A 230,686-nucleotide genomic window follows, 5' to 3' on the forward strand; every position below is an offset into this window, starting at 1 on the left:
GGCCTACTTGCCGGGCTTGAAACCGAACCGCCGCAGTCCCTTTCCGGCGAAGGCCCGCATCACCGCAAGGGCGATCCGGCCCTGCTGGCGCGAAGACGAGTACCAGACCAGCTCGGATTTCTGAGTGGGGATCCGCGGCGCGGTGATCGCCTGCTGACGACAGAACTTGATCAGCCCACTGGGCCCGCCGGCCCGGTAGCCGATGCCAGAGTCCTTCCAGCCGCCCATCGGAAGTGACGGGCAGAAGACGTTGGTCAGCGCGTCGTTGATATTGACCGCACCGCATTCCAACCGACGGGCAACCCGTTCCCCGCGTTCGACGTCGCCGGTCCAAACGGTCGCCGAGAGGCCGTATTTGGAGTCGTTGGCCAACCGGATGGCCTCTTCTTCGTCGGCGACCTTGACCACCGGCAGCGTCGGCCCGAAGGTCTCCTCGGCGATGCAGGTCATGGACGGAGTGACGTCGGCCAGTACGGTCGGCTGGAAGAAGGTGCCGACCCCGGTGGGCTTACCGCCGGCGAGCACCCGCGCGCCGGCCGCGACGGCGTCCTGGACGTGACGGTCGACGATATCGCGCTGGGCCGCGGTGGCCATCGCGCCGGTGTCGTACTTGAAGCCCGAATCTTCTTGGCCCTGAGCGATATTGCGGACACTCTCGGTGAGCTTGCCGATGAACTCGTCGTACACCGGAGCCTCGACGTAGACGCGCTCCACCGAGATGCAGACCTGCCCGGAGTTGAACATCCCGCCCCAGGCGATGCCGTTGGCCGCGCGGTCGATGTCGGCGTCGGCCAGCACGATCGCCGGATCCTTGCCGCCGAGTTCCAGACTGAACGGGATCAGCCGCTCGGCACACGCCACCGCCACCTTGCGGCCGGTGGCCGTCGAGCCGGTGAAGTGGACGTAGTCGGAGTTCTCGATCACCGCCGCGCCGGTCTCGCCGTACCCGGTCGCCAGCCCGAGGATCGGCGGCGCACCGACTTCGGCCCAGCCGCGGGCGAACTCGACGGCCGAAAGCGGGGTCACCTCAGACGGTTTCAGCAAAACGGCGGCGCCGGCGGCCAACGCCGGCACCACATCGAGTGCCAGCATCGCCAGCGGGAAATTCCACGGCTCGATGATCCCGATCAGTGGATACGGCCGGTACACGGTGGTGAGCTTCTTGATCTTGTACAGCGGGCTGTGCGCCTTTGGGTGCGCGTCCGCCAGGAATGCCTCGGCGTTGCCCGCCCAGTAGTTGATGGAGTCGGCCAGCGCCACCGGTTCCAGGCTGGCGTCGCCGTGCGACTTACCGCTCTCCGACATCAACACCTCGGTGAGGTGGTCGGCGTTGTCGAGGATCCAGTCCTGCCACTTGAACATCCAGGCCTTGCGGCCACGCGGGCCGATGGACTCCCACTCGGTCTGGAACAGCCGCAGTTCCGCCGCCTTGGCGGCGACTGCGTCGGCGCCCACGACCGGGACGGTGCCGGACACTCTGCCGTCGGCAGGGTTGCGCACGGTGATGGTGGCTTGATCGGCCTTTGGCTCGACCGCGGTCATGGCGGTTCCTCTCGCTGGTCGGATCTCGTCTGTGAGCGTAACCGCCGCGGTCTCGCTAGAACAGGCCAACCGGTTGGTTGTGCGGATCGACCGGCTCGATCAACTCGGGCCCGTTGTTGCGGACCGCATTGACCAGGGTGGAGACCTCCCGCAGGTCGATACCGGCGATATCCGGAGGCGCCGCCAGCAGGTCGGCGTCGGCAGGCTGGTCGGGGTCCAGCCAACGATCCCAATCCCGCTCCTCCACGATCAGCGGCATCCGGTCGTGGATTTCGGCGAGCTCCCCCACCGCGTCGGTGGTGATGATCGTGCAGGTCAGCAGCGGCGACGCCTCGTCGTCCTTCTTCCAGACCGACCACAGCCCGGCCATGAACAGCGGTTCGTTGTCGGCCCGGTGCATGTAGAACGGCGTCTTGCGGGACTTCTTGCCGGCCGGGGTGTCCGGATTGGGCTTCCATTCGTAGTAGCCGTCCATCGGCACCAGGCAGCGCTTGCTCTTCGCCGACGCCCGAAATGCCGGTGAGCTGGTGATCTTCTCGGCACGCGCGTTGATCAGCAGTGGGCCCTTGGTCTCCGGCGTGCCGTCGGCGGTCGCCTTGACCCACGGGGGCACCAGACCCCACCGCATCAGCCGCACCCGGCGGGTCGGGGTGTCGTCCGGTTCGGAATGGCGGCTGACCACGGTCGCGATGGTGGCCGTCGGGGCGACGTTGTAGTTGGGGCCCCGGGCCTCCTTGGCGGCCTCGGTGGCCTCGTCGATGGCGTGGATCTTTTCGGCCAGCAGCGCCGGGTCGGTGGTCACCGCGAATCGTCCGCACATGCCTCCATCGTGACGCAAAGTTCGATAGGCGGCCTCTGCCGAGGCCGACCGCGCCGACAGGGCAGGATGTAAGCCGTGAGCACCGAGCTGTGGGCAGCCCCGTCGACGACGAGCGCCGTGCAGGCCCGCGTGACGGTGCCCGGCTCGAAATCGCAGACCAACCGCACCCTGGTGCTCGCGGCCCTGGCCGCCGCGCAGGGTCAGGGTGACTCCACGATCAGCGGCGCGCTGCGCAGCCGCGACACCAACCTGATGATCGGCGCGCTGCAGGCACTCGGCATCGAGGTCACCGGGGCGGGCGCCGAGCTGACGATCGGCGGCACGCTGGCGCCCGGGCCGCAAGCCCGCATCGACTGCGGGCTGGCCGGCACCGTGCTGCGCTTCGTGCCGCCGCTGGCCGCACTGAGCACGTCCGTCGTCGAGTTCGACGGTGACGAGCAGGCCCGGACACGGCCGATCGCTCCGCTGCTCGACGCACTGCGCGGGCTCGGCGTCGACATCGACGGCACCGGGCTGCCGTTCTCAGTGCGCGGTCGCGGAGCTGTCAGCGGCGGCACCGTCCACATCGACGCCTCGGGTTCGTCGCAGTTCGTCTCGGGCCTGCTGTTGTCGGGCGCGGCATTCACCGAGGGCCTGACCGTCGTGCACACCGGGACGTCGGTGCCGTCGGCGCCCCATGTCGCGATGACAGTGACGATGCTGCGCGAGGCCGGCGTCGACGTCGACGACTCGGTGGCCAACCAGTGGCGGGTGACGCCGGGACCGATCGCGGCGCGGCACTGGGATGTCGAGCCCGACCTGTCCAACTCGGTGCCGTTTCTGGCCGCGGCTGTGGTGACCGGGGGCACGGTGGGTATCACCGGCTGGCCAATGGCCAGCGTGCAACCCGACGACGCCATTCTTGGCATCCTGAAACTTCTCGGAACCACTGTGCACCAATCGGATTCGGTGCTCGAGGTGCGGGGCCCGCAGTCCTACGCCGGTTTCGACGTCGACCTACATGACGTGGGCGAGCTCGCTCCTGCCGTCGCGGCGCTGGCCACCCTTGCCGAGACCGGCTCGGTATCACGGCTGTCCGGTATCACGCATCTGCGCGGCCATGAAACCGACCGGCTGGCCGCGCTGCGCGCCGAAATCACCGGCCTGGGTGGCGATTGCGCCGAAACCGATGACGGACTGGTGATCACAGCCACTCCCCTGCGGGCCGGCACCTGGCACTCCTACGCCGATCACCGGATGGCGATGGCGGGTGCGATCGTCGGGCTGCGGGTACCCGGCGTCACGGTCGAAGACATCGGCACGACCGCCAAGACCCTGCCGGACTTTCCGGCCATGTGGACCGAGATGGTGGGCCGCGGTTGAGCCCTCGCGAGTACGACGAGTCCGACGTCAAGATCAGGTCGGGCCGTGGCTCGCGGCCCCGCACCAAGACCCGTCCCGAGCACGCCGACGCGGTGTCGGCCATGGTGGTCACCGTCGATCGCGGTCGCTGGGGCTGCGTGCTGGAGGGCGATCCGGACCGACCCGTCACCGCGATGCGCGCCCGCGAGTTGGGCCGTACCCCGATCGTCGTCGGCGACCAGGTCGATGTCGTCGGTGACCTGACCGGCCGGCCCGACACCCTGGCCCGGATCGTGCGCCGCAGTGAACGACGAACGGTGTTGCGCCGCACCGCCGATGACACCGACCCCACCGAACGCGTCGTCGTCGCCAACGCCGATCAGTTGCTGATGGTGGTCGCGCTGGCCGACCCGCCGCCACGAACCGGGCTGGTGGACCGGGCGCTGATCGCGGCGTACGCCGGCGGGATCCGGCCGATTCTGTGCCTGACGAAGACCGACCTGGCACCGGCCGAACCGTTCGCCGAACAGTTCGCGGATCTGGAGCTGACGGTGCTCACCGCCGGCCGGGGTGATCCGCTCGACGAGGTAGATGAGCTGTTGGCGGGGCAGGTCACCGTGCTGCTCGGCCATTCCGGGGTCGGCAAGTCGACCCTGGTGAATCGCCTTGTGCCACAGGCAGACCGGGCCACCGGCGAGGTGTCGGGTGTGGGCAAGGGCAAGCACACGTCGACGCAGTCGGTGGCTCTGCCCTTGCCGGGCGGCGGCTGGGTGATCGACACGCCGGGCATCAGATCGTTCGGCCTGGCCCACATCGAACCCGACGATGTGCTGCGGGCGTTTTCGGATCTGGCTGATGTCATCGAGGACTGCCCGCGCGGCTGCGGTCACATGGGACCGCCCGCCGACCCGGAGTGCGCACTCGACGCACTGACCGGCGCACCCGCCCGGCGCGTCGACGCCGCCCGCCGCCTGCTGTCCGCGTTGTCAGAAGGCGCGGCGTATTGATAATTGTTTGCAACACCTATCGAGAGGGCACGCCGCACACATGAGCACTGTTCCGAACTTGACCCTGAACGACGGCACCCAGATCCCCCAGCTCGGGTTCGGCGTGTTCCAGATCGCGCCCGATGAGACCGCGGCCGCAGTGCGCACCGCCCTGGAGATCGGCTACCGCCACATCGACACCGCCGAGATGTACCAGAACGAAAAGGGTGTCGGAGAAGGCGTGCGGGATTCCGGGATCGACCGCGGCGAGGTGTACATCACCAGCAAGCTCAACAACGGTTTCCACAAGCCCGACGACGCCCGGCGCGCGTTCGACAAGACAATCGAGCTTCTGGGCTTCGACTACGTCGATCTGTTCCTGATCCACTGGCCGTTGCCGGGACTCTATGACGGCGATTTCGTCTCCACGTGGAAGACGTTGGAGGAGTTCAAGAACGACGGTCGAGCCCGCAGCATCGGGGTGTCCAACTTCCAGATCCACCATCTCGAGCAGCTCGCCCGCGATACCGAGACCGTGCCCGCCGTCAACCAGATCGAGGTGCATCCCTACTTCGCCAACGACGCGCTGCGCGCCTACGGCACCGACCACACCATCCTCACCGAAGCGTGGTCCCCGATTGCCCAGGGCGCGGTGCTCGGCGACCCGGTGATCGGTGCGATCGCCGAGCGCCTCGGCAAGAGCCCGGCCCAGGTGACGTTGCGCTGGCACATCGAGCGCGGCGATATCGTATTCCCCAAATCCGTTACCCCGGCACGGATCAAGGAGAACCTCGAGATCTTCGACTTCGAGCTCAGCGACGACGACATCGACGCCATCACCGGCCTGGACAAGGGCGAGGCGGGACGTCAGGGCCCCAACCCGGACGACTTCAACTGGGTTCCGGAGTAGGAGCTCAGTCCCGACCGGCGAACTTCGACAGGTACAGCCAGGTCGGCCGGTAACCGAGACGTTCGTAGAGACGAAGGGCGTCCCGGTTGCCGGGCAGCACACCGAGCACGAGATCGTCGACACCGGATGTCCGCAAGTGCTCCTCCAACCGCGTCAGCAGCTCGGTACCCAGCCCCGATCCGCGGAATTCCGGTAGCACCGAAAGGGATTCGATCTCGCCGATCCGTGACCCGGTGGCCCAGGTGTCGGCCACCCAGGTGTCCTCGACGGCCATGACGTGCGCGAGTCCGTAGCCGATCACCCGGTCGTCGACACTCGCGATCAACAGCAGGGTGTCCGGTTTGGCGAGCAGGTCCTCATAGAGGATGCGGCGCATCTGCCACGTCTGCCCGTCACTGACATAGGGGCTCAACTCCGGCATCGTCTCGGCATGCCGGTGATGCACTGCCACCCACAAGGGTTCGACGATGTCGAGATCGCCCGCACTGCCGGTCCGCACCTGCCACGGCTGACTCACGGGATCATCATGCCCCGCAAGCACAACCGGTGGCTAGGCCGCTTTGGCCGCGCGCGTCACCCGGCGCTTGGCCCGCACGGCCGCGATGGCGGACTTGAGCCCGCGCTGCGGATCGTCGCCCAGTTCGGCGAACATCCGCTCGCTGCGGGTCTCCGGTGCGTCGTCGGCGGTGTCGCGCAGGTACTTGTCCGGCAGCGACAGTTTCGCGATCGTGCGCCAGGTCTTGGCGTACTGCACCAGGAACGGCCCGGTGGTGTAGGGCAGGTCGTACTTGTCGCAGATCTGGCGCACCCGAACCGAGATCTCGGCCAGCCGGTTGCTCGGCAGGTCGGGGTACAGGTGGTGCTCGATCTGGTACGACAGGTTGCCGCTCATGAAGTCCATGGCCCGGCTGCCCTCGATGTTGGCGCTGCCCAGCATCTGACGCAGGTACCACTGGCCCTTGCTCTCGCCCACCATATCGGTCTTGGTGAACTTCTCTGCGCCATCAGGGAAGTGGCCGCAGAAGATGATCGCGTTGGCCCACACATTGCGGATCACGTTGGCCACGGCGTTGGCGGTGGCCGTCGAACGGTAGGTGGCGCCCGGCGACAACGACGTGATCGCCGGGTAGGCGACATAGTCTTTGAGCAGCTGGCGACCGGCCTTGGCACCGAACTCGCCCACCCGGATCATGGTGGCCTTGCGGTCGTCGCGGCCCTTGAAGATCTTGCCGAGCTCCAAGTGCTGCAGTCCGACGCCCCACTCGAAGCCGATGGCCAGCAGGGTGTTGAACAGCAGGTTGCCGTACAAGTTGAACGGCTTCCACTTGGTATCGCGGGTGACCCGGATGACGCCGTAGCCGACGTCGTCGTCCATGCCCAGGATGTTGGTGTACTTGTGGTGCATGAAGTTGTGGGTGAACCGCCAGTGCTTGGACGCCCCGCTCATGTCCCACTCCCACGACGAGGAGTGAATCTCGGGATCGTTCATCCAGTCCCACTGGCCGTGCATGACGTTGTGGCCGATCTCCATGTTCTCGATGATCTTGGCCACGCCCAGGGTCACGGTGCCGGCCCACCAGGCCGATCGTTTGGAGCTGGCGGTCAGAATCAGCCGTCCGGCGATCTCCAGCGCGCGCTGGGCGGCGATGGTCCGGTGGATGTAGCGAGCGTCGCGCTCACCCCGGGAATCCTCGATGTCCTGGCGGATGGAGTCGAGTTCGACCGCCAGGCTTTCGATGTCCGCGTCGGTCAAGTGCGCAAACGCGTCAACATCACTAATAGCCATAAGTCACGCCTCCCTTCTCATGCCTACGGTACCGTAACCTACGTACCCGTAGGTTACTAGCCAGTAAACCTCAGGCATCGACGACGCAGTCGCCCGATGCCGCCGATACACACGTCTGGATCCGGGTGCCCGGCTCATGCTCGGCGCCCGTCCTCAGATCGCGGACGTGCCCGTCGACCAAAGACACCACACAGGACTGGCAGATGCCCATGCGACAGCCGAAGGGCATCCGGATCCCGGCCTGCTCGCCGGCCTCCATCAACGACGTCGCGGCGTCGGCAGCCACCGTCTTTCCGCTGCGACCGAACGTCACCGCACCGCCCTGGCCGTGTGCGGCCGCCCGCGACGCGGCGAACCGTTCGAGATGCAACTGCTCGCCGATGCCGGCCGCACGCCACACTTTCTCCGCCTCGGCGAGCATCCCCTCCGGTCCGCAGGCCCAAGTCTGACGCTGCCGCCAGTCCGGGACCACGTCATCGAGCTGGTGCAGATTCAGCCGGCCCTGGGCGCGGGTGGCCCGCACGGTCAGCCGATAGGTGTCGTGCTCGCGAGCCAGCACGGCAAGCTCGCTTGCGAACATGACGTCGGATTCGGTTGGTGCGGAATGGATATGGACGATGTCGCCGATCTGGTCGCGCCGTTCCAGCGTGCGCAGCATCGACATCACCGGGGTGATACCCGAGCCACCGGTCAGGAACAGCACCGATGCGGGCGCGGGGTCGGGCAGGACAAAGTTGCCCTGCGGCGCGGCCAGCCGCACGATCGTGCCGGGCTTGACCCCACCGACCAGATGCGTCGACAGGAACCCCTCGGGCATCGCCTTGACCGTGATCGTGATGGTGCGCGAGCGACCATGGCCGTCCGAGTGCGGGCTCGACGTCAGCGAGTACGACCGCCACCGCCAACGCCCGTCGACCAGCAGGCCGATGCCGACGTACTGCCCGGGCTGGTAGTCGAAGGTGAATCCCCAGCCCGGCTTGATCACCAGCGTCGCCGAGTCCTCGGTCTCCCGGCGGACCTCGATCACCCGCCCGCGGAGCTCGCGCGCAGACCACAAGGGGTTCGCCAGCTTCAGATAGTCGTCGGGCAGCAACGGTGTGGTGATCCGCCCCACTAAGCCACGGACCGCGTCAATCGCGGGGTTCCGACCCTCGCCGGCCACTGTCGGCCGAACCGTGTCGACCACATTCGCACTGATCTTGACCTGGTTCTTCGCCATCACGCACCTCCTACTGGCCGTTAACCTACGGTACCGTAACTTACGGTCCAGTATCGAGGCGTTCAGAGCAAATCGAGCAAGAACGGCAGTTCCTGGGTGGCATACCAGGCCAGCGCATGGTCCTGGGCGTCGCCCACGACGAACTCGGCGTCCTCGTCACCCAGATCGGCCTCGTCGATGACGGCGATCGCGGCCTTCACAGCTGGCTCTGCCTCGGCGTTGTCCACGTAGGCGGCGGCCACCCGATTGAGGTTCACCCGACCGCTGACCCGCACCACCGCGTCGTCCAGATCGGGCCGGACGGTTGCCTCCGCGTCGGCGATGACGACGGCGCGGCGCAGCGGAAGCCCTTGGGAAGATGGGTCGGACGGCACCGCCTCGGCCGCCAGCAGCCGCAGCGAGGCCAGCGCCGCCTCACCGATGGCCACCTCGGCCAGCTCCTCGTCGTCGCCCTCGGCATAGGACTCGCGCAGGGTCGGGGTGACAGCGAATGCCGTCCCGCTCAACGGCTGAAAAGATCCGTCGGCGACCAGCTGTTGCAGCATGGCCAACGTGGCCGGAATGTAGACCCGCACTACGGCAGATTAGCCGCCGTTCTCGGCATCCCCGAGCAGGGTGGACACGTGATCGTCGACATAGGTCGCCAGTTCACGCGAGGGTCGTTGGTAGTCGCCGATCGGCGGCCGTTTGGGCAGCTCGACCTTCGGGTGTCCGACGTGGTCGTAGTCGATGCTCTTGAGCAGGTGGGCCATCATGTTCAGCCGCGCATGCTTTTTGTCGTCGGACTCCACCACGAACCAGGGGCTCGCCTTCGTGTCGGTGCGCGTCATCATCTGGTCCTTGGCCCGCGAGTAGTCCTCCCAGCGGTACACCGACTCCAGGTCCATCGGGCTGAGCTTCCAGCGCCGAAGCGGGTCCTTGCGCCGAGACTTGAACCGGCGCAGCTGCTCGTCATCGGATACCGAGAACCAGTACTTGAGCAAAATGATCCCGTCGTCGAGGAGCATCTGCTCGAAGATCGGGCACTGCCGCAAGAACAGCTCGTGCTCCTCCGGCGTGCAGAAGCCCATCACCACTTCGACGCCGGCGCGGTTGTACCAGGATCGGTCGAACAGCACGATCTCACCGCGGGCCGGGAGGTGCTCGACGTAGCGCTGGAAATACCACTGGCCGCGCTCACGTTCGGTCGGCGCGGGCAACGCGGCGATGCGCGCGATCCGGGGGCTGAGGTATTCGGTGATGCGCTTGATCGTGCCGCCCTTGCCTGCCGCGTCGCGACCCTCGAACACGACGACGACCCGAGCGCCGGAGGCCTTGACCCATTCCTGCAACGACACCAATTCGGTTTGTAGCCGGAACAATTCGGCTTCGTAGATGTCCTTGGGAATCTTGCGATTGACTCTGGCGACCTTGTCACCCTTTGATTTGGCCTTGCCCACCGACGAATCTTACGTCTACTGAGCAGCTTCGAGCAGTTCCTCGAGTGATTCGGCCAGCAGTGTGGGCAACACGTCGACGTCGCTCATGGCATCGCGGTCGGCGTTGATGCCGAAATACAGCATGCCGCAATACGAGGTGACGCCGATGGCCAGCACCTGGTTGTGCAGCAGCGGCGGCACCGCGAAGATCTCCAGCAGCTTGGCGCCGGCCAGATACATCTGCGATTGCGGCCCTGGCACGTTCGTGATCAAGAGGTTGAACTGGCGCGCGTTGAACTGGGTGGCCACCCGGGTGCCCATCGCGTGCAAGGTCGGCGGCGCGAAACCGGACAGCGTAACGATCGTGCGGGCATCCACCAGACTTGCCGCCGCCGAATGTGATTCGGTGGTGTGGGCGATCTGGGACAGCCGCACCACGGCGTTGCCTTCGCCTACCGGCAGGTCGACGAGGAAGGGCGCCACCTCGCTGATGGCCTGCCCGGGGCCCGACGATTCCAGCACGGCCTCCGGGTACACCGACGTCGGCGCCATCGCCCGCACCGTCGAGCTGTTGGTCACAGGTTCACCGCGCGACAGCAGCCAGTTGCGTAGCGCACCGGCGATCACGGCCAGCACCACGTCGTTGACGTCGCACTCGTAGCGCGAGCGCACCAGCCGGTAGTCGGCCAGCGAGCCGGCGGCGACAGTGAATCGGCGGTTGCGCGAAACCTTGGTGTTCAGCGGACTGTTGGGTGCGGTGCCGCGGGCGACCGTGCGCGCGACATCGGTCAGCCGGCGCGCCAGATCGACCACTTCACCGCTGTTGCGAGCCAGCTCGCCGATCGCCGAGGTTACCGCTTGCATCTGCACCCGCGGGCGGGCCAGAAACTCCCCGACCGCGCCGAGAAGTAATTCGTTGTTCGTCGGTTCCCGGCCCGGAATCCAGATGTCCTCACCGAACGCCGGCGGCTTCTGGGTGCGGTCGGCGACGACGTGACCGACTTCGAGTGCCGTCATCCCGTTCACCAGAGCCTGGTGGGACTTGGTGTAGACGGCCAGCCGGTTCTTGGCCAGGCCTTCGATGAGATACATCTCCCACAGCGGGCGCGAGCGGTCCAGCGGGCGCGAGCCGAGCCGGGCGATGAGTTCGTGCAGCTGCGCGTCGCTTCCCGGCGACGGCAGCGCCGAGCGCCGCACGTGGTAGGTGATATCGAAGTCGGGATCGTCGACCCAGACCGGACGCGCCAGATTGAGAGTGACCTCCCGGATCTTCTGGCGGTAGCGCGGGATCTGGGGCAGGCGACGCTCGACGGTCTCCAGCAGGGTTTCGTAGCTCAGGCCGGAACGTGGCTTGCGCAGGATCGACAGCGAGCCGACGTACATCGGGGTCGAGGTGTTCTCCAAGTGATAGAACGACGCATCTGATGCTGACAACCGGGTCACCATCGTCGCGTCTATCCCCTCACCGAAGTAATCCCCGACTCCGTCTCGACACGGTAGCCGTCAACCCCCCACCCCCGCATCGCGGGTGCATACACCGATGCGACGAGTGTGCCATCATGGCGCCATCGGCTCGCCCCTCTCCGGCCGCCGGTCCCCATCGACCGATCACCGGAGAGTGCCCATGTCCTGCGTCGTCCCCGTCGTCGACTACGAGCCACCCGTCCTTCGGGCCGCACCCGAGCGGGTTCATCTGGCGCGTCCGCGCGGCGCCCCAGCACCGCGCCGGCCGGCGCCACCGACAGCCCAGCCCGCACCGCTGCGCGCGGCCGCCGGCTTCGCCGATGCGGCACTGCGACGAGTGCTCGAGGTGATCGACCGGCGGCGCTCACTGGCGCAGCTGCGACCCCTGCTGGCCGCCGGGTTGGTCGACTCGCTGTTGCCCGCGATCGCGCGCCAGGAGGGTCGCGGCGCCGCGCAGCTGCGCCGCTTGCGGATTCAGCCGGTCGGGACGGACGGATCAGTCGCCGAGGTGGCAGCCACCTACAGCCGAGACGACCGGACCCATGCCATCGCCTGTCGCGTCGAACAGGTGGCGACGCCGACTGGAGTGCGCTGGCAGGTGGTCGCCCTGCACATCGGCTAGGGGTACTTAGCCCCGCCGAATCCTGCTGCTGCTCTTGGCCTGCTTGCGAGCCGCCTCGCGACGCTCCTTGCGGGTGCTGCCCTCGGCGGCCACCGGGCGCTTAGCGCCGCCGTTGCGCTGCACCTCGGCAGAGCCGTCTTCGGCGGGGCCGGAGTAGGTCAGCTGGCGCGAGTCTTCGTCGTCAATTCCCTTGGCGTGCAACGCTGCCGGTGCCGGCTCCTGCTTGGCGGCCAGGTCGGCCAGCCCCTGCGGGGTGTCGACGGGAGCCACCGCGGGTGCCGGAGCGGCCTCCACCTGGACGTTGAACAGGAAGCCGACCGACTCCTCCTTGAGGCCGTCGAGCATGCCGACGAACATGTCGTAGCCCTCACGCTGGTACTCGACCAGCGGGTCGCGCTGCGCCATGGCCCGCAGGCCGATGCCCTCCTTGAGGTAGTCCATCTCGTAGAGGTGCTCGCGCCACTTGCGGTCGATGACGTTGAGCAGAACGTTGCGCTCCAGCTGGCGCATCGCGCCCTCGCCGGCCATCGCGGTGATCTCCGCTTCCCGTGTGGCGTAAGCCTTTTCGGCATCTTCGACCAGCGCGTCGAGCAGTTCCTCGCGGGTCAACTCACCGGCTTCGCCGACGGCGTCGGAGTCCACCAGGTCATGGTGATCGATGGCGACCGGGTAGAGCTGTTTGAGTGCGGTCCACAGCTGCTCGAGATCCCAGTCCTCGGCGTAGCCCTCGGCGGTGGCGCCGTCGACGTAGGCGGTGATGACGTCGACGAGCATGTCGTGAGCCTGCTCCTGCAGGTTCTCGCCCTCCAGGATCCGGCGGCGCTCCTCGTAGATGACCTTGCGCTGCTGGTTCATCACTTCGTCGTACTTGAGGACGTTCTTGCGGATCTCGAAGTTCTGCTGCTCGACCTGGGTCTGCGCGCTCTTGATGGCGCGGGTGACCATCTTGGCCTCGATGGGCACATCGTCGGGCAGGTTGAGTCGGGTCAACAGGCTTTCCAGCGTGGCACCGTTGAATCGCCGCATGAGCTCGTCGCCCAGCGACAGGTAGAAGCGGGACTCGCCGGGATCGCCCTGGCGACCCGAACGACCGCGCAGCTGGTTGTCGATACGACGCGACTCGTGCCGCTCGGTGCCCAGCACATACAGACCACCGACCTCGGTGACATGCTTGGCTTCTTCGGCGGCTTGCGCCTTGACCTTGGGCAGTTCCTCCGCCCAGGCCGCCTCGTACTCGTCAGGGGTCTCGACCGGGTCCAGGCCCCGCTCGCGCAGGCGGGTGTCCACCAAGAAGTCGACGTTGCCGCCGAGCACGACGTCGGTACCACGACCGGCCATGTTGGTGGCCACGGTGACCGCCCCACGCCGGCCGGCCTCGGCGATGATGCCGGCCTCCTGTTCGTGGAACTTGGCGTTGAGCACGTTGTGCGGCACGCGGCGCTTGGTGAACTGACGCGACAGGTACTCCGAGCGCTCGACGCTGGTGGTACCGATCAGGACCGGCTGGCCCTTCTCGTAGCGTTCCTGAACATCGTCGACGACGGCGATGTACTTGGCTTCCTCGGTCTTGTAGATCAAGTCGGTCTGGTCTTTACGGACCATCGGCCGGTTCGTCGGGATCGGGACCACACCGAGCTTGTAGATCTCGTGCAGCTCGGCCGCCTCGGTCTCGGCGGTGCCCGTCATGCCGGAGAGCTTGTCGTAGAGCCGGAAGTAGTTCTGCAGCGTGATCGTGGCCAGCGTCTGGTTCTCGGCCTTGATCTCGACGTTCTCCTTGGCCTCGATGGCCTGGTGCATGCCCTCGTTGTAGCGGCGGCCGATCAGCACGCGGCCGGTGAACTCGTCGACGATCAGCACTTCGCCGTTGCGGACGATGTACTCCTTGTCGCGCTCGAAGAGCTCCTTGGCCTTCAGGCAGTTGTTGAGGTAGCTGACCAGCGGGGAGTTGGCGGCCTCGTAGAGGTTGTCGATACCGAGCTGGTCCTCGACGAACTCCACACCAAGCTCGTGCACACCGATGGTGCGCTTCTTGATGTCGACCTCGTAGTGAGTGTCCTTCTTCATCAGCGGGGCCAGCCGGGCGAACTCGGCATACCAGTGCGAGGCGCCGTCGGCCGGGCCGGAGATGATCAGCGGGGTACGGGCCTCGTCGATCAGGATCGAGTCGACCTCGTCGACGACGGCGAAGTTGTGGCCGCGCTGCACCATCTCCTCGACCGAGTGCGCCATGTTGTCGCGCAGGTAGTCGAAGCCGAACTCGTTGTTGGTGCCGTAGGTGATGTCGGCGGCGTACGCAGCACGGCGCTCGTCGGGGGTGAGCCCGGACAGGATGACGCCGACCTCCAGGCCGAGGAAGCGGTGCACACGGCCCATCCACTCGCTGTCGCGCTTGGCGAGGTAGTCGTTGACCGTGACGACGTGCACGCCGTCGCCGGACAGTGCGTTGAGGTAGGCGGGAAGCACACAGGTCAGGGTCTTGCCCTCACCGGTCTTCATCTCCGCGACGTTGCCGAAGTGCAGGGCGGCGCCGCCCATCACCTGGACGTCGAAGTGCCGCTGGCTCAGCACTCGCCAGGCGGCCTCACGGGCGACGGCGAAAGCCTCGGGCAACAGGTCATCGAGGCTTTCGCCGTCAGCAACGCGCTTCTTGAACTCGTCGGTCTTGGCCCGCAGCTCGCCGTCAGACAGCTTCTCTACGTCGTCGGACAAGGTGTTGACATAGTCAGCCACCCCCTTGAGGCGCTTGACCATGCGACCTTCACCAAGGCGCAGTAACTTCTGCAGCACGTGTTTCCCCTGTGGATTGGAGGTTGAGCGCCCTCCATCCTAGGTGACGCGCTGGTCGAGCTCGGGCAGCGGCAATCAGCCCAGGCGGATCAACCCATAGTCATAGGCGTGCCGGCGATAGACGACGCACGGCCGATCGGTCTCCTTGTCCTGAAACAAGAAGAAGTCATGGCCGACGAGCTCCATCTCGTAGAGCGCGTCGTCCACTGTCATCGGCTTGGCCGGGTGCTCCTTGGTCCGCACGATGCGGCCCGGCTCATGGTCGTCGACCAACGCCTCCTGGACGGCGGGCTGCTCGGGCTTGAAGGCGGCGGCCGCGTCGATGAGCTGCGTCACCGACGTGGCCTCGTGCAGTGACACCGGTGTCTTGTCGCCGTAGTGGACCTTGCGCCTGTCCTTGGTGCGCCGCAGCCGATTCTCGAGTTTGTGGACGGCGGCCTCGAAGGCGCCGTAGAAGCTGTCAGCGCAGGCTTCACCACGGACGACCGGCCCGCGTCCACGCGCGGTGATCTCGACGTGCTGACAGTTCTTGCGTTGGCGGCGGTTGCGTTCGTGCTCGAGCTCGACGTCGAAGCGGTAGATCGAACGGTCGAACCGTTCGAGGCGAGCGAGTTTCTGCGCGACATAGACGCGGTAGTGATCGGGAATCTCGACATTGCGGCCGCACACCTGCACTTCGGCATTGGCGTCGGGTTCGGCAAGGTCGTCGTCGGCGAGTAGTTGACCGGAGTTCACGGATTCGATTGACATGCTTGACAACTCGTTTCTCTTACGGGTTGCACGCACTCTGGCGTGCCGGCCTGTCTTCGGTAGTTGCACCGGCAGGATCGGCACGAGATTTCACCCGCCGGCGCCAGGGGTCGAGGAACCTCACCTCCTACCGCAATCGGCGAAGTGGCGGGCCTGTGGGTGTAGGCCGCCCCGTGATGTGTTCACGGTGTGTTGGCTCCGAAGGTAGTCGTTGTTCACGGGGTGGTGCCACCTTTTTGCGCACCTGTTTTCAGTTCTTTCGACCCCCGTTACATGGACCGCAGGCCCCACCTGGTCAAGCGTGGGCAAGTGTTAGAAGAGCCCTAACTTTTGCGCCAGTTTCGTGCAGCACGCGGACCGCTTCCCGGGCGGTGGCGCCGGTGGTCACGATGTCGTCGACGAGCAGGACCTCGCCGGCGACCGGCCTTGCGATCTTGATGCGGCCGGCGAGGTTGCGTTCGCGATCGGCGCTCGTGAGGCCGACGGAGTCGCGGACCCACGCGCGGGTCCTGACTGCCTGGGTGACGGTGATGTCCGGATGGTTCTGGGTGGCCTTCTGCGCGATGCGGGTGACGGGGTCCCCACCGCGGCGGCGGGCGGCGAGCACCCGGGTCGGGGCCGGGACGATCACGAACGGGGTGTCGAGGATGCCCCAGCCGAGGAGCTGGTGGATGCCGAGTGCCAGGGCGCGGGCCAGCGGGGCGACGAGGTCGCGGCGGCCGTGTTCCTTGAGCGCGACGATGGCTTGGCGGCGCGGCCCGGCGTAGTGGCCCAGGGCGAAGACGGGCACGCCCGGGTCTACGCGTGGGGTGACGAGGTGAGGCTCGTCGGTGTGGACGTTCAAAGTCGTGGCGCAGGCGTCGCACCATTTGGTCGAGGGTGTACCGCAGCCGCCGCATTCGAGCGGCAGGACGAGGTCGAGCATGGGCTCGAGTGTGACCGCTTTCGGTGACGTCCCGGGAGTACTGTCCACAGGAGATGACTGGGACGACTGGATTCGTCGAGGCGAACGGACTGACGTTCGCCTATATCGAGGAGGGCTCAGGCCCTCTCGTCCTTCTGCTTCATGGCTTCCCGGACACCGCCCACACGTGGGACGATCTGCGGCCGCGGATTGCCGCCAAGGGGTACCGCGCGGTCAGCCCATTCATGCGGGGCTACCACCCGAGCGAGGTGCCGCACGCCGATCCCTCGCAGGAGACGCTGGTCCGCGATGCCCTTGGGCTGATCTCTGCGCTGGGGGCTGCGGAGGCAGTGGTGATCGGGCACGACTGGGGTGCGGCGGCGGCGTACGGCGCGGCGGCGCTGGGGCCGGAGCGGGTTTCCAAGCTCATCACTCTTGCCATCCCGCATCCCGCCACCTTGGTGCCGACTCCTCGGAAACTCTGGGGTGCAAGGCATTTCGGTGCGTACAAGCTCCCGGGTGCTGCGGAACGCTTCGCGCGCAGCGACTTCGAAGCGTTGCCTTTAATTTACCGGAGGTGGTCGCCTACCTGGCGTCCTCCTGCCTCAGAGTTCGATGCGGTCCGGGAGTGCTTCGCGAGCCCGGGGAGCCTGGATGCGGCATTCGGCTACTACCGAAAGCTCTCTCCGCTGCCCTCAGCATCGTTGAAGGCGAAGATCACCGTGCCGACTGTCGTGTTCGCCGGCCTTGACGATCCGGTCGCCGAGCTATCCGACTACCGCCGGGCAGCGCGGAAGTTCCTCGGCGAGTACGTCATTGAGGAAGTTCCGGGTGGGCACTTCATGCACCGGGAGCATCCCGAGGTGTTCGCGGAACGCGTGCTGGCGCACTTGTGAGGGGTTAGCGCACCAAGTACGTGTAGTACCTCCCGAGCGCGTTGACCGCTTCCGCGGAAAGCTCGGGATGCCGTTCAGCCATGATGGCCATGACAGCCTGCCCGCCCTCGCTTAGAGTCAGCCCAGTCCAGTCAACATTGATCTTTATCGCCTCTGTGAGGATTGTGCCTACGCGTACGCGCATCTGTTCGGCTCGGTCGCCGAACACTTCGTTGAATTGGTCGTCATTTCGGAGTGGATATTTCCCGAGGCACACGCAGATCGCGGCGCTGAGTTCGAGATCTTCAGATTGCCGCGCCACGGTTCCAGCCAGGCTTTTGGATCAGCAAGTCGTCGTGCTCTTGTCGACGGCACGACTCGACGAAGTTCAGCGCGGCCTCATGGTCAGACATGAAGCGCTCATATTGGTCCAGCGTGAGTCGGTAGTACTCCTCGTAATCGACGACTCCGATAGACACCGGAAACGACGCGTAGTGGATGCCTTCGTTAATCTCGATCCCCAAGGAAAAGCGATCCTCGCGGGATATGAAAGTATCGTCAAATCTGTTGCTAGCCATGATCCTCCTCGTTGGGGCGAACCGAGAACAGCGGCTTACCTTCTGGGTCGCTAAGCGATTGGACGATCAGATCCATGTTAGTAGACGCAAAGATCGACAGGTTGACAACGTTCATGGTTCCGATCAGCTGACCACCGCTCACAACCGCAAGTGTGCGACCGTGTGGATCAATGAGTGTGAATCGCTCCTCCCCCCAAAACTTTTGCCTGCCTAGGATATAGCCGGCAGCGATATCTTCAGCAGAGTGTCGGAACGACAGGCGCGGGAGACCACGTCGGGCCCTGACCAATCGCGAAAAACGAACAATGAATCTGCGCTCCACCAGACCTGGAACCACAGAAGCAAGCTCGAATTGCTCTTCCCCCATACGTTCTGAACTCGTGACGACTACTGATCCGTCGGCATGGTGGTCGAAAAAGTATCTGATTTCTCCACCGCTATTCCACACCACGGCTCGGGCGTCCGTCGAGGAAGACTCGGTGATCTCGTAGCCAGCTTCGTGTGCCCAGCATTCGAATTCAGCCGTCAATCCGATGTCAGGTCTCATAGCTGCCCAAGTATCGACTCCGGCATCCCGTCCAACAGAATGCGGTCAAGTTCGTCGCAGGACAAAGTCAACAGCCTGTGCTCCGGTTGGACGCCGCCGACTTGGAGGACGAAGTATCGCGACGGTTCGTCTTTCAACTCAAATCTCGAAACGTATTGATCAAGTGAAATCTGCCGTACGCGCGGATCGAGTCCCGAGGTTTCCCAAGCCCATACGACTGGATCCATCCGTCGGCTGATACGGAGGGAGTCGCCGATCCTGAGCACCACATACTTGCCCGCATCCTCAACGTCAGAGAAGAACCCACTCAACGACTCCTGGGGTTCGTCTCGGCGCTCGCTTGCGACAGTGAATACCGCCCATCCAGCTTCTCCTGGCTCGAGTACATAGCCGGTCCAGCCTGGATGCGGATAGCCGACTCGCAGGTGCAAGCGACCGTCTTCCCAGGCCGGGTCATCCCTGATGCGTTTGCCCGCGATCGACGAGATGCGGGACCACCTAGCGTATCGGGAGATCAAGTCGCGCAATACCGCAGCAGTTTCGGTACCTCTTGAATCCACGTTGGCCCCTTCGTAGATAGAGCAGCGCATGAACCTGAAAACACTAAAGAGGTGTGCCCCGCTTCTCAGTCTGCTCGTAGATCAGCTGGTCGTCGTGGCGGCGAGCGCGGCACTCATCGACGAACTTCAGGGCAGCCGATCGATCACTGAGGAATTTCTCGTACTCCCCTGCGGCCAAGGCGTATTCCTCGTTGTACTCAACAATCCGATTGCTCACGGGTATGGCCAGGTAGTGGCCGCCCGTTTTTAGATCAACCCCTAGGAAGTAGCGGTGCTCCATAGACACATAGGTCGTTTCGAATCTCTTGCGTGCCACCACGTCCTCCAAACTTGGCTATTGACTTGATCTTTCGGATTCGGCAGCTTCGATGACAGCCAGTGTGGCCGCCGCAGCCCGAGCAACGAACTCCGCCCCCTGGGCCTCACCATGCACGCCCCACTGCCAACTGCCGACGTATGTGAACTCATCTTGTTCGTGACCTGGAAACCCGACGTCGATAATGTCCACTTCGACGAGAGGAGGGGCCGTCGACGCAAGGCCGCGTAACAGCTCGACGATGACTTCCGGCGAGTCGCCCACATAGTTGCCTGGCCCGTCGAGCACTTGGATGACGAACTCGCGGGGAGGCCGATCCCGGAGACTTAGATCGGCGGATACCCTTGCTCCGCTGCCTAGCATCTGGACGATCACCCCGTTCTCACTACCGAAGATCGGACGGCCAAGAGAGGCCAGGCCGTCCGCGAGTATCGCCACGCAATCCGAACGCCAACTCCGCAACGAATGTTTGGGGCTACAGCCGCCGTTCTCCCACTTCCTGTAGTAGGGACGCCTCATCCCCTCCCCTTTGGTCAGATGACCACTCAGCCACGCGGCGATCGCGTCGGGTGAATTAAGTCCGTTGGAAGGACTCATTTCGCTTGCCTCCTCGAGTGAGCTGGGAAGACTTGGCCTATTGCGGAAAAAAGGGGCGCCCGTCTGGTGACTCGTAGGTTTGTCTGACGGCGTGAATGTTCCGACCGACCAAGTGGGACAACAGAACCAGATCCGTCACGCCGACGTCACCGTCCCGCGCTTGAGCGATCTGCTCGCCGTCAGCTTCGGTCAGATGCGCAAACCCCTCACCGCTCCGGCCGATGGTGAACCGTTCGGCAAGTTGAGCGTTTGTCGTCGGTACCTCGAGCCACGGTAATCTGCGTTTCGAACGGACGTTGGTGCCGAAGAAGTCCCAAAGGTAACTCTCGACTACCTCACGCTGTGGCGATGACAGGACAAAGACCTCGGCTTCGCCGCGGTCTGCGGACGTCAGGGTGATTCCACTCTCCGACGTACGAAGGTAGAGGCGCGTCTCACCACCAGGATCGGTCCAGAACAGCGCGGCGCCCCAGCCGTCGTCCGGTGTCAGCGCGAACCCGCCTTCTCTGGCCCACTCGATGAGTTCTGGACCGATCCGTGGCGCACTGGTCATCCGATTAACTCCGTCTACACCCTGAAAATTGCGCTTGCGGGGCAACCCCAACCCGAATCAAGAGCCAAGTCCTTCGCCGACAAGCTCAGTAATTCGATCCGCCGACATCTCCAGAACGTGGCTGAACATTGCGGCGTTTGAGGTTGGGAGGACTGCTACTCCGTCCGCCAGGTGCAACTCCATGAAGTTCGGGCGAGGCGCGGGAGTGGCGTTAACGCTCGGATTCATTCCGAGGGAGTGGAATTGGGGGCCTAGCTGCTTGGCGCCAAGCGCAGTACGAGTTGTCGACGCCCACCGCCATAAGAGAAACTTGCGCGCCAGTGCGATCGTGGAGAATTGCGCGGTGTCGCTGTAGCGCTTTCCACGGTCATCAATCTCGTCTACTACCCACCAACCATCGTGATGGCGAAGGTCGTAAGCCTCGTCGTCCGATTTGAAGAGCATGCTTTGTCCATCGTTCCCGGGTGTCGAGGTCGCATCCGGAATCCCTGCCCGGCTGGTCCAAAATCGCCACGATGCCGCGAGATCTGAGAAGTCGACGGTCATTTGTGTACCTCTCTTAGGTAGCCCCAGTCCAGCAAGGTCTGCACCGAGGGACGTTCACCCTCAGGGGCAATGATGCGGTATTGCAGGCCGCCGCCGGGTTGATGGAACCAGGGCGCCACCTGCGATTGTTCGATGGACCAGCCCGGCGGCAGCTTCGTTGGATCATTCACGGCGTATTGAAAATAGGGCTTTAGTGCACTGTCGTCGGGCAACCCGCGAAATGGAAACGGCGTGCCGTCCGGGGAGAGCCATGCACCGCCGGGGAAGCCGAACCGATCCATAAGGGTTCCCCGCGCCAGTTGGACGTTCGGCACGACGGTACCGGGGACCGCGTAAGGCTTAGCCGGGTCTGTGTCGTCCGGGTAGATCAGATTTCCGTCGGGATCGGTGAACTCCGGCCCCGGATCATGGCGCTCGTAACCATCGAACAGAGGTGAATCCGGCGACAACGGTTGAGGCGTGTCGGGCTTGTGATGGTCCGCGGGGCCGCCTCCGCTATGAGGTGATCCACCGTCCGACCCGCCACCACCATGGCCCGAGCCTTCACCCGCCCCCGGATGCGGACCATGCCCCGCACCGTCGGCAGCGCCCTCTGCGCCGTGCGCGCCAACGGAAACCGGCACTCGGTCGCTTGCCTCACCCGCTGCCGACGGCGCCTCACCCACGTGGCCGCCGGCTGCGTCCATCGACCCCGCCGCGGGGATGCTCGGCGGCGAGGATGCTTCACCTGCACCAGCACCTGCCGACGGCGCGCTCGCTGGGCTCTCGGCGTGCGGGCTGGCCATTGGGTGTTGTTCGGCCGGTGAAGCAGGTACGTCGGCGACAGAGGGCTTCGATTCGCCCGGAATCTTTGACACATCAGCGCCGCCGGGATGCCCGGTGCCCGCATCTACGGGCACTCGTTCGGTCGGACCTCCAGCCCCATGACCCTGCGTCGGGGTCGGCGTGGGCTCGCCAGGCCTCGGTGGGCCACCAGGCTCACGGGGTGCCGGCGGCGGCCCCGGCTCCCCCGGCTTCGGCAACGGTCCAGGACTCCCCGACGGCGGCTTCCCGCCGTCGAAGCCCGTCTTGTTCAGGTCGTCCAGCTTGGCGGTAACACCCTCCAACTCACGCGAGACACCGCGCAATCCCGTTGTTGCCGAGGCAATCCCGCCAGCTTCGCCCGCCGCCCGTTCGGTCGCCGAAAGCTCCGCCCGCGCTGCTGCTCCCTCAGCCGCCCGCGCACCACCGGCAGCCTTGACGCCCGCACCGCCGGGAATGATCGCGGTGCCGATGTCGAAGCCCAACTCCCCGATCCCGAGGAACGGACGATCGCTGGTGATGTCCTCGTAATGCGTGACTTCCTTGAGTATGTCAAGAGAACCTTGAGGATCCGTAGCGAACGCAATCGGAGCAGTCATCGGATTCAGGACCTCGGCCATCTTGCCCAGGCCCTCGATCATGTCCCACGTGCCCTTGGGATCGCCGATCGGGTCGATCGTCGCGATGCCGCCAACCAAATTGATCCCGCTTAGCCCGATGCCCACGCTCGCATCGGTCAACGCGTTGCTGACACCAGCCACGATCCGGCCCGCATCCTCGCCGAGGTAGTTGACCAGCTCCACACGTGTGATCATTTCCATTGCGCGCGTGTAGTTTCTGATGCTCGTATTCAGCTGGGCAAGCAACTCTTTGCGTGCCGCCGACTGACGTTTGTGGTTGGCCATCACCGCTTTGATGTCGTTGGCAACCTCATGAATCTTTTCCTCGGCGTCACCCGTCAACAGCTCGAAAACAGTGCCCATGACACCCTTTTCGACGACGGACCCCACCACCGAAGTGAGCTTGTTGAGCAGATCGCGAATGGCGTTCTGGGTGTTTTCGACATCGGAAGCGAAGCTATTCAATTGGCCGGCAAGCTTTTGCGCCTCGCCCGCCAGCGACGACATCGCCGTACCGATATCCCGCACCGCAGTCTTCATCGGCTCTTTGTCCGGCATCTGTTGCGCGTCGATGGTGCCGTAGGCACCCGCGTTCTCGCCGGACACGCTATACAGCGGAGGCGCAAACGCGCTCCACGCGGCGCCGGCTGCTCTGAGCTCACTCGGCTCACCATTGGGCCACCAGTCGCCGACGAGGAACTCGACCAGATACCACAACACCGGCGGAGTTTGACCGGGGCCGTTGACATCTGGATCGCCGGCGGGCGTTGAGTACTCGGCGGGTGCGGTCGGCGCCGGCAGCGGGGTGGCTCCGCCGCGGATATCGGCGGCGGCCTCGGCCCGGGAATAGTTGGTCGCCGAACCCTGAATCACATAACCGAGATGCCGTAGCGCGTTGACGCCCATCGCCACCGCTTTGACCAACTCACCAGCCGAATCCTGGTAGGCGAATCCGAAGGCGGTGCCCGCGGCATCTTGACCGCTGTTCGCGTTGTAGGACGCCGTCAGCGTGCCCACCGCGGTGGTGATTCCACCACTCACAGCCGCCACCGCGGATCCCGCGCCCGAAAGCGCTCCAGGATCCACCCGCAACGGCTCTCCCATGGCTAGCCCCAGATTTTCAGGTTCGCCTCGACCGCGCCGCTGTAGGAGCTGTGGGCATGGGCACCCGCCGCGTGCAGCTGCCCCAACGCCACCCGCATCATGTCCGCCCCCTGCTTCCACTGTTCGTGGACCGCGGCATGCGACTGGCTGGGCACCCCGTCCCACTGCGCATGCAGATTGGCCACCACCGCGTCACACTCGTCGAGCATCGAATCAACCACCTGCTGATACGACGCCATCCGCTCGACGATGTTGGCCAGCCGGTCCAAGTCCACGGCGAATGCGTCAGCCATTGGTGAGACCCCGCAACTGCGCCGCCGAGCCCTGCTCATGAGACTCGAAGACCTGTCCCACCTGGCCGAGCCGCTCAGCGATGGTTGCCAGCGCTTGCTGGACCTTCAGTGAGCCGTCGTGCCACTGCTTCCACGCGGCGCCGTACGAGCTGCCCGCCGACCCGTCCCACGTTCCCAGCACCTGCTGGGCCTCCGCGTCCAGATCACGCAGCCCGGCCTGGAGGTGCTGGGCTCCCGCAGTCAATGCCTCGCACGCTGCGCGCATCACGTCGGGGTCGACCCGCAGCACACCGCCATCGCCAGTCACAGAGCAAACGCTAGCGGCTTGGCAGGCCGTCCACAATTCACCGGACTGACCAGCACAGACCGCAAGCAGCCCGCGGAGACGCGAGAACGTGGGGCTACCCGAACAGCGACCGGATGGGATCGCTTCCGTCCCAGTTCACCGCGGCCGAGCGCACGAGCTCGCCCATTCCGATCGTCGCGGGCGTGAGCTCCATCAGTTCGATGATCGTCGCCCCAATCCCCGCCGGCGGCTCGAAGTAGGCGTAGCGCGCCGTGCCGGGCTCACCGCCCGACCACACCACCGGCCAGCCCGCGGCCTCACCTGCCGCCAGCGCGGCGTCGTAGTCCTCGGCCCAGTAGGCCAGCTGGTGAAAGCCGTCGCCCCCGGCCGAGGTGAACTCCGAATAGATCGACGGTGCGTCGTTGTCCTGATGAATGACCTCGATCTGCATGTCGCCACTGTTGGCCAGCCCGAGCGTCAGCGTGACCGTGCACGGTTCGCCGCGATAGATCCCGGTCTGCTCGATACCGCGCAGCACATAGAACGGACCGATCCCCAGTGCCAGCAGGTTCTCCAGCGCCGCGTCGAAATCGTGCACGATGTAACCGATTTGACGGACGACACCGGGTAATACAGGTCCAGGCACCAGATTTCCTCTCAGCCAGGAAGCACCGGCACCGCGCCGGGCGTCAAGAAAGGTCGTACATCCGACCAGGATTGACCGTTGTCGGCACTGGTCCCCGACAGCTGCAGCACCCCGCGGCTGTCCGAGACATAGACCGCGGCCGGATTGGCCGCGACCGCCGAGACCGGCATCACGATGTTGCCGCTGGGCCCGTCGGAGTTCACGCCGTCGAGATTCACATACGACACCGGATGCGCGGCATCGGTTCGGGTGACCACGATGTCGTCGCCGGTGCGCCACGACAGCGACACCACCGACGAGCCCAGGCCGAATCCGATCCGCCGCGGATAGGTCAGCGAGAACTCCCCGGCCGGCGTCACCTCCACACCAGCCAGAACCACCTGGCCGTTGATCACCATCACCGCGCGGGTACCGTCACGGGAGAGCTGCAATTCGGTTATGGCACCGGGGAATCGGGACGTCACCGCCGCGGAATCCACCGGAATCCGCGCGGGCTGACCGGAGGCCTCTTCCTGGATCACCCGCACCACACTGTTGCCGTCGACCACGACCCACACCGCGTCGTCCAGCGCCCACGATGGCCGGGTCAACGATCGTGCATCGGTCGCCTTCGCCGCCGACCCACCGTTCGGGCCGATCCACAACGACGACAACATGTCCGGCGCGCCGGGCCGCAACACGGTCACCGATGCGATGTCCTGGCCGGTGCGCGACAGCGCCGCCGACACCTGAGCCGGCATCTGGCCGAACATTCCCCGCACCGGCGTGGCCTGTTGTCCGTCCAGCGACACCATCGATCCATTGATCAGCGCGTGCACACCCGCCGAGGCGCCGTCGACCGCACCCGGGTCGGTTGCCGCGACGTCGGTGGTGTTCCAGCCGTCGGCGAAGCGGTCGTCCAGCGCGGCGCCGTCGGCGTTGATCACATACGGGCCCTTGATGTCAGCCCGGGCCAGCGTCCAAATGATCTGGGCGGCAAGCAATTGCCGGCTGTGCGGATCGGTGGTGGTCAGGTTCTCCAGATCGACCTTCGCACCCCCGTAGCCGCGCCCGATACCGGTCTTGCCGCCGTCGGCGCGGGTCACCGGGCCGATCAGCTTCAGCGGACCCAGCAGATTGCGCACGGTCCTCGCCATCTCCGGCCGGGGTCCGGCGATCAGCTTGGTGATCAGTTCGGTGGCCAGCTGATCGCCGTCCGACACCGCGACGTAGCGCGGATCGGGGACGACGGTCTTGCCCGTCGGGTCGACGAAGTACAGGGTGTTGCGCTTGTAGGTGGCCTGGAACTGCTGCCAGTCCAGGAACACTCCGTTGGGCAGCTTGTTGATCCGCCACCCGTCCGGGGTCTGCACCATTTCGAGCAACCCGGGATCGGGGAGCTGTCCCTCGGCGGTCTCGAAGACGCCGACATCGGACAGCGAACCGAGCATGTCGGCCTTCATGGTGACCGAAACCCGGTCCGGAGTTCGGGTTTCGACGAATACGACATTGTCGATCAGCAGCGCACTGCCCTGATCGTCCCAGGCGCTGGACGCCGCCGGCGTGAGGAACTGACGGGCGGCCAGGTGCCGGTTGGCCGGGTCGGCGGTGGCCTTGAGGAATTCCCGCAGCAGCTGGTCGGGATCCATCCCGGGAGTCGGCTTGGGCAGGCTCTTGGGCTGGGGCCGCTCGACGGTCCCGATCGCTTGTGGCGCCGAGGAATTCGGCACTCCGGCGCATCCGCCCGTCAACATCGCGACCAGTCCGGCCATCAACAGGGCCAGCAGCCGGCGTGTCACACGCTCTCTCCCGCCGGCTCCCGCTGCCGAACCTGACGTTGGTCCTTGCGGCTGTCATTACGTTCTGCCGCAACCGGTTTCAACGGCAACGGGCTGGTGGTGACCTTGTGGCCGCGCACCAGCGGCAGCGTCAGCCGGAAGCATGCACCCTTGCCGGGTTCGCCCCACGCTTCCAGCCGGCCCTGGTGCAGGCGGGCGTCCTCGATGCTGATCGCCAGGCCGAGGCCGGTCCCGCCGGAGCGGCGCACCCGCGACGGGTCCGAGCGCCAGAACCGGCTGAACACCAATTTCTCCTCGCCCGGCCGCAAGCCGACACCGTAGTCGCGGACCGTCACCGCGACGGTGTCCTCGTCGGCGGCCATCCGGATCCGCACCGGCTTGTGTTCGGCGTGGTCGATGGCATTGGCGATCAGATTGCGCAAAATGCGCTCCACGCGGCGGGCGTCGACCTCGGCGATGACCTCGTGATCGGGCAGGTTGACCACCAGCTCGATACCGGCTTCATCGGCCAGGTGCCCGACATTGCCCAGCGCGCTGTTGACCGTCGAGCGCAGATCGACTGCCTCGACGGACAATTCGGCGACACCGGCGTCGTGGCGGGAAATCTCGAGCAGGTCGTTGAGCAGCGTCTCGAACCGGTCGAGCTCGTTGACCATCAGTTCGGTGGAGCGGCGCAGCGCGGGGTCCAGCTCCTCGGAATGGTCGTGGATCAGGTCGGCCGCCATCCGCACCGTGGTCAGCGGGGTGCGCAGCTCGTGGCTGACGTCGGAGGTGAACCGGCGCTGCAGATTGCCGAATTCCTCGAGGTTGGTGATCTGGCGCTGCAGGCTCTCGGCCATGTCGTTGAACGACACCGCGAGCCGCGCCATATCGTCCTCACCGCGCACCGGCATCCGTTCGGACAGATGCCCTTCGGCGAAGCGCTCGGCGATCCGCGAAGCAGAGCGCACCGGCAGAACGACCTGCCGCGAGACCAGCAGCGCGATCCCGGCCAGTAGCACCAGCAAGACCAGCCCGCCGGTGGCCATCGTGCCGCGCACCAGCGTGATCGTGTTCTCCTCGCTGTTCAGCGGGAAGATCAGGTAGAGCTCGAGATTCGGCACGTGCGACAGCGTGGGCGTACCGATCAGCAATGCCGGACCGGTGAAACTCTCGGTGTGCACCGTGGAGTATTGGTAGCTGACCTGGCCGGCTTTGACGAAGTCGCGCAACGACTTCGGGATCTGGTCCACCGGACCGGCGGCGGTAGCTGCCCGAGGACCGTCACCGGGGACCACCAGCACCGCGTCAAAAGTGCCGGCCAGCGCGGCACCCGATGACTGACCGGTCTTGGAGATCAAGGTATTGCGGGCCAACTGCAGGCTGCTGTCCAGCGAGCGCGCCTCTTCACCGCTGACCGTGCCGCTCACGGTGTTACGAGCCCGGTCCAGCTCCTCGGTCGCCGCATGAACCTTCACGTCGAGCACCCGATTGGTGATCTGGCTCGTGAGAACGAAACCGAGCACCACGATGACCGACGCCGACAATCCCAGCGTCAGCACAACGACTCGCAATTGCAGCGAACGGCGCCAGATCAATCCGACCGCTCGACTCAGCGCGCTGAGACCCCGCACGACGGGACCCGATCGTCCCCACGGGCCGCGCTGCTTGGAACCGACTCGGATCATCGCAAGATCACGGAGGTCCGGCCTTGTATCCCACTCCTCGAACGGTCAGCACCACTTGCGGGTTCTCCGGGTCCTTCTCGACCTTCGCCCGCAACCGCTGGACATGCACGTTCACCAAACGGGTGTCCGCGGGGTGACGGTATCCCCACACCTGTTCGAGCAGCACATCTCGAGTAAACACCTGGCGCGGTTTGCGTGCCAGCGCCACCAGGAGGTCGAACTCCAGCGGCGTCAGCGAAATCTGCTCACCCTCGCGGGTGACCTTGTGCGCGGGCACGTCGATGTCGATATCGGCGATCGACAGCATCTCGGCCGGCTCGTCCTCGTTGCGCCGCAGCCTCGCGCGGACGCGCGCCACCAGCTCCTTGGGCTTGAACGGTTTCATGACGTAGTCGTCGGCGCCGGACTCCAGGCCCAGCACGACGTCCACCGTGTCGGTCTTGGCGGTCAACATGACGATCGGTACGCCGGAGTCCGCCCGCAGCACCCGGCACACATCGATGCCGTTCATGCCGGGCAGCATGAGGTCCAGCAACACCAGATCGGGACGCAGCTCACGCACGGCCGTCAGCGCCTGAGAGCCGTCGCCGATGACCGCGGTGTCGAAACCCTCGCCACGCAAAACGATGGTGAGCATCTCGGCCAGCGATGGGTCGTCGTCGACTACGAGAATCCTTTGCCTCATGGTGTCCATGGTGTCACCGAATTGCGACAAACCCCGGCTACCACACGGGCGAGTTGCGACATTTCCGCTGCGTGGGGGTCCCTAGGACGTGAGCGACGCGGCCAAACCGGCCGGATCCACGTCCGGAGCGACGACGGACCACGGGCCGCCCCAGTTAGCAGCACCCAGTTCGGCATACACCGCACCGGTTCGCCGCTGCAGCCCGTCGTCGCGCTCGTAGGCGTCGCGGGCCCGATCGGCCTCCTGCTCGGCCCGCTGCTTGGCGCGCTGTGCGGCCAACTCCACCGACGCGTCGAGCAGGATCTGCCGATCGGGTTTGGGCAGGCCGAACCGGCCGTATTCGAGCTCGCCCACCCACGACACCACCTCGCCTGCGGCGTCCTGATGCAGGCGAGCGGCGCTGTAGGCGGCATTGGACGCGACGTAGCGGTCCAGGATCACGACGTCGTGCTCGCGGCTCAAATCCGCGATCTGGTCGATTGCCCCGGCCCGGTCGAGGGCGAACAACGTCGCCATCGCGTAGACCGAGTCAGCCAGGTCGCCGTGCTGTCCGTGCAGCGCCTCGCTGGCGAGGTCGGCATGGATCGACTGGCCGTAGCGGGGGAAGGCCAGTGTGGTGACCGACCTTCCGCCCGCTTCGAACGCGCGCTGCAGACCCTGGGTCAGAGTGCGCTTGCCTGCGCCGTCCAATCCCTCGATGACGATGAGCACGGCGGGAGCCTAACGCTCAGTAGCGGTAGTGCTCCGGCTTGTACGGGCCTTCGACGTCGACGCCGATGTACTCGGCCTGGTCCTTGGTGAGCTTGGTCAGCGTGCCACCGAGGGCCTCGACGTGGATGCGGGCCACCTTCTCATCGAGGTGCTTGGCCAGCCGGTAGACCTCGTTGTCGTACTCGTCGTTCTTGGTCCACAGCTCGATCTGGGCGATCACCTGGTTGGAGAAGCTGTTGCTCATCACGAACGACGGGTGACCCGTCGCGTTGCCCAGGTTCAGCAGCCGGCCTTCGGAGAGCACGATGATCGACTTGCCGTCGTCACCGAACACCCACTCGTCGACCTGCGGCTTGATGTTGATCCGCACCGCACCCGAACGCTCCAGGGCCGCCATGTCGATCTCGTTGTCGAAGTGGCCGATGTTGCCCAGGATGGCCTTGTCCTTCATCGCCTTCATGTGCTCGAGGGTGATGATGTCCTTGTTGCCGGTCGAGGTCACGACGATGTCGGCGGTGCCGATGCCCTCTTCGACGGTCACCACGTCGAACCCGTCCATCAGCGCCTGCAGCGCGTTGATCGGGTCGATCTCGGTCACGGCCACCCGGGCGCCCTGGCCGGCCAGCGACTCCGCGCAGCCCTTGCCCACGTCGCCGTAGCCGCAGATCAGCACCTTCTTGCCACCGATCAGCACGTCGGTGCCGCGGTTGATGCCGTCGATCAGCGAGTGCCGGGTGCCGTACTTGTTGTCGAACTTGCTCTTGGTGACCGAGTCGTTGACGTTGATCGCCGGGAACGCCAGCTCGCCGGCCGCGGCGAACTGGTACAGGCGCAGCACGCCGGTGGTGGTCTCCTCGGTGACGCCCTTGACCGACTCAGCGATCTTGGTCCACTTGGTCTTGTCCTTCTCAAACCCCTGCCGGACCAGCTCCAGGAAGACCTTCCACTCGGCCGAGTCATCGTCCTCGGCGGGCGGGACCACGCCGGCCTTCTCCCACTGCGCACCGCGCAGCACCAGCATGGTGGCGTCGCCACCGTCGTCGAGAATCATGTTGGCCGGCTCGCCTTCCCAGGTGAGCATCTGCTCGGCCGCCCACCAGTACTCCTCCAGCGTCTCGCCCTTCCAGGCGAAGACGGGGGTGCCGGTCGGCTCCTCGGGCGTGCCGTGCGGGCCGACGACGACAGCGGCCGCGGCGTGATCCTGGGTGGAGAAGATGTTGCACGACGCCCAACGAACCTCGGCACCGAGCGCGACCAGCGTCTCGATGAGCACCGCGGTCTGGACGGTCATGTGCAGCGAGCCGGAGATCCGCGCGCCCTTGAGCGGCTGGACATCGTGGTACTCGCGGCGCAGCGCCATCAACCCGGGCATCTCGTGCTCGGCCAGCCGGATTTCCTTGCGGCCGAATTCGGCCAGCGAAAGGTCGGCGACCTTGTAGTCGATGCCGTTTTTCACATCGACGGTCAGTTCAGACATGTTTAGAGCCCCTTTTCGTTCGTCATTGCCTTCTCTACGCGCAGACGCGCGTTGGCGACACCCTCAGCCTGCGGGCTCGCGGGACAGGCGCTCAGGCGCTCTGACAGCTAAGGAATATCGATAACACCGTAGCGTTCGGCGAACGGCGTCATCAATCGGGCCAGGTCTAGGGCCACATCGTGGTCGGCTTCCGGCGGCATCGAGACATAACTCAGGGCCAGTCGCACGATCGCTCGTGACAGCACACCTGCATCTTCCTCGCTGGCGCTGACCCAGCTGCTTATGAACGCGTCGGTGAGCCGAGCCGACGCCCGGGTGATGATCGGCGCACTGTCAGTGGTGATCATCTGCAGCAGGTCGGGTTTGGCGACCCCGGTCAGCAAGGAGATCACCAGCGGGTCGGCGGCCGACTCGGTGAAGAACACCCGAAAGCCCTCGGTGAAGGCGGCGTGGACGTCGCCGACGTTGGAGGCGATCGCAGTGCCGATGGCATCCACCAGGCGATCGGCCAGCCGCAGCGCATAGCCCTGCGCGAGTCCCTGCCTGGACCCGAACTCGTTGTAGATGGTCTGGCGGCTGATCCCGGCGGTGCGCGCGACGTCGGTCAGGGTGATCGCCGACCAGTCCTTGGTCAGCAGCTCTTCCCGCATCGCGTCGAGGACCGTCTCCCGGAGCAGCGCGCGAGAGGCCTCGGGATAGGGAACCCGGGGCCTCTTCACAAGCGGCAGAGTACTTGTCACGGCCTCGCGACTTCCACCATCTCGAAGTCCGACTTCGCCGCGCCGCAATCGGGGCAGCTCCAGTCTTCCGGGATGTCGTCCCACCGAGTCCCCGGCGCGATGCCGTCCTCCGGCCAGCCCTTGGCCTCGTCGTACTCGAACCCGCACTGCACGCAGACGAACAGCTTGTAGTCACTCACGTCACGGCTCCTATCAATTCGAAGTCGATCTTCTCTCGCACCCCGCAGTCGGGGCAGGTCCAGTCGTCGGGCACCGCGGCCCACTCGGTGCCAGCCGGAAATCCTTCCCGCGCAGCACCTTTCGACTCGTCATACACGTAGTCACAGATCGGGCATTTGTAGGCGCTCATGCGGCTGCTCCGTAACGGGCCAGGATCTTCTCCCGGCGGCGCGGATCGATGTTGACCTTCGTGATGTCACCGTCGTAGTGCTCGAGCACGCGGTGGTCCATCATTCGACGCCACAGCCACGGGACGTAGGTCACGCCGATCAATGTCGCGTAGCCACTGGGCAATTCGGGAGCTTCGTCCATGCTGCGCAGCGTCTGGTAGCGACGGGTCGGGTTGGCGTGGTGATCGCTGTGCCGCTGCAGGTGGTACAGGAACAGGTTGGTCACCAGGTGATCGGAGTTCCAGCTGTGATGCGGCGCGCAGCGCTCGTAGCGACCGCTGGCTGTCTTCTGGCGCAACAGCCCGTAGTGCTCGAGGTAGTTCACCGCCTCCAGCATCGAAAACCCAAAGACCGCTTGGATGATCAGGAACGGAATCACCGCCGGGCCGAACACACCGATCAGCACACCGAACAGCACCACCGACATCAGCCACGCGTTGAGAACGTCGTTGCCCAGCCAGGTCCGCGGGTCCCACGGGCTCCTGCCGAGCCGACGAATGCGTGCCGCCTCCAGTGTGAGCGCCGAACGCGCACTGCCGAACACACTGCGCGGCAAGAACTCCCAGAAGGTCTCACCGAAGCGGGCCGACGCCGGATCCTCGGGGGTGGCGACGCGGACGTGGTGGCCACGGTTGTGCTCGATGTAGAAGTGGCCGTAAAAGGTCTGGGCCAGTGTGATCTTCGACAGCCAGCGCTCGAGTGAGTCCTTCTTGTGGCCCAGCTCGTGGGCGGTGTTGATACCCGTGCCGCCGAGCACGCCCACCGACAGCGCCAGGCCGATCTTGGCGAACCAGCTCAGGCTGCCCTCGTAGCCCAACCAGCTGAGGTTCGACGCGGTGAACATGTAGGCGCCGAAGATGAGGCTGGCGAACTGGAACGGGATGAATGCATACGTGCAGTACCGGTAGTACTTGTCGTTCTCCAGGTACTCCATCAACTCCTCGGGCGGGTTCTGGCCGTCCCGGCCGAACTTGAGGTCCAGCGCCGGCAGCAAGACGTAGATCAGGGCCGGCCCGACCCAGAAGAACACCTGGGACACCGCGGTCCAGCCGAGTTGGTTGAGCGCCCACACGACCGGCAGCACCACGAACACCGCCGTCGGTGCGATCAGGCCCATCAGCCACAGGTAGCGCTTCTTGTCACGCCAGTGGGCCGACGACGCAGATGCGGCGGGGGCGTCCAGTTGAGACGTCACGACAGTTACCTCCCAAGTCCGTTGATGAGTTGACTATAGAGGCAATTTTGTCTGGCGTCTAGACAAATCGCATTGATTTGTAAATCAGCTGGTTCGGGCCGCCTCCCGCTGGGCCAGCACCGAGTGACGGCGGCCGTAGAGCAGGTAGAACCCCACCCCGATGGCCATCCAGACGATGAACCTGATCCAGGTCAGGCCGGTGAGGTTGAGCATCAGCCAGCCGCACGCGGCGATCGAAAGAAGCGGGAGCCATGGAACCAGCGGCGCGCGGAATCCGCGCTCCAGGTCCGGCCGGGTGCGGCGCAACATGATCACGCCCGCGGAGACCAGGATGAACGCGAACAGAGTCCCGACGTTGACCATCTCCTCGAGCTTTTCGATCGGAAAGACAGTCGCCGCGACGGCGATCAGCACCGCGACCAGCACAGTGATCCGCACGGGGGTGCCGCGGCTGCCGGTCTTGGCCAGCTCGCGCGGCAGCAGCCCGTCGCGTGCCATCGCGAACAGCACCCGCGACAGCCCGAGAATCAGCACCATGACCACCGTCGTCAAACCGGCCAGCGCGCCGATCGAAATCACCTTGGCCGCCCAATCCACGCCGTTGAGCGCAAATGCCGTGGCCAGATTGGCGTGGCCGTCCTCGGCTTTATCCCGCAGGTCGGCATAGTTGACCATGCCGGACAACACGATCGACACCGATACGTAGAGCACCGTGACGATGGCCAGCGACGCGAGGATTCCGCGCGCGACGTCGCGCTGCGGGTTCTTGGTCTCCTCGGCGGTGGTGGCCACGACGTCGAAGCCGATGAACGCGAAGAACACGATCGACGCGCCGGCCAACATCCCGTACCAGCCGTAGTGGCTGCTCTCGGCGCCGGTCAACAGGGAAAAGACGGACTGGTTTATGCCGGTCCCCGACCCGCCCTTGCCGGCTTCCGATTCCGGGATGAACGGGGAGAAATTGGCCGCCTTGATATAGAAAGCACCGACGATGACGACGAGCGCGACCACCGCCACCTTGATGGCCGTGATCACCGCGGAGAAGTTCGCCGAGAGCTTCGTGCCCAGCGCCAGCAGCGTGGCGACCACCACGACGATAAGCAGTGCGCCCCAGTCGAAGTCGAGCGGACCGATGGTCATCACTCCCCCGGAGAAGCCGAAGACGGTGCCCAGATAACTCGACCAGCCCTTGGCCACCACGGCGGCGCCGACCGCGAACTCCAGAATCAGATCCCAACCGATGATCCACGCGACGAACTCCCCGAACGTCGCATAGGAGAACGTGTAGGCACTGCCCGCCACCGGCAGCGTCGACGCGAATTCTGCATAACACAGCGCGGCCAGTCCGCAGGTCACCGCGGCGATGACGAACGACACCGAGATGGCCGGGCCGGTGATGTTGCCGAACGTCGACGCCGTCACGGTGAAGATGCCGGCGCCGACGACCACCGAGACGCCGAAAACCGTCAGATCCCACCACGTCAGATTCTTGCGGAGCCGGGTCCCCGGCTCGTCGGTGTCGAGGATCGATTGCTCCACCGACTTGGTCCGCCAATTACGGGTCATCTGCATTCCCCCCTAGTACCCCGGTTAGACCGCGTTGCAGCGGGTATCTGAGACGTCGTGGGCCAACCCCCGAAGCTTCAGCATGCAATCGTCATCGGGGCCAGCATCGCAGGGTTGTGCGCCGCCCGGGTGTTGTCCGATCACTTCGACCGGGTGACCGTCTACGACCGCGATATGTTGCCGCCCGGCCCGGGCCACCGCAGCGCAGTTCCACAGGACCGCCACGTGCACATCCTGATGGCCCGCGGTGCCGCGGAGTTCGAAGCGTTGTTCCCCGGCCTGCTCGACGACATGGTTGATGCGGGCGTGGCGAAACTGGAGAACCAGCCCGACAGCATCCACTTCGGTGCCGCGGGCCACGTGCTGGGCACCGCGCACACCTTGCGCCACGAGTTCACCGCCTACGTGCCCAGTCGCAAGCAGTTGGAGTGGCAGATCCGCCGCCGTACCGCCGACCTCCCGAATGTCGAGATCGAGCAGCGTCATGTCAGCGCCCCGTGCTTCGACGAGGACCGACGGGCCGTCACCGGCGTCATGCTGTCGGCACCCGGCCGGACCGAATTCGTGGCCGCCGATCTGGTCGTCGACGCCTCCGGGCGCGGCACCCGGCTGCCCGCGTGGCTGTACGAGTGGGGGTTCGCCCGGCCCGAAGAGCAGACCGTCGACGTCGGAATCGGTTACGCCACACAGCAGTTGCGGATTCCCGACGGGCTGATCGCCGAGAAGGTCGTCGTGGCCGGGGTGTCACGCGGCCAGCAGGCCGGGCTGGGCATGCTCTTCTACGAGGACGGCACCTGGGGGTTGACGACGTTCACCGTCGGCCACACCGCCACGCCGCAGACGTTCGCCGACATGTGCACGGTCGCCGACGCCGCGCTGCCCGTGCCACTGGCGGCCGCGATCCGGCGGGCTGAACCGTTGGGCGACATCGCTTTTCACCGCTACCCAGTCAGCCGCTGGCGCCGGTACGACAAGCTTCAGCGATTCCCCGCCGGCATTGTGCCGTTCGGCGACGCAGTCGCGAGTTTCAATCCGACGTACGGACAGGGCATGACGATGACCGCGCTCCAAGCCGGCCATCTGCGACGGTTGCTTGCCTCCGGTACCCGACATCTGGCCTACGACCTCAGTCGCGCCACCGCCAAGACCACCTATCCGGTGTGGACGATGAACGCGATCGGCGACCTGACGCTGCACGGTACCGACGGGCCCGCCCCATGGTGGTACCGCCCGGTCGGCGCACTGTTCGACCAATTTCTCGGCGCCGCGGAAAGCGATCCTGTTCTGGCGGAATGGTTTCTGCGCCGCTTCAGTCTGCTCGACAGCCTGTATATGGTCCCGCCTATGCGGATCATCGGCCGCACGATCCGGCACAACGTGTCCGCATGGCGGGCCCAGCGCCGCGCTAGCGTGCCAGTGCGCGATCGAGATCCGGCTCCAGATAGATGACCTGAGCGGCGGGTACCGCCGCTCGCACGGCGGCCTCGGCGCCGTCGATCGTGGCAGCGACGGTGGCCAGATCGGTGTCGGCGGCCAGCGCGATCTTGGCGCCGACGAGCATCTCCTCCGGACCGAGGTACTGCGTGCGCAGGTGAATCACCCGGTCGACATTGGCGGTCTGCTCCAACGCGGTCCGGATCGCCCGGCCCTCGTCGGGTGTGGCGCCCTCACCGATCAGCAGGCTGTGCATCTCGACCATCAGAATCACCGCGATCACACCCAACAGCACACCGATCATCACCGTGCCGATACCGTCCCAGACCGGGTCGTCGGTCACGATCGTCAAGCCGACGCCGGCGAGCGCGAGCACCAGACCCACCAGTGCGCCGGTGTCTTCGAGCAACACCACCGGCAATTCGGGGCTGCGCGAGCGGCGGATGAACTGCCACCACGTGCTCTTGCCCTTCAGCGGGCGCGATTCCACCATCGCGGTGCGAAAGCTGTACGACTCCAACCCGATTGCCACCATCAGGATCACCACCGCGACGATCGGAGAGGTCAGCGGCGCCGGATGGCTGATCTTGTGATAGCCCTCGTACAACGCGAAGATCGAGCCGAGGGTGAAGAGCACCAGGGCGACCACGAACGAATAGAAGTAGCGGCTACGGCCGTACCCGAACTGGTGCAAGCTGTCCGGCTCTTTGCGCGCCTCGCGCTGACCGAACAGCAGCAAGCCCTGGTTGGACGTGTCGGCCACCGAGTGCACGGCTTCGGCCAGCATCGACGAGCTACCGGTGATGAGGTAGCCGACGAACTTCGCCGCGGCAATGCCCGCGTTGGCGGCCAGGGCCGCCAGGATCGCCTTGGTACTGCCCTCGGTCGACATCCGTTGTCCTCCTTGGCCTGGGATTCAGAGGCCAACCGTAGCCCGAAACAGCCGAGAGGGCGCACTCGCCTCCAGCCGGATCGGGCCGTCGTCGGCGGCCACCCAGGCGGCCGACCCGCGCTCCAGCACCACGACGTCGGACTTGGCGCGGACCATTACCGAGCCCTCGGTGCAGACCAGGATCTGCGGACCGTCGTGACGGGAGGGGGCATCGATCTCATGGCCCAGGTTGTCCCCGTCCAGCATCAGCACACAGGTGGCGAATTCCACGGCCGGAGTGTCGTAGACCAGTTCGATGCCGTCCTGGTGGGTGGGCGTCCTCAGCGTCGGCTCATCGGCTGGAGTGAAGTCGAGCACCCGCAACAGCTCGGGGACATCCACGTGCTTGGGGGTCAAGCCACCGCGAAGCACGTTGTCGGAGTTGGCCATTACCTCCATGCCGACACCGTGGATATAGCTGTGCAGGTTGCCTGCGGGCATGAAGAGCGCTTCGCCGGGAGCGAGCGTGATCCGGTTGAGCAGCATGGCGGCCAGCACACCCGCGTCACCGGGATAGCGCTCCCCCAATTCCAAGAGCGTTCGGGCTTCGGCGGCGAATTCCGTTTCACCGGATCGCACATAGGCCACCGCGCCGTCGAGCACCGCGGGGATCAGCACGTCCAAGTCGGGTTGCGGCGCGGTGATCCACGTGGTGAACAAGGCGCGCAGGCCGTCGGCGTCGGGCTGACCGGACAGCAACCCAATGAACGGGTCAAGATCCGAGACGGCCAGCGCACGCATCAGCGCGACCGAGCGAGCCGCCGGCCGGAACCCGCCAAGAGCGTGAAATTCACTCAGCGCCACCAACAATTCGGGCTTGTGGTTGCGGTCGCGGTAGTTGCGGATCGGCGAGTTCAGCGGCACCCCCACGCGGTCTTCTCGCACGTAGCCCTCGACGGCCTGTTCGGCACTGGGATGGGCCTGCAGCGACAACGGCTCCTCGGCCGCGAGCACCTTGACCAGGAACGGCAGGACATCACCGAAGCGGCCCCGCACCGCGGAGCCCAGCTGACCGTCGGGATCAGATTGCACGGCGTCGAGCAAGGACCGCTCGCCGTCCGCGGTTTCCAGCCACGCCGGATCCCCCGGATGAGCGCCAAACCACAGCTCGGCCTCGGGATGCGCTGTCGGGGAGGGCCGTCCGGTGAACTCCGCTATGGCCGTCCGAGATCCCCACGCGTAGGTGCGTGTCGCCCCTCGTAGCAATTCCACTGGGAAGTTATCCCCCCACCAATCTCAAATAAACCGCCGCCATCTGCAGTCGCACGGCCAGCGTCGCGAGCTGTTGCTCGGCACGCCCAGTGACGGGAACCGCCCCCGCCTCCCCGATGTCTTCGGCCCCCACCAGATCGACATCGTCCAGTCCGCCGGTTCGTGCGGCGATCACCGCGCGTTCGGTGTCCAGGGCAAGGGCCAGCACCCGCGGCCCTCTGGTCAGCGGCCCGTCCAGTTCCTCGTCGTGGAAGAGCGCATCCACGGGATCGTCGAATTGGGTTGTGCCACTGGTGCGTAACGCGACAAGCGCATCGGAGAGCCCGGCCGCGGCGACGGCCTTTCCCGCCAGCCGCAACAGCACCGCGGCGGCGTGCCGGGCCAGCGCAAGCGTGGCCGCGCTGTCGCCGGCGAGCACGACCTGCCGGCCGGACATCCGCTCGGCCAAGGCTTTTGCCGGGTTGGTGAACACCTCGCGGCCGGCACTGTTACGCAACGCCTCGGCGTCGAGTTCGTCAGCCAGGGCGGAAAGATCGGTCTGCAGCGCCGGATCGACGGCTTGCAGCGCGGCCAGCCCGGCGGCCAGGTAGCGGCTGAGCCCGAATTCGTCGGGCGCCCACAACCTGGGCTCCAGCACCGCGGCGCGTCCGGCGGTGGCATCGCGCAGTGGCCCCTCATACGGAGCGGCGACCACGACCCGGGCACCACGTCGCACAGCCGTGGCCGCGGCGGTCACCAGCGCCGGGTCCGCGGCGTCATCGCCGGCGACGACCAGGACGTCCAGCGGTCCGATCCAGGGCGGAGATTCCGCCGCCACCACGATCGGCTCGCCCGCCACCCCGCTCAACGTCGCGGCCAGCATCGCTCCCGCACTTTCGGCCGCTCCCCGGCCGGCCACCCAGATCACGGTTCGCGGGCGCTGACCGCCGGCCACCGTCGCCAACTCGCCTTCGTCCACCGCGGCCGCCGTCGCGCGCACCTGAGCGCCTGCCATCGCCGCGGCCCGCAGCAGTCCGTCGCGGTCAGCCTCGAGCAGGCCCTCGGTGTCGTCGAGATCGAGTGTGGCGTGGGCGGCGCTCACGGCGACCCGTCCGGTTGTGCCGCGATGTCGTCGGAGACCCTGCGAACGATCTCGTCGATCTCCTCGGCGCTGCGGGCTTCGACATTGAGACGCAGCAGCGGTTCGGTATTCGAGGTACGCAGGTTGAACCACGCACCGTCACCCAGATCCACCGTCACTCCATCCAGGTGATCAAGCGAGATGACCTGACTGCCAAAGGTTTTCAAGACCGACTCAACACAGGCCGGTGCGTCGAGCACCCGGAAGTTGATCTCACCGGACGCCTCGTAGCGCTGGTAGTTCGCCATCAGTTCCGACAGCGGGCGGTCCTGCTCGCCGAGTGCGGCCAGTACGTGGAGTGCGGCCAGCATGCCGGAGTCCGCGCCCCAGAAATCGCGGAAGTAGTAGTGCGCGGAATGTTCGCCGCCGAAAATCGCGCCGGTGTCGGCCATCAGCGCCTTGATGTAGGAGTGGCCGACCCGCGAACGCACCGGAGTGCCACCGCGTTCGATGACCAGCTCGGGCACTGCCCGCGATGTGATCAGGTTGTGGATCACCGTCGCACCGATCTCGCGAGTCAGCTCGCGCCCGGCCACCAGCGCGGTGACCGCCGACGGCGAGACGGGCCCACCCCGCTCGTCGACCACGAAACAGCGGTCGGCGTCGCCGTCGAACGCCAGCCCGATGTCGGCACCGGTCTCGACCACGAACTTCTGCAGGTCGACCAGGTTGGAGGGCTCGAGCGGATTGGCTTCGTGGTTGGGGAAGGACCCGTCGAGCTCGAAGTACAGCGGCAGCAGTGTCAGCGCCGAGATGGGGCCCAGAACCGCGGGGGTGGTATGCCCGGCCATTCCGTTGCCGGCGTCGACCGCCACCCGAAGCGGGCGCAGCTCGGCCAATTCGACCAGCGAGCGCAAGAAGTCGCCGTAGTCGGCCAGCACATCCTGATCACGCACCTGCCCTCGCGCGCCGTCGTACGCGGGGACCCCGGCGATGACCTCGTCGCGGATCAGCGCCAGACCGGTGTCCTCGCCGACGGGCTTGGCCCCTGCGCGACACAGCTTGATGCCGTTGTAGGCGGCAGGATTGTGACTGGCGGTGAACATCGCGCCGGCGCAACCGAGAAATCCGGACGCGAAGTAGAGCTGGTCAGTGGATGCCAGCCCGATGCGCACGACGTCGAGGCCCTGCGCGGTGACACCCTCACCGAAGGCCTTGGCCAGTGCCGGCGAGCTTTCCCGCATGTCGTAGCCGATGGCGACGCGTTCCCCGCCTTCCGAGCGGATCAGGCGGGCGAACGCGGCGGCGACGTCGGTGACGAAGTCCTCGTCGATCTCCTGGCCGACGAGGCCGCGCACGTCATAAGCCTTGATCACACGGCGCACTGCGTCGGCGGGCCTCGACATGGCAGATCTCCTGACCGAGAGGGACTCTTGGCCGCCAGCCTATCTGTTTCGGTGCGCCCGTACGGGCGGCTATGGCGTCAGTCGGTCGGGTCCGGCAGTACCCGCAGGTGCCCACGCCGACGGCCGGCAGTAGTGGGCCGATGAGCCGCCGCGGGCATCATCGGAGTACCGGTGGCGGGCGCGTGAGCCGCGCCGCCCGGGTCGGAGAAACCGGCAATCGGCGGGCGGGCCGACATCCCGTCGCGGCCTTCGCGGACTGCGTCGGCGAGGGCGATCAGGTCGTCGTCGTCCGGGTACTCGGGCAGCGGACCGGCGTGGCGAACCAGGTCCCAGCCGATGGGTGCGGTGATCCGGTTGGCATGGCCGACGCACAGGTCCCACGAATGGGGTTCACGCGAGGTAGCCAGCGGGCCGACGACGGCCGTGGAGTCCGAGTAGACGAACGTCAGCGTCGCCACCGCATAATGGGGGCACCCAGGCCGGCAGCAGCGACGGGGAGCATTCACGTCCGTGAGGTTATCGCGGTTCATTCACCGGTGACTCGCGGACACGCGCAGCCGCGAGGCGGCCGATTCACAACCGTTACGATCACTCTCGTGGCCGATTCCCGCAGCTCCCGGCGAGGTGGCCGGTCCGGCGGCGGCCCGGGATCGCGGCGGGGACGCGAGATGCGCGGGCCGCTGCTGCCGCCGACGGTTCCCGGCTGGCGCAGCCGCGCCGAGCGGTTCGACATGGCGGTGCTGGAGGCCTACGAGCCGATCGAGCGGCGCTGGCAACAACGCCTCACCGGACTTGATGTCGCCGTCGACGAGATCCCGCGCATCGCACCGAAGGATCCGGACAGTGTGCAGTGGCCGGCTGAAGTGGTGGCCGACGGGCCGATCGCTTTGGCCCGGCTGATCCCGGCCGGGGTTGACGTTCGCGGTAACTCCACGCGGGCCCGAATAGTGCTGTTTCGCAAGCCGATCGAGCGGCGGGCCAAAGACTCGATCGACCTGACGGATCTTCTGCACGAGATTTTGGTGGCGCAGGTGGCCACCTACCTCGGGGTCGAACCGTCAGTCATCGACCCGAGTATGGAAGAGGATTAGGACGCGCGAACGCGTCAGATGATGCCGCGCTTGAGGCGACGGCGCTCCCGCTCGGAGAGCCCGCCCCAGATGCCGAAGCGCTCATCGTGAGCAAGGGCGTAGTCGAGGCACTTGTCTTTCACCTCGCAGCCCAGGCAGATGCGCTTGGCTTCGCGGGTAGAACCACCCTTTTCAGGGAAGAACGCTTCGGGGTCGGTCTGCGCGCACAGCGCGCGTTCCTGCCACTGGTCTTCGTCTTCGGCCGTATCCGGCGTCGCATCGATGATCGGGTCAGGCACCAAACTCAGGTGAGCGCGTGCCATTACCCCCATCGTCTGCGATCCGGGAATGGACTGCGGCAACCCCATCGCGCCGATTACGTGCTCATAGGACATTTCCGCCTCCTCACCTGGTTTTCGTAGATCTTTTGCATGTCGCCCACTATTGAAGTGTGCCCAACTCAATTCGAACACCTGGTCGAATCACGGTCTGGGACACCGAAACCGGCAGGTCCGACCGGGAAATGACACTGATGTGATTAGACACGTCGCGGCTGCTTCGCGCAAGCGATTGAACCGAAATTAATACCATTTTCCTCGGAGAATTCGGCGAGTCGATGCACCGGCGTGTCTTGGGAGTGACGTGATTGTGACCGCGTGCGTCGCCGAAAAGGCCGACCGCCTAGTGTCGGTCGGTGTGAAGATCACCGTTCTGGTCGGCGGCGTCGGAGGTGCCCGATTCCTGCTGGGCGTGCAGCGACTGCTCGGGCTCGGCCAGTTCGCCGGCCAGATATCCGCAGCCACAAGCGATCTTGATCACGCGCTCACGGCCGTGGTCAACATCGGCGACGACGCGTGGATGCACGGCGTGCGCATTTGCCCCGACCTCGACACCTGTATGTACACCTTAGGTGGAGGGATCGATCCCGAACGCGGCTGGGGACATCGCAACGAGACATGGAATGCCAAAGAGGAATTGGCGGCATACGGCGTGCAACCGGATTGGTTCGGTTTGGGCGACCGCGATTTGGCCACGCATTTGGTGAGAAGTCAAATGCTGCGGGCGGGATATCCGCTTTCCCAGGTGACCGAGGCGCTGTGCGACCGTTGGACACCCGGCGCCACACTGCTACCGGCCAGCGACGACCGGTGCGAAACCCATGTCGTGATCGACGATCCGGACACCGGTGACCGCAAGGCCATTCACTTCCAGGAGTGGTGGGTGCGCTACCGGGCGCAGGTGACCACTCACAGTTTCGCGTTCGTCGGGTCCGAAACCGCCACTGCGGGGCCCGGAGTCGTCGACGCGATCACCGATGCCGATGTCGTCATGCTGGCCCCGTCGAACCCTGTCGTCAGCGTCGGGGCGATCCTGGCCATCCCCGGCGTCCGCGCCGCGCTGCGCTCGACGCCCGCCCCGGTGATCGGGTACTCCCCCATCATCGGCGGAAAGCCGTTGCGGGGCATGGCCGACGAATGCCTCTCGGTGATCGGCGTCGAATCCTCGTCACAAGCCGTCGCCCGGCACTACGGCGCACGCTCGTCGACGGGCATCCTGGACTACTGGCTGATCTCCGACGGCGACGAAGCCGACGTGCCCGGCGTGACGGTGAAAGCGATTCCTCTGCTGATGTCCGACCCGTCGGCCACCGCCGAAATGGTGCGCGCCGGGCTCGATCTGGCGGGCGTGACACTGTGACGTTGGAGCATGGCAGCGCGGCTCCCGTCGAAATCCTTCCGGTCCCCGGCCTTCCGGAGTTCCGCCCGGGCGACGATCTGGCCGCCGCGTTGGCCGCCGCCGCACCCTGGCTGCGCGACGGCGACATCGTCGTGGTCACCAGCAAGGTGATGTCCAAATGCGAGGGCCGCATCGTGGCGGCCCCGTCCGATCCCGATGAACGGGATGCGCTGCGCCGCACCCTCATCGACGCCGAGGCCGTACGGGTGCTGGCCCGCAAGGGCAAGACGCTGATCACCGCGAACCGCAACGGCATCGTTCAGGCCGCCGCCGGTGTCGACGGGTCCAATGTCGGCGCAACCGAATTGGCCCTGCTGCCCGTCGATCCCGACGCCAGCGCCGCGGCGCTGCGCACCTCGCTGCGTGAGCGGCTGGGGGTCGACGTCGCCGTGCTGGTCACCGACACGATGGGCCGCGCCTGGCGAAACGGCCAGACCGACGCCGCGATCGGCTCGTCCGGACTGCCGGTGCTGTACGGCTACGCCGGTGCGGTCGACCGGCACGGCAACGAACTGGTCGTCACCGAGGTGGCTGTCGCCGACGAAATCGCTGCCGCCGCCGACCTTGTCAAGGGCAAGCTGACCGCGGTGCCCATTGCGGTGGTACGCGGACTCGAACTCGACGACGACGGATCCACCGCGGCGCGACTGCTCCGCGGTGGCGAGGACGACTTGTTCTGGCTGGGCACCGCCGAATCGATCGAACTCGGCCGCCGCCAGGCCCAGCTGTTGCGCCGCTCGGTGCGGCAATTCACGGCCGAACCCGTCGAGCCCGGGCTCATCGAGGAGGCGGTCGCCGAGGCACTCACCGCGCCGGCCCCGCACCACACCAGACCGGTGCGGTTCGTCTGGTTGGCCGACCGCGACCGTCGCACCGCGTTATTGGATGCGATGAAGGAGGCCTGGCGCGCCGATCTGACCGCCGACGGCAAGCCGGCCGACGCGGTCGAGCGGCGCGTCGGGCGTGGCCAGATTCTTTATGAAGCACCGGAGGTCGTGATCCCCTTCCTGGTGCCCGAAGGCGCCCACAGCTACCCGGACGCCGCCCGCACCGAGGCCGAGCACACCATGTTCACCGTCGCGGTCGGTGCCGCGGTGCAGGCGCTGTTGGTGGCGCTCGCGGTTCGCGGGGTGGGCAGCTGCTGGATCGGTTCGACGATCTTCGCGGCCGACCTGGTCCGCGAAACCCTTGACCTGCCGCCGGATTGGGAGCCGCTCGGCGCCATTGCGATCGGCTATCCGGTCGACGAGCCCGCGCCGCGCGATCCGGCGCCCGTCGGAGATCTGCTGGTGCGGCGGTGACGTACTCGAGTGTGCGGGATTCGGCGATCGAGCTGCTGACGCAGTGGGACGCACCCGATGCCGGCCAGGACGCGTTGCGCCAAGCGGTCCTGGGATTTCTGTACGCACGCGAGGATGCCTGCGAGCGTGCCTGCGTCCCAGGCCATATCACCGCGTCGGCGCTGGTGGTCTCCGACTCGGGTAGCGATGTCCTGCTGACCCTGCATCCGCGGCTGGGCCGCTGGGTGCAACTCGGCGGGCATTGCGAGCCGGCCGACGCCGACATCGTCGGGGCCGCGATGCGGGAGGCCACCGAGGAGTCCGGCATCGCGAGCTTGACCATCGACGCCGCGCTGGGCGCCATTCACGTCCACGCGCTCACCTGCTCGCTCGGATTTCCGACCCGCCATCTGGATCTGCAGTTCATCGCCCGCGCACCCGCTGACGCCGTGATCGCAATCAGCGACGAATCACTGGATCTGCGGTGGTGGCCGATCGATTCCCTGCCCGAGGGCATCGATGACTCAGTGGCGCACCTGGTGGCCGTCGCCCGCACTCGTCGCTGAGTGGCCAGTTATGACACGGCTTTGAGCGGAAAGCGTGCTGAAAGTGGCCGCTCGATCGGGCAACCGGCCGCCGTCAGTGCGGCAACGATCCGGTCGATCACAACGCCGGGGGCATTTCGCAGTAGTTGGCTGTTGATCCGGATGATGCGCCAGCCACACGCCTCCAGATCGGCAAGGCGGTTGATATCGCGCGTTCGTTGTGCCGGGTCAGTCCAATGCTGGGCACCGTCGAATTCCACGCCAACGCGCCACTGCTGCCATCCCATATCGATGCGTGCGATCGGATGGTCGAACTCGTCGACCACCAGGATTTGCGTTGTCGGACTGGGTAATCCCGCGCGGATCAAGAGCAGCCGTGTGCGGGTCTCCTGCGGTGACTCCGCACCGCCGTCCACGAGATCGAGGACTTGACGCAGTTGCACGATCCCGCGCACGCCCGTGTGACGCTCGATCAATGAAGCCACCTCACCCTTTCGCAACCGCGTGGCGTTGCTGAGAGCGTCGAGAGCGATCACCGCCTTGTCGAGGTCCCCCCGACGACCGAGGTCGAACGCGGTGCGCGCCGGCGTCGTAACTGGTATTCCGTCGACGAGGCAGGTTTCATCAACATCGAGTTCGCCTCGGTGAATGAGGATGCCGGTGGTCGGTTTGCCGTTGCGACGAAACAATTCCGCGGGATGGCGGTCATCGATCCAGCGGCATCCCAAGAGGGCAGCCGCTGACAGTCCGGCGACCGCTGCTGTCTCTCCAGACCACAGCCACGCGGCCCTGGCCCGCAGGGCGGGAGTCACGATCACCCGACGCCCAACGTGGACGTCGCGGTACACGGCGCGATAGTCGCGGACCAGGGCCCGTCGAGAAATCACGCCTGCGGCCAGTGCCTGGGAGCCGCGAAACGGGCCATCCACCATGGCAAGACGGTGACATAGCGGTCCGACACCTTCGCCGAGTGGCCACTTATGACACGCAATCGCGCGAATTACGTACGCTAACTGGCCATTCGACGAGAGGGGCGCGCTAGATATCGGACGAGTAGCGAATTCCGCAGTCCGGGATCTCGACTCCCGGCCAGACCCGCGCACCGCGCAACAATTCGCACCGCGCCCCGACGTTGGCGCCGTCACCGATGATGGCGTCGCGCAGTAGCGCCCGCGGCCCGATCCGCGCGCCGGAACCGATGATCGAGCGTTCTACCACCGAGCCCGCTTCGATGCGCGCGCCGTCGAAGATGATCGCGCCGTCCAGGCGGACGCCCGGCCCGATCTCGGCGCCGCGTCCCACCACGGTTCCACCGACCATCACCGCACCGGGCGACACCGACGCGCCGTCGTGCACCAGGCTCTCGCCGCGCCGCCCGCCCAGCGCCGGCGACGGGGCAAGGCCACGAACCAGGTCTGCCGAGCCGCGGACGAAATCCTCGGGGGTGCCCATGTCGCGCCAATAGCTGGAATCGACGTAGCCGCACACCTTCACGCCGTCGGCCAGCAGTGCCGGGAACACCTCGCGTTCCACCGACACCTCGCGCCCGCGCGGGATCTGCTCGATGATCTCGCGCTTGAAAATGTAAGTGCCGGCGTTGATCTGATCGGTGGGCGGATCCTCGGTCTTCTCCAGGAACGCCTGCACCCGGCCGTCGGCATCGGTGGGCACGCAGCCGAACGCCCTGGGATCACTGACCCGCACCAGATGCAGGGTCAGGTCGGCCTGCGTCTCGTGGTGGCTGGCCAGCATCTGACGCAGGTCCATCCCGGACAGCACGTCACCGTTGAACACCATGACGGTGTCATTGCGCAGTTTCGGCACCACGTTGGCGATGCCGCCGCCGGTGCCCAGCGGATGTTCCTCGACGACGTATTCGATCTGCAGGCCGAGCTTGGACCCGTCGCCGAATTCGGATTCGAACGTCGCCGCCTTGAAGGAGGTGCCGAGGATGACGTGCTCGATCCCGGCCTCGGCAATGCGAGACAACAGGTGGGTCAGGAACGGCAGCCCCGCAGTCGGCAGCATCGGCTTGGCCGCCGATACGGTCAGCGGCCGCAGCCGGGTGCCTTTGCCGCCGACGAGCACGACCGCATCGACCTTCGAAGGATCAAGTTCACTCACGGGGCCCCCTACTTCCTCGCCAACTCCCGCCGGGACTTACGTACCGCCGCACGCGACCGAACCTTGAGCGCGCTCTTCATAGTCCATCGAAGGGGCGCCTGCCACCAGCCAAAATGGCGATCGGATAGATAAATGTAGGTGCTTTCGTGATGTGCCCGCAGGTTGCTGGCCGGATCACGGCCGGTCGAATGCCCCTTGTCGTGCAGGACCTCCGCCGACGGCACATAGACGTTGAGCCAGCCTGCCGCACCGATCCGGTCACCCAGATCCACGTCCTCCATATACATGAAGTAGCGCTCGTCGAATCCCCTGACCTGGTCGAACGCCGCACGCCGGATCAGCAGGCACGATCCCGACAGCCAGCCCACCGGCCGCTCGGTGGGCTCGAGGTACTCCTGCCGGTAGGCCCGCGTCCACGGGTTCGTCTTCCAGACGAAGCCGACGACGGCATGCATACCGCCGCGCACCAGGCTGGGCAGGTGCCGCGCCGACGGGTAGACCGCACCGTCCGGGTCGCGGACCAGCGGCCCCAGCGTCCCGGCGCGCGGCCAGCGTTCGGCGGCGGCCAGTAGCTCGTCGATGCTGTTGGGTCCCCACACCACGTCGGGGTTGGCCACGATCACGAACTCGTCGTCGGGCGGGGCGGTGGCGACACCGCGATTGGCGGCGCTGCCATAGCCGAGGTTGCCGCCGGTGCGGAGCAGCCGGGTTCCCGGGTAGCGCTCGACCGCCTCCTCCGGCGCTCCGTCGGTGGAGCCGTTGTCGGCGAGCACCACCGTCACCGGGCGGTCGGTGGCCACCGTCAACGACGAGAGGAAGCGATCCAGATGTGAGCCCGGGGAGTACGTCACCGTCACCACGGTCAGGGGGCGGCTCGACGTCACGGCGTAGAGGGTAACTGTCCGGCGTCGAGGGGTTGGACAAGCGCCTCGGCCAACGCCGCGCGCCACGGCCGCAGCGGGTTCAACCCGGCCTCCACCGACATGGCCGTGGAGAGTGCCGAATACGCGGGGCGGGGCGCTTTCCGGGCAGGCGCCCTCACCGGCCGCACCCGCCCAGGGTCGGCACCCAATTCCTCGAACACCGCCCGCGCCTGGTCGTACCGCGTGCAGGCGCCCTCGTTGGCGACGTGCAGGAGGGGCTCCCGAATAGCGCCGTCACCGATGGCGAACAGCGCGTCGACAAGATCCTTGACGTAGGTGGGCGAGCCGGTCTGATCGTCGACGGCCTCGACGGTGCGGTCGGTGGCGGCCAGCCTGCGCAGGCCCGCGACGACGTCGTTGCCGTCGGCGCCGGTGTACACCCACGAGGTGCGCACGATGTGCGCGTCGGGCATCGCCGCCAGCACGGCCAGCTCGGCGGCGAGCTTTGTCCGTCCGTAGACACTCAACGGGGCGGCGGCGTCGCCGACCTCGTAGGGATGCCGCTGCCGCCCGTCGAAGACGTAGTCGGTGGAGAGGTGGATCAGCTGCGCACCGGCCCTGGCGCAGGCGTGCGCGATGTTCTCGGGCCCGACGGTGTTGACGGCGTGGGCGGTATCGGGATCAGCCTCGGCGGTGTCGACGTTCGCGATCGCCGCGCAGTTGACCACCAGGTCCCCTTCGGCGACGAACCGCTCGGCCGCGGCCGGGTCGGCAATGTCCCACTGCTGGTGTGTCAGCGCGCTGACCTCACGGCCCCGGCGGGCAGCCTCACCTGCAAGAAAGCGCCCAACCTGGCCTCCGGCACCCGTGATCACAACCCTCGCCGCCACGATTACGAGTCTGGCACGCCGGTTTGCGCTACCCGGCTTGCGCCCATCTCGCCAGTAGCCTGGGCTGATGCCTGCTGACACCGAAGCACTGACGGGCGCCCGGCGGGTGGCTCGCACCGTGCTCGCGTTGATCGCGGTGGCGATCATGGTCGGCACCGGTCTCGCGTGGGGCCAGATCCGCTCCTTCGAGAACGGCATCTTCCACATGAGCACCGCGGCGCTCGGCGGTGGCGGGCAGGACGGCGCGATCGACATCCTGCTGGTCGGCATGGACAGCCGCACCGACGCCCACGGCAACCCACTGTCCGAGGACGAGCTGGCGGCCCTGCACGCCGGCGACGACGTGTCGACGAACACCGACACGATCATCCTGGTCCGCATCCCCAACAACGGGAAGTCGGCGACGGCGATCTCGATCCCCCGCGACTCCTACGTCAAGGCCCCCGGGCTGGACAAGACGAAGATCAACGGCGTCTACGGCCAGGTGAAGCTGGACAAGATGAAGCAGCTGGTCGAGCAGCAGGGTATGGACCCCGCCGAGGCCGAACCCAAGGCCGTCGAGGCGGGCCGTGAGGCGCTCATCAAAACCGTCGCCGATCTGACCGGCGTCACGGTCGACCACTACGCCGAGATCGGCCTGCTCGGCTTCTCGCTGATCACCGACGCGCTGGGCGGCGTCGACGTCTGCCTCAAAGACGCTGTCTACGAACCGCTTTCCGGTGCCGACTTCCCGGCCGGCTGGCAGAAGCTGAACGGGCCGCAGGCCCTGAGCTTCGTTCGTCAGCGGCACGACCTGCCGCGCGGCGACCTGGACCGGGTGGTGCGTCAGCAGGTGGTGATGGCTTCCCTTGCCCACCAAGTGATTTCAGGCAAGACACTGACCAGCCCATCGACGCTGGGCAAACTGCAGGACGCGATCCAGCGCTCCGTGGTGCTCTCGTCGGGCTGGGACATCATGGATTTCATCAAGCAGCTCGAGCACCTCGCGGGCGGCAACGTGGCGTTCGCGACCATCCCGGTGCTCGACGAGGCCGGCTGGAGCGACGACGGTATGCAGTCCGTGGTCCGGGTCGATCCGTCTCAGGTTCAGGAGTGGGTGGCCAGCCTGCTGCACGACCAGGCCGAGGGCAAGACCGAGAAGATCGCCTACACGCCGGAGCAGACGAAGGCCGACGTCATCAACGACACCGATATCAACGGACTGGCCAGCGCGGTATCGGATGTCCTGAGCACCAAGGGCTTTGGCGCGGGTGACGTCGGTAACAACGAGAAGGACCACGTCATCCGCAGCCAGGTGCAGGCCGCCAAGGACGACGACCTGGGCGCCCAGGCCGTCGCCAAAGAACTCGGCGGGCTACCGGTGGTGGCCACCGAGGGCATTCCGGCCGGAACCGTGCGGGTGGTGCTGTCCAGCGATTACACCGGTCCGGGTTCAGGCCTGGAAGGTTCGCTGCCGTCCTCGGCGACGGTGAGCGAGGCCGCCGGCCAGGCCGGTGACGGCACGGCTCCCCCGCCCTCGCCGATCATCACCGCGGGGTCGGATGACCCCAAGTGCGTCAACTGATGGTCAATCTGACTGCGGCGCTTCTCGATCCGCTGCTGGCGGCAAACCCGATGGGTCCGCGGATCACCTACTACGACGACGCGACAGGTGAACGCATCGAGCTGTCGACGGTGACGCTGGCCAACTGGGCGGCCAAGACCGCCAACCTCTTACGCGACGAACTCGGCGCCGGACCGGGCAGCCGGGTCGCCGTCCTGCTGCCCGCGCACTGGCAGACGGCGGCGGTCCTGCTGGGTGTGTGGTGGATCGGGGCTGAGGTGGTGCTGTCCGGCCCCGCGGATCTCGCGTTGTGCACGTCCGAGCGACTGGATGAGGCCGACGATGCGGTGGCCGGCGGGGAAGTGGCCGTGTTGTCACTGGACCCGTTCGGCAAGCCCGCGCCCGACCTTCCGATCGGCGTCACCGATTACGCGACCGCGGTCCGGGTGCATGGCGACCAGTACGCCGCCGAGCCGCGACCGGGACCGGCGCTCCAGGGCCGCTCGACCGACGAAGTGCTCACCGCCGCTTCGGAATCCGCGGCAGCGGGCGGACTGACTTCCGCCGACCGGGTGATGTCGTCGTTGTCGTGGTCCACGCCGGACGACGTGGTGGCCAACCTGCTGGGTGTTTTCGCCGTGGGTGCCTCGCTGGTGCAGGTGGCCAATCCCGACCCGGCGGCATTGGAACGGCGCCGCACCACGGAGAAGGTCACCCGGGATCTGATCGGATGACTGACGCCGCAGAGTCGATGGTTCTTCGGGCCGAGCGGCGCAGTCTGCACGTCTACATGTTCACGATGCTGGGCTTGGCCGTCGTCGGCTTCGCCGTGTACGCCATCACCAGAGTGTCGGCCACCCAGCTCGACGGCGTCATCTCACTGATCAACGCCGCCGCGGCATTCATCGCCGCCCGGCTTGCGGTCACTTCGTCCCGGCCGCCGGACGCCGAAAGCCCCTACGGGCGACTGGCTTTGGAGAACCTCTACGCCCTGTTCCGGTCGTTGATGATCCTCGGCGTGGTGATCGTGGGCGTGGTGACCAACACGGTCAAGGTGATCGAATATCTGGTCACCCGCCAGGGCACCGAGCCCGAATTCGGTCTTGCGGCCGTCTATACCGCCGGTTGCGTGCTCATCTGTTTCGCCCTGAAGTGGAACCACGAACGCAACAACCGCTCGGTGAACGGAGCGTCGGCTCTACTTCGGGTCGAGGCGACGGCCGCAAAGATGGAGGCCTTCATCAGCGGCGGTATCTGCACCTCGCTGGTGCTCGTCGCGGTGCTCCCGGACGGCACGTTCCTCACGTCGTCGACGTTCAACATCAAAGACATCGCCGACAGCATCATCGTGCTGATCCTGTGTGTGCTGCTCGTGGGTCAGCCCGTCCGACAGATCCGCCTGGAGATCGGTCGGCTGTCCGGCCGCCGCGCGGATCCCGCTCTCGATGAAGCGGTGCGGGCCGCGATCGCCGCGGTGTCCGCCGAGCACTCCGACGAGCTCGACCACGAGCTGACCCTTGTCGACGCGCTGGCGATCAGCAGGGGCAAGACCACCGAAGTGGACCTGCGAGTGTCCTACACCGGCGTGATGTCGGTCGACGAGCAGGACGAACTGCGGGCCCGCACCTTCGAAGAACTCCGCAATCGCATCGGGCCGATCCGGCTGACCCTGGTATTCAGTGCTCTGCCGATTCACGCAGCTCTCTAGCTAGCGTCGCTCGCGCGTTAATTTCCCCTCCCCGCCTTGGCTATTCGCACCCAGGCGCGGCAAGTCCTATTTCTGAGATAATTCATCTATAAATAGTGCCACTCATTATGCTGACTACGCGACCCCTCAGACCAAGGAGCAACCGATGTCAGCAACAACGCCGCGCCACCCGGACTCGCCCACCGAGATGCGAGTCCAACGAGTGCTCATCTGGTCCGGCGTGGGCATGATCGTGGTGTGGCTCGCGGCGTTCGTCTTCGTCGCCGGCTTCATTCCGCCGTCGCCGCCGAGTAGCACGTCCGACGCGATTGTGAGGCTGTACGACAGCAACACCGTGGGCATCAAACTCGGAATGGTCATCGCAATGTTTGGCTCAGCACTCTTGGTGCCGTTCGGAGTTGCGGTGTCGGGTCAGCTCAAACGTATCGACGGAGCGCGTGCCTTGGCTGACGTCCAGATGGTGTCGTGCGCACTGCTGTCGCTGGAATTCATCACTCCGATCGGCGTGTGGATGGCGACTAGTTTCCGCGTCGGAGGCCGCTCCGCGGAGGTGACCGAGGCGATGCACGATCTGGGCTGGATCCTGTTCATGACTGTGATCTGGTCGCTGTTCGTCCAGCTAATCGCTATCGGCGCAGCCATTCTCATCGACCGAAGCGCGGCGCCGGTCTTGCCGCGCTGGCTGGGCTACCTCAACTTCTGGGTGGCGCTGTTGATCATCCCGGCGGGCACGGTGCTGTTCTTCAAGAGCGGCCCGCTGGCCTGGAACGGGGTGGTCGGCATCTATATCCCGATCGCTGTCTTCGCTATCTGGTTCGCCTCGATGACGACCGTGATCCACAAGAAACTCACCAGTCAAATCGCCGAAGCCGAGGCAGGCTAGGCTCCATGACGTGATCGGCAGCGAGCCCGTCGGCAAGCGCCGAAACGTTCGGCGTCCGCCAGACGAAGTTCGCGCTCTCGCCCTCAAGGCCGCGCACAGGTTGTTCTCGGCGCAGGGATATCACGCCACGACTACCCGTCAGATTGCCGACGAAGCCGGTGTCGGCGAGTCGGTGATATTCCGGCACTTCGGTTCCAAGGCCGAACTGTTCGAAACCACGATCCTCACCCCGTTCGGAGAGTTCGTCGACGGATGGGTGACAACCTGGGATGCCCGCACGACAGCGACCGCGGATCTCGTGCACATCACGGAAACGTTCGTGAAGGGCTTTTTCAACCTCGCCGATGAGCATCAAGAACTTCTGCGCACACTCGTAGCAGCTCGCATCGACCGCAGCGACCCAGGGCTGACCGAAGTCGCCGCGCGAGTCGGCGGAAAGCTGGCCGGCCACCTCGGACTGGTCCGGAGATCGCTTCTGGAACATGGCGAAGCGCGGCACTTCCGCAACCTCGACGCACCGGTGAGCGTCGCCATGGCAGTCGGGTCGGTGCTGTCCCTGGTGCTGATCGACGACTGGCTCTTCGCTCCTGACCAACGTAGACCGGGTAAGACAAGGCAGATCAGGGAAGCCACGCAAATGCTGCTCTACGGAGTCACCGGTTCAGCCGCACCCCGATCGCATTAGGCTGCCTGAGGTGAGCCGCACCCCATTGGATGTCGTGTCGCTGTCCGAACTTCCAGTGCGCCGCCTGGACGTCGTGGAGACGACCGGCTCGACGAACGCCGATCTGCTCGCCCGGCACACCGCAGGCGAGGACATCCGCGGTGCGGTGCTGCTCGCCGAGCATCAGAGCGCCGGGCGCGGGCGCAACGGGCGCAGCTGGTCGGCGCCGCCACGCTCCCAGATCGCGCTGTCGATCGGGGTGGACGCCAGCGGCGTCGCGCCGGAGGGCTGGGGCTGGCTGCCGCTGCTGACCGGCGTCGCCCTCGTCGACGCCGTGCGGGCCACCACGGGCATCGAAGCCGGCGTGAAGTGGCCCAACGACATCCTGGTGGGCACCGGCAAGCTCGCAGGCATCCTGGCCGAGGTCGCCGCCCCCGACCCGGTGATCGTGGTGGGCCTGGGCCTCAACGTGACCCTGACTCCCGAGGAGGCGCCCGACCCCAGGGCCACCTCGCTGCAGATGCTGGGTGCCGAGATGCTCGACCGCGACGTCCTGACCGCGGCGATCCTGAGCGAACTGGGCTCCCGCATCGAAAAGTGGCAGGCCGCACAGGGACCCGACGCAGCGCTCGTCGAGGACTATCGGCGCCGCAGCAGCACCCTGGGCAGCCAGGTGCGCGCCATCATGCCCGGCGACCGTGAAATCATCGGCGTCGCAGTCGATATCGACAGCATGGGCCGGCTCAGCATCGACACCGGCAGCGAGGTCGCGACGGTCTCGGCGGGCGACATCACCCACCTGAGACCGGCCGACTAGATCAGCGCAGCAGCGCGCGGGACATCACGACCCGCTGAATCTGGTTGGTGCCCTCGTAGATCTGAGTGATCTTGGCGTCACGCATCATTCGCTCGACCGGGAAGTCCACGGTGTAGCCCGCCCCGCCGAACAACTGCACGGCATCGGTGGTCACCTCCATGGCGACATCGGAGGCGAAGCACTTCGAGGCCGCCGAGATGAACCCGAGGTTGGGCTCACCGCGCTCGGCACGCGCGGCGGCCGAGTACACCATCAGCCGGGCTGCCTCGACCTTCATCGCCATGTCCGCGAGCATGAACTGCACACCCTGGAAATCGGAGATCGACGTGCCGAACTGCTTGCGGTCCTTGGTATATGCGATCGCCGCGTCCAGGGCGCCCTGCGCGATTCCGACGGCTTGCGCGCCGATGGTCGGGCGGGTGTGATCCAGAGTCGCCAGCGCTGTCTTGAACCCGGTGCCCGGGTCGCCGACCATCCGGTCACCCGGGACACGGCAGTTCTCGAAGTACAGCTCGGTGGTCGGCGAGCCCTTGATGCCGAGCTTGCGCTCCTTGGGCCCGATCGTGAAACCCTCGTCGTCGATGTGGACCATGAACGCCGAAATACCGTTGGCGCCCTTGTCCGGATCGGTCACCGCCATCACCGTGTACCAGGATGACTTGCCGCCGTTGGTGATCCATGCCTTGGCGCCGTTGAGGATCCAGTCGTCTCCGTCGGCCTTGGCACGGGTGCGCATCGACGCCGCATCGCTGCCGGCTTCCCGCTCGGACAGCGCGTAGGACGCCATCGCCTCACCCGAGGCGATCGAGGGCAGCACCTTCTTCTTCAGCTCGTCCGAACCGCGCAGGATCAGGCCCATCGTGCCCAGCTTGTTGACGGCGGGGATCAGCGAGGCCGACGCGTCGACCCGGGCGACCTCCTCGATGACGATGCACGCCGCCACCGAATCGGCGCCCTGGCCGCCGTACTCCTCGGGGACGTGAACCGCATTGAAGCCCGAGGCGTTCAGCGCATCCAGCGCCTCCTGCGGAAAGCGCGAGTTCTCGTCGCAGTCGGCCGCGTACGGCGCGATCTCTTTCTCGGCCAATGCCCGAATCGCCGCCCGCAGCTCGTCATGCTCCTCAGGCAGCTTGAACACGTCGAAATCCGGATTTCCCGCCATCACACTCTCCTTGCTACTCGCCGGTAACTTTAACTCGGGACCTCACTCACCGAGTAATCGCTCCCGCAGTGCCCGGTCCTTTTCCAGGACCAGGGCTTCCAGGTCGTCCTGAAATGCCTCCATGCGCTTACGCAGCGCCCCGTCCGATGCAGCGAGGATGCGGACGGCCAGCAGCCCGGCATTGCGCGCCCCGCCGATCGACACCGTGGCCACCGGCACACCGGCGGGCATCTGCACGATCGACAGCAGCGAGTCCATTCCGTCGAGCTTGGCCAGCGGCACCGGCACCCCGATCACCGGCAGCGGGGTGGCCGAAGCCACCATCCCCGGCAGATGGGCCGCCCCGCCTGCACCCGCGATGATCACCTTGAGATCGCGGGCGGCCGCACCGCGCGCGTAGTCGAGCATCCGGCCCGGCGTGCGATGCGCCGAGACGACGCCCACCTCGAAGGGCACCTCGAATTCGGCCAGCGCCTCGGCCGCGGCTTCCATCACCGGCCAGTCGCTGTCCGAACCCATGATCAAGCCGACTACCGGCGCGTTAGGCATGCCCGTCCCATCCATCCGTCCACTCTGCGTGAGACAACCAGTGTGCCGCTCGTTCGGCCCGTTCACGCACCTGATTCACGTCACAATCTGCCGTCCCGACGACGTTGACGTGGCCCACCTTGCGGCCCGGGCGTTCCGCCTTGCCGTACAGGTGCACCTTCGCCTCCGGAATCCGGCCGAACAGGTGGTGCAGCCGCTCGTCGACACCCATCTCGGGGGCCTGCGGCGCCCCCAGCACGTTGGCCATCACCGTCACCGGTGCCAGCGGGCGGGTGTCACCGAGCGGATAGTCCAGAACGGCCCGCACATGCTGCTCGAATTGGCTGGTCACGGCGCCGTCCATGGTCCAGTGCCCGGAGTTGTGCGGCCGCATCGCCAGCTCGTTGACCAGCAGAGTGCCCTCGGTGGTCTCGAACAGCTCGACCGCCAGCACCCCGACGACGCCCAGTTCGGCGGCCAGCCGCAGCCCCAGCTGCTCGGCCTCGGCGGCCAGGGCATCGGACAGCCCGGGAGCGGGCGCAAGGACCGTCACGCAGATGCCGTCGCGCTGCACGGTTTCCACGATCGGCCAGGCGGCGCCCTGGCCGAACGGTGAGCGGGCCACCAGCGCCGACAGCTCGCGACGCATCGACACCCGCTCCTCGAGCATCACCGGCACGTTGTCGGCCAGATAGCCGGCGACGGCTTCGCGGGCGTGCGCCAGGTCAGTGGTGAGCACCACACCGCGGCCGTCGTATCCGCCGCGGACGGTCTTGATCACCACCGGCCCGCCGATCTCGGCGGCGAACGCGTCGACGTCATCGACCTGGTTTACCGCGGTAAAGCGCGGGATCGGCGCGCCCAGCGCGGCCAGCTTGCGCCGCATTACCAGCTTGTCCTGGGCGTGCACCAGGGCTTCTGGCGGCGGCGCCACCGTGACCCCCTCGGCGACCAGGGTGTCGAGCATCTCGGTCGGCACATGCTCGTGGTCAAAGGTCAGCGCGGTGGCTCCCGCAGCGGCCCGGCGCAGCGCATCGAGGTCGGTGTGGGCACCGATCACCACGTCAGGGGACACCTGAGCGGCGGGATCGTCAGGGCTGACGGCCAGCACCCGAAGGCTCTGACCGAGGGCGATCGCGGCCTGGTGGGTCATCCGGGCCAGCTGCCCGCCGCCGACCATGGCGACGATGGGAGGTCTGGGGCTGTTCGACACGGCCATCATGGTGTCAGACCTGCGCGAGTACGCACACGTGCGGTGACTTCCGTAGACTTGCTCCTTGTGTCTTTCGCAGATGCCACGATCGCGCGGCTACCCCGCCCGATCCGGCCCTTCGCCGACCGGCATCACGAGCTCATCAAGTTCGCGATCGTCGGCGCGACGACGTTCATCATCGACTCGGCGATCTTCTACACGCTGAAGCTCACGATCCTCGAGCCCAAGCCGGTCACCGCCAAGGTGATCGCGGGCATCGTCGCGGTGATCGCGTCCTACGTGCTGAACCGCGAATGGAGCTTCCGCAACCGCGGCGGCCGCGAACGCCACCACGAGGCGCTGCTGTTCTTCGCGGTCAGCGGCGTCGGCGTGCTGCTGAGCATGGCCCCGCTGTGGTTCTCGAGCTACGTGCTGGACCTGCGGGTGCCGCACGTCTCGCTGACCGTCGAGAACATCGCCGACTTCCTGTCGGCCTATCTCCTCGGCAACCTGCTGCAGATGGCGTTCCGGTTCTGGGCATTCCGCCGCTGGGTGTTCCCCGACGAGTTCGGCCCGAGCCACGACAAGGGGCTGGAATCCGCCCTCACCGGTGGCGGGCTGGCCGAGGCGCTGGAAGACGAGTACGAGGCCGGCGGCACCGTCACACCGCTACGGCGCCGTCGGGCGCAGCGTCAACTGGGCGACTCTTCAGAGCCCAGAGTGTCGAAAACTTCGTGATAGAGCAGTGAGTGCACCCGCTCCACGCGGGGAATGTCGTGGAATTCCAGGGGATCCTGGCTCGCCGACTCGATGATCAGGGTGCCGGTGCGCAACATGCGGTCGAGCAGACCGTGCCGGAACTCCACACTGTTGATGCGCGCCAACGGGATATCGATGCCCGAGCGGGTCAGCAGCCCGTGGCGGAACATCACGCGGCGGTCGGTAATCACGAAATGCGTTGTGAGCCAATTCAAGAACTTCCACAACGTCAGCCAGCCGACCAGGATCACCCAGATCGCCGCGATGACGCCGAAGAGCACCTTCTTGGCGGTGGGGTCCCAGTTGGTGTTGTTGACGAGCGCGGAGACGAATGCCGCGACGACGGTGGCGATCAGCAGCACCAGGATCGGGCCGACCAAGCGCTTCCAGTGCGGGTGGCGGTGCAGCACGACCTGCTCATTGGCGGCCAGCACGTTCTCGGGATAGCCCACGGGCGAACCTTACCTAGTCGCCCGGTTCACTGGGCGGGTTGCAGATATTCGACGCACTCGGCTTCAGAACGCGCGGTCTCGACCATGCACACCCCGATCGCCGGGTCGCCGCCCTGCCCGACCTCGGGCGCGGGGATGTCCCCGGGATTCAACGACCACAGATAGCGATCGGTATCCGCAAGGCGCTCACAGTAAGTGACCGAACCGTCCGCGGCGACGCCGTTGCCGCCGCCTGGCTGACATGGGGCCGCGACGACGGCGGGCGATGGCTCGGTAGACGTCGTGGTGGTCGTCGACGCCGGTGCCGTTGGGTTGGTCGGTGACGTCGGCGTCGTGGTGCTCGTGACGGCGGTGGACGGCGCGGCCGCGTTGCGCGACAGCTGGACCCAGATGTCGGCGCCTGCGCCGACAAGCAAGGCGAGCGTGACGAGCCCGATGACCAACGCAACCCACGTCTCGGTGCGTGAGCCCGATGCCGCCGGCATCCGGTCGTGGCCGAGAGTGCCGCTGTCGGCGACATGCTCGGTCCACGCGTCGCCGTCCCAGTAGCGGCACTGGTGGCGGCCGGTGGGATCGACCGACCAGCGGGCGGTCGGTGAACCCGGCTCGACGCCGGGCGGCGCCACCAAAGGAGCCCCGCACTCGCCGCAGAAGCGCCGATCGTTCGGATTGGCGTGGCCGGCCAGGCAGAGAACGGCATCCGGCTCCAACAGATCCCCGCACTGACCGCAGAAGTACTGACCGTCGGGGCTGACGTGCCCGTTGACGCAGGTCACCCCCGGCCTGCCCGATCGCCCTTGAGTCATGAGACGAACGTCACCATGTCCACCGTCGCGACCACGATCGCGCCGACGGCCGCACACACCGCCTGCAGCATCAGCACCGCGGTGGTGCGGTCGGGACGGCGCGTGCCGTCCGGCGACACCGCTTGTTCGCGACGGTAACTCGTCAACACCAACAAGACACCGGACAACAAGAACAGGGCGATCTCGATCATCAACTACCTCCCAATCCGATGATCGGCGCGTTCGGCCGTTTCAATACGAGCACTCCCCCGGAGTCGTAGACCGTCTGGTAGCCCTTCTCGGTCCGGAGGATATCGAGCGCGCGCTGCGTCATCTCCCGGCTGGCACCCATGCTCAGCCGGATGAAGTTCTCGTCCTGCTGGGTGTCGGAGAAGTATTCGACATCAGGCTGTGCCGTGCAGGTGGCCAATTCCTCGGCGGATCCGAAACAGCTGTCCGCCAATTCGAAGTTTCGCGGCACGCCGTAGAGCGCCCCCTGGCCCCAATACCCCAGTCCGGCATCGTGAATCTTCGCGACGAGTTCACTGGCGATCGCCAGTTCGTGCGGCGTGGTCCGTTCGAACGAGATGTTCAGGCCGCGATTGGCGGTCACCAACAGGGCGGTGAACAGCAGCACGCAACAGGCCGCCACGGCCGTCACAGGGCGACGCAGCAGCGGCACGATGCACAGTGCGGCAAGCGGTGACAGCACCGGCGACGCATATAGGAACGCCCGGATCGCCACCTCACCGCCATAGCTCTGCAGCATCACCAACACGAAAGGCGCGAACGCCAGCGCCGCGATCAAATACGGCCTGCTCCTTGGCAATCGGCGTAGCCGCAGCCAGCCGATACCCGCCAGGGCCATCAGCGACAACGCCGAGACGATTCGGAGCAGCTGCAGGTTGCGGTAAGTGGGATCGCCGGTGATCTTCTGCGAGACACTGGAATTCAGGTTCTGGTCGACGCCGCCGATATCGGCGATGACCTGGCCGAGGTGGCCTTGCCAGTACGCGGCGGCGCCGTAGCGGAACCACGCGATGAAGATGACGAAGGTGGCCAGCCACAACAGCTTGTAGCGCGTCAGGCCTGCGGCCGAAATGATCGCCAGCACACCGATGGCGGCCAGCGGCGTCAGCTGGTGAGCGACCACCATCGCGGCGAGGATGACGACGAGCGCCAGTTCGACCGCCAACGTCCACGGCCCGTCCCGGCCACTCACCCGTCCCGGAATCCGTTGCCACGCGGTCGCAATGCGCTTCAGCCGGCCGCCTTTCAGCGCCGGGACGGGAGAATTCCGCAGCTGCCACAACAACACCGCCAGCAGCGTGGCGTAGAACTGCATGGCGACCGCTTGCGGCGCGAAGTAGTCCTGTTGGTACCAGTTGAACAGCGTGAGCATCGTGACACCGAGCCAGGCGACGCGCCGGCTGCCGGTGATCGCCAGGCCGATCGCGTAGACGGGGAACATCAGGCAGATACCCATCACCAGCGAGGCACTCACCAGAAGGATCGCACTGTCGTGCAATCCGGTGGTGGTGATCAGATTGGCGGCGGCGGAGAAGAATCCGGCCCAGCTGATCCGGGCGTCCACCGGCGGCGGCAGCGCGCCGGCATCGATGAGCCAGTTGGTGATCATCCGGTGCACATATGCGGTCACGAACGGCGCGGTGCCCATCGACCACGCGACCGGCATCGTGATGTAGGCGATCAGAACGACGTTGGACGTCGCGACCACCGCGCGGTCGAGGGCGGCGCGGCGGTACTCGAGGACGAGCAGGACGCACAGCACGACCAGCCCGACGTAATAGTCCACCCCGAGCACGCCGAACAGTCCCAGGCTGCCCGCCGCCTCGACGTCGAGGCGGTGCACCGCACTGAAGAACAGCCCGACGACCACCACCAGCAGCACCACGCTGACCCTGCGGTCACCGGCCGGCGCCAGTCCACGGCGCACCCAGTGCAGCGCACCGGCAACAGTCACGGGTTCGGGGCTGCGATGCATCCGGCGGCCCAGCACTGCGGTGGCCACCACACCGACGGCGGACACCGCGAACTGAGTGACATACGGCTGGTGCAGACCGCCCGCGTAATTCAGTTGAGCAGCAAGGATATTGACAGCGAGCGACAGCGACACCGCCATGGCGCCGTACACACCGTTGGTGGGCAGGCGCAACAGCGCCGCGATCGGCAGCCCGGGCATCGTGAGCACGGCCAGGATTCCGACCGCGGCTCGGAGCGCGGGCGGCAGTGCTCCTGCAACGCCGAAGGCGGACAGCGTGGTGACGATCAGCGACGCGGCGATCACGACGCCAGAGACGACAACGGTCAGCGGTGCCCAGATCGGCAGTGGCGTCCCACGACGTTGCAGCACCGAATCAGCCTACCGATTAGCTGGCATCGTTCGCGCGCCCATCAGTTTCCTGTGTAAGACCAGATAGAAATCCAGTCGACCAGCACGTGGCCACTGTTGGTGCCGTTCCCGTCGGTCTCGATCTGCAGTTGCCAGCGCATGGGCTTGCTGGGCACGTATTTGGTGCTGTCGAGCACCAGATTGTCGTCCAGGTAGAACCGGACATGACCGGGCAGCCATTCGACGGTGTAGACGTGCCAGTCGGTGAACGTCTTGCCGGTGTTGGCCCCGTCCTGACCGCCGGTCGCACGGGCATAGTGGGCGAACGCGTTCGATGTCGATGACAAGGCGCCTTCGGGGAAGTCCACTTCTCCGTCGTTGGGCCAGAGTTCGGACTGCGGCCACAGCAGGAACGCGATGTGGTACTCGCTCAACGTGGACGTGTCGGCCTTGAGCCGGACCGAATAGCGGCCATAGGTCTGGTACTGGGTGCCATTGGGCAGGATCGGTGACGGATTCGCGCCCGCGGGTTGGCCGTTGACGTTGTGCAGGTAGTAATCCAGGGTGCCGCCGCCCACGCTGAGCACTTGGTCGGGCCGGTACGGCCGATGCTGATAGGTGTCGGTGAAGGTCTGCGGGTAGGTGAGCCACTGCTGGCCGTCGGCGCCGACGTAGACGATCTTGCTCGGGTCCGACGGGTTGGCCCAGCTTCCCAGCGGGGCGTCCTTGGTGAAGTTGTCGGCGAGGATGTGCTTCCACCCGGGAAGGTCGGCCACCGGCGCATCGGTCAGGTCACCGTTCGGCGGTGTGCTGGTCGCCGCCACCACACTGACGGTGTCGATGTAGAGGGCCCGCACACAGAAGAACCACTGGGGGTTGGCGAATTTGACTCCGACCGTGTGGGTTCCTGCCGGGATGTTCACGGTCGCCGTGTAGTCGGTCCACTTGCTCGCGGTGATGGGACTGCGACCGACGATCACTCCGTCGACGAACACCGCGGCGACCGGCGCCCCGAAGCATTGCAATCCCCTGGCTCGCACGACGACGCTGACCGACTGCGGCACGGCGAGAGTCGTCGCCGCGGTGACCGAACCGGTCAGGCCGAGTGCGGTGCCGCCGGTCGCGGTGGCATCGCTGACGATCTTGGCGCCCTTGGTCGTCGAGAGGCTCATCGCCTCGGCCTCGATCGACGTCACGTCCGCGGCCGCGTGCGCCCGCGGTGCGGCGACGAGTGCCACGACGAGGACGATCACCGAGCACAGTCGGAACATCGTGGCTCCATCGCGCGTTGGGAGGTGCCCTAAGGGTGGGTGAGCGAAATCACAATAGGCTCGCGGCAATCACTATTCATATCCAGCACATTTATCACTTTGGTAACAGTTGCACATGAAAAGAACCGGCCATTCGCCAGCAATATCCACCCGGGCGAATACTTTTCAGCAACAAGGCAATACACAGGCCGGACGCGGTGTCTCCGTTACGCCCTGGTCAAAAAGTGGGCGCGAAACGGGATCACCGACGGATTCAATGCGGAATACGTCGCCGCTGGCGGCGTATGGTTCGGGACTGATGCAAAACCGCCTGTGTAAGTGTGGACACGACCGTCCCGCGCACGAGCACCACCGCCGCGGAACGGACTGCGCGTTGTGCGAATGCAACCGCTTCAGGGGACCAGGCCCCGTCAGCATGCTCGCCGATTGGATCACGTCACTTCAACGGCGTGGTGGGCCCGATAGCTAGGTAGACTGGCAGCTACCTCCGGGTCGGCCGAACCAAGGGAGCTCATGCCAGTCCCCCTCTCACGGGCCGTTCGCGTGGTGACATCACTAGCCAGCGTCGCGGCGGGCACCCTCGCGCTCACCGTCGGTTCAGCGGCTCTTCTGCGGCCGGTTGCCGGCGCCCAGTCCGGGAACGGCAATTGCCCGAACACGGCCGCGGCGGCACTGGGCTGGGGCGCACCCAACCGCACCGACAACTTCACCGACCCGGCCTCACTGGGCCAGTGGTCCATCTACAACGGTCCGGGCCACGACGGCAACGGCAGACGCACCCCGTCGGCGATCTCGGCGACCAACGGGACGTTGACCATTACCGGTGACTCCCAAGGCAACTCGGGTGGGATGGCCTGGTTGCCGGGGCAGCTGCACGGCCGCTGGGAAGCATGCGTCAAGTCGTCACCGGCAGCACCCGGGTACCACTCGCTGCTGCTGCTGTGGCCGGACGCCGAGAATTGGCCCGTCGGAGGCGAAATCGATTTCATGGAGATCGCCGATCCCACCCGCCAATCCGTCGAGGGCTGGCTGCACTACGGCCCGAACGACGACCGCGAGTCAGGCGCGATTCAGATCGATGCGACGCAGTGGCACAGCTGGGCAGTGGAGTGGACACCCCAGCGGGTCGCGGTGTTCGTCGACGGCGTGCAGTGGTGGGAGGCCAATGATCCCGCGCACCTTCCGCCGGGCCCGATGCACCTGTGCATCCAGCTCGACAACTTCGGCGGCGATCTGAACAGTGGCGCCAACATGTCCGTCGACTGGGTACGTCAGTATCCCGCCTAGGCGTTGACGGCCCGCACGCTGCGCAGCCAGCGAATCACCAGCGGCAACAGGATCACCGCCGGAATCGCTTCGGCGACAAGGTAAGCCCAGCCGACGCCGGTCACCCCGGTGCGAGTCGTGATCATCAGCGTGCCCACCACCACGACGGCCGTCGAGACGCAGCGCATGACCACCATCAGGGTGAGCTTGCGGCGCACCCGCGCGAACCCTTCGTAAATGGCACTCACCGCCGACAGCGGGACGAACACCGCCGCGAGAACCAGCAGTCCCTGCCCTTGCGTGCGATAGTCGGGGCCGATGAGGTCCAGCACGTACGGGCCGATCAGCACCAGTCCGAGTGAACCGGCGATCGACACCACCGCCATCATCTGGACCATCCGGGTCGACAGTGCCCCCACCTTGTCGGGATGCGCCGCAACCTCGGCGACGAACGGGCTCATCACCAGGTGCACCGCGAAGTACAGGGCGTTGATGATCGCCCAGGTGACCGCGAAGTGCGCATTGGCTGCCGCACCGAACCGGCTCACCACCACCAGCGGCACGATCAGGGGCCCGATGATCCACAGTGTGGTGATCCCGAAAGACGATCCGACATATGACAACAGCTGTGCGCGCGCCGGGAGTTCGGACGGCCGGCGGAACTGGGCGTGTGTGCGCCACCGCCGGCGCATGGCGGCCAGGACCAGCAGCGTGCCGGCGGCCGCCGTCGCACCCCAGGCGAGCACGATCGACGCGCCACTGCCGGTCCACACCAGGGCGAACAACACGGCCAGCTTCACGATCGCGTGGACGAGGTTCTTCACTGCCGACCACTTGGTCACCCCGAGCCCGACAGCGGTCTTGTCCAGAAGGGTGAACACCGCCAGCACCATCACCAGCAGCGGGTAGCAGACCATCGCCCATCGCGAGGTGAACAACTCCTCGCGCGGCCCGAAAGCCACCAGGGCCCAACCGGCCAGCAACGCGGTGGCGGCGACCGTCACGTATCCCCGCTTGATCAGCGAGCCGGCTCGGTTGCCGGCCAGGGGCAGGAACCGTTCGTAGATCGTGTCGATACTCAGCATCGACAGCATGGACAACATCAGCGCCGAGGTGATCAGGGCCGCCGCCACGCCCACTTCTTCAGCGGGATACAAGCGCCCGGCAGCACCCCAGAACACCAGCCCCAGGATTCCCGTCAGCAGACTCGACGCGATCAGCGATATCGAGTTCACGGTCATGTTGCGTCCGGCGGCCGGCGGCGCGACCTCCGTGGTCACCATGAGCGCGCCCGGGCCACGAGGTACACCCACGCTCCCGCGGCAATGAATCGCCATGTCCCACTGCCGATGTCAGCTGGAAGATCGGCTCTCACCGTGGTCGGCGGCGTGGCCTTCTGCGACGTGGAACGCAGATGACGGACCAACGCCGGCCTGCGGCGCGCGACGGTCTTCAGCGCGAGCAGCGCCATCGGAGGATCGGACGCGAGTTTTGCCAGCCAGGCGCCCAAGCCCAGCCCGTAGCCCCGGGTCTGGGCCCGTAGGTCGTCGGCGGTGGCGCGGTGCCGGTGCCACGCGATCGCCGCCGGTTCGCGCACCAACTGCCGGCCGGACCGCAGGATGCGGAAGAACATGTCGATGTCCTCCCCACCACTGACCCGGGTTCCGGCACCGAGGCGTTCGTCAAATCCCCCAAGACGCAGCACCACTCGGCGGTCGACGGCGAAGTTCGCGCCGGTTCCGTAGTGGCGGACCTCGAACGGGAACAGCGGAACGTCGCGCGGCGCCTCGGACCACTCGAACATCCTGGCGTCGGCCGACTCGGTCCAGCCCGCCCGGTTCTCGAAGTAGGCCTGCGCAGGCGTACGCAATTCTCCGGCCGGCACCATTCCCGACACGCATCCCACGGAGTCGCCGTACCCGAAGCCGCGCACAAGGATGCTCAGCCAGTCCCGGTCGACGACGACATCATCGTCGACGAAGGCCACGATATTGCCGGTGGCCGCGAGCAGGCCGGTGTTCCGGGCCCGGGACAGCCCGGGTGTCGGCTCGGTGATCAACCGCACCCGGGGATCGGCAAGGCTTTTCACGTATTCGCGGGTGGCATCGGTCCGCGGCGCGTTGTCGACGACGAGCACCCCGAAATTGGGGTAGGTCGCGGCAAGAACGGACTCCAGCGCCGACTTGAGCATGTCAGTGCGGTCGCGCGTGCACACCACAACGGTGACGTGTTCAGCCTTGTCCGCGCCGTTGCGGGCATGATCCCGGAGTAACCGGATCGGCGAATGCCGTTGGGCTCCAACCTGCTCTCGTAAGTCCGCGAAAGCGACCTCACCGTCGGTGACGTCGACGTCGACGAATCCCACCGCCCGTTGCCGGTCCCTGACCAGCAGGCGCGCCCGAGAGAATCCCTCGGCGTTCTGCAGCCGGCAGACCGCGGGACGCCCAGAGCTCACACTGGCCCGGCTGGCGGAATCGACCGCGTCCAGCCACACCTCACCGATCCAGATCGCTCCGCTCCAGCTCGGGCGAACCGGATTGGGCAGCACCGGTGCCAGTGTCAGGCAAGCCGAATCATGCGGACTCACGGCGCACTCCTCGACAGCAGGCGGACGATCTTCGCCCTGACGAACCCAACCGTGGTGGCGGCCAGGCCAAGAAGGATCGCCGACGCACGGGCCAACCCGTCGGGTGTCAGCGATATCAACTCCCGCGCAACGGCCATCGGCAGAACGCGACTCACGTAGGAGCGTTCACTGCTCAATCCGTCTGCAGCCCCGGCCAAATCGGTGACCACGGCCTTCGACAGTCCCTCGTGATAGCACCTGCGCACGAAATACCGCAGCGTCGTGCGATCCTCGGACACATGATGGTCGACCCGGATATCGGGGTCGAACAGCACCTGGTTGGAGTCTTCGCCGGCCCGGATGCGGATGAACAGCTCAGTCTCCTCACACCCGACCGGCGTGGCGCCCACCCGGCCCACTTCCGACCGGAATCCGCCGACCTGGAGAAAGACCGATCGGCGCAACGACATATTGCACCCGATCGGATTACGCACCGGGGCAAGCTGTTTGGGTTGGCCGTTGTAGCTGCAACCGACCACCCAGTCGAATTCCGCGGGCATCCAGGAGGGCCTGGTATCGGGCCACACCGGGCTGGCGTAGCCACCGACGCCCGCGACCGTCATGTCGGAAAAGTGGCTGCGCAGGTCGTCGGCCCAACCGGGCTGTGCCACCGCGTCGTCGTCGAGGAATGCCACCACGTCGCCACGTGCGGCACGCACTCCGGTATTACGGGCGCCCGACAGTCCCTGAGTTTCGATATTGGGTATGACCCGGACCCGTCGATCGGCGCCATAAAGCTGGGAGGCCGAGTCCAGCAGCTCGTCGCAATGATCGATCACCACGATCAGGTCCACCGGCTCGCCACTGCCGGTCAGCACCGAGTCCACCGCGTGACGCAGGCGCTCCCATCGCTCGGTGGTATAGGCGCAGATGACCACCGAGACCAGGCTCAGCTTCGTCGCCATATCAACCGGCCCGCTGTCGTCGCCGCGACTCGCGCAGGCTGCTCAGCTTGAACAGCAGTGCACGCTTGAGGAGAACGTCGTAGCGATTGAGCTTGCCGACCAACCGGTCGACGTACGGAATCTCCCACCGGGGATCCTCGATGAGCCGGCGGGTGAATCGATCCTGCTGTGCCAGCTGCGATCTCGCGGAGGTCAGCGCGGTCAGTGAGCCGCCGCGGATGCGATAGGCGGCCAGCGTCTCGGGCATCCCGTAGAAGTGTCCGAATCCCAGCAAGCGGGTCCACAGGTCCATGTCGAGGGTGAACAGGTTGGGACCGGTGAAGCCGCCACACCGGTCGAAATCACTGCGGCGGAACATGACTGACACCGGGGCGCCGACCGGGTTCTTCGCGCTCCGGACGATCTGCCGGATCACCCGCTGGCCGGTCTGGCGGCCCAGAATGCCGCGCAGGCCCCTGGCGGGGAACAGCAGAGCGCCCGCATCATCGATGAAGTCGGTCCGGCTGGCCACCACGGTGATATCCGGGTTGTTCTCGAGCACGGCCGCCTGCGCGGCCACGCAGTTGCTCTTGAGCGTGTCGTCGGCGCTGATCACCTTGACGAACTCGCCACGGCTGAGCCTCACCGCGAGGTTGTGGTTCTCTTCGGCCGACAAGGTGGTCTGATTGCGGATCACCCTGACCCGCAGGTCGGTGATCCTGTCGAGGATCACCGCCGTTTCGTCGGTGCTGTTGTTGTCGACGACGACGATTTCGAGGTCGGCGAAATCCTGCGCCAGCACGCTGTCGAGCGTGTCACGCAAGAACGGGCCGGCCTGGAACGCCGGAATACACAGCGACACCTTGGGGCGCTTGAAGCCCGCCCCTGGCTCGGTATGGACCTCTGACGACATCACTTGGCTCACAGTCATTTCCCCGTCTCAGGCGTGTCGTACGTCCGGCAGGGGCTGATCGAGTAGGTACCGCGAGGCGTCGGTGACACTGGCCTCCGGACTCGGGGCACCGCGCCTCCACCCGCGCCGGCGGGCCCGCTGGAACTCCTGAAGGATGGTCTTCAGGATCCGCAGACCGTCCTTGACGGCATTGAGATTGCTTGCGCCGTGGATCCGGTCGAGCTCATAACTGCTGACTTCGGCGATCTGCATTCCGCTGGCAGCCACCCGCACATTGATCAGCGACTCGATCTCGAAGCCGTCACCCCACTGCGGGCCGAGTGGCTCCGTCGCGGGCAAGTCCATGACGTCGAGGCAGTCGCGCCAGAACGCGTTGTACCCGTAGCACAGGTCGGTGTACTTGGTGGCGAACAACGTGTTGACCAGGGTGTTGAGCCCCCAGTTGCCCAGGCGCCGAATGCGGGTGATGTCACTGCTTCCGCCGCCTTGCACGAAGCGTGAGCCCTTGGCGAAGTCCTTACCCGAGATCAGCGCGCCGACAAAGCGCGGAATCTCGGCGGGGTCGGTGCTGCCGTCGGCATCGATCATGACGACGATGTCACCCGACGCGGCCGCGAAACCACACGCGAGTGCGTTGCCCTTGCCCTTCCGGGTCTGCGTGAGATGCACACCGTTGGGCCACAATTCGCGTGCCACCGCCGCTGTCTTGTCCACCGAATTGCCGTCGACGAACACGATCTCGTCGACATCATGAGGCAGCCGCGACGCCAGGTATGCCAGGTTGCGCTCCTCGTTCAACGCCGGTATCACAACGGATATGGTCGGGCGGCGCGTATGGTGCGACATCGCCTCCCAGATCCCGACGACCTTCGTCATAGATGGCTCTCCTCTCGATCAAGACTCTGCATGGCTGGTTCATCGGTCATGAAACGGTCGTCACTGATCCACCGTCCGGTGAGCTGGGGGTATGCCACGGCGACCTCCTCGAGGAGGTCGGGCAGCGTCAGTAGAACGCAATCGGGTTCGGCCGCAACGAGTTCACTCGGCGCGATGATCGGAACATCCGTTCCCGGCATGCGGCGGCCCTGCTTGGCGCTGGACGCGTCGGCGACCGCCGCGACGAGCTTGGTGGTCACTCCGGCCAGCGCGAACAGCGCCACCGCGCGGGATGCCGCGCCGTAGGCGAAGACTCGGCGCCCCTGCGCGGCCTGCTGTTCCAGCCAATCACGCAGCGCGCGGCGATGATTGTCGGCGGCGCGCTGCAACCTACCAACGGACGCGGGATCGGTGATGGCCAGCTCGCCGGCGAGGATACCCCGCACGGAGTCCGGCGGAGCCACGTAGCCGTGTTTGGCGGCCACCAGAACCGTGCCGCCGTACAGGTCGAACTCCCAGGCGTCGACCGCGCTCATCCCGGCCTGGTCGAGCAGACCGAGCAGTGCGGTCATCGAGTAGTAGGCATAGTGCCCGTGCCGCAGCGCGTTCCACTGGCTCTTGCCGACGATCGTCGCCAGCGAGTGGTACTGAATCAGCAGCAGACCGTCTTCCGCGGTTGCCGCGGCACGGCGCGCGAACGCGGCCCGTTGGTCGGGTTCGTGCATCAAGCCGAAGCTGTCGAGAACGACGTCGGCGACGTCGGTTTGGTCGAATCCGCGCTCGGCGAGCAGCGGCAACCAGCTGCCGCCGTGGGGGCTACCGAACTCACGCACCGTCGAGCCACGCAGGAGTTCGGCGGCCGCCACCCTGTTCACGGCGTCGACGGCCTGGAGTTGCAAGGCCTGCGGTTCGACGCCACGGGGCTCGTCGGTCACGGTGTCGTCTTCGGCCAGCTGTGCCAGCCCGCACGATACGCACAGGGTCATCGCCAACGGACGCGACGATTCTTCGGGCGCAACGGGATCGGTGGCCGCGGGGAAGAAATCCTGCGCAGGTACGCGCCCGAGATCCAGCACCGTCGAGAGTGCGAAACTGTGACATCCTCTGCAGCGAGTCATGGCACCATGGCCCCGTGCAGATCAGGCAAACCGACATCGCCGGGCTCGTCGTTCTCGTTCCCCAGCCGTTCTTCGACGAACGCGGTCTTTTCACCCGAACGTTCGATGCCGAGATCTTCGACGACTACCTCGGAACGCCGGGAGCCAGCGCGTCGTTCATCCAGGACTCCCAATCCCGTTCGGTACAGGGCACGATCCGCGGCATGCACGGCCGCTCGGGCGGTGGTGAGGCCAAACTGATCCGCTGCGCCAACGGCGCCGTACGCGATGTCGTCGTCGACATCCGCCCTGACTCGCCGACTTTCGGCCACCAGGTCGCGGTCCAGCTCGACGACACCGATTTTCTTCACCTCTACGTGCCACGTGGGTTCCTGCACGGATTCCAGGCCCTCACCCCGACCGCCGATGTCTGCTACCGGATCGATCGCCCGCACGACCCGAGCGAGGATCTCGCGGTCGCGTTCGACGATCCCGACATGGGGATCGCGTGGCCGCTTGCGCCCACGGCGATCTCGGCACGAGACCGCGCGGCGGGCAGCTGGGGTCAGTTGGTCAGCCAACTCGACCTCCGGTGAACATCGCCCCGTCGAGCACACCCGTTGCGCGCAGTGCCTTCAGGCGGGCCAACCGGGTGAACTGATCGGTGAACGCCGCTTCGGTCAGCCCGTGAGCGGTGTAGCGGCCGTACAGCTCCGCCGCACCCGCGGCCACCGACCACTGGGCCTCGTAGCCGAGGCGCTCGCGTGCCTTGGTGAAATCGACTCGGTAGGAACGCGGGTCGGCCCCGGTCTCACCGGTGATGCGCAGTTCGGCACCCGGAACGACATCGGTGACCGCCTGGGCGATCTCTGCGACGGTGAGGTTGTTGGCCTCGGTGCCGACGTTGAACGCCTGGCACCAGATCGCCTCTACGGGTTCGGTCAGGCAGACGGCGAACGCCCGGGCGATGTCCTCGGCGTGCACCAGGGGCCGCCACGGCGTGCCGTCGGAGAGCACCTTCACCACACCGGACAGGACGGCGTGCCCGACCAGGTTGTTCAGCACGATGTCGGCGCGGAGTCGCGGCGAGAATCCGAAAGCTGTTGCATTGCGCAGGAATACCGGCGCGAATCCGGAATCGGCGATCTTCACCAGATCGTCTTCGACCCAGACCTTGCTCTCCGCATACGGAGTGAGCGGCCGAAGCGGCGCCTCCTCGTCGACCAGGTCGTCGCCCGCCGACCCATACACCGAACACGTCGAGGCATAGAGGAAGCGCGACACCCCGGCGGCCTTGGCCGCGTTGGCAAGCTGCACAGACGCGCGGTGATTGATCTCGTAGGTGACATCGGGGACGAGATCGCCGAGCGGGTCGTTGGACAGCGCCGCCAGGTGCACGACGGCGTCGATACCCACCAGATCCGCCGCGGTGATGTCACGCAGGTCCACCGGCCCGCCACCACCGATCTGCGGCGGGTCGTCGGGAGCTGGTCCCAGGACACAGTCGGCGAAATAGCCTGAGTCCAGCCCGATCACGTCGTGGCCGGCGGCGCGCAGAACGCCGACCATGACCGAACCGAGATAGCCCTGGTGGCCGGTGACGAGTACCCGCATGTCAGCACCCCCCGAATCGCAGCGACATCTTCTCGGCGGTGAACGCCTCCGCGTGCCTGCTGCGGCACTGCACCCCGCGCAACCGCGACAAACCCAGGAACGCCTCTTCGTCGAACCAGTCGTGCGCCGACTGTGACGGGTAGTGCTTGTGCAGCAGCCGGGCCTTCTCCTCGGCCACACCGAGCGGCAGCGGGTGGAACAGGTTCGGCTGGGGGGTGTCGGTCTCCCACTTGAGGATCTCGTACCCGAGGATCAGGTGGTCGCGGAATTCGGTGGGCAGTAGTTCGGCGAGCAGCCGGTGGTCCTGGTGGGCATCGTGGCGCTGCGGACCGAAAACGACCGCCGGATCACATGATTGGCGGAAGTCATGCAACGCCGCCTTCACCTGCTCCCAGTGCGCCGGTGTGCGGCCGTCCGGGATGTCCAAGACCGTCACCTGCACGCGGGCGCCCGGGCAGAACGCCTCGAGCGCCGCGCGTTCCTCGGCCTCACGCTCGCTGCCGCCGCCGGAGAGGACCAGCGCGTGTACGCGTGAGGCGGCCAGCGACAGCAGCGTGCCGCCCATCCCGATGGCGATGTCGTCGCAGTGCGCGCCGACCACCGCGATCTCGTCCACGTCGCCGGTCATGAGTTCACGCATGAGCGGGCTCCCACAGGGCCCAGGGCCGCTCACCGTGGCGATAGCCTTCGTCGAGTTCGGCCCGTTCCTTGAACGTATCGGCCGGCTTCCAGAAGCCCTCGTGCCGGTACCCGTACAACCGGCCCTGCCCGGCGAGCGCCTCGCAGGCGTCGGCGACCAGATCCCCACCCGGGGGCAGATAGTCGAAAACCTCTTGGGAGAGCACGAAGAAGCCGCCGTTGATCCAGATCGGGAAGTTGGCGACGGGCACGATGTCCTTGACCTCACCGGAGTCCTTGACCTCGACGCAGTGGAACGACTGCTGGGGCGGCACCAGCATCATCGACACCGCGGCGCCGGAGGCATGGAACTTGTCGACGATGTCGTCGAGACGGGCATCGGTCAGCACGTCGGCGTAGTTGGCCAGGAAGTACTCGTCACCGTCGAGGTGCTCACGCACGCGCCGCAGCCGCTCCCCGATCGGGGATTCGAGGCCGGTGTCGACGAAGGTGATCGTCCAATCGCTGATGTCGTTGTCGAGCAGCTGAATCTCGCCGTCGCGCATGACGAAATCGTTGGACTCCGTCTCCCGATACTCCAGGAAGTACTCCTTGATACGGGAAGCGCCGTAGCCGAGGCACAGGATGAACTCCTTGTGTCCGAAGTGCGCGTAGTAGCGCATCACATGCCACAGCAGCGGGCGAGGCCCGACCATCTGCATCGGCTTGGGGATGTCGTCGTGAAGGGTGTTGCGCATCCGCATGCCGTACCCACCGCAGAACAAGACAACTTTCATCTCGCTTGACTCCCAACGACTTCCGGTTTCCTACTTACTGTGTGCAAGGTCGGCAGCGGGTAAACCAGCTCGCCGCCCCAGTCCGCGACATACGCCAACTGCCGGGTGAGCTCGGCTTCCAGGTTCCAGGGCAGCACCAGCACGACGTCGGGCCGATCATCGGCGATCGCGCTCGGATCCAGGATGGGAATGCGGGTGCCCGGGGTGAAGCGTCCGTGCTTGTAGGGATTGCGATCGACCGTGTATTCCAGTAGGTCGCTGCGGATTCCGCAGTAGTTCAGCAGTGTGTTGCCCTTGCCCGGCGCGCCGTAGCCGACCACCCGCCGGTTCGCCGCCTTGCACTCCAGCAGGAAGCGCAACAGCTCGTGACGCAGGGTCTCGGTGCGAGTGCGCAGGTCCAGATAGCCGGTGATGTCATGCAGCCCGGCGCGCTTCTCGATGCCCAGGATGTCGAAGAACCGCGAAGTCGGCTCGGCCCCAAGGGTATCGGGGCGCGCCCACAGCCGGATGGAGCCGCCATGAGTGGGAATGAGTTCGGCGTCGACGACACTGAGCCCGGCGGTGGCGAGCGCTCTGGTCGCCGAAAGCACGGTGTAGTACTGGAAATGCTCGTGGTAGATGGTGTCGAACTGCCCGAGCGTCACGAGGTTGAGCGCGTGGTGGACCTCGATGCTCAACCAGCCGTCGTCGGCGAGTAAGGCGCGCAAGCCTTTTGCGAAGCCGACGATGTCGGGCACGTGTGCGTAGACATTGTTGGCGACCACCAGGTCGGCGGTTCCGTGCTCGGCGACCACAGCGCCGGCGACGGCTTCGCCGAGGAAGTCGGTCCGGGTCGGCACCCCGCGCTCGCGGGCGGCGGCGCCCACGTTCTGCGATGGCTCGATACCCAGGCACGGGATGCCGGCCGCCACGGCGTGCTGCAGCAGATACCCGTCATTGCTGGCCACTTCGACAATGAAGGAGTCCGCTCCGAGGCCCAGCCGGGAGGCGGTGTCGTCGACAAACGTCTTGGCGTGCGCAACCCAGCTGTCGGAGAACGACGAGAAGTACGCGTACTCGGTGAAGGTGTCCTCGGGGGTGATCAGGGCCGGGATCTGCAGCAGCAGGCAGGTGTCGCAGAGCCGCAGGTGCAGCGGATACGTCGGCTCGGGTGCGTCGAGTTCATCGGCGCTCAAGAACCGTTCACACGGCGGGGTCGCGCCCAGGTCGAGAACGCTGACCAACCGGCCGGAACCACATAGACGACAAAGCACGCTGCCTCGATTCAGTCCCGCACTCCGCTCCCCGCGGCGGCGGTGCATCGATTCGCTCTGTCGGCTCCCGGCACCAGAATTCACGCTGTGAATTCGAGGTGACAGTTTCCGGCAGTTGTTCGCTCGGACAGACTGTAGCTACGTTTAGTTAGAAGCTGCAACAGATACCGGGCGGTTCGGGACTGGATGTGATCTAAAACATAAGTCCGCCCATATTTAGTAACTGTCGGCTCGTAAATAACTGTGTGTGTCCGGTATATGTCCTGTTAAAGCCACACCACTCTGGGAATTGAAGGTTTGCCATTATCCGTTCGCGGGTAACAAGAATATCCCTCGCCGAGTGACCCACTGGAGCGAAAAGTCTCCCAGAATTGGGACTCCAGCATCACCACAGAGAATTAGCGGGAGACTCGCGGAGAAGCGAATCTGGTTCGTTTTACAGTCGCGCTTCGGCTGTGCCGGACAGCCGACGGCCACAGCCCGCCGACACGAAGTGTGGTGCCCCTTAGCAGCTTCTTAAGGTTGCCGATACCATCGTCACCCATGACGAGCGTTAAGGAACCGGCCGCCGGCCACACCGTCGACATCCACACCACCGCGGGCAAGCTGGCCGATCTGCGTCAGCGTGCAGAGGAGTCGCTGCATCCGGTTGGCGAGACCGCCGTGGAGAAGGTCCACGCCAAGGGCAAGCTCACCGCTCGCGAACGCATCCTGGCGCTGCTGGACGAGGGTTCCTTCGTCGAGCTCGACGCGCTGGCCCGGCACCGCAGCACCAACTTCGGGCTGGCCGAGAACCGCCCCGTCGGTGACGGTGTGGTCACCGGCTACGGCACCATCGACGGCCGCGAGGTCTGCATCTTCAGCCAGGACGCCACGGTGTTCGGCGGCAGCCTCGGCGAGGTCTACGGCGAAAAGATCGTCAAGGTACAGGAATTGGCGATCAAGACCGGTCGCCCGCTGATCGGGATCAACGACGGTGCGGGCGCGCGCATCCAGGAGGGTGTGGTCTCCCTCGGCCTCTACAGCCGGATCTTCCACAACAACATCAAGGCCTCCGGCGTGATCCCGCAGATCTCGCTGATCATGGGTGCCGCCGCCGGTGGCCACGTCTACTCCCCCGCGTTGACCGACTTCGTCATCATGGTCGACCAGACCAGCCAGATGTTCATCACCGGCCCCGACGTCATCAAGACGGTCACCGGCGAGGACGTCACCATGGAGGATCTGGGCGGCGCCCACACCCACATGGCCAAGTCGGGAACCGTGCACTACGTCGCCTCCGGTGAGCAGGACGCGCTGGACTACGTCCGCGATCTGCTGAGCTACCTGCCGCCGAACAACTACGCCGAGCCACCGCGCTATCCGGCCCCGCCGCACCCGGGCGCCATCGAGGACAACCTCACCGACGAGGACCTCGAACTGGACACCCTCATCCCGGATTCGCCGAACCAGCCGTACGACATGCACGAGGTCATCACCCGCATCCTCGACGACGACGAGTTCCTCGAGGTGCAGGCGGGCTACGCGCAGAACATCGTCGTCGGCTTCGGCCGGATCGACGGCCGCCCGGTCGGGATCGTGGCCAACCAGCCCACCCAGTTCGCCGGCTGCCTGGATATCAACGCCTCCGAGAAGGCCGCCCGGTTCGTGCGGACCTGCGACTGCTTCAACATCCCGATCGTGATGCTGGTGGACGTGCCGGGCTTCCTGCCGGGAACCGAGCAGGAATACAACGGCATCATCCGGCGCGGCGCCAAGCTGCTCTACGCCTACGGCGAGGCCACCGTCGCCAAGGTCACCGTCATCACCCGCAAGGCCTACGGCGGCGCCTACTGCGTCATGGGGTCCAAGGACATGGGCTGCGACGTCAACATCGCCTGGCCGACGGCCCAGATCGCGGTCATGGGCGCCTCGGGCGCGGTCGGGTTCGTCTACCGCAAGGACCTCAAGGACGCGGCCAACGAAGGCAAAGACGTGGACGCCCTTCGCCTGGAGCTGCAGCAGACCTACGAGGACACGCTGGTGAACCCCTACATCGCCGCCGAGCGGGGTTACGTCGACGCGGTCATCCCGCCGTCGCACACCCGTGGCTACATCTCGACCGCACTGCGGCTGCTCGAGCGCAAGATCGCTCAGGTGCCGCCGAAGAAGCACGGGAACATTCCCCTCTGACGAAAGGGGCTGGTGCCCATGAGCAAGCACGAGGACATCACCGAACTCAGCGATCCCCGGGACATCACGCTGGACAACCCGGAGCCGCTGGCGCCCGAGATCCGCATCGAGAAGGGCAACCCGAGCGACGTTGATATCGCCGCTCTGGTGACCGTTCTGGCCGCCGCCAGTGGCGGCAACCCGGCGCCCGGTCCGCAGGAGCTCAACCTGTGGGGCCACCCTGTCGACAAGCTGCGCTACGGAATCTCCAGCTGGCAGCGAGTCACGCTCTTGGAGCGCATGCACCTGCGGCGATGACGCGGGTCGTTCTCGGCTCGGCGTCATCCGGCCGGCTGCGCATCCTGCGCAGCGCCGGTATCGATCCGGTTGTCGTCGTCTCGGGTGTCGACGAGGACGCGATCGTCGACAACCTGGGATCCGATGCCGACCCCGGTGACGTCGTCAGCGCCCTGGCTCAGGCCAAGGCCGACGCGGTGCACCAGGTCCTCGACCGCGAGGTCGCAGCGGATTGCGTTGTGATCGGCTGCGATTCGATGCTCTATGTCGACGGGCAACTGTCCGGCAAGCCGGGAACACCCGAACAGGCTGCGCGGCAATGGGACTCAATGGCGGGCCGGGACGGCCTGCTCTACACCGGACACAGCCTCATCAGGGTGCTGCACGGCGCCGCCGTGCAGACGGTGTCCCAGGCGGCCGTCACCCGGGTGCGATTTGCCAACCCCACCCCCGCCGACCTGGCGGCCTATGTGGCCAGCCGTGAGCCGCTGCACGTCGCGGGCGCCTTCACCCTCGACGGGCTCGGCGGCTGGTTCGTCGACGGCATCGACGGCGACCCGTCGAACGTGGTGGGTCTGGGGCTGTCGGTGACCCGTCGGCTCTTAAGCGAGGTCGGGCTGTCCATCGGCGATCTGTGGGTGACCAATCCGGTTAGCTGATCAGCGGTAGGCTCGTCGTCGTGCCGCTTCCCGCAGATCCCAGCCCCGCCCTCAAGGACTACGCCCATCCGGAGCGCCTGGTCACCGCCGACTGGCTGTCGGCACACCTGGGCACCCCCGGCCTGGCCATCGTGGAATCCGACGAAGACGTGTTGCTCTACGACATCGGCCACATCCCCGGCGCGGTCAAGGTCGACTGGCACACCGACCTCAACGATCCGCACGTGCGCGACTACATCAACGGCGCGCAGTTCGCCGAGCTGATGAACCGCAAGGGCATCTCCCGCGACGACACCGTCGTGATCTACGGCGACAAGAGCAACTGGTGGGCCGCCTACGCGCTGTGGGTGTTCACGCTCTTCGGCCACCAGGATGTCCGGCTGCTCAACGGCGGACGGGATCTGTGGATCTCCGACGGCCGCGACACCACGCTCGACGTACCCACCAAGACCGGCTCCGGCTATCCCGTCGTCGAGCGCAACGATGCCGCCATCCGGGCGTTCAAGGACGATGTGCTTGGCTCGCTTGGCCATTCGACGCTGATCGACGTCCGCTCGCCCCAGGAGTACACCGGCGAGCGCACTCACATGCCCGACTACCCGGAGGAAGGTGCGCTGCGCGGCGGCCACATCCCCAGCGCGGTATCGGTGCCGTGGGCCAAGGCCGCCGACGACAGCGGGCGGTTCCGCAACCGTGCGGAGCTCGAAGAGGTCTACTCGTTCGTCGAGCCCGGGGACGACATCATCGCCTACTGCCGGATCGGTGAGCGGTCCAGCCACACCTGGTTCGTGCTGACCTATCTGCTCGGCATCCCCGGGGTGCGCAATTACGACGGTTCGTGGACGGAATGGGGCAACACCGTGCGGGTGCCGGTCGTCGCCGGAGCCGAACCGGGATCGGTACCCGGTTCCTCATGAGCATGCCCGCGCCGCTGGCTGAGGTCGTCTCCGACTTCGGCGACGTGCAGGGCCAGGACAAGCTCAAGCTGCTGCTCGAGTTCGCCGACGAGTTGCCCGCGCTGCCCGCCGACCTCGAAGAGGCGGCCATGGAACCGGTGCCGGAATGCCAGTCGCCGTTGTTCCTTCATGTCGACGCCTCCGACGCCGACCATGTGCGGCTGTTCTTCAGCGCGCCCGTCGAAGCGCCGACCACCCGCGGCTTCGCCTCGATTCTGGCCACCGGGCTCGACGGGCAGTCGAAAGCCGACATCCTGGCGGTGCCCGACGACTTCTATTCGGAGCTCGGCCTGGCGGCGTTGATCAGCCCGCTGCGGCTGCGCGGCATGTCGGCGATGCTGGCCCGGATCAAGCGCCGTCTTGCCTCGCCGTAGTAACGCCAGTGGCCTCGATCGGCTGATGGCGGGCACACGGTATGTGGGGTGCCTGGAGAACGTCGCCGTCCCGCCACGCGAGCAGGTGGCGGCCGCGCTGGAGACCATCACCCGGTCCGGCCCGCACACCCGGCTCGGGCTGATTCCCGACGCGCGAGCGTGGCTGTGGAGCTGGAAAGCGGAGTCGGCGCCCACAATTCGCGAGCTGCCCGCCGAGGTCGCCGGTCGGGGAACCACCGCGGTGCTGGACTACATTCGCCGCCTTTCCGTCCCGCGCGGACCGGTCGACGTCTATCTCTCCGAACGCCACATCGCCTTCGACATCGATCACGGCCTCGGCGATGCCCGTCTCTACGTCGATTGTGTGACAACGCTTTTCGACCTCATCGCGGGGGCCAGCTCGAGCTGGTTGCGGGATCGGGACACCTCGATCCCGGTCGTGCATGCGCTCACCAACACCTTCGCCGACCGCCACCGGCTGGCAAGCGCATGGACCGAAGCCCGCCAGCGCTCCGCCCCCGGCAGGCGCCGGCCCACCGCGGGTGCACCCACGGCAGAACCGCCCTCGGCCGCCGCAGAGGTGATCCACATCGACGCCGCCACCGAACGCGAGGTGGACAGCTGGCGCGCGTCCGACGGCGCGGGCGTCAGCAGGGCGGTCACCTGGCTCGTCATCGTCCGCACCGCGCTGGCCCAGGCCGGCCTACCGCTGACCGACGCCCTGCGGCTCGTCGTCGACTGCCGCCGCTACCTGCGGCCCCGGGAGCGCGTCAATGCCAACTTCATCTCCGGGCTCAGCGTCCAGGCCGGCCTGGGGACGCCCGTCCGCGCCATCGACGCCGCCGTGAAGGCCCGGCTCGACGCGGCCCTGCCCCTGCTCGCGCTGACCTCGACGGCCGCCCGCAACCTCGCCGCCCCGCTCAGCGCGACCCGCGCGCAGCGGGCGCCTGCGGACACTCCCGTCGAGTTGGCCTACTCCGATGTCGGCAGGCTCTCGCCGTTCGAGAATCTGCCGTGGCTTCCCGACCGCCCCCGGTCGATCAACGCGGCCCTGCAGCCGTGGGCACCGGCAGACATCTCGGTGTTCAGCGGCACGATCGGCCGCGAACGCAGCATCACGCTGTCGTACCACGACGACGTGCACGACCGTCGTCTCCTGCAGGAAGCGGCCGAGGCCATCCGCACAGACCCGATCCGATTACTCCGATAGAGACTGAACTTACTCATTAGTAGGGGTACCAGCTGGTTCGTGTCTAACGAGCGGCGCTTACACTGCCGTGCGAACCTATTTTTAAAGAACGTTCTTAGAGTCACGCAAAGCAGGAGGCGCGGTGCCCAGTCAGACCATCTCCAAAGTCCTCGTCGCCAACCGTGGTGAAATCGCGGTCCGGGTGATCCGGGCGGCCCGAGATGCGGGACTGGCCAGCGTGGCGGTCTACGCCGAGCCCGACGCCGACGCACCGCACGTCCGGCTCGCGGATGAGGCGTTCGCCCTGGGCGGTCAGACCTCGGCGGAGTCCTACCTGGACTTCGGCAAGATCCTCGACGCCGCGGCCAAGTCCGGCGCCAACGCCATCCACCCCGGCTACGGCTTCCTGAGCGAGAACGGCGACTTCGCCCAGGCCGTCCTCGACGCCGGCCTGATCTGGATCGGCCCGAGCCCGCAGTCCATTCGCGACCTCGGTGACAAGGTCACCGCCCGCCACATCGCCGCGCGCGCCCAGGCGCCGCTGGTGCCCGGCACGCCCGACCCGGTCAAGGACGCCGACGAGATCCTCGCCTTCGCCAAGGAACACGGTCTGCCGATCGCGATCAAGGCCGCCTTCGGCGGTGGTGGTCGTGGCATGAAGGTGGCCCGCACCCTCGAGGAGATCCCCGAACTGTTCGACTCGGCCACCCGCGAGGCCGTCTCGGCCTTCGGCCGCGGCGAGTGCTTCGTCGAGCGCTACCTGGACAAGCCGCGCCACGTCGAGGCTCAGGTCATCGCCGACACGCACGGCAACGTGGTCGTCGCCGGTACCCGCGACTGCTCGCTGCAGCGCCGCTTCCAGAAGCTGGTCGAAGAGGCCCCGGCGCCGTTCCTGACCGACGCGCAGCGCAAGGAGATCCACGAGTCCGCCAAGCGCATCTGCAAGGAAGCCGGCTATTACGGTGCGGGCACCGTCGAGTACCTGGTCGGCCAGGACGGCCTGATCAGCTTCCTCGAGGTCAACACCCGCCTGCAGGTGGAACACCCGGTGACCGAGGAGACCTCGGGCATCGACCTGGTGCTGCAGCAGTTCAAGATCGCCAACGGCGAGGCACTGGACATCACCGAGGATCCGACCCCGCGCGGTCACTCGTTCGAATTCCGCATCAACGGCGAGGACGCCGGTCGCGGCTTCCTGCCCGCCCCCGGCCCGGTCACCACGTTCGAGCCGCCGACAGGCCCCGGCGTGCGCATGGATTCCGGCGTGGAGTCCGGCTCGGTCATCGGCGGACAGTTCGACTCGATGCTGGCCAAGCTGATCGTCACCGGCGCCACCCGTGAGGAGGCCCTGGCCCGCTCGCGCCGCGCCCTGGCCGAGTTCAACGTCGAAGGCTTGGCCACGGTCATCCCGTTCCACCGTGCCGTGACGGCCGACCCGGCCTTCATCGGTGACGGCGAGAGCTTCGACGTCCACACCCGCTGGATCGAGACCGAGTGGAACAACACCATCGAGCCGTTCACCGGCGGTGGACCGGTCGATGAGGAAGAAGCCCAGCCGCGGCAGAAGGTGGTCGTCGAGGTCGGCGGCCGTCGCGTCGAGGTGTCGCTGCCCGGTGACCTGGCGCTCGGCAACGGCTCCGGCCCGGCCGAGTCCGGTGCCATCCGCAAGAAGCCGAAGGCCCGTAAGCGCGGTGCACACGGCGGGGCGCAGGCTTCCGGCGACGCGGTGACGGCGCCGATGCAGGGCACCGTGGTGAAGGTCGCCGTCGAAGAGGGTCAGACCGTGGCCGCTGGTGATCTCGTCGTGGTGCTCGAGGCCATGAAGATGGAGAACCCGGTGACCGCCCACAAGGACGGTGTCATCACCGGGCTGGCCGTCGAGGCCGGCGCCGCGATCACGCAGGGCACCGTCCTGGCCGAGATCAAGTAAACGGAGTCGTCCCCAACGCAGCGCCGTCCCCGGTGACCAGGCTGTCGGCGTCCACCCGGGCGCCGAAGTAGGTCACCTCGGGGTCGACGACGATCGCGTGATGCCCGCCTTGACGAGCCTGCACGACGCGCGCCAGCTCGGCGAAGGTGAGCTTGTCCGGTCCACCGAGTTCGACGATGCCCACCGGCGATCCGACTGCGGCACGCGCCACATGTTCGGCGACTTCGGCCGCAGCGATCGGCTGGATGCGCGCGTCGGGCACTCGCACCACGTCACCGTCGGTCATGGCGGCCACGATCATGTCGGCGAACTCGTGGAACTGGGTGGCCCGCAGGATCGTGTACGGCAGCCCGGCCGCCTCGATGAGCGTCTCCTGTGCCACTTTGGCGCGCATGTACCCGCTGTCCGGCAGTCGGGTCACCCCGACGATCGACAGCGCGACGTAGTGTGCCACCCCGGCGGCCTTGGCGGCCCCGACGAGAGTGCGGGTGGCGGTGCTGAAGAACTCGAGCACCGGTTCGTCTTCGTACGACGGCGAATTGAGGACGTCGACGAGGACGTGTGCGCCGCGCAGCGCGTCGGCGACGCCCTGCCCGGTCAGCACATCGACGCCCGATGCGCGTGACGCCGCCACCACCTCGTGGCCCTCGGCGGTCAGAAGGTCCACGACCTGTCGTCCGATCTGACCACTAGCTCCAAATACGGCGATTTTCATGCGATCCAGCATGATGGATCCCAGCAGTGAACACCAGGAGGCCCCATGGATCCCATCGAAATCAATGCTGGCGCTTGGTATTTGCGCGCACTGCGCGCCGACGAGCGCATTGACGACCGTCCCTCGCTCGCCGATCTGGGCGAGACCGATCCGGACTACGTGAGCAGGCGCACGGCGCAGTGGGCGGACGAATCCGGCTACTCGTGGGCGGTGTGCGAACCGACGACCGGCGAACTACTGGCCGAGGTCATCGTCGACCCAGCCAGCGCGACGTTGTCGACGCGGGCCCGGCCCGGTCACGAACACGTCGTAGAGGTGGCCGCCACGGCGGTGCGCCGCTTCGCCGCGGCGGCCCTCAACCTGACGGTGTAGGCGTGTCGATGTCCATCCCGGTGGCCAGATCGGCGCAGTCGACCACCACCACATCGGGGCGGCCGGCCAGAAAGCGCCGCGCACCCTCGTCGCCGTGCAGTGTCCCGAGCAGTGCGGGCCAGTGCCGGTGGGCGACGACGACCGGGTGCCCGGGCCGTCCGTCGTAGGTGGCCCGGGCGATGCCGGACTGCGACGTTCGGGCCGCCTCGAGTACCCGCCCGACCACATCGGCGCCGATGTCGGGGGTGTCAACGGTGAGCACGACGGCGAATTCCGCGTCGGGCACCGACGTCAACCCGCTCCTTAAGGAGGCACCCATCCCCTGCCGCCACTCGTCAGCAAGCACCGCACGCGCGGGCGCCGGGACGTCAACGACGGCCGCACCGAGCACAACGACCACGTCATCGCAGCCGCCTCCGGTCAATGCCTCCACTGCTGATCGCAGCCATAAACCTTGGGCAGCAAGAACTTTCGGCATTCCATAGCGGACGCCCGCGCCAGCGGCCAGTAGCACCCCGGCGATCTGACCGGACTTCGACATATCACCAGTGTGACGCGCCTACGCGCTCGACTCTGAGGATTATTAGAACCCGCCGCGACAGCTGTCGCGGCACCCTAACGGCGCGTAGTGTTCAAAGCAGGTTGAGTTAACAGCCGCCCGGAACTACGTCAAAGACGTGTGAGGCGCGCGAGATCCCGCACTATACGGGCCTACCCACTCTGGCGTGATCCACAGTACGAATATTCGTTCACTGATGGAGTCACTATGTCTGTCATCCATTTCACCGACCACTGGCCCGCCGACAACGTCGGGATCATCACCGTCGAGGGCGAACTCGATGCGTCCAACTCCGCCGCCTTCGCCGATCATGTCGACGAGTGCGCCACCGCAGGCGCACACCTGGTTATCGATCTCAGCCCGCTGCGGTTCTTCGGGACCGCGGGGTTCTCGGCCCTGCACACCATCAACGTCCGATGCGCCAATAGCTCGGCACGATGGGCGATGGTGACCGGCGAGGCCGTCTCGCGGCTGATGCGGGTCTGCGACCCCGACCACACGCTACCGGTGGCCGGCTCGGTCGCCGAGGCCGTCGAATTCCTCGACGGGGAACCCCGCCAGCTACTCGAGCTGGTCGCGGAGCCGGGCTAGCGACTTCGCGAGCAGGCGCGAGACGTGCATCTGTGAGATGCCGACGCGCTCGGCGATCTGGGTCTGGGTGAGCGACTCGAAGAACCGCAGCAGAAGCACCGTGCGCTCCCGCTCCGGCAATTGTTCAAGCAGCGGACGCAGCGCTTCGCGGTTCTCGATCTGGTCAAGGCTCAGGTCGACATCACCAAGGGTGTCGACGATCGCCGGCGCGTCCTCGTCGCTGCCGCTGCCGCCGCTGTCGATCGACAGGGTGTTGTAAGAGCTGCCCGCGACGAGGCCCTCGACGACCTCTTCGCGCTCCATGCCGAGTTCCTCGGCGAGTTCGGAGGCGGTCGGCGCTCGGCCGAGCCGTTGGGACAGCTCTGAGGTCGCCGCGCCCAACCGCAGGTGCAGTTCCTTGAGCCGGCGCGGAACCTTGACCGACCAGCTGTTGTCGCGGAAGTGGCGCCGGACCTCGCCCATGATCGTCGGTACCGCGAAAGACACGAAATCCGATCCGGTTTCGACGTCGTAGCGGATCACAGCGTTGACCAGGCCGACGCGCGCAACCTGCACCAGATCGTCGCGTGGTTCACCGCGTCCGTCGAAACGGCGAGCGATATGGTCGGCCAGCGGAAGGCACCGTTCCACGATGCCGTCGCGGAAACGCTGGTGCTCTGCGGAGCCGGGGTCGAGTTTCGCCAACTCCCGGAACATGTCCGGGACGTCGGCGTACTCCGAGTTCGACCGTTTCCGCGAACTGTCGGTGGCTCGGGGAGTCACTGCCCGGAGCCCGCCCGCCTCGTGGTCAGAGTGATGCCGAAAACCTGCCCGTCGCTACCGGGCTCGTGACCGTTGTGGAACGTCTGCACATCGTCGGTCAGCGAGCTCAGCACGTGCCAGCTAAAGCTGCCGGGAGTGACAACGTCATAGGTGTCGCAGGTGGTGGAGGCCTCCACGACGACCACGTCGTCGTGCGCATCGACTACCACCACCAGGGTCGCCTCGGGCGACGCGGAGCGGATCAGCCTGGTGCAGGCCTCGTCGACGGCCAGCCGCAAATCCGCGACGGCGTCGAAATCCAGGTCTTCGAACGTGCCGACCGCGCCGACCACGGTGCGCAGCACAGCAAGGTTCTCCAACCTGGCAGCAACCCTCAACTCGACAGCACTGGCACCGCGTTGTGCCTCGCTGTCTCGGTTTTCGGCATCGTTCATGTGGCCTCCCGGCAATGTCGACCCGACACTACTCCAGGTGCTAGCCACGGTCGTCTGTGGACCGGGTCGGCGTGCGCAGCATCGCCCAGGAAGTTGTCGTCATGGTTGCCCCTTCATACCCACCGATCGGCACAGGTCAAACCTGCCCTTCGCACATTGTGGTTCGGCTCTCAGGACTGGATCGTCGGCTGCCCCAAATCGGTGAGCGGCGACGCGTGATCGACGTGAGCGGTGATCAACCGCTCGTAGATGTCACAAGTCTCGGCGGCGACTCGGTCCCAGGTGTAGCGGGCGCACACCCGGTCGCGTCCGGCCAACCCCAGGCTGCGCCGCAGGAACGAATCGCGCAGGATGCCCGTCACTACGTCGGCGCACTCCCGGGGGCGCCGCGGCATCACCAGCCGGCCGGTCACGTCGTCGACCACAGTGTCTCGCATGCTGCCGACCGCGGAGGCCACCACCGGCACCCCGCAGGCCATCGCCTCGAGCGCGACCAAGCCGAAGGCGTCATACCACGGCGTACACGCCACGACGTCGGCCGAGCGGAGTAGCGCAGGCATATCGGCGTGGGCCACCGCACCGGCGAATACCAGCCGGTCGGCCACTCCCAGCTCGGCGGCCAACTTGCTCAGTCGCGTCGCCTCCGGGTCCGCGTGGATGTTGTCGCCGTCGGCGTCACCGACGATCACGTACTCGGCGTCGGGGATGTTGGGCAATGCCTGGATCATGGTGTCGAAACCGTTGTGCGGCAAGAGCTTTCCCACTGAGACGATGCGGTATCGGTCGCCCCTGTCGGCGACGGACCCTTCTGTGGAGAACGCATCGGTGTCCACCCCGCACGGAACCACCGAGATCCGCGATCGGGATCGGCCCAGCCGGATCAGTTCGAGGAGTTCGTCGGTGCACGTCGCCGCCACCCACGTGGCGCCCCCTGCCACCAGCCGCTCGAGCTTCAACCGGGCACCCACGTTCGCCGCAGGAACCTCGTCGTGGCGTTCCTCGACGGACCCCAGTGAGCGGAACGTCTGAACGGTCGGCACTCCCCTGGCACGCGCGGCCAATTGAGTGACGAGCCCGGACATCCAGAACTGGGCGTGTGCCACTTCCGGTGGATCCTCATCCCAATGGACATCGAGGTATTCGGCGAACGCGCTCATGTGGTCGAGCAGGTCACCGCCGGAGACGTAGTCGGCGGGTCCGGCCGGAACTTCCACCACGGCATAGCCGTCGGGAGCGTCCACCCGCTCCGGACGGCCCTGGCCGTCACGGCGCGTGTAGACGGTGAGGTCGTGTCCGCGGCGCGCGATCGCCGCGGACAGGCCGGCGACGTGAACATGTTGGCCGCCGATATCGGCGCGCTCGTGGAGCGCGAGCGGACTCGCAAGAGCGGAAATCATAGCGATCTTCATCGTTTCCCAATCAGTTGGGCGATGAACAGAAGGCCCCCGCACGGGGGCAGCTGCATGCGATCTAGACAGCTAGGCGGTGATACCCGAACATCCACCGTCTAAACCTCAGGGGCAGGCCGAGTCGGGGGCGAGCGAAGAAGCCGCGCGCGGTCAACTAATCGGCGTGCCGGGCAACAGAACACGGTTGTCGATCCCGGCGATTTGCTGATGGCCGGTCACATCGCTCAGTTTCAGTCGCCCGCGGCAGCGCTCACGACCGGCGGTGACCCGAGTCACGACCGCGCACCCCCAACACCGCAGCCCTTCGTGTGGCGAACGTCATGTGTTGCGCTGCCGTAAATTTCGGCTTGTCGCGGGGCTTCTCGGTCGGGTATCGGCGGGAACAACACCAGGTCATCGAGGATTCGAATCCACAGGAGTCCCGATAGTTAGCCAATGTTTGGCCGGACGGGTGGGCTGGGTACTAGTGCCACCGGGGAAACTGCAACCTCAGCAAAGGGGGTAGGAGATGTCGAGTGCTGCCGCCGCGAGATCCGATGTCGACGACATTCGGTTCTTTCGACCTAGTCGGTCCTGCGCCTACGAAGGCTGGACCGTCGCTGAGCTCAAAAAACGGGCGAAGCAGCTTGGGATTTCGGGATATTCCGGGTTGAGCAAGGAAAAGTTGATCTCTCTGATCCGTAGTTACTGATGTCCGACAGCGGACCTGAAGAAGGCATCAAGGGCGTCGTCGAAGACGTCAAGGGCAAGGCCAAGGAAGTCGTGGGCACCGTGACGGGCCGCGACGATCTGGTCGACGAGGGCAAAGCACAGCAGGACAAGGCCGAGGCACAGCGCGACGCTGCCAAGAAGGAAGCCGAAGCAGACGCCGCTCGCGCGGCCGCCAAGGCCGCTGAGGCTCGCCAGAAGGCCCACCAGTAGCCACGACTCCACGACAAAAGCCCAGCGGCGCCGCTGGGCTTTTGTCGTTTCCGGCTCAGTTCACCGGAATCAGCGTCAGTGCGGTGAGGACGAGCAGGATCCCACCCGCGCCATGCCATGGCGCGCCCCAGGACGCGCCATGGCCCCGCCAGAATGCCAGTGCCGCGGCGATGAGCAGGATGATCGGAGCGCCGAGGTCGAGGACGGTGTGCTGCACGGGTCCGCAAGCGGCCGTGTCGAATGCGGTTGCGCCAGTACAGGTCGACATCCACAACGCGCCGACCGCCAGGAATCCGACGCCCGCGGCAGCGGCGACCACCGTGAAACGGATGACGGATACCCACGGGACGGATCGCGCTCGCACCTGGGCTTCGTGCACCTTCGCTGGTTGCCCGGTGAGAGGGGTCGTAAAACGTACAGGCAGCGCTCAGTGACCGGACAGTTCCCAGACGCTGGCCGACATCCGGTCGGTCATCGTCGTCACGGTGACCTGGCCGCCGTCGTCGCCCTGGCATGCCATCGCCTGAACGATCGCGTTGTTGCGGAGCCTGGCCTCCGCGTAGCAGGTCCAGTCGAACGGAATGCCGATCTGCTGTTTGTTCCAGCGCACGGTGTCGGCATTGATCTCGGGCACGGAGAACTTCCACGCGGCGTCCCCGCCCGTGCTCAGCGCGCGTTGGCCGTCGCAGGCCTTGGCGTTCTTCGTTCCGGTGGCGAATTGCGCTGCCGCCGACCCCGCATCGGGGTAGATCGCGACGGCCTCGGCCACGACGTGGTCGTGCCGGTCGCCGTCGGTGAACAGCATGATGTGCAGCCCCAGCGTCTTGTCGCCGAGGAACGCGGCCATCCCGGCGGCGTCGAGCGCCGAACACGCAGGCACCGCAGACGATCCGGGGATCGGGCGGGTCTGGTCGGCGTCGGTCTGCAGTTTGACGCCGACGATGTCGTGCAGCTGGGCCGGGCCGATCAGCACCTGATCGGTGTCGCCCGCCCGCAACGGCGTGATCCCCTGCGCCGGGTTGGACACCGCATTGCCCGCGACGGTCTGCGCGCAGCCGGCGAGCGCCACCGCCGCGCCGAGAGCGCCGAGGACCAGGGGCAGCCGCATGCCCCGAATGCTAGACCGCCGCGCGCAATACCTCTCTCAAGGCGGCCAGCGCCCGGTCGATCTCCGCACGCGACACCGTGAGCGCCGGGCGGAACCGCACGCTGTCCGGGCCGCAGCCGAGCATGATCACCCCGCGCTCCCACAGTGCGGCGAGCACCGCGTCGCGGCGCTGCGGAGTGGACAAACTGATGGCGCACATCAGTCCCCGCCCCCGCACGTCGCACACCTCGCCGGGCAGGTCGCGCGCGAGCTCACCGAGTCCGGCCATCAGGTGAGCGCCCATCTCGGCGGCATTGGCGAACAGATCGTCGGCCTCGATGACCTCGAGGATGCGCCGCGACCGAACCATGTCGACGAGGTTGCCGCCCCAGGTCGAATTGATCCGGGAACTGACGGCGAAGACGTTGTCGGGGACTTCGTCGACCCGCCGGCCGGCCATGACCCCGCACACCTGCGTCTTCTTACCGAATGCGACGACGTCCGGAGTGAAGCCGAGCTGCTGGTAGGCCCACGGTGTACCGGTGATACCGCAGCCCGTCTGCACCTCGTCGGCGATCATCAGCGCGTCGTATTCGTCGCACAGCGCGCGCATCGCCGCGAGGAATCGCGGGCGGAAGTGCCGGTCGCCGCCCTCACCCTGGATGGGCTCGACGATGAAGCAGGCGATGTCGTGCGGGTGGGCCTCGAATGCCGCGCGGGCCTGACGAATTGATTCGTCCTCCAGCGCATCCATATCCGCGCCCGGCCGGATGAAAGGCGCGTCGATGCGCGGCCAGTCGAACTTCGGGAACCGCGCGACCTTGACGGGGTCGGTGTTGGTCAGCGACAGGGTGTAGCCGCTGCGACCGTGGAAGGCGCCGCGCAGGTGCAGAACTCGGGTGCCCAGGGCGGGATCGATCCCGCGGGTCTCGTTGTGTCTGCTCTTCCAATCGAATGCCACTTTGAGGGCGTTCTCGACCGCGAGCGCGCCGCCGTCGACGAAGAACAGATGCGGTAGTTCGGGATCGCCGAGCACCCGGGCGAACGTGTCGACGAATCGTGCCATCGGCACCGTGTAGACGTCGGAGTTCGACGGCTTGTTGACCGCGGCCCGGGCCAGCTCGGCCAGGAACTCGGGGTCGTCTGCCAGCGCGGGATGGTTCATGCCAAGCGCCGAGGACGCGAAGAACGTGAACATGTCGAGATAGCGCGTGCCGTCCCTGGCATCGACCAGCCACGAACCCGACGACTGTTCCAGGTCGAGAACCAGGTCAAGCCCGTCGGCCAGGATGCTGCGGGCGAGTACGGCACGGACATTCGCAGGTGCCACCGACACGAGGTCGTCTCGCGACAAGAGTTCCGTCATGGGACGATCGTATCGTAATTTTTACGATATCCTAGCGCTGTGATTGAATTATTCCGGCAGGGATAGCCGATCACTGTAAAAAGTATTTAGGATGATCGTGCTTCGAGTGCGCACGTTCGCGGCGGTCCGGATCTGTTGCAGCAGGACCTCCAGCGCGCGCGGCGACACGACACGCACGAGCAGGACGTAGCTCTCCTCGCCGGCCACCGAATAACACGCCTCGATTTCGGCGATGTGTTCCAGCCGGGCGGGGGCATCATCGGGTTGGGAAGGATCGAGAGGGGTGATCGCCACGAACGCCGACAGCATGTGCCCGAACGCCTCGGGATCCACCCGGGCGCTGTATCCGGTCACCACCGACCGGGACTCCAGCCGGCGCACCCTCGACTGCACCGCCGAGACCGACAGACCGGTCGCTGCGGCCAGCTCGGCCAGTGTGGCGCGGCCGTCGGCGACCAGCTCGCGCACCAGCGTGCGATCGATCTCGTCGAGACCTTCTGCGCTGTCGGCCATCGCCGCAGACTATCGCAGGGCGGGTGCCGTGTGAGCGCACCTGCGATCGCGACATGGCAGCTGCGGGCGCGGTTCGCCGCGGCCCTCTCGGCGATGTATGGCAACGAAGTTCCCGCCTACACCACGCTGGTGGACGTTGCCGAAGCCGTCAACCGCGACTACGTGGCCACCCATCCACACGCCGAACGACTGGGATCGATCGCGCGTGTCACCGCCGAGCGGCACGGGGCGATCCGGGTCGGCACGCCGCGCGAATTGACCGATGTCGCCGATCTTTTCGCAGCATTCGGAATGTATCCGGTGGGCTACTACGACCTTCGTGAGGCCGCCTCCCCCGTGCCGGTGGTCTCGACAGCGTTCCGACCGGTGGACCCCACGGAATTGGCGCGCAACCCATTCCGGGTGTTCACCTCGATGCTGGCCAGCCGCGACGGCCGGTTCTTCGACGCCGACCTGCGCCGCAGAGTTGACGAATTCTTGTCCAGACGAACACTTTTCGCCCCCGACCTGATCGCCGACGCCCACCGGATCGCGGCCGACGGTGGCTGCGGCTCAGATACTGCGGACGTTTTCGTGTCGCGGGCCGTGGCCGCGTTCGCGCTGACCGGAGAACCGGTCGACCGAGCCTGGTACGCCGAGCTGACGGCGGTGTCCGCCGTTGCCGCCGACATCGCCGGGGTGCCCACCACCCACATCAACCACCTCACTCCCCGGGTGCTCGACATCGACGACCTGTACCGGCGGATGAGCGAGCGCGGGATCACGATGATCGACGCGATCCAGGGCCCACCGCACTGCGCCGGTCCCGATGTTCTCCTGCGGCAGACGTCATTTCGCGCACTCGCCGAGCCGCGCCGGTTCCGCGAAGCCGACGGCTCCGTGACCGAAGGGACGCTGCGGGTGCGCTTCGGCGAGGTGGAGGCCCGCGGCGTCGCGTTGACCCGCAAGGGCCGCGAGCGCTACGACGCCGCGATGGCGAGCGCCGATCCGGCCGCGGTCTGGGGCGACTACTTCCCCGCGTCCGACGACGAGATGGCATCCCAGGGGCTGGCGTACTACCACCGCGGCGATCCGGCGGCCCCGGTGGTCTACGAGGACTTCCTGCCGGCGTCGGCGGCCGGGATCTTCCGGTCCAATCTCGACGCCGACACCGAAGCCGCCGCCGGGGCAGACGAATCCGGCTACGACATCGACTGGATGGCCGGCACCATCGGCCGCCGAATTCACGACCCCTACGACCTCTACGACGCGATAGCCCAGGAGGCCCCCGCATGAGCACCACCACCGTCACCTCGCTGCCCACCCCCGCGGACCTGCGCGCCGCTGTGCGTGCCGCATTCGACGCGATCGGCGCCCGCGCCGAACTCGCAGAGCCGGGTGCACAAGGCATGCCCGCGAGCACACCAGTGACGGGCGACATCCTGTTCAGCATCGCCGAAACCACGCCCGATCAGGCGCAGCTGGCGATCGCCGAAGCAGCGCAAGCATTTTCGCAGTGGCGCACCACGCCCGCGCCGGTGCGCGGGCAGCTGGTCGCACGGCTGGGCGAGCTGCTGCGCGAGCACAAGGCGGACTTGGCCACCCTGGTCACGGTCGAAGCCGGCAAGATCACCTCCGAAGCCCTCGGCGAGGTCCAGGAGATGATCGACATCTGCGAGTTCGCGGTCGGGCTGTCGCGCCAGCTGTACGGGCGCACCATCGCCTCCGAACGCCCAGGACACCGGCTGATGGAGACCTGGCATCCGCTCGGCGTTGTCGGGGTGGTGACCGCGTTCAACTTCCCGGTCGCGGTGTGGGCATGGAACGCCGCGGTCGCACTGGTGTGCGGCGACACGGTGGTATGGAAGCCCTCCGAGCTCACCCCGCTGACGGCGATCGCGTGCCAGGCGCTGATCGAGCGCGCCGCCGCTGATATTGGAGTGTCGGGTCATCTCAGCCGGCTCGTGCTCGGCGGCCGCGAGGTCGGCGAGGCCCTGGTCGACGACCCGCGGGTGGCGTTGGTGTCGGCCACCGGATCGGTGCGAATGGGCCGCCAGGTCGGTCCGCGCGTCGCCGAACGATTCGGTCGGGTGCTGCTGGAACTCGGCGGCAACAACGCCGCCGTCGTAACCCCCTCTGCCGACTTGGATTTGGCCGTCCGGGCCATCGTGTTCTCCGCAGCGGGCACCGCCGGACAGCGCTGCACCACGCTGCGGCGACTGATCGTGCATTCCTCGGTGGCCGATACCCTCGTCGAGCGGATCGCGGCCGCCTACCGCACGCTGCCGATCGGCGACCCGGCCGCCGACGGGACGCTCGTCGGACCGCTGATCCACGAGACCGCCTACCGCGACATGGTCGGCGCCCTCGAGCAGGCCCGCGCCGACGGCGGCGAGGCCATCGGCGGCCAGCGCCACCACGTCGGCGGCGACGAGGCAACCGAGGCGTTCTATGTCGAGCCGGCCGTCGTGCGGATGCCTGCGCAGACCGACATCGTGCACCACGAGACTTTCGCGCCCATCCTCTATGTGTTGACCTACGACACGCTCGACGAGGCAATCGAGTTGAACAATGCTGTGCCGCAAGGTCTCTCGTCGGCCATCTTCACCACCGACGTCCGGGAGGCCGAGCGCTTCCTGGCCGCGGACGGCTCGGACTGCGGGATCGCCAACGTCAACATCGGCACCTCGGGCGCGGAGATCGGCGGTGCGTTCGGCGGCGAGAAGCAGACCGGTGGCGGCCGCGAGTCCGGCTCGGATTCGTGGAAGGCTTATATGCGCCGGGCCACCAACACCGTGAACTACTCCTCGGAGCTACCGTTGGCCCAGGGTGTGCACTTCGGCTAACCGAGCAGGCTGAGTAACTCGCTGCGGCCGATCTGGTTGACCAGAGTGGCGGCGTCGAAGTAGATGCGCTCGTTGGTGATCCGCTCCCCTTCGAACGAGAACACCGCGATGACGGGCACGCGGAACGCCTTACCCGTCGGCGGCAGCCCGTAGAACTCGCCGAGATTGGTTCCGAGCAGCTCGAACTCGACGATCACCGCGTCGTCGGTGACGTGAAAGCTGGCGTTCTCGTGACGCTGGTCGGGAAACGCGGTGCGCGTGGTGAGGTAGTACGTCATCACCTCGTCGTCGCCGTCGAAGACCTGTTTGGTCGGGATGATCTCGTAGCGCGGGTGCCCGTTGAAGGTGGCCAGAGTGCGGTCGAACTCCTTGGTCACCTCGGTGTCCATGTGCACCTTGATGAGGTCGAGTCGGCGCTGACGCAGGTCATCGGTGATCATCGCGAAAGCGTAGCGAATTCGACCTGACCGGCGACGCATCATGGCAAGCTTGGCGCCGATGAGCCTTGACGTGCCGAAGCGCCCGGCCGACATCGACGTCGCGATGTTTCGCGCGCTCACCTCGCGCAGCGATGTCACCGATGTCCGGGTCGTCGACGAAACCCATGGCACCGCTCTGCGAGCGCGACTGGAAATCGTTGGCCGGGAAGATCTTCCGCGTACCGCATTCATCAAACTCGCCCCGGTGAAGCCTGCCGAACGGTTCTTCAACCGGTTCATGAACCTGGCGTACAACGAAACCGAGGTCTACCGGCTGCTGGGCGACGAGCTCGCCGATATCGTGCCGCGGCGGTACGGGACAGCCGGGGATCGCCGCCGGGGCCGGGCGATCGTGATCATGGAAGACCTTTCCGATCGCGCGGCGCTGTTCCCGGCGCTGGCGGCTGGCGCGACCGCCGAACAGGCCATTGCCGTCGCTCGCACACTCGGCACCCTGCACCAACGATTCTGGAAGACAAGCCGATTCGACAACGGCGATCTGACGCCACTGAGCCCGTCCGCGTCACGCAGCACCCGGCTGGGACCACACTCGTGGCACCTGCTGCGCACCATTCCGAAGGCGTTCAACGACGTCGTCCCGCCGGATTTCCGTGCCAGAGCTGCGATGCTGATCGAGAACCGGTGGGCCATCGCGCGGCTGATGCAGGCCCATCCGCAATCCCTCATCCACGGCGATACCCACCTGGGCAACATGTGCTTCGTCGACGGCCGCCCGATTCTGTTCGACTGGCAGGTCGCATCGGCGGGGCCCGCGGTGAAGGACGTCGCCTACTTCGCGTGCACGTCGATCGATGTCGACGTCCGTCGTTCGATCGACGAGGACCTCGTGAGCGCCTACGTGGGCGCGCTGAACTCAGACGGGATCACTCGCCTTCGCCCCGATGACGCCCGCACCTCCTACCGGCTGTTCGCCTTCACCGCCTATATCGCGGCGGGTGTCACCGCGGCGTTCGGGCGCCGGCTGCAGGGCGAGGAGACCACGCGCGCGGGCCTGCACCGGGCGGTGCAAGGCGTCCGCGACCTCGGCAGCTTCGAGTTACTGCGCGACAATCTCGCGCCATAACGCTGTTGCACATATGTCAGTATGTCCGCATGCCCGAATCGCCCGCCCGCCGTCGCCTGTCTCCTGAGGACCGGCGCAGCGAGCTGCTCGCGCTGGGCGCCGAGGTGTTCGGCCAGCGGCCCTACGACGAGGTCCGGATCGACGAGATCGCCGAGCGCGCGGGCGTGTCGCGAGCGTTGATGTACCACTACTTCCCCGACAAGCGGGCCTTCTTCGCCGCCGTCGTGCGGGCCGAGAGCGAGCGTCTGTTCGACGCCACCAACACCCCGGCCGCCGAGGGGCAGACCCTGTTCGACCGGCTGCGCGCCGGCGTGCTGGCCTACATCCGCTACGACGAGGAACATCCGCACGGCGCGTGGGCGGCCTATATCGGGATGGGGCGTACCGATCCCGTGCTGCGCGGTATCGACGACGTGGACAACGAGCGCCAGATGCAGCGGATCATCGCCGCGATCACCGATGTGGTCCGCGGGGACCTGGACTCCAAGGTCGAGCGCGATCTGCGGGTGATCGTCTACGCGTGGCTCGCGTTCACCTTCGAACTGTGCCGCCAGCGGGTTCTCGACCCGTCGGTCGACGCCGACCACCTGGCCGACTCGGGAGCTCACGCCCTGCTGGACGCAATCGTGCGGGTGCCGGGCATCCCGGAGGTCCTGGCCGAAGCGGCCCGGCAGCGCTGAGCCTCAGCGCAACGTCGCGAAGAACGTCCGGACGTCCTGGACGAACAGCTCCGGTTGCTCGAACGCGCCGAAGTGACCGCCGCGCGGCATGTCGGTCCAGTGCGTGATGTTGTAGCCGTTCTCGCACCAGCTCCGCGGCGGCCGCATGATCTCCTTCGGGAACCGCGCGACCCCCGTCGGCACCTCGACCTTGCCCTGGGCTCCGAAGGACCGGAAGCTCTCCCAGTACAGCCGGGCCGAGGACGTCGCGGCATTGGTGACCCAATAGATCATCACGTTGTCGAGCAACTCGTCACGGGTGAGCGCGTTCTCGGGATGGCCGTCGCAATCGGTCCACGCCCAGAACTTCTCGATGATCCAGGCGAGCTGACCGGTCGGCGAGTCAGCCAATCCGTAGCCGAGGGTCTGCGGGCGGGTGGCCTGCTGCTTGCTGTAGCCGGAATCCCAGTCCGCGTAGTACTTCCCGGCCGCCAGCGCGTCCTTCTCCTCCTGGGTGGGGTTGTCCAGCCCGCCGCTGGGAAACGCCACCGGCATGTTGGTATGGATGCCGATGCAATTGCCGCCGTTGCGGCCGATCTGCGTGGTGACCGCCGCACCCCAGTCGCCGCCCTGCGCGCCGTAACGCTGATAGCCCAGCCGGGTCATCAGCGCGTCCCACGCGTGCGCGATCTTCTCGATCCCCCAACCCGTCGCGTCCGGCTTGCCGGAGAACCCGTAGCCCGGCAGCGACGGGCAGACCACGTGGAAGTCGTCGGTCAGCGGTTCGATCGCCTTGGTGAATTCGACCACCGAGCCGGGCCAGCCGTGGGTGATGATCAGCGGCAGCGCATCGGGATTCGACGAGCGCTGATGAATGAAATGGATGTCCAGTCCGTCGATCTCGGTGACGTACTGATCAAACCGGTTCAGCGCGGCTTCGCGCTGACGCCAGTCGTATTCCTGCGCCCAGTAGGTGGCCAGCTCGCGGGTGTAGTCCAGCGGAATGCCCTGGGACCAGTCATCGACACATTCCCGTTCGGGCCACCGGGTTCGGGCGAGCCGGTCACGCAGATCGGTCAGGACCTCGTCGGGGACCGCTATCCGGAACGGACGTACGTCGGTCACCAGAAGCCGAAGGCCGGAAATCCGTAGAAGGGCTCTTCGCCGGGGAACTGCTGCGGCGTCGAGTTCAATTCGACGTTGCCCGGCGTGGCACACATGGTCGTCTGTCCGCCGGCGATCGAGCTGCCGTCATAGGTTTGGCAATTCGGCATCGGCGCGGGATTCACCGCGGTGGTGTCGGCGGCGGCAACCGGAGCGGAAAGGACTGCGGCCGCGATTCCGATCCCGGCGGCGGGCAAAAGCAGAAGCTGACGAAGTGGCGACATGAGCTGTCCTTTGAGTCGGGTTGAGCAATCGTACCCACTAGACTTCGCCGCATGAAGCCTGCAAGCCGTTCTCTCGTTCGCGCCGCCGCGGTGGTCCTGGCTACCGGTGGAGCCTTTCTCAGCACCGCCGGAACCGCCGTCGCCGATCCGATTCCGGGTTGCACGGCCGGCGACGTGACCGCGGTGATGACCGGTGTCTCGGCGGGCATGACGACATATCTGTTCACCCATCCCGATGTCAACGACTTCCTGACAAGCCTGCAGGGGCTGTCGAAGTCCGACGCCAAGAAGCGGACCCAGGACTACCTGAACGCCAACCCGCAGGTGCGCGACGAGCTCACCGCGATCCGGCAACCCGGCGTCGACCTGCGCAACCGCTGCAACATTCCGTTGAAGGCGGAAATCGCAAGCGTTATCTGACGCCCGCGTCTAATCTCGGGGTTCATGCGGCTGGTCGTGGACCTCAACAAGTGCCAGGGCTACGCCCAGTGCGTGCCGTTGGCGCCGGACGTTTTCGAACTGCTGGGTGAAGAGGCACTGGCCTACAACCCCAACCCCGACGACACTCAACGCCAGCGAGTGTTGCGTGCGGCAGCGTCGTGCCCGGTGCAGGCGATCATTCTGGAGATCGATCCACCCTCGGATCGGGACACCACATGACCAGGGCCACCCACTCCCTGGTCAGCCAGCTCGTCGAAGCCTTCCGGGCGGAAGGCCGGATCGTGATCGTGGGCGCCTCGCTAGCGGGCCTGCGGGCTGCTGAAGCCTTACGGGAGAAGGGTTTTCGCGGCGAACTCACGATCATCGGCGACGAGCCACACGAACCCTACGACCGCCCGCCGCTGTCCAAGCAGGTGCTCAAGGGCTGGGTGCCAGCCGATCACACGAAGCTGCCGCGGCTGCGACCGGTCGACGCGACCTGGCGATTGGGTGTTGCCGCGGTCGGTCTGGACCGCTCGAACAATCAGGTCTTGCTGGCCAACGGCGAGAAAGTGGACTACGACCGGTTGCTGATCGCCACCGGGGTGCGGGCCAGGCCGTGGTTCAACCCCGAGGAAGCCGGCCTGCAGGGGCTGTTCACCGTGCGGACCTCCGACGACGCGGCCAAGCTGGCGGCGGCATTGAAGGACCGCCCCCGGCGCGTGCTGATCGTCGGGTCGGGCTTCATCGGCTCCGAAATCGCCTCTGTCTGCCGTGATCTCGACCTCGAGGTGACGGTTGCCGAACGCGGCAAAGCACCGCTTGTCGGCGCACTGGGCGGGGTGATCGGTGATATCGCCGCACAGATGCAGATCGAGGCGGGGGTGGATCTGCGCACCGGCGTCGCGGTCCAAGGTCTCGACGGCGACGCGTCGGGACATGTGCGGCAGGCGCGGCTTTCGGATGGAGCCGTGCTCGACGTCGACGTCGTGGTGGCGTCACTGGGTTCGATCCGCAACGTCGAATGGCTGGCGGATGCCCAACTGGCCACCGGATTCTGGGGTGTCGCGTGCGACGCGGGATGCCGAGCCTTCGACATCAACGGCGTGGTGACCGACAACATCTTCGTCGCCGGCGACGTCGCGCGGGCTCCGCACGTGCTCTACGAGTACGAGTTCATGTCCCAAGAACATTGGGACAATGCGGTATCCGGCGCCGAGGTGGCGGCGAACAACATGATCACCCTGGGACTCGACCGGCGTCCGCACCTGCCGCTGCCGTCGTTCTGGTCCGGTCAGTTCGGGGTCAACATCAAGGGCGCCGGTGTGTGTTCGTTCGGCGACGAGATCGTGTTCACCCAGGGTTCGGTGTCCGAGCGGCGGTTCGCGGCGGCCTACGGGTACCGGGGCCGCATTGTCGGCGCGGTGACGTTCAACCACGGCAAGTGGCTGCCCTATTACGCGTCGTTGATCGAGAAATCCGCGCCGTTCCCACCGCCGCCGCCGGGCTATGACCGTCCGCTCGACTCGGAGCCGATGCCCGCCCGGTTCCCGGATCCCCGTGAGCAGACCGGTATTCCCGACGTCGTGCTGACCGGGCACGATCCGACGTCACGCGCAGCCGAATTCCGCCCTCGCGCCTAAGGAGTGAGCATGGATGCCCAAACCGCCTGGGCCGAGGCGATGAAATTCGAGAACCGGCCCAACCCGTATCCGTACTTCGAGGAACTCCGAAAGACCCCGGTAGCCAAGGTTTCCGAGAAGACCTACGTCGTGACCGGCTACCCCGAACTGCTTGCCCTGGCCCACGATCCGCGGATCAGTTCGGATATCAGCCGAAGCCCGTCGGGCATGATGGGCGAGAAACCCGACCCCGAGCCCGGCTCGCAGGGCATGGCCGGCTACGCCAAAGATGTCAGCATCATCGTGTCGGACCCGCCCGATCACGACCGGATGCGCCGCCAGGTGATGCGCCAGTTCGGCCCTCCGCACTCCCCCGGGCTGATCCCCGGCATGGAACCGTTCATCGTCGAACTGGCCAACCGCCTGTTGGACACGATCGCGGCCGGTGGTAAGTCCCGCCTCGACGTGGTCGACGACTTCGCCTATCCCATCCCCGTCGCGGTGATCTGCAAGATCCTCGGCATTCCCGTCGAGGACGAGCCGAAGTTCCATGCCTGGATCTTCGACTTCATGAAGGGCACCAACCTCGGCCCGGAACGCGATACCGAGGAAGGCCGGGCGTTGGCCGCCAAGGCCGTCGCCAGCACCGCCCAACTGGATTCCTATCTGCGCGACCTCGTGGAGAGGTACGCGAAGGAGCCCGGCGAGGGCCTGTTGTCGGGGCTGCTGCACGACGACGGTCCCGACGGGCCGATGTCGGTGGAAGAGACGACCGCCAACGCATCGCTGCTCCTGGTCGCCGGGCACGATTCCACGGTCAACACGATCACCAACTGCATCATGACGCTGTTGCGCAACCCGGGCTCATGGGAGTTGGTTCGCGGTCGCCCCGAGCTGATTCCGCGCACCATCGAGGAGGTCCAAAGGCTGCAGTCGGCGGTGCAGTTCTTCCCCAGCCGCAGTGCCACCGCGGACATCGAGATCGGCGCGACGGTGATCCCGGCCGGGGCGGCGGTACATCTGGTCTATGCGGCGGCCAACCGCGATCCGCGGCGGTTCGACAACCCGGACCGGTTTGATCCGCTGCGTGAGGACAACGAGCACTTCGGCTGGGGCAGTGGCATTCACACATGCATGGGCGGGCCGCTGGCCCGCCTCGAGGTCAACCTCGCGCTGGAGGCTTTCCTGCGCCGGGTGTCCGCACCGAAGCTGGTCACCGATCCCCCGGTGTACCGGCACAACCAGGTGTTCCGCGGGCCCCAACACCTGTGGGTCGATTTCGCGGCGATCGAGCCCTAGCAGAGAGCTACCCTTTGCGAATGCGCTTGTCGTGGCCATTGATCGGCCGCTCCGGGCAGATGAGAACCATCGAGTCCGCGATCGCGGCCACCGACGTCGCGGGCGTCGTCGTGTCAGGCGCGGCCGGCGTCGGCAAGACCAGGATCGCGCGGGAGGCCCTGAGTTTCGCCAAGTCGCGGGGCGCTGAAGTCAGATGGGTGGTCGGCGCATCGTCGGCACGGTCGATCCCGTTGGGTGCCTTCACCGCGTGGGCCCGGTCCGGGGCCAGCGAGACCGTCCAATTGGTCAGAGGGGTCATCGACGCCCTGGTCGTCCCGGGCTCAGGCGCACGCGTGGTGCTCGCGGTGGACGACGCGCATCTGCTCGACGATCTGTCCATCTTCGTCGTCCATCAGCTCGTGCAGCGAGGCGCGGCAAAGGTGGTCTTGACCGTTCGTGACGGTGAGCCGATTCCCGCCGCACTGCAAGAGGTTTGGACCTCCGCCCCGTTCGACCGCCTCGACATCCAGCCGCTGTCGCTCGACGAGACGGCGGCAGCACTCGCGGCCACTCTGGGCAGCCCCGTGGAACCTCGTTCAGCGCAACGCTTTTGGAAGCTGACCGGCGGCAACGCCCTGTATTTGCGGAACATCGTCGAGCAGGAGGTCACCGACGGCCGACTGGCTCAGCAACGTGACACCTGGCACTGGAATGGTGACCCGGCTCTTTCCCCGGACCTGATCGGGTTGGTCGAATCGCGAATCGGCACATTCTCGGGACCCGTCGGCGACGTCATCGACATCCTGGCCGTCGCCGAACCGATGGATCTGGACACGCTGATGCGGATCACCGATCCGGCCGCGATCGAAGAGGCCGAGACCCGCAATCTCGTCACCCTCGAGCCTGCTGGTGGCAGAGTGCAGGCACGGGTGGCCCATCCGATCTACAGCGAGGTGCGGCGCAGGCGCGCCTCCCTGGCCCGAGTCCGCCGGCTGCGCGGGCTTGTCGCCGCCGAGATGGCCAAAGCTGTTGATGCCGAGGATATTCGAGCCGTGGTGAAGCGAGCTGCGTTGAGCATGGAGTCCGATCTTCCGCCGGACGCCGACCTTCTGGTGCGGGCGGCGCACGGTGCGGTGTGGCTGGCCGACTTGCAGCTCGCCGATCGCCTTGCCGAAGCCGCGGTTGCCGCGGGGGCCGGTCCTGAGCCGAATTTCGTTCGGGCGCATGCACTCTCCTGGCTGTCCTGCGGCGAGGAAGCCGATGCCGTTCTCGACAGGGTGTCTGCCGGTGAGCTCACCGAGGTCGATCGGGCTCGCCTGGCCTTCCTTCGCGCGAGCAATATGCTGTGGGCAATCGGCGACCCGGAACGCGCGATCGCGATCATCGACGAAGCAGCCGGCATCACGACACCGCAAGCCCGTAGCTATCTGGACGCCTTTCGCACGGTGCACTGGTTCGCCACCGACAACCCTGCGGCCGCCAGGCAGGCAGCGAGCGCGCTTGTGCTCGCCGACCTGCCCCCGGTCGTCGGCGCCGAGATCGGGTGGGCGCTCACCGTCGTCTCGGGCGAGGCAGGCCAGACCACCGAGGCGGAGGCTCACGCACGGGCCGGGTACCAAGCCGCCACACGGCGATTCGATGCGCCCCAGATGCGGTTCAACATCGCCGACGGCCATCTCACCGCACTGTTGCTGGCGGGTCGGGTGACCGCGGCGGCCGCGGTGGCCCACGATGTCCGCCGGCAAGCCGAGGACCTTCCGGGCGAGGCTCAGCTGCTGGGTGCCGCGGTGGCCGGTCGTGCGGCGCTGGGAGCGGGACACCTCGACTCCGCGTGCCGGTTGTTGAAGCAGGCCGCGCTGGGCCTGTCCGCCGCCGGTCATGGCATGGGGTGGGGCTTCCGCTACACCGTCGCACTGGTGACGGCGCTCGCGATGCATGGCGATTCCGAAGGGGCCGCTGCAACGCTCGCCGAACTCGAGGGCGCTCGGCGCCCGTTCCGCGCACTGGACTACGAGCGGAGTCTGGCCCAGGCCTGGGTGGCGGCGAGCCAGGGCGCGGTCAGCGAGGCGGTCGGCGGCTGTCTGTCGGCGGCGAAAAGGGCCGCGGCCAAAGGCCAATTCGGCGCCGAGGTGTTCTGCCTGCAAACGGCCACCCAGTTCGGGGACCGCACCGGCGCATCGCGGCTCGCAGAGCTGGAATCGATCGTCGAGGGGCCCAGGGTCGCACTGGCCGCCCGTTTCGCCGCCGCGCTGCGTGACGGCGACGGCCGCGAACTGACCGCGGTATCAGAGGGTTTCGAAGAGCTTGGCGACCTGGCCGCCGCCGCCGACGCTGCCGCGCATGCGGCACTCGCTCATCGCCGCCACGACCAGCGCGGCTCGGCTCTGTCCTGTTCGACGCGTGCGGCCGCGCTGGCGCAGCGATGCGGCGGGCTGGTCACTCCCACTCTGCGCGAAGCCGACGACCCGCTGCCGTTGACCGAGCGGGAGCGCGAAATCGCGATGCTGATCGGTCAAGGACTGTCCAACCGCGCGATCGCCGAGCGCCTGACTCTGTCGCCGCGCACCGTCGAAAGCCACGTCCTGCGGGCCATGGCCAAGACCGGAACCCGTAGCCGCGAGGAGCTGGCCGCGCTGGTGAACCGGCCCCCACGCTGATTGCAGTAGTGCACTACTGCACCCGCCGGGCCGCCCGGCGGCGAGGATGTGGCCAAGGCGCTAACTCCGGCCAGCTGGGGGGACAGGCCGGAGTTAGCGCTGATCCTCTTCCATCGCCCGGGCCCAGGCGATGTGCCCGTCATAGCCGTGCAATTCGGCCATGGCGCGATAGCGGTCGACAAGGTCGCGGTATGCCGGGTCGGCGCGTGCCCGCGCCAGCAGCGCACACAGCCGTAGCAGCATCACGTCGCGGATCGCCGAACGCTGATCGGCCCGCAGGCGCGCCAGCCGATAGATCGCCCTGTCCGCCTCGGACAGATCGCCGTCACCGCCGCGTTCGATGAGCGCCTCCACCAGAGTCCCGACCCCTGGCACAAAATACCCGATCCGAGCCGCCGCGTAGATCTCGTCGACGGCATCCCGCATCATCTCGATGGCCGCATCACGGTCGCCGTCCCTGACCCGCTCCCGACCAACCCACAACGTGGTCACCGGGACCAGGGACGGAATGCGCACCCGCAGGGTGGCGAGGGATTTTTCCACGAGCTCAAGCCCACGCTCCCGGGCGGCGCGCTCGTCACGGTGCACCAGAGCGACACCCAATCCGTACTCGGCCAGCAGCAGTACGTAATCGTTGCCGATCCTTTCGGCGGTCCGCACTGCCTCGTCACTCGCGCGGACCGCATCGTCGTCGGCAGGAAGCACCCCGTACGCGATCTCGATCCCGTAAGTCCAGGCGAGAACGAAGCCGTGGGTCGCCGGATCGGAGTCCTGCGCCATCTCGCGTGCATCGCGCAGATCGTCGTGCCAGCCGGGCTCACCCCGCCACCAGCGGGCGACCCCGCGGAACGCGAGCGCCGCGGCCAGCGGCGACCCGAAGCCGAATTCGGAGCCCATCGCGGCATCGCCCGCAGCGAGGCCGATCACCGTTTCGGTCCACCGCAGAATCTCGTCGAACTCTCCCTGGTCGAACCAGGTCGCGAAGGCGACGAATCCCAATCCGACAGTCAGAGTGGGGTTGCCGATGGACTCGAGCAGTGCCATCTGCTCGGAGGCCAGCCTCGCGGCCGCCCCGCCGTGTCCGGCGTAGAGATGCTCGGTGACCAGCCCGGTCATGCCGATCGCCAGCGACACCTTATCCCCTGCCGCACTGCACAATTCCCTCAGCTCGGCGAACCGGCCTCGGCTCTCGTGAGCGGCTTTGGCGTGAAAGTCTGTGGCGCACAACATGGTCAGCGGCGCGATCTGCATCATCAGCTCGGCCGCGCCCGCCTCAGGGAGGCGCGCGGCAAGCTGATACGCGCGGTCCCAGCAGAGCCGGGCGGCCACGATATCGCGCTGGACCGACCACTCGGCTGCCCGCATGCGCCAGCCGTAGGCTTCGTTGAGATCACCCGCGGAGTCAAGGTGCTCGGCGATCAGCGCCGCGTTCTCATCGACGGAGTCCGTCGCGCCATCCTCGATCGCGGCGGCCAGACGTCGATGCCATTCGCTACGACCGGATTTCAGTTGCGCCTCGTACGCGACGCCGCGAATCAGCGGATGGTGGAAAGCGTATTCGGCGGCCGGATGGAGTTGCACCTGATCGATCAGCTCCGCACCCAACAGCTCCACGAATTCGCCGTCGATGCCGAGTGCGGCGACGAGTTCGGCAGTGAACCGCTCGCCGATCACCGACGCCGCGTTCAGCGTCTGCCGCGCCGACGGGCCCAGTCGGTCGATTCGTGCGGCGATGGCCGCCTGCACAGTGGCCGGAATCGTGATCTCGGAAACGTCTCCGCGACAACGGTAGTCGCCGCGCCCCCCGGTCAGGACTCCGCGCTGTGCCAGCTCGCGCACCATTTCCTCGGCGAAGAACGGGTTACCGCCGGCCCGGTCGGCGATAACGGCGGCCAGATCGCCCACAGAGGGATCGGCCCCCAGCAACTCGTCCAGCAGTGCCGAGGTAGCCGGATCATCAAGGGGGGCAAGCTGTATCGCACAAGCATCCGGCACATGCACCAGCGCTCCGCCGTATTCGGGACGTGAGGTGAGTAGCACCATGGTGGGCGACTGGTCCACGACACTGAGGAAGTCGGTGAGCATCGATTCGCTCACCGAGTCGATCCAGTGCACGTCCTCGACGATGACGAGAACCGGTCGATCCCGCGCCAGCGATGCCGTGTTGACCAGCGCGGTCAACCGCCGCCGCCGCGCATCCGGGTCGATCGCGGGTAAGGCAGCCGCGGGGTCGGCAATGCCGAGCAGATCGTCGAGCAGCTGGAGATCCTGCGGGTCGGCGCCCGGCAGCACGGCGCGCGCTCGTGCGCGCGCGCTCGCCCCGTCGAGGTCCGCCACCCCCGTGGCGGCCCGCAACAGGCGCCCGACCACACCGAACGAGACATCCCGCGCGTGGGATTCACAGAACACCCAGATCGGTTCGACGCCCCGGGCCGCCGCCAACGCGGCGGCTTCTCGAGCAACCCGGGACTTTCCGATTCCCGGCGGTGCGATCACATTGACGACCCCGCCGCGGCCGTCGACCGTGGCATCGAGAACCGCACCGATCGCCGTCATCTCCGCACTGCGGCCGACCAGGCTCGACTCGGTGCGGCCCAGCCGGCCGCTCCGCGGTGGGATGCCGAGCAACTGCCGCACCGCGGCGGGCTGGTCGGAGCCTTTGACCCGCACCCAGGCCTGGCCGCTCAGCATCACCCGATCCTCGACCAGGCGGACGGTCGACTCCGACAACATCACCGCACCCGCGGGCGCAACCGACTCCATCCGCTGTGCGAATCCGACCGTCTCGCCGATCGCGCGGTAGCCCAGTGCCCCAGAGCCGATTTCGCCCGCGATCACCCGGCCGGAATTCAGGCCCACCCGAACCCGGAAGTCGATGCCGTCACGCTGCTTCACCTCGGCCGCCAATCGGCTGGCCTCGCTCTGGAGGTCCACAGCGGCCAGGCATGCCCGGAACGCGTGATCCTCGAAGGCCACCGGCGCACCGAACAGCGCCATCACCCCGTCGCCGTTGTATTCGACGGTCCCGCCGTAGCGTCGCAGCACCGTCGTCGAGCGTTCCACCAGCTCGGTCATGACCTCGCGCAACCGCTCGATATCCAGCGCGGCGGCGATATCCATGGACCGCTCGACATCGGCGAACAGAACTGTCACGTGCTTGTACTGAGCGGCATCGGCTTCGGTGGTCATGCGGGTGCCGCACGCACCGCAGAACCGAGCGTCTCCTGGTGATTCGGCCCCGCAGGACCGACACATAGCCGTCGTCAACTGCCCCCTCCCCCGGGCACCAGTATGAACCCGCGATCTACCCATCCGTCAATAAATGACTTCTCGCCGCCTTGTCGGTACCCCCTGGCACCCTGTAATCGTGAGTCCCGCCGATCCTCTTGCCCGGTTCAGTCCGCTGACCCGGCGCTGGTTCACGGGCACTTTCGTCGAGCCCACCGCCGCGCAGGCCAACGCCTGGTCGGCCATTGCCGACGGCGACAACACGCTGGTCATCGCTCCGACGGGGTCGGGCAAGACGCTGGCGGCGTTCCTCTGGGCGATCGACCGGCTGGCTCACCAGCCCGAGAAGACCGGTACGCGCGTGCTGTACATCTCCCCGCTCAAGGCGCTGGCCGTCGACGTCGAACGCAACCTGCGCACCCCACTGACCGGCATCACCCGCATCGCCGAACACGACGGCGTGCCGGCCCCGCAGATCAGCGTGGGCGTCCGGTCCGGCGATACCCCACCGGCCCGTCGACGTGAATTGATCACCAAGCCGCCCGACATTCTGATCACCACGCCAGAGTCGCTGTTCCTGATGCTGACGTCAGCAGCCCGCGAGACGCTGACGGGCGTGCAGACGGTGATCGTCGACGAGGTCCACGCCGTGGCCGGCACCAAGCGCGGCGCGCACCTGGCGCTGTCGCTGGAGCGCCTCGACGCGCTGCTGGAGACCCCGGCCCAGCGCATCGGGTTGTCGGCCACGGTCCGCCCGCCCGAGGAGGTGGCCCGGTTCCTGTCCGGGACCCGGCCCACCACCATCGTGGCGCCGGCAGCGGCCAAGACGTTCGAACTCGCGGTGCAGGTGCCGGTGCCCGATATGGCCAATCTGGAGAACAACACCATCTGGCCCGATGTCGAGGCCCGCATCGTCGACCTCATCGAGGCACACAACTCGACCATCGTGTTCGCCAACTCGCGGCGCCTTGCCGAGCGACTCACCGCACGTATCAACGAGATTCATGCAGAACGATCCGGGATCGCACTGGACGCACCGCCCAACCGCCAGGTACCAGGCGGACCGCCCGCTCACATCATGGGCAGCGGCCAAACGTATGGGGCCGAGCCGCTCCTGGCGCGCGCCCATCACGGCTCGGTGTCCAAGGAACAGCGCGCCCTCGTCGAGGACGACCTCAAGAGCGGGCGGCTCAAGTCTGTCGTGGCGACGTCGAGCCTGGAGCTCGGAATCGACATGGGTGCAGTCGATTTGGTGATCCAGGTCGAGGCGCCACCGTCGGTGGCCAGCGGACTGCAGCGCATCGGCCGGGCCGGCCATCAGGTCGGTGAGATCTCGCGCGGGGTGCTCTTTCCCAAGCACCGCACCGATCTCATCGGCTGCGCGGTCAGCGTGCAGCGCATGCTGGCGGGCCAGATCGAAACCATGCGGGTGCCCACCAACCCGCTCGACATCCTGGCCCAGCACACCGTCGCCGCGTGTGCGCTGGAACCGGTGAGCGCCGACGAGTGGTTCGACGTCGTGCGCCGCAGCGCGCCCTTTGCGACGTTGCCGCGCAGCGCCTTCGAAGCAACACTCGATTTACTCTCGGGCAAGTATCCGTCCACCGACTTCGCCGAGCTCCGGCCCCGGCTGATCTATGACCGCGATACCGGCACGCTGACCTCGCGACCCGGTGCGCAGCGGCTGGCCGTGACGTCCGGCGGGGCCATCCCGGATCGCGGGATGTTCACGGTGTACCTCGCGACCGACTCTGAAAAGCCTTCTCGGGTCGGTGAACTCGACGAGGAAATGGTGTACGAGTCGCGTCCTGGTGACGTGATCTCGCTGGGCGCGACCAGCTGGCGGATCACCGAGATCACCCACGACCGGGTGCTGGTCATTCCCGCGCCGGGACAACCGGCCCGGTTGCCGTTCTGGCGCGGTGACGACGCCGGCCGGCCCGCCGAGCTGGGCCAGGCGATCGGGAAGTTCACCGGTGAGCTCGCCGGGTTGAACCGCGACGACTTCGACAAGCGTTGTGCCGATTTGGGATTCGCCGACTATGCGACCGACAACCTCTGGCAGCTGCTCGACGATCAGCGCACCGCCACCGCCACCGTACCCAGCGACACCACGCTGCTGGTGGAGCGTTTCCGCGACGAGCTGGGCGACTGGCGGGTGGTGCTGCATTCGCCGTATGGGCTCAAGGTGCACGGCCCGCTGGCGCTTGCCGTCAGCCGACGGCTGTTGGAGCGCTATGGAATCGACGAGAAACCGACGGCCTCTGACGACGGCATCGTGGTGCGGTTGCCCGACACCGAAGACGCCCCGCCCGGGGCCGACCTGTTCGTCTTCTCTCCCGACGAGATCGAGCCGCTGGTCACCACCGAGGTGGGCGGTTCGGCGTTGTTCGCATCGCGGTTCCGGGAGTGCGCGGCCCGCGCGCTGCTGCTGCCCAAGCGTCATCCGGGTAAGCGTTCGCCGCTGTGGCATCAGCGCCAGCGAGCGGCCCAATTGCTCGATGTGGCAAAGAAATACCCGGATTTCCCGATCGTGCTGGAAGCGGTACGGGAGTGCCTGCAGGACGTGTACGACGTTCCGACGCTGACCGAGCTGATGGGGCGGATCGCCCAGCGCCGAGTGCGCCTGGTGGAGGTCGAGACGCCGATGCCGTCGCCGTTCGCGGCGTCGCTGATGTTCGGTTACGTCGGGGCCTTCATGTACGAGGGCGACAGCCCGCTGGCCGAACGCCGTGCGGCAGCGTTGTCGTTGGACAGCACCCTGTTGGCGGAGCTGCTGGGTCGCGTCGAACTGCGGGAGCTGCTCGACCCCGACGTCATAGCCGCCACTTCGCGTCAGCTGCAACACCTTTCCGAGGATCGCAAGGCCCGCGACGCCGAGGGCGTGGCCGATCTGTTGCGCCTGCTCGGCCCGCTGACCGAGGCCGAGATCGCCGAGCGCTGCACCGCCAGCGATGTCGGTGGTTGGCTCGAGGGCCTACACGCCGCCAAACGCGTACTGCCGCTGTCGTATGCCGGTCAGTCCTGGTGGGCAGGGATCGAGGACATCGGGCGGCTGCGCGATGCGGTCGGCGTCGCGGTGCCCGTCGGGGTGCCGACGAGTTTCACCGAGGCGGTGGCCGATCCGCTCGGCGAGCTGATGGGCCGGTTCGCCCGTACTCGCGGACCCTTCACCACCGCCGAGGCGGCGTCCCGGTTCGGGCTGGGCCTGCGGGTCGCCGCCGACGTGCTGGGCCGAATGGCGGTGGACGGCAAGCTGGTTCGCGGCGAGTTCGTCGCCGCGCCGGACGCCGACCAGTGGTGCGATGCCGAGGTGCTGCGGATCCTGCGCCGCCGCTCGCTGGCCGCGCTGCGCGCACAGGTCGAACCGGTGAGCCCCGCCGCCTATGCCCGGTTCCTGCCGGCCTGGCAGCAGGTCGGCAGCTCCGCCACCTCGGGTGTCGACGGGCTGGCGCAGGTCATCGATCAACTGGCCGGAGTGCCGGTGCCCGCCTCGGCAGTCGAACCGCTGGTGTTCGGACCGCGGGTGCGCGACTACCAGCCGGCGATGCTCGACGAGCTGCTGGCCTCCGGTGAGGTCACCTGGTCGGGAGCGGGCTCGATTTCGGGCAGCGACGGCTGGATCGCATTCCATCACGCCGACACCGCTCCCCTGACGCTGGCGGCTCCCGCCGAGATCGACTTCACCGATGCGCACCGCGCGATCTTCGAGGTGCTCGGCGAGCCCGGCGAGGATCGAGGGGCGTTCTTCTTCCGGCAGTTGGTCGACAGTTCGGAGGAGACCGCGAAAGCCGCGCTGTGGGACCTGATCTGGGCGGGCTGGGTCACCGGCGACACGTTCGCACCCGTACGCGCGATGCTGGCCGGTGGACGCAGACCCGGGACTCGCCGCCCTGCCGCGCCCGCGCACCGGCAGCGCCGCGCGCCGAGGCTGAGCCGCTATTCGGTGGCGCACCCGCAGACCAGGGCGGTGGACGCGACGGTTGCGGGGCGCTGGTCGGCCGTTCCGGCCCGAGAGCCGGATTCGACTGTGCGGGCACACTTCTCGGCGGATCTTCTGCTGAGCCGGCACGGGGTGCTGACCAAGGGTGCGGCGGCGGCCGAGGGAGTTCCCGGCGGATTCGCCTACCTGTACAAGGTGCTCACCGGATTCGAGGAAGCCGGGCGGTGTCAGCGCGGGTATTTCGTCGAATCGCTGGGCGGGGCGCAGTTCGCGGTCGCCTCGACGGTCGATCGGCTGCGAACCTACCTCGACGAGGTTGATCCGGAACGCCGAGACTATCGCTCGGTGGTGCTGGCCGCCGCCGATCCGGCCAACCCGTATGGCGCCGCGCTGCCGTGGCCCTCACGTTCGGACGCCGATGCCAGCCATCGCCCGGGACGCAAGGCGGGTGCGCTGGTGGTGTTGGTGGACGGCGAGCTGGTGTGGTTCCTGGAACGCGGTGGCCGTTCGCTGTTGAACTTCAGCGCGGACGAAGAGGCGCAGCGCGCGGCGGCGGGGACGCTGGCCGAACTGGTCGGCAGTGGGCGCATCGGCGGGGTACTGGTCGAAAAGCTCGACGGCATATCGGTGCTGGAGGCGGCCGGGCATCCTGATCGTCGGACGACCGCGGATGCGTTGGTCGACGCCGGTTTCTCCCGCACACCGCGAGGACTGCGGCTGCGCTGAGTTAGCCTTGTCAACCGGCACCGGTTGACATAGGAGTGACTCATGCAGGTGTCCGAGAACGTTTTCAAGAGGCTCATCAAGGGCACGTTCCTGGCGACTCTGCTCCTCGCGGCCCAAGAGGGCGGCCAGCCACTTCACGAAGCCGCGTGGATCCTCTTGGGGGCATCCCTGACCACCGTCGTCGACGCGTATGCGACGCATCTCTCCAGCCGCAGCTACACCACGATGCGTGGCTACGTCGGCAGTCTCTGGATCGGCATCGTCAACGACTCGCCGCGCACCTTCGCCACTTTCCCGACTGTCGTACTCCTGTTGTGTGCGTGGATGTTTCAGTGGGGTCATGATCACCGCACTGCCGACGGCACGCCGGTCGCCGGATACGAGACGCTCGTGATGAACGTCAACGTCGTGCTGCTGTTCGTTCTCGGCGTGCTGGCGGCGCACCGCAGTGGTTCGTCGAGGCGAGAGACGCTGTTGTTCGGGCTCATCAACGCCGCGCTGGGTTGGCTGATCATCACCGTCGAACTCGTCCTCGAATGAGATACGCCGCCGCCATCCTCTGTCTGTTGCTCGTCGGCGCTCTCACACCACCGACGGCCGCCGCGCAGACGGGCGAATTCGTCGATATCGGCCAGGGTCGCCGTATCTACCTCGAGTGCCGTGGTGCAGGTTCACCGACGGTCATCCTGCTCTCCGGAGCCGGTGTCGCCGCTGACAATTGGAGCTACACCGGCAACCCGAACGACACAGCGACGTTTGGGCGGTCCGATGCCGCGGTGTTTCCATCAGTGTCGACGTTCACGCGAGTGTGCGTGTACGACAGGCCGGGAACCGAACAGATGGGCGGCGCGCCAAGCCGGTCGACCCCTGTGCCTCAGCCCACCACGACGCAGGAGGCTGCGGCGGACCTGAATTCGTTGTTGGCCGCCGGGCACATCCCCGGCCCGTACGTGCTCGTCGGCCACTCGTGGGGCGGTTTGATCGCCCAGACGTACGCGCGGACTCACCCGAGCGATGTCGTCGGCCTGGTCCTGGTCGACCCGAGCACGCAGTACCTGCCGAAAGTCCTGCCGCCAGACATCTGGGATCGCTGGGTGCAGAGCCTGCTCGATCACGGGCGCGCGCACCCGGGCTTCGAGACGACGGACCACCCCGCCAGCATCGAGCAACTCGACTCCGCGCCACCGCTGCCCCCGATGCCGGTCGTGGTGCTCAGTGCCGACCGGCCTTTCGACTACCTCGCCATCGATGATGCCGAGGCCTACTGGCCGCAATGGCTCGAGGCGGGCAGCCTGCTCTCGTCGTATCTGGGGGCTACACACATCACCGAGACCCACAGCGACCACTTCATCGAGAACGAGAACGCGGCCGCAGTCGTTGATGCGATCCGCGCTGTCGCAACCGACTGAAATTGTCAGACGCGCGGCGTAGCATCGAACACATGTTCGAACAATCGAGCGATCCCGCGCTTCTCGACACTATGCGCCGAGGACAGCGCAGCGAACGGGTCGCGATCGCCGAGCGACTGCTCGCGGCCGGCCGGTTGTGCCAGCGCCGGATGAAGCAGGCTGACGCGGCTGACCGCGCCCAATGGTGCATCGACAATTGGGAAGCTGTCGCCGCCGAAGTGGCCGCTGAGCTGGGCATCAGCCAAGGTCGCGCATCCACCCAGATGGATCGTGGGCTGCAGCTGATCGAGCGGCTACCGAAGTTCGGCGCATTGTTCGCATCCGGTGCGATCGACTATCGCATTGTGGTCGCAGCGTTGTTCCGCACCGGCCTGATCATCGATCCCGACATGCTGGCTGCTGTCGACGAGCGCCTGGTACACAGCGCACCGGGCTGGAACACGCTGTCGGAGAAGAGGATCGCTGAGGTTCTCGATTGGATTGTCTGCGAGCTGGATCCAGACGCGGTGCGTGTCGCGCGAAAGGCCGACGACGACCGTTACGTCGAGATCTCGCCGGGGCAAGACGGTATGGCCGAGATCTACGCACGGGTTCGCGCGACGGATGCCGCCTCGCTCGACCAACGCCTGGACAAGCTGTCTGCCACGGTGTGCCGCGACGACCCCCGGACCGCTCGACAACGCCGCGCCGATGCCGTTGGCGCCCTGGGGAGTTCGTCAGCACTGGTCTGCGAATGCGGTTCCGAAGACTGCCCAGCTCGGTCGGACGCTGCAGACGAACCGAGCCAGATCGTGATCCATGTGCTGGCCGAATCCGACACGGTCGCCGGGGACGGAGACGCTCCGGGGCTCTTACCGGGCTACGGCGCGGTCCCCGCCGAAACCGTTCGGACGTTGGCCAAGCGGGCGAAGCTGAGACCGGTTATCGGCGGCAAGGAGCTCAGCACCGAGCCGCGCTACCGGCCATCGACAGCTCTCGCGGAGTTCATCCGTTGCCGCGATCTGACCTGCCGGTTCCCGGGTTGTGACCGCCCCGCCTCGGTGGCCGACATCGACCACACGGTGCCGTACCCGTTCGGCCCGACGCATCCGTCGAACCTGAAACTCCTGTGCCGGGTGCATCATCTCCTGAAGACCTTCTACACGGGCCCCGGCGGCTGGGCTGACCGGCAGTTGCCCGACGGAACAGTGATCTGGACATCCCCCTCGGGGCGCACCTACACCACCAAACCTGGCGGCTCGCTGTTCTTTCCGCGACTCTTCGCCCCCACCGACGAGCTGAAACTACCCGACACGCCACCACCGGCGCGCGCACCGGGGCGTGGGTTGATGATGCCGGCCCGCCGGCGGACCCGACTCCAGGAACGATCCGATCGGATCCGCCGGGAACGCGGGCTCAACGAGGCGAGGGCCGCCGCCCATCCACCGCCCTTCTAGGCTGGTGTCATGCCCGAAGGCGACACCGTCTTCCACACCGCGGCCAACCTGCGCGAGGCGCTGGTCGGTAAGACGCTGACGCGCTGCGATATCCGCGTGCCGCGTTACGCCACGGTGGATCTGACCGGCAACACCGTCGACGAGGTGATCAGCCACGGCAAGCACCTGTTCATCCGGGTCGGCCCAGCCAGCATCCACTCGCACCTGAAGATGGACGGCAGCTGGCGCGTGAGCCCGAAAGGCAAGCCGCAGCGAAATGCCCACAAGATCCGAATCATCCTGGAAACAGCCGATATTCAGGCCCTCGGCATCGACCTTGGCATCCTGGAAATTCTCGACCGCGACAACGACGAAGAGGCCGTCGCTCACCTCGGCCCCGATCTTCTCGGCGACGACTGGGATCCCGACCGTGCCGCCGCCAATCTGACCAACGACCCCGACCGCCCCATCGCCGCCGCGCTCCTGGACCAACGCAACCTCGCCGGTGTCGGCAACGTCTACGCCAACGAACTGTGCTTCATCTTCGGCTGGCTCCCCACCAGCCCGGTCAGCAGCCTCACCGATCCGCTGCGAGTCGTGAAACAGGCACAAAAGATGTTGTGGGCCAATCGCACCCGCACCAACCGCACCACCACCGGCAACAGCCGACGCGGACAAGAACTCTGGGTCTACGGCCGGGCCGGCGAACCGTGCCGTCGCTGCGGCACGCCCATCCGCCGAGCCGAATCTTCCGACGAAGACCGGGTCACCTACTGGTGCCCTTCGTGCCAGCGCTGACCGGGTGCCCCGCGGCCGCCATTGCGTCAGCGACCGCCTCCTCGATGCTGTTGATCGTGGAGGTGTCCATCCGAAGGGCCCTGAAGCTCGCCGCGTGCGACAGGGTGATCTCAACGGGCATTCTGCCGTTGGGGTAGACCACGGCAATCACCACGCCGGTGCCCGCTTCCAGCGCCTCGCCGATCTCGCGGCGCAATCCTGTTCGCAGTTCGTGCTCGGCGATCGAGGCGATCACGCCGGCTGAAGCCCCGCCGACCAGAACCGACAAGCCGAACGGCGGTAGGAACAGGCCTAGGAGCAGACCCAGGCCGGCGCCGACTCCGATAGCGGTACGCCCGTGCCGGTTCTGTGCTTCAACGACTTTCGCCTGACCGTCGTCATCTTTGCCGACCAGCGCGGCGGCTCGTAGCTCCATACCGTGCTTGATCCGTGCCCCGAGTTCGTTGAAGTCCGTGCGTGCCTCATCGAGATCCGCGTACGCCGCTACCACCACCAGCTGATGATCGTCGTCCATAGGATCAGCGTCACGCGGTCCGCGCCGTGCGCCTAGGGACTGCAGACCCCGGCCGCGCTGACAAAAGACCGCAACTCCCCGGTCAAAGGATCCTCGAATTCGAGGCGCTGCGCCACCAGCCGCAGCGGTGCCGAAAAATCATCAGGGGCGACGGAGACCACCCGCGGATAGAGCGGGTCGTTGTCGATCGGCAGCCCCAACGACGCCATGTGCACCCGCAGCTGATGCGTGCGGCCGGTGCGCGGACTCAGCCGATAGCAACCGGAACCGAGCGACTCCACCAATGTCTCGGCGTTCGGCTCGCCCGGCTCCTCGAACGCCTGTAACTGACCGCGCTGCTTGATGATTCGGCTACGTACCACCGTCGGTAACTCCACCCCGCATACCGCGGACGACGCCGCCAAGTACGTTTTGGATACCAGTCCCCGCGCGAACAGCGTCTGATAAGCACCTCGAACCTCGCGGCGCACCGTGAACAACAGCACCCCCGCCGTCAGCCGGTCCAGCCGGTGCGCCGGACTCAGCTCCGGCAGATCGAGCGACCGACGCAACCGCACCAACGCCGTCTGCGCAACATGCCCGCCGCGCGGCATCGTCGCCAGGAAATGCGGCTTGTCCACCACCACGATGTCGTCGTCGCGGTAGAGCACCGGGATATCGAACGGCACCACCACCTCGTCCGGAAGCTCCCGGTACAGGAACACAACAGCGCCGGCCGGCAACACCGTCGACGACGAGATCACCGCGCCGTCGGCATCGACCACCTCACCGGAACGCACCTTGGCCAGCCCGTCCGGGCCAAACCGCCGCAGAAACTCGTCGGCGACATTGCCACCCTCCAACCGAAGACGCGCCGGCCCGAGACCGTCGCGCACCGGCAGCGGCGGCACACGCCTCAAGTAAGGGGCACCGGCTCGAGGATCTCGGCCCGCGCCTCGGGCGCCGCGGCCCGCAGCGCGTCGGCCGACTCGTCATCGGGCTGGCGCTGCGACAGCACCTCGGCCTCCACCCGCGCGATGTACGTCGCCACCTCCCGCGCGCAGTCCGCCTCGCTCCACCCGAGGATCGGCGCGACGATATCGGCGACCTCGGCCGCACAGTCCACGCCGCGGTGCTGATATTCGATCGAGATCCTCATCCGGCGGGCCAGGATGTCCTCCAGGTGCAGCGCCCCCTCGGCCGCCGCGGCATACGCCGCCTCCACCTTGAGGTACACCGGCGCGTCGGTGATCGGCTCCAGCAGCTCCGGCTTGTCGGCCGCCAGCTCCAGCACTTCCCCGATCAGCGAGCCGTACCGGTCCAGCAGATGCCGCACCCGGTAGGGATGCAGGCCGTACCGCGCACCCACACTCTGGGTCTGGTTGATCAGCGCGAAGTACCCGTCGGCGCCCATCAGCGGCACCTTCTCGGTGATCGACGGCGCCACCCGCGCCGGGATGTACTCGGCCGCGGCGTCGACGGCGTCGTCGGCCATCACCCGATAGGTCGTGTATTTGCCGCCCGCGATGGCGACCAGCCCCGGCGATGGCACGGCCACCGCATGCTCGCGCGACAGCTTCGAGGTCTCTTCGCTTTCCCCCGCCAGCAGCGGCCGCAGGCCCGCGTACACCCCGTCGATGTCGTCGTGAGTGAGCGATGTGGCCAGCACGGTGTTGACGTGGCCGAGGATGTAGTCGATATCGGCCTTGGTGGCGGCGGGGTGCGCCAGGTCGAGGTTCCAGTCGGTGTCGGTGGTGCCGATGATCCAGTGCGTGCCCCACGGAATCACGAACAGCACCGATTTCTCGGTGCGCAGGATGATTGCCACCTCGGACACGATGCGGTCGCGCGGCACCACAATGTGCACCCCCTTGGACGCGCGGACCCGAAAACGGCCGCGTTCCTTGGACAGCGCCTGGATCTCGTCGGTCCACACCCCGGTGGCGTTGATCACGACGTGGCCGCGCACATCCTCGACCGAGCCGTCCTCCGAATCCCGGATCGTCACCCCGATCACCCGGTCGCCCTCGCGGAGCAGCTTCACCACCTGCGTCGAGGTGCGCACCACCGCGCCGTAGTGGGCGGCGGTACGCGCGACGGTCATGGTGTGCCGGGCATCGTCGACGACGGTGTCGTAATAGCGGATGCCGCCGACCAACGAGCTCCGCTTGAGGCCGGGCGCCAGCCTCAGCGCCCCCGCCTTGGTCAAATGCTTTTGCGGCGGAACGGATTTCGCGCCACCCAGTTGGTCGTAGAGGAAGATGCCCGCCGCGATGTAGGGCCGCTCCCAGACGCGCTTGGTCAGCGGGAACAGAAACGGCAGCGGCTTGACCAGATGCGGCGCCAGGGTGGTCAGGGACAGCTCGCGCTCGTGCAGCGCCTCACGCACCAGGCCGAACTCCAGCTGCTCGAGGTAGCGCAGCCCGCCGTGGAACATCTTCGAACTGCGGCTCGAGGTTCCTGAGGCGAAGTCACGCGCCTCGACGAGAGCTACCTTGAGCCCGCGGGTCGCGGCATCCAGTGCGCAGCCCGCACCGACCACGCCACCGCCGATGACGACGACGTCGAACTGTTCGCTGCCCAACCGCTCCCAGGCGCGCGCACGTTCGGAAGGTCCGAGAAAGGTCTGACCGGTGCCCGGTCTAAGGATCGGGTCGCTCATAGGCCCAGGCTAGTCGAGATCGTCGTGCGCCATGAGGCGGCGCGCAGCCTCGACGATCGACCCCGACAACGACGGGTAGACCGACAGCGTCTGGGCCAGATCGGTCACCGAGATGCGGTTTTGTACCGCCAGGGCGATCGGGAGAATGAGTTCGGAGGCGATCGGGGCCACCACCACCCCGCCGATGACGACGCCGGTGGCCGGCCGGCAGAAGATCTTCACGAAGCCCCGGGTGAGCAGGGACATCTTGGCCCGTGCGTTGGTGTTCAGCGGCAGCATGATCGTGCGGGCCGGGACCGAACCGCTGTCGATCGCGGTTTGCGGGACCCCGACGGCCGCGATCTCAGGCCTGGTGAAGGTGGCCGAGGCCACCGTGCGCAGCCGGATCGGCGCCACGCCCTCGCCCAGTGCGTGATACATCGCGATCCGGCCCTGCATCGCCGCCACCGAGGCCAGCAGCAGCAGGCCGGTGCAGTCACCGGCGGCGTAGATGCCCGAGGCCGACGTCCGGGATACCCGGTCGACCGGGATGTAGTTGCCCGGCCCGAGCTCGACACCGACCCGCTCGAGCCCCAGACCAGCGGTATTGGGCACCGAGCCGACGGTCATCAGCGCGTGGCTGCCCTCGACGACGCGGCCGTCGGCCATCGTGACCTTGACCCCGGTCTCGGTCCGCACCACCGACTGCGCCCTGGCGTTCTTGATCAGCGTCACGCCGCGCTCGGCGAACACCTCCTCCAGGACGGCTGCGGCGTCGCTGTCCTCGTGCGGAAGGATCTGGTCGCGGCTGGCCACCACCGTCACCGTGACACCCAGCTCGGTGTAGGCGTTGCAGAACTCGGCGCCGGTGACGCCGGAGCCGACGATGATCAGGTGTTCGGGCAGCTCAGGGAGGTCGTAAAGCTGCCGCCAGGTCAGGATCCGCACGCCGTCGGGCTCGGCGTTCGGCAGCACTCGAGGGCTCGCGCCGGTGGCGATCAGCACCACGTCGGCCTTGAGGATCCCGGTCTGGCCGTGGGCCGTCGTCACCTGGACGCGGTGGTGGGCCATGCCCGGCACGGCGTCGATCAGCTCGCCGCGGCCCTGCACCACGTTGACCTTTTCGCGCAGCAGGTTCGTTCCGATATCGGCAGACTGTGACCGCGCCAGCGTCTTCACACGGTTGTTGATCTGCGGCAACGAAATCTTGGCGTCGTCGATGCCGATCTCGAAACCGAGGCCCGACGCGCGGCGCAGTTCGGTGCGCACGCCCGTCGAGGCGATGAACGTCTTGGACGGCACGCAGTCGAAGAGGACGCAGGCTCCGCCGATTCCGTCGGAGTCCACGACGGTGACCTCGGCCCGTCCCGCGGCGACCAGTGCCGCCTCGTAACCGGCCGGCCCTCCCCCGATGATCACGATCCGCGTCGTCACGGGCCTTAGCCTAATCACCGGAGTCGCTGCGCTCCCGGCGACAGGACGCTCTAGGCTTTCCCCGTGCCGCTCTATGCCGCCTACGGGTCCAACATGCATCCCGAGCAGATGCTGGAGCGCGCGCCGCATTCCCCGATGGCAGGCACCGGCTGGTTGCACGGCTGGCGGCTCACCTTCGCCGGCGAGGACATCGGCTGGGAGGGCGCACTGGCGACCCTGGTCGAGGACCCCGATTCCAAGGTGTTCGTGGTGCTCTACGACATGACCACCGCCGACGAGCAGAACCTGGACCGCTGGGAAGGTTCGGAGCTGGGCTTCCACAAGAAGATCAGATGCCGCATCGAATGCGAATCGACCGACACCACAAACGATCCCGTGCTCGCCTGGCTGTACGTCCTGGATGCCTGGGAGGGCGGACTACCCTCGGCGCGCTACATCGGCGTGATGGCCGACGCCGCCGAGATCGCCGGTGCGCCACCCGAATACGTGCACGACCTGCGCACCCGCCCGGCAAGTAATGTCGGCCCGGGCACCGGCGGCGACTAGCTCTCCTGTGCATGAGCGTGCGTGTCGGTGCAGAGACACGCCGCCGCAGCGCACACTTCACGCACACTCGCGCGCCACAAGGTGCGCGTTGATGCGCTTGACGAGCAGACCGGGCGCGCGACGCACGTCGTCGACGACGATCGGCACGACCATCCACCCCAGATCTTGCAGCGCAGCCAGTTTCTCCCGGTCGCGGCGCAACGCATTCGCCCCGACGTGCCATTCACCACTGTCATACTCGGCAGCAACCCTGTGGTCGGGCCATGCGAAATCGAGTCTTCGCAACCGCCCTCGCGCGTCGACGATCCCATGCTGCAGTACCGGCATCGGCAGGCCGCCGTCGATCATGACGAGGCGGGCCTCGCTCTCCATCGGTGATTCGGCTCGTCCGTCAACCAGCGGAAGCAGGTGGCGGACTTTCACAATGCCGCGCCGTCCCTGTTGCAATGCAACGGCTCGCGACAACTCCGACAGGTTGCACTGCCCGGAGCGGAGCGCGGCGTCGAGTGTGGCGAGCGCTCTTGGGCGACGCAATGTTCGGGCCACCTCTACCGCCGTCCACGCCGGGCCCGTAGCCGGACGGGCCGACACCATGACCATCGGCGCACCCTCTCGGCGGTGTACGACGAGCCCATCGGCCGGCCGCAACTGGTGCCCAATGGGATTCAGCACATGCAAAGCAGCGTCGCCCTCGGTGTCGAAGCCGTAGAGGCCCGCCGCAGTGGCCATGCAGACGACGACGGTCTCACCGCAAGTCAAGTCGAGACCCCTCAGTTTGCGCGCCGTGTCGGCGGCACCGAAGCCGTAGATCCCTCGCCAAATACGTTCCACAGTCGTGGATTCCAACAACATCTCAAGGTTGCGTCGACTCACGACCGCAAGGATCTGCTCGGCGGTCGCGACGCCGCCCTGCCTTTCGAACAGCGCAACCAGCCCTTCATGCACACGCGTGATGCTGCACGGTCATCGCGCGATCAGAAAGTCAGCCCTGTGGACAACGAGAGTGCGTGAACTGCGCACCGATACGGCGTGTCACTGTGCAGACACGCACGCTCGCGGATCACTTGGTGAGGCATTCCCAAGCATCGGAGACGATCTCGTCAATGGTCGTGTGCTGAGGCTGCCAGCCGAGCTCGGTGATGGCCCGCTCGCTCGAGGCGATCAGCACAGCCGGATCACCGGCCCTGCGCTCGACGTCCCGCGCCGCGATCGGTCCGCCGGTGACCCGCTCGCAGCAGGCGATCACCTCGCGAACCGAGAAGCCGGTGCCGTTGCCCAGGTTGTAGATCCGGTGCTCACCCGGCTTCGACGTCTGCAGCGCAAGCAGATGCGCGTCGGCCAGATCGCGGACGTGGATGTAGTCGCGAATGCACGTGCCGTCCGGCGTCGGCCAGTCGGTGCCGAACACCAGGATCTCCGAGCGCCGCCCGGTGGCGACCTGCAACACCAGCGGAATCAGGTGCGTCTCGGTCGCATGACGCTCACCGCAGCCACCGTATGCGCCTGCGACGTTGAAGTAGCGCAGGCTGGTGGCGGCCAACCCGTGCGCGGTGGCGTACGAGGTGATCGCGTGGTCGATCGCCAGTTTGGTGGCGCCATAGGCATTTGTCGGCCGGGTCTCGGCGTCCTCGGTGATCGGCACCGACTTCGGCTCGCCGTAGGTCGCCGCCGTGGAGGAGAACACCAGCCGCGGTGTGCCCGCCGCGCGCATCGCCTCCAACAGTTGAATTGTCTTGACCACGTTGCTGTTCCAGTATTTCTCCGGCTCGGCCACCGACTCGCCCACCAGAGATTTCGCCGCGAAGTGCACCACCCCGTCGAACGATCCGTCGCCAAGCAACTCCGGTGCGACGTCGACCATGTCGGCCTGCACGAACCGCGCCCCCGACGGCACCGCGTCGCCGTTGCCCGTCGACAGGTCGTCGACGACCACCACCTCGTGGCCCTGCTCCAGCAGCACCGTCGCGCACACGCTGCCCACGTACCCCGCACCGCCCGTGACCAAAAGCTTCATCAGTACCCCGCGGACTGCTCGACGATATTCACCAGAACCCGAACCCCCACCGCGAGCGCGCGCTCGTCGAGGTCGAACGTCGGCTGGTGCAGATCCAGCTGCGGCCCGCGGCCGCTCCACACCCCCAGCCGGCCCATCGCACCGGGTACCTCTTCCAGATACCAGGAGAAGTCCTCACCGCCGCCGGACTGGTGAGTGTCCGCGAGCGCATCGGGCGCGACCGCCTCGATGGCATGCGTCATGATCTGCGTCGAGCGTTCCTCATTGACCACGGGCGGCACGCCACGGTGGTAATTCAGGGTGTGCTCGATACCAAGGGGTGCGAGCAGGCCTGAAACCGTCTCCCGCACAAGCTGTTCCATACCCACCCAGGTCTCGCGGCTGGCGGTGCGCACCGTGCCCGCCAACGTGCCGGTCTGCGGAATGGCATTGGCCGCGACCCCGGCGTTGGCCGCGCCCCACACCATCACGGTGCTGTGCCGCGGGTCGATCCGTCGCGACAGCACGCCCGGCAGCCCGGTGATCACCGTGCCCATGCCGTACACCAGATCCGATGTCAGGTGCGGGCGTGACGTGTGTCCGCCGGGTGAGTGCAAGGTGATCTCGATCGAATCCGCCGCCGACGTGATGGGGCCGGGGATGATCGCGACGCGCCCCGCGGCGAGCCGGGGATCGCAGTGCAACGCGAAGATCCGCGAGACTCCGACCAACGCGCCCGCGGCGATCGCGTCGATCGCGCCGCCGGGCATCAATTCCTCGGCGGCCTGGAAGATCAACCGCACGCCGACCGGCAGTTCGGGCACCGACGCCAGCGCCGTCGCGGCCCCGATGAGCATCGCGGTGTGGGCGTCGTGCCCGCAGGCATGGGCGACGTTCGGCATCGTCGAGCTGTACGGCGCGCCGGTGCGCTCGGCCATCGGGAGCGCATCCATGTCGGCGCGCAACGCGATCCGCGGCGCGTGCTCGGGACCGAAGTCGCAGGTCAGTCCGGTCCCGCCCGGCATCACCTTCGGGTTCAGCCCGGCTTCCACCAGACGGTCGGCGACGAACTGGGTGGTCGCGAACTCCTGGCGGCCCAGCTCCGGGTAGCGGTGAATGTGGCGGCGCCAGGCGACCAGATCGTCGAAATGGGCGGCCAGCCACGACTCCGTCGTGTCAGCGATGCTCATGTGCGATCCCCCCGCTGCGCCAGCAGCTCCAGCACCCGCTCCCGTTCGACATCCGATTCGGCAAGTCGAACGACGGTGCGCGCCAACATGATTGCCCCCTCCGTCACCGCACGGTCCCCGCTGGGACTCGCCGCGGCGACGGTGAAACCGGGCTGATGGATCACCGCGCCGCCCGATTCGACACCGACCACGGGGTGGATGCCCGGCAGCAGCTGGGTGACATTGCCCATATCCGTGCTCCCCAAGGGCATTCCGGCCTCCACCTCGACCGGAACGGGCTTGCGGCCCATCTTCGTCATCTCGTCGCGGAACACCTCGGCCAGCCACCTGTCGGGGGTCAGTTCGGCGTACGGCGGTGCGGCTTCGGCGATGTCGTGTCCACACCCGGTGGCGACCGCCCCCGCCTCGAAGCACCCCCGCATCTTGGCTTCCAGTCCGCGCAGCGACTCGGTGTCGACGGCCCGCATCGTGTACTGCAGCCGAGCCCGGCCCGGGATGATGTTGGTCGCCGAGCCGCCCTCGGTGACGATGCCGTGAGCCAGCTGGCCGGGAGCCATCTGCTGGCGCAGCAACCCGATCGCCACCTGCGCGACGGTCACCGCGTCGGCGGCATTGACCCCCAGATGCGGCGCGACGGCGGCATGCGATTCGCGGCCGGTGTAGGTCACGATCACCTCCGACAGCGCCAGTGAGCGGGCGGCGGCGATGTCGATCGGCCCGGGGTGCAGCATCACGGCGGCAGCGACGTCGTCGAACACTCCCGCGTCGATCAGCAGCGCCTTGCCGCCACCGGACTCCTCGGCCGGCGTGCCGATCAGAGCGACGGTGAGCCCGAGCTCGTCGGCCACCTCGGCCAGCGCCAGGGCGGTGCCGACCGCCGACGCCGCGATGATGTTGTGCCCGCACGCATGCCCGATACCGGGCAGCGCGTCGTACTCGGCGCAGATCCCGATCACCAACGGGCCGGAGCCGAAGTCGGCGCGGAACGCCGTGTCCAAACCGCCGGGCGCCGCACTGATCTCGAAGCCGCGCTCAGCCACCAGTGCCTTGGTCTTGGCGCAGCTGCGGTGCTCGTCGAACGCGAGTTCCGGTTCGGCGTGAATGGCGTGGGAGAGCTCGATCAGATCGCCACCACGGGCTGCGACCACGTCCTCGACGCGGGTCGACGCGGTGGCTGCGGGCATCCACGCAGTATCGCATTCGGGACTAGGCTCGCAGTCTGTGAGTCCTGACGCCGAACACGCCGCCGCGGTGATCGCCGAGCGCACCGGTGTGGAGCGGCACGACGTCGCCGTGGTCCTCGGATCGGGGTGGACACCCGCGGCCGCGGCACTGGGCACACCGAAGGCAGAGATTCCGATGTCGGTGATCCCCGGCTTCACGCCTCCGTCGGCGCTCGGCCATCGCGGCCGGGTGCTGTCGGTGCCGCTCGGATCACTCAACGTGTTGGTGCTGTTGGGCCGCATCCATGCCTACGAGGGCCATGACCTGCGGACCATCGTCCATCCGGTGCGCACAGCCCGGGCCGCGGGCGCGAATGTCGTGGTCCTGACCAACGCGGCCGGGGGCCTGCGGCCGGAGTACGAGGTCGGGCAGCCGATTCTGATCAGCGACCATCTGAACCTGACCGCGCGCTCGCCGCTGGTCGGGGCGCAGTTCGTCGATCTGGTCGACGCCTACGCGCCGCGGCTGCGGGAACTGGCGCGCGCCGTCGACCCGAGCCTGACCGAGGGCGTCTACGCGGCCATGCCGGGCCCGCACTACGAGACCCCCGCCGAGATCCGGATGCTGCGCACGCTCGGGGCCGACCTGGTCGGTATGTCGACCGTCCACGAGACCATCGCGGCGCGGGCGGCGGGCGCCGAAGTGCTGGCGTTCTCTCTGGTGACGAATCTGGCCGCCGGGATGACCGGCCAGCCGCTGAGTCACGACGAAGTTCTGGCCGCGGGTCGGGCGTCGGCGACTGCGGTGGGATCGCTGCTGGCCTCGGTGCTGGCGCGCCTGTAGGTCAGCCGCACGAATCCGCGCGCCAGCAGCGGTGCCGCGAACAGCATCAGCAACACCCGCAGCACCTGCGTGGCGACGATGAACGTGACGTTCGAATCCGTTTCCACCGCGGTGGCCAGCACGGCGTAGATACCGCCCGGACTGGTGGCCAGATATCCGTCGAGCATGCTGACGCCTGCGATCTTGGACAGCGCCACCCCGAGTCCCGCGGTCGCGATGTTGAGCAGCACGATCAGCCCGAGCGCGGCCGGCAACAGCCGCTGGATCGCCCGCAGTGATTCGCGGGTGAACGCGACTCCGGCCTGCCAACCGATGAGCATGTAGGACACCGACACCAGCAGGGCGGGCACAGCCAGCCCGAAGGACCAACCGCTGAGTTCGGCGATGATCGTCAGCGCCATCGGGCCGAGCAGGCCCGAGCCGGGCAGTCGCGCGAGCCGGCCGACCACCGATCCGGCGAAGACCAGGACGACGATCATCAGCAAGCTCAAATACCAAGGCGCCACGTGAGATTGGGGCGCCGCCGCTGCCGCATGTGAAGAACGTTCGGCGTGGTAGACGAGGGTGACGACAACGGGCATGGTCGCGGTGATCACGGCCACCCGCAGGTATTGGACGACGGCGACGACGCGATCGTCACCGCCCAACTCCCGCGCGATGGCCACCAGACCCGACGCTCCCCCTGCCACGAGCGCCAGCGCGCCGGTGAGGGGGCTGATGTCGCGGTGCAGTCCGAGCAGCGCCCCGGCGCCGATGCTGAGCAACAGGGTGGCCACACCGACGCCGACGACCACCGGCCAGTGCGGTCCGAGGGCCGACAGCGCATCCGGATGGACCATGGTGCCGATGTAGACACCGAGCGCGCCTTGGGCCGCCAGGCCCGCGAACCGCGGTATGCGTGCGGGCGCCAGCCGGGCGATCGCCAGCACGATGCCGACCAGCAGGGCGGCGAACAGGGCCGCAGAGGGGACGCCGAGGCGGTCCAGCGGCACCGTGACCCCGACGGTCACCAGTACCAACACAACCCAACGCATATCCCAAGTATGCCCTTGCTTTTTTATGGCCGCTACCCGTGTTTCAAGCGAGATTCATCACTGACTAACAAGGTATAACTTGCAATATGACCGTAAGCATCGCGCCATCGGCCGCAGCCACCGAGTTGCGGGAGGCCATGATGGCACTGGCCCGGCAGCTCCGCAGGCATCGTCCCGACAACGGGCTGACACTCAGCCAGCTCGAGGTTCTCGGCGAGGTGAGCCGGGCCGGAGTCACCACACCGGCCGAGATAGCCACCCGGTTGCAGGTCCGCGTCCAGTCGCTGACCGACAGCATCAACGAGCTCGACTCCCGCGGACTGCTGTCCCGCCGGCCCGACGACACCGACCGCCGTCGTCAGCTCATCGAGCTCACCCCGGAGGGTCTGGACCTGCTTCTGCGCGACCGGGCCCAGCGCGACGCCTGGCTGCAGGAGTCGATGCGCGACAACCTCTCCGAGCTGGAGTTCAATCTGTTGATGCTCACCGCGCCGATACTGCGCAAGCTGGTCCCGTGATCCCCGAGGACTGGATCGCCCACGACCCCGATCCGGTCACCGCCGCCGAGCTGGCCGCGCTGGATCCCGCCGAGCTCACCGCGCGCTTCGCCCGACCGCTGGCCTTCGGCACCGCCGGGCTGCGCGGACCGGTGCGGGGCGGGCCCGATGCGATGAACCTCGCGGTGGTGCTGCGGGTCAGCTGGGCGGTATGCCAGGTGCTGGCCCGTCGGGGCTTGAACGGTGCGACGGTCGTCGTGGGCCGAGACGCCCGGCACGGATCGGCACCGTTCGCGCACGCCACTGCTGAAGTATTTGCCGCCCATGGTTATTCGGTGATCACTTGGGAGCACCCGGTACCGACCCCGGTCGTCGCGTTCGCGGTCCGCCATACCGGCGCCGCGGCCGGCGTACAGATCACCGCATCACACAATCCGCCGGCAGACAACGGCTACAAGGTGTATCTCGACGGCGGCCTGCAGATCATCTCGCCAACCGACCGCGAGATCGAGGCTGCGATCGCCACCGCGCCGCCGGCCGACCAGATCCCACGACGGGCGGTGCAACCTGCCGACGAGACTCTGGTGGACGCGTACGTGGCCCGTGCGGCGACACTGCGGCGAACGAGCCAGGGCAAGCCGCGGATAGCGCTGACCGCCATGCACGGGGTGGGCGGCGAGCTCGCTGTGCGCACGCTGCACGCGGCCGGATTCGACGATGTGCACACGGTGGCAAGCCAATTCGCTCCGGATGCGAATTTCCCCACCGTGCCGTTCCCGAACCCGGAAGAACCCGGTGCCGCCGACGCGCTGCTGGAGCTGGCCGCCCAGGTCGGCGCCGACGTCGCCGTCGCACTGGACCCGGACGCCGACCGGTGTGCGGTCGGCATCCCCACGCCCGACGGCTGGCGAATGCTGTCCGGCGACGAAACCGGTTGGCTATTCGGCGATTACATCCTGTCGAGCCTGCCACCCGAGCAGGCCGCCACCAGCGTGGTGGCCAGCAGTGTGGTCTCCTCGCAGCTGCTCGGCTCGATCGCCGCCGACCACGGGGCCCGGCACGTCGAGACCCTCACCGGTTTCAAATGGCTCGCCCGCGCCGACGCCGACCTGCCCGGCCGCACCCTCGTATATGCCTACGAGGAGGCCATCGGCCATTGCGTCGACCCGTCGGCCGTCCGCGACAAGGACGGCATCAGCGCCGCGGTTGTCGCTTGCGACCTGGTGGCACACCTTGCCGCACAAGGTGATTCGATGACCGGCGCACTTGACCGCATCGCCATGCGACACGGCGTACACACCACGGCCGCGGTATCACGGCGGGTGGCCGATCCCGGCCAGGCCGCGGCGATGATGGCCCGCCTACGCACCACGCCGCCGACCGAACTGGCGGGCTTTCCGGTGCGGGCCACCACGCAGGCCGATGCGGTATTCCTCACCGGCGGCGACCCGCAGACGTCGATCCGGGTGGTGGTCAGGCCCTCGGGCACCGAGCCGAAAGTCAAGTGCTACACCGAGGTTGGCCAGGCTGTCAGCACGGATCTGGCGCAGGCACGCAGGCAGGCCGCAGCCATCCAGGACAGCCTGCTGGAGTCGGTGCGGAGCTGGTAGTCAGCGCGGCCCGAATTGGCGATCACCCGCATCGCCGAGACCCGGCACGATGTAAGCGATCTCATTGAGGCCGTCGTCGATGGTGGCGGTGAACAGACGCGCGTTCGATGCGACTTTCTCCACCGCGGCAATACCTTCCGGTGCACACACCACACAGACCACGGTGATGTCGCGCGCACCGCGCTCGTGCAGCAGCCCGATCGTGTAGACCATCGAACCCCCGGTGGCCAGCATCGGGTCGAGCACCATGACCGGCTGATCGCTCAAGTCGTCGGGCAGTGACTGCAGGTAGGGCGTCGGCTGATGGGTGGTCTCGTCGCGGGCCACGCCGACGAATCCGACCTGAGCCTCGGGGATCAGCGCACTCGCGGTGTCGACCATCCCCAACCCGGCCCGCAGGACGGGTACCAGCAGCGGCGGGGCGGCCAGCCGCGAGCCGGTGGTTTCGGCCATCGGAGTGCGAATGGTGACGTCCGCGCACCGCGCATCGCGGGTGGCCTCGTAGACCAGCATGTGGGTCAGGTCGGCAAGCGCGGAACGGAAGGCGGCGTTTTCGGTGCGCTCGTCGCGCAGGGTGGTCAGCCGCGCCTTGGCCAGCGGGTGGTCGATCACGCACACATCCATGCGCAGAGACTGTAGTGAGGTATCAGCCGATATTGCAGCCGAGCACGAATGCCTTGACCAACGCGGCGTACTGGTAGGCGTACTGCACGGCCCACCCCCACGGCGTGTAGTCATATTCGCGCGGCACCGGCCGCCTGGTGACGCTGCCGCCCCAGCATTGGCCGAAGATGTAGCTGGCCCGCACCATGTGGAAATTCCAGGACACCAGGATCACGTGATTCCAGTTGTGCTGCTTGGCAAGTCGAGCCAGAAACATCGCCTCGCCGCGTGTCGTGAACGGCGACGGAGTGAAGCAGATGACACTGACCGTTGCCGTGCCGGAGGCACATGCCCGCTCGTAGTCGGGCAGGTCCGCCGGTTTGTCGTTGTAGGAGTTGGACAGGATGACGGTGTTCGCGTAACCCTGCTCTGCCAGGCTCAGGCCGTACTCCAGACGGCCGTCGTTGTCACCGCCGAGCACGATGATCGCGTCGGCTTTGGCCAGCGGGTCGATGTGTGGACGATTGAAGAGGAAGTATCCGGTGCCCCCCAGGACACCGCCGGCCCCCAGGCCGATGGCCGCCACGATCGCGAGCGCGCGACCCCATGTCCCCACGGGGGGCAGGTTACCGGTCAGCAAGCGTCGTTAGGCTGTGCGGCATGGCTGCTGAGCTCGTTCCGGTCCGCATCGGCGTGACCGCTGGTGACCTGTACACGTTGTGGGCGCCCCGCTGGCGCGACGGCGGCGACGAGTGGGAGGCGTTCCTCGGCAAGGACGAGGACCTGTTCGCCTTCGAATCGGTGGCCGACCTGACCGCGTTCGTGCGCACGAATACCGACAACGACCTGGCCGATCACCCGGCGTGGGAGGACCTGACCGAGGCCAACGCCCACAAGCTGGAGCCCAAGAGTGACCGCGAAGTCGACCTGATCTCCGTCGAGGAGCTGCTGTCGGAAAAGCCCACCGAAGAGTCGGTGACCGCCCTGGCCAACACGATGGCCGTGGTCTCCTCGATCGGTTCGGTGTGTGAGCTGCCCACAGTGACGCGCTTCTTCAACGGCAACCCCAACCTGGGGCTGCTGTCCGGCGGCTTCGAGCAGTTCAGCGGCAAGCCCGGCCTCAAGCGCTGGAGCGTGGTCGGTGAGATCGTCGGCCGCGGCTGGGACGGCGTGCTGTCGGCGATCGACGAGGTCATCTCCACCCCCGAGGTCGACGAGCGAGCGGCCAAGGCCGCCGCGGCCGAGCTCGACGAGCCCTACGAGGAAGAGGACGAGGTCGAGGAGTCGACGGCCGCTGAGGTCGACGAGGACGCCGCCGAGGATGCTGACGACTCGGATCTCGACCGGGCACCGCAGGACCGGGTGGTGCTCGGTGGCGATGCCGACTTCTGGGCCGAGGTCGGCATCGACCCGGTGCGCATCACGCTCGGCTCGGGCACGGTGTACACGCTGCGCTGCTACTTCGACGACCGGCCGATCTTCCTCGGCCGCAACGGCAGGATCAGCGTATTCGGCTCGGAGCGCGCGCTGGCCCGCTCGCTGGCCGACCAGCGCGACCACGATCTCGCGGATCTGAGCACGTATGACGACATCCACACCGCGGCCACCGACGGCTCGCTGCGGGTCGACGTCACCGAGGACAACATCTACATGCTGACCGGCCTGTCGGACGACATCTCCGACGGACCCGACGCGGTCGACCGCGACCAGCTGGAACTGGCCATCGAATTCGTTCGCGACGTGGGCGACTACTCCGAAGAGGACGTCGTCGACAAGCTCTTGGCCGAGGATCGTGCGCTGGGCAAGCTGGTCGCGTTCGTGCTCGACCCCGAGGAGAACTCCCGACCTGCCGGGCCGTACGCGGCCGCGGTGAAGGAGTGGGAAGAGATCGAGCGGTTCGTAGAGTCGCGGCTGCGCCGCGAGTGATCCCCTAGGAGCTCGCGCCGGCGCTGGCCTTGGCGCGCTTGGAGCCCCCCACGCCGTTGTTGTGCTTCGAGGACGTGGAGCTCGAGCCTGACGACGAGTTGCTGTCGCTGCCGGTCGAGGCGGCCGCTGCCGCGGTCTTCTTGGCCGTCGTCGTCGGCTTTGTCGTCAGCGATGCGTGCGGCTTGAAGCCTGCGACCGATTTCGTGGTCGTCTCGGTCTCCGTCGTCTCTGCCGACGACGTCGACTTGGCCGCGGCCGTCGTGTCCGTCGCTGCGGCCGAGCTTGTCGACTCGGTGGTGTCGGGCTCGGTGTAGGTGACGTCGGGACCACCAACGCCGTAGGGGCCGGGACGCGTCGTCCGGAACGGGCGCACGCCGAACAGATCCTGGATGCCGTTGTCCAAACCGGTCGGAATCGAGATCGCCAGGTTCTTGGCGAACTTGACCGGATTGGGGAAGTAGAAGACGTTCCACGACGTCGGCACGCCCGGGCTGGTGGTGCGGTCGTAGGCCGATTCGACCATCACCCGCAGCGGGGCGTCGAGAGTGTCAGCCAGCGCATGTCCGAGCGGCCCGAGATTGTTCAGCGGCATCAGCAGCGGCAGCACCGGGGTGGAGATCAGGTAGTAGTGCGTGTCGCCGTACTGGCCCTGATCGACGACGCCCGCATCCGTCAGCGTGGTGTCGTCGTAGGTGCCGCCGAGATGCAGGTAGTCGACGCCCATCATCGCGTTGGCGACCGCCAGCAGGTTCAGCGGATTGACCGGGAAATCCGACCAGCCGTCGTACTGCGCGGCGATGTCGACCGTGTCGTACTGCGTATCGGTCGGAGTGGATCCGTTGAAGGTCGATCCGCCGAAGGGCAGACCAAGCGGGATCGTGACGCCCTCGGGCCCGCGGGCCAGGAACCCGCCGTTCGGGCGGTTGCCGTTGGCGATCAGCACGAAGCTGACGTCGGGGCCCTCACCGGGCGCGTATTCGGCTGCCAGCGCCCGCTTTTCGAGTGTGGAGATCGTCGAGCTCTGCGAGAAGCCGTAGACGACGAACGTGTCACCCGGAGCCGGCGCCACCGAATCCACCTGGTCGTTGTATTCGCACGACGACGCGCCCTTGATGCAGTTGTCCAGATTCTGCCGGCCCAGTGCGACCGACTGGTCGAAGGTCAGGGTGCCGTTGTTCGGCGCGGACTGCTCCGGGGTGATCACCGCGACCGCGTTGTAGGGACCGGACGGGATGCCGGTGCCCAGCGTCGACGCGGGATCGACATAGTTGCCGACCGCACCGGCCAGGTAGTTCTGGACGAACTCGTCGGTGTCCTCGGTCGGCGACAGCGAGTGACCGGTGCCGCCCATCACCAGAACCGTGGTGCCGGTGAGCAGAAGTTTGAACGCGGCACTCGTGGTGGTCAGCAGGACGAACGACAGGAACGCTGCCAACGCGGCGACTGCCACTGCGGTGCTGCGAGCTGCTAGGCGCATATTCGGGCCACTCCCCTTATCCCCGCCAACACCGAGCACGACGAACCGGCGCACCCGCCCCCGACTAGGCCTGAAATACTGTATCAGCAAAGCCCAAAATGAGGACCCGGCCGAAGAGTCGTCCGCAATCGCCAGGTTTCGGACCCAACCGGCTACCACGCAACCCGTCGTATTGCCGACGTGAGAACCGGGCGACGGGGGTCACCGGCAAACCCACGACACGGCACGCCGACGCGGGCCCGCTGGACTTTGCCGACTAGCGGCTCGCGCCCGCAAACCCGAGCCGACGGGGTGCTAACCTTTCTCGGGTGAGTCGAGTCCACATCCCGAAGTTGGGGATCATCGCCGCACTGCGCCGTAAGACCGACGTCAAACGCTGGGCCGATACCCGCAATCTCTACTCGGATTGGGAACCGCGCACGCAGCGGGCCGCGGAGTTGGTCCCCCCGGGCAGCCGCGTGATCGAGTTCGGTGCAGGCACCCGCACCCTCGAGAAGCATCTCGACCCGTCGTGCACCTACACGCCGTCCGATCTCGTCGACCGCGGCCCGGGCACGCTCGTCTGCGACCTCAACGAACCTCCGCTGCCCAACCTGGGCAAGGACACCTACGACGTCGCCGTGATCATGGGCGTTCTGGAGTACCTGCGCGACGTCCCGGGAGTGCTCGACTGGCTCTCGACATACGTGCCGCGCGCCGTGATCTCCTACGGCTGCCCGGACAGCAACGATCAGTTCCAGCGCACCAAGCTCGGAGCCGTCGACCGGATCAGCCGCGGCTGGCTGAACAGCTACCTCGAAGAAGAGATTCGGACGCTCTTCCGCGAGCGGGGCTACCAGAGCGAGCACGAAGAGAACTGGGCAAACGTCGACGGGTATCAGCACCGGCTGTTCGTCTTCGCCAAGTAGGTCGTGCCGGTCACCGCGTCACTATCCGGTTGCAGGTGACTTCCGGCCCTCGCAGCCAGCACCGATAGCCTGTAGCGTGGGACCGCTGAGGGAGGTATCACACGTGACGTCGACACTGACTGTGACAGATCTGCTGGCAAACGAGGGCATCGCCGATCTGACCGGACTATGGCCGGTCGAGATGGTCGAAGACTGGAACCGCCGCCTCGATCCGATCTTCGCCGGGACCGACGGTGAGCGACGGTCATACGCGAGCGCCGACGCGCTGGCCGAGACCGGGATTTTCGCCGAGTTGTTCAGCGAGCCGGTCCGTCAGGTCATCGCCGGCATCCACCCTTCGGCTCTGCTGTACCACTGCCACAGCTATGAGATCGCCGCCAATCAGGGCCGGCCGCACATCCACCGCGACAAGCCGCTGGGCTGGCATCGCGATACCGAGACCATCGGCGCCTACACCGTCGACTTCCCGTCGTTCATCAGCATCTTCATCCTGCTGTCGCCGGTCGGCGAGGGCGATGGCGCCTTCGAGTTCTACCCGCACCGGCCCAACAAGGGCATGCGCCCCGGCGGTGACGCGGTGCAACTGGTCGGCCCGGTCGGCACGGCGGCGATGTGGAACCGCTCCTACTTCCACCGCGCATCACCGAATCGCGGCGCGCTGCGCCGCCGGGTGCTGAAGGTGTCGTTCCAGCCCGCGGGCCTGCCCAACGACCGGATCGGGCTGCAGGAGTTCTCCGACGCCAAGACACACCTGACCGATCCCGCCCTGCTCGCACTCATCGACGAAAGCCGGGTGGGCACCACCACCCCGCTGCAGGACCGCGGCGAGGTTCCGGTCGGTACCCCGATGCCCCCCACCACGAAGAACGAGCTGTCACGGGCGCAGGCGACCTACATCCGCGCCCAGACGGTCGGCTTCCGGGTGCTGGCCGCCACGGGCGTTGTGTGACGCAACCCAGTAACCGGCTGCGGGCGCTTGTCGTCGGTTCCGGATACCGAGTCCGCAACGCCTTTCTTCCGGCGTTGAACCTGTTGAATTCTCACGTCGAGGTCGTCGGAATTCATTCTCGGACTTACGAAAACGCGCGCCGCGCCGGGCAGCGATGGGGCGTGGAGGCGATCGAGGATCCGCGGGTGTTGCGCCCGGGTGATATCGACCTCGCCCTGGTATCGGTGACGGTGACCAACAACCTCGCCGTGCTGAAGTCGATCGCCCACCTGGCTCCCGGCGCCTCACTGGTGATCGACACACCCGGGGTCGGGCGCCTCGACGATCTCGCGCGGCTCTCCGTGTTCCGGAAGTGGTCGAAGATCCGGGTGGGCGAAGACTTCATGAACATGCCGCAGTACCGGTTGGTCGGCGACGCCATCCGGGCCGGAGCACTCGGCGAGGTCAGCCGAGTCTCCATGTCCGACATGGGATATCGCTACCACGCACTGGCACTGGTGCGGTCCTGGCTGGGCCTCCTGCCGCCGACATCGGCCCGCAGTCACCGGGTTCCCGGCGGCGTCAACATCGACTATCGGTTCCGTGGCGGGAAGACCGGCGAAGTGCGCGAGCCCTACCGCCAGGGCGAGGGATCGTTCACCGTCACCGGCAGCAAGGCCACCCTGACCGGGCACCCGATGGGCAATGACCTGCCGGATGCCAAGGGCGCCAAGCTTGTTCGCGTCGAGAATGCCGGCACGATTGCCGGGTTCGCCATCGACGGCCTCGACACACCGATGACGATCGACCTTCCCCATCACGCGGCGGTCAGCGCGATGGGGCTCGAGGACGACTCCGAGTTCAACCTGCTGCGCATCGACGGGTTGCGTCAGGTGATCGCGTCGCTGTGGGATACCGATCCGGTGAACGGGCGCTATGGGCTCGAAGAAGCCGTCTCCGACAATCTGGTGAGCGTTGCCGCCCGTGCCATTCCCTGGTTGCCGGCGTCGGCTATTCGGCTTCGAGGTGGAGGTCGGTAGGAGGCTCGTCCTCGTCGTCCTCGTCGAAGTCCTCGGGCAGCTCTTCGACCGGCGCGGTGTCGTCGTCGAGAACCGCCACGGCAGAAGCGGATCCAGCTGCGGCAGCCGCCGCAGCAGCCGCCTTCTTGGCCTCCGCGTACTTCACCCTCGGCGATTTGGCCGGCCACCAGTTGGCTTCACCGACCAGGACGGCCGCCGCAGGCACCGTAAGGGTGCGCACCAGGAACGTGTCCAGCAGCAGACCGACGCCGATCACGAAGCCGATCTGAGCTGCCGTGAGAATGCTGCTGACGGTCAGCGCCATCATCGAAGCCGCGAAGATCAAGCCCGCCGAGGTGATCACCCCGCCGGTAGCCCCGACAGTACGGATAACTGCTGAGCGCACACCGTATTTCGCCTCGTCGCGGATGCGCGAGATCAACAGCAGGTTGTAGTCGGCACCGACGGCGACGAGCACCATGAACGCGATACCCGGTACACCCCAGGACAAGTCCTGGCCGAGGATGAACTGGAACAACACAACCCCGATGCCCAGCGCGGCGCCGTAGGAAAGAATCACCGACAGGACCAGATACAGGGGCGCGACAACTGAGCGCAGCAGCACGAACAGGATCAGGAAGACGACGACAAGCGTCATGAACAAGATGTAGACGAAGTCGGAGTCGTAGAAGTCCCGGATGTTGGCGTTGATCGACGAGTACCCCACCATCGAGATCTCGGCACCAGCCAACTGCGTATTGGGACGGGCGGCATTCGCGGTGTCGACGATCACCTTGGTCTGATCCATCGCCGGGATACCGAACGGATTGAGCGCCGTCTGGATCAGATAGCGCGCCGAATGGCCGTCTTCGGAGACGAACAACGCGGCGGCCTTCTTGAACTCGTCCATCGTCAAGACCTGTGGGGGGATGTAGAACCCCGACATCGGCGGGTCGGCCGCCTCTCGCTTCATCGCCAACAGGAATGACGAGGCCTGGTCCAGGCCCGCACCGAGATTGCGCGTCTGGTCGACGAGGGTTTGCACACCAAGCGCGAGTTGACGACTCGCGTCGGCGAGCTGGTTGGCACCGGTAACCGCTTCGTTGAGCTTCTTCTCGACACCGCCTGGTTGGCCGACCCCGAGCGCACGGGCGGCCGCCGTGGCCTTCTTCACATCTGCGCTCAGCTGGCGGACCGACTCGTCGAGCTTCTGTGACCCATCTGTCGCGGACAGTTCGCGGGCGAATGCCTCGATGGAATGGACAGCCTCGGTATTGCTGACGTCGACGATCTTCTGCAGGTCCGATCGGGAGTTGACGCATGCGGGGTCGGCATTGCATTCCGGGCTGACATTCAGCGCGAGCACCATCGGCGTGGCCCAGTCGCTGATGCTCGTCACCCGCAGGATGCTGACGCCCAACGAGTCACCCAGGGTCCGCATGTTGGTCACCAGCGAGGCGGTCTTGTCGATCTGGTCCAGCGTCTTGGACCCACCGTATTTCTGCGACATGGCGTCCAGCGCGCTGGTCAACCCGCGGACGCTGGCGATCGATCCCACCACTTGAGTGCGGATTTGGCCCAAGACGTCGGCCATCTTGCCGGCACCGCCCGAGAGCAGGCTGAGGTTGTCGTCGTTGGTGTGGATCAGGTTGGACGCATCGCCCAGCTTGCTGCCCACTTCACCGGCCTGATAGGTCGTCTTGGCCTGCTCGAGCACCTGGCCGGTGGGCCTGGTGATACCACGGACCATGTCGATATCGGGCAGCTGCGCGATTCGCGCCGCCATCTGCTCCATATCGGCCAGCGCCTTGGGGGAACGCAAATCGTTCGGGGACTGGATGAACAGGAACTGCTGCAGCGTGCTGCTGATCGGGAAGTGCTTGTCCATCACCTCGTAGGCGTGGTTGCTCGCGGAATCCTGCGGCAGGTTCTTGCGGTCGTCGTAATTGAAGTTCATCACCGACGTGGTGGCGGCCAGCGCGCCCAGGATCAGCACGCTGGTCGTCAGCAACAGGACGGGCCTGCGGACGATCATCACGCCGGAGCGCCGCCACAGGCGCCCGGTGATATCGCGGCGCTGTTTGATCCACCCCCGCCGGCCGGCCAGCACGATGAACGCCGGCAGCAGGGTGATCGACGCCAGGAAGCCGACGAAGATGGTCACCGCCAGGGCCGGGCCCACGCTCGAGAAGATCGCCAGTTTCGTGAACGACATTCCGAGGAAGGTGATGGCGACAGTGCCCGCCGAGCCGGCGATCACCTCACCGATCGAGGCCAGCGCTTCCACCAGGGCGTCGTCCGACGCCAACCCGGTCTTGGTGAGCTCCTGATATCGGCTGTACAGGAAGACGCCGTAGTCGACACCAGCGCCCATGATCATGCCGGTCATCAACATGATGGTCTGCGGGCCCAGCCCCAACCCGAGTTCACCGAGGCCCGCCACGGTCTGCTGGGAAACCACCAGCGAAACGCCGATGGTGAGCAAGGGCATCAGCATGGCGACCAGGCTGCGATACACGATGACCAAGATCGTGAACACCAGCCCGACCGTCGCGATTTCGATCATGAACTGGTCGTTCGCGCCAATGACGGTCAAGTCCTCGAGCGTCGAGGCGCCGCCCACCACATTGACCTTCAGCGACGAATTCTTGCTCTCCTCGTTGACGACTTTGAGGACAGCGCGATAAGACTCCTGGCCGTCGGGGGCGCCCATCGTGCCGGACATGCTGACCGGCAGGTTCCAGGCCTTCCCGTCCTTGCTGGTCATCACCTCTTTGAGTTCCGGGATCTTCACGAAATCCTGGAGTGAGGTGACGTGCTTGGTGTCTGCCTTGAGTTTGTCGACGATCCGCCGGTAGGTGTCCTCGTCGGCCGAGGTCAGGCCGTTTTCGTTGCTGAGGATGACCGCGGCGAAATTGCCCGCGTTGGCCTCGTGAAAGGCCTCCTGCATCTTGTGGGCGGAGACCAGCACCGGAGCGTCTTGGGGCAAGAAATCCGGGGGGTTGCGGGCGGCGACGACGGACAACGGCGCGATGAGGGCCACCAGGGCGCCCGCCAGAACTAGCCAAGCGGCGATCACGAGCACTGGGTGGTGAACGATCGCCCGACCCAAGCCCGTGAAGAACCTACGTGCTGACACGCCCTTGAAAACGGCGCGCTTGGACATCACACCAAGTTACATCGCGCAAACGCGCGGACATGTATCACGAGGTGACGAGGCAATTCGTGGCGAGCGCAGGCCCGCGACTCGGATCGTACGCCCGCTTCGTGAACCAAGCGCGGCGGGAATGGCCGGGAGTGCCTGGCCGCAGCTAGCTCGCGTCAGCCGACCAGCACCGCGTACCGGGGCTTGATCACCTCGTCGATGATGGCCAGTCGCTCGTCGAAGTGGATGAACGCCGACTTCATCGCGTTGATGGTGAACCGTTCGAGATCGCTCCAGCCGTAGCCGAACGCCTCGACAAGGCGCAGCATTTCCTGGCTCATCGTGGTGTCGCTCATCAGTCGGTTGTCGGTGTTGACCGTGACCCGGAACCGCAGCCGGGCCAGCAGATCGAAGGGATGGCTGGCGATACTGGCCACCGCACCGGTCTGCACATTGGAGCTCGGACACAGCTCCAGCGGAATCCGCTTGTCGCGCAGGATCGCGGCCAGCGGACCCAGCCTGGCCGTCCCGTCGGGCAGCACCTCGATATCGTCGACGATGCGCACCCCATGGCCCAGCCGATCAGCGCCGCAGTAGGCCAGCGCCTCGTGAATGGACGGCAGGCCGAAGGCCTCACCGGCATGAATCGTGAAGCGCGCGTTGTTGGTTCGCATGTATTCGAACGCGTCGAGGTGACGGGTGGGCGGGTAGCCCGCTTCGGCGCCCGCGATGTCGAAGCCCACGACTCCCTTGTCCCGGAACCGGATCGCCAGCTCGGCGATGCCCCGGGAGCGGGCGGCGTGCCGCATGGCGGTCACCAGGCAGCGCACCACGATCGGACGCCCGGCCGCGGCCGCGGCCTTTTCTCCGTCGGCGAAACCGGCCAGCACCGCGTCCACCACCTCGTCGAGGGACAGACCGCCGTCGATGTGCAGTTCGGGGGCGAACCGCACCTCGGCGTACACCACGTTGTCGGCGGCCAGGTCCTCGACACATTCGAACGCCACCCGGTGCAGGGACTCGGTGGTCTGCATGACCGCGACGGTGTGGGCGAACGGCTCGAGGTAGCGCACCAGCGACCCGCTGTGCGCGGCGGTGCGGAAGAACTCGGCCAACCCGGCCTCATCGGTGGCGGGCAGCCCGTCGTAGCCGATGTGCTCGGCGATTTCCAGCACCGTGGCCGGGCGCAGCCCGCCGTCGAGGTGGTCGTGCAGGAGCGCTTTGGGCGCCTGGCCGATCATGTCGAGGGTCAGCGGTGTGGGCATCAGGCGATCCGATCGATGATCAACGGCCGGGCATGACGGTGGTGATCGACGACGGACCAGGACCCCTCGAGTTCGCCCATGGCCGCGGGAATCCGCTCACGGGTGTCGGTGTAGAGGGTGAAGAGCGGCTCACCTGCGGAAACCGGTTCGCCGGGGCGGCGGTGCAGACGAACGCCTGCGCCGGATTGCACGCGTTCTCCCGGGGTGGCCCGGCCAGCGCCGAGCCGCCACACCGTCAGCCCCATCGCCATCGCGTCGATGTCCCCCATTGTGCCGCCTCGCGGGGCCAGCACGGTCTCGGAATGAACACCGATCGGAAGCTGTGCGTGAACATCTCCGCCCTGTGCGCTCACCAGCGCGCGGAACGTGTCCATCGCGGTGCCGTCGCGCAGGGTCTGCGCCGGGTCGCGATCGTCGATCCCGGCCAGGTCCAGCATCTCGGCGGCCAGCCGCAACGTCAGCTCCACCACGTCCTCGGGGCCGCCACCGGCGAGTACCTCGAGTGACTCGGCGACCTCCAGGGAGTTTCCGACCGTGCGCCCCAGTGGGATGTCCATATCGGTCAGCACTGCTCGCGTCGGGATGCTCTGGGCCAGACCCAGCTCCACCATGGTGGCGGCCAACTCCCGCGATTCGGCCTCGGTCTTCAGGAACGCGCCGCGGCCGACCTTCACATCGAGCACCAGGGCGTCGGCGCCCTCGGCCAGCTTTTTGCTCATCACCGAACTGGCAATCAACGGCAGGGATTCGACCGTGCCGGTGACATCACGCAGCGCATAGATCTTGCGATCGGCGGGAGCCAGCTCACCGGCGGCGAAGATGGCCGCGCCGATCTCCGATAATTGCTGGCGCACTTGAGATTTGGTGATCTCGGCGGTGAATCCGGGGATCGATTCCAGCTTGTCAAGGGTGCCGCCGGTATGTCCGAGACCGCGCCCCGCGGCCTGTGGAACCGTCGCACCGCAGGCGGCGACGACGGCGACCAGGGGAATGGTGATCTTGTCGCCCACACCGCCTGTCGAGTGTTTGTCCACGGTCCGCAGCGGGTGTCCGTCGCGGCGCAGATCGCTGAAGTCCAGTTTCTCGCCGGAGGCGATCATCGCCGTCGTCCACCGGGAGATCTCGGCGCGATCCATCCCGCGTAGGAAGATCGCCATCAGCAGCGCCGACATCTGCTCGTCGGCGACCCGCCCGTAGGTGTAGGCGTCGATCACCCAGTCGATGGCGTCGTCGGTCAGCCGGAAGCCGTCACGCTTGGTCCGGATGACCGTCGGCGCGTCGAATGTGAACTCCGTCACGGCTTTTCCCGTTCCACCCGGGCCAGATCATCGGGGCCGAACGCGTCGGGCAGCAGCTCGGCCAGGCGGCGCGGGCCATCGGAGTGATCGATGAGCAATTCTGGCCCACCGTGCTCGAGAAGCAATTGACGACAGCGCCCGCATGGCATCAGCGTCGCGCCGGTGGCGTCGACCACCGTCACTGCGAGCAGCCTGCCACCACCGCCGGAGACCAGTGCGCAGACCACCGCGCACTCGGCGCAGAGACCTAGGCCATATGAGACATTCTCCACATTGCAGCCGGTGACCACGCGGCCGTCGTCGACCAGTGCCGCCGCCCCGACCGGGAACCGCGAGTAGGGCGCATAGGCGTGAAGAGACACCTCAATAGCCTTGGTGCGCAATGACTTCCACTCGATTTCCGTCGTCATGTGTCGCTCACCACACCCGTACTGAATGCATTCACCAACCGCCTCGCCGACGTTGTGTTGCAGCGGCTGTTCGGCCAAATCGGTCGCCCAACCGCCTCTTATCCAGCCACGCTAGTTCTTTGGAGCCTGGAAACGGAGTTAGAGTCCACCAAAAGCAACGATGGCGTTGGAGGCGCTGATGAGTACAGTCCGGCGACGGCGCACTCTTTACCGCGGCGACCCCGGTATGTGGTCGTGGGTGCTGCACCGCATCACCGGCGCGACGATCTTCTTCTTCCTCTTCGTCCACGTCCTCGACACCGCTCTGGTCCGGGTCAGCCCAGAGGCCTACAACGAGGTCGTCGGCACCTACAAGACGCCGATCGTCGGGCTGATGGAGATCGGCCTGGTGGCCGCGCTGCTCTATCACGCACTCAACGGAGTGCGAATCATCCTCATCGACTTCTGGTGGAAGGGACCGCGCTATCAACGCCAGATGTTGTGGGCGGTGGCCGGAGTCTGGCTGCTGGTCATGGTCCCCTCGCTGGTGATCATCGGCATGCACATGGCGGAGCGGTTCCTGTGAGCGCGCCCGAGAACCGGCTCGGCCCGCCGGCCCCGATTCTGGAACGCAGCCACGACCGCCCGGCCGGGCTGGACAATCCGCGCACCCCGCGCCGTCGCGGCGGCATGCCCAATTTCGAGAAGTACGCATGGCTGTTCATGCGCTTCTCCGGCGTCGTCCTGATCTTCCTCGCGCTGGGTCACCTGTTCATCGGACTGATGTGGGACGGCGGCGTCTACCGCATCGACTTCAACTACGTCGCCCAGCGCTGGGCGTCACCGTTCTGGCAGACCTGGGACCTGTTGCTCCTCTGGCTGGCACAACTGCACGGCGGCAACGGGATCCGCACGATCATCGGCGATTACGCCCGCAAGGACTCCACCAAGTTCTGGCTGAACTCGCTGCTGGCGGTCTCGCTGCTCATCGTGCTGGTGGTGGGTACCTACGTGCTGCTGACCTTCGATCCGAACATCTCCTAGTTCCGAGGCGAAAATGATTACCGAACACCGCTACGACGTGGTCATCGTCGGCGCAGGCGGGGCGGGCATGCGCGCCGCCGTCGAGGCAGGCCCGCGGGTGCGCACCGCGGTGCTGACCAAGCTGTACCCGACCCGCTCACACACCGGTGCCGCGCAGGGCGGCATGTGCGCGGCGCTGGCCAATGTCGAAGAGGACAACTGGGAGTGGCACACCTTCGACACCGTCAAGGGCGGCGACTACCTCGCCGACCAGGACGCGGTGGAGATCATGTGCAAGGAAGCCATCGACGCGGTGCTCGACCTCGAGAAGATGGGGATGCCGTTCAACCGCACCCCCGAGGGGCGGATCGACCAGCGCCGCTTCGGGGGGCACACCCGCGATCACGGAAAGGCGCCGGTGCGTCGGGCCTGTTATGCCGCCGACCGCACCGGCCACATGATTCTGCAGACGCTTTACCAAAACTGCGTGAAGCACGATGTGCAGTTCTTCAACGAGTTCTACGCCCTGGACCTGGCATTGACCGAGACCCCGAGCGGTCCGGTGGCCACCGGCGTGATCGCCTACGAGCTGGCGACCGGGGACATCCACATCTTCCACGCCAAGGCCGTCGTGTTTGCCACCGGCGGTTCGGGCCGAATGTACAAGACCACCTCCAACGCGCACACCCTGACTGGCGACGGGCTGGGCATCATCTTCCGCAAGGGACTTCCCTTGGAGGACATGGAGTTTCATCAGTTCCACCCGACCGGTCTGGCCGGCCTTGGCATCCTGATCTCCGAGGCCGTCCGCGGCGAGGGAGGCCGACTGCTCAACGGCGAGGGCGAGCGGTTCATGGAGCGCTACGCCCCGACGATCGTCGACCTGGCCCCGCGCGACATCGTCGCCCGCTCGATGGTGCTCGAGGTGCTGGAAGGCCGCGGCGCCGGACCGCACAAGGATTACGTCTACATCGACGTGCGCCACCTCGGCGAGGACGTGCTCGAGGCCAAGCTGCCCGACATTACCGAGTTCGCCCGCACCTACCTGGGCGTGGACCCGGTCAAGGAGCTGGTGCCGGTCTACCCGACCTGCCACTACGTCATGGGCGGCATCCCGACCACGATCACCGGACAGGTGTTGCGCAACAACACCACAACCATCCCCGGCCTGTACGCCGCCGGCGAGTGCGCATGTGTGTCGGTGCACGGCGCCAACCGGCTGGGCACCAACTCGCTGCTGGACATCAACGTGTTCGGCCGCCGCGCAGGCATTTCCGCCGCCAACTACGCTCTCGGCCACGACTTCGTCGACCTGCCGGACGCACCGGCCACCATGGTGGTGAAGTGGGTGGCCGACATCCTGAGCGAGCACGGCAACGAGCGTGTCGCCGACATCCGCAGCGAGCTGCAGCAGTCGATGGACAACAATGCCGCGGTGTTCCGCACCGAGGAGACACTCAAGCAAGCACTGACCGACATTCACGCCCTCAAGGAGCGCTACGCCCGGATCTCGGTGCACGACAAGGGCAAGCGCTACAACAGCGACCTGCTGGAGGCGATCGAGCTGGGCTTCCTGCTCGAGCTGGCCGAGGTCACCGTCGTCGGTGCGCTGAACCGCAAGGAGTCTCGTGGCGGACACGCCCGCGAGGACTACCCCAACCGCGACGACACCAACTACATGCGCCACACCATGGCGTACAAGGAAGGTGCCGAGCTGCTGAGCGATATCCGGCTGGACTACAAGCCGGTGGTGCAGACCCGCTACGAGCCGATGGAGCGCAAATACTGATATGACCATCGCACCTGAGCTGAAAGAACCTGCGCTGCCGCCGATCCCGGACGGGGCGGTGATGGTGACGCTGAAGATCGCCCGGTTCAACCCAGAGGATCCCGATGCCGCCGGCTACCAGAGTTTCCGGGTGCCGTGCCTGCCTTCGGATCGATTGTTGAACCTGCTGATCTATGTGAAGAGCTACCTGGACGGCACGCTGACGTTCCGCCGCTCGTGCGCGCACGGGGTGTGCGGTTCGGACGCGATGCGCATCAACGGCGTGAACCGGCTGGCGTGCAAGGTGCTGATGCGCGATCTGCTGCCCAAGAAGGACAAACCGCTGACCATCACCATCGAGCCGATCAAGGGTCTGGCCGTGGAGAAGGACCTGGTGGTCAACATGGAGCCGTTCTTCGACGCGTACCGCGCGGTCAAGCCGTACCTGATGACGTCGGGTAATGCACCCACCCGCGAACGCATCCAGAGCCCGACCGACCGGGCCCGCTACGACGACACCACCAAGTGCATCCTGTGCGCCTGCTGCACGACCAGCTGCCCGGTGTACTGGAGCGAGGGGTCGTACTTCGGACCGGCCGCGATCGTGAACGCGCACCGGTTCATCTTCGACAGCCGCGACGAGGGCGCCGCCGAGCGTCTGGACATCCTCAACGAGGTCGACGGGGTGTGGCGCTGCCGCACGACATTCAACTGCACCGACGCGTGCCCCCGCGGCATCGAGGTCACCAAGGCGATTCAGGAGGTCAAGCGCGCGCTCATGTTCGCGCGCTGACCTGATAGCTGGTCGACCGAGCAGGGCGCTCCCACAACACGCCCGCACCGGCGGTCACGCCGGCCGCGCTCAGTTCGCGCTTGAGGATCTTGTTGGTGGCGGTCTGCGGTAAGTCGTCGTTGATGCGGACGAACCGGGGCCAGGCCTTGGGCGACAGGTCGGCCTGCGTGGCCAGGAACGCCTCGAACTGCTCAGGTGTCAGCGACTCCCCTTGGCGCAGAACAACTGCCGCCATCACCTGGTCACCAACCCGGTCGTCGGGCACGGCGTAAACGGCCACCTGGTTGAGCTGCGGCAGCCGCAGCAGGATCCGCTCGATCGGTGCGGCGGCCATGTTCTCGCCGTCGACCCGCATCCAGTCCGAGGTGCGGCCGGCCAGATAGATCCAGCCGTCGGCGTCCTTGTAGGCCAGATCCCCCGTCCAGTACATTCCGTGACGCATCCGCTCGGAGGTGGCGGCCGGGTCGTTGTAGTAGCCGGTGAAGGGGCCCGAACCCGTCGTGTTGACCAGCTCCCCGACCGCCTCGTCGGCGTTGGCCAGTGCGCCGTTGTTGTCGAAAACAGCTGTGGCACACTCGGTCACGGTGTCGGCATGGTAGATCGCGACACCACCCCAGCCTTTGCCGATCGAGCCGGGCGGGGTACCGTTCTCGCGCACCACGACGACGGCGAACTCGCTGGATCCGAAGCCATCCATGATGCGACAGCCGAACCGCCGGGAGAATTCGGCGATATCGCGCTCGGTGGCCTCGTTGCCGTACATGACGCGCAGCGGGTTGTCGGCGTCGTCGGGTTGCTCGGGGGTGGCCAACACCAGCGCCAGTGGCTTTCCGACGTAGTTCATGAACGTGACGCCGAACCGCCTGATATCGGGAAGCAGGCGTGACACCGAGAACTTCACCGGCACCATCGCCGCTCCCGCCGATGTCGCCACCGAGAAGCCAACGGCCACACCGTTGGAGTGGAACAGAGGCATCGCCAGGTAGCAGACGTCGGCGGCGGTGATGTCCATCTGGGCGACCAGGCTCATGCCGCACATCACGCTCATCGCGTGGGCGAACGGGACCGCTTTGGGGTTGCCGCTGGTGCCGGAGGTGAAGATCATCATGAACGGGTCGTTTCCACTGACCTCATGAGGGACAAGTGGTTTCGCAGCAGCCACGGCCTCGGCGTAGCGGGGTCCCGTCACGTCGATCACGGTGACGCCGGTGAGGTCGAGCCCGTCGAGCAGCGGGGCGTGGTCGGTGTCGACCAGTAGCAGCTGGCAATCCGACCGGTGGATGTCAGAGGCCAGCCCCTCGCCGCGGCGCGTGGTGTTGATCCCGCACAGTACGTATCCGCCGAGCGCGGCGGCGGCCATCGACCGCACATACGCCGGTGAATTCGTCAGCAGCGCACCGATATGCAGTGGACGCTGCGGGTCGGTCAGCGCGAGCAGCGCGGCGGCTTCGGCGGCCGCCTCGGCCAGGTATTCCCGCCACGTCCAGCTGCGCTCCGGCGAGATCACCGCGACGGTGTCGTCGTTCGCCCGGGTTCGCAGCAGCTTCTGGACGGTGTCGATCATGTGTCGGCCGGCCGGTAGCGCAACAGGGTCATGCCGGTGTCGGGAAGATCGCAGAACACCGGGGTGACGCGCATCCCGATGCGGACGGCTTCGGGGTCGACGTCCACCAGTTCGGTCGAGAACCGCGGGCCGACATCCCATTGCACCACCGCGGGCAGCTGTGGCAGCGCATCCGCCCACGGCGGGCCGGTGGGGCGACGTCCGACGGTGTAGGTGTACAGCGTTGCCGCGCCGTCGATCTCGCGCCACTCGAGGTCGTCGGCCAGGGTGCCCGGCGCCAGTGTGCGGGGATAGAACACATAGCGGTCAGCCGACGGCGAGTACTGGATGAGGATTCGGTGCTGAGCCAGGGCGTCCCAAAACGGCCGGGACACCGGGGTGGGTTCGGGGACCGGAATCGGTTCGGCCATCAGTCGCCTCCCAGCACCAGGGCCACCTGCTCGCTCATGATGCCGCCGGTGCCCGCCACGAATGCGATGTTCGCGTCGGCAACCTGGGCGGCCGCCGAGCGCCCCATCAGCTGGCGGGCGGCGTCGACGACGTGGTGCATGCCCCCGGACATCCCGGCCTGCCCGTAGGACAGCTGCCCGCCCGCGGTGTTCAGCGGGAAGTCGCCACGGAAGGTGAGGTCGTGCTCCTTGATCCAGCTCATGCCCTGGCCTTTGAGGCAGAAGCCGGCGTCCTCCAGCGTCATCAGCACGGTGATCGTGTAGCAGTCGTAGATCGAGGCGATGTCGACGTCGGCCGGCGTCAGCCCGGCCATCGCGAAGGCCCGCTGCGCCGAGCGGGCGATCGGGGTGACCATCGGATCCTGGGCGTAGGTGGTGGTCTTGAACGAGATGTGCTCACCGAAACCCTTGATCCAGACCGGCCGGTGGCGGGACTTGCGGGCCAGATCCGCGTTGGCGATCAGCACACCGGTGCCGCCGTGCACCGGCATGACGATCTCCAGCATGCGGATCGGATCGGCGATCATCGGGCTGTCCAGCACGTCGGCTTCGGTGATCGGCTTACCGTGGAACACCGCGCCGGGGTGGGCGCAGGCGTTGGTGCGCTGGTCCACCACGATCTTGGCAAGTGCCGACGGGTCGTAGCCGTACTGTGCGCCGTAGCGCTGCGCGATCTGTGCGAACGGGGCGTTCTGCCCGACGTTTCCGTAGGGGATCTCGTATTCGGCCTGTGGGGAGCCGTAGTTGTTGCTCGACGCCCCATACCAACTCGGCGCCACCGGCGGACGGCGCTCGGAGCGCGGCAGCGCCCGCGAGCCGGGCAGCACCGCCAGCACCGCGTCGCACAGCCCGAGCTCGACGGCGACGGCCGCGCGCCACACCATGGCCGCCGACGTCGCGCCGCCCAGGTCGACCCGCTCACCGAAATCGATGGGCAGCCCGAGGTATTCGGACAGGGTGGCCGGGACGAACATGTCGGATTCGGCGAGCCCGTGTGAGATCAGGCCGTTGACCACACCCGCGTCCAGCCCGGCGTCGTCCAGCACCAGTTTGGTCAGCGCCGCGTACTGATCCAGAGTGAACAGTTCGGGACGGGTGGGCTTGCGTTCGGCGGGCAGCTCGGCGATCCCGACGATCGCCGCCTCGCCGGCCAGCCTCATCAGGAATCTCCTTCCCGGAGAGGCAGTTCCACGGTCGCGGTGCCGGGCATCAGGATGTCGGATTCCCGCCGGCCCGCGATGTCCAGATCGACGAGGCCCCGGCCGCCAGCCACTCGTTTTCCGGTGACGGTGCCGCCGAAGGTCAGCTGCTGTCCGGGGAACGCCACCCCGCGGTTCTGCACCGAAAAGTCGACGAGCCTGCCCCGGCCACCGATCCAGTCGGTGATCGCGCGGGCCAGCAGCGCGGCCTGCAACGGGCCCTGCACCAGGACATCGTCGTAACCCTCGCCGTCGCGGGCGTAGTCCTTGTCGTAGTGAATACGATGCCCGTTGTAGGTCGCCGCGCTGAAGAAGAACATCTGCGTCTCATCGACAGTCACCACCAACTCGGGCAGCTCGTCGCCGGGCGTGACGTCGTCATAGAACAGCCGAGTCATGGTCGCGCGATCATCGACGTGGAGGCCTCGGCCACCAGCTCGTCGCGCTGGTTGCGGTAGACGGTGTGCCAGGTGACCAATACGAATCGCCCTGAGCGGCCCTCTTTTTCGACCACCGACTCGATGGTGCGGACCATCTCGATCTCGTCGCGATGGTAGGCAGGCAGGTGGAACGTGGTGCTCTCACCGCCTGCCATCCGGCGCGGCGCCTTCGGGAAGGCGAGGCTGCCGGAGACGGCGCCGGACGAGCCGTCGGGACGCAGACTCGACAGCGCGCTGACACCCAGAATCGCGTATTGCAGATACAGCGGCGGGCAGATGACGTCGCGGTAGCCGTTGGCGCGGGCGTACTCGGGGTCGAACCACAGCGGGTTGTCGTCACCGACCGCGGCGGCCCATCGTTGCCAGTCCCGGCGGATCACCTCGCCGGAGGCGGTGGCGGCGACCGTGCCCACTCGGGCGGCCGTCTCCGGATCGATGAGGCTCTCGGTCACTGACCGTCCTTGCGCCGCAACCGATCCGCGATCCCCGCGCGACTGATCTGGTCATCGTCCAGCCAGCCGGCGGCGATGTCGGCTCCCCCACCCAGCGTCGACAGCACCCTGGCCCGTTCCGACCACAGGTACAGATCGGTCTCGACGACGTATCCCATTCCGCCGTGCAGCTGGTGGGCGTCGAGGGTGGCCCACTTGGCGGCGGTGGCGGATTGGATTCTGGCGATGGCGGTTTCGCGGATCGCGGTGCGACCCTGACCGATCGCGTGGACCGCCGCCTGGGCCGCGAGCCGCGCCGCCGCCAGTGCGATGTGCATATCGGCCACGATGTGCTGAGCGGCCTGGAACGAGGCGATCGGCCGGCCGAACTGGTGCCGCAGCGTGGTGTAGCGCACCGTCCGCTCCATGACGGCCTCGCCGACACCGACCAGGTCCAGCGACGCCAGCGCGACCGCGGCGTTGGCCACCCGGCGCAACTCGTCGCGGCCAGGGGACGCTCCGTCGCCGAGCACGTCGTCCACGGGAACGTCGTCGAAGCGCACCACCGACGCGTGGTGACCGCCCATGAGCGCCAGCGGCCGCAGCGTCACGCCCTCGTTGCGCAGCCCGACGACGAAGCACACCGTGTTGCCGGACTTGTCGAACCCACTCACCACGATCACGTCGGCGGTGTCGGCGTCGGCGACGAAGTCGGCCGTACCGGTCAGCCGCCAGCTGCCGTCCTTGGCCTGGTCGGCACGCATGGTGGCGGTGACGTCGGAGGCGTCGTTGGGGTTCCACAGCGCGGTGGTTCCGGCGATCCGGCCCGCAGTGAGATCAGGAAGCCATCTGGCCCAAGACTTTTCGCCAGCCAGAACATACAGCGCATACCCGGCGATGACGGTGCTGTGCACCCGCATCGGGCCCAGCGCCCGACCCGCCTCGCGCGCGAAGATCGCGAGATCCGTCAACGTCCCGCCGGATCCACCATGGCATTCCGGGAGACCCAGGCCCATCACACCCGCGGCGGCCAGGTCGTTCCACAGATCGCCGCGGCCTGCGCTCAGCAGCCCACGGAGGCTGGCCGCCAGATCGCGCTCATCCTGAGAGGCAACGAGTTTCATATCACCGTCCGTACGAGGGCATGCCGTTGCCGCGCTGGGCGATGACGTCGCGAAGCACCTCGTTGGTGCCACCACCGAAGCGCATGAGCGGAGCGAACCGGTAGAGCTTCTCGAACCGCCCGCCCGCCGGGGCTTCGGGATTCCGGTGCGCCAGCAGACCTTCCGCGCCCAGCAGGTCGATGCCCAAATCGGCGATGCGCTGCCGCAATTCGCTGCTGAACACCTTCTCGACGCTCACTTCCACCGTCGGGATCACTCCGTCGGACAGCAGCGAGGAGGCTTCGTACCCCATCAGCCCGGCGACGTCGACATCGGCCTCGGCCTGGGCCAGCCGGCGCCGGAAGCCCGCGTTGTCGATGGGGATGGTGCCGTCGCGGCGAGGCATGCGCGCCAGCACCTGCAGCTCGTCGAGCGCGCGACGCAGGTCGCCTGCATTGGTCAGCGCGCCCCGCTCGAGGTCCAGAGCCCCGGTGATGTAGGACCAGCCGCGGTTCTCCTCGCCGATCAGGTTGGTCACCGGTACCCGGACGTCGTCGAAGAAGACCTCGTTGGTGCGGTAGCCCGACCAAGCGATCAACGGACGGATCCGGACCCCGGGGCTGTCCACCGGGACGACGATCACCGAGATGCCCCGGTGCCGCTGAGCCTGTGGATCGGTCCGCACACACAGCCATTCGTGGGTCGACCGCTGGGCTCCGCTGTTCCAGATCTTGGACCCGTTGATCACCCACTCGTCGCCGTCGCGCACCGCCTTGGTCCGCAGCGAGGCCAGGTCAGTTCCGGCGTCGGGCTCGGAATAGCCCAGCGCACAAGTCATCTCACCGCGGGCGATCAATGGGAGGAATTCGCGCTTGTTCTGTTCGGTGCCGTGCCGCATGATCATCGGCGCGATCGAGGTGACCGTCAGATCGGGGCCGGGCGCACCCCAGTATTCGAACTCGGTCATCAGCAGGTGCAGGTGCACCGGGCCCAGCCCGAGCCCGCCGTACTCCGCAGGCCAGTTCAGCCCGAACCAGCCCTTGGCGCCGAGCTTGGCGCGGAACGCGGCGACCTCGCCGCCCGGGTGTTCCAGATTGTGTTCGGCGATTTCTGTGCGCAAGCTGTCAGTGACGTTCTCGCGCAGGAATTCCCGAACCTCGGCCAACCAGGCGCGCTGGTCGGCGTCAAGGTCGAAATCCACAAGTCAGCACCCTAGCCGAGTAGTTAGTCCGTCAACCCAATATTGATGTGCTTCGGGGTGTCACATTTTCGGTCCCGCGAGCATCTTGAGTACATGAACACACGACTCGAAGCACTCACCCCGGAGAAGGCCCCGCGGCTGACCCGGCTGATGTATCGCTGGGCGAAACGGCGCTTCGGCGAAGTTCCCGAACCGTTCGCCGTCTACGCCCACCACACCCGCCTGCTGGTGGCCAACGCCGTCCACGAGGGTCTGCTGCAGAACGCGTCCAAGACGTTGCCCGTCAGCGTCCGCGAGCTCGCGGTGTTCTGGACCGCCCGCACGGTCGGCTGCTCCTGGTGCGTCGACTTCGGCCAGATGCTGATGCGGCTGGAGGGCCTGGACTCCGACCGGCTCAAGCACATCGACGACTACGCGACCTCGCCGCTCTACACCGACGACGAGCGGGCCGCGATCGCCTACGCCGACGCCATGACGACCGACCCGCACACGATCACCCAGGAGCAGGTCGACGATCTGCGGCGGCGGTTCGGCGCCGACGGCGTGGTGGAGCTGACCTATCAGATCGGCGTGGAGAACATGCGGTCCCGGATGAACGCCGCGCTGGGCATCACCGAACAGGGCTTCAGCTCGGGCGACGCCTGCCGCGTCCCCTGGGCCACCTAGCGTCCCGCGCGTCCCCACGCTAGGGCCATCAGGCCACTGATTCCATTGCTCTATTACCTACAGGAAAACAATTCCGCAGATTCTGCGCACACACGCCACTGAAACCGTAATCTCGTCTCGTTCAAATTCAGGCGTTCAAGCAGGAGATGCCATGAGTAAAGGCGAGCTCACCCTCGAGCCCCCAGGGCCGGCCCCGTCCACTGTCGAGAGCAAGGGCCTCAAGGGCGGCGCGCTGGGGCTTGTGTCCAGCATCGTCGTCGGCATGGCCTCGACCGCCCCGGCCTACTCGCTGGCGGCCACCCTCGGGCTGATCGTCGCCAGCGGCGGGGCGCTGCTGGCGGGGGTCAAGGCCCCGGCGATCGTGCTGGTCGCGTTCATTCCCATGTACATGATCGCGGTCGCCTACCAGGAGCTGAACAAGGCCGAGCCGGACTGCGGCACCACCTTCACCTGGGCGTCGCGGGCATTCGGCCCCCTGATCGGCTGGCTCGGCGGCTGGGGCATCATCGCCGCGGATGTCATCGTGATGGCCAACCTCGCCCAGATCGCCGGCGCCTACTCGTTCACCTTCGTCGGTGAACTGGGTTGGTCGTCGGCGGCCGACCTGGCCAACAGCACCCTCTGGTCGACGGTGGCCGGAGTCATCTGGATCATCGTGATGACCTACATCTGTTATCGCGGCATCGAAGTCTCGGCGCGGTTGCAGTACGGCCTACTCGGCATCGAGCTCGTCGTACTGGTGGTGTTCTCCGTCGTCGCGCTGATCAAGGTCTACACCCACCACGCCGAGGGCTACTCCCTGCTTCCCTCGCTGTCGTGGTTCTGGCCGGGCGGACTGGACTTCGGCACCGTCATCGCGCCGGCCATCCTGACCGCGATCTTCATCTACTGGGGCTGGGACACCGCGGTCGCCTGCAATGAGGAGTCCGACGACCCCGGCACCACCCCTGGTCGTGCCGCCGTCATCTCGACCTTCCTGCTGCTGGCCACCTACGCGTTGGTCAGCGTCGCGGCAATCGCCTTCGCAGGCACCGGAACCGAAGGAATCGGCCTGGGCAATCCGGACAACGCAGCCGATGCCTTCGCGGCCATCGGACCCGCGCTGTTCGGCGACAGCGTCCTGGGCCACATCGGCCTGCTGCTGTTGTCCGCGTCGATCCTGACCTCGGCATCGGCGTCGACCCAGACGACGATCCTGCCAACCGCGCGCACCACGCTGTCGATGGGCGTCTACAAGGCACTGCCCGAATCGTTCGCCAAGATCCACCGCAACTACCTGACCCCCACCACCTCGACGGTGATGATGGGCGTGGTCTCGATCGTCTTCTATGTGCTGTTCACGTTGGTCAGTCCGAACCTGCTGTCGGCGTTGATCGGTTCGGTCGGCCTGATGATCGCGTTCTATTACGGCCTGACCGGATTCGCCTGCGCCTGGTTCTATCGCAAGGACCTCACCAAGAACGTCCGCGATTTCATGATGCGCGGGGTGATCCCGCTGCTGGGCGGATTGATCCTGCTGGTGGTCTTCGCCTACGGCCTGATCCAGTACGCCAAGCCGGATTGGCTGACCGATGACGAGGGCAACAACGTCACGATCTTCGGGTTCGGCGCCGTCGCCGTGGTAGGCATCGGCGCGCTGGTGCTCGGCGTCATCCTGATGGTGGTGTGGTGGCTGATCCGGCCGGACTTCTTCCTGGGAAGAACATTGTCGCGGCGTTCGAGCGCCGATCTGGTGCTGGAGCCGGCCACCGCCGTCGAGGCCCACTTCGGGTTGCCCGACTCCGGCGATATGCCGACGGTGATCGCACCCGATCTGTCGAACCTGCCGCCGGGCGAGACTGCCGTCAATCCCGAGACAGGTGAGGAGTTCACCCGCGGCCCACAGGCCTAGCCGGGCGCGGATGGTGCGCGACTATCGCCGCACCGTCCGCCCGTGGGTCCGCGGCCGCGGTCATGCCACCCGCGTCGTCGACGAACACGACGTTGGCCTGGCCCATCGATTCGGTATGTGCCGGGACCTCGGTCGGGGTGAAGCCGGCGCGACGGATCGACGCGACCGCGGACGCGGCCACGTCGTCCTCGACCGTGACGGCGTCGGGGCCACCGCCGGTCTGGTTGCCGACGATGGCGCGTGGAGCCGCCACCGCGTCGATCGCGCCGGCACCGGCCAACGCGTACAGAAGGATCTGACCCAGGATCTGCGGTTGGCCCTGACCGCCCATCGTCGACAGCACATGCCTCACGCGCCCGTCCCGCACTGTCAGCACCGGCATCAATGTGTGCGCGGGTCGTTTGCGCGGCGCGATCACGTTGGGTGACGCCGCGTCCAGGGAGAACCCGCACCCGCGATTGTGGAACAGCACACCGGTCGCCGGGTCGATGAGCCCCGATCCGAAGGCGTAATACACGCTCTGGATCAAGGAGACCGCGTACCCGTCACCGTCCGCCGCGGCGATGCCGACGGTATCGCCACTCGGTCGGCGCCGTGGCGGGGTCCGCCTCGGAGCCACGTCGACGGTCCCGAACCGAGGGTCCGCGAGGAGGTTGTCGCGAATCTCGTTGCCGCGCTTGAAGACCTGCAGCAGATGTCCCAGGCCCTCGCCGGCCGGGTCGCCGATCGGGCGGTCGCGAACCGCGCCGAGCGCATCCACCAGCACGAATCCCTGACTGTTGGGCGGACTGGTCAGAACCGTGAGGTCGCCGAACTCAACGCGCAGCGGCGCCACGACCTCGGCCTGGAAGTCCGCGAAATCCGGTACCGTCAATGATGATCCGCGCGATCGCAGATAATCCACCGTGCGGGTGGCCAGATCGCCGGTGTAGAACGCGTCACCTCCCGCGGCCCGAAGAGTCGCGAACGTGTCGGCCAGGGCCGGCTGTCGGAGCATGGCGCCTCCCGTCAGGGGCGTCGACTCCGGGCGGAAAACCCGATCGACGTCTTCGGCCCCGACGAGATCGTCGTTCTCGGTGTCGGCGAGGTGATGGGCCAGTGACTGCGACACCGGTGCCCCATCGCGCGCCAACGCCTCGGCGTCGCGCAGGAGCGCACCCCACGGGGTCCGGGAACCGAAGCGGCGCATGGCCTCCCACCCCCGGACACCGCCGGGGACGGTAACCGTTTCCGCACCGCGCACCGGCATCGAGTCGCCGTGAACCGCCCGCAGCCCGGCGGCATCGACCGCGGCGCCGGCCCATCCCGATGCGTTGACGCAATTCACCGCCCCGTCGGGTGTCCGGATCAACGCGAAGAGATCGCCGCCGAGCGCGACGTTGTGCGGATACACCACCGTGAGCACCGCCGCCGCCGCGATCGCGGCATCGATCGCGTTCCCGCCGTCGCGGAACACCCGACCGCCGGCCTCTGTCGCCAGAACGTGCGGGGTGGCGAGCGCTCCGAGAGCCGGTGGACGCGGCACTTACCGCAGCTTGAAGATCGTTCGGTGCCAATCCTTTTCGGCGACGCCGGTGATATCGCTCATCACGTGCTTGATGGTGAGGTACTCCTCGAACGAGTAGTCGCTCATATCCTTGCCGAACCCGGACGCGCCGACGCCGCCGTGCGGCATCTCGCTGATGATCGGGATGTGGTCGTTGATCCACACACAGCCCGCGTCGATCTCGCGCGACGCGCGCTGGGCCCGGTAGACGTCGCGGGTCCACGCCGAGGCCGCCAGCCCGTAGTCGGTGTCGTTGGCCTGGCGCAGCGCATCGTCGTCGCCGTCGTGGGTGCGCACGGTCAGCACCGGACCGAAAACCTCGTCGCGGTAGATCTCGGAGGTCTCGGCGACGTCGGCGACCAGCGTCGGCAGGTAGAAGGAGCCCGGCAGGTCCGGGGCGGCGCCGCCGGTGACGACGCGGCCGCCCTCGCCCGGGGCCCTGGCCACCATCGCCGCGACCTTGTCGCGGTGGACCGCCGAGATCAGCGGGCCCAGATCGGTGTCGGGATCCTGCGGGTCGCCGACGACCATCTTGCTCATCAATTCGGCCACCCCGGCGACGAAGTCGTCGTACAGATTGCGCGCGACGATCGCACGGGTCGCGGCAGTGCAGTCCTGCCCGGTGTTGATCAGCGATCCGGCCACCGCACCGTTGATCGCGGCGTCGAGGTCGGCGTCGTCGAATACGACGAACGGGGCCTTACCGCCGAGCTCGAGCTGGGTGCGGTGGCCGTGCACGGCCGCCGCGGCCATCACCCGCCGGCCCACGGCGGTGGAGCCGGTGAACGTGACGACGTCGACGTCGCGGTGACCGGCCAGCGCCGAGCCGACATCGGAGCCGGCACCCGTCAGCACGTTCAATACGCCATCGGGCAGGCCCGCCTCGGTGGCCAGCCGGGCCAGCGTCAACGTGGTCAGCGGGGTCAGCTCGGCGGGCTTGATCACCACCGAGCAGCCCGCGGCCAAGGCGGGCAGCACCTTCCACACCGCCATTTGCAACGGGTAGTTCCAGGGCGTGATCGTCGCGACCACCCCGACGGCCTCGCGCCGGATGGACGACGTGTGGTCACCGCTGTACTCGCCGGTGGCCTTGCCTTCCAGGTGCCGGGCGGCGCCGGCGAAGAAGGCGATGTTGTCGATGCTGCCGGGGACGTCGAACTCGGTGGCCAGCCGCACCGGCTTGCCGGTCTGGCTGACCTCTTCGGCGACGATCTCTTGCGCATGCGCGTCGACGAGCTCGGCCAGCTTGGCCAGCACCGTGGAGCGCTCGACCGGGGTGGCCCGCGACCAGCCGCGCAGCGCGGTCCGCGCGGAGGCGACCGCGGCGTCGACGTCGGTGGGCTCGGCCAGCGCGAGCTCCGCCACAACGCTGCCGTCAGCCGGGTTGATCACCTGATGGAGGCCGCCACCGGTCGTCACCGGGGCACCATCGATCCAGCTACTGGGAATCACGGTCCCACGGTAACCGACCCGCTCAGCCACTGCTACGCATTACCGCAGTATGGGTGGGCAAAGACCACCAATTTCATCGATCTGGTTGCTCAAAACAACGGATTCCGTGCACAATCATGGGCATGCGTGATTCGGGTGCACCGGCCACTCGGTTTCCCGTCCGCGCCGTTGCGGCGGGTGGAAACGGGCCTGTCCAACTGGACGAGATGTCCAAGGCCATTATCGAGAAGTTGCAGCAGGACGGGCGGCGTTCATATGCCGCGATCGGTAAATCCGTCGGGCTGTCGGAGGCGGCGGTGCGCCAGCGGGTGCAGCGCCTGGTCGACTCCGGGGTCATGCAGATCGTCGCGGTCACCGACCCGTTGCAGCTGGGGTTCACCCGGCAGGCAATGATCGGCATCCGCTGCACGGGCGACACCACCAAGGTCGCCGAGAAGCTGGCGCAGATCGAAGCGGTGGACTACGTAGTGCTCACCGCAGGCACGTTCGACGCCATCGCCGAAGTCGTCTGCGAGGACGACGCCGAGCTGCTTGAGCTGCTCAACACCGAGATCCGCGCCGTGCCGGGAGTGACCTCCACCGAGACGCTGGTCTATCTGAAACTAGTTAAGCAACAATACAATTGGGGTACCCGATGACAACCACCGCCAGCCAGAACCTGACCGCCGATCTCGGCGCCAAGGCAGACCGGCACCTGTGGGGCCACTTCGCCCGCCACGGCGCCGGCATCACCCCGCCGATCATCACCCGCGGCGACGGCGTCCACATCTGGGACAGCAACGGCAAGCGCTACATCGACGGGCTGTCGGGCCTGTTCGTCGTCCAGGTCGGCCACGGCCGCGAAGAGATCGCCGAAGCCGCCAAGAAGCAGGCCGAGACCCTCGGCTTCTTTCCGCTGTGGTCCTACGCCACCCCGCCGGCCATCGAGCTGGCCGAGCGGCTGGCGGGTTACGCGCCCGGTGATCTGAACCGGGTGTTCTTCACCACCGGCGGCGGCGACGCCGTCGAATCGGCGTGGAAGCTGGCCAAGCAGTACTTCAAGCTGACCGGCAAGCCCGGCAAGTACAAGGCGATCTCGCGCAGCATCGCCTATCACGGCACCCCGCACGGCGCGCTGGCCATCACCGGCCTGCCGACGTTCAAGGCGCCGTTCGAGCCGATCACCCCCGGCGGTTTCCGGGTGCCGAACACGAACTTCTACCGCGCGCCCGAGGGCCACGACACCGACATCAAGGAGTTCGGTCAGTGGGCGGCCAACCGCATCGCCGAGGCCATCGAGATGGAAGGCCCCGACTCGGTGGCGGCGGTCTTCCTGGAGCCCGTACAGAACGCCGGTGGCTGCTTCCCGCCGCCGCCCGGGTACTTCGAGCGGGTCCGGGAGATCTGCGACGAATACGACGTGCTGCTGGTCTCCGATGAGACGATCTGCGCGTTCGGCCGCATCGGTTCGATGTTCGCCTGCAACGACTTCAACTACGTGCCGGACATCATCACCTGCGCCAAGGGGTTGACCTCCGGGTACGCCCCGCTGGGCGCGATGATCGCCTCCGACAAGCTGTTCGAGCCGTTCGACGACGGCACGACGACCTTCGCGCACGGCTACACCTGGGGCGGGCATCCCGTCGCGGCGGCGGTCGCGATGGCCAACCTCGACGTGTTCGAGCGGGAGGGCCTCAACGACCACGTCCACAACACCGCCCCGGCGTTCCGGGCCACCCTGGAGAAGCTGCTCGACCTGCCGATCGTCGGTGACGTCCGCGGCGAGGGCTTCTTCTACGGCATCGAGCTGGTCAAGGACAAGGCCACCAAGGCCGTGCTCGACGACGAGCTGTCCGAGTGGCTGCTGCGCAGCTTCCTGTCCGTCGAGCTGTTCGAGAACGGGCTGTACTGCCGCGCCGACGACCGCGGCGACTCGGTGGTGCAGCTCGCCCCGCCGCTGATCAGCGACCAGGCCGTCTTCGACGAGATCGAGCAGATCCTGCGCGGAGTGTTCACCAGAGCCTGGGATCAGCTGCAGACCCGTGGCGACGCCTGGCATTAAGCCTCCGGTCGATCCCGTGCGGTGGCAGCCACCGCCTTCGGTTGCGCTGCCCCCGCCGGATCTGTCCGGACCACTTCGAGTCGTCGACGTCGGCGGCCATGCCCCCGAGGATGTCGTCGTCGACGGCGACGGCGCGATCTGGACAGGCACCGACAACGGCGCGATCATCCGCATCCGGCCCGGCTCCGCGCCTGAGGTGGTGGGCAATACCGGCGGTCGGCCGCTGGGTTTGGCGGTCAGCCGCGACGGCCGGCTGCTGATCTGCGACAGCCACCGCGGGCTGCTGCGACTGGATCCGGCGACCGCGACGTTCGAGACGCTGGTGAGCGAGGTGGCCGGGCGGCCGCTGACATTCTGCAGCAATGTCGTCGAATCATCGGACGGCACAATCTATTTCACTGAGTCGACGTCGCGCTTCCACTACGAGTACTACAAGGGCGCGGTCCTGGAGGCCCGAGCCAGCGGATCGCTGTTCCGCCGCGACGCCGACGGCACCGTGACGACGCTGGCAAGCGGGCTGCGGTTCGCCAACGGGGTGACGCTGAGCGCCGACGAGTCCGCTCTGGTGGTCGCCGAGACCACGGCCTGCCGGGTCTCGAAATACCCGCTGACGGGCTCCGGTGTCGGCGAGCCGGTGCCGGTGATCGAGAACCTGCCGGGCTATCCGGACAACATCTCGACCGCACCTGACGGGCGGATCTGGGTGGCGCTGGTCAGCGAGCGCAATGCGATCGGCGAATGGCTGGCCCCGCGCGCCCCCGCGCTGCGCAGCCTGCTGTGGAAGCTGCCGTACAGCTGGATGCCCAACCCCAGGCCGGTGGTGTGGGCGATCGCCGTCGACCTCGACGGCCGGGTCCACAGGCAACTGCGCGCAGCAGATCCACGGTTCGCGCTGGCCACTGGCCTGGTGGAACACGAAGGCAAACTCTGGTTGGGCTGCATCGGGTCGTCCACCGTCGCATGTCTCGATTTGTAACAACTACCACTCCAGTCACAGCGCGGCTCCGCTATTTCGGGCCTGGAATCCCCTACTCTGCGACTCGATGGCGAGCTCGAAATTACTCACGCGGTGTGCTGCCGCAGTGGCCGCGACGCTGTGCGTCGTCGGCACGCCGGCGACCGCATGGGCCGAACCGGCCGGTGCGCCGGACCCCAACACCTGCCCGTACCGGGTGACCACCCCGCCGGCCGTCGACTCCTCCGAGGTGCCCGAGGCCGGCGATCCGCCGCAGCCGCTTCCCGTCCCCGCAAAGCCGGTCGGCGGCGACGCGCTGTCGGGCTGCGGGGTGATCGTCGCGGCGGGCACGCCGCCGGTGCCCGACGACATCTCGGCCGAGTCGTGGTTGGTCGCCGATCTGGACACCGGCGACATCATCGCCGCACGCGATCCACACGCCCGGCACCGGCCCGCCTCCATCATCAAGGTCCTGATCGCCATGCAGTCCATGAACGAGCTGCCGCTGAACAAGATGGTCACCGGCACCCAGGACGACGCCAACGCCGAGGGCACCCGCGTCGGCGTGGACGAGGGCGGCAAGTACACCGTCAACGATCTGCTGCACGGTCTGCTGATGCACTCCGGCAACGACGCCGCGCACGCGCTGGCCATGCAGGTCGGCGGCTGGGACACCGCGCTGCAGAAGATCAACGGGCTGGCGCGCAAGCTCGGCGGGCAGGACACCCGCGCGGCGACGCCGTCCGGGCTCGACGGGCCCGGCATGAGCACATCGGCCTACGACATCGGCTTGTTCTACCGATATGCCTGGGCCAACCCGACTTTCGCGAACATCGTCGCCACCCAGAAATACGACTTCCCCGGACACCCGGCCAAACCGGGCGAGGACGGCGACCATCCCGGCTACGAGCTGGAGAACGACAACCAGCTGCTCTACAACTACCAGGGCGCGCTCGGCGGCAAGACCGGCTACACCGACGACGCCGGGCAGACGTTCGTCGGGGCCGCGAACCGGGACGGCCGCCGGTTGGTGGCAGTGCTGATGCGCGGTACGCGCCAACCGATTCCACCGTGGCAGCAGGCCGCCCACTTACTCGACTACGGCTTCTCGACGCCGCCGGGAACCAAGATCGGCAACCTGATCGACCCCGACCCGTCGCTCAAGCCGCCGAAGCCGGAAGCGGACAGTGCCGTCGCCGCCAAGGCATCAGGGGTTCTCCCCGAGGCCGACGCGGTGCCGGTGCGGGTGGGCGTCGGCGTGATCGGCACGCTGATCGTGTTCGGGCTCATCATGATGGCCCGCTCGGTCAACCGCCGCCCGGTGCGCGGGCGCTAGCTTTTCTGCCGCGAGGGTGCGCGTACGTACGCTCCCACCGGCGTGTCTTTGTGCAGACACGCACGCTCGCCGGAGATTAGCTAGCGCCGGCGGCGCCAGATTCGCGAAAGACCAAGCGCGCCAGCCGCACCCACCGCCATCGCGGCCACCGTCTGGCGCGCGCTCAGCCCGTCGTCGGGGCCGACCCGCGGTGTGATGACGGCCGGGCCTGGCGCGCCGACGGGCTCGGGGAGCAGATTGTCCTTCGACGTGGCGGCCCACGCGGTGGCGAACAGCACCAGCCGGGCGGTGATGTAGGCGAACACCATCAGGCCCAGCACCGGCCCGAAGGTCGCACCCGCGGGTCCGTGCACCACCGACCGCAGATAGATCGAGCCGACGAGCTTGAAGATCTCGAAGGCCACCGCGGCCATCAGGCCCGCCCGCAGGCTGCTGCGGAAGCTGACCGATTCCCGTGGCAGCCGGGCGATCATCCAGCTGAACAACAGCCACGACACCGCCCACGACATCACCAGCGAGACGAACCGCAGCACCCCGCCCAACCCGTCGGCATGGGGTATGCCAATCCATTCCAGCACTTTGGTCATCAGCGACGGATCGGCCAGTGCTGTCAGACCGATGGTCAGCACGATCGCGACGAACGTCGACAACAGCACCAGTAGGTCAGAGAGCTTGGTGCGCACGAAGTTCTGCGGCTCGGCGCGCTGATCCCACATCTGGCTCAGTGCCTCACGCAGATTCGCGATCCACCCCAGCCCGGCCCACGCCGCGGTGGCCAGACCGATCACACCGACCGACGTACGGGACTGGATCGCCGAATCGATCAGACCGATCAGCTGCTGCCCGAAATCGCCGGAAACCGTTGTCTTGATCCGGCTTTCGATATCGGCCAGCACGTGCGGCCGGCTCGCCAGCGCGAAACCGGCGGCCGCGAACCCCACCATCAGCAACGGGAACAGCGCGAAGATCGTGAAGTACGTGATGCCCGCGGCGTAGAAGTCACCCTTGACGTCCTGGTAGCGCTGCCCGGCGCGCACCACGTGATCGAGCCAGTGATAGCGGGCCCGCAACCGGTCCAGACGGCCCGGTTCCTTGGCCGGTTCTGACATTGCCCAGCCTCCCCGCCGCGTCTACGGACCTGTCGGCAAAAACCCTAACCGCTCGTATACCCGTCCGATGGTCTTGGCAGACACCTCTTGTGCGCGCGTCGCACCCTTGGCCAGGATCGCCTGCAACTCGGCGGGGTCGGCCAGCAGTTCGGAGACCCGCTGCTGCAGTGGCGTCACGTATTCGACGACAGCGTCCGCGGTGTCTTTCTTCAGGTCGCCGTACCCGCGACCCTCGTAGCCAGCCACGAGCGTGTCGATATCGGTGCCGGTGACCGCGGATTGGATCGACAGCAGATTCGATATGCCCGGCTTGGCCTCGACGTCGAAGCGGATCTCCCGCTCGCTGTCGGTGACCGCCGAGCGGATCTTCTTGGCCGTCACCTTCGGGTCGTCGAGCAGGCTGATCAACCCGGCCTCGGTGGCCGCGGACTTGCTCATCTTGGCCGTCGGATCCTGCAGGTCGTAGATCTTGGCGGTGACCTTTGTGATCATCGGCTCGGGGACGACGAACGTGTCGGGGAAGCGGACGTTGAACCGCTGCGCCACATCTCGGGCCAGCTCCAGATGCTGACGCTGGTCCTCGCCGACCGGAACGAGGTCGGTGTCGTAGAGCAGCACATCGGCGGCCATCAGCACCGGATAGGTGAACAGGCCCACCGTCGTCGCGTCGGCCCCCTGTTTCTGCGACTTGTCCTTGAACTGCGTCATCCGCGAGGCCTGGCCGAAGCCGGTGAAGCAGCCCAGCACCCACGCGAGTTCGGTGTGTGCGGGCACATGGCTTTGCACGAAGATCGTGGCGCGGTCCGGGTCGATGCCCAGCGCGAGGTACTGCGCGGCGGTCACCAGGGTGCGCTGGCGCAGCGTGGCGGGATCCTGCGGCACGGTGATCGCGTGCAGGTCCACGACGCAGAAGAACGCGTCGTAGTCGTCCTGCAGACCGACCCACTGCTTGATCGCCCCGAGCGCGTTGCCCAGGTGGAGCGAATCAGAAGTCGGCTGGACGCCGGAGAAGACGACACGACGAGATGAGCTGTTCATGGTCCATCAATCCTGTCACGAGGTCACTCGGCACTAGCATCCTGCTTCGTGCGACGACTACTGACCCTGGCTGCGGCCCTAGGGGTGATCGGCGCGCTGGCCGGGTGCGGCAGCGACGCCAAGGATGAGAAGCGCCCGGCGTCGACGGCGGTGGTGATCGTGTCCGGCGGGGACGCGACGACGCCGTACACGGGACCCGACCAGGCGTGCAAGACCGGGCTGGCCGCAGGCAACACCGACACCGCACTGCGGGAGTACCTGCTGTCCAAGGGCTACACCGTCTACACCTCCCCCGCGATGGCCGGCCGCGGCCAGGTGGTCGACCAGACCGGTTTCGGGCCGTTCGGGGTCTGCCCGATCACACTGCCGGAGAACATGACCGTCGATTCGACGGGCAGCATCGACACCGCCGGTGAACACCTGGCCCGCTTCCTCAACTGGCTGCACACCGACAAGGGCGTCACCGAGATCGACTTCGTCGGGCACTCGATGGGCGGGCTGTACTCGCGCGCCGCGATCCGGGTGCTGACGTCCACGAACTCACCGCTCAAGGTGCGCTCACTGACCACCATCGGCACGCCGTGGCAGGGGTCGTATCTGTCGGACTGGGCCAACGGCCTGGTACCGCTGACCGACTGCAAGGGCGACACGTTCTGCGAGACCGCAATGAAGAATTTCGCCGACGAGGTGAAGCGGCTGATGGCGGGCTCGGGCCGCGAGGTCAACCAGGCGTTCCTGATGGGCAAGAACGGCTGGAACGAATACCAGTCGGGTGTGCTCAACAAGATCCCGGTGGTGCTGATCGGCGGCAAGAAGTTCACGAAGGACGGCCAGGTGAACCCCGCGGTGTGGCCCAACGACGGCATCGTCGCGCTGCAGAGCGCGCTGGCCAAGGACATCAGCGATCCGGTTCTGCCGCACCGGCGTTGCTTCACCTTCGACGACACCCACAGCATCTACGTCTCCAATCTTGCTGGGCTGGACCAGAAGACGGCGCTGACCTGGGACCCGCGGGTGCTCGAGACCGTGCACAAGGCCATCGACGATGCCCCCAAGGCACTCGACGGCACCAACCGGGAAGGCTGCCCGGCGTAGTGCGGTCGATCCTGGCGCTGCTGGTAGCCGTGCTGCTGGCCGGCTGCGCGCACAACGAAGCCCCGCAACGTCAGCCGTCGCGCGCGGTGGTGCTCGTCTCGGGACTGGCCAGCACCAGCCCGTTCACCACGCCTGAGATGGGATGCGCCATCGGGCTGCCGGCGGGCACCGACCACACCCGGCTGCGCGAACACCTCTCCGGCACAGGGCATTCGGTGTTCACCGCGCCTGCGATGGCCGGGCTCGGCCAGGTGCAGGGCACGACCGGCTACGGCGCATTCGCCTCCTGTCCGGCGCCGCTGCCCGCCGCCATGACCATCGACACCACCGGCAGCATCGACCTGGCCGGCGAGCACCTGGCCCGTTTCATCGACTGGCTGCACACCGAGAAGAAGATCGACGAAGTCGACCTCGTCGGCCATTCCATGGGCGGGCTCTACTCCCGGGCGGCGATCCGAACGCTGCTGGCCGAGGGCTCACCGGTGACCGTTCGGTCGTTGACGACGATCGGAACCCCTTGGCAGGGTTCCTATCTGGCGAACTACGTCGAGGGCACCACGCCGCTGAGCGCCTGCCTTGGCGACCCGTTCTGCGAGAGCCAGATGAAAGGGTATGCCAGAGACATTGCAGCGAACCATGTTTCCGGTTCCGCGCGCGAACTCGGCCAGTCATACCTGAACGGCACGAAAGGCTGGAACACGCTTCAGGCCGGGGTGCTGGACCGCATCCCCGTCACGCTGATCGGCGGCAACCGGTACACCCACTCCGGCCCCGCCGACGCCGCGGTGTGGCCGAATGACGGGGTCGTCGAGTTGCGCAGCGCGCTGGCGCGCGACGTCGACGACACCGTGCTGCCGCACCGGCGCTGCGTCGTCGTGGACGACACCCACAGCGACTACGTGTCGATGATCACCGACCTGAGGCGAGACACCGCGCTGACCTGGGATCCGCGAGTGCTCGACGCGGCGACAACGGCAATCGACAACGCGCCTAGGACGTTCGGCGACCCCGACCGGCAAGGCTGCTGACGGCCGCCGCGATCAGCAGGACGGCGGCCACCGTCAGCGACGTCGCGAGCCCGGACCGCGTCGCGAGCACACCCCACAGCAGCGAGCCGAAGGCCTGGGCGCCGATCAGCACCACGAGGAACACGGCCAGCCCGCGAGCCCGCACCCACTGCGGCAGCAGCAGTTGCGCCGCGACCGTCAGCGTGGTGAGCACCGCGATCCAGGCCACCCCGGTCAACAACAGCAGCGGAACCGCCGCCCACAGCGGGAAATACGCGGCGGCAAACAGACCCACCGCGGTTACGGCCGCGGCCATCGGCAGGATCAATGCGGGCGGTATCTTCGCGCGAATCCTCGGCATCACGAACCCCCCGCACACCGCCCCCACGCCGACCGTGCCCAGCACCGCGCCGTAGCCGATCGCCCGAAGGCCCCATTCGTCGTGGGCGACCAGCGGGAGCAGCGCCCACAGCGCCGAAGCAGGAAAGGCGAACACCGCCGACGACAACAGGATTCGACGGCCCTCCTCGCTGCGCCAGAGGAATCCGAAGCCGCCCACACCCGGCTCAGTGGCGGCCTCGGGCGCGGCCACCGATACCGGTCGCTTCCAGGAGATCAAGGCGAGCACCACCGCGACGAACGACAGCGCATTGAGTCCGAACACAGCGGCCGGTCCGATGAAGGCCACCAGAAGACCGGCGACGGGCGGCCCGATTGCGCGGGCAGCGTCCGCGGCCACCCCACCCAGCGACGCGGCGGCGGGCATCTGGTCGCGCGGAACGAGTTCCGGCTGAATCGCCTGCCACGCCGGAGTGGTCAATGCCCCGGCACAGCCGACCGCGAACATCAGAATCAGCAGCGTGAGCGGTTCCAGCATGCCGGCAGCGGCGACAACGGTCAGCACCGCAGCCGCGATGGCCGCATAGATCTGCACCAGGATCAACAGCCGACGGCGATCCATCCGATCGGCCAGCGCGCCGGCGAACACCGTCAAGATCAGGGTCGGCGACAGGCTCGCCGTCTGCACCAGCGCGACCACAGTCGGGTCGGCGTGCTCGATGACCAGAAACCACTGCGCCCCAACGGTCTGCATCCATGTCCCGATATTGGAGACAAGGGCCGCGATGAACAGGCTCCGGAATGCCGCACTCTTCAGCGGCGCCCACCCCGCCCGCCAGGGCTCATTGGCGCTGTCAGCCACCCCCGAACTCTACGGTCACCGGCGCGTGATCGGACCAGCGCAGCGCGTACAGGGCGGGCTTTTCCACCCGGGCGGCGACGGTGCGCGCGGCCAGGCCCGCGGTGGCAAGGTGGTAGTCGATGCGCCAGCCGGCGTCGTTGTCGAACGCCTTGCCCCGCCACGACCACCAGCTGTACGGGCCCGCCACGTCGGGGTGCATCTGCCGCATGACGTCGACCCATCCCGAATCCAGCAGGTCGGTCAGCCACTGCCGCTCACTGGGCAGGAACCCGGACTTCTTGACGTTGGCCTTCCAGGCCTTGATGTCGTTGGTGGTGTGGGCGATATTCCAGTCGCCGCAGATCACCGCGTCGCGGCCGTCGGCCGTCAGCTCCGCCATCCGCTTGGCCAGCGCGGCGGTGAACCGCTCCTTCTCCAACTGCCGGTCGGTTTCCGCCTCGCCGGTGTGCACGTAGACGCTGCCGACGGTTTGGCCGCCGGCCAGGTCTGCTTCGAGGTAGCGACCGTGCGACTCGAATTCGGTTGCCGCCAAGCCGATTCGCACGGCCGCGAACGGAGTGCGGGACAGGATCGCCACCCCGCTGCGGCCCTTGAGGTGCGGGCTGGCCGATGCCAGATGCCAGCCGTCGGCCACCGCCGGGGCGAGTGCCTCGGCGATCTGCTCGTCGTCGGAGCGGGTCTCCTGCAGACACACGACGTCGGCGGTGGTCCGGGTCAGCCAGTCCAGCAGGCCGAGGTTCTCGTCGGAGCGCTGACGGACCGCGGCGCGCACGCCGTTCACGTTGATGGTGGTCACGATCACGATGGAAAACCTATCGTGCGGTATTGCGGTACCGGCGGTATCACCTTTACGGTCGGGTTGTGGCTCCCCGCGAATCCATTCATTCAGGTACCGGCGAACCGATCCTGCTGCTGCATCCGTTCATGATGTCGTCCTACGTCTGGACTGACGTGGCACAACAGCTGGCCGACACCGGCCGCTTCGAGGTGTTCGCCCCCTCGATGGCCGGCCACAACGGCGGCCCCCGCAACCGGTCGTGGATCCTCGACTCGAATACGCTGGCCGACCACGTCGAACGTCAGCTCGACGCCTTGGGCTGGGACACCTCCCACGTCGTCGGCAACTCGCTGGGCGGCTGGGTGGCCTTCGAACTCGAGCGACGCGGTCGGGCCAGAACCCTGACCGGGATCGCCCCGGCCGGCGGCTGGCACCGCTGGTCACCGGTGAAATACGAGATCGTCGGCAAGTTCGTGGCCGGCCTGCCGGTGTGGCTGACCGCCCGGTTGCTGGGCGAGCGGGCGCTGCGCCTGCCCGGCGTCAAAGCCGCCGCCACCGTGCCGATCAGCGCCACCCCGCGCGGCGTGACCGAGGTCCAACTGCGGGAGATCCTCGACGACGTCACCCACTGCCCGGCCTACTACCAGCTGCTGATCAAGGCCCTGCTGATGCCGGGGCTGATGGAGCTGGCCGAGACCTCGGTGCCGACCCATCTGGTGGTCTGCGAACGCGACCGGGTGCTGCCCCATCCCCGATTCAGCAACCACTTCCGCAAGCACATCCCCGAGCTCACCAAGGTGACGCATCTCGACGGCGTCGGGCACATCCCGATGTTCGAGGCGCCGCAGCGCGTCACGGACCTGATCGCCGACTGGGTCGACGCACACGTGCCGCCGCTGCGGCAGCCCGAGGCCGGCGCTAGCTGAGCGCGGAGTTGAACGTCTTGGACGGCCGCATCACAGCGGCGGTCTTCTCGGGATCCGGGTAGTAGTAGCCGCCGATGTCGGCCGGCTCGCCCTGCACCTCGTTGAGTTCGGCGACGATCGCGGCCTCGTTCTCGCCGAGAGTCTTGGCCAGCGGCGCGAAGTGCTCGGCCAGTTCCTTGTCCTCGGTCTGCTCGGCCAGGGCCTGCGCCCAGTACAGCGCGAGGTAGAACTGGCTGCCCCGGTTGTCGAGCTCGCCGGCCTTGCGCGACGGACTCTTGTTCTCGCCCAACAATTCTCCGACGGCGGTGTCCAGAGTGGTGGCCAGCACCTTGGCCTTGGCGTTGTCGGTCTTGTTGCCCAGGTCCTCGAGGCTGGCACCGATCGCCAGGAACTCGCCGAGCGAGTCCCAGCGCAGGTGGTTCTCCTCCACCAGCTGGCTGACGTGCTTGGGCGCCGAGCCGCCGGCACCGGTCTCGTACAGCCCGCCACCGGCCATCAGCGGCACGATCGACAGCATCTTGGCGCTGGTGCCCAGCTCCAGGATCGGGAACAGGTCGGTGAGGTAGTCACGCAGGATGTTGCCGGTGGCGGCGATGGTGTCCTGGCCGCGGATCGTCCGCTCCAGCGTGTACCGCATGGCCCACACCTGCGGCAGGATCGTGATGTCCAGGCCCTCGGTGTCCTCTTCCTTGAGGTAGGCCTTCACCTTCTTGCGCAGCTCGTTCTCGTGCGGGCGCTCGTCGTCCAGCCAGAACACCGTCGTCATACCGGACAGCCGGGCCCGGTTGACGGCCAGCTTGACCCAGTCCCGGATCGGGGCGTCCTTGACGATCGGCATCCGCCAGATGTCGCCGGCCTCGACGTTCTGACTCAGCAATACCTCGCCGGTCTCGTTGTCGACGATGTCGGCGACGCCGTCCTCGGGGATTTCGAAGGTCTTGTCGTGGCTGCCGTACTCCTCGGCCTTCTGCGCCATCAGGCCGACGTTGGGGACGGTGCCCATGGTGGTCGGGTCGAAGTTCCCGTGGGTCTTACAGAAGTTGATCATCTCCTGGTACATCCGGGAGAAGGTCGACTCGGGGTTGACGGCCTTGGTGTCCTTGGTGCGGCCGTCGGCGCCGTACATCTTGCCGCCGAGCCGGATCATCGCGGGCATCGAGGCGTCGACGATGACGTCGGACGGCGAGTGGAAGTTCGAGATGCCCTTGGCCGAATCGACCATCGCCAGCTCCGGGCGGTGTTCGTGGCACTTGTGCAGGTCTTCGATGATCTCTTCGCGCTGCGTGGCCGACAGGGTCTCGATCTTGTCGTACAGATCGGACAGGCCGTTGTTGACGTTGACGCCGAGTTCGTCGAACAGCTCGCCGTGCTTGGCGAAGGCGTCCTTGTAGAAGACCTTCACCGCGTGGCCGAACACGATGGGGTGGCTGACCTTCATCATGGTGGCCTTGACGTGCAGCGAGAACATCACGCCGGTCTTGTAGGCGTCCTCGATCTGCTCCTCGTAGAAGTCGATCAGCGCCTTCTTGCTCATGTACATCGAATCGATGACGTCGCCGTTGTCGAGCTTCACCTCGGGCTTGAGAACGATCGTCTCGCCGCCCGCGGTTTTCAGCTCCATCCGGACCTTGCGGTCCTTGTCCAGCGTCAGCGACTTCTCACCGTGGTAGAAGTCGCCGGTCTTCATCGTGGCCACGTGCGTGCGCGACGCCTGCGACCACTTGCCCATGCTGTGCGGGTGCTTGCGGGCGTACTCCTTGACCGCCTTGGGTGCGCGGCGGTCCGAGTTACCTTCGCGCAGAACCGGATTCACGGCACTGCCCAAGATCTTGCCGTAGCGCGCCTTGATCTCTTTTTCTTCGTCCGTCTTGGGCTCGCCGGGGAAATCGGGCAGGTCGTAGCCCTTGGCCTTCAGCTCCTTGATGGCGGCGACCAGCTGCGGCACCGAGGCACTGATGTTCGGCAGCTTGATGATGTTCGCGCTCGGGTCCTGGGTCAGCTCACCGAGCTCGCCGAGGTTGTCGGGCACCTTCTGCTCATCGGTCAGCCGGTCGCTGAACTCGGCGAGGATGCGCGCGGCCACCGAGATGTCACTGGTCTTGACGGCGATGCCCGCAGCCTCGACGAAGGTGCGGAGCACCGGCAGGAAGGCGTAGGTGGCCAGCAGCGGCGCCTCGTCGGTGAGCGTGTAGATGATGGTCGGCTGGTCACTCATGGTCACTCTCCAGGCGTCACGGTTGATCAAGATCTGCGAAGCGGCGCGTTGTCCTGACGGCAATAACTATCACGTCGGCCACGACGGTACCCGTGGCCCACCGTCTCGGCATCGCCGGGCGGTGGGTGGGCGGTCGTTATTACCAGCCAGTAACTTTCGTCGCATCCCCGGCCAGGATCCCGCGCGACCGAGCGTGCTTGACGGCCTCTTTGCGGTTCGGCGCGTCCAGCTTCGCCAGAATGGCCGACACATGGTGATCGATCGTTTTCACGGAGACGAACAGCGCCCCGGCCATCTCGACGTTTGTCAGTCCTTCGCCCATCAGACGCAGAACGTCCACCTGCCGAGCGGTCAGCCCGACTCGGTTGGCCAAACTGGCAGCACGCCTGCGGGCGGGTACCTTCAGTCCGCCGGCCGACCGGAGATCGGCGCGCACCTTGTCGGCGACCGCCAGAGCGCCGAGCCCATCGAGCAGATCCAGGCCGCGCCGGACGGCATCCTCGACACCCGTCTCGGTCAACGCCAGCGCGGCCTCGTACGGCAGGTCGAGACGGTGGAACGCGTCGGCTGCCGCCAGCAGATCGCCGTCGAGGTAGAGCCGGTACGGTTCGGCAACGTCGGTGACCTCGACCTCGACGCCGCTTCTGTGTAGCCACGAGGCCAACTCGCCACGAGCCCAAGACAATCCGGGCAGTTCCGGACCCTCGATCAGGCGATGGTAACGGTCAAGGCTCACCGGTTCTCCTGTGAGCCAACCAAATTCGGTCAGAGCAGCGGCAGCAGGAATCAACCGGAGGGGTTCGCCGTAGCGCGTCGCCAACTGCCACGCGTCCGCGATGTCGTCGGCGCCACGGGCGGTGCTGCGCAGGGCGACGAGTCCTCGCACCAGCGACGGCCAGAACCGCGCCAGCGGAGCGCATCTCACGTCGAGGACGTCCGCGGCATCTCCCGACGCCTCGCTCCAATCCCCACGCATCAGATGCAGACGGGCCCGCGATCCCTGCTGCCACACGCGGCATACCGGCAAGTCGCGCTCGACCGTGAGTTGGATGCTGACATCGAGCAGATCAGAGGCTGCGGCGAGGCGCCGCTCTTCGACGTCGAGGTATGTCAAGTTGCTGTATCCGCTGGAGTAGATCACGTCGAGATGTTTGGGTGCGGACCGCAGGATCGACAGGATGTCGTCACGGCCCGACGTCAATCCCCGCATCACCGAACAGATTCCGTCGATGATGGCGACACGCACACCCAGCGCGGCCTCGCCCGAGGTTTCGGCGATCTCCGCCGCCCTGCGAGCCAGCGATCCCGCCGTCACCAAGTCACTGGCCTGCATGGCTAGGTAGGCCTGCATGGCCAACCCATGCCCGAGCGCCGCCAACTGGTCCGGCGTGTCCAGTTGGGAATGGCCGAATACCGAAACAGCTTGAGCCACTTCTTGTTCCGCCGCTGTCCGGTTGGCGTTGTACCACTCGTAGACGGACATGGCGTGATGCGCGGCACTGATATCGGCGGGCAGGCCCACCTGCTGGCGCAGTTGTAGTGCGCTCCGACAGGCTTCGATCGCGTCGTCCAGTTGATCGACGAGGTAGAACTCTTCGGCGAGAAGCTCCAGCAACGTCGCTTCCTCCGATGCCGAGAGCGCGGCCGACGAGCTGAGGGCAGTGCGGTAGAACTCGGCGGCCTGCCGATGCGCGCCGGAGCGAGCGGCCGCGCGACCGGCAGCCGTGGCGGCAGATCTGACCCGCTCCTGGTCACCGGCTCCGAGCGCGTGGTGAGTGATCACCGCATGATCGATTCGCCCGACCGCCTCGTACGCCTCGATCATGCGCCGGTGCAGGTGCGCCTCCGCGCCGGGCGGGATCACGCCGGCCACCGCGACGCGGCAGAGATCATGCCGAAAGGCCACCCCTCGGGCGGTCCGGCTGATCAAGTTGGCCTGATGCAGCCTCCTCAGCGGCGGCAGGGTGATCCCGAGTTCGACGAGTAGGTAATCCGGGATGGCCTCCGGGGAGCAGGCAAGAAGGTAGAGCAGGTCCCAGGCCGCGTCGTCCAGCCCGGCGGTCCGCGCCAGCACGGCGTTGCGTACCGACGTCGGTAAATCCTCGTCGGGATGGTCCAGCATCTCGGAGACGAAGAACGCGTTGCCCGCGGTCACTCGGTGGAGCCAGCGCGGTTCGATGGCGCGATCGCCGACCAGGGTCGTCACCGCAGCGACGCTGAGCGGCGGGAGGTGGATCCAGGTCGCGACCGGGCTGCGCGATATGTCGCCGAGAAGCTGTTGAACGTGGCTGTCGACGGTGACTTCGTCGTCGCGCGCGGTCAGGATCACCAGGGATCGACTCCGCTGTACCCGGCGCAACACGAAGCGCAGCAGGTCCACGGTGCCCTGATCGGCCCAGTGAAGATCGTCGATGACCACGATCGACGGGGTCGCCGCAATGTCGTCGAACACCGCATCGAAGATGTCGTAGGCCTGCTCGGCGTCGGCGAAGACCGCCCGCGTCGACGGCGCCAAATCCGGCGCCACATCCACGAACGGGCCGAGCGGACGCGGTGTGGGTAGTGGATCACAGCTACCCCAGAGGAGCCGGATGCCGTCCGGCCGGCGGGCGACGTAGGCGTCGACGAAGGTGGTCTTGCCTGCGCCCGCTTCCCCCACGACGAGCGCAAGTCCCCCTTGCCCCGCTTTCGCACGCTCGGCGCATTCGTCCAGAGCGGCAAAGGCGGCGTCACGCTCGACCAGTGCCATGGCCAGATGGTAGCGAGCTATAACCCCGCTGAACAGCGGAAACCTGAGCTCGAACGGTCGGGAACGCGCCGCGCGTGAGGGGGCGGAGACGCAAAGATAGGGAGCTCCTACCGATGACCGGATCCGGCCGCCCGCCGACGCTGGGATCAGTCCGGCGGATCGAGCCGCCGGGCCATCCCAGAACAGGAGGTTCGTTTATGACCAGATTCCTCATCGAGCGCGAGATCCCCGGCGCCAGCGAGTTGACCCAAGACCAACTTGCCGAGATCTCGTGCACGTCCAACGCCGCGGTCGCGTCGCTCGGCGTCCCCTACCGGTGGATCACCAGTTACGTTGCGGGCGACAAGGTCTACTGCCTGCACGAGGCCGATGACGAGGAGACGATCCGCGAGCATGCAAGGCGCGGCGGGTTTCCCGCTGACGTGGTGTCGGTGGTGGCCTCCGAGTTCGGTCCCCACACAGCACGCTGAGATCCGACCGACCCGGCATCAACCGACGGCCCGGCCTTCGGGCCGGTGCCGCTGGCCTCCTGTTACGAAGGTCCGCTATGCTTTGGGTCGGTCATGAGTGCCAGCATCAAGCCCCGGCTTGCTGGCCGGCAACCCTCCAACCGCGGTGGGGTGCTCCGGGTGAAGACCAGGTTGAGCAGCCGCCAACGGCTGCACGGCAAGCGCGGGTCCGCTGTGAACGGGCCCCCAAGCAGATGGAGGTTCGTTTTTCATGAGCACGCAAGAAACCGAGGATCCGACCGCTAACTGGTCGTTCGAGACCAAGCAGATCCACGCCGGACAGACCCCCGACCCCGCGACGAACGCCCGGGCCCTGCCCATCTACGCGACCACGTCGTACGTCTTCGACAACACCGACCACGCCGCCGCCCTGTTCGGGCTGGCTGAGCCGGGCAACATCTACACCCGGATCATGAATCCGACCCAGGACACCGTCGAGCAGCGCATCGCCGCTCTGGAAGGCGGCGTGGCCGCCCTGTTCCTGTCGTCCGGGCAGGCCGCGGAGACCTTCGCGATCCTGAACCTGGCCAGCGCCGGGGACCACATCGTGTCCTCCCCGCGCCTGTACGGCGGCACCTACAACCTGCTGCACTACACGCTGCCCAAGCTGGGCATCGAGACCACGTTCGTCACCGACCCCGACGACCCGGCGTCCTGGCAGGCCGCGGTCCAGCCCAATACCAAGGCGTTCTTCGGCGAGACGATCTCCAACCCACAGATCGACGTGCTCGATATTCCGGCGGTCTCCAAGGTGGCCCACGACAACGGGGTACCGCTGATCGTCGACAACACGATCGCGACGCCGTATCTGATCCAGCCGATCGCCCACGGCGCCGACATCGTCGTGCACTCGGCGACCAAGTACCTCGGTGGCCACGGCACGGCCATCGCCGGGGTGATTGTCGACAGCGGCAAGTTCGACTGGACAAGTGGCAAGTTCCCCGGTTTCACCACCCCTGATCCGAGCTACCACGGCGTCGTGTTCGCCGACCTCGGTGCGCCCGCCTACGCGCTCAAGGCTCGCGTGCAGCTGTTGCGCGACCTGGGTTCGGCGGCCTCGCCGTTCAACGCCTTCCTGGTGGCCCAGGGGTTGGAGACGCTGAGCCTGCGCATCGAGCGGCACGTGTCCAACGCGCTGAAGGTGGCGGAGTTCCTCGCCGGCCATGACGACGTGGTGTCGGTCAACTACGCGGGCCTGCCGACCTCACCGTGGTACGAACGGGGAAAGAAGTTGGCGCCCAAGGGAACCGGTGCGGTGCTGGCCTTCGAACTGGCCGGCGGCGTCGAGGCGGGCAAGGCGTTCGTCAACGCGCTGACGCTGCACAGCCACGTCGCCAACATCGGCGACGTGCGCTCGCTGGTGATCCACCCCGCCTCGACCACCCACCAGCAGCTGTCCGCCGAGGAGCAGCTGGCCACCGGTGTGACCCCGGGTCTGGTGCGACTGGCCGTCGGCCTCGAGGGCATCGACGACATCCTGGCCGACCTCCAACGCGGCTTCGCTGCCGCCAAGTCCGTGTCGGCGGGTGCATCGGACCCGCACGCCGTGGCGGCCTTTTGAGTGAGCCGGACATGACCATCAGCGATGAGCGCACAGTGACCCTGCCCGCCGAAGGCGAGATCGGCGTCGTCGACATCGGTCCGCTGACCCTGGAAAGCGGCGAAGTCCTCGAAGACGTCTCGATTGCCGTGCAGCGCTGGGGCGAGCTGTCCCCCAACCGCGACAACGTCGTGGTCGCGCTGCACGCCCTGACCGGTGACTCGCACCTGACCGGACCCGCCGGTCCCGGCCACCCGACCCCGGGCTGGTGGGACGGCGTCGCCGGTCCCGGTGCACCGATCGACACCAACCGCTGGTGTGCGGTCGCCACCAACGTGCTGGGCGGCTGCCGCGGCTCGACCGGGCCCAGCTCGCTGGCCCGTGACGGCAAGCCGTGGGGTTCGCGGTTCCCGATCATCACGGTGCGCGATCAGGTGAACGCCGATGTGGCCGCACTGGCCGCGCTGGGCATCACCGATGTCGCCGCCCTGGTCGGCGGTTCGATGGGCGGCGCGCGCGCCCTGGAGTGGATGGTCGGATACCCCGACCGGGTGCGGGCCGCCCTGGTGCTGGCCGTCGGCGCGCGGGCCACCGCCGACCAGATCGGGACGCAGAGCACCCAGATCGCAGCAATCAAGGCCGACCCGGACTGGCAGAACGGCGACTACCACGGCACCGGCCGCAATCCCGATGTCGGGCTGCAGCTGGCCCGGCGGTTCGCGCACCTGACCTACCGCGGCGAGGCCGAGCTGGACGACCGGTTCGGCAACGACCCCCAGGACGACGAGAACACGCTGGCCGGCGGCCGCTACGCCGTGCAGAGCTACCTGGAGTACCAGGGCGCCAAGCTGGTCGAGCGGTTCGACGCGGGCAGCTACGTGACGCTGACCGAGACGCTGTCCAACCACGACGTCGGGCGCGGACGCGGCGGAGTGGCCGAGGCGCTGGCGTCGTGCCCGGTACCGACGGTGGTCGGCGGGATCACCTCGGACCGGCTGTACCCGCTGCGGCTGCAGCAGGAGCTGGCCGCTCTGCTGCCGAACTGCTCGGGGCTCAACGTGGTCGACTCGATCTACGGCCACGACGGGTTCCTCGTCGAAACCGAGGCCGTCGGCGAATTGATCCGCCAGACACTGGATCTCGCCGAAGGTTCGCGCACCCCGTGACCGAGTCGCGGCGGGAGCGTTCACTGTCCTTCGGGTCCGAAGCCGCCGCGTACGAGCGTGGCCGCCCGTCGTATCCGCCGGAGGCAATCGACTGGCTGCTGCCGCCCGGCGCGCGCGACGTGCTGGATCTGGGTGCCGGCACCGGCAAGCTGACCACACGGCTGGTCGAGCGCGGCCTGGACGTGGTGGCCGTCGATCCGATCGCCGAGATGCTGGAGCTGCTGAGCTCGGCGCTGCCCGACACCCCGGCGCTGCTGGGCACTGCCGAGCAGATCCCGTTGCCGGACAACAGTGTTGACGCGGTTCTGGTGGCACAAGCCTGGCATTGGTTCGATCCAGAGCAGGCGATCGCCGAGGTGGCCCGGGTACTGCGCCCTGGCGGACGGCTCGGGTTGGTGTGGAACACCCGCGACGAAAGGCTCGGCTGGGTCAAGGATCTCGGCCGGATCATCGGCTACGAGGACGATCCGTTCAACAACTCGGTCACCCTGCCCGAACCGTTCACCGATGTGGCCCGCCACCACGTGGAGTGGACGAGCTACCTGACCCCACAGGCCCTGATCGACCTGGTGGCCTCGCGCAGCTACTGCATCACCCAGCCGGCGGCGGTGCGCACCCAGACGCTCGCGGAGGTTCGCGAGCTGCTGAACACCCATCCGGCGCTGGCCAATTCGACGGGATTGGCGCTGCCCTACATCACGGTCGGGATCAGGGCCACGCTCGCTAGCTGAACCAGCGGGTCAGTGCGGACCGGAGATTGCCGGTGTCCGTCTGCTCGAATTCATCTGTCGCCCAGGCAACGTAGCCATCGGGGCGAATGAGCAGGGCCGCCGGGCCGTTGGTCAACTGCGCCTCGATGACGTCGACGCGGTCGGTGTATTCGCGCGCCACGTTCGCGGCCGCACCCCCGCACAGGTCGAGCAGTACCGGGCGGGCCGTGTGCAGCAGGCTCGCCACCCGGCGGCCGTCGTCGAGCGTCAGGTCGGGCACCAGATAGCCGGACAGCGGATGGTCGTCGCCGACGTCGTAGCGGACATCGGAGCCGGCGAGCAGCGCCGCCATCTGGGCGGTTACCTGCGGAATGGTGAGAAGCTCGGTGAAAAGCTTTCTGAGTTCGGCAATCTCGGGGCCGGGGGCCATCAGCGCGATCTGCGACATCGAATGCATCATCACCCGCTCGCCCACCGGATAACGCTCGGTCTGATACGTGTCGAGCAGAGCATCGGGTGCGGTGCCGTTGATGACGGCGGCGAGCTTCCAGCCGACATTGAAGACGTCCTGCATACCGAGGTTCAGCCCGGGGCCGCCCATCGCGCTGTGCACGTGAGCGGCGTCCCCGACCAGGAGCACCCGGCCGGATCGATAGCGCTCAGCCTGTCGGGTGTTCTGTCCGTTGATACGCCGCAGCGCATGCGGCCCCGGCCCCTGTGGCTCGTCGACGCGCAGTTCGGTGCCGAGCACGCGCGTCAGACTGTCGCGCAGCTCATCGAGCGACATGGGTTCCTCGTCACCAGTAGACGCCCCGTATTCCATGGTTCCCAAGAGCGAGCGGTCCGCCTCAAACGGCGCGTAGATCACCATTCCGCGATCGAATCTGTTGTGGCCAAATGACACTCGACCAAAGCCCGGCACGTCCAGCCCTCCGTCAGCGCGCCTGTATTCGTCGGGCACCACGACGTGGGCCAGCCTGGCGACCGTCGGCGACGTCGCGCCGGGGAAGTCGATGCCCACACTCTTGCGGACGAAGCTGCGCCCACCGTCGGCACCCACCAGATACGACGCGGTCTCGGTGTAGACACCGGATTCGTTGGCGATCGTCAACCGGACGTCGTCGCCGGAGGCGTCCAGCCCGGTGAGTTCGTGACCCCAGCGGACCTCGACACCGAGCTCTCGCACCCGCTCATCGAGGAAGCGGACCAGCTTCGGCTGCGAAATCGCCATCGCGTACATCGGATTGTCGTCCATGCCTGCGAAATCCAACGCCATGCCGGAGAAGATCCACCCCGCTGCCGGCTGCGGAGGGTTCGCGAGGCCGGAGAACCTGGTGTAGAGCCCGCGCATATCCAGCAGCCGAACCACCTGTCCGACAAGCCCGTTGGCTTTCGGCTCATCACTGGGCCCGGGGAGTGCGTCGAGCACGACCGGGGTGACCCCGGCAAGGGCGAGTTCGCAGGCCAGCATCAGGCCGTTCGGCCCGGCGCCGGAGATGACAACTTGGTTCATGATCCTCGTTTCGGTTCGGGCAGCCCGGCGACAATGTCGGCGAAGCCACGGCGCATCAGGCCGACGATGGGAACGGGCGGGTCGGCGGCGATGTAGGTGTCCATGGCGGCCTCCGCGACGGCGCGGATGCTGGCCGCAACAAGGCGCGGATACATGTCGCGCGCCGGATCGGTGCCAGTGCGTTCGGCGATCGCGTCGACCCATTCAGCCATCAGGTTGTTGGCCAAGGCATTTCGCACTTCGATGGCCATGCTCAGCTCGACGAGCTGGTCGAGCTGCTGGCGCGTCGGCGCGTAGTCCTCGCCCATCTCGGCGAGCAGTGGTTCGAGCACCGACCCGGTGATCGCGGTCCAGAGTGGCTCGCTCGCGGGCCAGGACCGAAAAGCGGTGAGGCTGCGCCGCATTCGCTCGAGCTGGCGGTAGGCGATGGCCTCGTACTTGCCTGCGAAGTAGTTGTTGAAGGTGCGCAGCGAGACCCCGGCCCGTTCGGCGATTGCTTCCCGGGTGACATTGTCGAGTCCCCGCTCGAAGACCAGATGCAGCGCGGCGTCACTGAGCGCCCTGCGAGTGTCGGCCTTCTTGCGCTCACGCAATCCCTGGCTCATGCCGCCACCGTACGCCTAAAGTTGCCTACCGTGCAAAATTGCCCGATAGGCAAGATCTATGACGTTCCCAGCGGGTCGATCGTCGACGCGATGTAGACCATCACCACGCAGACCGTGGTCATGGTGGCGAAGTCGACACCGCGGGAACGCACCACCAGCAGCCCGGCCCGCTCTTCGGAGAGCACCAGGCGGAAGGCTGCGGCAACCCCGACCGCGATGCCGATCAGCAGCGAACCTCGCCGCCAGAATTCGGCTGCCACCAGCACAAAGGCGACCACGAAGATCACCCCGACGCTCAGGATGGGCCACTGCGAACGCACCACGCGCCGGGTGAAGGCCACCGCCTCCGCTCGAGTCGGCAGTCGGCGCCTCGCGCGTGCGGTCACTGGCCCGCTTCGGCCAGTTCGACGACGTTGGTGAGCAGGAATGCCCGGGTCAGCGGACCCACCCCGCCGGGGTTGGGCGACACGTGCCCGGCGACGTCCCAGACGTCGGGATGCACGTCGCCGGTGAGCTTGCCCTCGACCCGGCTCACGCCGACGTCGACGACGGCCGCGCCGGGCCGCACCATGTCGGCCGTGAGCATGTGCGGCACCCCGACGGCGGCGACGATGATGTCGGCCTGCTTGGTGAGCGCGGGGAGGTCACGAGTTCCGGTGTGGCACAACGTCACCGTCGCGTTCTCGCTGCGCCGGGTGAGCAGCAGGCCCAGCGGGCGACCGACGGTGACACCGCGGCCGATGACCACCACGTGCGCGCCGGCGATCGGCACCTCGTAGCGGCGCAGCAGATGCACGATGCCGCGCGGGGTGCACGGCAGCGGTGCCTCTTTGCCCAGCACGAGGCGGCCCAGGTTGGTCGGGTGCAGCCCGTCGGCGTCCTTGTTGGGGTCGACCCGTTCCAGCGCGGCGTTCTCGTCGAGGTGACGCGGCAGCGGCAGCTGCACGATGTAGCCGGTGCACTCGGGGTTGGCATTGAGCTCGTCGAGGGTCTCGTCGAGCTGCGCTTGGCTGACGTCGGCGGGCAGGTCACGGCGGATCGAGGTGATCCCGACCTTGGCGCAGTCGGAATGCTTGCCCTTCACATAGGCGTGCGATCCGGGGTCGTCGCCGACCAGCACCGTGCCCAGTCCGGGAGTGCGTCCGGCGGCGGTCAGCGCCGCCACCCGGTCCTTCAGATCGACGAAAATCTCGTCACGGGTGAGCTTGCCGTCCAGGGTGATTGCGACCACGCGCCACATTGTTCCATCGCACCGGGAGCTGTCGTTGACAGCATCGCGTACCGCGTGGTCAGCTGCGGTTATGAACAGTGCGCCAGATGTGTTCAGCCCGGCGAAACTCGGCCCCATCACCCTGCGCAACCGGACCATCAAGTCGGCCACCTTCGAGGCCCGGACGCCCGACGACGTCGTCTCCGATGACCTGATCGCGTTCCACCGCGCCATCGCCGCCGGCGGTATCGGCATGACCACGGTCGCCTACACCGCCGTGAGCCAGGGCGGCCGCACCAACGGCGGGCAGATCTGGATGCGCCCGGCAGCCGTCCCCGGCCTGCAGCGCCTCGCCGACGCCGTGCACGCCGAGGGCGCCAAGATCAGCGCGCAGATCGGCCACGCCGGCCCGGTGGCCAATGCCCGCTCGAACAAGGCCACCGCCCTGGCCCCGGTCCGCTTCTTCAACCCGCTGTCCATGAAGTTCGCCAAGCACGCCAGCAAAGACGACATCAACGACGTCATCGCCGCCCACGCCTCGGCGGCCCGGTTCGCCATCGACTCCGGTTTCGATGCCGTCGAGATCCATCTCGGCCACAACTATCTGGCCAGCTCGTTCCTGTCCCCGATGATCAACCGGCGCACCGACGAGTTCGGCGGCTCGCTGGAGAACCGGGCCAAGGTGGCGCGGGGCATCGTGCTGGCGGTGCGCCGCGAGGTCGAGCGACTCGGCCCGGCCCCGATCGCGGTGACCGCCAAGCTCAACATGGCCGACGGGGTGCGCGGCTCGATCCAGATCGAAGAAGCGCTGCAGACCGCGAAGTGGCTCGAGGAAGACGGTGGCCTGGACGCCATCGAACTCACCGCCGGCAGTTCGCTGCTCAACCCGATGTACCTGTTCCGCGGGGACGCCCCGGTCAAGGAATTCGCCGCCGCGCAGAAATGGCCGCTGAACTGGGGCATGCGCATGACCGGCAAGAAATTCATGCGGGAGTACCCCTACCGGGACACCTACCTGCTGCGCGACGCCGAACAGTTCCGCAAGGAGCTGTCGATGCCGCTGATCCTGCTCGGCGGCATCACCAACCGCGAATCGATGGACCGCGCGATGGCCGAGGGATTCGAATTCGTGGCGATGGGCCGGGCCCTGCTGGCCGAGCCGGATCTGCTCAATCGCATTCAGGCAGACGGCGAAGCACATTCTGTGCAGTCGCTGTGCACGCACTGCAACAAATGCATGCCGACCATCTACTCGCGGACGCTTTGTGTGGTGACCGGCGGTCCGGCATGACGGGCCGACGGCGCCTCTACCGATAGAGTTAGTGGCGATGACTCGACCAGCCGCGCCCGTTCTGACAGTTCGGTACGACGGGTCGGAGCGCACCTTCGCCGCAGGCCATGACGTTGTGGTCGGCCGCGATCTGCGCGCCGACGTGCGAATCGCCCACCCCTTGATATCCCGCGCTCACCTGGTGTTGCGCTTTGACCATGGTCGCTGGATGGCCGTCGACAACGGCTCGCTCAACGGCATGTTCGTCAATGGCCGCCGGATGCCGTCCGTCGATATCAGCGACGGTATGACGCTGAACGTCGGCAACCCCGACGGGCCGCCGCTCAGCTTCGGACTCGGCCGCGCCCAGGGGTCGGTGGGGCGTCCGCCGCAGACCTCTTCGGTGCGCCTGGCCGCGCCGCTGTCCTCACCGTCGTGGCCGGCGCAGCCGACCCGCGGCCCGGCGACCGCCGGAGCGTGGCAGCAGGCGCCTGCACAGCGCGCGCAGCCGACGTACCACCCGCCGACGGGAGCCATCCCGGCGGCGGCGCCGACCCAGATGCGTCCGGCCGTCGGCGGCGACAAACCCGCCGGGTCGAACCTCGCGACGTCGATGCTCAAGATCCTGCGTCCGGGCGCGCCCAGCGAGGTACCGCCCGGCGGCATCAAGATCGGCCGCGCGACCGACAACGACATCGTCATCCCCGACGTGCTGGCCTCACGCCATCACGCGACGCTGATCCCCACCCCGGGCGGCACGGAGATCGTCGACAACCGCAGTATCAACGGCACGTTCGTCAACGGCACTCGCGTCGACACCGCGATGCTGAACGACGGCGACACCGTCACAATCGGCAACGTCGACCTCGTCTTCGCCGGCGGCACCCTGGCCCGGCGCACCGAGACCGAGGCGGCCACCGCCACCGGCGGTCTGGACGTCCGCGCGGTGACGTGGACGATCGAGAACAACAAGACGCTGCTGGACAACATCTCGCTGACGGCGCGCCCCGGCACCCTGACCGCGGTGATCGGCCCGTCCGGCGCGGGCAAGTCGACGTTCGCGCGGCTGGTCGCCGGCTACACCCATCCCACAAGCGGCACAGTCGCTTTCGAGGGTCACAACATCCACGCCGAGTACGCCTCGCTGCGCTCCCGGATCGGCATGGTGCCGCAGGACGACGTCGTGCACGGCCAGCTGACCGTCAACCAGGCGCTCATGTACGCCGCCGAATTGCGGCTGCCGCCGGATACCACCAAGGAGGACCGCCAGCAGGTGGTCGCCCAGGTGCTGTCCGAGCTGGAGATGACCAAGCACGCGAACACCCGGGTGGACAAGCTGTCCGGCGGGCAGCGCAAGCGCGCGTCGGTGGCCCTGGAGCTGCTGACCGGCCCGTCGCTGCTGATCCTTGACGAGCCGACGTCCGGTCTGGACCCGGCACTGGACCGTCAGGTCATGACGATGCTGCGCCAGCTGGCCGACGCCGGCCGCGTGGTACTGGTCGTCACGCACTCGCTGACGTATCTCGATGTGTGCGATCAGGTGCTGCTGCTGGCACCGGGCGGCAAGACCGCGTTCTGCGGTCCGCCGAGCCAGATCGGTCCGGCGATGGGCACCACCAACTGGGCCGACATCTTCAGCTCGGTCGCCGGTGATCCCGACGCCGCCCATCACCGCTACCTCGCGCAGACCGGGCCGACTCCCCCACCGCCGCCGCAAGAGGCGCCGTCGAACATGGGCGAGCCCACGCATACCAGCCTGTTCCGGCAGTTCTCGACGATCGCGCGTCGTCAGATGCGGCTGATCGTGTCCGACCGGGGCTATTTCATCTTCCTGGCGCTGCTGCCGTTCATCATGGGTGTGCTGTCGCTGTCGGTGCCGGGCACCGTCGGCTTCGGGGTGCCCGATCCGATGGGCGATGCCCCCAACGAGCCGGGCCAGATTCTGGTGCTGCTCAACGTCGGCGCGATCTTCATGGGAACCGCACTGACGGTGCGTGACCTGATCGGCGAGCGGCCGATCTTCCGTCGAGAACAGGCCGTCGGGTTGTCGACCACGGCCTACCTGCTGGCGAAGGTCTGCATCTATGCCGTGTTCGCGATCGTGCAGTCGACGATCGTCACGGCGATCACGATCGCGGGCAAGGGCGGGCCGACGCAGGGGTCACTGACATTCCTGAGCCCGACACTGGAGCTGTTCGTGGTGATGGCCGCGACCACCGTCACCGCGGCGATGGTGGGTCTTGCGTTGTCGGCACTGGCCAAATCCAACGAGCAGATCATGCCGCTGCTGGTGGTCGCCGTCATGAGTCAGCTGGTGTTCTCCGGCGGCATGATCCCGGTGACCGGCCGCCTGGTGCTCGACCAGTTGTCGTGGATCACCCCGGCCCGCTGGGGCTTTGCGGCGTCGGCGTCGACGATCGATCTGATCAAGTTGGTGCCCGGCCCGCTGACGCCCAAGGACGCGCATTGGCATCACACCGCGTCGGCGTGGTGGTTCAACATGGGAATGCTGGGCGCGCTGTGCGTCGGGTATTTGAGCCTCGTGCGGTGGAAGATCCGGCTGAAGAGCGCTTGAGCTAAGCCAGCTCCCGTTGAGGTGCAGCGCAACTGGAATTCGCGTCGCGGTTGACTGCTGTTCATCCGACGTCCATAGCGTTTCGGCGCATGAGGATGAAAGCGGCGGCGCTGGCCGCAGCAGTGGGCCTGTCGGTCGTGCTCGCCCCCACCGCGGCAGCCGATCCCAGCGTCGACAAATTCGGCGGCTGGAACCACCTGGTCGACAACGGCGGCGCTTCCATCACGGTCTGGAAGGTCAGCGATCTGAAGCCGAGCACCGACACCATCCCCGGCTACCCGTTGGCGGGCAAGCTGTGGGAGGCCACGGCCAAGGTCCGCGCCGCCAAAGGTGGCGTGACGCCGATCATTCCGGACTTCAACGCGCGCGCCGCGAACGGCGCCAACTACCCGGCGCTGTGGCAGGCCGCCACGCCGACGGGGATCCCGGGCGGGACGCTGCTGCCGGGTGATTCTGCCTGGGGCAAGCTGTACTTCGACGTGACCGGACCCGCGCCGACCTCGGTGGTCTACAACAACGGCGTCGAGGATCTGCTGGTCTGGAAGTAGTACTTTTTCGGGATCGGTAGCCGCGGGGCGTTGCTAGTGTCTGGCCCATGCGCTTCGAGCTGGTCCCGGCTACGCCCACCTCCGCAGGGTGGATGCAACGCAAACCCACGCCGCCGCTTGTCCTGGACATCGGAGATGGCGGCGCCATCACGTTGAGCGATTCGGACACCAACGAGTTGGTTGCCTCGGCCGCGGTTGCACAGGTGACGGCAACGCCGGCCAAATATCAATACATGCGCTTGGAATCCCTCAACGGCACACAGCCTCTCGTGATTCTGGACATTCCTGAACTGCAACCGATCAGCATTGGTGCGCGGTCGCTGGGATCAGCCTGGGGCGACGACATGTACCGGTATCGCTGGCGTGACCGGGTACCGAACGAAAAGCGAGTCACCCATGAACTGGCGGACGCGGACTGGCTCTCGCTCGTCACGCAATTCGGTCTGAGCGCGTTGGTCCACGATGACATTGCATCCGGGCGGGTCGAGCGACGGACGCGAATCAACAAGGCGAAGGTATTCCTCGAAGTGATGCTGGTGCTGTTCGTCATCGCACTAGCGGCATACCTGCACTTTGCCAAGTGACGCGGGTTAGTCGCCGCTGACGTCGAGGCCGTGCGCGGCCGCGAACGCCAGTGCCTGCGCGACGTCGATGCGCGCGCCCCGGCAGGCCGCCGTGGTCCACAGGGTCGGGTCGATCCGCGCGGCGCGCAGATCGGCCTGCTCGAGGCGTAACCCGTTGGTGCGGGCACCGGTCAGATCGGCTCCGCGCAGCACGGCCTTACGCAAATCGGCTTGCACTAAACTGGTTTCGCGCAACCGAGACCCCGACATGTCCACCTCGCGCAGGTCCGCACCGCCGAGGACAGCGAGCGTGAAGTCGACCTCGTCGAAGACGATCGGACGTAGCCGGCAGTTCTCGAAGGTCGAGCCCAGCATGCTGCAATTGCGGAAGGTGCTGTGCCACAGCGTGGTCCGCAGGAACCGGCAATTGCGGAACGCTGTCCCCAGATGCGTCGACTCCGACAGGTTCGCGCCGCCGAAGTCGCACTCGGTGAACACCACCCGCTCGGTCTGCAGGCCGGAGAGATCCTCGTCGCGAAAATCTTCGCCGGTGAATTCGCGGTCGATCCAGTGCTGCACTACAGCCGCGCCAGCGCGTACTCGCTGATCGCGATCAGCGCATCGGTGGCCGACTTGCGGTCCCTGGCGTCGAGCGTGATCACCGGCGTCGTCTCCGGCAGTGTCAGCGCCCGGCGCACCTCATCGGTGGGATACCTTGGTGCTCCGTCGAATTCGTTGACCGCGACCAGGAATGGCATCTTGCGGTGCTCGAAGAAATCGACAGCGGCGAAGCTGTCCTGCAGCCTGCGCACATCGACCAGGATGATGGCCCCGATCGCGCCGCGCACCAGGTCGTCCCACATGAACCAGAACCGGCGCTGCCCCGGGGTGCCGAACAGGTAGAGCACCAGATCCTCATCGAGGGTGATCCGGCCGAAGTCCATCGCCACCGTCGTGGTCGTCTTGCCCGGGGTGGCTTCCAGCGCGTCGACCGCGGTGGATGCGTCGGTGACCATCGCTTCGGTGCGCAGCGGCATGATCTCCGACACCGCCCCGACGAATGTGGTCTTGCCAGCGCCGAACCCACCCGCGACGACGATCTTCGTCGAGGCGGATGCCCGTCCCTCAGAGGGCTCGGAGGCCACGAAGGGTCCTTCCTATCAGGTCGCGACGCTCGTCCGGCGTCGAGCTGTCGGTCAAAGTGGTCTGTACCCGAAGATAGCCCGCCGTCACGAGGTCACCGACGAGGACGCGCGCGACACCCAGCGGAAGCTCAAGGGTTGCCGAGATTTCGGCCACCGACGGGCTGTCGGTACACAGCATGCAGATCCGCCCGCGCACGTCGCCGGAGGGCCAGTGGTGGTCCGACGCTGACGGCAACGTCAGGATCGGTGCTTCGACGGGAAGGTCTACGGTCGTGTCGGTGCGCCCCGCGGTGAGTGTGTAGGGGCGAACCAGATTCGCCTCGGCGGGCCCGGTCACGTGCGCCGGGACGAGGAGACGACGTTGCCCACCCGCTCTACCAAAACGGCCATCTCATAACCGATTTGGCCGATATCGCAGGTAGGTGCGGCCAGCGTGGCCAGGTGCGAGCCGTCACCCACCCGCATCACCAACAGGTAGCCGCCCGCCATCTCGACCACCGATTGCAACACCTGACCGGCTTCGAAGAGCTGGGCCGCACCGGCGGCCAGGCTGGCCAACCCCGAGGTCACCGCGGCCAGTTGCTCGGCGCGCTCGCGCGGGAGCTGCTCGCTGGCCGCGATCAGCAGGCCATCGACCGACACCAGCACCGCATGCGAGACGCCGGGCACGTCACGGGCGAAATTGGACACCAACCAATCCAGTGAATTGTTCGACGGCCGTGGCGGATACGTCATTGGCGATCTTGTCCGTTCTCTACCGACCCGGTCTGGATATCGGAACGCGCGGCCCGCACGCCGCCGAAGTGGCTGCTGAACGACGCCCGCACCGCCTCGGGATCACGCTGCGGGAGATCAGGCGCCGGGGCCGGTTCCGGTTCCGCCGCGCCGGGCACCAGCCGGGCACCGGGGTCACGAACCGGAAGACCGTGCTCGGTGTGCTCCTGCACCGGGACGTTCTCCACCTCGGCTGCCGTCTCCCAGCCGTTGTCCCACACCGACTTCCAGTCCTGAGGCACCACCAGCGTGTGCGGGTCGACCATGATCTCGTTCAGCATCTTCTGATAGATGTAGTCGGTGTCGGTGTCCTCGGCTTCCGGCGCCGACATCTCGGCGGCAAGCACATCCATGTCACTGACGTCGAGGTTCTCCTCACGCGCCTGGTCCGCGCGGGCACGAGACATGAAGAACGGCGCGGTATCCGACGGGTGCGCCCGCGCAGGGGCGGGTTCGTCGGCGTGCGCGAACCACTGCGACGGCTGCGGTTCCGGTTCTTCTCGCGCAGGCGCACCGGTGATTCCGCTGGAGCCCGGCGAGCGCCGCGGCAGGCCGCTCTCGTCGACCTCGGTCGGCGCGACCACCGCGGGGAAGGCCTCGGCGTAGACGTCATCCTGGACGGCAGCGTCCGCGGGGGCGTCGTAGCGGCGTGCGTCGGCGCCGATCGGCTCGCCGTGCTCGAGCAGCTTCGGCGGAATGAAGAGCTCGGCGGTGGTCCCTGAGGACGGCTCCCCCTCCACCGCGTTACGCAGCCGCACAGCCATCCCGTGCATGTGCGCCAACCGGCCGACGACGAACAGGCCCATGTGCCGGGTGTTGTCCTGGCTGACCTCACCGCCGGAGTGCAGCCGCATATTGGCGATCCGCAGGTCGCTGTCGGTCATGCCGATACCGTCGTCGTGCACCTCGATGAGCACCCCGGCATTGCTGGTGTGCTCCGCGCTGACCCGCACCGGAGAGATGGGCGGCGAGTAGCGCAGGGCGTTGTCGATCAGCTCGGCCAGCATGTGCACGGCGTCGGCGGAGACCCGGCCCACCAGCGCCGAGTCCGGCACCTCGCCGATCTCCACCCGCTTGTATTCCTCGACCTCGGAGACCGCGGCGCTGACCGCGCTGGCCAAGGGCAGCGACTCGCGGTGGTCACGGGACACCTGCGCACCGGCGAGCACCAGCAGGTTGGAGCCGATCCGTCGCATCCGGGTGGCGAGGTGGTCGAGCCGGAACAGGTTCTCCAGCCGCTCGGGATCGTCTTCGCTTTTCTCCAGCCGGTCGATGAGCGCGAGCTGCTGGTCGACCAGTGAGCGGTTGCGCCGCGACATCGTCTCGAACATCTCGTTGATCACCAGTCGCAGCCGAGCTTCGTCACCGGCCAGCAGCAGCGCCTGGGCGTGTAGCTCGTCGACGGCATGCGCGACCTGGCCGATCTCCTCGGTGGTGTGGACCGGCAGCGGTTCAGGCTCGCGTTCGTCACCGGCCCGCACCCGGGCGATGCCCTGCTCGAGATCGGTGTGCGCGACCCGCAGGGCGCCATCGCGCAGGATGCGCAGCGGCCGGACCAGCGACCGCGCCACCAGGAACACCACCAGCAGCGCGACGAGGAACGCCGCCGACACCAGCAGAGAGTCGCGGATGACGGCGGTGCGCCGTTCGGAGGCCTGCTGTTGAACGGCCGAGGTCACCTGCGCGGTGGTGGTCTTGATGACCTGCGCGGCGATGGTGTCGGTGGCCTGCATGGACTCCCGCAGATCGGCGTTGCCGACCAACACGGCATCCGGGTTGGACATGATGCCCATCCGCCGGACCATCTCACTCTGCAGTTTTGCGGTGTCCTGGGAGCCGACGCCGAGCACCTGGCTCATGCCGAACAATGTCGACGGCTCGGTGCCGGCCAGGGTGATCATCGAGGTGCGCAGTTCCGGCTCGGCCAAGTCACCGCCCTGCTCGACGAGCAGCTGCTGCATCAGCATCTGGCCACGGGCACCGACAGCGCGGCTCAACCCCTGGGTCTCCATGCGGAGCTTCTCGTCGTCCAGACGCACCGACCCGTTGATGGCGTCCTCGGCGGTCAGCAGGATCGGCGCATAGGTGGTGATCCGCTCGCGCAGTCCGATGGTGTTGGCCGACAGCGCGCCGATGAGCTGCTGACCACTGGTCAGCAGGCTGGTCACGCCGGTGCGGACGTCTGCGGCGACGTCGGTGGAGTTCAGCTTGTTCTGCAGCGTGGCCTTGGCCTTGTCGAATGTGTTTGCTTTCTCCTGGGTATCCCCGCCGGTGCTGTAGGCCAGCAGGACCCCTTCGACCGCGCTCACATAGCTCTCGATCACCGGGATCATCTCGACCCGATCGGCAGCCACCTGCAGATCCCGCGCCGAGTCGACCTCAGCCCAGATTCCGGCGCCGGCGAACGCGATCGCCAGCGCCAGCGGAATTGCCACGATCGCAAACACTTTGCCGCGTACCGGCCAATTGCGCAGCGACCACCGCGACGGCCGCTTCGACGGCACGGGTGTCGACTGTTGAATCTGATTCATCGGAGACTTCCTGGTCATCGCTGCCCGTGTTGACCACAACGGAGCTGCGCATAACCCCTGGCAATTCGTCGAGTATGACAGCGATTGCCCAGCTTCTCCAGAGTCGTTACTGAACAGAGAGATACGGGGCCGACCATGGCATTTGGCCTATTGGGGTGTCGAGCAAATTGTGCTGCGGCACAACTGCTATGCCGGGCGGAGAAGTGCGACGAGAAAGTCGGAGTCGTCGCTAAACGGCCGCACATCCCAGGTCGACAGCAACAGATCGGGTGCGAATCCGGCGTCGGCGACGTCGTCAAAAAACTGCCCGAATTCGTAGTCGCGGCCGGCACCGAAACCGATCACCACTCGGCCGTCGCTCGCGAGGTGGGCGCGCAACCGGGAGAGCACCCGGACGCGGGTACTCGGGGCGAGAAACGTCATGACATTGCCGGCCGAGACGATGACGTCGAACGGTTCGTCGATGCCCCGCGCGGGCAGGTCGAGCTCGGCCAGGTCACCGACGAGCCACCGCGGACCGGGATGATCCTGCTCGGCCGCCTCGATGAGCGCCGGGTCGACATCGACGCCGACCACCTGGTGACCGACCGAGGCCAGATATCCGCCCACCCGGCCCGGGCCGCAGCCGGCGTCGAGAATGCGCGCGCCGCGGGGAGCCACCGCATCGATGAAGCGAGCCTCGCCGGCAAGATCGTCACCGGCACTGGCCATGGCGCGGAAACGCTCGATGTACCACTGCGAATGCCCGGGATCGGCCTCGACCTTCCGCATCCAGATGCTCGTCTCGACCATGTCACCATTATCCGCGTACCCGGAGGGTGGGCGTTGTGTTCAAAGTGATGTTCAATTCGCCGCGGATCGCGCCGAACACCGGCAACGCGATCCGAATGGTGGCCGCGACCGGATGCGAACTGCATCTGGTCGAGCCGTTGGGTTTCGACCTGTCCGAACCGAAGCTGCGCCGCGCCGGGCTCGACTATCACGATCTGGCGTGGGTGACGGTGCACGCCAGTCTTCATGACGCGTGGGAAGCGGTCGGCGACGCGCGGGTGTTCGCGTTCACCGCGCACGCGACGCGGTCGTTCGCCGAGATCGCCTATCGGCCCGGCGATGTGCTGCTGTTCGGTCCGGAGCCGACGGGGTTGGACGACGCGACGCTGGCCGACCCGCACATCACCGAGCGGGTGCGGATCCCGATGCTGCCGGGCCGGCGGTCACTGAATCTGTCCAACGCCGCCGCGGTGGCCGCCTATGAGGCGTGGCGGCAGGTCGGGTTTTCCGGAGCGGTCTGATTACCAGGTGTCCCAATGGGTCAGCTGCTCGGCGGGCAGCCGCTTGGCGGGCTTGAATTCGGTGCCCTTCGTGTAAGCGATCGGCCACAGCCCGCCCTGGGCGTACTGCTCGTAGGGAATGCCGAGGATCTCGGCGGCCTGCTTCTCGCCGTCGCCGATGAGATGCAGTGTCGTGTACGCCGAGCCCAGACCGCGCGAGCGCAGGGCGAGCATGAAGCTCCAGACGGCGGGCAGCAGCGAGCCCCAGTACGACGCACTCATCCCGGCCGGTGCGCCGTCGGGGCGGCCCTCCAGGCACGGGATCAGGAACACCGGAGCCTTCTCGAGGTTCTGGTTCAGGTACTTGGCCGAATCCAGCACCGCATCCATCTGGCCGTCGCGCATATCGCCGCGGACCGGCTTGGGCAGATCGAGGTACGGCGTGGCGTTGGCGCGGTAGATATCGGCCAGTGCCTTCTTCTTGGCGGGGTCTTCGACGAAGACCCACTGCCAGCCTTGGGCATTGGATCCGGTGGGCGCCTGCAGCGCCAGATCCAGACACTCCATCAGCACCTCACGCGGCACCGGCCGGTCGAAGTCGAGCCGCTTGCGAACCGATCGGGTGGAGGTCAGGAGTTCATCAACGGTCAGATCGAGTGTCATGGGCTGAGACTACATTCGGGGCCATGGCAATCGAACTGAGTCAAGAGGTGCGCGATCGGCTTGTCGGCGACAACTTCGGCTGGTTGACCACAGTCGCCAAATCCGGCCAACCGGTACCCAAGTTGGTGTGGTTCTTCTTCGACGGCACCGACGTCCTCATCTACACCGCCCCCGGCTCGGCCAAGGTGCGCCACATCGGCTCGCATCCGCGAGTCAGCCTGAATCTGGACTCGAGCGGCGACGGCGGCGGCATCATCGTCGTGGGAGGTCCCGCCACCGTCGACAGCGAGGATGCCGACCCGCGTGACGACGCGGCGTTCTGGGCGAAATACGGTGCGCAGTCAGATCAAGCCGGGTTGACCGATTCGATGGGCGGATACAACCTGCGGCTGCGGATCAGCATCGACAAGGTGTGGACGACGCCGACGGAGTAGTTGGCTCGAAGCACGAATCCGATTGGCCACCAACGCAGTCCGGTGGACGGTCGACGTCGGCCGCCATGCCCGCAGCCGCGTTTATCCACAGTCTCGGATTCATCCACAGATTTGATTCCGAAGTCTCTTTTTGTCGGTTGTTCGAACTAGTGTTCGATACATGGGTTCGATCGATGCGGCACTGGATGCACTCGACGCCGCGGTCGAACTACTGGGTGCCGCTGATATCGAAGATCAGCCCGCTCCGGAGCGGTTCGCGGCCATCGAGCGGCTAGAAACCGCAATGCGCCGACAGATCGCGATCTCGCACGATCAGATCACCCACCTGGAGCGCTACGAGGGCTGCCCACCGATCCCGATTGTGTTGGCTGACGTGTTACGGATTAGCCGGGCGGCTGCCAAGCGCCGGGTCCGTGACGCCGAGCAGTTGACTCCGCGCACCACATTGACCGGCGAGACTCTCGCGCCGCCGTTGCCCGAGACTGCCAAGGCATGGGAGACCGGGCGCCTCGATGGTGAGCATGTGCGGGTCATCCAGAAGTTCTTTCGCGAGCTACCCGATCATGTTGGGCCGGTGGAGATCGAGAAGGCCGAGCGCACCTTGGCTCAGCACGCTCAGACCATGCGGCCCGATCAGCTGGAGAAGATCGCCGACCGGCTGGCCACTCACCTCAACCCCGACGGAAAGTTCTCCGAGGAGGACCGGGCCCGCAAGCGCGGCTTCCAGTGGTGCGGGGGTCAACGACCTGACGGCATGAGTGTCGGAAAGCTGATCGCTGATCCACTGCTGCGGGCCCAGCTGGATGCGTGGTTCGCGAAATTCGCCGCACCGCAGCCCGAAGATCTGCGCAGTCATGCCCAACGCCAGCATGACGCGTTGACAGAGTTAGTGGGCAGCCGCCTTGGCGATCCGAAACTGGGCCAGCACAACGGACTTCCGGTCACCATGATCGTCACCACCACGCTGCAAGACCTCCAGAACGGCGCCGGACACGCCGTCACCGCCGGCGGAACGCTGGTCCCGATGACGGATCTGATCCGGGCAGCGGTGCCGTCGTATAACTATCTGGCGGTGTTCGACGGCGTGAGCGGCCAGTCGCTGTGGCTGGGCCGCAGCAAGCGGTTGGCGTCCGCAGATCAGCGAATCATGTTGCTGGCCAAGTATCGTGGCTGCACCGCACCGGGGTGCACCGTCAACGGCTACAACACTCAAGTCCATCACGCCGCCAAAGACTGGAAGCACGGCGGCGCCACCGACATCGACGACCTCACCCTCGCCTGCAAATGCGACAATCTCCTGGTCGAGAACGACGGGTGGGCCACCCGCCAACTCGCAGGCGGCCACACCGAATGGATCCCGCCACCCGATGTACCGCTCATCGGCGGCACCAACGACTTCCATCACCCCGAACGCTTCCTCCCCAAAGACGACGAAAAGGATTAGCTCACCGGAAGTCCCGCGAGCGGGAGCCTACCTTCAGGGTGATTGGGCCCATCCGTTCGGCCATCACCGTCACTGCCCCCGTGGCGTTTTGCACCTGCCCGCGGATCAGCAGGGCCGAGGCGGTCTGGGCCAGTTTGCGATGCCGGGTCCACACCCCCGGCGTACACAGCACATTGACCATGCCGGTCTCGTCCTCGATGTTCATGAACGTCACCCCCTGCGCGGTAGCCGGACGTTGCCGATGCGTCACCGCACCGGCGATCAGCACCCGACTGCCATCCGGCACGTCCAGCAGCCGATCGGCCGGGAGCACCCCCATCGCGTCGAGGTCTTCCCGCAGGAACTGGGTCGGATAGCTGTCCGGCGAGATGCCGGTGGCCCACACGTCGGCAGCCGCCAATTCCACCTCGGTCATGCCGGGCAGGGCAGGCACATGCGACGACGAGCCGACACCGGGTAGCCGGTCAGCTCGCTGAGTGGCCGCCGCTCCCGCCGCCCACAGCCCCTCCCGGCGGGTGATCGAAAAGCAGCCCAGCGCCCCGGCGGTGGCCAGCGCCTCGGTTTGCGGAACCGAAAGCTGCACCCGCCCAGTCAAATCCAGCAGTGAGGTGAACGGCCCTTTGGCGTCACGCTCGTCGACGATGCACTGAGCCAGTTCGTCGCCGATATGGCGCACAGCGCCAAGCCCCAGCCGGACGTCAAGCCCGGAGTTCTCCAGGGTCGGGTACGCCAGGCTGGCATTGACATCGGGACCATGCACCTCGACGCCATGCCTGCGGGCGTCGGCGACCAGCGACTGCGGCGAGTAGAAGCCCATCGGCTGAGCGCGCAGCAGCGCGGCGCAGAACGCCGCCGGGTGGTGCAGCTTGAACCACGAGGAGTAGTACACCAGCGAGGCGAAGCTCAGCGAATGACTCTCCGGGAAGCCGAAATTGGCGAAAGCTTCCAACTTGTCGTAGATCCGGTGGGCGACATCGCCGGTGATGCCGTGGCGTTGCGCCATCCCGGCGTAGAACCGGTCGCGCAGCCGCCGCATCTTCTCGGTCGAGCGCTTGGACCCCATGGCCCGGCGCAGCTGGTCGGCCTCGGCCGCCGAGAAGCCTGCGCAGTCCACCGCCAGCTGCATGAGCTGCTCCTGGAACAGCGGCACCCCCAACGTCTTTCGCAGCGCGGGTTCCATGGACGGATGGTCATAGGTGACGGGCTCCAGTCCGTTGCGCCGCTTGATGTACGGATGCACCGAGCCACCCTGGATCGGCCCGGGGCGGATCAGCGCCACCTCCACCACCAGGTCGTAGAACACTCGTGGCTTCAGCCGCGGCAGGGTGGCCATCTGGGCGCGCGACTCCACCTGGAACACCCCGACCGAATCGGCCTTCTGCAGCATCTCGTAGACCGCCGGCTCGGACAGATCCAGCTTGGCCAGATCGACCTTGATGCCCTTGTGCTCGGCGACCAGGTCGATGACATAGTGCAGCGCCGAGAGCATGCCGAGACCGAGCATGTCGAACTTCACCAAACCGATTGCCGCACAGTCATCTTTGTCCCATTGCAGGACGCTGCGGTTCTCCATGCGCGCCCACTCCACCGGGCACACGTCGGCGATCGGCCGGTCACAGATCACCATGCCGCCGGAGTGGATGCCCATGTGCCGCGGCAGATTCTTGATCTGGACTGCCAGGTCGACCACCGGTTCGGGGATGCCCTCGACGTCCGGCGAGTCAGCCCCGGAGTGCCAGTGGCTGATCTGCTTGCTCCAGGCGTCCTGCTGGCCCTGGGAGAAGCCGAGTGCGCGGGCCATGTCGCGCACCGCACTCTTGCCCCGGTAGGTGATGACGTTGGCGACCTGCGCGGCATAGTCGCGGCCGTAGCGGTCGTAGACGTACTGGATGGCCTTCTCCCGAAGGTCCGATTCGATGTCGATGTCGATATCAGGCGGCCCGTCGCGGGCCGGAGAGAGGAACCGTTCGAAGAGCAGTTCATTGGCGATCGGGTCGACGGCGGTGACGCCCAGCGCGTAGCAGACCGCGGAGTTGGCTGCCGATCCCCTTCCCTGACACAGGATGTCGTTCTCCCGGCAGAACCGGGTGATGTCGTGGACCACCAGGAAATAGCCCGGGAACGTCAGCCTGGCGATGATGTCGAGTTCACGTTCGATCTGGGCGTAGGCCTCCGGAGCGCCGGCGCGCGGTCCGTAGCGCTGGGCCGCACCGACCATCACCAGTTCACGCAGCCAGCTGTCCTCGGTGTGCCCGTCTGGTACATCGAACGGAGGCAGCTGCGGCGCGATCAGCGCCAGGCCGAAGGCGCACTGTTCACCGAGATCGGCTGCGGCGCTGACAGCTTCGGGATGGCGCGCGAACAGCCGGGCCATCTCGTCACCAGAGCGCAGATGCGAACCGCCCAACGGGGCCAGCCAGCCGGCGGCTTCGTCCAGCGACTGGCGGGCCCGGATCGCCCCTATCGCCATGGCCAGCCGGCCCCGGCTCGGCTCGGCGAAATGGGCTGCGGTGGTGGCGACGACACCGACCCCGAAGCGCGGTGCGAGCGCGGCCAATTCGGCGTTGCGCTCGTCGTCGAGCGGATCGCCATGGCTGGTGAGTTCGACACTGACCCGGTCGCGGCCGAAGCGGTCCACCAGGTCGGCCAGCGCCGCGGCGGCTTGCTCCGGACCACCCTCCGAAAGCGCCTGCCGGACATGACCTTTCCGACAGCCGGTGAGGATGTGCCAATGCCCACCGGCAGCCTCGGTGAGCGCGTCGTAGTCATAGCGCGGCTTGCCCTTCTCCCCACCGGCCAGATGCGCGGCGGACAGCTGCCGGGACAGCCGGCGATAGCCCTCCGGGCCACGGGCCAGCACCAGCAGGTGCGGACCAGGCGGGTCGGGCACCTCGGTGCGGGCGGTATTACTCAGCGACAGTTCGGCACCGAACACGGTGCGCATGTCGAGTTCCTTGGCCGCCTCGGCGAAGCGGACCACGCCGTAGAGGCCGTCGTGATCGGTCAGCGCGATCGCCCGCAGGTCCAGCCGCGCTGCCTCTTCGACGAGCTCTTCGGGGGTGCTGGCTCCGTCGAGGAAGCTGTAGGCCGAATGCGCGTGCAGCTCGGCGTAGGGCACGGCCGAGCGCAGCGAGCGCTCACCGGGGGCTTCGTACGGTTCCCGGTGCCTCGACCAGGCCGGGCTGTCCCCGCCGTCGGCGTGCGGCTCCCCAAGCGACAGGCCGGAGCGGCGCGGCTTGCCGTTGAGCACCCGCTCCATCTCCGACCAGCTCGGTGGCCCGTTGAACCAGCTCACCCATCCGAGCATATCGAACATGCGTTCGATTCGCAGCCGCAGTCTGGCGGGTAGACGAGGATGGACACGAGCCACAGAAATGAGGGGTATGTCGAAGCACGCGCACGAGCACGAACTGGAATCTGAACAGGAGTACGTGACCGGCCTCTACGAACGGCTCGACGGCAAGCGCATCCGCGTCAAGGCCCAGTACCGTGCCGCACTCGGAGGTCCGATCGACCTCCAGGACGGCGGAACTCTGGTCGCCCGGGACGCCGAGGTGCGGGCGCTTGCGCAATCGGCGGCGCGGTTGGACATCGCCGACCAGGGGTTGTGTTTCGGACGCCTGGACGCGATTTCCGGTGATCGGCTCTACGTCGGCCGGATCGGCATCTTCGACGAGGACAACGAGCACGAACTGCTTCTGCTCGACTGGCGGGCGCCTGCAGCCCGCGCCTTTTATACCGCCACCGCCGCCAACTCCGAAGGCATGCGCCGCCGTCGCCAGTTCCACTCCATCGGCCGACGACTGGTCGACTTCACCGACGAAGTCTTCGGCCTTCCCGATCCCGATGCCGGCGACGACAGTCCGTTCAGCAGCGACGCGGCCCTGCTGGCCGCGGTCAACGCGCCCCGCGGTCCCGGTATGCGCGACATCGTGGCCACCATTCAGGCCGAGCAGGACGAGATCATCCGGCTCGATCATCCGGGCGTGCTGGTGATCGAGGGCGGCCCCGGCACCGGCAAGACCGTGGTGGCCCTGCACCGCGTCGCGTACCTCCTCTACACCCAACGGCAGCGGATCGAACGCCACGGGGTGCTGGTCGTCGGGCCCAACCAGGCGTTCATGAATCACATCGGACGGGTGCTGCCGTCGCTGGGTGAATCGGAGGTGGTGTTCATGACAGTCGGCGATCTACTGCCCGGACGTCATATCACCGCCGAGGACACCCCGGATGTCGCCCGTATCAAGGGGTCTCGTGCCATGCTCGATGTCCTCGCGGCGGCGATCGCCGACCGCCAGCGTCTGCCCGATGAGCCACTGGAGATCCCGCTGGCCGATGTCACGCTGCAGATCGCCCCCGACACCGCGCAGTGGGCCATCGACGAAGCGCGCGCAAGCGGGTTGCCGCACAACGCCGCTCGTGCGGTGTTCCGAGAGATCGTCACCTACGTGCTGACCGAGCGCGGTACCGCCCGGATCGGTCGCGGCTGGCTGACTCGCGACAATCGCGACGCCTGGGAGAAGGTGCGCACCGATCTGACCGCCGATCTCGACGACAACGAGCGGTTCGTCGCCGCCCTGGACGAACTCTGGCCGGTCGTCGAACCAGACGATCTGCTGGCCGAGCTCTACACCTCAGCCGAGCGGCTACGCGCCGCGGGGGCGGACCCGGCCCTGTGGCGCGAAGACGGGACTGCCTGGACGGTGTCGGATGTGCCACTGCTCGACGAACTGGTCGACCTGCTGGGCCGCGACAAGGCCACCGACGATGCCGCCGAGCGGGCACGTAGGGAAGAAACCGACTATGCCAGAGGCGTTTTGGAGAACATGGTCGCGCATGAGGACTTGATGGACGACGAGGATCATCTGCTTGCCCAGGACCTGATCGGCGCCGAAGACCTCGCCGAGCGCTTCCTCGAACGCGACACCCGTGATCTCGCCGAGCGCGCTGCGGCTGACCGGGACTGGACTTACCGCCATGTCGTCGTCGACGAGGCCCAGGAGCTCTCGGAGATGGACTGGCGGGTGCTGATGCGCCGCTGCCCGAGCCGATCCTTCACGGTGGTGGGCGATCTCGCGCAGCGCCGCTCGATGGCCGGGGCGACCTCGTGGGCCGAGATGCTGGAGCCCTACACCCCCGGCCGCTGGGTCTACCGATCGCTGTCGGTGAACTACCGCACGCCCGCAGAGATCATGACCATCGCCGCCGCACTGCTCGCCGAGTTCGCGCCTGACGTCCAGGCGCCGGAGTCGGTGCGCGCCTGCGGAATCCAACCCTGGTCGCGGCGCGTAACCGCCGACGGCCTGACGGCCGCCATCGAGGAATTCGTGGCATCCGAAGCCGCTCACGAGGGCACCAGTGTCGTGATCGGACCGGCGGACGTGCCGGGTGCCGTCGCTCCGTCGGAGACCAAGGGTCTGGAGTTCGACGCCGTTCTGGTGGTGGAGCCCGACCGCATTCTCGCCGACGGGCCGCGCGGTGCGGCGGAGCTGTATGTGGCCCTGACCCGTGCCACCCAGCGGCTGGGTGTGCTGCACGTGGACCAGCTGCCCGCGGCACTGAGCGGGCTCGCCGAACACGACGCCCGGTAATTCTGCGAAAAGCTGGCAAATATCTGTGCGCACGCTGTGAATAGCTGGAAAGCTGTGCACGGCGGATTCCCCGTGGGGAAGAAAAGCCGACGAGCCTCGCCGGCACCGCCCCTCATGAGGAAGAGAAAGACCTGATGGAACTCGCCGCCCGTCGTTCCATGCGCTCCGTCGCCGCCCTGACCGCAGTCGGGGCTCTCGCGCTGACACCCATCGCGATCGCGCCGCCGGAACTGCACGCACCCAGCATCGCGGCAACCCGCATCGCCACCGAGGCCGTTCAGCTCACCGACGCCTGGTACGACCTGCTCAACAACACCCTCAACAACGTGGGTGTGCTCGGCCAGCTGTTCCTCGGGGGAAACAACACCTGGCCCTTGCCGAACCCGACCATTCCGCTCGCGCCGATCGCCACACAGCTGGTGCTCAACCCGCTGATCTACACCGTGCAGCTGCTCACCGGCCAGGGAGCCGACATCCCGGCCGAGATCTCCACTCATGTCTCGCAAGTGCTGGGCGTGATCCAACTCGTCGTCACCCAGGTGCCACCGATCATCTTCCAACAGATCCAGGCGCCGTTCTTCGCCATCCAGCAGGCCCTCGAATCCATTGCCAATAGCGCGAACCTGCTGCTCGGGCTGATCGAAGCACCCGCCGTTCTTCTCGACTACGCCATCAACAGCCAGTACGGGCTGTTGGGCGGCACGGGCCCGGTCGCAGTCGGGATCATCGTCCGGAACCTGTTCGCCAAGGCGCTCGAGACTCCCCTGCCCACGGTTGTGCTGCCGTTCAAGAAGGCCGGCGGCGCGGCGGCGACGTCAAAGACGCTGACGCCCAAGGCCACAACGGTGACCGCCCCGTCGGGCACGGCGAACTCGGCCCGGTCCAAGCCCAAGACGCCATCGTCGGCTTCGGCAAGCGCCAAGAAGGCCGGCACCGCCAAGGCCGGCAGCGCGCGCAACGGCGTGGGCCGCGGCAAGCGTTAGCGGAGGACAGCCTGATGGAACTCACCGCCAACCGTCCCATGCGTACCGTCGCGGCGCTGACCACCGTCGGGGCGCTGGCCCTGACCCCGCTTGCGATTGCACCCCCCGATCTGCGAGCGCCCAGTGTCGTCGCCACCCGCATCTCCACCGAATCGGTTCAGCTCACCGACGCGTGGTCCGACTTGCTCACCAACACCGTCGAGAACACGGTTCAGCTCGCTGGATTGTTCCTCGGGTTCGATAGCGGTGCCCCACTGCCGAATCCGGGTTTCCCGCTTGCACCGATCGTGACGCAGTTCGCGCTCAACCAGCTGGTCTACCTCGGCGCGCTGCTGACCGGTCAAGGCGCCCAGATCCCAACGGCGATCGCCACCCACCTGTCGAATCTCGCCAATCTCGGTCAGGGGCTGGCCAACGATCTTCCCGGCATCGTCATCGATCAGCTGCGGACGCCGCTTGGCGCACTGTCGGCGGCTTGGCAGACGGTCACCAACAGCAGCAACCTGCTGATCGGGCTGCTCGAAGCTCCTGCCGTTTTCCTCGATGTGTTGCTCAACAGCCAATACGGATTGATCGGCTTCAACGGCCCGATCGCGGTTCCGATCTTCATCCGCAACCGGTTGGCCACGGCGATCGAAATTCCCCTGCCGAACGTCGTGCTGCCGTTCAAGAAGGCAAGCGGCGCAGCGGCGACGACCGTGGCGCCCAGAGCTGCGGTGACCGCACCGTCGGGCACGGCAGGTTCGGCTCGGACCAAGCCCAAGGCGTCGTCATCGGCCTCGGCGAGCGCCAAGAAGGCCGGTGCAACCAAAGAGGGCAGCGCACACCGCGGAGTGGCCCGCGGTAAACGATAACCGTCGGGGATCACAGTCTCCTGGCAGGAGATTCACAGACTCGCCGTGAGAGCAACTGTCTCCCTTACCAATTCAGCACAGAACCGCAAATAATCGTGCGGGTGCTGCCAAGCTGACTCACGGCGGATTCCCAGCCCACGGAATTGAAGCCGACGAACCTCGTCGACGCCGCCCCTACGAGGGAGACACTCTGTGATGGAACACGCTCGTCGCCCCCTTCGCACGGCCGCGGCATTGGCCGCTGCGGGAGTGCTGGCTTTCACGCCTGTCGCTCTCGCGCCGCCCGAGCTGCACACACCCAGCCTCTCGCCGACGCACATCTCGGTCCAGCCTGTCCAGCTCGCCGACGCCTGGTCGGACCTGTTCGCCGCCACCGCGGCGAATGTCACCGAAATCGTGAAGCTGTTCGTCGGGGCCGAGAACGGTGTCCCGCTGCCGAATCCGACGATCTTCCTGGCGCCGATCGCAACCCAGTTCGCTCTCAATCAGCTGATCTACCTGGGCCAGCTGTTCACCGGTCAGGCCGGCCAGATTCCCGGCGAGATCTCGACCCACCTGACCAATGTCGGGAAGGTGTTCGGTGAAGTCATTCCCGCCTTGCCACAGCTCCTGAGCTTGTGGATCAAGACGCCGTTTGTCGCCGTTCAACAGGCCCTGCTGTCGATCAGCACCGCGACAAACCCGCTCATCGGATTGCTCGAAGCGCCCGCGGTATTTCTGAATTTCGCCCTGAACACCACCACTGGACTCCTCGGCGGGGAGGGGCCGATCGCCTTTCCGATCATCGTCCGCAATGTGTTGGCCAAGGCCATCGATCCCCCGCTGCCGGCATGGCTCGCGCACATCCTGCAGCCCGCCAAGGTACCCAGCGCTGCCGCGTTGACGCCGAAATCCGCGATCAGCGCGAAGGTGTCCGCATCATCGGCCACAGCGTCCTCGGCTCGCTCGAAGCCCAAGCCGACGGCCAACGGCGCCCGGAAGCACTCGGCCACAGCGAGCAGTCACGGCGCAGGCGGTGTCGGGCACGGCAACCGTCACTAGCTGGCAGCGACCCGCACGTGGCCGGCGAGCAATCACTCGGTCACCCCTTTGGGTGAAGATCTGGCAAATTCTCAAGCGGCAACGCGGCACTGCTGTCATCCTGATGCACAGCGGATTCCCAGCAACGGAATTGAAGCCGGCGAGCCAGGTCGTCGACGCCGCCCCACGAGGGAGAACCTCCGATGGACCACGCCGATCGCCGCCCACTGCTCGCCGTCGCCGCCCTGGCCACCGCCGGGGCGCTGGCCCTGAGCCCCGTCACCGTCACACCGCCGGCATTGCACGCCGCGCTCTCGCCGACGCGCATCTCCAGCGAAGCGGTACAACTCGCCGACGCATGGTCGGATTTGTTCGCTGACACCACCGCGAATCTGGGCGACCTGGCGGCGATGACGCTCGGCCTGAACAACAGCTACCCGCTGCCGCCGCTGGCCTTCCCGCTCGCACCGGTCGCCACTCAGTTTGTGCTCACCCAGGTGGCCTACGTCGGACTGCTGCTGAGCGGCCAGGGCGGCCAGATACCCGGGTGGATCGGCGCGCACCTGACCCAGCTGGGGAACATTGCCCAACTGGCTGTCAGCGCCATACCGGGAGTTCTCCTCCAGCAGATCAAAGTGCAACTCGAAGCGGTCGTGAAAACGTTCGACTACATCGCGACCAGCGGCAACGTGCTGTATGCCTTGTCGCAAGCCCCGGCCGTCTTCCTGAACTTGGCTCTCAACAACCAGTTCGGGATCCTCGGACCCACCGGCCCGATCGGACTGCCGCTCATCTTCCGCAATCTGATCGCCGCAGCGATCTACACGCCACTGCCCACGATCACCTTGCCGTTCAAGAAGGCGGCGGCCTCGACACCCAATTCGACTGCAGCTGCGGCAGTTACACCGAAGACGCCGGCGCCGTCGGGCACCGCGAGCTCGGCCCGCTCGAAGCCGAAGGCACCGTCGTCGGCAGCCAGCGGCAAGCGCAAGCCGGCGACATCATCCAAGTCCGACACCAAGGGCGCGGGCTCCGGCCAGGGCCACAGCAAGCGCGGCTGACGCGACCCCACCAACACCGTCTCTACGAAGGAGAAACATCCGATGGAACGTGCCGCCCGCCGCCCGATGCTCGCGGCCGCAGCCCTGACCACCGCTGGGGCGCTTGCACTTTCACCCATCACGGTGACACCGCCTGACCTGCACACCGCCGGCATCTCACCGCTCAGGGTTTCGACGCAGGAGGTGCAGCTCACCGACGCCTGGTTCGATCTGCTCAACGACACCCTCATCAGTGCGTATCTGTTGGGACAGTTGGCCGTAGGGGCGAATCCCGCTTATCCCCTGCCGAATCCGATGTTCATCGCACCCATCCTCACCCAACTCGTGGTGGTCAACCCCCTGACCTATGCGGTGCAACTGTTGACCGGTGAGGGGGCCAAGGTGCCGACGGAGATCATTGCCCACATCAATAACCTCGTCCTTGTCGCCCAGGCCATCGGCAAGGATGTGCCTCCGGCCATCGTCAAGGAGATTCAGAATCCGTTCTTCGCCCTCCAGCAAGCGGTCGAATCCATCACCACCGCAAGCAACCTCCTGATCGGATTGCTCGAAGCGCCCGCGGTGTTCCTGAATGGCGCCCTGAATGGTCAATACGGGCTCATCGGCTACAACGGCCCGATCGCCCTTGGGTTCATCATCCGAAACGTCGTGGCGCAACAGCTCTTCACGCCGCCTCCTGCCGTTCTGCCGTTCAAGAAGGCGGCGAGCGCTTCCGCGTTGCGACCCAAGGCATCGGCCATCACCGTCGCGCCGTCGGGCACCGCCGGCTCAGCTCGGTCGAAGCCCAAGGCACCGTCGTCGGCGGCCAGCAGCAAGCGCAAGCCGGCGGCATCGGCCAAGACCGGTACCGACACCGGACAGGGCCACAGCAAGCGCGGCTGAGCCGCCACAACGAGAAGGAACTCGCAGATGGAGCACTCGGCCCGCCGCCCGATGATCGCCGTCGCAACCCTGACAACCGCTGGGGCGCTGGCACTTTCACCCATCACTGCAGCACCGCCCGGATTACATCCGCACAACATCGCCGCGACGCACATCTCCAGCCAAGCGGTCCAGCTCACCGATGCGTGGTCCGATCTGGTCACCAACTCCGTGACCAACGTGGTGCAGATCGCCGCGACGTTCATCGGATTGAACAGCTCGTTCCCTTGCCCAATCCGGTCTTCATCGCTCCGGTCATCGCCCAGTTGGTGCTCAATCCGGTGATCTATGGCATTCAGTTGGTCACCGGCCACGGCGCCGACATCCCCGCCGAGATTCTCGACCACATCAACAACCTCACCAATCTGGTTCCGGCCCTTGCCGCCGATGTGATCGCGGGCATCGGCTATCAAGTCCAGGCACCGTTCCTCGCGCTCGAGCTGGCGATTAATTCCGTCGCCACCGCCACCAACAAACTCGTCGCCCTACTCGAGGCTCCCGCGGTGTTCCTCGACGCCGCACTGAACAGCACGTACGGCCTCCTCGGCCTCTACGGTCCGATCTCGCTTCCGATCCTCATCCGCAATGCACTGGCCTCGGCGATCGCCGCCCCGGTGCCCACCATCGTGCTGCCGTTCAAGAAGGCGAGCGGTGCGGCGGCCTCGAAGGTGTCCACACCCAAAGCCGTGACCGCGCCGTCGGGCACGGCTGGCTCGGCCCGGTCGAAGCCCAAGGCGACGCCGACGGCCGCCAGCAAGCGCAAGCCCGCGGCATCCACCAAGTCCAGTGACAACAACGCCGGCCAAGGGCGCAGCAAGCGCGGGTAGCTGTCAACACCACAGATAGATGTGGCAAATATCTATGCTGTGGCTGAGTGCTGCGGTATAGGTAATACCCAGCGGATTCCCAGCCAAGGAATTGAAGCCGACGAAGCCCCGTCGACGCCGCCCCTACGAGGGAGAAAAGCCCTGATGGAACTTGCTGTTCGCCGCCCGATGGTGATCGCAGCCGCATTGGCCACCGCCGGCGCACTGGCCCTGACCCCGGTCATCGCCACGCCACCCCAATTACATGCGCTGGACCTTTCGCCAGCGACCATCTCCACGCAAGCTGTCCAGCTCACCGACGCGTGGTCTGATCTGCTCTCCAACACCGTGAGCAGCGTGGTGCAGCTCGGCGGGCTGTTCATCGGATTGAACAGCACCTTCCCATTGCCGAATCCGGTCTTCATCGCTCCGGTCGCCGCTCAGCTCGTGCTCAACCCGCTGATCTACGCCGGACAGCTGTTGACCGGCCAGGGTGCCAAGATCCCGGGCGAGATCGCCGACCACCTTCAAAATCTTGCCGTTCTCGCCCAGGCCATCATCAGCGACGTGATCCCGGCCATCGGCCTGCAAATTCGGACACCGTTTATCGCTTTCCAGGACACGATCTCCTACATCGCCAACGCGTCCAACAAGCTCGTGGCGCTGCTTCAGGCTCCCGCGTTGTTCCTCGACGCCGTGCTGAACAGCCAGTACGGCCTCATCGGCCCCAACGGTCCGATCGGGGTTCCCATCATCATTCGGAACCTGGTGGCCTCGGGCATCGCCGCCGCGACGTTCCCGCCGATCGTCCTGCCGTTCAAGAAGGCCAGCGGCGCCAAGACCGCGGCGCCGAAGGCCGCAACCGTCACCGCACCGTCAGGCACGGCAAGCTCGGCCCGCTCGAAGCCCAAGGCGCCGTCGAGCAGCAACCGCAAGGCCACGTCGGCCAAGGCCAGTAGCAAAGGCGGCGGTGCACACAGCGCGCGCGGCTGACGCAAAGCGATGACTATTGGGGGCGGGGCGAGTCAATCCTTGTGACGGAACCCGACAAAAGGAGCTCACATGACCGCCCTGCCCCCGGTAGTCGACCAGCAGACCTGGCGCGCCGCGCTCGACGACCTCCGCAAGCGTGAGAAGGCCGCCACCCGCGAACTCGACGCGATCGCCGCACAACGCCGCCGGCTGCCGATGGTCGAGCTGCCCGAGTACACCCTCGTCGGCGCCGACGGCCCCGTTTCACTGGCCGACGTGTTCGACGGACGGTCGCAGCTCATCGTCTACAACCACATGTGGACCGATGGCGAAGAGTGGCAGTGCCCCGGCTGCACCGGGTTCACCTCCCAGTTCACCCGGCTGGAATTCCTGGACAACTACGACGCCCGGTTCGTCATCGTCACCAACGGACCGATCGCAGAAGCCTTGGCGTACAAGGCCAAAGTCGGCAACAAGATGGATTGGTACTCGTCGTCGGACAGCACGTTCGGTGCCGACGTCGACGCCGCCCCCGGTGAGGGCTTCGGGGTCAACGTCTTCCTGCGCGACGGCGACACCGTCTTCCGCACCTGGCACACCAACGGCCGAGGCACCGAACAACTGAGTCACTCGTTCGCGCTGATCGACCTGCTGCCGTGGGGCCGCCAGGAGGAGTGGCAGGACTCCCCCGCCGGCTGGCCGCAGCGCCCCACCTACTCGGGGTGGGCGGGCTCGCAAGACATCGCCCGCGCCTACGGCGAAAGTCCTACGCTGCACAGGTGACAACGCCTCCAGAACCGTCGACCCACCCCTTCGAACCCCACCACGGCGCATTCGGAAGCAAGTTGAACTGGTTGCGCGCCGGGGTGCTCGGCGCCAACGACGGCATCGTGTCGACAGCCGGCATCGTCGTCGGCGTGGCCGCGGCGTCCATCGAGCGCGGGCCGATCTTCACCGCCGGCATCGCGGCGCTGGCCGCGGGCGCATTGTCGATGGCCGTCGGGGAGTACGTGTCGGTGAGCACCCAGCGCGATTCCGAAAAGGCCATGCTCAAGCTGGAACGCCATGAGCTGGAGACCGAGCCGATGGCCGAACTCGACGAGCTCGCAGCACTTTACGAAGCAAAGGGGCTGACACCGGCGACGGCACGCACGGTGGCCGAGGAACTCACCGACCACGACGCGTTCGCCGCCCACGTCGACGCCGAACTGCACCTCGATCCCGACGAACTGACCAACCCGTGGCAGGCCGCGATCTCGTCGGCCATCGCCTTCACTGTCGGCGCCATCCTGCCGCTGCTGGCAATCCTGTTGCCGCCGCCATCAATTCGGGTGCCGATCACCTTCGTCGCGGTGCTGCTCGCGCTGACGATCACCGGCTGGATCAGCGCACGCCTCGGCGGCGCCAATCCCCGCCGGGCAATCTACCGGGTGGTGATCGGCGGCGCGCTGGCGATGGCCGTCACCTTCGGCATCGGCCACCTGGTCGGCGGCGCGGTCGGCTAATCGATGTACTCGGCCGAGCCGTCGTCGAGTACGACGCGGGTGTTGGCGCCGTCGGGTCCGCTGGCTTCGGTGCGGTAGACCGCCCGCCCCGGCTCGGTACGCCAGATCGACGTCGTCAGCGTCTCGCCCGGGAACACCGGCGACGTGAACCGCGCGCTGACCGCGGTGAGCTTCGCGGAGTCATTGCCGGCGAGCTCGGAAAGCAGTGCGCGCCCGGCGAATCCGTAGGTGCACAGACCGTGCAGGATCGGGGTGGGAAAACCGGCCATCTCGCGGGCGAACCACGGATCGCTGTGCAACGGATTGCGGTCACCCGAGAGCCGGTAGATCAACGCCTGGTCGCCGCGAGTCTCCATCGAGATGCGGGCGTCGGGCTCGCGGTCGGGGTACTCGGGGGCCACGGGGCGCTGACCGGGCTGCCCACCGAAGCCGCCTTCGCCGCGGATGACGGCGGTGGACAGCGTCTCGGCGATCAGCTCGCCGGTGGCCGGGTCAGTGCCCTTGCCGCGCATCACGATGATCGCGTTCTTGCCCTCGCCCTTGTCCTGGATGTCGGCGACCTCGGAGACCACCGACAGTTCGCCGGAGGCGGGCAGTGGCTTGTGCAGCCGGATCTCCTGCGAGCCGTGCAGCAGCATGCCCCAGTTGAACGAGCCCACCTTGGTGGCGGCCCCGAATGCCGGACAGCAGATGACGGCGAACGTCGGCAGCACCTGCTGGGCGATGTCGTGGCTGTTGTCGGTGGTGAAGGGCAGGTCGTCGGTGCCCGCGCCCACGCCGAGCGCGTAGAGCATCGTGTCGCGGTCGGTCCACTGGTAGGGCTGAGCGTCGGTGACCGCTCCGATTGCCGTGGGGTCGATGGGCATTGCCGCACTCCTGGGGTCGTGGATGGAGAAACTCCATCGTCGCACTGGCTAAATCCGGCCCACCACGGCGGTCGACAGGGCACGCTAGGACCATGCCTGTTTCCCGCATCCGGACCCTCGTCGCGATCGTCGCCGCGCTGTTGGCGGCGGTTCTGGTCGCCTCCTGCAGTTCGTCCGCCCCGAGCGAGCGCACGATCACGCTGACGTTCATCCGCCATGGCGAGTCCGAAGCCAACGCGAGCGGCATCATCGACACCGAGGTGCCCGGGCCGTCCCTGACAGCGACGGGTCAGCAACAGGCCACGGCGGTGGCCGACCGCTTGAAGGGCAACAAGTACGACGGCGTATACGCCTCGGAGATGGTCCGCACACAGCAGACGGCCGCGCCGATGTCGAAGGCGCTCGGGGAACCGGTCACCGTGTTGCCCGGCCTCAACGAGATCGGGGCCGGCTGGTTCAACGGCACCAGCATGGACAAGGCCGCGATCACCTACATGGTCGCCCCGGCCGACTGGCTGCGCGGCGACACCAGCTTCGCCATCCCGGGATCGGTCAGCGGTGCCGAGTTCAACGGCAAGTTCACCGAAGCGGTGCAGCGCATCTACTCCAGCGGCAACAACAAGCCGGTCGCCTTCTCCAGTGCCGCGTCGATCATGATGTGGACCCTGATGAACGTCCGCAACGCCAAGGACAGCTTGGCGTCCGATCATCCGCTGCCGAACACCGGCCGGGTGGTGGTGACCGGCAACCCGGTGATCGGGTGGACGCTCGTGGATTGGGACGGCATCACGTCCTTCTGATGGGTTCTGAACTCTTCGGCATGCCGCTGCGCGTGCGGTACGTCGAGTGCGACATGCAGGGCCGAGTGTTCAACGGCCATTACCTGACCTGGGTGGACATGGCCCTCAACGAGGCGCTGCGCGAGATCTTCGGCGACTATCAGACGCTGACCGACGCGGGCATCGATTTCGTGGTGGCCGCGGCGGAGCTGCAATTCCGCCGGCCCGCGCACTTCGACGACGAGCTGGTGATCGGGGTGGGGTTCGACCCCCTGGGCCGCACGTCGCTGCGCAGCACCTACGAGATTCGCCGCGATGAGGATGTGCTTGCCGAGGCGGCGATGATCCACGTCTGCGTCGATGCGGCGACGTTCGAGAAACGGCTGTGGCCGGACTGGTTCCGCGAACGGATTTCAGTGGCCCATTGACCGCGGCACGATCGGCGATCAAAGATGACCCATGCGCTATGTCGTTACCGGCGGTACCGGGTTCATTGAGCGCCGGGTGGCCACCCAGATCCGCGACCGCCACCCCGATGCCGAGGTATGGATGTCGGACGACGTCCGGCCCGATCGTGCCGACCATGTCGTCAACTGCAGGGTGGCCGCCACCGAGGCGGCGCTGACACTGAGCCGTGAGTTGGGCGCGACGCTGCATCAGCTGTCCTCGGTCGCGGTGGCCGGCGACTTCGCCGGTGAATACACCGAAGACGATTTCGACGTCGGGCAGCAGTTGCCCAGCCGGAGGCACCGAGCAGCCTTCGATGCCGAGCAGCTACTGCGGATGTCTTCGGACGTGCCGTTCCGGATCTATCGGACCGGAGTGGTCGTCGGCGACTCCCGCACCGGCGAGACCGATCGAATCACCGGGCCCTATCACGTTTTCGGGCTGCTGAGCCGGCTGGCGGGCCTGCCGTCAAAGACCCCGATCCTGTTGCCCGACATCGGCCGGATCAATGTCGTCCCGGTCGATTACGTCGTCGCGGCGCTGGTGGAACTCATGCACGCCGACGGCCGCGACGGTCAGACCTTCCATCTGACCGCACCCGAGCCGATCGGTCTGCATCAGATCTATCGCGGCGTGGCTCGCACGGCGGGGCTGCCCGCGCTGCGCGGCGGCCTGCCCCGCCGGGTGGCCGAACCGCTGCTGGGGGTGCGGGGGCGGGCAAAGGTGTTGCGCGACATGGCCGTCACGCAGATCGGTGTGCCACCCGACGCCGTCGACAGCCTCGAGACGGAGGCGATCCTGCATTCGGAGCGCACCCGAGAAGCGTTGCGCGACAGCGGAATCGAGCCGCCCCCGTTCGCGTCCTATGCGCCTGCGCTGTGGCGGTACTGGGCCGAGCACCTCGACCCCGAACGCACCCGCAACGGCGATCCGGACGGTCCGCTCGTGGGCAGGCACGTGATCATCACCGGGGCGTCCAGTGGTATCGGGCGGGCCGCGGCGGTGGCGGTCGCCGCGCGCGGCGCCACCGTGTTCGCATTGGCGCGCAACGGCGAAGCGCTGGCCGAACTCGTCGATGAGATCGAGGCCGACGGCGGGCGGGCCGTCGCCTTCAGCTGCGACGTCACCGACACCGCGTCCGTCGATGCGACGATCGCCGAGATCCTCGGCCGGTTCGGTCACGTCGACTATCTGGTCAACAATGCCGGCCGCTCGATCCGGCGTTCGGTGAGCGCCTCGACCGACCGCCTGCACGACTACGAGCGGGTGATGGCGGTCAACTATTTCGGCGCCGTGCGGATGGTGCTGGCGCTGCTGCCGCACTGGCAGGCACGCCGGTTCGGTCACGTGGTCAACGTGTCCAGCGCCGGGGTGCAGGCACGCAATCCCAAGTACAGCTCGTATCTGCCGACCAAGGCCGCCCTGGATGCGTTCACCGACGTGGTGGCTTCGGAAACCCTTTCGGACAACATCACCTTCACGACGATCCACATGCCGCTGGTGAAGACGCCGATGATCGCGCCGTCCGGGCGGCTGAACCCGGTACCGCCGATCAGTGCCGAACATGCCGCCGCGATGGTGGTGCGCGCGTTGGTGGAGAAGCCGGTGCGGATCGACACCCCGCTGGGGACTCTGGCCGATGCCGGGCAGTACTTCACCCCCAAGCTCGCCCGGCGGGTGTTGCACCAGCTCTACCTGGGCTATCCCGATTCGCCGGCCGCACGCGGGGAGGTCCGGCGTCCGTCGTCGGGGGCCACGCGGTTGCCGACAGTCCGGCTTCGGGCCCCTCGCCCGGTCAAAAGAGTGGTGCGGATGGTGCCCGGCGTGCACTGGTGACTTGAGCCAGATCGGGGCGAGACTCAGCGGCGGACGAGGCCGCCACTTAGGCTGCTCGCATGGCGACGGGGTGGCAGCTACTGGAGCGGCCGGCCAAGCACGAGGTCATCACGTCCGCGCTGACAGACAGCGAAACCTCAGGCGTGGTGATCACCGGCCCGGCGGGAGTCGGCAAGACGACCCTGGCGCGGTCGGTCACCGCATCGCTTCCGGGGCGCGCCCGGTGGGCGGCGTGCACCTCGTCGTCGAGCAGCATTCCGCTCGGGGCGTTCGCTCAGTGGGTCAAACCCACCGATGCCCGCGATCCGATCGAGCTGTTGGTCTCGGCGCGGCAGTCCCTGCTCGCCGACGGGCCCGCGGTGATCGGTGTCGACGACGCTCATCTCCTCGATCAGCTGTCGGCCACGCTGCTGCATCAGATCGCGGTGGAGCGCACCGGGTCGATCGTCGCGACGGTGCGCAGCGGCGAACCGGTGCCCGACTCGGTGATGACGCTATGGAAAGACGGCTATCTGCGCCGCATCGACCTGGAGCCGTTCAGCCGCGACGAGTGCATCGCGTTGGTCGAGTCGGTGCTCGGCGGCACGCTGGAAGAGCTCAGCGCCAACGTCATCTGGTCACAGTCCGGGGGCAACCCGCTGTTCCTGCGGCACATGGTGGAGGCGGCACTCGAAGCCAGCACGCTGAGCGAGGTCAACGGCGTCTGGCAGCTGCGCGGGTCGACCACGGTGTCGTCAGGCCTGGCGACGCTGCTGGAGAACCGGTTCGACAACGCCGACCCTGAGGCCGTCACGGTGCTGCGGCTGTTGGCGCTGTGCGAGCCCCTGGACATCGACGCACTGGTCGAACTCGCCGGCGAGCGCGCGATCGACGCCGCAGAGAAGGCACATCTGATCCGGATCGATCGCGACGGGCCAGCCCTCAACGCCCGGATCAGCCACCCGCTGTACGGCGACGTCGTGTTGCGGCAGATCGGGACCGCGTCGGCGCGGATGCTGCGCGGCCAGATCGTCACGGTGCTCAACCGGCATCAGCCGACGTCTGCGGCCGGCCGGATCCGGTTGGCACAGCTGTATCTGGACAGTGACCAGACCGCCGAGACGGGATTCTTGGTCGCCGCGGCCAAAGATGCTGTGTCGCTTGCCAATGCGCCACTGGGTGAACGGCTGGCGCGCACCGCATTCGAGCGCGAGTACGGGATGCGGGCCGCCCATCTGCTGTCCAGGGCGCTGATGTGGCAAGGCAGGCCCAGCGAGGCCGACGAGGTCTTGGCACGGTTCGACCCCGACGAACTCGACGAGGTCCAGCTGGTGTTGTGGGGCATCCCGCGGGCGTCGATCGTGTTCTGGTCGCTGGCCGAGGTGGCGCGCGCCGACGAGGTGATGCAGTTACTTCGGAGCCGGGTCAGCAATTCGCTTCTGCGGCCGATGGTCGACGCGGCCGATGCCGCGTTCATGATTTTCCAGAACAACCTGCCCGAAGGCTTGGCCATGGCCGAGGCGGTGCTGGCCAATCCCGGCGCGCCGCAACAAGCGGTGGAGACGGCGGCGTTCGTGGCCGGACTGGCGATGCCGGTGGCCGGCCGTGGCGCCGACTTCGTGACCATCGCCGAACGCTGCTTCGACACCCAGCGTTCCACCGACGGCCTGATCCGGATGATCGCGCGCTACGGCGAGGTGTTGGCCCTGACGTACATCGGTGAGCTGGACACGGCCGAGAGGCGTGCGGTGACCTACGGCGAATTCTCGTCCTCCGGAGAGTTTCTCGGCTGGGCGGTCGCCAAGGTCATGACAGCCGTCGTGGCGGTGGCCCGGGGCAAGTTCGCCGAGGCGATCCCGACGATCGAGCAGGCACTGGCGGCGCTGAACGCGCAGAACTCGCTGCCGTGGCGGCTGCCGGGCCGGCTTCTGCTGGCGCGTGCCTACGCCGGCTCAGGCAGGCCCGATGACGCCGAACGCGTGCTGGCCGAAGCCGCCGAACATACGGGCCCCACCGTGGCGCTGTTCGACCCGCAGGTGCTGATCGTCAAGGCGTGGATTGCGGCCGCGCGCGGCGGCGGGCGCCGGGCCGTTGAGCTGTCCCGCGCCGCTGCCGACGCCGCGCACCGCAGCGGGCAGTTCGCCCTCGAGGCCGAGGCGTTGCACGACGCGTGCCGTTTCGGCGATCGCAAACTGGCCCACCGGCTGCAGTCGCTGTCGGTGTGCATCGATGGCCCGCTGCCCAAGCTGTATGCCCGGCACGCCGCGGCGCTGGCGGACTCCGATGGCAACGGACTGGACGCCGTCAGCATCGACTTCGAAGAGGCTGGGCTGCTGTTGTCGGCCGCCGACGCCGCCGCTCAGGCCGCCGGTTTCCACGAGCAGCGCAACGCCCGGCGTCGGGAGATCGAATCAGTCACGCGCGCAATGCGTCTGGCGGCGGCATGCGGGGGCGCCTCCTCCCCCGCCATCCGGGGCGCCGCCCGGCCCCTGCCCGTCACCGCGCGCGAACTCGAAGTCGCCGAGTTGGTCGCCGCCGGCTTGCAGAATCGGGACATCGCCGTGCAGCTGTCGGTGTCGGTCCGCACCGTCGAGGGCCACGTCTACCGAGCATGCCTGAAACTCGGTGTGTCCGATCGCGATGGGCTGGCCGCCATCATCCGCGAGGGTGGCTCGCGTTGAGCGTCGGGGATGACCAGGGCAGCGCCTTGCCCGTTTTCGCCGATGTGGACACCGGCGTCGACGACGCGATGGCACTGGTGTACCTGCTGGCAAGTCCTGATGCGGACCTCGTCGGAATCGCCTCCACCGGTGGCAATGTCCCGGTAGATCAGGTGTGCCGCAACAACCTCGGACTTCTCGAGTTGTGCGGGGCCGACGCCATTCCGGTGTCCCGGGGTGCCGATCAGCCGCTGAGCATCCCACTGCGCACCGCCGAGGACACCCACGGTCCCACCGGGCTCGGTTACGCCGAACTGCCCGAGCACCAACGCGAACCCACCGAATACGACTCGGCCGAAGCGTGGGTGCGTGCCGCCCACGCCCGGCCCGGCGAGCTGATCGGGCTGGCCACCGGACCGCTGACCAACCTCGCGCTGGCCGTGCGCGACGAGCCCGAATTGCCGTCGCTGTTGCGGCGGCTGGTCATCATGGGCGGATCGTTCGACTACCGAGGCAACACCACCCCGGTGGCCGAGTGGAACATCAGCGTCGACCCGGAGGCCGCTGCCGAGGTATTCGACGCGTGGGGGCGGGCCGCGGATGCCAAAGTGATTCAGCCGCATCAGCTTCCGATCGTATGCGGGCTGAACCTGACCGAGAACATCATGCTGACGCCGAACATCCTGAGCCGCCTGGCCGCCGCGGCGGAGACCACCTCGACAGCGATGAGCGTGCTCGACTCCCGGGGCACACGGTCGAGCGCCGACAACTCGTTGATCCGTGCGCTCGAGGATGCGATGCGGTTCTACTTCGAGTTCCATTTCGATCAGGGCGAGGGTTTCCTGGCGCATCTGCACGATCCGCTGGCGGCGGCGGTGGCGCTGGATCCCGGCCTGGTGCAGACCCGGGCGACCACGGTCGATGTCGAGCTCACCGGGACGCTGACCCGCGGCATGACCATCGCCGATTGGAGCCACCGATGGGGCCGGGAATCCAACGCGCACGTCGGCGTCGGCGTCGATCCGGTGGTGTTCTTCGATCGGTTCATCGAACGGGTCGGCCCGTTCGCACGTCGGCTGGAAGCCGCCAGATAGGCGAGTAGCTTGCTCATTCGTAGACGCCTTCCAGGTACCACCGGCGCTGCCGATAACACAGCAGCAGCGCGGCTCCCGGCTCACCGGACTGGTTGTCCACCAGCACCTGGGCGCGTGCCGTCCGGCCGGCCCTGGACTGCTCGCCCTGATCCCACCAGCGCTCGTCCACCGACCACGGCCCGGCCCACCATCGCAGCGCACCCCGGTAGTGGTGACCCGCGCCGTCCAACCGTGCCGGTTCGGCCGTGAACATCCCCCGCCCGGTCACCCGGACCGGATTTCCTTGGGCGTCAAGCAGTTCCACCGGATCATCGAGGATCACCGCCGGGGCGGGTTCGGGTAGCCGGCCGGGCCATGGCCGGTCCGGATCGGCCCTGGGCACCAGCTCGTCGCCGAGCGGGGTCAAGGTGATGCGTTCGGCGGGGCCGCGACCACCGGACAACACCGGAAGCTGGACCGCCTCCTGCCCCAGCAGGCCCTGCACCCGGACCAGTGCCCGGCGAGCCCGTAACCGATCCTCCTCCCCTATGCCGCCCCACAGCGGCAGCTGAAGTGCTTCTGCGGAAACAACTTCCACCGGCTGCAGCCGCAGCATGATCACCGGTGAGTTCGGCCGGTCATCCGGGTTGCGCCGGTTGAGCCAGCCGTCGAGCTGCCAGCGCACCCGGTCGGCGGTGGCGTCCTCGGTCAGCGGTTCGGCGCACCGCCACACCCGGGTGAGCTCACCGCCGCTCGCGGTGAGGGCGTGAATGGCCAGCCGGGTGCATCCCACCCCCTCCGCCGCCAGGCTGCGATGGAGAGCGCCGGCCAGCGTCCGGCCGGCGAACGCGGCCGCGTCGACCCGGTCGACCGGCGGATCGCAGTGCAGCACCGCGTCCAGGTCGGCCGCCGGTTCACGGCCGGACGGCCCGCGTACCGGCTCGCCACGGGCGAAGCGGTGCGCGGCGGTCGCATCGGCCCCGAACCGGGACGTGACATCACTTCGCGACAGCGCCGCGAACTGCCCCAGATTGCGGATACCCATGCGCCACAACAGATCTGCCAATTCTTCCCGGCCGGGTCCGGACAGGCTGGGCTCACCGGACAGCTGGCGGATAGACAACGCCGACAGGAACGCGGCATCGCCACCGGGCTCGATCATCCGACCGGCGCGGGCGGCGAAGACGGCCGTCGGCAACTGATCGGCAATCCCCACCTGACATTCGGCACCCGCGGCGGCGACGGCGTCGACCAACTTCTCCGCGGCGGCCGGTTCGGAACCGAAGTAGCGAGCCGCACCGCGAACCGACAGCACCAGCAGCCCCGGCCGCAGCACCTCGGCACGCGGCACCACCTCGTCGACGGCCGCCGTCACCCCTTCGAAATAGCGGGCATCGCGGGCCGGGTCGGCGGTGACCACATGCAGCTGCGGGCACCGGGCCTGCGCCTCGCGCCGGCGCAGGGTGCGGCGCACCCCGACGGCGCGCGCGGCAGCCGAACAGGCGATCACCCGGTTGGCCAGGGTGACCGCGACCGGGGCGGTCGGCGGTAGTCCGGCAGCCGCGGCCGCGGCAACGGCGGGCCAGTCCATGCACCAGATCGCCAGCACCCGGCCGGTCACATCAGCTCACTCTGGACCGTGCCGCGCGGCCGTGCGCCCGAACGGACATCCGCACCCGGCTGATCCGCCCGGACCCCGACACCTGACCGGCGGTGGTCTCGTAACCATGCACCCGCGCATCCAGGCGCACCGTCGCGCCCTGCCAGTCCCCCCGCGCGACCAGCAGCGTGCAGCCCTTCTGCCGAGCCCTGGCCACCACCGCCCGTGCCCGGGTGGCGGTGACCGTCCGGCCGGCCAGGCCGAGCACCACCAGATCCATCCCGTCCATCAGCACCGCGGCCACCTCCACGGGATCGGTGCCAGGATCCGGGATCACCGCCAGCCGGCTCAGGTCCGCACCCATCTCCACCGCGGCCAGCAGCCCGAAATCCGGCAGCCCGACGACGGCCACATGCCCGCCGCCCGCCGTCACCGCCGCGGCGATGCTCACCGGCAGCGAGCGAGCACCCGACACCACTGCCACCGCACCCCGCGGCAACCCCATCGGCAGCGGTCCGGCCAGCGATTCGGGGATCGGTAGCAAACTTTCCGAGGTCGGCAAAACCTCATTTGCCACATCCGTAACAGGGCGGGTGGCACCCACCTTCCCCGAGACCGCCGCCATTTGACGCCGGAGCTGTTCTAGCTGCTCAGAGCGGTTGAGCTGACGTTTCTCCAGGGCAATCGCCGCCGTCATCGCCCCACCTCCAGCCGTGCTCGCGATTCGCTGTGTTCGAATGTATGTTCGATATCCGAGTAAACACCCACCCACCGACAGCGTCAAGCGCGGAAGCCACCTCCCGAACGTCCCAAGCCGACGTTCGTCACAGCGCCGAAAACGCACCTGGCACGATGCAGGGCATGACGAACATCGAACAGGCTGAGAAGGTCGCCCACGGAGCCGGCTTCATTGCCGCGCTGGACCAGAGCGGCGGCAGTACCCCCAAGGCGCTGAAGCTCTACGGCATCGCCGAGGACCAGTACTCCGGTGACGAGCAGATGTTCGACCTGGTGCACGAGATGCGCACCCGCATCATCACCAGCCCGGTCTTCGAGGGCGACCGGGTCATCGCCGCGATCCTGTTCGAGATGACCATGGACCGCGAGATCGAGGGCCGCCCGACCGCCGACTACCTGTGGAACGTCAAGAAGGTCGTCCCGATCCTCAAGGTCGACAAGGGCCTTGCCGCCGAGGAAGACGGCGCTCAGGTGATGAAGCCCATCGACGGCCTGGACGCGCTGCTGGCCCGCGCGGTGGACAAGGGCATCTTCGGTACCAAGATGCGTTCGGTCATCAAGCTGCCCGGCGCCGGCGTCGAGGCCGTGGTGGCCCAGCAGTTCGAGGTCGCCCGCCAGATCCTGGCCGCCGGTCTGGTGCCGATCATCGAGCCCGAGGTCGACATCAACTCACCCCAGAAGGGTGAGGCCGAGGAGCAGCTCAAGGCCGCGATCCTGCGCCACCTCGACACCCTCGGCGATCAGCAGGTGATGCTCAAGCTGACCCTGCCCGACACCGACGATCTGTACCGCGAGCTGGTCGACCATCCCCGGGTGATGCGGGTGGTCGCGCTGTCCGGCGGCTACGACCGCACCGATGCCTGCGAGCGGCTGGCCCGCAACCACGGCGTCATCGCGAGCTTCTCCCGCGCATTGACCGAGGGCCTCACCGCACAGCAGAGCGACGACGAGTTCGACAAGACGCTGGATGCGGCGATCAGCGAAATCGCCGCTGCCTCAAGGACTTAGGGGGTCGTGGGCACCGACGTCGCGCCGGAGTGATATCCGAGCATCGCCGATACGTCCTGCGCCCAATACTCTGCGAACAGCACCCCGGTGGCGGCGATCGCCGGACCGTTGAGACCGAGGAAATTGCTGGCGGTCAGTTGCATCAGCGTGGCGCGGTTGGCCGCGATCGTCGCGGGTGACGTGCCTGAGACGAACGCCGATTCGTAGGCCGCAGCCGCGACTGACGCTTGCGTGGCGGCGTTCTCAGCTTGTGCGGCAGCCGCCGACAACCACCCGACATAGGGTGATGTCGCCGTGGCCATGGCGTGGGCTGCCGGGCCCGCCCCGGGGGTTGAGCCGAATGCCTTGAGCACTCGGTCCACGCCCTGCGCCGCCGCGTTGAGCTCATCGGCGAGTCCGTTCCACGCCGCCGCCGCTGACAGCAGCGAACTGGAACCGGCCCCGCTGTACACCCGGTTGGAATTCACCTCAGGGGAAACCGAGGTGAAATCGAATACGGCCACCCGGGCGTCGTGGCCGAAGACCTTTGCCTGCTCAGCGATCGCCTTGTGTTGCTCGGCGATCTCCTTGTCCTGGTCGGTGAGATTGGTGTCGGCCTCGGCAATCGTGTTGCGGCTCACCGCTTTCGCGTTGCCGCTCGACGCGCGTTTCGCAGCAACCGCATGCGAAGGAGCGGCCACGCGTTTCTTGTGATGAGCCACCGAGGAGTGCGACGACGAGCCTGACGCGGCACTGTCGGCGTGAGCGACGCCCGACCCGCTGGCCAACGCGGCACCTACGCCGAGGGCGAGGGTTCCAGCGCCCATCCAGATGTACAGTCCACGCGCCATACCACGCCCCCGTCCGGAATGCGCCGACACTCGACGCAGCAAACAGACGTTAGCATGAGTAAAGACGTAGCTACTCCCATTCGATGGTGCCGGGCGGCTTGCTGGTGATGTCGAGCACCACCCGGTTCACCTCGGACACCTCGTTGGTGATGCGCGTCGAGATGCGCTCCAGCACTTCGTAGGGCACCCGCGTCCAGTCGGCGGTCATCGCGTCCTCGCTGGAGACCGGCCGCAGCACGATCGGATGACCGTAGGTTCGCCCATCGCCCTGCACACCGACTGAACGGACATCGGCCAGCAGCACCACCGGGCACTGCCAGATCTGATTGTCCAGACCGGCCGACGTCAACTCCTCGCGGGCGATCAGGTCGGCGCGGCGCAGCGTGTCCAGCCGGTCGGCCGTCACCTCCCCGACGATCCGGATACCCAGCCCCGGCCCCGGGAAGGGTTGGCGGGCAACGATTTCCTCGGGCAGGCCGAGCTCCCGGCCCACGGCGCGCACCTCGTCCTTGAACAGCAGCCGCAGCGGCTCGACGAGCTTGAACTTCAGATCCGCGGGCAGTCCGCCGACATTGTGGTGGCTCTTGATGTTTGCCGTGCCCGTGCCGCCGCCGGACTCCACGACGTCGGGATACAGCGTCCCCTGAACCAGGAATTCGATCGGGTGGCCGTCAGAGTCGCCGTCGGCCAAGAGATCTCGCACCGAACCCTCGAAGGCACGGATGAACTCGCGGCCGATGATCTTGCGCTTGCCTTCCGGGTCGTGCACCCCGGACAGCGCATCCAGGAACCGGCCCTCGGCATCGACGGTCACCAGCCGGGCACCAGTGGCGGCCACAAAATCGCGTTGCACTTGGGTGCGTTCCCCGGCGCGCAACAGACCGTGGTCGACGAACACACACGTCAGACGGTCACCGATGGCGCGCTGCACCAGTGCGGCGGCCACCGCGGAATCCACGCCGCCGGACAGCCCGCAGATGGCCTTGCCGTCGCCGATCTGCTCGCGCACCTGCTCGATCAGGCTCTCGGCGATGTTGGCCGGCGTCCAGCTGGCCCCGATTCCGGCGAAGTCATGCAGGAAGCGGCTCAGGATCTGCTGGCCGTGCGGGGTGTGCATGACCTCGGGGTGGTACTGCACCCCGGCCAGTCGCCGGGCGCGGTCCTCGAACGCGGCCACCGGGGCGCCGGCGCTGGCGGCCACCACCTCGAACCCCTCCGGTGCGGCGGTGACGGCGTCGCCGTGGCTCATCCACACCGGCTGCGTGCCAGGCAGGCCCGAATGCAGCTCTCCGCCAAGGACTTCCAGTTCCGTGCGGCCGTATTCACTGGTGCCGGTGTGCGCGACGGTGCCGCCGAGGGCCTGGGCCATGGCCTGGAAGCCGTAGCAGATGCCGAACACCGGCACCTCGAGGTCGAACACGGCCGGATCCAGCTGCGGGGCGCCGTCGGCGTACACGCTGGACGGTCCGCCGGAGAGCACGATGGCCTGCGGGTCCTTGGCCTTGATTTCCTCGACGGTCGCGGTGTGCGGGATGACCTCGGAGAACACCCGCGCTTCCCGGACGCGCCGGGCGATCAGCTGGGCGTACTGGGCGCCGAAGTCGACCACCAACACGGGACGAGGCGAAGGGGATGTCACGGGATGAGTCTAGTGGGCCAGATCGCCCGACCCGCTCATCAGCCGCAGGTAGCCTTTCGCTGATGAAAGCCCTGCCAGCGGCCCTGGGAGCCGCTGCCGTCGCGCTGACCGCGCTGGCACTGCGCCGCTACCTGTCCGCCCGCGACGCGCTGGCCGCCGTCCCCGCCGAGCTGCGCAGCCCGCTGCTACCGGCCCTGACCGGCGACACCACCGAACGCAACTACCGGCGCTCCCGGCTGCTGACGCGGATCGTCAGCACCCCCACCGGCGCGGGCGTCACCGTCACCAAGCGACAGATCGCGGGCCGGCCGGTGCTGGTGATGACGCCGGCCACCCGGGGCCCCGCCGCACTGCTGTACATCCACGGCGGCGGCATGGTGGTGGGCTCCCCGCAGTCGGAGGCCGTCGCCGCCGCGCAGCTTGCCCGCGAATTGGGTGCCCTTGTGGTCTCGCCGGACTATCGGCTGGCGCCGGAACATCCGTTCCCCGCCGCCCTGAACGACTGCATGGCAACGCTGTACTGGATGCGCGACAACGCCGCCGAACTGGGCATCGATCCCGAGCGCATCTCCGTCAACGGATCCAGTGCGGGCGGCGGCCTGTCCGCCTCGGTAGCGCAGCGCGCCCATGACGAGGGAATCGCCCTGCGGGCCCAGGTATTGGTCTATCCGATGATCGACGACCGCACCACGCTGCGCGACGACCACAACGGGCGGGGCGCGTTCCTGTGGACGCCGGGGTCCAATCGGTTCGGCTGGACGGCCTACCTCGGCCGCCCGCCCCGCTGGTCGGACGCACCCGAGTACGCCGCGCCCAACCGGCGCGAAGACCTTTCCGGGCTCGCACCCGCCTGGGTGGGCGTGGGTGGGCTGGATCTGTTCTACGACGAGTCCGTCGACTACGCGGAACGTCTGCGTGCCGCCGGGGTCGAATGTGAGCTGGTGGCCGTGCCGGGGATGTATCACGCCGCCGACGGCCTGGCGCGCAGGGCGCCCGAGATGCGCGCGTTCCGGCAAAGCGCGCTGGAGTTCCTCCGTAGCCACCTCTGAGACCCCGGGCATGTTCTGCGACCAGAACGGGAATGGACAGCGGGGGGCGCGACAAAGGAGGTCGAGGGTGCTGGGACTGCCCGACGGGGTGAAGGCCTGCCTGTTCGACCTCGACGGTGTGCTCACCGACACCGCCCGGGTGCACACCAAAGCGTGGAAGGCCATGTTCGACGGGTTCCTGGAACGACGGGCGCAACAGGCACACACCGCGTTCGTGCCGTTCGACGCCGCGCATGACTACCCGGCCTATATCGACGGCAAGACCCGTGAAGACGGCGTTCGCTCGTTTCTGGCCAGCCGTCACATCGACCTCCCCGAGGGCGACCCGTCCGACGCGTCCACCGCCCAGACGGTCTATGGGCTTGGCAATCGCAAGAACCTGCTGTTCCAACAGCTCTTGGAGAAGAACGGGGTCGACGTGTTCGACGGGTCGCGGCGCTACCTGCAGGCGGTGCACGACGCAGGTCTGGCGGCGGCGGTGGTCTCGTCGAGCGCCAACACCCGTCAAGTCCTCCAGATCACGGGCCTGGACGACCTGGTACAGCAGCGGGTCGACGGCATCACGATTCGTGACGAGCACCTGCGCGGCAAGCCGGCACCCGATTCCTATCTTCGCGGTGCTCAGCTGCTCGGTGTCGAACCGGCCAATGCCGCGGTGTTCGAGGACGCGCAGGCCGGAGTGGCGGCAGGCCGGGCCGGGAATTTCGGGTTCGTCGTCGGCGTCGACCGCCTGGGTCAGGCGGATGCCTTGCGGCGCAACGGCGCCGACGTCGTCGTCACCGATCTCGGGCAATTGCTGGAGACGCCGTGATCAACGGTGAGGCGTTCCCGATCGAGCCGTGGCAGGTCCGGGAAACCCACCTGAACCTCGATCAACTGGCCCAGTCGGAGTCACTGTTCGCATTGTCCAACGGGCACATCGGATTACGCGGAAACCTCGACGAAGGCGAACCGTTCGGCATCCCCGGCACCTACCTGAATTCCTTCTACGAAACCCGGCCACTGCCCTACGCCGAGTCCGGGTTCGGGTATCCCGAAGACGGCCAGACGATCGTCGACGTGACCAACGGCAAGATCCTGCGGCTGCTGGTCGACGACGAGCCCTTCGACGTTCGGTACGGCGACCTCGACGAGCACGAACGCATTCTCGATCTGCGGGCCGGCACCCTGACCCGCCGCGCGATCTGGCGGTCACCGGCGGGCAAGAAGATCAGCTTGGTCTCGACGCGACTGGTATCGCTGGTGCAGCGATCGGTCGCGGCCATCGAGTATGTTGTCGAGGCTGTCGACGAATTCACCCGTGTCACGGTGCAATCCGAGCTCGTTGCCAACGAGGATCAGCCGGAGCGATCCAACGACCCACGGGTGTCTGCGGTGCTGAAGCACCCGTTGGAGCCGATCCATCACGAATCCACCGAGGACGGTTCGCTGCTGGTGCACCGCACCAAGGCCAGCAAGCTGATGATGGCCGCGGCGATGGACCATCTGGTGGAGGTGCCCGGCCGGGTGGAGGTCGACACCCTGGCCGCCGAAAACCTGGCCCGCACCACCGTCATCTGCGGGCTGCGGCCCGGCCAGAAGCTGCGCATCGTGAAGTTCCTGTCCTACGGCTGGTCGAGCCTGAGATCCCGTCCCGCACTGCATGATCAGGTGGCGGGCGCGCTGGCCGGCGCCCGCTACACCGGTTGGGAAGGCCTGCTGCAGACCCAGCGCGAGTATCTCGACGAGTACTGGGATTGCGCCGATGTCGAGCTCGACGGCGACCCGGGCTGCCAGCAGGCGGTGCGGTTCGGCCTGTTCCACGTGCTGCAGGCCAGCGCTCGCGCCGAGCGTCGCTCGATCCCCGGCAAGGGCCTGACCGGGCCGGGTTACGACGGCCACGCCTTCTGGGACACCGAAGGTTTCGTGCTGCCGGTTCTTACTTACACCAAACCCGACGCGGCCGCCGACGCGCTGCGCTGGCGTGCGTCGATCCTCGATCTCGCCAAGAAGCGGGCCGAGCAGCTGGATCTGAAGGGTGCGGCGTTCCCGTGGCGGACGATCCGCGGCGAGGAGTGTTCGGCCTACTGGCCGGCGGGCACGGCGGCCTGGCATGTCAACGCCGACATCGCGATGGCCTTCGAACGGTATCGGACGGTCACCGGGGACCATTCGCTGGAAACCGATTGCGGCCTGGCGGTTCTCGTCGAGACGGCGCGGTTGTGGATATCGCTGGGCCACCACGACCGCGACGGGGTGTGGCATCTCGACGGTGTCACCGGACCCGACGAGTACACCGCGGTGGTCCGCGACAACGTGTTCACCAATCTGATGGCCGCACACAATCTTCGGACGGCCGTCAAAGCATGTCAGCGCAATCCGGACGCGGCGCGCGCGCAGGAGGTCACCACCGAGGAGACCGCCGCATGGCGAGAGGCCGCGGACCGAGTGCACATCCCCTATGACGACTATCTGGGTGTGCACCAGCAGTGTGAGGGTTTCACCAGGCTGCGGGAGTGGGATTTCACCGACAAGACGATCTATCCGCTGCTGCTGCACCAGCCCTACGTCCGGCTCTACCCCGCCCAGGTGATCAAGCAACCCGACCTGGTGCTGGCGATGCAGTGGCGCAGCCACGAGTTCACCGATGACCAGAAGGCCCGCAACGTCGACTATTACGAGCAACGCACCGTGCGCGACTCGTCGCTGTCGGCATGCACGCAGGCGGTCATGTGCGCCGAGGTCGGCCACCTCGAGTTGGCACACGCCTACACCCACGAGGCAGCACTGATCGACCTGCGGGACCTGCACGACAACACTCGCGACGGCCTGCACATGGCATCGCTGGCCGGGACATGGACCGCGCTGGTCGCAGGCTTCGGCGGGCTGCGCGACGACGAGCACATCCTGTCGCTGGATCCTCAACTGCCCGAAGGTATCTCACGACTCAAATTCGGGGTGCACTGGCGCAAGTATCGGCTGGCGGCCGAGATCGATCACCGCGAGGTGACCTACACTCTGCGCGACGGTCCTGACGGCAAGCTCGCGATCCGGCATGCCGGTGACGAGTTGACCTTGACCACCCGCGCTCCCACCACCGTCGCCCTGAGGTCCCGCAAGGCCTTGCTTCCGACTCCCGAGCAGCCGCCGGGGCGCGCTCCGCAGCGGCATATCGAACGCGCGGAGCGCTAGCCTCCGGTGTTGATCGGCTCGATCGGCAGGTGGCGAAGACCGCCAGGCGCATCGACGGGAACGACCGGGTTCTTCGGTTCGATCGGCGCCAGCCGCCGGTAGGGCTGCCCCTGAGCGGGACGCTGATCGTCCTCATCCTTGTTGGGCCACAACGATGTTGCCCGCTCGGCTTGAGCGGTGATCGACAGCGACGGATTGACGCCGAGGTTGGCTGAGACTGCCGCACCGTCCATCACATGCAGCGTCGGGTAGCCATACACCCGCTGATAGGGGTCTAGCACGCCATGGTCGGCGCTGTCGCCGATCGCGGCGCCGCCGAGGAAGTGCGCGGTCAGCGGGATGTTGAACAACTCGCCCCAGGTTCCACCGGCGACACCGTCGATCTTCTCCGCAACTCGGCGAGTCACCTTGTTACCGGCCGGAATCCAGGTTGGATTGGGTTCGCCGTGTCCCTGCTTGCTGACCATCCGGCGCTTCCCGAACAGGCCCTTCTTGGTGTAGGTGGTGATCGAATTGTCCAGGTGCTGCATCACCAAAGAAATCATGGTGCGCTCGCTCCAGCGACGCGGGCTCAGCATTCGCAGCATCGCCCGCGGATCCTCACCGGCGTTGTTCAGCAACTGCTTCCAGCGCGGCACGTCGCTGCCCTCGGGGCCGGGCCCGTCGGTCATCAACGTCTGCAGCAGGCCCATGGCGTTGGATCCCTTGCCGTAGCGCACCGGTTCGACGTGGGTGTCGTGGCTCGGATGGATCGACGACGTGATGGCCACACCGTGGGTGAGGTCCAGATCGGGGCGCGCCTCCAGACGTCCCGCTCCCACAATCGATTCCGAGTTGGTACGCGTCAGCACCCCGAGCTTGTCGGAGAGCTTGGGCAGCGTGCCGGTGTCGCGCATCTTGAACAGCAGCTGTTGGGTGCCCCAGGTGCCGGCCGCCAGGATGACCTGGCGCGCGGTGAACGTCTTGCGATCCTTGCGGGCCCACCGGCCGGTGTGCACCGTCTTGATCTCCCAGATGCCGTCCGAACGCTGCGCGAATCCGGTGACGGTGGTCATCGGAATGACTTGTGCCCCAGCCCGTTCCGCCAAGCCGAGGTAGTTCTTGACGAGCGTGTTCTTCGCCCCGTGCCGGCAGCCCGTCATGCATTCGCCGCATTCGATGCAGCCGGTACGGGCTGGCCCGACGCCACCGAAGTAGGGGTCGGGCACGGTCTTGCCGGGCGTCTTCTCGCCGTTGACCCCGAAGAACACCCCGACCGGCGTGGGGGTGAAGGTGTCGCCGACACCCATCTCGTCGGCCACCTCCTTCATGATCCGGTCGGCGTCGGTGAAGGTCGGGTTCTTGATCACGCCCAGCATCCGCTGCGCCTGGTCGTAGTGCGGCATCAGTTCGGCGCGCCAGTCGGTGATGTTCTTCCACTGCGGGTCGTTGAAGAACGGGTCCGGCGGCACGTACAGGGTGTTGGCGTAATTGAGCGAGCCACCGCCGACGCCCGCGCCGGCCAGGATCATCACGTTGCGCAGCAGGTGGATCCGCTGGATGCCGTAGCAGCCCAGCCGCGGCGCCCACAAGAACTCACGCAGCCTCCAGGACGTCTTGGCGAACTCGTGGTCGGCGTAGCGGCGGCCGGCCTCCAGAACGCCGACTTTGTAGCCCTTTTCGGTGAGGCGCAGCGCGCTGACGCTGCCGCCAAAACCCGAACCGATGATCAGAACGTCGAAATCCGGCTCCATCGGACCATTATGAACTTACCGGCCGGTAACAAGCTAGAGAGGCGTGCCTAACCCGAGACCCATCCAGGACCGCTTGGCCACCTAATTCCCAGGCAGCGGGACCACGGGGTGGCGCACTCCGGAATCATTCATTAAATTAATGATTAAATAAATGAATGTCCTGGTGGACGCCAACTGCTGCCGTGCTGAGTAGGCGGCCGGGTCTGTGGTGAAGGGGTGGAAGAGGTGAACGAGGACCGTCGCGAGAGCGTTTCGGTGCGCAATGGGCGTGACCTTCTCGAGTGCGGAGCCGGCCTTCCATCCATCGACCAATTCGACTCGTGGCGAACGTGTTTGCGGCACACCGTGCTGTCGCAGGTCACCGATTTCATCGCCGCTCGCTGCGCGGACACCCTGCACGAGTGCGGCGTCGACGCGGCCGGTGAGACGCTCCTCGAGTTCGTCAACGGCGGCAAGTGCCTGCGCTCGACCTTCATGTACCTGGGTTGGCTGTGCGGCGCTCAAGAAGATCTGAGAGCTCTTTATGCCACCGGCAGCCTCGAGCTGATTCACGTCTTCGCACTGCTCCAGGACGACGTGATGGACAATTCGCCGTCGCGTCGTGGGCGTCCTGCGGCCCACGTTCAGTTGGCGAATTGGCACGGGCAGCGCGGTCTGGCCGGATCGTCACGACGCTTCGGCGAATCCGCGGCGGTGCTGCTCGGCGACCTGTGCCTCATCTGGGCCGAGCGGGTCCTGCGGGAAAGTGGTCTGGCGAGCGAACAGCTCGACCGGATGTGGCCCCGCTATGACGCCATGCGCACCGAACTCGCCACGGGCCAGTTCGCCGACCTGGCGCTGGACATCCGGAAATCGCCGAGTCTGGATTCGGTGCTCAATGTGGCCCGGATGAAATCGGGCAACTACACCGTGCGCCGGCCGCTGGAGATCGGCGCCGCGATGGCCGGGTGCGATGAGCACACCCTTGCCCGGCTTGGCGAGTACGGCCTTGCCGTCGGCGAGGCGTTCCAGCTCCGCGACGATGTCCTCGGCGTCTTCGGTTCACCGACAGCGACGGGCAAACCCAGCGGCGGTGATCTTCTGGAACGCAAAGCCACCACCGTGACGGTGACCGCCAAGCAGATGGCCGACCCGGCCACCCGCGCGCAATTCGACGAACTCATCGACACACCACATTTGGACGACGCCGACCTGGACCGGTGGCGAAGCCTGATCCTCTCCACCGGCGCGGTGCACCGGATCGAAGGGCTCATCGCCGAGCGCGTCCACGCCGCGCAGAAAGCCCTGGACACCGATCGGCTCGACGGACACGTCAGAGCCGCGCTGCTGGAGATGGCCGGCATCTGTACGAGCCGGGCCGCATGAACACGGGGGTATTGGGCTGATGCGGAAACTCAGCGGGGCTACCGAGCGGGTGATCGTCGTCGGAGCCGGTTTCGCCGGCCTGTCGGCGGCCCTGCACCTGGCCGGTCGTGGCCGTGACGTCACGGTCGTCGAGCGGGAGCCGTGGCCCGGCGGGCGCGCGGGTCGGCGCGACGTTGGTGGATATCTGGTCGACACCGGCCCGACCGTGATCACCATGCCGGACCTCATCGAAGAGGCCTTCGCGGCAGTCGGTGAAAGCACTTCTCAACGAGTCGAACTGCTGCCCGTCGAACCCGCGTACCGGGCCATGTTCGCCGACGACACGGCCATCGACGTGCATACCGACGCCGAGCGGATGGCTACCGAGGTGCGCGAGTTCGCGGGTCCCCGGGAAGCCGCCGGATATGCCGCTTTGCGAACGTGGCTCGACGAGCTGTACCGCACCGAGTTCGCGGGATTCATCGCGGCCAATTTCGACTCCCCGCTGTCGATGGTGACGCCGCAACTGGCACGGCTGGCCGCTCTCGGCGGCTTCCGCAAATGGGAGACGATGGTCAAGCGCCACATCGCCGATCCCCGACTGCGCCGAGTCTTCACCTTCCAGTCCCTCTACGCCGGTGTCGCGCCGCGACAGGCACTGGCCGTCTACGCGGTGATCGCCTACATGGACACCATCTCGGGGGTGTTCTTTCCGCGCGGCGGTGTCCGGGCACTGTCCGATGGGCTCGCGGCCGCCGCGCAGAGCGCGGGCGTCACGTTCCGCTACGGATCGACGGTCACCGGCCTGGATCGCACCGGCGACCGGGTCAGCGCGGTGATCACGGACGGCGGTGAGCGCCTTCCCTGCGACGCCGTGGTGCTGACCACCGAACTGCCGCTGACCTACCAGCTGTTGAACCGCAGGCCCGCCAGGCTGCTCCCCTTGCGGCCGGCACCGTCGGCGGTGGTCATGCATCTGGGATGTCGCTCGAGTGCGGCCGGCGCGTCCGCTCTGCCGCACCACAGCATCCTGTTCGGCGATGCGTGGGAGCAGACATTCACTGACATCATCACCGACGGCCGTCTCATGCGGGACCCGTCGCTGCTGGTCACCTGCCCGACGAGCAGCGACAACAGCTTGGCTCCGCGCGACCGCGAATTGCTCTACGTCCTCGCTCCCGCGCCGAACCTGACGCGTGGTCGCATCGATTGGGCCGATACCGCCGCGCCCTACGCCCAGTCGATGATCGACACCGTCCAGAGCCGACTGCTCCCGAATCTGCGGGACGACGTCGAGCTGCTGCATCTCGATACCCCCGCCGACTGGGCCCGGCAGGGGATGACGGCCGGCACACCGTTCGCGCTTGCCCACACGTTCGCCCAAACCGGACCCTTCAGACCGGCGAACCTGGTGCGCGGAATCCACAACGCGGTGCTGGCCGGCTCGTCGACCACCCCCGGCG

At 67.0% G+C, this 230,686-nt stretch carries 216 protein-coding genes, 2 pseudogenes and 1 riboswitch (1 of these 219 running past the window's edge); of the genes and pseudogenes, 96 read left to right on the forward strand and 122 right to left on the reverse strand.

The window, feature by feature from the left end:
• Positions 1 to 3 precede the first annotated feature (3 nt).
• Together EV580_RS07955 and EV580_RS07960 are read right to left on the reverse strand one after the other, a co-directional pair.
• On the reverse strand, positions 4 to 1,542 hold the full coding sequence (locus EV580_RS07955; RefSeq protein ID WP_133690496.1) for an aldehyde dehydrogenase family protein: 1,539 nt from the start codon (positions 1,540 to 1,542) through the stop codon (positions 4 to 6).
• Between the two features lie 55 nt (positions 1,543 to 1,597).
• Positions 1,598 to 2,362: an SOS response-associated peptidase gene (locus EV580_RS07960; RefSeq protein WP_133690497.1), complete on the reverse strand. Its 765-nt coding sequence runs from the start codon at positions 2,360 to 2,362 to the stop codon at positions 1,598 to 1,600.
• A 75-nt stretch (positions 2,363 to 2,437) separates the two neighbouring features.
• Here EV580_RS07960 and aroA point away from each other — a divergent pair, with 75 nt between their 5' ends.
• From aroA to EV580_RS07975, 3 genes are read left to right on the forward strand one after another with little or no spacing between them, the layout of a single operon-like run.
• Complete coding sequence (aroA, locus tag EV580_RS07965) at positions 2,438 to 3,724, forward strand: 3-phosphoshikimate 1-carboxyvinyltransferase (protein WP_133690498.1); 1,287 nt, start codon at positions 2,438 to 2,440, stop codon at positions 3,722 to 3,724.
• On the forward strand, positions 3,721 to 4,710 hold the full coding sequence (rsgA, locus tag EV580_RS07970; RefSeq protein ID WP_133690499.1) for a ribosome small subunit-dependent GTPase A: 990 nt from the start codon (positions 3,721 to 3,723) through the stop codon (positions 4,708 to 4,710). Before aroA ends, rsgA begins: the two co-directional genes overlap by 4 nt.
• A 40-nt stretch (positions 4,711 to 4,750) precedes the next feature.
• Complete coding sequence (locus EV580_RS07975; RefSeq protein ID WP_133690500.1) at positions 4,751 to 5,599, forward strand: aldo/keto reductase; 849 nt, start codon at positions 4,751 to 4,753, stop codon at positions 5,597 to 5,599.
• Positions 5,600 to 5,603: 4 nt separating this feature from the next.
• Here the strand turns inward: EV580_RS07975 and EV580_RS07980 are convergent, their stop codons facing one another.
• From EV580_RS07980 to EV580_RS08005, 6 genes are all read right to left on the reverse strand, one after another.
• Entirely contained in the window at positions 5,604 to 6,116 is a 513-nt protein-coding gene (locus tag EV580_RS07980; protein ID WP_133690501.1) for a GNAT family N-acetyltransferase, read from the reverse strand.
• A 33-nt stretch (positions 6,117 to 6,149) separates the two neighbouring features.
• Positions 6,150 to 7,385 carry a fatty acid desaturase family protein gene (locus EV580_RS07985; protein WP_133690502.1) on the reverse strand — a complete coding sequence of 412 codons (1,236 nt, stop codon included), beginning with the start codon at positions 7,383 to 7,385 and terminating at the stop codon, positions 6,150 to 6,152.
• Positions 7,386 to 7,455: 70 nt separating this feature from the next.
• Positions 7,456 to 8,604 (reverse strand): ferredoxin reductase, encoded by a 1,149-nt coding sequence (locus EV580_RS07990; RefSeq protein WP_133690503.1) that lies wholly within the window; start codon positions 8,602 to 8,604, stop codon positions 7,456 to 7,458.
• Between the two features lie 62 nt (positions 8,605 to 8,666).
• Entirely contained in the window at positions 8,667 to 9,179 is a 513-nt protein-coding gene (locus EV580_RS07995; protein WP_502703912.1) for a DUF6912 family protein, read from the reverse strand.
• A gap of 9 nt (positions 9,180 to 9,188) precedes the next feature.
• Positions 9,189 to 10,043 carry a polyphosphate kinase 2 gene (gene ppk2, locus EV580_RS08000; RefSeq protein WP_166654611.1) on the reverse strand — a complete coding sequence of 285 codons (855 nt, stop codon included), beginning with the start codon at positions 10,041 to 10,043 and terminating at the stop codon, positions 9,189 to 9,191.
• A 15-nt stretch (positions 10,044 to 10,058) separates the two neighbouring features.
• Positions 10,059 to 11,468 carry a WS/DGAT/MGAT family O-acyltransferase gene (locus EV580_RS08005; protein ID WP_133690504.1) on the reverse strand — a complete coding sequence of 470 codons (1,410 nt, stop codon included), beginning with the start codon at positions 11,466 to 11,468 and terminating at the stop codon, positions 10,059 to 10,061.
• A 178-nt stretch (positions 11,469 to 11,646) separates the two neighbouring features.
• On the opposite strand from EV580_RS08005, the gene EV580_RS08010 reads away from it, so the two are divergent.
• Positions 11,647 to 12,108, forward strand: a complete 462-nt coding sequence (locus tag EV580_RS08010) for an Rv3235 family protein (protein ID WP_133690505.1) — start codon at positions 11,647 to 11,649, stop codon at positions 12,106 to 12,108.
• Between the two features lie 6 nt (positions 12,109 to 12,114).
• Here EV580_RS08010 and secA read toward each other — a convergent pair whose 3' ends face one another.
• The 3 genes from secA to EV580_RS08025 all read right to left on the reverse strand — a co-directional run bounded on the left by secA (position 12,115) and on the right by EV580_RS08025 (position 16,570).
• Positions 12,115 to 14,895 (reverse strand): preprotein translocase subunit SecA, encoded by a 2,781-nt coding sequence (secA, locus tag EV580_RS08015; RefSeq protein WP_133690506.1) that lies wholly within the window; start codon positions 14,893 to 14,895, stop codon positions 12,115 to 12,117.
• Between the two features lie 75 nt (positions 14,896 to 14,970).
• Positions 14,971 to 15,645 (reverse strand): ribosome hibernation-promoting factor, HPF/YfiA family, encoded by a 675-nt coding sequence (gene hpf / locus EV580_RS08020; RefSeq protein ID WP_183502679.1) that lies wholly within the window; start codon positions 15,643 to 15,645, stop codon positions 14,971 to 14,973.
• A 295-nt stretch (positions 15,646 to 15,940) separates the two neighbouring features.
• Complete coding sequence (locus EV580_RS08025) at positions 15,941 to 16,570, reverse strand: ComF family protein (protein WP_133690507.1); 630 nt, start codon at positions 16,568 to 16,570, stop codon at positions 15,941 to 15,943.
• A gap of 53 nt (positions 16,571 to 16,623) precedes the next feature.
• Between EV580_RS08025 and EV580_RS08030 the strand changes: the two genes are divergently transcribed.
• A complete protein-coding gene (locus EV580_RS08030) occupies positions 16,624 to 17,445 on the forward strand; it encodes an alpha/beta fold hydrolase (RefSeq protein ID WP_133690508.1) in 822 nt (273 codons plus the stop codon).
• Positions 17,446 to 17,449: 4 nt separating this feature from the next.
• On the opposite strand, the gene EV580_RS08035 is transcribed toward EV580_RS08030, so the two are convergent.
• The 21 genes from EV580_RS08035 to EV580_RS08135 form a co-directional block, all read right to left on the reverse strand.
• Entirely contained in the window at positions 17,450 to 17,746 is a 297-nt protein-coding gene (locus tag EV580_RS08035; protein ID WP_133690509.1) for a hypothetical protein, read from the reverse strand.
• On the reverse strand, positions 17,730 to 18,002 hold the full coding sequence (locus EV580_RS08040; protein ID WP_133690510.1) for a hypothetical protein: 273 nt from the start codon (positions 18,000 to 18,002) through the stop codon (positions 17,730 to 17,732). The genes EV580_RS08035 and EV580_RS08040 overlap by 17 nt, the downstream gene beginning before the upstream one ends.
• Complete coding sequence (locus EV580_RS08045) at positions 17,995 to 18,549, reverse strand: Imm61 family immunity protein (protein WP_133690511.1); 555 nt, start codon at positions 18,547 to 18,549, stop codon at positions 17,995 to 17,997. The genes EV580_RS08040 and EV580_RS08045 overlap by 8 nt, the downstream gene beginning before the upstream one ends.
• Positions 18,550 to 19,152: 603 nt before the next feature.
• Positions 19,153 to 19,425: a hypothetical protein gene (locus tag EV580_RS08050; RefSeq protein WP_286171495.1), complete on the reverse strand. Its 273-nt coding sequence runs from the start codon at positions 19,423 to 19,425 to the stop codon at positions 19,153 to 19,155.
• 18 nt (positions 19,426 to 19,443) lie between these two features.
• Positions 19,444 to 20,022 carry a hypothetical protein gene (locus tag EV580_RS08055; protein WP_133690512.1) on the reverse strand — a complete coding sequence of 193 codons (579 nt, stop codon included), beginning with the start codon at positions 20,020 to 20,022 and terminating at the stop codon, positions 19,444 to 19,446.
• 37 nt (positions 20,023 to 20,059) lie between these two features.
• Complete coding sequence (locus EV580_RS08060) at positions 20,060 to 20,575, reverse strand: Imm61 family immunity protein (RefSeq protein ID WP_133690513.1); 516 nt, start codon at positions 20,573 to 20,575, stop codon at positions 20,060 to 20,062.
• Positions 20,576 to 20,632: 57 nt separating this feature from the next.
• Entirely contained in the window at positions 20,633 to 21,121 is a 489-nt protein-coding gene (locus EV580_RS08065; protein WP_133690514.1) for an Imm61 family immunity protein, read from the reverse strand.
• A complete protein-coding gene (locus EV580_RS08070) occupies positions 21,118 to 23,448 on the reverse strand; it encodes a glycohydrolase toxin TNT-related protein (protein WP_133690515.1) in 2,331 nt (776 codons plus the stop codon). The genes EV580_RS08065 and EV580_RS08070 overlap by 4 nt, the downstream gene beginning before the upstream one ends.
• Positions 23,449 to 23,648: 200 nt before the next feature.
• Positions 23,649 to 23,939, reverse strand: a complete 291-nt coding sequence (locus tag EV580_RS08075) for a WXG100 family type VII secretion target (protein WP_166654612.1) — start codon at positions 23,937 to 23,939, stop codon at positions 23,649 to 23,651.
• Complete coding sequence (locus tag EV580_RS08080; protein WP_133690517.1) at positions 23,932 to 24,246, reverse strand: WXG100 family type VII secretion target; 315 nt, start codon at positions 24,244 to 24,246, stop codon at positions 23,932 to 23,934. Before EV580_RS08080 ends, EV580_RS08075 begins: the two co-directional genes overlap by 8 nt.
• Positions 24,247 to 24,340: 94 nt before the next feature.
• Entirely contained in the window at positions 24,341 to 24,871 is a 531-nt protein-coding gene (locus tag EV580_RS08085; RefSeq protein ID WP_133690518.1) for a VOC family protein, read from the reverse strand.
• Positions 24,872 to 24,882: 11 nt separating this feature from the next.
• Positions 24,883 to 26,622 carry an MtrAB system accessory lipoprotein LpqB gene (lpqB, locus tag EV580_RS08090; RefSeq protein ID WP_133691094.1) on the reverse strand — a complete coding sequence of 580 codons (1,740 nt, stop codon included), beginning with the start codon at positions 26,620 to 26,622 and terminating at the stop codon, positions 24,883 to 24,885.
• Positions 26,623 to 26,645: 23 nt separating this feature from the next.
• Complete coding sequence (mtrB, locus tag EV580_RS08095; RefSeq protein ID WP_221217475.1) at positions 26,646 to 28,316, reverse strand: MtrAB system histidine kinase MtrB; 1,671 nt, start codon at positions 28,314 to 28,316, stop codon at positions 26,646 to 26,648.
• 7 nt (positions 28,317 to 28,323) lie between these two features.
• On the reverse strand, positions 28,324 to 29,010 hold the full coding sequence (gene mtrA, locus EV580_RS08100) for a two-component system response regulator MtrA (protein WP_071947075.1): 687 nt from the start codon (positions 29,008 to 29,010) through the stop codon (positions 28,324 to 28,326).
• Between the two features lie 72 nt (positions 29,011 to 29,082).
• Positions 29,083 to 29,712: a dTMP kinase gene (locus EV580_RS08105; RefSeq protein WP_133690519.1), complete on the reverse strand. Its 630-nt coding sequence runs from the start codon at positions 29,710 to 29,712 to the stop codon at positions 29,083 to 29,085.
• A 16-nt stretch (positions 29,713 to 29,728) separates the two neighbouring features.
• Positions 29,729 to 31,189 (reverse strand): adenosylhomocysteinase, encoded by a 1,461-nt coding sequence (ahcY, locus tag EV580_RS08110; protein WP_133690520.1) that lies wholly within the window; start codon positions 31,187 to 31,189, stop codon positions 29,729 to 29,731.
• Between the two features lie 107 nt (positions 31,190 to 31,296).
• Complete coding sequence (locus tag EV580_RS08115; protein WP_286171530.1) at positions 31,297 to 31,839, reverse strand: TetR family transcriptional regulator; 543 nt, start codon at positions 31,837 to 31,839, stop codon at positions 31,297 to 31,299.
• Between the two features lie 86 nt (positions 31,840 to 31,925).
• A complete protein-coding gene (locus tag EV580_RS08120; protein WP_009978741.1) occupies positions 31,926 to 32,108 on the reverse strand; it encodes a rubredoxin in 183 nt (60 codons plus the stop codon).
• Positions 32,105 to 32,278 carry a rubredoxin gene (locus EV580_RS08125; protein WP_133690522.1) on the reverse strand — a complete coding sequence of 58 codons (174 nt, stop codon included), beginning with the start codon at positions 32,276 to 32,278 and terminating at the stop codon, positions 32,105 to 32,107. Before EV580_RS08125 ends, EV580_RS08120 begins: the two co-directional genes overlap by 4 nt.
• Positions 32,275 to 33,435, reverse strand: coding sequence for an alkane 1-monooxygenase (locus tag EV580_RS08130; protein WP_286171531.1), 1,161 nt, complete (start codon positions 33,433 to 33,435; stop codon positions 32,275 to 32,277). The genes EV580_RS08125 and EV580_RS08130 overlap by 4 nt, the downstream gene beginning before the upstream one ends.
• Before the next feature lie 162 nt (positions 33,436 to 33,597).
• The gene (locus EV580_RS08135) at positions 33,598 to 35,079 is read right to left on the reverse strand and encodes an amino acid permease (RefSeq protein ID WP_133690524.1); all 1,482 of its coding nucleotides are present in this window, start codon (positions 35,077 to 35,079) and stop codon (positions 33,598 to 33,600) included.
• A gap of 57 nt (positions 35,080 to 35,136) precedes the next feature.
• Here EV580_RS08135 and EV580_RS08140 point away from each other — a divergent pair, with 57 nt between their 5' ends.
• Positions 35,137 to 36,528, forward strand: coding sequence for an FAD-dependent oxidoreductase (locus tag EV580_RS08140; RefSeq protein ID WP_133690525.1), 1,392 nt, complete (start codon positions 35,137 to 35,139; stop codon positions 36,526 to 36,528).
• On the opposite strand, the gene EV580_RS08145 is transcribed toward EV580_RS08140, so the two are convergent.
• From EV580_RS08145 to EV580_RS08165, 5 genes are all read right to left on the reverse strand, one after another.
• Positions 36,485 to 37,405 (reverse strand): cation diffusion facilitator family transporter, encoded by a 921-nt coding sequence (locus EV580_RS08145; RefSeq protein WP_133690526.1) that lies wholly within the window; start codon positions 37,403 to 37,405, stop codon positions 36,485 to 36,487. The two genes, EV580_RS08140 and EV580_RS08145, sit on opposite strands and share 44 nt — an antisense overlap.
• 24 nt (positions 37,406 to 37,429) lie before the next feature.
• Entirely contained in the window at positions 37,430 to 38,656 is a 1,227-nt protein-coding gene (gene manA / locus EV580_RS08150; protein WP_133690527.1) for a mannose-6-phosphate isomerase, class I, read from the reverse strand.
• Positions 38,657 to 38,663: 7 nt separating this feature from the next.
• Entirely contained in the window at positions 38,664 to 39,737 is a 1,074-nt protein-coding gene (locus tag EV580_RS08155) for a TobH protein (protein ID WP_133690528.1), read from the reverse strand.
• Positions 39,734 to 41,122, reverse strand: coding sequence for a phosphomannomutase/phosphoglucomutase (locus EV580_RS08160; RefSeq protein ID WP_133690529.1), 1,389 nt, complete (start codon positions 41,120 to 41,122; stop codon positions 39,734 to 39,736). Before EV580_RS08160 ends, EV580_RS08155 begins: the two co-directional genes overlap by 4 nt.
• Positions 41,123 to 41,199: 77 nt before the next feature.
• Entirely contained in the window at positions 41,200 to 41,628 is a 429-nt protein-coding gene (locus EV580_RS08165) for a DUF3499 domain-containing protein (protein ID WP_183502699.1), read from the reverse strand.
• A 162-nt stretch (positions 41,629 to 41,790) separates the two neighbouring features.
• Here EV580_RS08165 and EV580_RS08170 point away from each other — a divergent pair, with 162 nt between their 5' ends.
• A complete protein-coding gene (locus EV580_RS08170) occupies positions 41,791 to 42,213 on the forward strand; it encodes a metallopeptidase family protein (RefSeq protein ID WP_005140443.1) in 423 nt (140 codons plus the stop codon).
• Positions 42,214 to 42,227: 14 nt separating this feature from the next.
• On the opposite strand, the gene EV580_RS08175 is transcribed toward EV580_RS08170, so the two are convergent.
• Positions 42,228 to 42,587 carry a WhiB family transcriptional regulator gene (locus tag EV580_RS08175; RefSeq protein WP_108060036.1) on the reverse strand — a complete coding sequence of 120 codons (360 nt, stop codon included), beginning with the start codon at positions 42,585 to 42,587 and terminating at the stop codon, positions 42,228 to 42,230.
• A gap of 301 nt (positions 42,588 to 42,888) precedes the next feature.
• Here EV580_RS08175 and cofD point away from each other — a divergent pair, with 301 nt between their 5' ends.
• From cofD to EV580_RS08190, 3 genes are read left to right on the forward strand one after another with little or no spacing between them, the layout of a single operon-like run.
• On the forward strand, positions 42,889 to 43,890 hold the full coding sequence (gene cofD / locus EV580_RS08180) for a 2-phospho-L-lactate transferase (protein ID WP_133690531.1): 1,002 nt from the start codon (positions 42,889 to 42,891) through the stop codon (positions 43,888 to 43,890).
• On the forward strand, positions 43,887 to 45,230 hold the full coding sequence (locus tag EV580_RS08185) for a coenzyme F420-0:L-glutamate ligase (RefSeq protein ID WP_133690532.1): 1,344 nt from the start codon (positions 43,887 to 43,889) through the stop codon (positions 45,228 to 45,230). Before cofD ends, EV580_RS08185 begins: the two co-directional genes overlap by 4 nt.
• Complete coding sequence (locus EV580_RS08190) at positions 45,227 to 45,775, forward strand: NUDIX hydrolase (RefSeq protein WP_133690533.1); 549 nt, start codon at positions 45,227 to 45,229, stop codon at positions 45,773 to 45,775. Before EV580_RS08185 ends, EV580_RS08190 begins: the two co-directional genes overlap by 4 nt.
• 8 nt (positions 45,776 to 45,783) lie before the next feature.
• Here EV580_RS08190 and EV580_RS08195 read toward each other — a convergent pair whose 3' ends face one another.
• The 4 genes from EV580_RS08195 to rfbD form a co-directional block, all read right to left on the reverse strand.
• Positions 45,784 to 46,686: an endonuclease domain-containing protein gene (locus EV580_RS08195; RefSeq protein ID WP_133690534.1), complete on the reverse strand. Its 903-nt coding sequence runs from the start codon at positions 46,684 to 46,686 to the stop codon at positions 45,784 to 45,786.
• Positions 46,687 to 46,792: 106 nt separating this feature from the next.
• Positions 46,793 to 47,878: a mannose-1-phosphate guanylyltransferase gene (manB, locus tag EV580_RS08200; protein WP_133690535.1), complete on the reverse strand. Its 1,086-nt coding sequence runs from the start codon at positions 47,876 to 47,878 to the stop codon at positions 46,793 to 46,795.
• 8 nt (positions 47,879 to 47,886) lie between these two features.
• Complete coding sequence (locus EV580_RS08205) at positions 47,887 to 48,762, reverse strand: glycosyltransferase family 2 protein (RefSeq protein WP_286171496.1); 876 nt, start codon at positions 48,760 to 48,762, stop codon at positions 47,887 to 47,889.
• Positions 48,759 to 49,631: a dTDP-4-dehydrorhamnose reductase gene (rfbD, locus tag EV580_RS08210; RefSeq protein WP_166654613.1), complete on the reverse strand. Its 873-nt coding sequence runs from the start codon at positions 49,629 to 49,631 to the stop codon at positions 48,759 to 48,761. Before rfbD ends, EV580_RS08205 begins: the two co-directional genes overlap by 4 nt.
• A gap of 145 nt (positions 49,632 to 49,776) precedes the next feature.
• On the opposite strand from rfbD, the gene EV580_RS08215 reads away from it, so the two are divergent.
• From EV580_RS08215 to EV580_RS08240, 6 genes are all read left to right on the forward strand, one after another.
• On the forward strand, positions 49,777 to 51,195 hold the full coding sequence (locus EV580_RS08215; RefSeq protein ID WP_255496918.1) for an LCP family protein: 1,419 nt from the start codon (positions 49,777 to 49,779) through the stop codon (positions 51,193 to 51,195).
• Positions 51,195 to 51,908, forward strand: a complete 714-nt coding sequence (locus tag EV580_RS08220) for a TIGR03089 family protein (RefSeq protein ID WP_133690536.1) — start codon at positions 51,195 to 51,197, stop codon at positions 51,906 to 51,908. Before EV580_RS08215 ends, EV580_RS08220 begins: the two co-directional genes overlap by 1 nt.
• Entirely contained in the window at positions 51,905 to 52,882 is a 978-nt protein-coding gene (locus EV580_RS08225) for a cation transporter (protein WP_133690537.1), read from the forward strand. The genes EV580_RS08220 and EV580_RS08225 overlap by 4 nt, the downstream gene beginning before the upstream one ends.
• Before the next feature lie 145 nt (positions 52,883 to 53,027).
• Positions 53,028 to 53,765 carry a hypothetical protein gene (locus tag EV580_RS08230; protein WP_133690538.1) on the forward strand — a complete coding sequence of 246 codons (738 nt, stop codon included), beginning with the start codon at positions 53,028 to 53,030 and terminating at the stop codon, positions 53,763 to 53,765.
• Between the two features lie 10 nt (positions 53,766 to 53,775).
• A complete protein-coding gene (locus EV580_RS08235) occupies positions 53,776 to 54,450 on the forward strand; it encodes a TetR/AcrR family transcriptional regulator (protein ID WP_133690539.1) in 675 nt (224 codons plus the stop codon).
• 10 nt (positions 54,451 to 54,460) lie between these two features.
• Complete coding sequence (locus EV580_RS08240; RefSeq protein ID WP_133690540.1) at positions 54,461 to 55,246, forward strand: biotin--[acetyl-CoA-carboxylase] ligase; 786 nt, start codon at positions 54,461 to 54,463, stop codon at positions 55,244 to 55,246.
• A gap of 1 nt (position 55,247) precedes the next feature.
• Here EV580_RS08240 and EV580_RS08245 read toward each other — a convergent pair whose 3' ends face one another.
• The 3 genes from EV580_RS08245 to EV580_RS08255 are packed head-to-tail and all read right to left on the reverse strand — an operon-like array spanning position 55,248 to position 58,158.
• On the reverse strand, positions 55,248 to 56,408 hold the full coding sequence (locus EV580_RS08245; protein ID WP_133690541.1) for an acyl-CoA dehydrogenase: 1,161 nt from the start codon (positions 56,406 to 56,408) through the stop codon (positions 55,248 to 55,250).
• Between the two features lie 42 nt (positions 56,409 to 56,450).
• Positions 56,451 to 56,957 (reverse strand): 5-(carboxyamino)imidazole ribonucleotide mutase, encoded by a 507-nt coding sequence (purE, locus tag EV580_RS08250; protein ID WP_133690542.1) that lies wholly within the window; start codon positions 56,955 to 56,957, stop codon positions 56,451 to 56,453.
• Complete coding sequence (locus EV580_RS08255) at positions 56,950 to 58,158, reverse strand: 5-(carboxyamino)imidazole ribonucleotide synthase (protein WP_133690543.1); 1,209 nt, start codon at positions 58,156 to 58,158, stop codon at positions 56,950 to 56,952. Before EV580_RS08255 ends, purE begins: the two co-directional genes overlap by 8 nt.
• A 57-nt stretch (positions 58,159 to 58,215) precedes the next feature.
• Here EV580_RS08255 and EV580_RS08260 point away from each other — a divergent pair, with 57 nt between their 5' ends.
• A complete protein-coding gene (locus tag EV580_RS08260; RefSeq protein WP_133690544.1) occupies positions 58,216 to 58,866 on the forward strand; it encodes a GtrA family protein in 651 nt (216 codons plus the stop codon).
• Here EV580_RS08260 and EV580_RS08265 read toward each other — a convergent pair.
• From EV580_RS08265 to EV580_RS08285, 5 genes are read right to left on the reverse strand one after another with little or no spacing between them, the layout of a single operon-like run.
• On the reverse strand, positions 58,821 to 59,339 hold the full coding sequence (locus EV580_RS08265) for a PH domain-containing protein (protein WP_133690545.1): 519 nt from the start codon (positions 59,337 to 59,339) through the stop codon (positions 58,821 to 58,823). The genes EV580_RS08260 and EV580_RS08265 overlap by 46 nt on opposite strands.
• 26 nt (positions 59,340 to 59,365) lie before the next feature.
• Positions 59,366 to 60,145 carry a DUF2510 domain-containing protein gene (locus EV580_RS08270; protein WP_133690546.1) on the reverse strand — a complete coding sequence of 260 codons (780 nt, stop codon included), beginning with the start codon at positions 60,143 to 60,145 and terminating at the stop codon, positions 59,366 to 59,368.
• Positions 60,142 to 60,336 (reverse strand): hypothetical protein, encoded by a 195-nt coding sequence (locus EV580_RS08275; protein ID WP_133690547.1) that lies wholly within the window; start codon positions 60,334 to 60,336, stop codon positions 60,142 to 60,144. Before EV580_RS08275 ends, EV580_RS08270 begins: the two co-directional genes overlap by 4 nt.
• On the reverse strand, positions 60,336 to 62,498 hold the full coding sequence (locus tag EV580_RS08280) for a hypothetical protein (protein WP_133690548.1): 2,163 nt from the start codon (positions 62,496 to 62,498) through the stop codon (positions 60,336 to 60,338). Before EV580_RS08280 ends, EV580_RS08275 begins: the two co-directional genes overlap by 1 nt.
• A gap of 41 nt (positions 62,499 to 62,539) precedes the next feature.
• A complete protein-coding gene (locus EV580_RS08285; RefSeq protein WP_221220054.1) occupies positions 62,540 to 63,748 on the reverse strand; it encodes a family 16 glycosylhydrolase in 1,209 nt (402 codons plus the stop codon).
• Positions 63,749 to 64,294: 546 nt separating this feature from the next.
• On the opposite strand from EV580_RS08285, the gene EV580_RS08290 reads away from it, so the two are divergent.
• Positions 64,295 to 65,035 (forward strand): glycoside hydrolase family 16 protein, encoded by a 741-nt coding sequence (locus tag EV580_RS08290; RefSeq protein WP_286171497.1) that lies wholly within the window; start codon positions 64,295 to 64,297, stop codon positions 65,033 to 65,035.
• Here EV580_RS08290 and EV580_RS08295 read toward each other — a convergent pair.
• From EV580_RS08295 to EV580_RS08320, 6 genes are read right to left on the reverse strand one after another with little or no spacing between them, the layout of a single operon-like run.
• Positions 65,032 to 66,297 (reverse strand): lipopolysaccharide biosynthesis protein, encoded by a 1,266-nt coding sequence (locus tag EV580_RS08295; protein WP_133690550.1) that lies wholly within the window; start codon positions 66,295 to 66,297, stop codon positions 65,032 to 65,034. The genes EV580_RS08290 and EV580_RS08295 overlap by 4 nt on opposite strands.
• Positions 66,291 to 67,601 (reverse strand): glycosyltransferase family 2 protein, encoded by a 1,311-nt coding sequence (locus tag EV580_RS08300; protein ID WP_133690551.1) that lies wholly within the window; start codon positions 67,599 to 67,601, stop codon positions 66,291 to 66,293. The genes EV580_RS08295 and EV580_RS08300 overlap by 7 nt, the downstream gene beginning before the upstream one ends.
• The gene (locus tag EV580_RS08305) at positions 67,598 to 68,545 is read right to left on the reverse strand and encodes a glycosyltransferase family 2 protein (protein ID WP_133690552.1); all 948 of its coding nucleotides are present in this window, start codon (positions 68,543 to 68,545) and stop codon (positions 67,598 to 67,600) included. The genes EV580_RS08300 and EV580_RS08305 overlap by 4 nt, the downstream gene beginning before the upstream one ends.
• Position 68,546: 1 nt before the next feature.
• The gene (locus EV580_RS08310) at positions 68,547 to 69,437 is read right to left on the reverse strand and encodes a glycosyltransferase family 2 protein (protein ID WP_133690553.1); all 891 of its coding nucleotides are present in this window, start codon (positions 69,435 to 69,437) and stop codon (positions 68,547 to 68,549) included.
• Between the two features lie 27 nt (positions 69,438 to 69,464).
• Positions 69,465 to 70,313: a glycosyltransferase family 2 protein gene (locus EV580_RS08315; protein WP_133690554.1), complete on the reverse strand. Its 849-nt coding sequence runs from the start codon at positions 70,311 to 70,313 to the stop codon at positions 69,465 to 69,467.
• Positions 70,310 to 71,431 carry a transferase gene (locus EV580_RS08320; protein ID WP_133690555.1) on the reverse strand — a complete coding sequence of 374 codons (1,122 nt, stop codon included), beginning with the start codon at positions 71,429 to 71,431 and terminating at the stop codon, positions 70,310 to 70,312. The genes EV580_RS08315 and EV580_RS08320 overlap by 4 nt, the downstream gene beginning before the upstream one ends.
• Positions 71,432 to 71,445: 14 nt before the next feature.
• Between EV580_RS08320 and EV580_RS08325 the strand changes: the two genes are divergently transcribed.
• The gene (locus EV580_RS08325; protein WP_133690556.1) at positions 71,446 to 72,006 is read left to right on the forward strand and encodes a dTDP-4-dehydrorhamnose 3,5-epimerase family protein; all 561 of its coding nucleotides are present in this window, start codon (positions 71,446 to 71,448) and stop codon (positions 72,004 to 72,006) included.
• On the opposite strand, the gene EV580_RS08330 is transcribed toward EV580_RS08325, so the two are convergent.
• Genes EV580_RS08330 through EV580_RS08345 form a run of 4 tightly spaced genes read right to left on the reverse strand, consistent with a single transcriptional unit; the run spans position 71,984 to position 75,692 of the window.
• Positions 71,984 to 73,024: an NAD-dependent epimerase/dehydratase family protein gene (locus tag EV580_RS08330; RefSeq protein ID WP_133690557.1), complete on the reverse strand. Its 1,041-nt coding sequence runs from the start codon at positions 73,022 to 73,024 to the stop codon at positions 71,984 to 71,986. The two genes, EV580_RS08325 and EV580_RS08330, sit on opposite strands and share 23 nt — an antisense overlap.
• 1 nt (position 73,025) lies before the next feature.
• Entirely contained in the window at positions 73,026 to 73,664 is a 639-nt protein-coding gene (locus EV580_RS08335) for a PIG-L deacetylase family protein (protein WP_133690558.1), read from the reverse strand.
• Positions 73,657 to 74,439, reverse strand: coding sequence for a sugar phosphate nucleotidyltransferase (locus EV580_RS08340; RefSeq protein ID WP_133690559.1), 783 nt, complete (start codon positions 74,437 to 74,439; stop codon positions 73,657 to 73,659). Before EV580_RS08340 ends, EV580_RS08335 begins: the two co-directional genes overlap by 8 nt.
• Entirely contained in the window at positions 74,436 to 75,692 is a 1,257-nt protein-coding gene (locus EV580_RS08345; protein ID WP_133690560.1) for a methyltransferase domain-containing protein, read from the reverse strand. The genes EV580_RS08340 and EV580_RS08345 overlap by 4 nt, the downstream gene beginning before the upstream one ends.
• 543 nt (positions 75,693 to 76,235) lie before the next feature.
• Here EV580_RS08345 and EV580_RS08350 point away from each other — a divergent pair.
• The 7 genes from EV580_RS08350 to EV580_RS08380 all read left to right on the forward strand — a co-directional run bounded on the left by EV580_RS08350 (position 76,236) and on the right by EV580_RS08380 (position 83,248).
• Positions 76,236 to 77,864, forward strand: coding sequence for an acyl-CoA carboxylase subunit beta (locus tag EV580_RS08350; protein ID WP_133690561.1), 1,629 nt, complete (start codon positions 76,236 to 76,238; stop codon positions 77,862 to 77,864).
• A gap of 18 nt (positions 77,865 to 77,882) precedes the next feature.
• Positions 77,883 to 78,161 carry an acyl-CoA carboxylase epsilon subunit gene (locus EV580_RS08355; protein ID WP_133690562.1) on the forward strand — a complete coding sequence of 93 codons (279 nt, stop codon included), beginning with the start codon at positions 77,883 to 77,885 and terminating at the stop codon, positions 78,159 to 78,161.
• Positions 78,158 to 78,799: a Maf family protein gene (locus tag EV580_RS08360; RefSeq protein ID WP_133690563.1), complete on the forward strand. Its 642-nt coding sequence runs from the start codon at positions 78,158 to 78,160 to the stop codon at positions 78,797 to 78,799. The genes EV580_RS08355 and EV580_RS08360 overlap by 4 nt, the downstream gene beginning before the upstream one ends.
• Positions 78,800 to 78,819: 20 nt before the next feature.
• Entirely contained in the window at positions 78,820 to 79,716 is an 897-nt protein-coding gene (locus tag EV580_RS08365) for a sulfurtransferase (protein ID WP_133690564.1), read from the forward strand.
• Complete coding sequence (locus EV580_RS08370; protein WP_133690565.1) at positions 79,713 to 80,129, forward strand: SufE family protein; 417 nt, start codon at positions 79,713 to 79,715, stop codon at positions 80,127 to 80,129. Before EV580_RS08365 ends, EV580_RS08370 begins: the two co-directional genes overlap by 4 nt.
• A gap of 25 nt (positions 80,130 to 80,154) precedes the next feature.
• The gene (locus EV580_RS08375; protein ID WP_133690566.1) at positions 80,155 to 81,339 is read left to right on the forward strand and encodes a hypothetical protein; all 1,185 of its coding nucleotides are present in this window, start codon (positions 80,155 to 80,157) and stop codon (positions 81,337 to 81,339) included.
• Between the two features lie 121 nt (positions 81,340 to 81,460).
• A complete protein-coding gene (locus EV580_RS08380; RefSeq protein WP_133690567.1) occupies positions 81,461 to 83,248 on the forward strand; it encodes an acetyl/propionyl/methylcrotonyl-CoA carboxylase subunit alpha in 1,788 nt (595 codons plus the stop codon).
• Here EV580_RS08380 and EV580_RS08385 read toward each other — a convergent pair.
• Complete coding sequence (locus EV580_RS08385) at positions 83,241 to 83,963, reverse strand: SDR family oxidoreductase (protein ID WP_166654614.1); 723 nt, start codon at positions 83,961 to 83,963, stop codon at positions 83,241 to 83,243. The genes EV580_RS08380 and EV580_RS08385 overlap by 8 nt on opposite strands.
• 45 nt (positions 83,964 to 84,008) lie before the next feature.
• Between EV580_RS08385 and EV580_RS08390 the strand changes: the two genes are divergently transcribed.
• Complete coding sequence (locus tag EV580_RS08390) at positions 84,009 to 84,335, forward strand: hypothetical protein (protein WP_133690569.1); 327 nt, start codon at positions 84,009 to 84,011, stop codon at positions 84,333 to 84,335.
• Here EV580_RS08390 and EV580_RS08395 read toward each other — a convergent pair.
• On the reverse strand, positions 84,319 to 84,876 hold the full coding sequence (locus EV580_RS08395; RefSeq protein ID WP_133690570.1) for a nucleotidyltransferase family protein: 558 nt from the start codon (positions 84,874 to 84,876) through the stop codon (positions 84,319 to 84,321). The genes EV580_RS08390 and EV580_RS08395 overlap by 17 nt on opposite strands.
• 225 nt (positions 84,877 to 85,101) lie before the next feature.
• On the opposite strand from EV580_RS08395, the gene EV580_RS08400 reads away from it, so the two are divergent.
• Positions 85,102 to 85,485, forward strand: coding sequence for an STAS domain-containing protein (locus EV580_RS08400; RefSeq protein ID WP_133690571.1), 384 nt, complete (start codon positions 85,102 to 85,104; stop codon positions 85,483 to 85,485).
• On the opposite strand, the gene EV580_RS08405 is transcribed toward EV580_RS08400, so the two are convergent.
• The 3 genes from EV580_RS08405 to EV580_RS08415 all read right to left on the reverse strand — a co-directional run bounded on the left by EV580_RS08405 (position 85,456) and on the right by EV580_RS08415 (position 88,090).
• Positions 85,456 to 86,247 carry an RNA polymerase sigma factor SigF gene (locus EV580_RS08405; RefSeq protein ID WP_133690572.1) on the reverse strand — a complete coding sequence of 264 codons (792 nt, stop codon included), beginning with the start codon at positions 86,245 to 86,247 and terminating at the stop codon, positions 85,456 to 85,458. The genes EV580_RS08400 and EV580_RS08405 overlap by 30 nt on opposite strands.
• Complete coding sequence (locus tag EV580_RS08410) at positions 86,244 to 86,681, reverse strand: ATP-binding protein (RefSeq protein WP_133690573.1); 438 nt, start codon at positions 86,679 to 86,681, stop codon at positions 86,244 to 86,246. Before EV580_RS08410 ends, EV580_RS08405 begins: the two co-directional genes overlap by 4 nt.
• Before the next feature lie 170 nt (positions 86,682 to 86,851).
• Complete coding sequence (locus tag EV580_RS08415) at positions 86,852 to 88,090, reverse strand: glycosyltransferase (RefSeq protein WP_133690574.1); 1,239 nt, start codon at positions 88,088 to 88,090, stop codon at positions 86,852 to 86,854.
• Positions 88,091 to 88,780: 690 nt separating this feature from the next.
• Between EV580_RS08415 and mbp1 the strand changes: the two genes are divergently transcribed.
• The gene (gene mbp1, locus EV580_RS08425; RefSeq protein WP_133690576.1) at positions 88,781 to 89,011 is read left to right on the forward strand and encodes a microaggregate-binding protein 1; all 231 of its coding nucleotides are present in this window, start codon (positions 88,781 to 88,783) and stop codon (positions 89,009 to 89,011) included.
• A gap of 55 nt (positions 89,012 to 89,066) precedes the next feature.
• Here mbp1 and EV580_RS08430 read toward each other — a convergent pair whose 3' ends face one another.
• The 4 genes from EV580_RS08430 to EV580_RS08445 form a co-directional block, all read right to left on the reverse strand.
• Entirely contained in the window at positions 89,067 to 89,375 is a 309-nt protein-coding gene (locus tag EV580_RS08430; protein ID WP_221217471.1) for a hypothetical protein, read from the reverse strand.
• Positions 89,376 to 89,438: 63 nt separating this feature from the next.
• The gene (locus tag EV580_RS08435) at positions 89,439 to 90,119 is read right to left on the reverse strand and encodes a sensor domain-containing protein (protein WP_133690578.1); all 681 of its coding nucleotides are present in this window, start codon (positions 90,117 to 90,119) and stop codon (positions 89,439 to 89,441) included.
• A gap of 10 nt (positions 90,120 to 90,129) precedes the next feature.
• Positions 90,130 to 91,464, reverse strand: a complete 1,335-nt coding sequence (lat, locus tag EV580_RS08440; protein WP_133690579.1) for an L-lysine 6-transaminase — start codon at positions 91,462 to 91,464, stop codon at positions 90,130 to 90,132.
• Between the two features lie 48 nt (positions 91,465 to 91,512).
• Positions 91,513 to 91,977: an Lrp/AsnC family transcriptional regulator gene (locus EV580_RS08445; RefSeq protein WP_133690580.1), complete on the reverse strand. Its 465-nt coding sequence runs from the start codon at positions 91,975 to 91,977 to the stop codon at positions 91,513 to 91,515.
• A 30-nt stretch (positions 91,978 to 92,007) separates the two neighbouring features.
• On the opposite strand from EV580_RS08445, the gene hglS reads away from it, so the two are divergent.
• Together hglS and amaB are read left to right on the forward strand one after the other, a co-directional pair.
• Positions 92,008 to 93,252 carry a 2-oxoadipate dioxygenase/decarboxylase gene (gene hglS, locus EV580_RS08450; protein WP_286171501.1) on the forward strand — a complete coding sequence of 415 codons (1,245 nt, stop codon included), beginning with the start codon at positions 92,008 to 92,010 and terminating at the stop codon, positions 93,250 to 93,252.
• Positions 93,249 to 94,802 carry an L-piperidine-6-carboxylate dehydrogenase gene (gene amaB, locus EV580_RS08455; protein ID WP_133690581.1) on the forward strand — a complete coding sequence of 518 codons (1,554 nt, stop codon included), beginning with the start codon at positions 93,249 to 93,251 and terminating at the stop codon, positions 94,800 to 94,802. The genes hglS and amaB overlap by 4 nt, the downstream gene beginning before the upstream one ends.
• Here the strand turns inward: amaB and EV580_RS08460 are convergent.
• Positions 94,799 to 95,242 carry an ester cyclase gene (locus EV580_RS08460; protein ID WP_133690582.1) on the reverse strand — a complete coding sequence of 148 codons (444 nt, stop codon included), beginning with the start codon at positions 95,240 to 95,242 and terminating at the stop codon, positions 94,799 to 94,801. The two genes, amaB and EV580_RS08460, sit on opposite strands and share 4 nt — an antisense overlap.
• Before the next feature lie 58 nt (positions 95,243 to 95,300).
• On the opposite strand from EV580_RS08460, the gene EV580_RS08465 reads away from it, so the two are divergent.
• Positions 95,301 to 96,365: an aminoglycoside phosphotransferase family protein gene (locus EV580_RS08465; protein ID WP_133690583.1), complete on the forward strand. Its 1,065-nt coding sequence runs from the start codon at positions 95,301 to 95,303 to the stop codon at positions 96,363 to 96,365.
• 29 nt (positions 96,366 to 96,394) lie between these two features.
• On the forward strand, positions 96,395 to 97,045 hold the full coding sequence (locus EV580_RS08470; protein WP_133690584.1) for a TetR/AcrR family transcriptional regulator: 651 nt from the start codon (positions 96,395 to 96,397) through the stop codon (positions 97,043 to 97,045).
• A gap of 3 nt (positions 97,046 to 97,048) precedes the next feature.
• On the opposite strand, the gene EV580_RS08475 is transcribed toward EV580_RS08470, so the two are convergent.
• Together EV580_RS08475 and EV580_RS08480 are read right to left on the reverse strand one after the other, a co-directional pair.
• A complete protein-coding gene (locus EV580_RS08475) occupies positions 97,049 to 98,149 on the reverse strand; it encodes an epoxide hydrolase family protein (protein ID WP_133690585.1) in 1,101 nt (366 codons plus the stop codon).
• Positions 98,146 to 98,412, reverse strand: a complete 267-nt coding sequence (locus EV580_RS08480; protein ID WP_133690586.1) for a hypothetical protein — start codon at positions 98,410 to 98,412, stop codon at positions 98,146 to 98,148. Before EV580_RS08480 ends, EV580_RS08475 begins: the two co-directional genes overlap by 4 nt.
• A gap of 51 nt (positions 98,413 to 98,463) precedes the next feature.
• Here EV580_RS08480 and EV580_RS08485 point away from each other — a divergent pair, with 51 nt between their 5' ends.
• Genes EV580_RS08485 through EV580_RS08505 form a run of 5 tightly spaced genes read left to right on the forward strand, consistent with a single transcriptional unit; the run spans position 98,464 to position 104,389 of the window.
• Complete coding sequence (locus tag EV580_RS08485; protein WP_133690587.1) at positions 98,464 to 98,832, forward strand: heme-binding protein; 369 nt, start codon at positions 98,464 to 98,466, stop codon at positions 98,830 to 98,832.
• 24 nt (positions 98,833 to 98,856) lie between these two features.
• Positions 98,857 to 99,072 carry a ferredoxin gene (locus EV580_RS08490; RefSeq protein WP_133690588.1) on the forward strand — a complete coding sequence of 72 codons (216 nt, stop codon included), beginning with the start codon at positions 98,857 to 98,859 and terminating at the stop codon, positions 99,070 to 99,072.
• Positions 99,069 to 100,475, forward strand: coding sequence for an NAD(P)/FAD-dependent oxidoreductase (locus EV580_RS08495; RefSeq protein WP_133690589.1), 1,407 nt, complete (start codon positions 99,069 to 99,071; stop codon positions 100,473 to 100,475). Before EV580_RS08490 ends, EV580_RS08495 begins: the two co-directional genes overlap by 4 nt.
• Positions 100,476 to 100,478: 3 nt before the next feature.
• A complete protein-coding gene (locus EV580_RS08500) occupies positions 100,479 to 101,753 on the forward strand; it encodes a cytochrome P450 (RefSeq protein ID WP_133690590.1) in 1,275 nt (424 codons plus the stop codon).
• Between the two features lie 20 nt (positions 101,754 to 101,773).
• Positions 101,774 to 104,389: a helix-turn-helix transcriptional regulator gene (locus EV580_RS08505; protein ID WP_133690591.1), complete on the forward strand. Its 2,616-nt coding sequence runs from the start codon at positions 101,774 to 101,776 to the stop codon at positions 104,387 to 104,389.
• 93 nt (positions 104,390 to 104,482) lie between these two features.
• On the opposite strand, the gene EV580_RS08510 is transcribed toward EV580_RS08505, so the two are convergent.
• Positions 104,483 to 107,644: an adenylate/guanylate cyclase domain-containing protein gene (locus EV580_RS08510; protein WP_166654653.1), complete on the reverse strand. Its 3,162-nt coding sequence runs from the start codon at positions 107,642 to 107,644 to the stop codon at positions 104,483 to 104,485.
• Between the two features lie 67 nt (positions 107,645 to 107,711).
• Here EV580_RS08510 and EV580_RS08515 point away from each other — a divergent pair, with 67 nt between their 5' ends.
• The 5 genes from EV580_RS08515 to nei2 are packed head-to-tail and all read left to right on the forward strand — an operon-like array spanning position 107,712 to position 115,908.
• Entirely contained in the window at positions 107,712 to 112,286 is a 4,575-nt protein-coding gene (locus EV580_RS08515; RefSeq protein ID WP_133690593.1) for an ATP-dependent helicase, read from the forward strand.
• Positions 112,287 to 112,328: 42 nt separating this feature from the next.
• Positions 112,329 to 112,826, forward strand: coding sequence for a hypothetical protein (locus tag EV580_RS08520; protein WP_133690594.1), 498 nt, complete (start codon positions 112,329 to 112,331; stop codon positions 112,824 to 112,826).
• On the forward strand, positions 112,823 to 113,695 hold the full coding sequence (locus tag EV580_RS08525; RefSeq protein WP_133690595.1) for an alpha/beta fold hydrolase: 873 nt from the start codon (positions 112,823 to 112,825) through the stop codon (positions 113,693 to 113,695). Before EV580_RS08520 ends, EV580_RS08525 begins: the two co-directional genes overlap by 4 nt.
• A gap of 32 nt (positions 113,696 to 113,727) precedes the next feature.
• Positions 113,728 to 115,131 carry an HNH endonuclease signature motif containing protein gene (locus EV580_RS08530; RefSeq protein WP_133690596.1) on the forward strand — a complete coding sequence of 468 codons (1,404 nt, stop codon included), beginning with the start codon at positions 113,728 to 113,730 and terminating at the stop codon, positions 115,129 to 115,131.
• Positions 115,132 to 115,140: 9 nt separating this feature from the next.
• Positions 115,141 to 115,908: an endonuclease VIII Nei2 gene (nei2, locus tag EV580_RS08535; protein ID WP_133690597.1), complete on the forward strand. Its 768-nt coding sequence runs from the start codon at positions 115,141 to 115,143 to the stop codon at positions 115,906 to 115,908.
• On the opposite strand, the gene EV580_RS08540 is transcribed toward nei2, so the two are convergent.
• The 4 genes from EV580_RS08540 to EV580_RS08555 are packed head-to-tail and all read right to left on the reverse strand — an operon-like array spanning position 115,877 to position 120,476.
• Positions 115,877 to 116,422, reverse strand: coding sequence for a sulfatase (locus EV580_RS08540; RefSeq protein ID WP_133690598.1), 546 nt, complete (start codon positions 116,420 to 116,422; stop codon positions 115,877 to 115,879). The genes nei2 and EV580_RS08540 overlap by 32 nt on opposite strands.
• Before the next feature lie 32 nt (positions 116,423 to 116,454).
• The gene (locus tag EV580_RS08545) at positions 116,455 to 117,321 is read right to left on the reverse strand and encodes a pseudouridine synthase (RefSeq protein WP_166654616.1); all 867 of its coding nucleotides are present in this window, start codon (positions 117,319 to 117,321) and stop codon (positions 116,455 to 116,457) included.
• Positions 117,318 to 119,063, reverse strand: coding sequence for a glycerol-3-phosphate dehydrogenase (gene glpD / locus EV580_RS08550; RefSeq protein WP_133690599.1), 1,746 nt, complete (start codon positions 119,061 to 119,063; stop codon positions 117,318 to 117,320). Before glpD ends, EV580_RS08545 begins: the two co-directional genes overlap by 4 nt.
• 9 nt (positions 119,064 to 119,072) lie before the next feature.
• Entirely contained in the window at positions 119,073 to 120,476 is a 1,404-nt protein-coding gene (locus EV580_RS08555) for an NAD(P)H-quinone dehydrogenase (protein WP_133690600.1), read from the reverse strand.
• Between the two features lie 63 nt (positions 120,477 to 120,539).
• Here EV580_RS08555 and EV580_RS08560 point away from each other — a divergent pair, with 63 nt between their 5' ends.
• Positions 120,540 to 121,022, forward strand: coding sequence for a gamma-glutamylcyclotransferase family protein (locus EV580_RS08560; protein WP_133690601.1), 483 nt, complete (start codon positions 120,540 to 120,542; stop codon positions 121,020 to 121,022).
• A gap of 57 nt (positions 121,023 to 121,079) precedes the next feature.
• Here EV580_RS08560 and EV580_RS08565 read toward each other — a convergent pair whose 3' ends face one another.
• The 4 genes from EV580_RS08565 to EV580_RS08580 all read right to left on the reverse strand — a co-directional run bounded on the left by EV580_RS08565 (position 121,080) and on the right by EV580_RS08580 (position 125,389).
• Entirely contained in the window at positions 121,080 to 121,967 is an 888-nt protein-coding gene (locus EV580_RS08565; RefSeq protein ID WP_133690602.1) for a type IV toxin-antitoxin system AbiEi family antitoxin domain-containing protein, read from the reverse strand.
• A gap of 115 nt (positions 121,968 to 122,082) precedes the next feature.
• Entirely contained in the window at positions 122,083 to 123,036 is a 954-nt protein-coding gene (gene galE, locus EV580_RS08570; RefSeq protein ID WP_133690603.1) for a UDP-glucose 4-epimerase GalE, read from the reverse strand.
• Positions 123,036 to 124,205, reverse strand: coding sequence for an amidohydrolase (locus EV580_RS08575; RefSeq protein ID WP_133690604.1), 1,170 nt, complete (start codon positions 124,203 to 124,205; stop codon positions 123,036 to 123,038). Before EV580_RS08575 ends, galE begins: the two co-directional genes overlap by 1 nt.
• Positions 124,202 to 125,389, reverse strand: a complete 1,188-nt coding sequence (locus tag EV580_RS08580; protein WP_133690605.1) for a M20 family metallopeptidase — start codon at positions 125,387 to 125,389, stop codon at positions 124,202 to 124,204. Before EV580_RS08580 ends, EV580_RS08575 begins: the two co-directional genes overlap by 4 nt.
• Before the next feature lie 37 nt (positions 125,390 to 125,426).
• On the opposite strand from EV580_RS08580, the gene EV580_RS08585 reads away from it, so the two are divergent.
• Positions 125,427 to 126,212 carry a purine-nucleoside phosphorylase gene (locus EV580_RS08585; protein WP_133690606.1) on the forward strand — a complete coding sequence of 262 codons (786 nt, stop codon included), beginning with the start codon at positions 125,427 to 125,429 and terminating at the stop codon, positions 126,210 to 126,212.
• Here the strand turns inward: EV580_RS08585 and EV580_RS08590 are convergent.
• On the reverse strand, positions 126,131 to 127,246 hold the full coding sequence (locus tag EV580_RS08590; RefSeq protein WP_133690607.1) for an AbrB family transcriptional regulator: 1,116 nt from the start codon (positions 127,244 to 127,246) through the stop codon (positions 126,131 to 126,133). The genes EV580_RS08585 and EV580_RS08590 overlap by 82 nt on opposite strands.
• 86 nt (positions 127,247 to 127,332) lie before the next feature.
• On the opposite strand from EV580_RS08590, the gene EV580_RS08595 reads away from it, so the two are divergent.
• Together EV580_RS08595 and EV580_RS08600 are read left to right on the forward strand one after the other, a co-directional pair.
• Positions 127,333 to 127,764 carry a MarR family winged helix-turn-helix transcriptional regulator gene (locus EV580_RS08595; RefSeq protein WP_133690608.1) on the forward strand — a complete coding sequence of 144 codons (432 nt, stop codon included), beginning with the start codon at positions 127,333 to 127,335 and terminating at the stop codon, positions 127,762 to 127,764.
• Positions 127,761 to 129,353 (forward strand): phospho-sugar mutase, encoded by a 1,593-nt coding sequence (locus EV580_RS08600; protein WP_133690609.1) that lies wholly within the window; start codon positions 127,761 to 127,763, stop codon positions 129,351 to 129,353. The genes EV580_RS08595 and EV580_RS08600 overlap by 4 nt, the downstream gene beginning before the upstream one ends.
• On the opposite strand, the gene upp is transcribed toward EV580_RS08600, so the two are convergent.
• Together upp and EV580_RS08610 are read right to left on the reverse strand one after the other, a co-directional pair.
• A complete protein-coding gene (upp, locus tag EV580_RS08605) occupies positions 129,354 to 129,977 on the reverse strand; it encodes a uracil phosphoribosyltransferase (RefSeq protein ID WP_133690610.1) in 624 nt (207 codons plus the stop codon). It abuts the gene before it with no gap.
• Between the two features lie 22 nt (positions 129,978 to 129,999).
• A complete protein-coding gene (locus tag EV580_RS08610) occupies positions 130,000 to 130,572 on the reverse strand; it encodes a YdcF family protein (protein WP_133690611.1) in 573 nt (190 codons plus the stop codon).
• Positions 130,573 to 130,616: 44 nt separating this feature from the next.
• On the opposite strand from EV580_RS08610, the gene satS reads away from it, so the two are divergent.
• Positions 130,617 to 131,882 (forward strand): protein export chaperone SatS, encoded by a 1,266-nt coding sequence (gene satS / locus EV580_RS08615; protein ID WP_133690612.1) that lies wholly within the window; start codon positions 130,617 to 130,619, stop codon positions 131,880 to 131,882.
• 4 nt (positions 131,883 to 131,886) lie between these two features.
• Here satS and EV580_RS08620 read toward each other — a convergent pair whose 3' ends face one another.
• On the reverse strand, positions 131,887 to 133,359 hold the full coding sequence (locus tag EV580_RS08620) for a PE-PPE domain-containing protein (protein WP_133690613.1): 1,473 nt from the start codon (positions 133,357 to 133,359) through the stop codon (positions 131,887 to 131,889).
• Positions 133,360 to 133,667: 308 nt separating this feature from the next.
• Here EV580_RS08620 and EV580_RS08625 point away from each other — a divergent pair, with 308 nt between their 5' ends.
• From EV580_RS08625 to EV580_RS08635, 3 genes are all read left to right on the forward strand, one after another.
• Positions 133,668 to 134,267, forward strand: coding sequence for a class I SAM-dependent methyltransferase (locus EV580_RS08625; RefSeq protein WP_133690614.1), 600 nt, complete (start codon positions 133,668 to 133,670; stop codon positions 134,265 to 134,267).
• 103 nt (positions 134,268 to 134,370) lie between these two features.
• A complete protein-coding gene (locus tag EV580_RS08630; RefSeq protein WP_133690615.1) occupies positions 134,371 to 135,216 on the forward strand; it encodes a phytanoyl-CoA dioxygenase family protein in 846 nt (281 codons plus the stop codon).
• Positions 135,213 to 136,235, forward strand: coding sequence for a Gfo/Idh/MocA family oxidoreductase (locus tag EV580_RS08635; protein WP_133690616.1), 1,023 nt, complete (start codon positions 135,213 to 135,215; stop codon positions 136,233 to 136,235). Before EV580_RS08630 ends, EV580_RS08635 begins: the two co-directional genes overlap by 4 nt.
• Here the strand turns inward: EV580_RS08635 and EV580_RS08640 are convergent.
• From EV580_RS08640 to EV580_RS08655, 4 genes are all read right to left on the reverse strand, one after another.
• Complete coding sequence (locus tag EV580_RS08640; protein ID WP_133690617.1) at positions 136,207 to 139,380, reverse strand: MMPL/RND family transporter; 3,174 nt, start codon at positions 139,378 to 139,380, stop codon at positions 136,207 to 136,209. The genes EV580_RS08635 and EV580_RS08640 overlap by 29 nt on opposite strands.
• Before the next feature lie 155 nt (positions 139,381 to 139,535).
• A complete protein-coding gene (locus tag EV580_RS08645; protein WP_133690618.1) occupies positions 139,536 to 140,624 on the reverse strand; it encodes an adenosine deaminase in 1,089 nt (362 codons plus the stop codon).
• The gene (locus EV580_RS08650) at positions 140,624 to 141,922 is read right to left on the reverse strand and encodes a thymidine phosphorylase (protein WP_133690619.1); all 1,299 of its coding nucleotides are present in this window, start codon (positions 141,920 to 141,922) and stop codon (positions 140,624 to 140,626) included. The genes EV580_RS08645 and EV580_RS08650 overlap by 1 nt, the downstream gene beginning before the upstream one ends.
• Positions 141,919 to 142,332, reverse strand: a complete 414-nt coding sequence (locus tag EV580_RS08655; protein WP_133690620.1) for a cytidine deaminase — start codon at positions 142,330 to 142,332, stop codon at positions 141,919 to 141,921. Before EV580_RS08655 ends, EV580_RS08650 begins: the two co-directional genes overlap by 4 nt.
• A 178-nt stretch (positions 142,333 to 142,510) precedes the next feature.
• On the opposite strand from EV580_RS08655, the gene sdhC reads away from it, so the two are divergent.
• Genes sdhC through EV580_RS08675 form a run of 4 tightly spaced genes read left to right on the forward strand, consistent with a single transcriptional unit; the run spans position 142,511 to position 145,895 of the window.
• A complete protein-coding gene (gene sdhC / locus EV580_RS08660; RefSeq protein ID WP_166654617.1) occupies positions 142,511 to 142,897 on the forward strand; it encodes a succinate dehydrogenase, cytochrome b556 subunit in 387 nt (128 codons plus the stop codon).
• Positions 142,894 to 143,355 (forward strand): succinate dehydrogenase hydrophobic membrane anchor subunit, encoded by a 462-nt coding sequence (locus EV580_RS08665; protein ID WP_133690622.1) that lies wholly within the window; start codon positions 142,894 to 142,896, stop codon positions 143,353 to 143,355. Before sdhC ends, EV580_RS08665 begins: the two co-directional genes overlap by 4 nt.
• 13 nt (positions 143,356 to 143,368) lie before the next feature.
• A complete protein-coding gene (gene sdhA, locus EV580_RS08670; RefSeq protein ID WP_133690623.1) occupies positions 143,369 to 145,123 on the forward strand; it encodes a succinate dehydrogenase flavoprotein subunit in 1,755 nt (584 codons plus the stop codon).
• Between the two features lies 1 nt (position 145,124).
• Complete coding sequence (locus EV580_RS08675) at positions 145,125 to 145,895, forward strand: succinate dehydrogenase iron-sulfur subunit (RefSeq protein WP_133690624.1); 771 nt, start codon at positions 145,125 to 145,127, stop codon at positions 145,893 to 145,895.
• Here the strand turns inward: EV580_RS08675 and fadD1 are convergent.
• The 7 genes from fadD1 to EV580_RS08710 are packed head-to-tail and all read right to left on the reverse strand — an operon-like array spanning position 145,879 to position 152,282.
• Entirely contained in the window at positions 145,879 to 147,459 is a 1,581-nt protein-coding gene (fadD1, locus tag EV580_RS08680; protein ID WP_133690625.1) for a fatty-acid--CoA ligase FadD1, read from the reverse strand. The genes EV580_RS08675 and fadD1 overlap by 17 nt on opposite strands.
• On the reverse strand, positions 147,456 to 147,869 hold the full coding sequence (locus EV580_RS08685) for a Zn-ribbon domain-containing OB-fold protein (protein ID WP_133690626.1): 414 nt from the start codon (positions 147,867 to 147,869) through the stop codon (positions 147,456 to 147,458). The genes fadD1 and EV580_RS08685 overlap by 4 nt, the downstream gene beginning before the upstream one ends.
• On the reverse strand, positions 147,869 to 149,071 hold the full coding sequence (locus tag EV580_RS08690; protein ID WP_133690627.1) for a thiolase family protein: 1,203 nt from the start codon (positions 149,069 to 149,071) through the stop codon (positions 147,869 to 147,871). Before EV580_RS08690 ends, EV580_RS08685 begins: the two co-directional genes overlap by 1 nt.
• A complete protein-coding gene (locus EV580_RS08695; RefSeq protein ID WP_133690628.1) occupies positions 149,068 to 149,505 on the reverse strand; it encodes a MaoC family dehydratase in 438 nt (145 codons plus the stop codon). Before EV580_RS08695 ends, EV580_RS08690 begins: the two co-directional genes overlap by 4 nt.
• Positions 149,502 to 149,999: a MaoC family dehydratase gene (locus EV580_RS08700; protein ID WP_133690629.1), complete on the reverse strand. Its 498-nt coding sequence runs from the start codon at positions 149,997 to 149,999 to the stop codon at positions 149,502 to 149,504. The genes EV580_RS08695 and EV580_RS08700 overlap by 4 nt, the downstream gene beginning before the upstream one ends.
• Positions 149,996 to 151,102, reverse strand: a complete 1,107-nt coding sequence (locus EV580_RS08705) for an acyl-CoA dehydrogenase family protein (protein WP_133690630.1) — start codon at positions 151,100 to 151,102, stop codon at positions 149,996 to 149,998. Before EV580_RS08705 ends, EV580_RS08700 begins: the two co-directional genes overlap by 4 nt.
• A 1-nt stretch (position 151,103) precedes the next feature.
• Positions 151,104 to 152,282: an acyl-CoA dehydrogenase family protein gene (locus tag EV580_RS08710; protein WP_133690631.1), complete on the reverse strand. Its 1,179-nt coding sequence runs from the start codon at positions 152,280 to 152,282 to the stop codon at positions 151,104 to 151,106.
• A 144-nt stretch (positions 152,283 to 152,426) separates the two neighbouring features.
• Here EV580_RS08710 and EV580_RS08715 point away from each other — a divergent pair.
• Positions 152,427 to 152,948 (forward strand): annotated as a pseudogene (locus EV580_RS08715) (carboxymuconolactone decarboxylase family protein); the annotation flags it as partial.
• 151 nt (positions 152,949 to 153,099) lie between these two features.
• Positions 153,100 to 154,839, forward strand: coding sequence for an APC family permease (locus tag EV580_RS08720; RefSeq protein WP_133690633.1), 1,740 nt, complete (start codon positions 153,100 to 153,102; stop codon positions 154,837 to 154,839).
• On the opposite strand, the gene EV580_RS08725 is transcribed toward EV580_RS08720, so the two are convergent.
• Entirely contained in the window at positions 154,817 to 156,364 is a 1,548-nt protein-coding gene (locus tag EV580_RS08725; protein WP_133690634.1) for a gamma-glutamyltransferase family protein, read from the reverse strand. The genes EV580_RS08720 and EV580_RS08725 overlap by 23 nt on opposite strands.
• The gene (locus tag EV580_RS08730) at positions 156,365 to 157,837 is read right to left on the reverse strand and encodes a gamma-aminobutyraldehyde dehydrogenase (RefSeq protein WP_133690635.1); all 1,473 of its coding nucleotides are present in this window, start codon (positions 157,835 to 157,837) and stop codon (positions 156,365 to 156,367) included. It lies immediately after the preceding gene.
• 194 nt (positions 157,838 to 158,031) lie between these two features.
• Between EV580_RS08730 and EV580_RS08735 the strand changes: the two are divergent.
• From EV580_RS08735 to EV580_RS08750, 4 genes and pseudogenes are all read left to right on the forward strand, one after another.
• Positions 158,032 to 158,475: pseudogene (locus EV580_RS08735) on the forward strand (Lrp/AsnC family transcriptional regulator); the annotation flags it as partial.
• Complete coding sequence (locus EV580_RS08740) at positions 158,472 to 159,878, forward strand: aspartate aminotransferase family protein (protein ID WP_133690636.1); 1,407 nt, start codon at positions 158,472 to 158,474, stop codon at positions 159,876 to 159,878. The pseudogene EV580_RS08735 and the gene EV580_RS08740, both read left to right, overlap by 4 nt.
• 16 nt (positions 159,879 to 159,894) lie before the next feature.
• The gene (locus EV580_RS08745) at positions 159,895 to 160,854 is read left to right on the forward strand and encodes an SMP-30/gluconolactonase/LRE family protein (RefSeq protein ID WP_133690637.1); all 960 of its coding nucleotides are present in this window, start codon (positions 159,895 to 159,897) and stop codon (positions 160,852 to 160,854) included.
• Between the two features lie 67 nt (positions 160,855 to 160,921).
• Positions 160,922 to 162,169, forward strand: a complete 1,248-nt coding sequence (locus tag EV580_RS08750) for a D-alanyl-D-alanine carboxypeptidase family protein (protein ID WP_133690638.1) — start codon at positions 160,922 to 160,924, stop codon at positions 162,167 to 162,169.
• A gap of 80 nt (positions 162,170 to 162,249) precedes the next feature.
• Here the strand turns inward: EV580_RS08750 and yhjD are convergent, their stop codons facing one another.
• On the reverse strand, positions 162,250 to 163,278 hold the full coding sequence (gene yhjD, locus EV580_RS08755; RefSeq protein WP_133690639.1) for an inner membrane protein YhjD: 1,029 nt from the start codon (positions 163,276 to 163,278) through the stop codon (positions 162,250 to 162,252).
• Positions 163,279 to 163,299: 21 nt separating this feature from the next.
• Positions 163,300 to 164,316 (reverse strand): tryptophan--tRNA ligase, encoded by a 1,017-nt coding sequence (gene trpS / locus EV580_RS08760; RefSeq protein WP_133690640.1) that lies wholly within the window; start codon positions 164,314 to 164,316, stop codon positions 163,300 to 163,302.
• 48 nt (positions 164,317 to 164,364) lie between these two features.
• On the opposite strand from trpS, the gene EV580_RS08765 reads away from it, so the two are divergent.
• Positions 164,365 to 165,411 (forward strand): alpha/beta fold hydrolase, encoded by a 1,047-nt coding sequence (locus EV580_RS08765; RefSeq protein ID WP_133690641.1) that lies wholly within the window; start codon positions 164,365 to 164,367, stop codon positions 165,409 to 165,411.
• The gene (locus EV580_RS08770; RefSeq protein WP_133690642.1) at positions 165,411 to 166,439 is read left to right on the forward strand and encodes a PGAP1-like alpha/beta domain-containing protein; all 1,029 of its coding nucleotides are present in this window, start codon (positions 165,411 to 165,413) and stop codon (positions 166,437 to 166,439) included. The genes EV580_RS08765 and EV580_RS08770 overlap by 1 nt, the downstream gene beginning before the upstream one ends.
• Here EV580_RS08770 and EV580_RS08775 read toward each other — a convergent pair.
• The gene (locus tag EV580_RS08775) at positions 166,402 to 167,619 is read right to left on the reverse strand and encodes an MFS transporter (protein WP_133690643.1); all 1,218 of its coding nucleotides are present in this window, start codon (positions 167,617 to 167,619) and stop codon (positions 166,402 to 166,404) included. The two genes, EV580_RS08770 and EV580_RS08775, sit on opposite strands and share 38 nt — an antisense overlap.
• Positions 167,612 to 168,421, reverse strand: coding sequence for an exodeoxyribonuclease III (locus tag EV580_RS08780; RefSeq protein WP_133690644.1), 810 nt, complete (start codon positions 168,419 to 168,421; stop codon positions 167,612 to 167,614). The genes EV580_RS08775 and EV580_RS08780 overlap by 8 nt, the downstream gene beginning before the upstream one ends.
• A 59-nt stretch (positions 168,422 to 168,480) precedes the next feature.
• On the opposite strand from EV580_RS08780, the gene ephH reads away from it, so the two are divergent.
• Entirely contained in the window at positions 168,481 to 169,323 is an 843-nt protein-coding gene (gene ephH / locus EV580_RS08785; RefSeq protein WP_133690645.1) for an epoxide hydrolase EphH, read from the forward strand.
• Here ephH and EV580_RS08790 read toward each other — a convergent pair.
• Both EV580_RS08790 and EV580_RS08795 read right to left on the reverse strand, forming a co-directional pair.
• A complete protein-coding gene (locus EV580_RS08790) occupies positions 169,316 to 171,538 on the reverse strand; it encodes an NADP-dependent isocitrate dehydrogenase (protein ID WP_133690646.1) in 2,223 nt (740 codons plus the stop codon). The genes ephH and EV580_RS08790 overlap by 8 nt on opposite strands.
• 139 nt (positions 171,539 to 171,677) lie before the next feature.
• Positions 171,678 to 174,287, reverse strand: a complete 2,610-nt coding sequence (locus EV580_RS08795) for a helix-turn-helix transcriptional regulator (RefSeq protein ID WP_133690647.1) — start codon at positions 174,285 to 174,287, stop codon at positions 171,678 to 171,680.
• 197 nt (positions 174,288 to 174,484) lie between these two features.
• Here EV580_RS08795 and EV580_RS08800 point away from each other — a divergent pair, with 197 nt between their 5' ends.
• The 4 genes from EV580_RS08800 to EV580_RS08815 all read left to right on the forward strand — a co-directional run bounded on the left by EV580_RS08800 (position 174,485) and on the right by EV580_RS08815 (position 178,233).
• Positions 174,485 to 174,757, forward strand: coding sequence for a DUF4242 domain-containing protein (locus EV580_RS08800; protein ID WP_133690648.1), 273 nt, complete (start codon positions 174,485 to 174,487; stop codon positions 174,755 to 174,757).
• 89 nt (positions 174,758 to 174,846) lie between these two features.
• Positions 174,847 to 174,966, forward strand: a riboswitch (SAM riboswitch).
• Positions 174,967 to 175,007: 41 nt separating this feature from the next.
• On the forward strand, positions 175,008 to 176,357 hold the full coding sequence (locus EV580_RS08805) for a bifunctional o-acetylhomoserine/o-acetylserine sulfhydrylase (protein WP_133690649.1): 1,350 nt from the start codon (positions 175,008 to 175,010) through the stop codon (positions 176,355 to 176,357).
• 11 nt (positions 176,358 to 176,368) lie between these two features.
• Positions 176,369 to 177,502 carry a homoserine O-acetyltransferase MetX gene (gene metX, locus EV580_RS08810; protein WP_133690650.1) on the forward strand — a complete coding sequence of 378 codons (1,134 nt, stop codon included), beginning with the start codon at positions 176,369 to 176,371 and terminating at the stop codon, positions 177,500 to 177,502.
• The gene (locus tag EV580_RS08815; RefSeq protein ID WP_133690651.1) at positions 177,499 to 178,233 is read left to right on the forward strand and encodes a class I SAM-dependent methyltransferase; all 735 of its coding nucleotides are present in this window, start codon (positions 177,499 to 177,501) and stop codon (positions 178,231 to 178,233) included. The genes metX and EV580_RS08815 overlap by 4 nt, the downstream gene beginning before the upstream one ends.
• Here EV580_RS08815 and EV580_RS08820 read toward each other — a convergent pair.
• The 4 genes from EV580_RS08820 to EV580_RS08835 are packed head-to-tail and all read right to left on the reverse strand — an operon-like array spanning position 178,226 to position 181,561.
• Positions 178,226 to 179,725 (reverse strand): FAD-dependent monooxygenase, encoded by a 1,500-nt coding sequence (locus tag EV580_RS08820; RefSeq protein WP_133690652.1) that lies wholly within the window; start codon positions 179,723 to 179,725, stop codon positions 178,226 to 178,228. The genes EV580_RS08815 and EV580_RS08820 overlap by 8 nt on opposite strands.
• The gene (locus EV580_RS08825; RefSeq protein WP_133690653.1) at positions 179,722 to 180,330 is read right to left on the reverse strand and encodes a TetR/AcrR family transcriptional regulator; all 609 of its coding nucleotides are present in this window, start codon (positions 180,328 to 180,330) and stop codon (positions 179,722 to 179,724) included. Before EV580_RS08825 ends, EV580_RS08820 begins: the two co-directional genes overlap by 4 nt.
• A 56-nt stretch (positions 180,331 to 180,386) precedes the next feature.
• Positions 180,387 to 180,671, reverse strand: coding sequence for a DUF3017 domain-containing protein (locus EV580_RS08830; RefSeq protein ID WP_133691103.1), 285 nt, complete (start codon positions 180,669 to 180,671; stop codon positions 180,387 to 180,389).
• Positions 180,672 to 180,712: 41 nt separating this feature from the next.
• Positions 180,713 to 181,561: a bifunctional methylenetetrahydrofolate dehydrogenase/methenyltetrahydrofolate cyclohydrolase gene (locus tag EV580_RS08835; protein WP_133690654.1), complete on the reverse strand. Its 849-nt coding sequence runs from the start codon at positions 181,559 to 181,561 to the stop codon at positions 180,713 to 180,715.
• Between the two features lie 70 nt (positions 181,562 to 181,631).
• On the opposite strand from EV580_RS08835, the gene EV580_RS08840 reads away from it, so the two are divergent.
• The 4 genes from EV580_RS08840 (at position 181,632) to EV580_RS08855 (ending at position 186,517) form a co-directional block, all read left to right on the forward strand.
• Complete coding sequence (locus EV580_RS08840; RefSeq protein ID WP_133690655.1) at positions 181,632 to 182,831, forward strand: NADH:flavin oxidoreductase; 1,200 nt, start codon at positions 181,632 to 181,634, stop codon at positions 182,829 to 182,831.
• Between the two features lie 31 nt (positions 182,832 to 182,862).
• Entirely contained in the window at positions 182,863 to 185,385 is a 2,523-nt protein-coding gene (locus EV580_RS08845; protein WP_133690656.1) for an FHA domain-containing protein, read from the forward strand.
• An 89-nt stretch (positions 185,386 to 185,474) separates the two neighbouring features.
• Positions 185,475 to 185,933, forward strand: a complete 459-nt coding sequence (locus EV580_RS08850; protein WP_133690657.1) for an MPT63 family protein — start codon at positions 185,475 to 185,477, stop codon at positions 185,931 to 185,933.
• 47 nt (positions 185,934 to 185,980) lie between these two features.
• Positions 185,981 to 186,517 carry a hypothetical protein gene (locus tag EV580_RS08855; protein ID WP_133690658.1) on the forward strand — a complete coding sequence of 179 codons (537 nt, stop codon included), beginning with the start codon at positions 185,981 to 185,983 and terminating at the stop codon, positions 186,515 to 186,517.
• Positions 186,518 to 186,523: 6 nt separating this feature from the next.
• Here EV580_RS08855 and EV580_RS08860 read toward each other — a convergent pair whose 3' ends face one another.
• The 6 genes from EV580_RS08860 to EV580_RS08885 all read right to left on the reverse strand — a co-directional run bounded on the left by EV580_RS08860 (position 186,524) and on the right by EV580_RS08885 (position 191,738).
• Positions 186,524 to 187,075, reverse strand: coding sequence for a pentapeptide repeat-containing protein (locus tag EV580_RS08860; RefSeq protein WP_133690659.1), 552 nt, complete (start codon positions 187,073 to 187,075; stop codon positions 186,524 to 186,526).
• Positions 187,075 to 187,641, reverse strand: a complete 567-nt coding sequence (locus EV580_RS08865) for a GTP-binding protein (protein ID WP_133690660.1) — start codon at positions 187,639 to 187,641, stop codon at positions 187,075 to 187,077. Before EV580_RS08865 ends, EV580_RS08860 begins: the two co-directional genes overlap by 1 nt.
• Positions 187,622 to 187,978, reverse strand: a complete 357-nt coding sequence (locus EV580_RS08870; protein ID WP_133690661.1) for a DUF742 domain-containing protein — start codon at positions 187,976 to 187,978, stop codon at positions 187,622 to 187,624. The genes EV580_RS08865 and EV580_RS08870 overlap by 20 nt, the downstream gene beginning before the upstream one ends.
• A complete protein-coding gene (locus EV580_RS08875) occupies positions 187,975 to 188,376 on the reverse strand; it encodes a roadblock/LC7 domain-containing protein (RefSeq protein WP_133690662.1) in 402 nt (133 codons plus the stop codon). Before EV580_RS08875 ends, EV580_RS08870 begins: the two co-directional genes overlap by 4 nt.
• Positions 188,373 to 190,946, reverse strand: coding sequence for a sensor histidine kinase (locus EV580_RS08880; RefSeq protein ID WP_133690663.1), 2,574 nt, complete (start codon positions 190,944 to 190,946; stop codon positions 188,373 to 188,375). The genes EV580_RS08875 and EV580_RS08880 overlap by 4 nt, the downstream gene beginning before the upstream one ends.
• 186 nt (positions 190,947 to 191,132) lie before the next feature.
• A complete protein-coding gene (locus EV580_RS08885) occupies positions 191,133 to 191,738 on the reverse strand; it encodes a class I SAM-dependent methyltransferase (protein ID WP_133690664.1) in 606 nt (201 codons plus the stop codon).
• 47 nt (positions 191,739 to 191,785) lie between these two features.
• On the opposite strand from EV580_RS08885, the gene EV580_RS08890 reads away from it, so the two are divergent.
• The gene (locus EV580_RS08890) at positions 191,786 to 192,238 is read left to right on the forward strand and encodes a tRNA (cytidine(34)-2'-O)-methyltransferase (protein WP_502703921.1); all 453 of its coding nucleotides are present in this window, start codon (positions 191,786 to 191,788) and stop codon (positions 192,236 to 192,238) included.
• Here EV580_RS08890 and EV580_RS08895 read toward each other — a convergent pair whose 3' ends face one another.
• Positions 192,239 to 192,880: a nitroreductase family protein gene (locus EV580_RS08895; protein WP_133690666.1), complete on the reverse strand. Its 642-nt coding sequence runs from the start codon at positions 192,878 to 192,880 to the stop codon at positions 192,239 to 192,241.
• Positions 192,881 to 192,903: 23 nt separating this feature from the next.
• Between EV580_RS08895 and EV580_RS08900 the strand changes: the two genes are divergently transcribed.
• Together EV580_RS08900 and EV580_RS08905 are read left to right on the forward strand one after the other, a co-directional pair.
• A complete protein-coding gene (locus EV580_RS08900) occupies positions 192,904 to 193,314 on the forward strand; it encodes a TIGR03667 family PPOX class F420-dependent oxidoreductase (protein ID WP_133690667.1) in 411 nt (136 codons plus the stop codon).
• Positions 193,315 to 193,474: 160 nt separating this feature from the next.
• Positions 193,475 to 194,758, forward strand: coding sequence for an HNH endonuclease signature motif containing protein (locus tag EV580_RS08905; protein ID WP_133690668.1), 1,284 nt, complete (start codon positions 193,475 to 193,477; stop codon positions 194,756 to 194,758).
• 1 nt (position 194,759) lies between these two features.
• Here the strand turns inward: EV580_RS08905 and EV580_RS08910 are convergent, their stop codons facing one another.
• Positions 194,760 to 198,053, reverse strand: a complete 3,294-nt coding sequence (locus EV580_RS08910) for an error-prone DNA polymerase (protein ID WP_133690669.1) — start codon at positions 198,051 to 198,053, stop codon at positions 194,760 to 194,762.
• 88 nt (positions 198,054 to 198,141) lie between these two features.
• On the opposite strand from EV580_RS08910, the gene helR reads away from it, so the two are divergent.
• The 10 genes from helR (at position 198,142) to EV580_RS08960 (ending at position 208,471) form a co-directional block, all read left to right on the forward strand.
• Positions 198,142 to 200,349, forward strand: a complete 2,208-nt coding sequence (gene helR, locus EV580_RS08915; RefSeq protein ID WP_208114576.1) for an RNA polymerase recycling motor ATPase HelR — start codon at positions 198,142 to 198,144, stop codon at positions 200,347 to 200,349.
• Between the two features lie 134 nt (positions 200,350 to 200,483).
• On the forward strand, positions 200,484 to 201,332 hold the full coding sequence (locus EV580_RS08920) for a hypothetical protein (RefSeq protein ID WP_133690670.1): 849 nt from the start codon (positions 200,484 to 200,486) through the stop codon (positions 201,330 to 201,332).
• Between the two features lie 14 nt (positions 201,333 to 201,346).
• A complete protein-coding gene (locus tag EV580_RS08925; protein WP_133690671.1) occupies positions 201,347 to 202,186 on the forward strand; it encodes a hypothetical protein in 840 nt (279 codons plus the stop codon).
• A gap of 195 nt (positions 202,187 to 202,381) precedes the next feature.
• Positions 202,382 to 203,227 (forward strand): hypothetical protein, encoded by an 846-nt coding sequence (locus EV580_RS08930; protein WP_133690672.1) that lies wholly within the window; start codon positions 202,382 to 202,384, stop codon positions 203,225 to 203,227.
• 182 nt (positions 203,228 to 203,409) lie between these two features.
• Positions 203,410 to 204,267, forward strand: coding sequence for a hypothetical protein (locus EV580_RS08935; protein WP_133690673.1), 858 nt, complete (start codon positions 203,410 to 203,412; stop codon positions 204,265 to 204,267).
• Positions 204,268 to 204,309: 42 nt separating this feature from the next.
• Positions 204,310 to 205,149 (forward strand): hypothetical protein, encoded by an 840-nt coding sequence (locus EV580_RS08940; protein WP_166654619.1) that lies wholly within the window; start codon positions 204,310 to 204,312, stop codon positions 205,147 to 205,149.
• Positions 205,150 to 205,415: 266 nt separating this feature from the next.
• Positions 205,416 to 206,015, forward strand: coding sequence for a hypothetical protein (locus EV580_RS08945; RefSeq protein ID WP_286171505.1), 600 nt, complete (start codon positions 205,416 to 205,418; stop codon positions 206,013 to 206,015).
• Between the two features lie 144 nt (positions 206,016 to 206,159).
• Positions 206,160 to 206,987 (forward strand): hypothetical protein, encoded by an 828-nt coding sequence (locus EV580_RS08950; protein WP_133690674.1) that lies wholly within the window; start codon positions 206,160 to 206,162, stop codon positions 206,985 to 206,987.
• 69 nt (positions 206,988 to 207,056) lie between these two features.
• The gene (locus EV580_RS08955; protein WP_133690675.1) at positions 207,057 to 207,749 is read left to right on the forward strand and encodes a DUF899 domain-containing protein; all 693 of its coding nucleotides are present in this window, start codon (positions 207,057 to 207,059) and stop codon (positions 207,747 to 207,749) included.
• A complete protein-coding gene (locus EV580_RS08960; protein WP_133690676.1) occupies positions 207,746 to 208,471 on the forward strand; it encodes a VIT1/CCC1 transporter family protein in 726 nt (241 codons plus the stop codon). The genes EV580_RS08955 and EV580_RS08960 overlap by 4 nt, the downstream gene beginning before the upstream one ends.
• On the opposite strand, the gene EV580_RS08965 is transcribed toward EV580_RS08960, so the two are convergent.
• Positions 208,468 to 209,337 carry a MaoC family dehydratase gene (locus tag EV580_RS08965; protein ID WP_133690677.1) on the reverse strand — a complete coding sequence of 290 codons (870 nt, stop codon included), beginning with the start codon at positions 209,335 to 209,337 and terminating at the stop codon, positions 208,468 to 208,470. The two genes, EV580_RS08960 and EV580_RS08965, sit on opposite strands and share 4 nt — an antisense overlap.
• Before the next feature lie 92 nt (positions 209,338 to 209,429).
• On the opposite strand from EV580_RS08965, the gene EV580_RS08970 reads away from it, so the two are divergent.
• From EV580_RS08970 to EV580_RS08990, 5 genes are read left to right on the forward strand one after another with little or no spacing between them, the layout of a single operon-like run.
• Complete coding sequence (locus EV580_RS08970) at positions 209,430 to 210,137, forward strand: histidine phosphatase family protein (protein ID WP_133690678.1); 708 nt, start codon at positions 209,430 to 209,432, stop codon at positions 210,135 to 210,137.
• Complete coding sequence (locus EV580_RS08975; protein WP_133690679.1) at positions 210,137 to 210,544, forward strand: acyl-CoA thioesterase; 408 nt, start codon at positions 210,137 to 210,139, stop codon at positions 210,542 to 210,544. The genes EV580_RS08970 and EV580_RS08975 overlap by 1 nt, the downstream gene beginning before the upstream one ends.
• 31 nt (positions 210,545 to 210,575) lie before the next feature.
• Entirely contained in the window at positions 210,576 to 212,399 is a 1,824-nt protein-coding gene (locus EV580_RS08980; protein ID WP_133690680.1) for an SDR family oxidoreductase, read from the forward strand.
• Between the two features lie 59 nt (positions 212,400 to 212,458).
• Positions 212,459 to 215,059, forward strand: coding sequence for a helix-turn-helix transcriptional regulator (locus tag EV580_RS08985; RefSeq protein ID WP_133690681.1), 2,601 nt, complete (start codon positions 212,459 to 212,461; stop codon positions 215,057 to 215,059).
• Between the two features lie 26 nt (positions 215,060 to 215,085).
• Positions 215,086 to 216,132, forward strand: coding sequence for a nucleoside hydrolase (locus EV580_RS08990; protein WP_133691106.1), 1,047 nt, complete (start codon positions 215,086 to 215,088; stop codon positions 216,130 to 216,132).
• A 13-nt stretch (positions 216,133 to 216,145) separates the two neighbouring features.
• Here EV580_RS08990 and EV580_RS08995 read toward each other — a convergent pair whose 3' ends face one another.
• Both EV580_RS08995 and imuA' read right to left on the reverse strand, forming a co-directional pair.
• Positions 216,146 to 217,702, reverse strand: coding sequence for a DNA polymerase Y family protein (locus tag EV580_RS08995; protein WP_166654656.1), 1,557 nt, complete (start codon positions 217,700 to 217,702; stop codon positions 216,146 to 216,148).
• 31 nt (positions 217,703 to 217,733) lie between these two features.
• Complete coding sequence (imuA', locus tag EV580_RS09000) at positions 217,734 to 218,408, reverse strand: DnaE2-dependent mutagenesis accessory factor ImuA' (RefSeq protein WP_133690683.1); 675 nt, start codon at positions 218,406 to 218,408, stop codon at positions 217,734 to 217,736.
• A gap of 155 nt (positions 218,409 to 218,563) precedes the next feature.
• On the opposite strand from imuA', the gene EV580_RS09005 reads away from it, so the two are divergent.
• The gene (locus EV580_RS09005) at positions 218,564 to 219,457 is read left to right on the forward strand and encodes a fructose bisphosphate aldolase (RefSeq protein ID WP_183502880.1); all 894 of its coding nucleotides are present in this window, start codon (positions 218,564 to 218,566) and stop codon (positions 219,455 to 219,457) included.
• Here the strand turns inward: EV580_RS09005 and EV580_RS09010 are convergent.
• On the reverse strand, positions 219,454 to 220,287 hold the full coding sequence (locus EV580_RS09010) for a PPE family protein (RefSeq protein WP_133690685.1): 834 nt from the start codon (positions 220,285 to 220,287) through the stop codon (positions 219,454 to 219,456). The genes EV580_RS09005 and EV580_RS09010 overlap by 4 nt on opposite strands.
• 70 nt (positions 220,288 to 220,357) lie before the next feature.
• The gene (guaA, locus tag EV580_RS09015; protein WP_133690686.1) at positions 220,358 to 221,926 is read right to left on the reverse strand and encodes a glutamine-hydrolyzing GMP synthase; all 1,569 of its coding nucleotides are present in this window, start codon (positions 221,924 to 221,926) and stop codon (positions 220,358 to 220,360) included.
• A 62-nt stretch (positions 221,927 to 221,988) separates the two neighbouring features.
• Here guaA and EV580_RS09020 point away from each other — a divergent pair, with 62 nt between their 5' ends.
• Genes EV580_RS09020 through EV580_RS09030 form a run of 3 tightly spaced genes read left to right on the forward strand, consistent with a single transcriptional unit; the run spans position 221,989 to position 226,146 of the window.
• On the forward strand, positions 221,989 to 222,975 hold the full coding sequence (locus EV580_RS09020) for an alpha/beta hydrolase (protein WP_133690687.1): 987 nt from the start codon (positions 221,989 to 221,991) through the stop codon (positions 222,973 to 222,975).
• Between the two features lie 10 nt (positions 222,976 to 222,985).
• Positions 222,986 to 223,786, forward strand: a complete 801-nt coding sequence (locus tag EV580_RS09025; protein WP_133690688.1) for a beta-phosphoglucomutase family hydrolase — start codon at positions 222,986 to 222,988, stop codon at positions 223,784 to 223,786.
• Positions 223,783 to 226,146 carry a glycoside hydrolase family 65 protein gene (locus tag EV580_RS09030; RefSeq protein ID WP_133690689.1) on the forward strand — a complete coding sequence of 788 codons (2,364 nt, stop codon included), beginning with the start codon at positions 223,783 to 223,785 and terminating at the stop codon, positions 226,144 to 226,146. The genes EV580_RS09025 and EV580_RS09030 overlap by 4 nt, the downstream gene beginning before the upstream one ends.
• Here EV580_RS09030 and EV580_RS09035 read toward each other — a convergent pair.
• Positions 226,143 to 227,879: a GMC oxidoreductase gene (locus tag EV580_RS09035; RefSeq protein ID WP_133690690.1), complete on the reverse strand. Its 1,737-nt coding sequence runs from the start codon at positions 227,877 to 227,879 to the stop codon at positions 226,143 to 226,145. The two genes, EV580_RS09030 and EV580_RS09035, sit on opposite strands and share 4 nt — an antisense overlap.
• Positions 227,880 to 228,134: 255 nt before the next feature.
• Here EV580_RS09035 and EV580_RS09040 point away from each other — a divergent pair, with 255 nt between their 5' ends.
• Together EV580_RS09040 and crtI are read left to right on the forward strand one after the other, a co-directional pair.
• Positions 228,135 to 229,244 carry a polyprenyl synthetase family protein gene (locus tag EV580_RS09040; RefSeq protein ID WP_133691107.1) on the forward strand — a complete coding sequence of 370 codons (1,110 nt, stop codon included), beginning with the start codon at positions 228,135 to 228,137 and terminating at the stop codon, positions 229,242 to 229,244.
• Positions 229,245 to 229,263: 19 nt separating this feature from the next.
• Positions 229,264 to 230,686, forward strand: the 5' portion of a protein-coding gene (gene crtI, locus EV580_RS09045; protein ID WP_133690691.1) for a phytoene desaturase family protein. Its footprint extends 104 nt past the window's final position; the window shows 1,423 of its 1,527 coding nt (coding positions 1–1,423); it begins with the start codon at positions 229,264 to 229,266; its stop codon lies off the right edge, out of view.

Source organism: Mycobacterium sp. BK086 (assembly GCA_004362315.1).
GTDB lineage: Bacteria > Actinomycetota > Actinomycetes > Mycobacteriales > Mycobacteriaceae > Mycobacterium.

Bases quoted from the DNA above. Each gene is read 5' to 3' on its own strand.
- hpf (WP_183502679.1), bottom strand. From the start codon at position 15,645: ATGTCAATCGAATCCGTGAACTCCGGTCAACTACTCGCCGACGACGAC.
- EV580_RS08955 (WP_133690675.1), top strand. From the start codon at position 207,057: ATGACCGCCCTGCCCCCGGTAGTCGACCAGCAGACCTGGCGCGCCGCG.
- EV580_RS08410 (WP_133690573.1), bottom strand. From the start codon at position 86,681: ATGAACGATGCCGAAAACCGAGACAGCGAGGCACAACGCGGTGCCAGT.
- EV580_RS08040 (WP_133690510.1), bottom strand. From the start codon at position 18,002: ATGGCTAGCAACAGATTTGACGATACTTTCATATCCCGCGAGGATCGC.
- EV580_RS08390 (WP_133690569.1), top strand. From the start codon at position 84,009: ATGGATCCCATCGAAATCAATGCTGGCGCTTGGTATTTGCGCGCACTG.
- EV580_RS09035 (WP_133690690.1), bottom strand. From the start codon at position 227,879: ATGGAGCCGGATTTCGACGTTCTGATCATCGGTTCGGGTTTTGGCGGC.
- EV580_RS08275 (WP_133690547.1), bottom strand. From the start codon at position 60,336: ATGATCGAGATCGCCCTGTTCTTGTTGTCCGGTGTCTTGTTGGTGTTG.
- EV580_RS08370 (WP_133690565.1), top strand. From the start codon at position 79,713: ATGAGCATGCCCGCGCCGCTGGCTGAGGTCGTCTCCGACTTCGGCGAC.
- EV580_RS08575 (WP_133690604.1), bottom strand. From the start codon at position 124,205: ATGAGCATCGCTGACACGACGGAGTCGTGGCTGGCCGCCCATTTCGAC.
- sdhC (WP_166654617.1), top strand. From the start codon at position 142,511: ATGAGTACAGTCCGGCGACGGCGCACTCTTTACCGCGGCGACCCCGGT.
- EV580_RS08850 (WP_133690657.1), top strand. From the start codon at position 185,475: ATGAGGATGAAAGCGGCGGCGCTGGCCGCAGCAGTGGGCCTGTCGGTC.
- EV580_RS09025 (WP_133690688.1), top strand. From the start codon at position 222,986: ATGTTCTGCGACCAGAACGGGAATGGACAGCGGGGGGCGCGACAAAGG.
- EV580_RS08685 (WP_133690626.1), bottom strand. From the start codon at position 147,869: ATGGCCGAACCGATTCCGGTCCCCGAACCCACCCCGGTGTCCCGGCCG.
- EV580_RS08840 (WP_133690655.1), top strand. From the start codon at position 181,632: ATGAACAGTGCGCCAGATGTGTTCAGCCCGGCGAAACTCGGCCCCATC.
- EV580_RS08045 (WP_133690511.1), bottom strand. From the start codon at position 18,549: ATGAGACCTGACATCGGATTGACGGCTGAATTCGAATGCTGGGCACAC.
- EV580_RS08925 (WP_133690671.1), top strand. From the start codon at position 201,347: ATGGAACTCACCGCCAACCGTCCCATGCGTACCGTCGCGGCGCTGACC.
- EV580_RS08360 (WP_133690563.1), top strand. From the start codon at position 78,158: ATGACGCGGGTCGTTCTCGGCTCGGCGTCATCCGGCCGGCTGCGCATC.
- EV580_RS08125 (WP_133690522.1), bottom strand. From the start codon at position 32,278: ATGAGCGCCTACAAATGCCCGATCTGTGACTACGTGTATGACGAGTCG.
- EV580_RS08065 (WP_133690514.1), bottom strand. From the start codon at position 21,121: ATGACCGTCGACTTCTCAGATCTCGCGGCATCGTGGCGATTTTGGACC.
- EV580_RS08055 (WP_133690512.1), bottom strand. From the start codon at position 20,022: ATGAGTCCTTCCAACGGACTTAATTCACCCGACGCGATCGCCGCGTGG.
- helR (WP_208114576.1), top strand. From the start codon at position 198,142: ATGTCGAAGCACGCGCACGAGCACGAACTGGAATCTGAACAGGAGTAC.
- EV580_RS08145 (WP_133690526.1), bottom strand. From the start codon at position 37,405: ATGTCGACCGAGGGCAGTACCAAGGCGATCCTGGCGGCCCTGGCCGCC.
- EV580_RS08920 (WP_133690670.1), top strand. From the start codon at position 200,484: ATGGAACTCGCCGCCCGTCGTTCCATGCGCTCCGTCGCCGCCCTGACC.
- EV580_RS08305 (WP_133690552.1), bottom strand. From the start codon at position 68,545: ATGGCGACGAAGCTGAGCCTGGTCTCGGTGGTCATCTGCGCCTATACC.
- EV580_RS08890 (WP_502703921.1), top strand. From the start codon at position 191,786: ATGTTCAATTCGCCGCGGATCGCGCCGAACACCGGCAACGCGATCCGA.
- EV580_RS08880 (WP_133690663.1), bottom strand. From the start codon at position 190,946: ATGAATCAGATTCAACAGTCGACACCCGTGCCGTCGAAGCGGCCGTCG.
- EV580_RS08895 (WP_133690666.1), bottom strand. From the start codon at position 192,880: ATGACACTCGATCTGACCGTTGATGAACTCCTGACCTCCACCCGATCG.
- EV580_RS07990 (WP_133690503.1), bottom strand. From the start codon at position 8,604: ATGGCGAAGAACCAGGTCAAGATCAGTGCGAATGTGGTCGACACGGTT.
- EV580_RS08295 (WP_133690550.1), bottom strand. From the start codon at position 66,297: ATGGTGACCACGGAGGTCGCGCCGCCGGCCGCCGGACGCAACATGACC.
- EV580_RS08340 (WP_133690559.1), bottom strand. From the start codon at position 74,439: ATGAAAGTTGTCTTGTTCTGCGGTGGGTACGGCATGCGGATGCGCAAC.
- EV580_RS08820 (WP_133690652.1), bottom strand. From the start codon at position 179,725: ATGAACCAAGTTGTCATCTCCGGCGCCGGGCCGAACGGCCTGATGCTG.
- EV580_RS08010 (WP_133690505.1), top strand. From the start codon at position 11,647: ATGTCCTGCGTCGTCCCCGTCGTCGACTACGAGCCACCCGTCCTTCGG.
- EV580_RS08310 (WP_133690553.1), bottom strand. From the start codon at position 69,437: ATGTCGTCAGAGGTCCATACCGAGCCAGGGGCGGGCTTCAAGCGCCCC.
- EV580_RS08215 (WP_255496918.1), top strand. From the start codon at position 49,777: ATGGTCGGCACCGGTCTCGCGTGGGGCCAGATCCGCTCCTTCGAGAAC.
- EV580_RS08195 (WP_133690534.1), bottom strand. From the start codon at position 46,686: ATGGTGGATGGCCCGTTTCGCGGCTCCCAGGCACTGGCCGCAGGCGTG.
- EV580_RS08485 (WP_133690587.1), top strand. From the start codon at position 98,464: ATGAAGCCTGCAAGCCGTTCTCTCGTTCGCGCCGCCGCGGTGGTCCTG.
- EV580_RS08225 (WP_133690537.1), top strand. From the start codon at position 51,905: ATGACTGACGCCGCAGAGTCGATGGTTCTTCGGGCCGAGCGGCGCAGT.
- EV580_RS08395 (WP_133690570.1), bottom strand. From the start codon at position 84,876: ATGTCGAAGTCCGGTCAGATCGCCGGGGTGCTACTGGCCGCTGGCGCG.
- EV580_RS08445 (WP_133690580.1), bottom strand. From the start codon at position 91,977: ATGGCCGACAGCGCAGAAGGTCTCGACGAGATCGATCGCACGCTGGTG.
- EV580_RS08825 (WP_133690653.1), bottom strand. From the start codon at position 180,330: ATGAGCCAGGGATTGCGTGAGCGCAAGAAGGCCGACACTCGCAGGGCG.
- EV580_RS08415 (WP_133690574.1), bottom strand. From the start codon at position 88,090: ATGAAGATCGCTATGATTTCCGCTCTTGCGAGTCCGCTCGCGCTCCAC.
- EV580_RS08855 (WP_133690658.1), top strand. From the start codon at position 185,981: ATGCGCTTCGAGCTGGTCCCGGCTACGCCCACCTCCGCAGGGTGGATG.
- EV580_RS08675 (WP_133690624.1), top strand. From the start codon at position 145,125: ATGACCATCGCACCTGAGCTGAAAGAACCTGCGCTGCCGCCGATCCCG.
- lat (WP_133690579.1), bottom strand. From the start codon at position 91,464: ATGACGGAACTCTTGTCGCGAGACGACCTCGTGTCGGTGGCACCTGCG.
- EV580_RS08465 (WP_133690583.1), top strand. From the start codon at position 95,301: ATGAGCCTTGACGTGCCGAAGCGCCCGGCCGACATCGACGTCGCGATG.
- galE (WP_133690603.1), bottom strand. From the start codon at position 123,036: ATGAAGCTTTTGGTCACGGGCGGTGCGGGGTACGTGGGCAGCGTGTGC.
- EV580_RS08655 (WP_133690620.1), bottom strand. From the start codon at position 142,332: ATGACGACGGAAATCGAGTGGAAGTCATTGCGCACCAAGGCTATTGAG.
- EV580_RS08720 (WP_133690633.1), top strand. From the start codon at position 153,100: ATGAGTAAAGGCGAGCTCACCCTCGAGCCCCCAGGGCCGGCCCCGTCC.
- EV580_RS07975 (WP_133690500.1), top strand. From the start codon at position 4,751: ATGAGCACTGTTCCGAACTTGACCCTGAACGACGGCACCCAGATCCCC.
- mtrB (WP_221217475.1), bottom strand. From the start codon at position 28,316: ATGATCCGAGTCGGTTCCAAGCAGCGCGGCCCGTGGGGACGATCGGGT.
- EV580_RS08875 (WP_133690662.1), bottom strand. From the start codon at position 188,376: ATGACGTATCCGCCACGGCCGTCGAACAATTCACTGGATTGGTTGGTG.
- EV580_RS08595 (WP_133690608.1), top strand. From the start codon at position 127,333: ATGACCGTAAGCATCGCGCCATCGGCCGCAGCCACCGAGTTGCGGGAG.
- EV580_RS08350 (WP_133690561.1), top strand. From the start codon at position 76,236: ATGACGAGCGTTAAGGAACCGGCCGCCGGCCACACCGTCGACATCCAC.
- EV580_RS08520 (WP_133690594.1), top strand. From the start codon at position 112,329: ATGCAGGTGTCCGAGAACGTTTTCAAGAGGCTCATCAAGGGCACGTTC.
- lpqB (WP_133691094.1), bottom strand. From the start codon at position 26,622: ATGGCCGGACTGGTCGCGATGTTGACGGGCGGATGCGCCGGAGTGCCG.
- EV580_RS08400 (WP_133690571.1), top strand. From the start codon at position 85,102: ATGTCTGTCATCCATTTCACCGACCACTGGCCCGCCGACAACGTCGGG.
- EV580_RS08460 (WP_133690582.1), bottom strand. From the start codon at position 95,242: ATGATCACCGATGACCTGCGTCAGCGCCGACTCGACCTCATCAAGGTG.
- EV580_RS08160 (WP_133690529.1), bottom strand. From the start codon at position 41,122: ATGTCGAGGCCCGCCGACGCAGTGCGCCGTGTGATCAAGGCTTATGAC.
- nei2 (WP_133690597.1), top strand. From the start codon at position 115,141: ATGCCCGAAGGCGACACCGTCTTCCACACCGCGGCCAACCTGCGCGAG.
- EV580_RS08230 (WP_133690538.1), top strand. From the start codon at position 53,028: ATGTCAGCAACAACGCCGCGCCACCCGGACTCGCCCACCGAGATGCGA.
- EV580_RS08580 (WP_133690605.1), bottom strand. From the start codon at position 125,389: ATGCCCGCAGCCACCGCGTCGACCCGCGTCGAGGACGTGGTCGCAGCC.
- purE (WP_133690542.1), bottom strand. From the start codon at position 56,957: ATGCCTAACGCGCCGGTAGTCGGCTTGATCATGGGTTCGGACAGCGAC.
- EV580_RS08985 (WP_133690681.1), top strand. From the start codon at position 212,459: ATGGCGACGGGGTGGCAGCTACTGGAGCGGCCGGCCAAGCACGAGGTC.
- yhjD (WP_133690639.1), bottom strand. From the start codon at position 163,278: ATGTCAGAACCGGCCAAGGAACCGGGCCGTCTGGACCGGTTGCGGGCC.
- EV580_RS08980 (WP_133690680.1), top strand. From the start codon at position 210,576: ATGCGCTATGTCGTTACCGGCGGTACCGGGTTCATTGAGCGCCGGGTG.
- EV580_RS08530 (WP_133690596.1), top strand. From the start codon at position 113,728: ATGTTCGAACAATCGAGCGATCCCGCGCTTCTCGACACTATGCGCCGA.
- EV580_RS08805 (WP_133690649.1), top strand. From the start codon at position 175,008: ATGAGCACGCAAGAAACCGAGGATCCGACCGCTAACTGGTCGTTCGAG.
- EV580_RS08135 (WP_133690524.1), bottom strand. From the start codon at position 35,079: ATGACCCGTAATTGGCGGACCAAGTCGGTGGAGCAATCGATCCTCGAC.
- EV580_RS08975 (WP_133690679.1), top strand. From the start codon at position 210,137: ATGGGTTCTGAACTCTTCGGCATGCCGCTGCGCGTGCGGTACGTCGAG.
- satS (WP_133690612.1), top strand. From the start codon at position 130,617: ATGGCTGCTGAGCTCGTTCCGGTCCGCATCGGCGTGACCGCTGGTGAC.
- EV580_RS08515 (WP_133690593.1), top strand. From the start codon at position 107,712: ATGACTTCTCGCCGCCTTGTCGGTACCCCCTGGCACCCTGTAATCGTG.
- fadD1 (WP_133690625.1), bottom strand. From the start codon at position 147,459: ATGATCGACACCGTCCAGAAGCTGCTGCGAACCCGGGCGAACGACGAC.
- EV580_RS08315 (WP_133690554.1), bottom strand. From the start codon at position 70,313: ATGACGAAGGTCGTCGGGATCTGGGAGGCGATGTCGCACCATACGCGC.
- trpS (WP_133690640.1), bottom strand. From the start codon at position 164,316: ATGAACAGCTCATCTCGTCGTGTCGTCTTCTCCGGCGTCCAGCCGACT.
- EV580_RS08170 (WP_005140443.1), top strand. From the start codon at position 41,791: ATGCGCGGGCCGCTGCTGCCGCCGACGGTTCCCGGCTGGCGCAGCCGC.
- EV580_RS08495 (WP_133690589.1), top strand. From the start codon at position 99,069: ATGACCAGGGCCACCCACTCCCTGGTCAGCCAGCTCGTCGAAGCCTTC.
- EV580_RS08950 (WP_133690674.1), top strand. From the start codon at position 206,160: ATGGAACTTGCTGTTCGCCGCCCGATGGTGATCGCAGCCGCATTGGCC.
- EV580_RS08525 (WP_133690595.1), top strand. From the start codon at position 112,823: ATGAGATACGCCGCCGCCATCCTCTGTCTGTTGCTCGTCGGCGCTCTC.
- EV580_RS08005 (WP_133690504.1), bottom strand. From the start codon at position 11,468: ATGGTGACCCGGTTGTCAGCATCAGATGCGTCGTTCTATCACTTGGAG.
- EV580_RS08905 (WP_133690668.1), top strand. From the start codon at position 193,475: ATGGGTTCGATCGATGCGGCACTGGATGCACTCGACGCCGCGGTCGAA.
- EV580_RS08590 (WP_133690607.1), bottom strand. From the start codon at position 127,246: ATGCGTTGGGTTGTGTTGGTACTGGTGACCGTCGGGGTCACGGTGCCG.
- imuA' (WP_133690683.1), bottom strand. From the start codon at position 218,408: ATGACGGCGGCGATTGCCCTGGAGAAACGTCAGCTCAACCGCTCTGAG.
- EV580_RS07955 (WP_133690496.1), bottom strand. From the start codon at position 1,542: ATGACCGCGGTCGAGCCAAAGGCCGATCAAGCCACCATCACCGTGCGC.
- EV580_RS08965 (WP_133690677.1), bottom strand. From the start codon at position 209,337: ATGCCCATCGACCCCACGGCAATCGGAGCGGTCACCGACGCTCAGCCC.
- EV580_RS08705 (WP_133690630.1), bottom strand. From the start codon at position 151,102: ATGAAACTCGTTGCCTCTCAGGATGAGCGCGATCTGGCGGCCAGCCTC.
- EV580_RS08940 (WP_166654619.1), top strand. From the start codon at position 204,310: ATGGAACGTGCCGCCCGCCGCCCGATGCTCGCGGCCGCAGCCCTGACC.
- EV580_RS08070 (WP_133690515.1), bottom strand. From the start codon at position 23,448: ATGGGCGTCAACGCGCTACGGCATCTCGGTTATGTGATTCAGGGTTCG.
- EV580_RS08740 (WP_133690636.1), top strand. From the start codon at position 158,472: ATGACAACCACCGCCAGCCAGAACCTGACCGCCGATCTCGGCGCCAAG.
- EV580_RS08355 (WP_133690562.1), top strand. From the start codon at position 77,883: ATGAGCAAGCACGAGGACATCACCGAACTCAGCGATCCCCGGGACATC.
- EV580_RS08800 (WP_133690648.1), top strand. From the start codon at position 174,485: ATGACCAGATTCCTCATCGAGCGCGAGATCCCCGGCGCCAGCGAGTTG.
- EV580_RS08970 (WP_133690678.1), top strand. From the start codon at position 209,430: ATGCCTGTTTCCCGCATCCGGACCCTCGTCGCGATCGTCGCCGCGCTG.
- EV580_RS08900 (WP_133690667.1), top strand. From the start codon at position 192,904: ATGGCAATCGAACTGAGTCAAGAGGTGCGCGATCGGCTTGTCGGCGAC.
- upp (WP_133690610.1), bottom strand. From the start codon at position 129,977: ATGGATGTGTGCGTGATCGACCACCCGCTGGCCAAGGCGCGGCTGACC.
- EV580_RS08375 (WP_133690566.1), top strand. From the start codon at position 80,155: ATGGCGGGCACACGGTATGTGGGGTGCCTGGAGAACGTCGCCGTCCCG.
- EV580_RS08175 (WP_108060036.1), bottom strand. From the start codon at position 42,587: ATGTCCTATGAGCACGTAATCGGCGCGATGGGGTTGCCGCAGTCCATT.
- EV580_RS08645 (WP_133690618.1), bottom strand. From the start codon at position 140,624: ATGCCCACACCGCTGACCCTCGACATGATCGGCCAGGCGCCCAAAGCG.
- EV580_RS08930 (WP_133690672.1), top strand. From the start codon at position 202,382: ATGGAACACGCTCGTCGCCCCCTTCGCACGGCCGCGGCATTGGCCGCT.
- amaB (WP_133690581.1), top strand. From the start codon at position 93,249: ATGAGCACCACCACCGTCACCTCGCTGCCCACCCCCGCGGACCTGCGC.
- mbp1 (WP_133690576.1), top strand. From the start codon at position 88,781: ATGTCCGACAGCGGACCTGAAGAAGGCATCAAGGGCGTCGTCGAAGAC.
- sdhA (WP_133690623.1), top strand. From the start codon at position 143,369: ATGATTACCGAACACCGCTACGACGTGGTCATCGTCGGCGCAGGCGGG.
- EV580_RS08750 (WP_133690638.1), top strand. From the start codon at position 160,922: ATGGCGAGCTCGAAATTACTCACGCGGTGTGCTGCCGCAGTGGCCGCG.
- EV580_RS08245 (WP_133690541.1), bottom strand. From the start codon at position 56,408: ATGGCGGGAAATCCGGATTTCGACGTGTTCAAGCTGCCTGAGGAGCAT.
- EV580_RS08435 (WP_133690578.1), bottom strand. From the start codon at position 90,119: ATGCGGCTGCCCCTGGTCCTCGGCGCTCTCGGCGCGGCGGTGGCGCTC.
- EV580_RS08255 (WP_133690543.1), bottom strand. From the start codon at position 58,158: ATGATGGCCGTGTCGAACAGCCCCAGACCTCCCATCGTCGCCATGGTC.
- EV580_RS08385 (WP_166654614.1), bottom strand. From the start codon at position 83,963: ATGAAAATCGCCGTATTTGGAGCTAGTGGTCAGATCGGACGACAGGTC.
- EV580_RS08470 (WP_133690584.1), top strand. From the start codon at position 96,395: ATGCCCGAATCGCCCGCCCGCCGTCGCCTGTCTCCTGAGGACCGGCGC.
- EV580_RS08510 (WP_166654653.1), bottom strand. From the start codon at position 107,644: ATGTGTCGGTCCTGCGGGGCCGAATCACCAGGAGACGCTCGGTTCTGC.
- EV580_RS08695 (WP_133690628.1), bottom strand. From the start codon at position 149,505: ATGACTCGGCTGTTCTATGACGACGTCACGCCCGGCGACGAGCTGCCC.
- EV580_RS08490 (WP_133690588.1), top strand. From the start codon at position 98,857: ATGCGGCTGGTCGTGGACCTCAACAAGTGCCAGGGCTACGCCCAGTGC.
- ahcY (WP_133690520.1), bottom strand. From the start codon at position 31,189: ATGTCTGAACTGACCGTCGATGTGAAAAACGGCATCGACTACAAGGTC.
- EV580_RS08220 (WP_133690536.1), top strand. From the start codon at position 51,195: ATGGTCAATCTGACTGCGGCGCTTCTCGATCCGCTGCTGGCGGCAAAC.
- EV580_RS08885 (WP_133690664.1), bottom strand. From the start codon at position 191,738: ATGGTCGAGACGAGCATCTGGATGCGGAAGGTCGAGGCCGATCCCGGG.
- EV580_RS08335 (WP_133690558.1), bottom strand. From the start codon at position 73,664: ATGCGTGAACTCATGACCGGCGACGTGGACGAGATCGCGGTGGTCGGC.
- EV580_RS08320 (WP_133690555.1), bottom strand. From the start codon at position 71,431: ATGACTCGCTGCAGAGGATGTCACAGTTTCGCACTCTCGACGGTGCTG.
- EV580_RS09020 (WP_133690687.1), top strand. From the start codon at position 221,989: ATGAAAGCCCTGCCAGCGGCCCTGGGAGCCGCTGCCGTCGCGCTGACC.
- EV580_RS08540 (WP_133690598.1), bottom strand. From the start codon at position 116,422: ATGGACGACGATCATCAGCTGGTGGTGGTAGCGGCGTACGCGGATCTC.
- metX (WP_133690650.1), top strand. From the start codon at position 176,369: ATGACCATCAGCGATGAGCGCACAGTGACCCTGCCCGCCGAAGGCGAG.
- EV580_RS08030 (WP_133690508.1), top strand. From the start codon at position 16,624: ATGACTGGGACGACTGGATTCGTCGAGGCGAACGGACTGACGTTCGCC.
- EV580_RS08995 (WP_166654656.1), bottom strand. From the start codon at position 217,702: ATGGACTGGCCCGCCGTTGCCGCGGCCGCGGCTGCCGGACTACCGCCG.
- EV580_RS08330 (WP_133690557.1), bottom strand. From the start codon at position 73,024: ATGCGGGTACTCGTCACCGGCCACCAGGGCTATCTCGGTTCGGTCATG.
- glpD (WP_133690599.1), bottom strand. From the start codon at position 119,063: ATGAGCGACCCGATCCTTAGACCGGGCACCGGTCAGACCTTTCTCGGA.
- EV580_RS08790 (WP_133690646.1), bottom strand. From the start codon at position 171,538: ATGAGTGACCAGCCGACCATCATCTACACGCTCACCGACGAGGCGCCG.
- EV580_RS08115 (WP_286171530.1), bottom strand. From the start codon at position 31,839: ATGCGGGAAGAGCTGCTGACCAAGGACTGGTCGGCGATCACCCTGACC.
- mtrA (WP_071947075.1), bottom strand. From the start codon at position 29,010: ATGGACACCATGAGGCAAAGGATTCTCGTAGTCGACGACGACCCATCG.
- EV580_RS09005 (WP_183502880.1), top strand. From the start codon at position 218,564: ATGCAGGGCATGACGAACATCGAACAGGCTGAGAAGGTCGCCCACGGA.
- EV580_RS08640 (WP_133690617.1), bottom strand. From the start codon at position 139,380: ATGTCCAAGCGCGCCGTTTTCAAGGGCGTGTCAGCACGTAGGTTCTTC.
- EV580_RS08505 (WP_133690591.1), top strand. From the start codon at position 101,774: ATGCGCTTGTCGTGGCCATTGATCGGCCGCTCCGGGCAGATGAGAACC.
- EV580_RS08795 (WP_133690647.1), bottom strand. From the start codon at position 174,287: ATGGCACTGGTCGAGCGTGACGCCGCCTTTGCCGCTCTGGACGAATGC.
- EV580_RS08130 (WP_286171531.1), bottom strand. From the start codon at position 33,435: ATGGGCCTGATCGCACCGACGGCGGTGTTCGTGGTGCTGCCGGTCGTG.
- EV580_RS08480 (WP_133690586.1), bottom strand. From the start codon at position 98,412: ATGTCGCCACTTCGTCAGCTTCTGCTTTTGCCCGCCGCCGGGATCGGA.
- EV580_RS08270 (WP_133690546.1), bottom strand. From the start codon at position 60,145: ATGACTCAAGGGCGATCGGGCAGGCCGGGGGTGACCTGCGTCAACGGG.
- EV580_RS08025 (WP_133690507.1), bottom strand. From the start codon at position 16,570: ATGCTCGACCTCGTCCTGCCGCTCGAATGCGGCGGCTGCGGTACACCC.
- EV580_RS09010 (WP_133690685.1), bottom strand. From the start codon at position 220,287: ATGGCGCGTGGACTGTACATCTGGATGGGCGCTGGAACCCTCGCCCTC.
- EV580_RS08075 (WP_166654612.1), bottom strand. From the start codon at position 23,939: ATGGCTGACGCATTCGCCGTGGACTTGGACCGGCTGGCCAACATCGTC.
- EV580_RS08620 (WP_133690613.1), bottom strand. From the start codon at position 133,359: ATGCGCCTAGCAGCTCGCAGCACCGCAGTGGCAGTCGCCGCGTTGGCA.
- EV580_RS08060 (WP_133690513.1), bottom strand. From the start codon at position 20,575: ATGACCAGTGCGCCACGGATCGGTCCAGAACTCATCGAGTGGGCCAGA.
- EV580_RS08285 (WP_221220054.1), bottom strand. From the start codon at position 63,748: ATGTTCCGACTGTGCTCGGTGATCGTCCTCGTCGTGGCACTCGTCGCC.
- EV580_RS07960 (WP_133690497.1), bottom strand. From the start codon at position 2,362: ATGTGCGGACGATTCGCGGTGACCACCGACCCGGCGCTGCTGGCCGAA.
- EV580_RS08935 (WP_133690673.1), top strand. From the start codon at position 203,410: ATGGACCACGCCGATCGCCGCCCACTGCTCGCCGTCGCCGCCCTGGCC.
- EV580_RS07985 (WP_133690502.1), bottom strand. From the start codon at position 7,385: ATGGCTATTAGTGATGTTGACGCGTTTGCGCACTTGACCGACGCGGAC.